The following is a 225242-nucleotide window of genomic DNA, read 5'->3' as shown; positions in this document are numbered from 1 at the left end:
CGCGGTCGCTCGAAGCGGCCGCGGGGTGCGCTACCAGCGGTAGTGCGCGAAGGCCTTGTTCGACTCGGCCATCTTGTGGGTGTCCTCGCGACGCTTCACAGCGGCGCCGAGTCCGTTCGACGCGTCGAGGATCTCGTTCATGAGACGCTCGGTCATCGTCTTCTCGCGACGGGCCTTCGCGTAGCTGGTGAGCCAGCGGAGCGCGAGGGTGTTGGCGCGGTGGGGCTTGACCTCGACCGGGACCTGGTAGGTCGAGCCGCCGACGCGGCGGCTGCGGACCTCGAGGGTCGGGCGGACGTTGTCGAGCGCCTTCTTGAGGGTGACGACCGCATCCTGGCCGTTCTTGGCCGACACGCCTTCGAGGGCACCGTAGACGATGCGCTCGGCGAGGCCCTTCTTGCCGTCCAGGAGGATCTTGTTGACGAGCTGGCTGACGACCGGGGCGCCGTAGACGGGGTCTGCGACGACGGGGCGCTTGGGAGCTGGGCCCTTACGAGGCATTACTTCTTCTCCATCTTCGCGCCGTACCGGCTGCGAGCCTGCTTGCGGTTCTTGACGGCCTGGGTGTCCAGGGCGCCGCGAACGATCTTGTAGCGGACACCGGGGAGGTCCTTCACGCGACCGCCGCGCACGAGCACCATCGAGTGCTCCTGCAGGTTGTGGCCCTCGCCGGGGATGTAGGCGGTGACCTCGGTGCCGTTGGAGAGCTTCACGCGGGCCACCTTGCGGAGGGCCGAGTTCGGCTTCTTGGGCGTGGTCGTGTAGACGCGCGTGCAGACGCCGCGCTGCTGGGGGTTGGCCTTCAGGGCGGGAGCCTTGGTCTTGGTGACCTTCGGCGTGCGTCCCTTTCGGACCAACTGCTGAATCGTTGGCACTGGTTTGCTCCTTGAATGCTGCACGGTGACAGCGGATCGATGGTCGACATTCGACCTGTCCGTCGCCGGACGCGGCCGAGTTCATCTGGACCCGACGCACCCCGCACGCCGACGAGCGGCGTGCTGGGGAGGAGGACGGATATGCCGTGGGGGCCGCCCGATCGGACGAACCCTCGGACCCTTGCGGACCCGGTAGAGCACAGTGCCGCGCCGGCGCCGACCCGGAGGCACGACACGAGCGCACGACAAAGCGCACACCCGAAGAATATTACGGGGAGTGACGGGGCCGGTCAACCGAGAGCGGTTCGCCCTCGGCGAGCACGGAGCCTCATTCGCGCTCGTCGCCCTCCCAGCCCCAGTGCGGTCGCTGCCCTCCGGCGTCCCGTCGCGCCAGCAGGAGGAGGAAGACGGCCTGGACGACAGCGGCCAGCACTCCCGTGGCGACGGCGAACGCGGTCGCCGCGTGATCGAGCGCGTAGCCGAGGATCGCGCCCGGCTCGCCGCGGCCGAGTCCGTACAGGGCTCCGCCTGCGACGAGGAAGAGGAGGTAGGCGATCACGCCCGTGGCCAGGGCGGGTGCGAGGACGCGGGTCACCCGTGGTCGCGCCGCCAGGGTGATCATGGCGAGCAGCACCGCCAGCACGCAGACCGCGACCGAGACGGGTCCGAGCAGCGGCCCCGCGTCGCGCTCCGGGACGACGTCCTGATCGAGCAGCAGGCTCAGGACCCCGAACGCGCAGACGACGAGCGCGAGGTAGAGGAACGAGGCGAACGCGGCGAGGGCGATGCCGTAGCCGAGCCCCGCTGCGCGCCCCTGCTCGCCCGACCCCGGGGTCGTCACGACTGCGCGGCGGCTTCGCGCTCGGCGTTGCGGCGCTTGACTCCGCGGGCGCGACCCGCGATCAGCGCACCGCCCCAGACGCTCACCTCCCGCGCGAGCACCGCTGCGGCGAGGACGGATGCCAGCACGGCGGGGTCGCGGAGGAAGTCGACGAGGAGGGCGCGGTCCTCGGGCACGGAGGCGCCTCCCACCGCGACCCAGCCGCCCACCAGAGCGGCGGCGCCGGTCAGCAGCGCGACGAAGAAGCCGCCGAGCACGTAGGCCCACCAGCCGGCGCGGTTCACGGCGAGCACGATGAGCGCGAGGCCCACGAAGAAGACCGCCACGGGGACGAGGAACCCGGGAGTCGGTCCCTGCTCGAGAGCCACCGCGAGCGGATCTCCGGTCACCCCCTCGACGAGGAGCAGGCGGATCGCGGTCAGCGCGACGAGCAGGAGAGCGGCGAAGACCGCGGTCGTGAGCAGTGCGATGGCGAGACCGGCCAGGCGGTTGCCCGAGCGGCGCACCGGCTCCTGCTCGGCCTCCACCGAGCCCAGGGGCGAGGACGCCGCCACGGGCGAGGAGGGGGTCTCCGAGGTCTGCGGACGGTCGCCGGGCTGCGGCTCCGGCCAGACGTACTCGCGGGTCGGCTGCGGTCCGGTACCGCCGGCGTTCTCGGTCGCGGAGGGCATCCGCGTGGTCTCGGCTTCGCTGTTCCAGGTCACTCGGTCAGCATAAGCACGGCCCACGGGCAGTCGGGGTCCGCCGCGCGGCTCCCGTGGAAGGGGGACAGCAACCGGCCGGCGAACTCACTCCAGGGGATGGAGGAGCCGGTGCAGGAACTGCCGCGTGCGCGCCTGGCTCGGCTCGCGGAGGAGCTGCGCCGGAGCTCCCCGCTCGACCACCACGCCGTCGGCCATGAAGACGACCTCCGACGCGACCTGCCGCGCGAACTCGAGCTCGTGTGTGACGACGAGCATCGTCCAGCCCTCCCCTGCGAGCTCCTTCATGAGCGACAGCACGTCGCCGACCAGCTCCGGATCCAGTGCCGAGGTGGGCTCGTCGAACAGCAGGAGATCAGGGCGCAGGGCGAGAGCCCTGACGATGCCGACACGCTGCTGCTGCCCGCCGGACAGCTCGAAGGGGTAGGCGCCCCCGCGGCCGCCGAGACCCACCCGCTCGAGCAGCGCCTCCGCCTCCGGGACCACCTCGGCAGCGCTGCGCCGCTGGACGCGCAGCGGACCCTCGGTGACGTTCTCGAGAACGGTGAGGTGAGGGAAGAGGTTGAAGTGCTGGAACACCATCGCCGAACGGTCGCGCAGCGTCGTCAGAGCGCGCTTGCCGACGCCGACTCCGAAGTCGAGCACCGAGCCGTCGGCCAGCTCCACCGTTCCGCCGTCGGGGATCTCGAGGCTGTTGAGGCACCGCAGCACCGTCGTCTTGCCCGACCCCGACGGACCGATGAGGGCGATCACCTCGCCCCTCCGGATCTCGAGATCGATGCCCCGCAGGACCTCGATGCCGGCGAAGGACTTGCGCAGCCCGCGGGCGGAGAGCACCGGGGGCTCGACGGAGGCGTCAGTGGGCGACATAGCGGTCCAATCGCTTCTCGAGGAGGCCCTGGCCGCTGGAGAGGACGAGGCAGATGAGCCAGTAGATGAGGGCGGCCTCGAGGTAGAGGAGCATGAACTCGCTGGAGGCGGTGGCGATCTGCTGCGCCTGGCGGAAGAGCTCGGTCACGAGGATCAACGAGGCGAGCGAGGTGTCCTTCACCAGCGAGATGAAGGTGTTGGAGAGGGGCGGGACCGAGACGCGCGCGGCCTGCGGCAGGATGATCCGCCGGAGCGCCAGGGAACGGCCCATCCCGATGGTGTGCGCGGCCTCCCACTGGCCCTTGGGCACGCTGAGGATCGCGGCGCGGATCACCTCGGCCGCGTAGCCGCCCACGTTCAGCGCGAAGGCGATGATCGCGCTCGGCCACGGATCGATCTTGATCCCGAGACTCGGCAGGCCGTAGAAGATCACGAAGAGCTGGACGAGCAGGGGCGTGCCACGGATCACGGAGACGTAGAAGCGCGCGATCCACGACAGCACGCGCACCCGCGACAGCCGCATGAGCGCGACCGCGAGTGCCAGGGCGAGGCCGAGCACGAAGCTCGAGAGCGCGAGCGGGATCGTCCCGACGATCCCTCCGGAGAGGATCGGCCAGAACGACCGGAGCAGGAGATCGGTGTCCATCTCGTTCTTTCCCGCCGGAGGCGGGAGAGAACCGCAGTCGGCTAGCGTAGGTGGTCACGTCGAGCGGAGCGTCTCGCGTCCGCTTCCCGAAATGCTGGCACGCATGTCGAGGAATCGCTCAGCCCTTGCGCGTGGGCACTCCGAGGGTCGTACTTCGCTGGGAGGGCTACTGCGAGACGTCGGCGCCGAAGTAGCGCTCGGAGATCGAGGCGAGGGTCCCGTCTGCGCGGAGCTCGTCGAGGGCGTCGTCGACGGCGGCCACGAGGTCGTCGGAGCCCTTCGGGAAGGTGAAGGCGCTCTCGGAGCTGTCGTCGGTGGTCACCGCGACCTTGAGGCCGGCGGCCTGGTCGGGGTAGTTGGTCGACCAGTCCAGCCAGGTCAGCCTGTCGTTGATGGTCGCGTCGACCCGGCCCTGCTCGACGAGGGCGACGGCCTGAGCCCAGCCCTCGACTCCCTCGACCTGCGCGCCGTTGTCCTGCGCGAGCGTGTACCAGTTGCTCGAGAGCGACTGCGCGGTCGTCTTGCCCGAGAGGGAGGCGAGCGAGGTGATCGAGGTGTCGTCGGCGGGGACGACCACGACGCCGGGGCTGACCGAGTACGGCTCGGAGAAGTCGTACTGGGCGCTGCGCTCGTCGGTGATCGAGACCTGGTTGGCGATGACGTCGAAGCGGTCGCCGTCGAGGCCCGCGAACATCGCGTCCCACTGGGTCTCCTCGAACTCCGGCTCGACTCCGAGCTTCTCGGCGACCGCGGTGATCACGTCGACGTCGTAGCCGGTGAGCTCGCCGGTGCCGCCGTCGGCGTGGTACGAGAACGGCTGGTAGGTGCCCTCGGTGCCGATCGTCAGCGTCCCGGCGTCCTGCACCTCGGCGAGGGTGAGCCCGGAGTTCGCGGTCGTCGTGCCCTCGTCGGTCGACCCCTGGACGACGCCCTCGGTGGAGGCGGGCGCGCAGCCGGCGAGGACGAGCGCGGCGGCGGCCGCGGTCGTGCCGAGCAGGACGCGCAGGGAGGTGCGGGTGGGGAGGAGCGTCACAGTGTCTTTCCTTCGGAGCATCGGGGAGGTCGTCACGACTGGTCGGCGCCGCTGAACGGGCACCGGAGGTCGGCGGGGCAGGTGCGCCCGCGACTCGGGCGGCGGCGTCTCAGCCGAAACCGCCCGGAGTGACCATAACCAGCTCGGGGGCCGCCGCTATTCCCGGGAGTCGCCGCGTGACGACGCAGAGGAGGTCACGGCCGACAGGAACTCCTCCGCCCCGCCGACCTCCTCGGCGGTCAGGCCGGCAGCGGCGTCGGGACGGATCAGGTGGAACGGGGTCGACTGCACGGAGGCCCACGCGAACGCGTCCTCGCGCAGGTTGTCGTCGATCCAGACGACCGCGTCGATGCTCGTGCGCTCACGGGCCGCCTCGAGCCAGGCCGCCACGGGCTGCAGCTTGCCGGTCTGGCCGGGGAACCGCGGATCGCGCGGAAGGCCACCGCCGAAGACGATCGCCTCCGTCCCGTCCGGCAGGCCGAGATCGCGCGCGAGGACGGAGGTGAGCTTCGGCGGCCACGTGGTCGCCCACACGATCGTGCCCACGGCGGCGAGCCGGAGGACCAGTGCCTCCCGTTCCGGCTCGAGCCCGAGCCGGTGGCCGCCCGCTGCGCGGTCGCTGGTCACGGTCGGATTCAGGACGCCGTCGACGTCGAGGAGGATGAGGGCGGCCATGCCTGCAACCGTAGCCGCGGCCGAAGGGGGACGCGAGGCGCGCGCTAGCGTGGCGGAGTGCCTCCCTCCTCCCGTCTGCCCGACGGCCGGCTCGTCTCGCTCGAGCCCGACCCGCTGAGGGAGGGATCGCTCGTCCTCGAGATCGACGGGTCGGAGCAGTCCTCGATCCAGCCGCGCTCCCCCGGGGTGCTCGATCTCGAGTACATGGCGAGGCTCGGCGCCGTCGTCGATGCGCTCGCACCCGCCGGCCGCGCCGTGAGCGTGCTGCACCTCGGGGCGGGTGCGCTCTCGCTCGCGCGGTACGTGGCGTGGTCGCGCCCCGGCTCGGAGCAGACCGTGGTGGAGGAGGCCGCGGGGCTGGTCGACTTCGTGCTCGAGCACGCGCCGCTTCCGGCCGGTGCGCGGCTCCGCATCGTCACCGGGGACGCCTCGCAGACCCTCCCCGACCTCCGGGCCGACCTCGTGGTCCTCGACGTGTACGACGGCGACGAGATCCCGGAGGCGTTCTACCGCGCCGACGTCCTCCTGGCGCTCGCCGAGCGGGTCGCCGACCGGGGGCTGCTCGCGGTGAACGTCGCCGACGACGCCGACCACCGGCGCCTGGACCGGCTCGTGGAGGGGGTGCGACCGGCGCTGCCGATCATCGCGATCGTCGGATCCGCCTCGCTCGCCGAGCACCGCAGCGCCGGCAACGCGATCCTCCTCGCCTCACGCGGCGGGATCGCCGTCGAGACGTCGGCCCACCTCCTGCGCGCCGGACCGCACCCGGTCGCCGCCGTTCCGGCGCGCGACGTCGTGGCCGTCGAGGTGACGGTAGAAGTCGACCCGTGACTCCAGAGGCACGCCCGCCTCGAGGTACTTCGTCTTGATGCGCTTGATGTAGGTGCGCACGGTGTGCTCGGCGATCCGCATCTCGACCGCGACGGTCTTGACCGCTGTCCCCGACCCGTAGGAGCGCATCACGCGGCTCTCCTGCGGGCTGAGGACGGGCCTGCGGTCGGCACCCGCAGCGAGGAACGCGCGGCGGGCGGTCTCCGAGATCCACGTCCTGCCCGAGGCGACGGAGACGACCGCTGCGACGAGCTCGCCCGGGTCGTCCCCCTTCCAGACGAACGCCGAGCGCTCGGAGCGGAGGACGGCCCGCACCGACTCCAGGGCGCTCGACGCCGACAGCGCGACGAGTCCGCGGTAGCGCGCGGCGGCCTCGGCAAGCGTCCGGGTCAGGTCGCCCGGGGCGACGCGGTCGAGATCCAGGAGCGCGATCGTGTCGGAGGCGGGGGTCGCGGCATCCCCGCTCGACTCGGCGGTCGCGAACTGCGGTAGAGCATCGGCCAGCAGGGCGAGGAGCGCGGCGCGCTCGATCGCCAGACCGTCGACGACAGTCAGGGTGAACCGCTCGATCTCAGGCACGTCGAACCCCTCGTGGAGGCGGTCGGGAGACGCCTCCAGTGCGACGGTACCGAAGCGACGGCCGCCGCGGTGGCGATCGGGACATTCCGTCTCGATCGAAGGGCCGCCGTCGGGCTCGGGATCCGCCGCGCCGCCGACCCGGACGGGGGGCTAGTCTCCTCTCACCATGGACGACACCGACGACCGGCCGACGCGCTCGAGGAGGCTCCCCGCGGACGAGGTGCGGATGCGCACGCTCGCGGCGGCCCGCGAGGTGATCGCCGTGAACGGACTGACCGTCGGCTTCGCCCACCTGCCGATGGAGGAGTACATCCGGCTCGCGGGAGTCCCGCGCAGCTCGGTCTACCGGATCTGGAGCACGCGCGAGGAGTTCGTCGCCGACCTCATCGGCGAGGTCTTCGTCCGGGACCGCTTCGCCGAGGGAGCGGATCCCGAGGCGGAGCAGGAGATGCGGGAGGTGCACCAGCGCTTCTCGGACCGGCTGACGAGCGCGACCGGCCGGCGCGCGGTCGCCTGGGAGATGATCAGGATCGGCGCGAACGCGAACGTCGAGAGCCTGCGCCGCTCCGTCGACTGGTCGTCGTACAACGCCCTGCTGGCGTGCACCTTCTCGATGGAGGAGGGCCCGGCACGCGAGGCCGTGCAGGCGACGGCGAAGCGGATCGAGACCATGCTCACGCAGCGCATGCGCGACTTCTACCAGGAGATGCTCGAGGAGTTCGGCGGGACGCTGAGGCCGGGGTTCACGACGCTGCAGCTGGCCCACCTGACGGCGATCGTGATCGACGGACTCGCGCACCGCGGCCGTCTGATCGGCGACGAGCTCGACTCGGTCGTGATGGCTCCCGGCGTCGACGGCGAGCCGGTGCCCTGGCATCTTGCGGCGTACACGATCCGGTCGATCGTCGACGGGATGCTCGAACCCGTCGCGGACTAGGCCCGAGCCTCCGGGCCGGCCTGCTCCTCTGCGCCGGCCTGCTCCTCTGCGCCGGCCTGCTCCTCTGCGCCCGCCTGCTCGACGGGCTCGGTGAAGCCGTCGATGAGCATCAGCACTCCGGCGACGACGAGCGACGGCGCACCGGGGCCGACCGGTCCGGTCACGAGCTCCGGAGCGGCGATCCGGGCGACGCAGAGTCCCTCGATGTAGGACGAGATCGCGGAGGCGAGGACGGCGTATCCGCCCAGACCCGGGCGGACCCGGAGCCCGAGCTCCGAGAAGGTGTGCTCGTAGTACTTCGCCATGTTCTCGATGAAGTGGACCTGCCGCTTCTGCAGAGCCTCGGTGATCGCTGTGCGGGCGGACTCGTCGTAGGAGTCGACCGATCCGGCGAGTGCGACGAAGTTGCGCCAGTGCTGCGAGGCGAAGGTGTTCTCGTAGTTCGTGCTGATCGCCACGCCGACCGAGTCGATCAGGATCTCGCGAGCCCGCTCGGGCGTCAGCGCGTCGTCGACGTGCCGGTGGAGGTAGGAGTCGCCCTCGCGCAGCGCAGGCTGGTCGAGCCGGGTCGAGAGGATCCGCTCCGGGATCACGGCGACGAGCTCGTCGTAGAAGTCCTGGCGGGTCGGCCAGATCCGGTAGACGGTGCTGCGCGGGACGCCGGCCGAGCGGATGACATCCTCGAGCGAGAGGTGCGAGACGCCGACTCGGAGGCCCTCGGACCTGACGATCCCGAGCGCCGCGTCGAGCACGCGGGAGCGCACCAGCTCACGGCTCAGGCGCGGAGGACGCACGGGGTCGTCGAGGGGCTCGGTGCTCTGGGTCATGCGGTCTCCGGCGGCAGGGTGCGCGGAGTGCGTCAGGCGACCCCGCTGCCTGCGAGCGTAGCGGCAGCATCGCTCTGCCCGGAGACGACCCGGGGGCGACGGGCGCGGCCCGCGAGCGGTGCGAGGACCGTGCGGGCCGCGCTGCCTGTCCCCCCTCGGCCGCCCCATCGGCCACGTCGACGCTAAGCCCGATCGTCGCCCAGGTCAAAGGATGGGACATCATGTCGCTCCGCCGCGCCGGAGAGGCGCGCGGTCAGCGCATCGGGCGTCGGCGGGCGTCGTCCGCGGCCGGGAGGTGGCGCAGCGACGGGGAGCCGTCCACTCCGGGTCCCGCGGTGCCGGCGAGAGTGATGGCCACGGCGCTCGCGGCCTCGGCGCCCGCGCGGGTGGCGAGGTCGACGTTGCGCATGAGGTTCGCGTGGTGGCACGGGCTCGAGTCGATCGCGACCACCATCGCCGAGAAGCGCAGCGCGTCGCCCAGTCGCGCGAGCGGGTTGAGCTCCGCGATCACGGCCGGCACGTCCGGCATCGACAGCAGGGTGTAGTGGCAGGTCGACACCACGTACTCGTCCACCCCCGCCTCGGCCGAAGGGGCTCCGACGATGATGTCACCGAGATCGACCGCACCCACTCGCAGTCCCAGAACCGCCGCGATCGTGACCTGGATGTCGCCGGCGAGGGCGACGACGCGGACGCTCGCCGGCCACGGCGGGAGCACGGACAGCTCGTCGGAACCGGTGCGCATCGCGATGCCCGCCTGCGAGGCGAGCGCGTCGATCATGGGCATCCCCGTGCAGCTCCCGGCGTTCGCGGCGTCCTCGGACGCGGCGTCTCCGCAGGAGGCGAGGAGGGCCGAGATGCCCACCCGGCTCTGCGGCTCGAGGCCCGCGACCACCGCAGGGCTGACGGTCCCGGTGGAGTCGACGATCTCGCCGAGTCGCGCGGCGAGGTCGGACCCGGTGTTCGGCGTGCCGAAGGTGATCACGTCGGACACCATCGTCTCGACGGGGACGCCGTCGACGCTCTGGCTGAGCGCCTGGCGTGCGGCGAGGCCGCCCATCGAATGGGCGACGACGACGGCCCTGTTCCCGGTCGCGCGGGTGAGGCAGGCCAGGGAGGAGGCGAGTGCGTCGGCGATCCCCGGATCCGTCACCCAGCGCGCAGCGAGATCGCGGTAGTCGAAGGTGTAGACCGCGGAGCCCTCGATCTGCTGGAGCGTCCCGATCACCGACCGCTCCGAGGTCGTGGCCGGCTCGTCGATGCCGTCGGTCGCGACGAGATCGACGAGGTGGGAGAAGGCGCCTGTCCGGCTGCCGTCGTGGGTCGCCGTCCCGAGCCAGCCGTGCAGCACGATGATCGGCACGACGGAGGCGCTCGCGACCGCGTCGACCCGATCGTCGGCGAGCACGGGCGCGAGCTGGGCGACACCGCAGGCCGCGGGTGGCGCGGCGATCTCGGCGGCCGCGGCCGCTCCTCCGGGCACGACGACGGCACCGACCACCGCGAGAAGGGCGGCCAGCACGACGACCACGAATCTCATCCGCGCGTTTCCTCACCGCTGCGACTCCGAGGGGAGGGGCTTGGGGGGAGCCGACCCGACGGATGTGAGAGAAGTCAACCATTCATCCGGGGGCTCTGTCACGGGAGTCCGAGAAAAGGTCACCCCCCGTGTGGGTCGCTCCGGCGTGCCGGTGACACGAGGAAGGCCCCGCCGGTCTCCCGGCGGGGCCTTCCTCGTGGATCAGCTCAGCTGTAGTTGCCGGGCTCGTAGCCGTCGCTCGAGAACGAGTCGAAGTCGACGAACGAGAGGTCGGCGTCGCTGAACGCGGCGTCGTCGGCGAAGATGCGGTTGGGGTACCGCTCGGCCTTCGCCTCCTCCGTCGCCTCGACGGACACGTTGCGGTACTTCGGGAGACCGGTACCGGCCGGGATCAGCTTTCCGATGATCACGTTCTCCTTCAGGCCCACCAGCGGGTCGCGCTTGCCCTCCATGGCCGCCTGCGTCAGGACGCGGGTGGTCTCCTGGAAGGACGCGGCCGACAGCCACGACTCGGTCGCCAGCGACGCCTTGGTGATTCCCATGACCTCCTGACGGGCCGAGGCGGTGCGCTTGCCCTCGGTCAGAGCGGCGCGGTTGACGTCGCTGTAGCGCGAGCGGTCGACGAGCTCGCCCGGGAGCAGGTCGGTGTCGCCGTGGTCGACGACGGTGACCTTGCGGAGCATCTGACGGACGATGACCTCGATGTGCTTGTCGTGGATCGGCACACCCTGCGAGCGGTACACGCCCTGGACTCCCCCGACGAGGTGCTTCTGCACTTCGCGGACGCCCAGCACGCGCAGGACCTCCTTGGGGTCGACCGTTCCCACGTGCAGCTGCTGCCCGAGCACGACGCTCTGGCCGTCCTCGACGAGGAGCTGCGAGCGCTTGAGCACCGGGTAGATGACCGCCTCGTCGCCGTTGTCGGGCTGGAGGATGACACGGCGGGCACGGTCGGTGTCCTCGATCGTGATGCGACCGGCGGCCTCCGCGATCGGCGACGCACCCTTGGGGGTGCGGGCCTCGAAGAGCTCCTGCACGCGGGGCAGACCCTGCGTGATGTCGTCGGCCGAGGCCGATCCACCGGTGTGGAAGGTGCGCATCGTGAGCTGCGTGCCGGGCTCGCCGATCGACTGGGCCGCGATGATGCCCACGGCCTCTCCGATGTCGACGAGCTTGCCGGTGGCGAGCGAACGGCCGTAGCAGGCCGCGCAGACGCCGACGGCGGACTCGCAGGTCAGGACCGAGCGCACCTTGATGTGGCGCACCTCGGCTCCGACGAGCTTCTCGATGAGCACGTCGCCCACGTCCTCGCCGGCCTCGGCGATGACCTCGCCGGCCTCGTTCGTCGCCGGGGTGGCGAGCGAACGGGCGTAGACGGAGTTCTCGACGTTCGAGTCCTGGATCCAGGCGCCGCTGGCGTCCTGGAGCATGATCGGCAGGTCGAGGCCCTTCGAGGTGCCGCAGTCGTCCTCACGGATGATGACGTCCTGCGAGACGTCGACGAGACGACGCGTCAGGTAGCCCGAGTCCGCGGTGCGGAGCGCGGTGTCGGCCAGACCCTTGCGGGCACCGTGCGTGGCGATGAAGTACTCGGCGACCGACAGTCCCTCGCGGTACGAGGAGATGATCGGACGGGCGATGATCTCGCCCTTCGGGTTGTTCACCAGACCGCGCATACCGGCGATGTTGCGCACCTGCAGCCAGTTACCGCGGGCACCGGAGGTGACCATGCGGTTGATCGTGTTGTCGACCGGGAAGTTGGCGCGCATCGCCTTGGCGACCTCGTCGGTCGCCTCGGTCCACACCTTGACGAGCTCCTGGCGGCGCTCGGGCTGGGTGATGAGGCCCTTCTCGAACTCGGACTCGACCTTCGCGGCCCGCTTCTCGTAGCCCGCGATGATCGCGGGCTTCGTCGGCGGCGTGAGGATGTCCGACAGCGCGACGGTGACTCCCGAGCGCGTGGCCCAGTAGAAGCCGGCGTCCTTGATGCGGTCGAGCGAGGCGGCGACCTCCACCTTCGGGTAGCGCTCCGCGAGGTCGTTGACGATCCCGGAGATGCTGGTCTTGTCGGCGACCTGCTCGAAGTACGGGTAGTCGACCGGCAGCGCCTCGTTGAAGAGGGCGCGGCCGAGGCTCGTCTCGAGTAGGACCGGCGCGGTGACCTTGCCGGTCTCGTCGATCTCGACACCCTCGGGAGCCTGACCCTGGGCGAAGAAGACGTCCGACATGCGGATCTTCACCTTCGCGTTCAGGTGCAGCGAGCCCTGGTCCTTCGCGAGGATCGCCTCCGAGACGGAGGAGAACGCGCGTCCCTCACCGGCGGCACCCTCGCGGATGGTCGTCAGGTGGTGGAGGCCGATGATCATGTCCTGCGTGGGCAGGGTGACCGGGCGGCCGTCGGAGGGCTTCAGGATGTTGTTCGACGCGAGCATCAGGATGCGCGCCTCGGCCTGGGCCTCGACGGACAGCGGCAGGTGGACGGCCATCTGGTCGCCGTCGAAGTCCGCGTTGAACGCGGCGCAGACGAGCGGGTGCAGCTGGATCGCCTTGCCCTCGACCAGCTGGGGCTCGAAGGCCTGGATGCCGAGTCGGTGCAGGGTGGGCGCGCGGTTCAGGAGCACGGGGCGCTCGCGGATGATCTCCTCGAGCACGTCCCACACCTGGGGGCGCGAGCGCTCCACCATGCGCTTGGCGGCCTTGATGTTCTGAGCGTGCGACAGATCGATCAGGCGCTTGATGACGAACGGCTTGAACAGCTCCAGCGCCATCTGCTTGGGCAGACCGCACTGGTGCAGCTTCAGCTGCGGGCCGACGATGATGACCGAACGACCGGAGTAGTCGACGCGCTTGCCGAGCAGGTTCTGACGGAAGCGACCCTGCTTTCCCTTGAGCATGTCGCTCAGGGACTTGAGGGCGCGGTTGCCGGTCCCGGTGACGGGGCGGCCGCGGCGACCGTTGTCGAACAGGGCGTCGACCGCCTCCTGCAGCATGCGCTTCTCGTTGTTCACGATGATCTCGGGGGCACCGAGGTCGAGCAGGCGGCGGAGTCGGTTGTTGCGGTTGATCACGCGACGGTAGAGGTCGTTCAGGTCGCTGGTGGCGAAGCGGCCACCGTCGAGCTGGACCATCGGGCGCAGCTCCGGCGGGATGACCGGGACGACGTCGAGGACCATCGCGGCCGGCGAGTTGCCGGTGGCGAGGAACGAGTTGACGACACGCAGGCGCTTGATGGCGCGGATCTTCTTCTGACCCTTGCCCTCGGCGATCTGCAGGTGCAGCGTCTCGGCCTCGGCCTGGAGGTCGAACTGCTCGAGGCGCTTCTTGATCGCCTCGGCGCCCATGTACGCCTCGAAGTACACGCCGTAGCGGTCGACGAGCTCGTTGAAGACCGCGTCCTCGGGCTTGAGGTCGCCGACCTTGAGGGTGCGGAACTGCTCCCACACGCTCTCGAGCCGCGCGATGTCCTCGTCGAAGGACTTGCGGATCTGGCCCATCTCCTTCTCGGCGCCGTCCTTGGTGCGGCGCTTCTGGTCGCTCTTCGCGCCCTCCGCCTCCAGGGCGGCGAGGTCGGTCTCGAGACGGGCCAGGCGGTCCGCGATGCGGGAGTCGCGCTGATCGGAGAGGGTCTTGATCTCGAGCCGGAGCTCGTTCTCGAGGCCGGGCATGTCGGCGTGACGGCCGTCGTCGTCGACATCGATGATCATGTACGCCGCGAAGTAGATGACCTTCTCGAGGTCCTTCGGCGCCATGTCGAGGAGGTATCCGAGGCGCGAGGGGACGCCCTTGAAGTACCAGATGTGGGTGACGGGGGCGGCGAGCTCGATGTGGCCCATCCGCTCGCGGCGGACCGAGGACTTGGTGACCTCGACGCCGCAGCGCTCGCAGACGATGCCCTTGAAGCGGACCCGCTTGTACTTGCCGCAGGAGCACTCCCAGTCGCGCGAGGGTCCGAAGATCTGCTCGCCGAACAGACCGTCCTTCTCGGGCTTGAGGGTGCGGTAGTTGATGGTCTCGGGCTTCTTCACTTCACCGTGCGACCAGCGACGGATGTCATCGGCCGTCGCGAGGCCGATGCGCAGCTCGTCAAAAGTTGTTACGTCGAGCAATGTTTTCTCCTTGTCGGAAAACAGGGTGTCTCGTCAGAGACGGGAGGTCGTCAGATGCTGGCGCGGATCAGATGTCGTCGACCGAGGACGACTCGAACCGGGAGGAGATGTTGATGCCGAGCTCTTCCGCTGCGCGGTAGACCTCGTCATCGGTGTCGCGCAGGCTGACCGCGGTGCCGTCGGCCGAGAGGACCTCGACGTTCAGGCACAGGGACTGCATCTCCTTGATGAGGACCTTGAAGGACTCGGGGATGCCCGGCTCCTGGATGTTCTCGCCCTTGACGATGGCCTCGTACACCTTCACGCGGCCGAGGATGTCGTCCGACTTGATGGTCAGCAGCTCCTGGAGCGCGTAGGCGGCGCCGTAGGCCTCGAGAGCCCACACCTCCATCTCGCCGAAGCGCTGTCCGCCGAACTGCGCCTTACCACCGAGCGGCTGCTGGGTGATCATCGAGTACGGGCCCGTCGAGCGCGCGTGGATCTTGTCGTCGACGAGGTGGTGCAGCTTCAGGATGTACATGTAGCCGACCGAGACCGGGTCCGGGAAGGGCTCTCCCGAGCGGCCGTCGAACAGCTGCGTCTTGCCGGAGGATCCGATCAGACGCTCGCCGTCACGGGTAGGGTTGGTGGAGTCGAGGAGCCCTGCGAGCTCCTCCTCCGCCGCGCCGTCGAAGACCGGGGTCGCGACCTTGGTGCCGGGCGCCGCCTCGCGGGCGTGCTCGGGCAGACGCGCCGCCCACTCGGGCTGACCCTCGACCTTCCAGCCCTGCTTCGCGATCCACCCGAGGTGGATCTCGAGGACCTGGCCGAAGTTCATGCGGCCGGGGACGCCGAGCGGGTTGAGGACGATGTCGACCGGGGTTCCGTCGGCGAGGAACGGCATGTCCTCGACCGGCAGGATCTTCGAGATGACGCCCTTGTTGCCGTGGCGGCCGGCGAGCTTGTCGCCCTCGGTGATCTTGCGCTTCTGGGCGATGTAGACGACCACGCGCTGGTTGACGCCCGAGCCGAGCTCGTCGTCGCCGTCCTGCGCGTCGAACACCTTGACGCCGATGATCGTGCCCTGCTCGCCGTGGGGCACCTTCAGCGACGTGTCGCGGACCTCGCGGCTCTTCTCGTTGAAGATCGCGCGGAGCAGGCGCTCCTCGGCCGAGAGCTCGGTCTCGCCCTTGGGCGTGACCTTGCCGACGAGGATGTCGCCGGGGCGGACCTCGGCTCCGATGCGGATGATGCCGCGCTCGTCGAGGTCGGCCAGGAGCTCCGGGCTGACGTTGGGAAGATCGCGGGTGATCTCCTCCTTGCCGAGCTTGGTGTCGCGGGCGTCGACCTCGTACTCCTCGATGTGGATCGAGGAGAGGACGTCGTCCTTCACCAGGTTCTGGCTGAGGATGATCGCGTCCTCGAAGTTGTGACCCTCCCACGGCATGAACGCGACGAGCAGGTTCTTGCCGAGCGCGAGCTCGCCGTTCTCGGTCGCGGGGCCGTCGGCGACGATCTCGCCGACCTCGATGCGCTCGCCGGCGGAGACGACGACGCGGTTGTTGTACGAGGTGCCCTGGTTGGAGCGGTCGAACTTGCGCAGGTAGTAGGTCTGCGTCCCGCCCTCGTCCAGCTGGACGGTGACCGTGTCGGCGGAGACCTCCTGGACCACGCCGGCCTTGTCGGCCGTGATGACGTCGCCGGCGTCGATGGCTGCGAAGCCCTCCATGCCGGTTCCGACGACGGGCGACTCGCTGCGCAGCAGCGGGACGGCCTGGCGCTGCATGTTCGCACCCATGAGCGCGCGGTTGGCGTCGTCGTGCTCGAGGAACGGGATGAGCGAGGTCGCGACCGACACCATCTGGCGCGGGGAGACGTCCATGTAGTCGACGCGGTCGGCGTCGACGAGCTCGACCTCTCCGCCCTTGGGGCGGACCAGCACCTTGCCCTCGGCGAAGTGGAAGTCCTTGGTCAGCGGGGCGTTGGCCTGCGCGACCAGGTACTCGTCCTCCTCGGAGGCGGTGAGGTAGTCGATCTGCGACGTGACGAGACCGTTGACGACCTTGCGGTACGGGGTCTCGATGAAGCCGAACGAGTTGATGCGCGCGAACGACGCGAGCGAGCCGATCAGGCCGATGTTCGGACCCTCGGGGGTCTCGATCGGGCACATGCGTCCGTAGTGCGACGGGTGGACGTCGCGGACCTCGACGCCGGCGCGCTCACGGGAGAGACCGCCGGGGCCGAGCGCCGACAGGCGGCGCTTGTGGGTCAGACCCGCGAGCGGGTTGTTCTGGTCCATGAACTGCGACAGCTGCGACGTTCCGAAGAACTCCTTGATCGCGGCCACGACGGGGCGGACGTTGATCAGGGTCTGCGGCGTGATCGCCTCGATGTCCTGCGTGGTCATGCGCTCGCGGACGACGCGCTCCATGCGGGACAGACCGGTGCGGACCTGGTTCTGGATCAGCTCGCCCACCGCGCGGATGCGACGGTTGCCGAAGTGGTCGATGTCGTCCACGTCGAGGCGGAGGTCGACGGCGGAGCCGTCGCGCACACCCGGGAGGGTGGTGCGGCCGTCGTGCAGCGCGACCAGGTACTTGATGGTCGCGATGATGTCCTCGACCGTCAGCACGGAGTCGGACAGCGCCTTGTCGATGCCGAGCTTGCGGTTGATCTTGTAGCGGCCGACCTTCGCGAGGTCGTAGCGCTTGGAGTTGAAGTAGAAGTTGTCCAGGAGCGCGCGGGCGGCCTCTGCGGCGACCTGCTCGCCCGGACGGAGCTTGCGGTAGATGTCGCGGAGCGCGTCCTCCTTGGTGAGGATGTTGTCCTTCTCGAGGGTCAGCTCGATCGACTCGTAGCCGGCGAACTGCTCGAGGATCTCCTCGCTGGTGAGGCCGAGGGCCTTGAGGAAGACGGTGACCGACTGCTTGCGCTTGCGGTCGATGCGCACGCCGACCTGGTCGCGCTTGTCGATCTCGAACTCGAGCCACGCACCGCGGCTCGGGATGACGCGGGCCGAGTAGATGTCCTTGTCGGACGTCTTCTCCTGCTGGCGCTCGAAGTAGACGCCGGGGCTGCGGACGAGCTGGGACACGACGACACGCTCGGTGCCGTTGATGATGAACGTGCCCTTCTCGGTCATCAGCGGGAAGTCGCCCATGAAGACCGTCTGGGTCTTGATCTCACCCGTGAGGTGGTTCATGAACTCGGCCTCGACGTAGAGGGGAGCCGCGTAGGTCTTGCCGCGCTCCTTGCACTCCTCGATCGTGTACTTCTCGGGCTCGAGGTAGGGGTTCGTGAAGCTCAGCTGCATCGTCTCGCTGAGGTCCTCGATCGGGGAGATCTCCTCGAAGATCTCGTCGAGGCCGGAGTTGGCGGGGAGATCCTCCCGGCCGGCGGCCTTCGCCTCGGCGACGCGGGTCTTCCACGCCTCCGAGCCGACGAGCCAGTCGAAGCTCTCGGTCTGCAGTGCGAGCAGATCCGGAACCGTCAGGGTGTCGCTGATCTTGGCGAACGAGAGACGCGAGGCTCCGCGTCCGTTCTTGGGTGAGGTGGTGGTTGCGTTGGGCGCAGCAGCCAAGGAAGGAACCTCCGTAGACCCTCGCGGGTCTCAATCTGTGGGATGTGTGGAGTGGGCTCCCGCCGGGCGGGCCGACACCGTGCCCAGCGCCGCAGGGACCGCTGTGACGCGGTCTTCGGAGGGGGCTACAGTGTGGCAACGGCATCCACCATCTGATGCCGGGTTCCGGTGACCTGCCGACCGCAATATGAGGGCATGGGTACTCGGGAGCGCAAAGTACGAATATAGACCGACTTCGCCACGCCGCGCAAGTGCTGATCCTTGCATCGCGTCGAGGCGTCCGGTATACGGGTGCCGGTCGGCACCGCGACGTCGAGCCCCGGCTCCGTCGCACGCCCGGCGTGCACCCGGTGCAGCGTGCACACTGATCGGATGCAGGAACGCACCGGGCGCCGACGCGGCGACGACTCCGAGCACCCTCGAGCCGTGCTGGACAGCGGGTTCGTGGCGCAGATCGAGCCCGACCGCCACTCCGCCGACGCGGCGACGCTCGTGGTCGACGGCACTCCGCAGTCGCACGTCGACCTCGCCGACCCCGAGCACCTGTCGTTCGAGTACGTGCGGCGCATCGGCCACGCGATCGACCTGCTCGCGCCGGAGGGCGAGGCGGTCACCGCGCTGCACCTGGGGGCGGGCGCCCTCACCCTCCCCCGGTACGTCGCGGCGACCCGACCCGGATCGCGTCAGCAGGTCGTCGAGATCGAGGGCGCGCTCGTCGACCTCGTGCGCGAGGCGCTGCCGCTCCCCCGCGGCGCTCAGATCCGCATCCGGCAGGGCGACGCCCGGGAGGTGCTGGGCCGGCTCCCGCCCGGTCTGCGCGGCACCGTCGACGTCGTGGTCGTCGACATCTTCTCGGGCGCGCGGACGCCGGCGCACGTGACCAGCGCCGAGTTCTACCGCGAGATCGCTCCGCTGCTCGCCCCCTCGGGAGTGGTGGCGGTGAACGTGGCCGACGGAGGAGCGCTCGCGTTCGCCCGCGCGCAGGCCGCGACCCTCTCCTCCGTCTTCGCGCACGTCGCGATCGTGACCGACACGCAGATGCTCAAGGCCAAGCGCTTCGGGAACGTCGTCATGCTGGCCTCGCCGTCGCCCCTCCCCCTCGACGGCCTGCCGCGCCGGCTCGCCTCCGACCCCGCGCCGTCGAAGCTCGTGCAGGGACGCGAGCTCGAGAACTTCGTGGCGGGCGCCTCCGTCGTCACCGACGACACGGCGACGCCCTCGCCGCTGCCCGCCCGCAGCATCTTCCAGGTGCGGCGGGGCTGAGGCGGGAATCCGCGAGTCGGGGGGCCGCGGTCGAGCGTGCCCGTAAACTGGCCGGGGCTCTCGCCCCTCCCGTCCTCTCGTCAGCGACGATCCGGATCCGCACCCTCGAGGAAGCATCGCCCTGAGCATCATCATCCGCCACGACCCCGCGACGCTCCGCGAGGAGGTCGACGTCGACGCCGCCCAGGCGCGCCTCGAGGAGATCGGCGCCCTGCGCAGTCTCGCCGCCCTCACCGAGAAGGCCGAGCTCCTGCGCCTGCTCGACCGGGTCGACGAGGCCTGGGACGTCGCCACGGAGGCGGTCCGCCGCACCCGCTTCTCCGGCGACCGCGCGGAGCTGCTGTCGGCCCGCGTCCGCCGCGCCCGCCTGATGCATCTGCGGGGCCGCACCGACGAGGCGCTCTCGGAGCTCGCTCTCTGCGTCGACGAGGCGCGGACGCACGAGTGGCACCTGGAGCACTCGCTCGCCCTCAAGCACCGCGGACTCACCTTCTTCGAGCTGGCGGACTACGCCCGTGCCGCCCGGGACTTCGACGCGGCGACCGCTCTCGGCGAGCGCGTGGGCGTTCCGGAGGAGGAGCTCGAGGTGGCGCGCCTGGGCTTCGCCGCGGCGACCGAGTTCCAGGACGAGTCGACCCGTGGCCCGAGGGCGGACGGCTCGGTGCGCGGCCGCCGTCGCGCCGATCACGACGAGTCCTGACGACTCCCCCGACGACGGAGCGGATGCGTGGCTGAACTCGACCGGGTCGCCGAGTGGGCCGACGAGCTGATCGGCGCGCACCTCGACGACTCCTGGAGCTTCGCCTTCGACCACGCGCGCACCCGCGGCGGAGCCTGCCACTGGGGCACCAGGAGGATCACCGTGTCGCGTCACCTCGCCTCGCGGTGGAGCGACGAGGAGGTGCGTCAGACGCTCCTCCACGAGATCGCGCACGCCCTCGCGGGGCCGAGCGCGGCGCACGGGCCCCAGTGGCGGCGGATCGCCGCACGGCTCGGCTACACGGGCACGCGGACGCACAGCAACCCGACCGCCGACGAGCTGGCGCCATGGGTCGGCTCCTGCCCGAGCGGGCACCTCTTCTACCGGCACCGGCGGCCGAGTCGTCCGCTCGCCTGCGGGCGCTGCGCTCGCCGGTTCGACTCGGCGAACGAGATCCAGTGGAGGCGGCGCGATGTGGCCGCACCCGACCGAGCCGCGGGAGGCGCTGCCGGGACCGGCCGGACGCCGCGATGACCGAGCCGCACGCCCGGGTGATCAGGGGCCGGACGCCCGGCACGGGCCAGTGGCTCGAGGAGGCGGACGGGCGGCGCTGGTGGTTCGACTCCGGCAACCCGGCGCTCGACTTCGCCCACTCCGGTCCGATGCTCGGAGCGCCGGGAGAGCGACTCGACTCGGACTCCGCTCTCGCGGCGTGGATCGCCGAGCGCTTCGATGCGGTCGGCGAGGGGGCCGCCGGTGCTCGCCTCGCCGACGCCCTGATGCTCAGGGCCGCGATCGCGCGGCTCGCCGCAGCCGCCGAGGCGGGCACGCCAGGCGATGCGGGCGACGTCGACGTGGTGAACCTGCTGGCGGCGATGCCGGACATCCCTCCGGTGCTCTCGGGCGGCGCTCGGCAGGCGGGTCGGACGAGTGCCGGCGCCCTGCAGGCGCTCTCGACGATCGCGCGGGAAGCGGTCGACCTGCTCGGAGGCGGCACCGCCGGGCGCCTGCGACGCTGCGCGGCGGAGGACTGCCGACTGCTCTACCTCGACGTCTCTCGGGCGGGGACCCGCCGATGGTGCTCGATGCAGCGCTGCGGGAACCGCGCGAAGGTCCGCGCGCACCGCCTCCGGACCGCGGAGCGCGAGGGGCGCTGACCGCTGGTGCGGGACGCGTCGTCGCTGCGGTGAGCGCCGGGCGGTCGAGCGGCGGGTGCGGGCGCAACGGGACCTCGGGGAGGGGGGTCTCGATACGCCCGCTCCGCGGGCTGCTCGATCAGCAGGACGTCGGAGGGCTCCGTCAGCGGGATGCGGGCTCCCGCGGTGCGGCCTCCGACCGGGAGATCAGAGGGGTGAAGGTCGTCAGTCGACGACCTTCACCTCTTTCCAGAAGGCGACGTAGCCCGAGAAGTCCTTGCCGACGCGGTCGAACGCCGTCGGGTAGGGCTGCGGGTACGACCAGGCGCGGTCCTTGAGGAGTCCGCCGTCGGACTTCACGGAGAAGTACTGGCACTCGCCCTTCCAGGGGCAGGTGTAGGGGGTGTCGCTCGGCTCGAGCAGATCGGTCGTGACGCTCGAGGGCGGGAAGTACCAGTTGCCCTCGATCGAGATCAGGTCGGAGTCGGGCGCGTCGGCGAGGACGACGTCGTTGAGGACGGCTTTCATGCGGATCTGCTTTCGGTCGGGTGGTCGGATCGGGCGGAGCTCCGCCCCTGGGGAACGCTACGCCGCCCGGGGTCGGCCGGGTGCGCGGGGGTGCGATTCGCAGGAGTTCGTGCGATCTGCAGGTGCTCATCGCCGGAACGGGCGATCCGCCGCATCCGCTCGTCGCCGGAAGCCGGCATCACCTGCAGACCGCACCGGCTCCTGCAGATCGCACCGACACCTGCAGATCGCGCTGACGCCTGCAGACCGCAGCCGCACCTGCAGATCGCACCGGCATCTGCAGATCGCACGGCACCTGCAGACCGCACGGAGGAGGGCGCCTCCGCGATCAGCGCAGCACGGTGACGCGGTCGACCGAGTCGACGCGCGCCGCCTCCCGCACGGCGTCGCCGCGACCCGCGGCCGTCAGCACCCGACCGGAGGGAGACGCCGACAGCAGATGCCCGCACGCTCGGCGCAGTCCCTCGTAGGACGCGGAGGCGACGGCCGCGTCGGGCGAGACGTGGTCGATCCCGAGACCGATCAGGGCGTCGATCAGTGCACCGGCGGCGAGCTGGTCCTCCATCGCGAAGCGGCCCTCGCCCGCGTCGTCGATCTCGCCGACCGCCACGACGTTCACGCTGGTGCGCCCGCCGTTCTCGTGCTGGCGCTCGAGGATCCAGCGGGCGACCGCCGACCGGTCGGCGAGCCCCGACCGCACCACGCGGCCGTCGATCCCGGCGAGATCGGGCTCCGCTGCGCCTCCGGGGAGGGCGTCGACGACGACGGTGATGTCGGCGGGCGCGAGGGCCCGGAGGGCGCGGGAACCCCAGTCGAAGCGGATCTGGTAGTTCGCCTGATCGAAGGCGGAGGGCGCGGCGGTCACCCGTCAACGGTAGCGAGCGCGCGAGGCCATACACGCCGGACCGCCGCCGCGCACCCGGTTCCCGCCCGGCGGCGGGCGGGGGAGGATGGAGGCGTGAAGGTGATGCTGAAGCACGTGCTCGACACCGACGCCGACTCCGCCTGGCGCGCCCTGCAGAGTCCGGCCGTGTTCCGCGAGGTGATGTCGCCGCTGCTGACCGCGGCGTCGCTCGACGAGGGCGGCTTCCAGCCCACGTGGGGCCTCGGCCCGCACGACGTGGCCATGGACGCTCTCGGCCTCATCCCGATGGGCGCGCAGGAGATCGACCTCTCGTACCGACGGGTGCCGTCGATGCCGGACGTGCGGATCCTCCGCGACAACGGCGCGCCGCTCTCGGGCGCGCTCCGGCTGATCACGGCCTGGGACCACCGGATGGCGGTCGCCGCACTGCCCGACGGGCGCACCCTGTTCCGCGACCGGCTCGAGTTCGACGCGGGGATCGCCTCCCTCGCCGTCTGGCCGTCGATGTGGGCGTTCTGGCAGTGGCGCGGGATCCGGATCCGCGCGCTCGCACCGAGCTGGCGGCACGACGTCGGCGCCGACACCCGCCCGCGCGGGGAGGCGGCGGCGTGAGCCCCGACGGCACCGCTGAGGAGGCGATCGAGCTCTCCCGCAGCGAGCTGCTGCGCTTCCGCTGGCCCTCGGGCGAGGAGGAGCCGGAGGACGACGTGGTGTCGCCCCGCCGCCGCCTCGCCTCCGCGGTCGAGGTCGCCGACTGGCGCCGCCACGTGCACGCCCTCTACGCCGAGGTGCGCCGACTCTCGAACGTCGATCTGCTCGCCGCTCATGCCACCTGGATCCGCGGGAGGAACGCGCTCTTCGCCCGCCACCCCTCCACTCCCCTGCTGCCGGAGGACCGGGCGCACTTCCGCTCGCTGCCGATCGCGCCGTACGACGCCTCCTGGCGGTTCGAGCTCGAGGTCGAGCCGGCCGAGGAGGCGCGCCGGATGGACGTCGAGACCGGGACCGACGGCGTGGTGCCGTTCGACCTCGTCGGCACCGTCGCGATTCCGGACGCCGGGACGCTCGACGTCTGGCGGCTCGGCTCCTACGGCGGCGGGCTGTTCCTGCCGGTCAAGGACGCTCTGGCCGGCACCCCGGGAGGCACCTACGGCGGCGGGCGCTACCTCCTGGACACGGTCAAGGGAGCGGACCTCGGGCCGGGATCCACGCCGTCGACCCTCGTGCTCGACTTCAACTTCGCCTACAACCCGTCGTGCGCCTACGACCCGGCGTGGGCGTGCCCGCTCGCGCAGCAGGGCAACACCCTCGCGGTCGAGGTGCCGGTCGGCGAGCGCTACAAGGGCTGACGGAGCGGGGCCTCGGTAGCCGGTGCCAGGGCGGACTGGGCGGCCTCGGAGCCTCGGCCGATAGCCTCCGGGCGGTGCGCGCTCCGCGCCGGAAAGCAGGAACCAGCATGCCCCGACCCGTCCTCCTCGTCACAGGGACCTCGACCGGGATCGGCCGGGCGACGGCGATCGAGGCCGGCCGCTCGGGCTGGAGTGTGGTCGCGACGGTCCGCGACACCTCGCGCGCCGACGGCCTCCGCTCCGCCGCCGACCAGGCACGCGTCGACCTCGACGTGGTGGCGCTCGACGTGACCGATCCCGCCTCCGTCGCCGCCTGCCTCGCGCACGTCGAGAGCGCCCACGGCGGACTCGACGCGCTCGTGAACAACGCGGGAGCCGGGCACATCGGCACGGTCGAGCTCGAGGATCCGGACGAGCTGCGCCGGGTGATGGAGGTCAACTTCTTCGGCACGGTCGCCGTCACGCGGGCGGCGATGCCGCTGCTGCGCTCCTCGCGCGGGCGGGTCGTCACGGTGTCGAGCGTCGGAGGCGTCGTCGGCCAGCCGTTCAACGAGGACTACTGCGCGGCCAAGTTCGCGGTCGAGGGGTTCTTCGAGGCGCTGGCGCCGGTCGCCCGCGCCGTCGGGGTGCAGGTCTCGCTGATCGAGCCGGGTGCTGTGCGCAGCAGTTTCGTCGAGAACGTCGGGATCGACGCCCGCGCGATGCTCGCTCAGGCCGGCCCCTACGCCTCCGCGCTGAGCTCCTACCTCGACCGCACCGCCTCCGCCTTCTCCTCCAGCAGCGCGCAGGATCCGGGCGACGTCGCCGCGGTCGTGCTCCAGGTGCTGCGGGCCGCTGAGGCTCCGTTCCGCGTGCAGACCTCCGACTGGGCGCGGCAGTTCGCCGGGCTGAAGCTGGCCGACGTCGACGGGTCCCGAGTGCAGTCCGCCATGCGGGGATGGATCGGAACCCACTAGGGTGGAGGGGTGCGAGCGCGAAGACTGCGCTCCCCCGCGTCGTAGAACGCCCCTTGTCCGCTGAGGATTCACACGAATCCGAGGACTCTGAAATCGAGGACTCACCCTCCCGATCATCTGGCGCACGTGCATGAGGCCCCCGGCCGCGCGCACCGCTTCGTACGGCGAACGGATGTGACCACCGTCACCTTCGCCCGAACGTCGATCATCCGCGCCCCCGGCCACGCCGCCGCGGACCACGATCGACATTGATGCCCGAAAGGCACCACCGCATGTCGACCATCCCCACTTTCAGCGCCCTCGGCGTTCCCGCCCCGCTCGTCGCCGCGCTCACCGCGAACGGCATCACCGAGCCCTTCCCCATCCAGGTGGACACCCTCCCGGACACCCTGAACGGCCGCGACGTCCTCGGCCGCGGCAAGACCGGCTCGGGCAAGACCCTGGCCTTCGCCATCCCGATGATCGCCCGGCTCGGCGGATCGCTCGCCGGCGGCCGCCGCCGTCCCGGTCGCCCGCTCGGACTGATCCTCGCCCCCACCCGCGAGCTCGCCACGCAGATCACGGTCGCGATGCAGCCCCTCGCCGACGCCTACGGCATCGTCACCACGACGATCTTCGGCGGAGTGTCGCAGCAGCGCCAGGTCTCGGCCCTCAAGCAGGGCGTCGACATCGTCGTGGCCTGCCCCGGACGCCTCGAGGACCTCATGAAGCAGGGCTTCGTGAACCTCGACGCCGTCGAGATCACCGTGCTCGACGAGGCCGACCACATGGCCGACCTCGGCTTCCTGCCCGTCGTCACGCGCATCCTCGACAAGACCCCCCGTGGAGGCCAGCGCCTGCTGTTCTCGGCCACGCTCGACAACGGCGTGGACAAGCTCGTCAAGAAGTACCTGCAGAACGAGGTGCTCCACTCGGTCGACGAGGCGAACTCGCCCGTCGCTCTGATGACGCACCACGTCTTCGAGGTCGACGGCCTCGACTCCAAGAACGCGCTCGTGAAGACGCTCGCCTCGGGCACCGGCCGCCGCATCCTCTTCATGCGCACCAAGCACCACGCGAAGAAGCTCGCCAAGCAGCTCACGAGCCAGGGGATCCCCTCGGTGGATCTGCACGGCAACCTCTCGCAGGTCGCCCGCGACCGCAACCTCGCCGCCTTCGGCGCCGGCACCGTCAAGGTGCTCGTCGCGACCGACGTCGCCGCCCGCGGCGTCCACGTGGACGACGTCGAGCTCGTGATCCACGTCGACCCGCCCATGGAGCACAAGGCGTACCTGCACCGCTCGGGCCGCACCGCCCGCGCCGGCAGCGAGGGCGACGTCGTCACGGTCGTGCTGCCCACGCAGCGCGGCGACGTGAAGACGCTGCTGCGCAAGGCCGCCATCCAGGTGACGCCCCAGCAGGTCACGGCCGACTCGGCCGCGGTCTCGAAGCTCGTCGGCGACGTCGCGGCCTACGTGACCCCGTCGGCCGTCGTCGAGCCCGCCCGCGGGCAGTCGCAGGGCGGCCGCTCGCAGGGCGCCAACGCGCAGCGCAAGCGCGTCGCACGCACCGAGGGCGCAGCGCCCCGCGGTGGACGCGGCGAGCGCTCGGCGGCACCCGCCTCGGAACGTCCCCGTCGTGAGCGCAGCTCCTCCGAGGGCGCCCCTCGCGGCGGAGCCCGAGGCACCGGCCGCGGCCGCAGCGCCGGCGCCGCTTCCACCGGTGGCGGCTCGCGCTCGTTCTACAGCACCGCCACCGGCGGCGCCTCCTCCTCCGCTCCGGCGGGTGGCGAGCGCCGCGGCGGGCGCCGCGCGCAGGGCTGAATCGTTTGGTGCGCCGCGGGGCGGCGCACCGCGGTCGGCTTCTCGAAGTGGTCGCGTTCCGCAGAGCGGGGGGCGAACGGCTACGCCGATTCGCTGGTACGCGAATCGGCGGTTCGGCCGGCCCATCTCGTGCGCCGCGGGGCGGCGCACCGCAGTCGGCTTCTCGAAGCGGCCGCGCCCGACGGAGCGGGTCGCGAACGGCTACGCCGATTCGCTGACACGCGAATCGGCGGTTCGCCTCGAAGGTTGTCGGCTGGTTCGGTGACCGGACCTCGAGCAGGAAGCCGGTGCCTGCGAGCGGGGTCGCGCGCACCTGCTGTTCGAGTAGCCGCCGCAGGCGGCGTATCGCGCCCCCCTGTCAGAATCCCCGAGGCCGGATGGACCGGACGACGCGAGTCGTCCTGCTCATCCGGCCTTCTCTGTGCGCCCTCGCGCCACTCGCCGCCCCAGACGTCACCCGCACGCGCGCGGCGAAGCCGAACGGGCGATTCGCGTGCCAGCGAATCGCCCTAGGCGGAACGCAACACGCTCCGTGGAACGCGACCATCTCGCGAAGCCGACCGCGGGGCGCCGCCCCGCGGCGCACACAAAGGCACAGCCGAACGGGCGATTCGCGTTCCAGCGAATCGCGCTAGGCGGAACGCAACACGCTCCGCGGAACGCGACCACCTCGCGAAGCCGACCGAGGTGCGCCGCCCCGCGGCGCACACAAAGGCACAGCCGAACGGGCGATTCGCGTGCCAGCGAATCGCCCTAGGCGGAACGCAACACGCTCCGTGGAACGCGACCATCTCGCGAAGCCGACCGCGGTGCGCCGCCCCGCGGCGCACACAAAGGCACAGCCGAACGGGCGATTCGCGTGCCAGCGAAACGCCCTAGGCGGAACGCGACACGCTCCGTGGAACGCAACCACCCCGAAAAGCCGACCGAGGTGCGCCGCCCCGCGGCGCACACAAAGGCACAGCCGAACGCGCGATTCGCGTGCCAGCGAATCGCGCTAGGCGGACGCAACACGCTCCGCGGAACGCGACCACCTCGCAAAGCCGACCGCGGTGCGCCGCTCTGCGGCGCACGAATGAACTCAGCGCAGCCTGCCCACGGAGGCGAGGGCGGCGCGGACGAGCGCGCCGCGGCCTCCCTCCATCTCGGCGGAGACGGCGTCGGAGGAGGCCTCGTCGGGGGTCATCCAGGTGAGCTCGAGTGCGTCCTGGCGGGGATCGCAGGTGCCGGTGACCGGGACGACGTAGGCGAGCGAGACGGCGTGCTGCCGCTCGTCGGTGAACGGGCCCATGCCCGGCATCGGGAAGTACTCGGCGACGTGGAACGGCAGCGGGCTCGCCGGCAGGAGCGGGAAGGCCATCGGTCCGAGGTCCTTCTCGAGGTGGCGGAAGAGCGCGTCGCGGAGGGTCTCGCCGTACATGACGCGTCCCGAGACGATCGTCCGCGTGATCTGGCCCGACGGGGTCGCCCGGAGGAGGACCCCGACCTCGGTCACCTGGCCGAGCCCGTCCACGCGGACCGGCACCGCCTCCACGTACAGCAGCGGGAGCCGTCGGCGGATGTCGGCGAGTTCGTCGTCGGACAGCCACCCGGAGTTGGGGTCAGGGGTACGCACGCTCATAGGGCCATTCTTACCCGACGTTCGTGTCCGTCCGGTTTCGGCGCGGCCCGGCAGCGGCCTCGACGATGATGGGGCGATGGGAATCGATCCGAAGGCAGTGCTGTGGTCCTCCTCCGAGAGGGACCGGGTCGGGCGCCCCCTCCTCGTGCTCCTGCACGGCTACGGCTCGCACGAGGGCGATCTGTTCTCGCTCGGCGCCTACCTGCCGCTGGAGCCGGTCCTCGCCTCCGTCCGCGCGCCCCTCGCCCTCGGCGGAGGGGCGAACGCGTGGTGGCCGTTGCGGGTCCCGCTCGATCCGGAGGAGCCGCGCGCGGATCCCGCGGCCGTCGAGGAGGCGACCCGGGGCGTGCTCGAGTGGCTCGACTCCGTCGGGCATCCGGGTCCGATCGGTCTTCTCGGCTTCTCGCAGGGCGCGGCCCTCGCCGTGCAGCTGCTGCGCCGAGCGCCGGAGCGGTTCGCGTTCGCCGTCGCGCTCTCGGGGTTCGTCGCGCCGCTCGAGCCCGGTGACGAGGCCGACGAGCACCTCGCCCGGGCGCGACCCGCGGTCTTCTGGGGTCGCGGGACCCTCGACACGGTCATCCCGCAGAGCCTCGTCGACGACGCCGCCGCCTGGTTCCCCGAGCACACGGCGCTCGACGCCCGCGTCTACGAGGACGTCGCGCACGGCGTCAGCCAGGCCGAGCTCGCCGATGTCGGCACGTTCATCCGGCTCCGCTTCGCCTGACGGAGCGCCGCCGCTCCCGCGTCAAGGGTTTGCCCTGGGCGGACGCCAGCGGCAATGTCGGTGGCGGCAGGGAGGATGAACGCATGCCGGATGTCCTCGATCGCTTCTCGCCCGCCACGCGGGCGTGGTTCGAGGGCGCGTTCCCGGCTCCCACCGCTGCGCAGGAGGGTGCCTGGTCGGCGATCTCGAGCGGCTCGCACGCCCTCGTCGTCGCCCCCACGGGCTCGGGCAAGACGCTGTCGGCGTTCCTCTGGGCGATCGACCGGCTCGTGCAGGGCACGCCCCCGGATGATCCTCAGCACCGCACCCGTGTGCTCTACGTCTCGCCCCTCAAGGCGCTCGGGGTCGACGTCGAGCGCAACCTCCGCTCGCCGCTCGTCGGCGTCACGCAGACGGCCCTCCGGCTCAGCGCCGAGGGCGTCGGAGCCGCCCCCTCGACCGTCACGGTCGGCGTGCGGTCCGGCGACACCCCCGCCGCCGAGCGGCGCGTGCTGCAGAAGACCCCGCCCGACATCCTGATCACGACTCCCGAATCGCTCTACCTCATGCTCACCTCGGCGGCGCGGGAGTCGCTGCGCGGTGTCGAGACGGTCATCGTCGACGAGGTGCACGCGGTCGCCTCGACCAAGCGGGGCGCCCACCTCGCGGTGTCGCTCGAGCGGCTCGACGCCATGCTCCCGAAGCCCGTCCAGCGCATCGGCCTCTCGGCGACGGTGCGTCCGCGCGAGGAGGTCGCGCGGTTCCTCGCCGGCCGGTCCCCCGTGACGATCGTCGCGCCCGTCTCCGAGAAGCGCTGGGACCTCAGCGTCATCGTGCCGGTCGAGGACATGTCCGAGCTGGGCGCCGCGGCGCCGCAGGAGGGCTCGACGATGGGCGCGACGGGGCCGCAGAGCGGCTCGATCTGGCCCCACGTCGAGGAGTCGATCGTCGACCGGGTGCTCGCGCACACCTCCTCCATCGTCTTCGCGAACTCGCGGCGCCTCGCCGAGCGGCTCACCGCGCGCCTCAACGAGATCTACGCCGAGAGAAGCGAACTCGCGGCCGAGCGGAGGCGCGAGGCGGGCGAGCCCGTGGCGGTCGGGGCGCTCCTCGGCGAGGCGGTCCGCTCCTCCCCGCCCGGCCGGACCCCCGCGGCGCTGATGGGAGCGTCGGGCGCGACGAGCGGCGCCGGGCAGGCGGCTCCCGACGACGAACCGCTGCTCGCCAGGGCGCACCACGGCTCGGTCAGCAAGGAGCAGCGGGCGATCATCGAGGACGACCTCAAGTCGGGTCGGCTGCGGTGCGTCGTGGCCACGTCGAGTCTCGAGCTGGGCATCGACATGGGAGCGGTCGACCTGGTCGTGCAGGTCGAGACCCCGCCCTCCGTCGCCAGCGCCCTGCAGCGGGTGGGCCGCGCGGGCCACCAGGTCGGCGAGGTCTCGCGGGGGTCGTTCTACCCAAAGCACCGCGCCGATCTGCTGCACTCGGCCGTGACCACCGAGCGGATGCGCTCCGGGCTCATCGAGGCGATCTCCGTGCCCGCGAATCCGCTCGACATCCTCGCCCAGCAGACCGTCGCCGCCACGGCGCTCGACTCGCTCGACGTCGACGAGTGGTTCGACACCGTCCGGCGCAGCGCCCCGTTCGTCTCGCTCCCCCGGTCGGCCTACGAGGCGACGCTCGACCTGCTGTCGGGGCGCTACCCCTCCGACCAGTTCGCCGAGCTGAGGCCCCGGGTGGTCTGGGACCGAGACGCGAACACGCTCACCGGCCGCCCGGGCGCCCAGCGGCTGGCGGTCACCAGCGGAGGCACGATCCCCGACCGCGGACTGTTCGGCGTCTTCATGGTCGGCGAGCCGGGCTCGACCGGCAACCGCGTCGGCGAGCTCGACGAGGAGATGGTCTACGAGTCGCGGGTCGGCGACGTCTTCGCGCTCGGCGCCACGAGCTGGCGCATCCAGGAGATCACCTACGACCGGGTGATCGTGACGCCGGCGTTCGGGGAGCCCGGGCGACTCCCCTTCTGGAAGGGCGACTCGCAGGGTCGTCCGGCCGAGCTCGGTGAGGCGATCGGCGCCTTCACCCGCGAGATCGGCGGGTCGGCGCCCGAGCCGGCGCGCGAGCGCTGCACGGCCGCGGGGCTCGACGAGTACGCGACCAACAACCTCCTCTCCTTCCTCGACGAGCAGCGCATCGCGACCGGCCAGATCCCCGACGACCGCACGCTCGTGCTCGAGCGCTTCCGCGACGAGCTCGGCGACTGGCGGCTGGTGCTGCACTCGCCCTACGGCATGCAGGTCCACTCCCCGTGGGCGCTGGCGATCGGAGCGCGCGTGCGCGAGCGGCACGGAGTCGACGGTGCCGCCATGGCGGGCGACGACGGCATCGTGGTGCGCATCCCCGACACCGAGTCGGAGCCTCCGGGCGCAGAGCTCTTCCTCTTCGAGCGCGAGGAGCTCGAGCAGCTCGTCACCAGCGAGGTGGGCGGCTCCGCCCTCTTCGCGGCCCGGTTCCGCGAGTGCGCGGCGCGGGCGCTCCTGCTGCCCCGTTACAACCCGGGCAAGCGGTCGCCCCTGTGGCAGCAGCGTCAGCGCGCCGCGCAGCTGCTCGACGTCGCCCGCACCTACCCGACCTTCCCGATCATCCTCGAGACCGTCCGCGAGTGCCTCCAGGACGTCTACGACCTGCCGGCCCTGCTGCGACTCGCGGCGCGCCTCGACGGGCGCGAGCTGCGCATCCTCGAGGTCGAGACCCCGACCGCGAGCCCGTTCGCCCGCTCGATGCTGTTCGGCTACGTCGCGGCCTTCATGTACGAGGGCGACAGCCCCCTCGCCGAACGGCGGGCAGCGGCGCTGTCGGTCGACGCCGCCCTCCTCGGCGAGCTGCTCGGGCGCGCCGAGCTCCGCGAGCTGCTCGACCCGGTCGTCCTCGCTCAGATCGAGCGCGAGCTGCAGCGCATCGAGCCGGAGCGGCGCCTGCGCGGTCTCGAGGGGGCCGCCGATCTCCTCCGGCTCCTCGGCCCGCTGACTCTCGACGAGCTCGGCGAGCGGCTCGTCGACGAGTCGGTCGCCTCCGCCGACACCGCGAAGGCCCCGCCGCTCGAGCGCGAGACGCTCGAGGCGCACGTGGCCGACCTCGTCCGCGCGAAGCGCGTGCTGCCCGTCGGCCTCGGCGGCGAGCAGCGCTACGCCGCGATGGAGGACGCGTCGCGGCTGCGCGACGCCCTCGGCGTTCCGCTGCCGATCGGGGTGCCCGTCGCGTTCATTGACCCCGTGCGCGATCCTCTCGGCGACCTGGTCGCCCGCTACGCGCGGACCCACGGCCCGTTCACCGCGGCGGCGGTCGCGACGCGCCTGGGCCTCGGTGTCGCGGTCGTCACCGACACCCTCCGCCGGCTGTCGGGCGAGCGGCGCGTCACCGAGGGCGAGTTCCGCCCGAACGGGACAGGCACCGAGTGGTGCGACGCCGAGGTGCTCCGCCGCCTCCGCAGCCGCTCCCTCGCAGCCCTCCGCAAGGAGGTCGAGCCGGTCGACGCCGCCGCCTACGGGCGCTTCCTGCCCGCCTGGCAGCACGTCGGAGGCTCCCTCCGAGGCATCGACGGGGTCGCCTCCGTGATCGACCAGCTCGCGGGAGCCCCCATCCCGGCGTCGGCGTGGGAGTCGTTGATCCTGCCCGCGCGGGTGCGCGACTACTCCCCCGCCATGCTCGACGAGCTCACCGCCACGGGCGAGGTGCTGTGGGCAGGAGCCGGCACCCTCCCCGGCAACGACGGCTGGGTGAGCCTGCACCTCGCCGACACCGCCGGGCTGACCCTTCCCGTGCCCGCCGTCGACACCGTCCCGCTCAGCGAGCTGCAGCAGGAGATCGTGGGCGTCCTCGGCTCCGGCGGCGGCTACTTCTTCCGTCAGCTCTCCGACGCCGTCGGCTCCACCGACGACTCCGGTCTCGTCGACGCCCTCTGGGAGCTGGTCTGGGCCGGTCTCGTCACCAACGACACCCTCGCCCCCCTGCGCACCCTCGTCGGGTCGACCGGAGGCGCGCACCGCCAGCCGCGAGCACCCGCCAGAGCCCGTGCGCCTCGCGGGCGGATGACCGCGCGCCCGACCATGGCGACCCGCGTCGGACCGCCGACCGCGGGCGGACGCTGGTCGATCGTGCCGCTGGCCGAGTCCGATGCCACGATCCGCGGGCACGCCCTCGGCGAGACGCTCCTCGAGCGCTACGGCATCGTGACCCGCGGATCCGTTCAGGCCGAGGGCGTGCTCGGCGGCTTCGCCCTCGCCTACAAGGTCCTCAGCGGCTTCGAGCAGCAGGGTCGCGCCCGACGCGGCTACTTCATCGAGAAGCTCGGCGCCGCGCAGTTCGGCACGGCCGGCAGTGTCGACCGTCTGCGGACCTTCGTGCCGCAGGACGAGGCACGAGAGCGACCACGACCCGTGCTGGCTCTCGCCGCGACCGACCCGGCGAACCCCTTCGGAGCCGCGCTCCCCTGGCCGCAGGGCGAGGGTCACCGCCCGGGACGCAAGGCCGGCGCCCTGGTCGCCGTCGTCGACGGCGCACTCGCCGTCTACCTCGAGCGGGGCGGCAAGACGGCGCTCACCTTCACCGACGACGAGGCGACCCTCGCCGACGCCGCCGGCGCCCTGAGCCAGCTGGTGCGCTCCCGCGGCGTCGAGAAGCTCACGGTCGAGAAGATCGACGGCGTGTTCGCCCTCGGCACGCCGTTCGGCGACGCGCTCGTCGCCTCGGGCTTCGTTGCGAACCCGCGGGGCCTGAGGATGCGGGCATGACCGCCCGCCGACGAGAGGCAGATCGCCGTGCCCGAGGGTGACACCGTCTACCGGTCGGCCCACAACCTCGCGGAGGCGCTCGACGGGCAGGTCCTGACGCGCTGCGACGTGCGCGTCCCGAAATTCGCGACGGTCGACCTCACCGGCGAGACGGTCGACTCCGTCGTGCCCCGCGGCAAGCACCTGCTGATGCGCATCGGCGACGCGGTCATCCACTCCCACCTCAAGATGGAGGGGAGCTGGCACCTCTACGCGCGCCGCGGTCCGAACGGCGAGAGGCCGAAGTGGCACCGCCCCTCGCACCAGGCGCGCATCGTCCTCGAGACCGAGGAGTGGCAGGCCGTCGGCTTCGAACTCGGGCTCCTCGAGATCGTCCCGCGCACCGCGGAGGAGGACGTCGTCGGCTACCTCGGCCCCGACCTCCTCGGACCCGACTGGGACGCGGAGGAGGCGCTGCGCCGACTCTCCGCCGATCCGGAGCGCCCGATCGGCCTCGCCCTGCTCGACCAGCGGATCATGGCGGGCCTCGGCAACGTCTACCGCGCCGAGCTCTGCTTCCTGCGCGGCGTCCTGCCCACCCGCCCGGTCGGCGAGAGCGGCGACCTGGCCCGCACGATCGCGCTCGCTCAGCGCCTCATCACCACGAACCGCGAGCGCATCGAGCGCACCACCACCGGGAACCTCCGCCCCGGCCAACAGCTCTGGGTCTACGGTCGCGACCGCAAGCCGTGCCGGCGCTGCCGCACCCCGATCCTCCGCGGCGAGCTCGGCGACGACGAACTGCAGCTGCGGGTCACCTACTGGTGCCCGCACTGCCAGACCTGAGTCGGGGCTACTCCTCGACGGCCGAGCGGTGCCCGGGGACGTGCTTGACGTGCAGGTCGAGATCGGTGAGGCGCTCGATGCGGTCGACGTGGCGACCGACCTCGGCGCCGTCGGCGACGATCCAGCTGCCGACGAGGAGGAACCCGTCGCGCCCGCCGGCCGTGAGCGGCCCGGTGACGGTGAAGGAGCCGATCGTCGGGGTCGAGAACGTCACGCGCACCGGGTCGCCGTGAGCGAGCCCCTCGGCGGAGCGGTCGCCGCCTGCTGCGTCCTCGGCGCTCTCCCCCGCGAGGGCGATGCTCTGGGTCTCGGTCGCCGTGCTGAGGAAGACGTCGGCGACGACCAGCTCGCCTCCGACCGCGCGGCGGACGACCCCTTCGATGCCGTAGAGGCCGTACCGGGGCGAGCGGACGAGGACGCGCGCCGTATCGCCGACCACGATCTCGGCCAGGGCCCCGCGGATCGACTGCATCTCGCGTCGGGCGGGCGGAGCGGACAGGGCGTCGAGGATCGGGCTGCGCATTTGATCAGGGTAGCCCGTCGGGGTGGCCGCTCGAGGTGTGCAGCAACGCGGAAAGCCCCGCGGATGCAGGGCCTTCGGGAGGTGCGGAGACGGTGGGATTTGAACCCACGGAACCCAATAAAGGGTTCTCCACCTTAGCAGGGTGGTGCACTCGACCGGACTATGCGACGTCTCCTGAGCGACCGCTCGGCGGACGCACGACGACCATCATAACCGCACCCGTGCGGCCGCCGTGACACCGCACTCGGCTGCCCAGGTCGACCCGTCGAGGGAACCCGTTCTCGCCGAGGGAGCCGGAGGAACGGGACGCCTCGGCGGGAACGGGTTCCCTCGGAGGAGGACCGGGAGTCGTCTACTGCTCGTCGAGCGTGCGGCCGACGGTGCAGGTCTGCTGGTCGGCGGTCTGGCCCGAGACGTCGCTCGGCAGCGCGACGGCCGTCTCGCCCGTCGCAGGGGTCGCCGGGTCGGTGGCGGCCGGGTCGGTCGTCGCCGGAGGCGTCGCGGCGGGATCGGTCGTGGCCGCAGGGGTCGAGCCGTCGGTCGCCTCCGACCCTCCGCCGGTCGTGCCGGTGAGGGCGATGGGCTGATCGGCGAGGAGCGCCGCGTTCAGCGCCCCGGCCGCCTCCTCGCTCGGGTAGACGCCGTTGCCCTCGATGAACGTCGGGTACTGCACGAAGACGACGCTCGCCAGGTCGACGTCCTTCACGGCGAGGCCGATCGAGACGAGGGTGTTGACGTTCTCGAGCGAGGTCGAGAGCTGCATGTTCGAGACCGCCGCCTTGGCGAGGCCGTAGAGAGCGACGGGGTTCGAGAGCGTCGACGCGCTCTTCACCTTGCGCACGAGCGACGAGAGGTAGACCTGCTGGCTCGAGATGCGGGTGAGGTCGCTGCCGTCGCCGACTCCGTGGCGGGTGCGGAGGAACGCGAGCGCCTCGGCTCCGACGAGCGTGTGCGTGCCCGCCGAGAGATTGAGGCCGGTGTACTCGTCCTCGATCGCCGACGCGACGCAGACGTCGACGCCGCCCACGGCGTTGGACATCTCGATGACGCCGTCGAACTGGATCAGCGCGGCGTAGGGGATCTCGAGCCCGGTGAGCTGCTCGACCGTCTGCACCGTGCAGGCCAGTCCGCCGTAGCCCAGCGACGTGTTGATCTTGGCCGAGCGGAGCGGCTCCGACACCGCGCCGGTGGTCGGGTCGGTGCACGACGGGATCGGCACGTACATGTCGCGGGGGAAGCTGACGACCTCGACGGTCGAGTGGTCCTCGGAGATGTGCATGAGCATCGTCACGTCGTTGAGGTTCTCGGAGCGGTCACCGTAGGCGCCCTCCTCCGATCCCTCCGCGCTGTCGCTGCCCGCGAGGAGGATGTTGACGCCGCCCTCGATGGCGCCGATCTCGGGGATCGCGCTGCCCGCGTCGGTCGAGCCGACATCGAGATCGACCGAGGGACGCGCACTGCCCGCGATCATCGAGACCGCGATCGCGACGATGCAGACCGTCGAGAGCACCCCGACTCCGAGGCACGCGGCGAGGATCCGCCCCGCGAACCGGAGCCCGCTCTGCGGTCGGAGCCGACCGTGCCGGGCGATCGTCCTCCGGGTCGGGGCGGGTTCGCTCATCAGGCCATGCTCTCTCTGGATCGCGCTCTCTCTCGATAGCGCCGCGTCTCGGTCGCCGCGAGACGCCGGCGGGTCGACGCTCGAGGAGGAGCGTACCCGGGGACTCAGCCGAAGAACCCGACCGAGCAGGTCTGCTGGTCGGCGCTCTGGCCGGTCACCGACTCTGGCAGCGCAACCTTGGATTCTCCCGCGGGAGTCTCGGTCGTCGTGCCCGGGGTCGCCTCCTCCGTCGCGAGAGGCGCGGCCGTGGCCGGCCCGGCGGGAGCCTCCGTGACGGCCGGTGCCGCCGCCTCGCCCTCGACCGTCGCGCCTGCGCCGGTGCCGCCGGTCAGGGCGATCGGCTGATCGGTCTGCAGCGCGGTGGCGAGGACGTCGCCCGCGAGGCGGTCGGGCGTGACTCCGCCCGACACCTCGCCGGTCGGGTACTGGGCGAAGACGACGTTCGCCAGGTCGACGTCGCTCAGGGCGAGCCCCATCTGCACCATCGTGTTGACGTTGTTCAGCTCGCTCGAGAGGGTCATGTTTCCCAGCGCCGCCTTCGCGAGTCCGTACAGCGAGACCGGGTTCAGCAGCGTGTCGGCGCTCTTGATCTCGCGGACGAGGGACGAGAGGAAGACCTGCTGGTTGCTGATGCGGGTCAGGTCGCTGCCGTCGCCGATGCCGTGGCGGCTCCGGAGGAACTGCAGCGCGGCCATCCCCTGGAGCGAGTGGTTGCCCGGCTCGAGGTAGGTGTTCGTGTAGGGGTCGGCGATCTCGGTCGCGACGCAGACGTCGACTCCGCCGACCGCGTTCGACATCTCGATGACGCCGTTGAACTGCACGACCGCTCCGTAGTCGACCCGGATGCCGAGGAGGTCCTCGACGACTCCGGCGACGCAGCCGAGGCTGACGTCCTTGCCCATCGCCTCGTTGATCTTCGTGTCGTAGCGCTCGGGGATCGTCTCGCCGGTCGCCGCGTTCACGCAGGAGGGGATGTCGACGTACATGTCGCGGGGGAAGCTCACGACCGTGGCGTTGCTGTGGTCGGCCGAGACGTGCATCAGCATGTTGACGTCGTTGAGGACGCTCGTCTCCTCGTCGGGGTCGCCGTAGGCGTCGCCCTGGCCCTGGCGGGAGTCGCTGCCGACGACGAGCACGTTGAAGCCGCCCTCGAGGGCGCCGATCTCGGGAACGCCCGCGGCGGCCTCGACGCTGGAGCCGGCCGCGACCGGGTGCAGCTCGACCGAGGGCTGCGCCGACTGGACCAGGAGGGTCGCCGCGATCGCGACGATCGACACGGAGGCGGCGACGCCGACTCCGGAGATCATGGCCGCCGCCTTGACCAGCGTGCGAGGGAGGCTGTGCCTCTTCTGACGCCCGTGCCTCACGAAGGGTCGCGGCGAGCGGGCGGACTCGACCGCGGCGGAGGGCTCCGTCGAAGGGTCCGTCCTGCGCATCCGTCTCCCGTTGGTCTCGAGTGCTGGCGGTGGCGGGCGGATCGTGGGCGCATCCGGCCGGAGGTGGAGCAGGGGCTCGCGGAGGGATCGCCGTGTCCGCGTCGGGCCATACTACCCAGAGTCGTCCCGGACCTCATCCGGAGCGATCGCGACAGCACTCCGCCACTCCCGAGGAGGACCGGAGGGAACCGATCCGAGCGAGCGGACATATCCCGTCATGACCACTTCCTCTCCGCCGCGGGACGCCGCCGAATCCTCGTGGGCGAGCGTCCTCACGGGCGACCCGGACGGCTTCGGCAGGCTCTACGACACCTACAGGCTCCGCGTCTTCTGGCACGCGCTCCGCCACACGCGGGCGCTGCACGACGCCGAGGACATCACCGCACTCGTCTTCCTGGAGGCGTGGCGCAAGCGCACCGCGATCCGCCTGGTCGACGGGTCTCCCCTGCCCTGGCTCCTGGCGACGACCAACAACGTGGCCCGCAACGTCGACCGCTCCCGTCGTCGCCACCAGCTCGCGCTCGGCCGGCTCCCCGAGCCGCGGCACCAGGAGGACTTCTCCGACGAGGCCGGCGACCGCATCGACACCGCGCCGCGCCGGGAGGCGATCCGCAGCGCCTTCGCGGGCCTCGCCGCCCGCGACCAGGACGTCCTCTCGCTGTGCATCATCGCCGAGATGCCGACCGCCGAGGCCGCGCGGGTGCTCGGCGTCCCCGTCGGCACCGTCAAGTCCCGTCTCTCGCGAGCGAAAGCGAAGCTCGCCACCCTGATCACCGACCTCACGGCCGATGCAGCCACCGATGGAGGTGCACGATGAACGACAAGCCCGTCCTCGACCCCGACCGCGATCGCGCCATCCGCGCCATGATCGTCGAGACCGCCCGCGCCGAGAACGCACGCCCCTCGCTGCGTGCTCGCGCTTCGCTGCTCATCGGCCTCGTGCTCGCCGCTCTGCTCCTCTCGGGCGGCGGAGTCGCGATGGCGCTGACCGGCATCATCCAGATCCCGGTCGCAGCTCCCGCCCCGGCCGAGACGTCGAGCGCGACGCCGACACCGACCCCGACTCCGACTCCGACCACGGCCCCTGAGCCACCGGCTCCGGAGCCGACACCGACGCCGACCGCGGTCGACGTGGGCACGTGGATCATCGGCTTCGAGGGCGTCGGACCGATCGCGTTCGGCGGGTCGATGGCCGAGGCCTCGGCGGCTCTGGACACGACCGACCTGGTCCCGTACGACTTCGGAACGGACGAGTGCCCTGCCGACTACCGCCAGCTCCCCGGCAACCCGCGCTCGTTCATAGGAGTCGACCCTCACGAAGCCGGCGCCTCGAACTATCTCGAGGTCGCCAACTACGTCAGCGACGACGGGACGCAGCTCGACGGTTCGCTGCCCCGCACCTCTGCCGGCATCTCGACGGGTTCGACGAGCGCCGAACTGCTCGCCGCCTACCCCGATCTGGTCGAGGAACCCCTCATCGCGGGGGACACCGTCTACTCGCTGGCGGGACCGGACGAGCGTCGGCTCTGGTTCAGACTCGCGAGTGCCACGGACACCGTGCAGGCGATCAGCCTGAGCGAGACCCCGTTCTACACCCTCGGCGGCTGCGGGCCCTGATCGTCAGGTGGCGTCGACCGACGGGAGCCTCAGGGCACCCGTCGGTCGACGATCCCCCGGCGAGCGGGTCGACGAGGTGGACGGCGGGCTTAGCAGCCGCGCGGGGAGGGAGGCGGGCGTTCGCCCTCGCAGGGCCTGCCACGATCGAGCAGGGGACGACATGCGGGGCAGCCCCGCGTGGCGGAGGGCTAGGGATTCGAACCCTAGAGACATCTCTGCCCACCAGTTTTCAAGACTTCGGAAGGTCTCTTACCGGGGCAAACCGAACTGCTCCGCATCAGGCCGCGAGAGGCCGGTTTTCCCGCATGAACGCTGGGATCCGGCCCACCTTGGACACCTTCTCGCGGCGCGCTCCGGTTCGGTTCGGATCAGCTCGGCGGAGCGCGGTTGGAGGGGTTTTCCGCGGGGATCCGTCAGCGGCGGGCGATGGCTCCGGAGGTGAACCACTGCACCAGCGGGACCGCCAACAGCACCGCAGCTTCCCCATCAGCCGCAGTGCTTGGGCTGTACCCAGGCTGTCCGGCGTGACGATCGTTCTGCCCGGTCCAAAGAACTTGCATCATGGCCAGAACGGTGGCAGCGCTCGTATTCAGGGAGTGCTCCCGCGACATGGCGAGTCCCCAGTCGCCGTCAGCGCGCATCTGACCGATGACATTCTGGAGTCCGGCGGAACGGTTCGTCGGCATCACCACAGGAATCGACGCGGCCTCCACCGCCTTGACCGACTTCGAGTAGGCGCGCTCGTAGTCGGGGCCCACCCCGAACGTGGAGCCCCACGCCTCGGCAAGCAACGGTCCCGCGTGTCCGGGCGCCGACATCGCCTCCTCGGCAGCCCGCTGCACGCCCTCGGGGACTCGGCGGACCAGGCCGCGTCGCCCGGACCGCTCGCCGAGCGCCCACAACGACCCGCCGTCCAGCAGCAGCTCGCGTAACCCGGCGATGTTGAGGCTCAGACCGTGGGCGAGCAGGAAGTCCACGAACCGGATCGTCTCGTCCTCGCTCAGCTCGTCTTGCAGGGAGCCCAGGCCGCGACGATAGAAGCCGGGGTAGAGAGGAACACGGCGGCGGGTTCGTCGGTCGTACTGCGCAACGAGGTCCTCCGTACGTCCATACGGAGACGGGCTGACGTTGACCTCGATCCAGGCCCAAAGCGAGTGGTGGAGCCAGGGCGGCACCCCGTCCGTGAGCGCTTCCAGCGGCTCCGGGTCCATGCCGAGCGGCGCCCACTTGTCCTCGTCCGTCATGCGCCCAGGGTAGTAGGGACGCTAGGCCGCTCCGCGGTCGTGCCGGAGCGGCCCAGCGTTGGGCGCTCAGCGACGAGCTAGGAGCCGTTGGGCGCTCGGAACATCGCCCGCCGTTGCTCCGCAGCGCTCAGCGGGCGCCGCGCCGTTGACATCGGATCGGAGCCGTCAGTCGTTCCGGCGTACTCCGTCGCCTCCTCGCGCTCGGCTGCAGTAACCCGCTGATAGGGCGCCTTGCCGGCTCGGCCTTCGAATATTTGTCCCATGGTTCTCTCCTCTTGTCGGCGTGCCCGAACCCTACTCGTTCGCCTGCTTGTCGCTATTACTTATTCCAACGGGATCACCTTGCACTCTGGGCTTGACTCAATCGACATTTGAAAAGCGATCGGATCAAACGCGAGGCATGGTAAGGCGGTTGAAGTAGCGCTATCCGATCAGAAAAGGAGGCGCCTAAATGCCGACAGGCCGTCCACCCAAAAACTACGTCACCGTCCGAGCGTCCATTCCGACCGAAATGGACAAGGCGCTCGACGCGTTCGTCGCGGCAACCGGCCTGGCGAAGGCCTCGCTGATCCGTATCGCGTTGGCCGAGAAGCTCGTGGCGCTCAACCTCCTCCCGGACCACCCACCCATCCCACTTTCCCTCACTTCCCGACCCAATAACGAATAGAAAGGCTCGACAATGAGTACGCAGTACGTGACCCCGCGGCAGCTCCCAGGTGGCCCCGTTTCCGACGCCATCCCATCGGAGGTCTCCAACGACCTCGCCGACCACATCCCCGGCCTCTCACAGCGACAGATTCATGCCGACCTGCCCGCGTACCCCGGGACCGAAGGGTCGGCGCTCGCTCGTGACCTCAAGCGCAAGCACGTCCCCGTCGCCCAGCGGGCGGCGCAGGAGCTGAAGGCCGCGCTCAGCGACGCAGAGGAGGCCCTCCTCGCCGTCATCGAGCAGCACGAGGCTCGCACCGAGCGGCACGACCGCCTGCAGGCGTACGCCAAGAAGAAGGGCAACCGCACCATCGGTGGCTCGTTCGCGGGCGGAGCGGGACGATGATCGCCTTCCCGCGTGGCAACTTCGACGAGGTGCGCTCATCGGTCCGCGACCAGCCGTACGCCAACGCCAAGGCCGAGCGCGACGCCATCAAGCACGTCGACCAGCTGGTCTTCGACGAGGTCCGCTCCCACGAACGCGAGCTGGTCCGAGAAGGGCAGCGGGCCGTCGCCGACCTGACGACGACGATCCAGACCGCTGAGCACCTCGCCGACAAACTCCAGAACGAGATCACCGGACCGTTCGTCAACGCGTCCTGGACCGAGAAGCCCGTCGACATCGGAGAGGCCGTCGCGCGGTACAACGTCTTTTTCCAGCAGGTGCAGGACGCCCTCGCGCAGCTCGCCAAGAAGGAGAGCGACCTGTCCTGGAGGGCAGAGAAGCTCCGTGACCCCTACAACGACCTGGCTCGGCTGCGCAACAAGTTCTTCACGGGCAACCAGCGGTTCGAGACCCGGCAGAGCTGGGTCGACGGGCAGGGGCTGAACCGCGCCGGTTCCGTCGACGTCACCACCGCCGCGGCCCCCGTCGCCTCGCGGACGCCCGGACCGTCACCGACGCTGTAAGTCACCGCACACGCAGAACAGCCCCAGAGCGGAAGGCAGACTCTGGGGCTGTTCTCGGACACGCACAAACAGGCAGGAAGGAACACCGTGAACACCCTTAGTCTACCCTTTTCACCCACACGCGTATTGTTCGCGCACTGGGAAAGAGCCCTTGAAGGTTCTACAGAGCCGGAGTGGAAGCCGGACCCCGTGAACACGCCTATGCGGCTGTTGTCGCCGGTGGAGTTCGCCTCGTTGCGCGTCCGGCTCCGGTGCGACGCCCGGGACCTCCAGCCCACCTCGCACGGACCCGTCACCGACGCCGCGTTGCGCATCGGGCTGTGGGAGGCAATGGGCAAGCGCTTCAGCGGCTACAAGCTGGCGCAGGAGCTACAGCACTTCTTCAGCAGCCGCGGCGTCGTTGCCCGGGAGCCCTGGCGAGGCTGGGACATGCTCCGGGCTATCGACGCCACCGCCGACCTCCACGGCGTCGAGCTGTGGCTGAACGCAGAACCCGTCGAGCCCGAGTGGACTCGATTCCGCGAGATGCGCCTGTCAGAGCGCCTCGCGGAGGTCACAAAGCGGGACCGACCCGAACCGAGGTAAACTCATCCTGAACCGAGGTAAGCTTCGGTGGCCCGACTTGTTCGGGCGTTACGGAACCAGTAGCGAACATACGAAACTGTCGAACAACTGAATACTCCACTACATCCATAAGCGCTTCCGAATGGCGCTCACACCTCCGGACAACGAGTAGCCGGAACTCAGGTTGAGCGAACACGCGGTCGAGGCCAAGGATGGAACGGCATTCACCCGGTCCCTTGTGACCTAGGGCGTACGAGACGAGTGGGAACAAGCAACATCCGCGTGGCATCAGCCATCGACGGTTTGCATTCCATCCCTTTTTCTAGGATGGGCGTTCCCCGCCTCTGCGCCTTTTCGCATTTAACGGCAACGCCCTCCATTCGCCTTGGAGGAACCCGCCATGAGCACCACTAAGACCGTCTGGAAGCTGTCGGAAGCCGCGACACACCCGCTCGCCGAGAAGTACGGCATCACCGAGCGCCAGTTCCGTCGCGCTGTCCAGAACAAGACCATCAGCTATGCGCGCCCCGGTGGGCTGATCGTCCTCCTGGCCGACGAGGACATCACCGAGTTCATCCTCGGCTCGCGCACCAACGTCGTGAAGCCGTGAGCGCGCCGGTATCGCCCGAGCTGCAGAAATACATCATCGCCCTCGGAGCGGAGCAGACGGGCGAGAACCAGTGGCAGGCGCGTTGCCCGAATCCGGCGCACACGGACGAGCACGCCTCTTTCGCTCTCACGGGAGGTCGCAAGAAGCCGGTGGCCGTGGAATGTCACGGCGGCTGCGACTGGGCCGACATCAAGGCTGCTCTCAGCCAGCTCGGTCTCGACGTTGGCCAGGTGATCAAACGCGCGGGGACCAGGACAAATCGCAAGGCGCCGGTGCGCCGAACCCCGCCCGCGCCCGTCGCTCCGCCGCCGCCTCTGGACGACCAGGAGAAGCCTTACGACTGGCACCAGCTGTTGATGGGCCGCCACACAAAGCCTCGTGAATTCCTCCAGAACCAACGCGGCTTGACCGAAGCCACCATCGAGCGATTCAAGCTGGGCTTCAACGGAGAGCGCATCACTATCCCGATTCGCGTCGAGGGCCATTGGGTCAACGCGAAGCTGTACAAAAGTGGTGCACAGGGTCCGAACAAGATGTTGCAGATTCCGGGCCACGGAACCGCGGTCTTGTACCCACTCGAAGTGCTCGCCGATTCCACCGCGCCCGTCATCCTCTGTGAGGGCGAACTCGACGCGCTGCTGACGTTGCAGAAAGGCGACGGGAGGTTCCTCGCGCTCACCGGCACGGGCGGTGCAGCCAACCCTCCGCGCGACCTGTCGGCGTTGGCTGGTCGTGAGGTGTTCGTGGCGTACGACGCCGACAAGGCGGGCGTCAGCGGCGCCAAGAAGGTTCAGGAGCGCTTGGTCGCCGTAGGTGCCACCGCACGCATCCTCGACCTGACCCGGCTCGGCCTGACCTACATTGAGAAGGAAGGCGAGGACCTCACCGACTACTGGATGAACCACGACGGCACCGTCGAGGCCCTGCTGGCGGAGATGGACCGGCTGCGGAGCAACGCCCCGGAGCGGTTCAAGACCGTCACCGCGGCCGACCTCGCGCAGCCCGTCCCGCCGATGGAGTGGATGGTGAAGGGTGTGTGGCCGGCAGGGTCCTACGGCGTCCTCGCGGGCGAGAAGAAGACCCTCAAGACCTACACCGCCATCTCGCTCATGCTCGCCGTCGCCAGCGGCCAGCCCTTCCTCGGAAGGTTCGAGGTCGTCACGCCGCGCCCGGTGCTGATGTACCTCGGCGAGGGCGGCAAGGGGCCAACACAGCGTCGCATCCAGCGCATCGCGGAGCACATGGGCGTCGACCTGGCGTCGTTGCCTCTCCGGATGGTGTTCGACGCGGGCGACGTGACCGGGGACGAGTTCGTCGCCGCTTTCCGCAGGGCGGTGGACGATGAGCAGCCCGGCCTCGTCATCATCGACCCGCTCTACGCCTACCACCCCGCGGGCGTCGAGGCCCAGAACCTCTACGACCGCGGCGCGATGCTGGCGCAGATCAGCCAGTCGATGCCGCCCGGGTGCGCCCTCGTGATCGCGGACCACTTCCGCAAGACGAGCGTCGGGCAGGCCCTCGACCTCGACTCCATCGCCCAGTCCGGCGTGGGTCAGTGGGCGGACTCGTGGGTGCTGATGCAGCACGACACCCCGCCGCGCGTGGACGAGGGCGACTTCTCCATCGGGGTCCAGTTCGGCTCGCGGCAGTGGGGCGGCCAGCAGTACGTCGTCGACTGGGCCTTCGGAAGGTTCGACGCGGACACCGGCGAGCACGACGGCGACCTGTCCGTCGAGGTGCGCAACGCCACCTGGGGTGCGAAGAAGTCCGGCGGCGGTGAAGGTCGCCAGAGCGCCCTCGGCGCGGCCATCCTCACCCTGGTCGAGGACTCCCCGCTGCAGTACACGAAAACTCAGGTCCGCGACGAGGTCCGGGGTTCGCAGAAGGTCGGCGTCGATTCCTTCGCCAAGGCCTGGAACGAGCTCATTTCGGCGGGTCGCTTGACTTCCGAGAAGGCGCCCGGCGAGGAGGGCGCGATGCGGGAACGGTGGCGACTTTCCGACGCCACGCCACCGCGACTCGTCTTGCCCGAGACCGATCCGGAGTCCGGTTAGGCGGAGCGGTCTCGGCGCGGAGACGACTCCGAGACGACTCCCCGGCGGAACCCATCAACCGCGCGAAAAACAACTCGTCTCCGATCAGTCTCCGCCCGAGACGACTCCCCTAGCCGGGATGTGTAGGGCGGTGCGGGGACGACGACGACGGCAAGTCGTCTCGTCCCGTCTCCGTCCCTTAGGGAGACGAGTCTGATGTGACCGAGGGTGAATAGACCCAATTCAAGAAGTCCAAAGAACTTATTCGAGAAGTTCAAAGAAGGAGTAAATACCATGAGTGATGAAGGCCAAAACGTTGGACTTTGGAATGACGGGAGAACGCCGAGTGTGCTGTGCGCTGCGCATAGGCGGAATGGCGACCCATGTAAGCGACCACCCGTCAAAGGCACGAATGTCTGCTCCACACACGGAGGGAGAGCCCCGCAGGTACGACGGAGGGCTGAACAGCGGTATGCAGAGTCCGCCGACAAGGCCGCTTACACGATGCTCCAGATCATGATGAATCCGAAGACCTCGGACCGAGACAAGATCGCCGCAGCCAAGGACCTTCTGGACAGGAACGGCTTCATCGGTAAGCAGGAGCTTTCCGTCGATATGAAGATCTCCAAGTTCGATGAGGTCGCCCGGGACATCATCATGGACATCGAGCCTCTGGAGTCGGCCTTCACCTACCACGACATCGTGGACGCCGACGAGGTGGACGACGAGCCCGAGCGGCCCGTCGCCATCGAGCCCGCTCCGCGCAACGTTCCAGCCCCGCGGACGGCGACGGACGAGGAGTGGGCCGAGGAGCAGGCCTACCACCGCCGCAACCGCACCCCCGCCCGGACCGACGCCTCAGACCCGGCGCCGCCTCGGCGGAAGGCTCCAGCCCGCCGCCCGAGCAACGTTCCGAAGATGCAGACCAGCACCGATGCGCCCCGGCAGCCCGGCCCGGTGCAGTCGAGGCGGGACACGGTCGTGCCGCCGGAGCACCCGCCCGTCGAGGCGGACCCGAGAGCCCGGGAGACGGACGGCCCGCGGAAGCGGCCGAGGGTCGCCGGGCGTCAGCCGAAGCGGTGACGGGTGGGCCAGCGGCGGGACCTATCTGGCGACCGCGACGCGGGCATGTGCGCCGCTGGCCCAGAACCCACCCATATGCCCACGAGAACCCCAGGGGCGCCCTCCGGGGTGAGCTGAGGGATTCTCTGGCCAGAGAATCGGATTCCTGACCGGGAGTTTTGATCCTGTGGGCGGCAGGCGAGAGTAACCCGAACGGTGACGTCCGTCAGCGTTCGGAAACCAAGGAGAAACCGTGATGAAGAAGCTGACCGTTGCTGAGCTGATCGACATGCTCAGCGACCTGCCCGGCGACGCCGAGGTGCGCCTCGCCTCCCAGCCGTCGTACCCGATGGAGTACGAGGCGGGCGAGCCCGTCGCCGTTACCACCGACGAGGGCTCGGTCGTGTACCTGCCCGAGGCGCGTCACGTCGGCTACCTTCCGGGCGCCGCGAGTGCAGAGCTGGGGTGGCGCTGATGCGGCTCATCGCCTATCTCCGCGTGAGCAAGGCCGACCGGCTCCGCGAGGAACGCCTCGGCCTGGAGGCCCAGCGCGCCGCCATCCTCTCCGCCGCCGAGCGCAACGGGTGGGAGATCGTCGGCTGGTACGAGGACGACGGGGTGTCCGGCAAGAGCACCGATCGCCCCGGCCTCCAGTCCGCCCTCGCCGCCCTCCGCTCGCGGAAGGGGCGGGTGGCGGACGGTCTCGTCGCTGCCAAGCTCGACCGACTGTCCCGGTCGGTGATGGACTTCGGGGACCTACTCGCCCTGTCAGCACGGCAACGCTGGGCCATCGCCGTCCTCGACTTCAACCTCGACACCAGCAGCGCCACTGGTCGGCTGATCGCGGGGATGCTCATCGGGATCGCCCAGTGGGAGCGCGAGATCATCGGCGAGCGCACTGCCGCTGCCCTGGCCGTCAAGCGCTCCGAGGGCGTCCAGCTCGGGAAGCCTTCAACCGTGCCCGCCGAGGTTGAGGCGCTCGTCCTCTCCCGTCGCGCCCAGGGCGTGTCCCTGTCTGGCATCGCCCGCCTGCTCAACGCAGAGGGCGTGCCCACCCCTGGCGGGTCGGCCCAGCGGACGCACGTTGCCGTCGGCCGCGTGGTGCAACGCGCAGCCCTCGCCGAGGAGGCTGCCTGATGGCGAACGTTCGACAGGTGGAGCGCAAGACCGGTAAGGCGTACGAGGTGCGCTGGAGAGAGCATGGGAAGGAGCGCCAGCGCACGTTCACCGTGAAGCGCGAGGCGGACCGATTCGCCTTGAGGGTGGAAGGCGAGCAAGCCGCGGGCGCGAGCACCGAGCCGTTGGCCGGGCGCGGCAAGACCTTCCAGCAGGTGCTTGACGCATCCCTGGCGGCGTCCCGCCCGCGGCTGAAGCCGACCACGTACGCGGGCTACGTGCTGCTGTACAACGCGCGCATCCTGCCCCGGTTCGGCAAGCAGCGCATCGCCGCGGTCACCTCCGAGCACGTGGAGCGGTGGGTTGCGGACCTGACGGCGGAAGGGCTCGCCACCTCGACGGTCCGCAACCACTACGTCGCGGTGTCCAAGGTTTTTCGGTACGCCGTCCGCCACCGACTCATCAGCCACAACCCCTGCGACGCGGTGCAGCTACCCCGTGCCGGCTCGGCTGAGGACTTCGCACCCGTGTTCCTGACCGCGGCCCAGGTGGAAGCCGTCGCCGTTGAGCTCGACGCCGTGCACCCCTACGGCACTGTGGTGCGCTTCGCCGCCCAGACGGGGCTCCGGTCCGCCGAGATCTCCGGCCTGCGCATCCGCGACGTGAACCTTGCGGCCGGGCACGTGGAGGTCCGCCAGACCGTGAAGCGCCTTAACGGTGCCTGGGCCGTGGGCACGCCCAAGTCCGTCCGCAGCACCCGTAACGTTCCCCTGCTCAGCCGGGCGCTCGTCGCCGAGCTGCGAGAGCTGCTGGTGGCCCACCCCGCCTCCGGCGACCCCAACGCGCTGTTCTTCCCGGGCAACGCTCACGCGTCGCGCCGCCTGGACTGGACGCAGCCGCTCGACACGGGCCGGGTGCGCCGGTACCACCTGCGCCCCACCGCGAAGCGGCTGGAGGTGGCGGACAAGATGCGCTTCCACGACCTCCGCCACACCTACGCATCGCTGATGCTCGCCGCGGGGTTCAAGCCCTACGAGGTGAGCCGGTGGATGGGGCACGGTTCCGTCGCCACCACGGACGGCATCTACGGCCACCTGTACCAGGCCGACTACAACGCGCAGATCGCCCAGTTCGAGGCCTTCGTCGCTGCCCGATGAAGCGGCCGACCTGTCATGATCGGCAACAAGACCGAGCAGCTGCACTTCAGGAAAAGGACGGACAAAATTGGCAATCCCATTCGTGGTTCCTTCTATGGCCTTCAAGAGCCGAACCGCAGCAAAAGACTACATCCGAGAGCACATTATCAAGGGGTACCCTCTCCGGCAACGGATCCCCGCCGGTACCAATCATCAGCTTCTTTCGGAAATGCTGAACCTTCACGAGAATGCAATCGATAAAATCGGACCAGGAATCGACCACTTTTACGTCGAGGAAACCTGGCGCCTTCCCGGCATGCAGGCAGTCGCTCGACACTTGCGGGCAATCGTAGTTGTTCGTACTGACGGAACATCGGTTGACTGGAGTTATTACCACGTCATCGACAACCCGACGAAAGCCGCTCAGGTGAAGACTGCGCTCGCCTTCCCCCTCGTGGATCCTCGGCTCCGTCGCCGTGACGCTGCATTTGCCACGGGCGAAGTCGTAGTCTGCGCCCTCACAGGAGACATAATCGTTCAAAAGCACCAAGCCAACACGCAACACCTCGACCCCACTTGGGAAGAGCTGACGTCAGGATTTGTTGCCCAGCACGGAGGGTGGGATGCAATTGAAACTCATAGTGGGCATGGCGCAGTCTTCATTGGTCGCGATCTCGAGGATGATGCTCTTCGCGAGGCATGGCTCGCCTACTACGAGGAACATGCCAACCCGGTATTCGTAAAGAACGAGCGACCAGAAGAACCCTTTATCTAGGATTTCTACGCGCAACGCACTCAGAACCCCGCGGCGATGGGCTGTCGCAGCGGGGTTCTGTCGTTGGCCGGGCTAGCGCTTGCGGCGTCGGCCCCGTCGCTTTCGCGCGGTTCGTAGACGCTCCTCGTGCTGGCGTTCCGCTCCCGACCGGCGAGCCCATGCAATCGCGACGAAGACAACGCCGAGCAGGGTCACCATCACAGCCATCCAGACGAAGCCCGTGAACCCCTCTGGAAGCGGCTCGTCCTCCATGATGAACCAGATCAGCACGCCCTCGACAGCGGTCACGATCACAGTCTGGGTCGCGAATAAGAACCGTTCGGGCGGCTCGATCCTCCAACCCAGCAAGATCGGACCCAGCACGCCTGCGACAAGCAGCGCAGGGAGGATCTGGGCGATTGCGACTGTTGCTTCGAAGCTCATCGCCCAGGCCGGGCTAGCGCGGCTCCCACACCGTCACCGATCGCACGTCCTCGACCTCGTCGTCATCGGCTGACTCGAAAGGGTCGCCCCGTCCGACGACGCTGTCCTTCGGGTCGATCTTTCGAGGCGCGTTCTCCGCCAGCGTGAGCTTCTCGACGCGCTCCTCGTATCGAGGGGCTTCGAGCGCCGCGGTGAGTATCCCGAAGCCGCCGCCACCTACACCGCCCACATTGACGGTGCGGGAGCGAAACGTTCTCGCGAGCGTCATGCGCGGTGCTACCTGCACCGCACGGACGACGATCTTCACGACGCGGAGACTCCCCAGGTCGCTGTCCTCGTCGTCCGGGTCAGTTACGCCAATCAGCGCGCCGTCAAGGATCGCAAAGTACATCCCCTCCTCGATGCCGTGGTCGCTACCGCGGTTGAGGATGACCTCGCGGTCACTTACTACTTCGGCGACCTTGCCGCGAATTCGTTCATCATGCACAACCAGGTCAGACATCGTTCTCCTTCTCGGCGAGGCGCTGGAACAATTCGCGGCTCTTGACCCTGTCTTCCTCGTAGCTCGCTACGGAGCCAGGTGCGACGCCCTCCCATTGGACCATCGACATGCGGATGTCCGTGACAATCTGAGCGAGATCCAGTTGCACGGACAGGAGCCCCGTCTGAGTCCGCGCCTCCTTCGAGGCGGTCAACACCTGAGCGACGATCTGATTCGCGTCGGCCGTCGACTGTGAGATGTTCCCCAGGCCACGAATGGCGGCGAGCGCACGAGGTGAGGGGTCCGTGGCAACGGGTTGGAACTGCAGCGCGACACCGACCAACGTTCCGATGACCGTCGACAGAGCGACGAGAGCACCAGCCCAGGGATTCGCGGTGTTCGTCGCGAAGCCGATCACGATGATCACCACGCAACCCACGAGGGCGACGTACTGCTTCCATCCGAGGACGATTTGGCCGTTGCCGATGCGGAACGTGCGCGGGGCTTTCGCGGGCGCCTCGGTCATGGCTCGACTGTAACCGAACGCGGCGTTCATTCAGCGCCGCGGGGTTTCGGAGGGGATTGCCTCCTGGACGACCCTGGCCGGCAAGCGAGCCGACCCTAGCGGATCCCAGTGTTTACGCGGCGGAGGGCGTGGGATTCGAACCCACGAGACATCTCTGCCCACCAGTTTTCAAGACTGGCTCCATCGGCCGCTCGGACAGCCCTCCCTGCCGCTCCCCGCGGGGAGAGACAGTCGATAGTAACCGACGGGCTCATCCGGGCGCCGGGCGCGTCAGCGCAGCGCCCCCAGCGCCGCCGCCACGCCGTCCTCGTGCACCGGAGGCACGACGGCCGAGGCGACCGCCTGCACCTCCTCCGGAGCCTGCCCCATCGCGAGGCCCGACCCCTCCGCGGCCGCCCACGTGAGCATCTCGATGTCGTTGCGGCCGTCGCCGACCGCGACGACGTCGGCGCGGTCGATGCCGAGCTCCTGACGCACCAGCTCGAGGGCCGTCGACTTGTTGACTCCGTGCGGGGCGATGTCGAGCCACGCGGTCCAGCCGATCGCGTAGCTGACCTGGTGCAGACCCATCTGCTCGACGAGGCCCGAGAACTCGTCGATGCCGGTCTCGGGCGAGATGACGACCACGCGGGTGCAGAGCCGGCCGAGCAGCTCCTCGAACGGCACGTGCGTCGTCTCGACGCCCATCACCGCTCCCCCGGGGAACGCCTCGGTGTAGAAGAAGGCGCCCTCGGCGTCCTCGACGGCGTAGTGCGCATCGGGGAGGAAGCGCCGGATGTTCTGCAGCACCTCGGAGGGGTCGAACGTCTCGACGACGTCGGGTCGGTAGCCGCCGACCGCGTCGTCGTCGCGGCGGAGCGTCACCGCGCCGTTGCAGCAGACGACGTACTCGGGAGCGATGCCGAGCCGGGCCACCACGGGGAGCGTCGACGCGGGCGAGCGCCCGGTCGCCAGCATCACCTCGTCGCCCTCGGCGACAGCGCGCGCGATCGCCTCGGTCACGGCCTCGGTGATCGTGCCGTCCTCGTGCATGACGGTGCCGTCGATGTCGAGGGCGATCAGTCGGCGCCCGGAGACGCGGGGCGCGCTCATGCGGTCGTGACCGGCTCGAGGACCTCGAGCCCGCCGAGGTGCGGGCGCAGCACCTCCGGCACCAGCACCGAGCCGTCGGCGCGCTGGTGCGTCTCGAGCAGGGCCACGATCCAGCGGGTCGTCGCGAGGGTGCCGTTCAGGGTGGCGACCGGAGCCGTCTTCCCCGACTCGGTGCGGTAGCGCGTGTCGAGGCGGCGGGCCTGGAACGTGGTGCAGTTCGAGGTCGACGTGAGCTCCCGGTACGAGTCCTGCGTCGGCACCCAGGCCTCGACGTCGAACTTGCGGGCGGCGCTCTGACCGAGATCGCCCGCGGCGACGTCGATGACGCGGTAGTGCAGCCCGAGGCTCTGCAGCATCGCCTCCTGGTGCGCGACCAGGCGCTCGTGCTCGGCCTCCGCCTCCTCCGGGAGTGCGTAGACGAACATCTCGAGCTTCGAGAACTGGTGCACGCGGATGATGCCGCGGGTGTCGCGCCCGCCCGATCCCGCCTCACGGCGGTAGCAGGTGCTCCAGCCCGCGTAGCGCTTGGGGCCGGCCGACAGGTCGAGGATCTCGTCGCTGTGGTACCCGGCGAGCGCCACCTCGCTGGTGCCGGTGAGGTAGAGGTCGTCGTCGCGGAGGCGGTAGACCTCGTCGTCGTGCTCGCCGAGGAACCCGGTGCCGTCCATGATCTCGGGGCGCACCAGCGTCGGCGTGATCATCGGCGTGAAGCCCGCCTCGAGCGCGCGCTCGAGGCCGAGGTTCATCAGGGCGATCTCGAGCCGGGCGACGAGCCCCTTCAGGAAGTAGAAGCGGGCGCCGCTGACCTTGGCGCCGCGCTGCATGTCGATGCCGTCGAGCAGCTCGCCGATCTCGAGGTGGTCGCGGGGCGCGAAGTCGAACACGGGTCGCTCGCCGACGGTGCGCAGCAGGTCGAACGACTCCTCGCCGCCGGCCGGCACGCCGTCGATGATCGGGTTCGCGATGCGCCTGACGAGCGAGGTGAAGCGCTCGTCGGCCTCCGCAGCCTCGGACTGCGCCGCCTTGGCGCCTGCGGCGAGGCGCTGGGCCTCGGCGACGAGGGCCGCCTTCTCGTCCTTCGGAGCCTTCGCGACGGTCTTGCCGAAGGCGTTCTGCTCGGCACGCAGCCGCTCCGCCTCCGTGATCGCCGACCGGCGCACGCGATCGGCCTCGAGCGCCTCGTCGACGAGCTCGACGGAGTCGCCGCGCGCCTCCTGCGAGCGCTTCAGGACGTCCGGGTTCTCGCGCAGAAGTACGGGATCAATCACCCCAGCAGTGTAGACGGGCGCATCGACCCGCCCGCGGCACCTGACCATCCGCCCCGAGGGCCGAACCGTCGGCGGCGGGGCTGCGAACACTCCTCGACACCCCGCCCCACCCGAGGAAAGCGCATCCGCCCCATGACCCACCCGAACCCCGCGGCCGACCGGCCCCTCCCCGTGCGCGTCGAGCGCGACGGCCCCGTCGCCCGGATCCTCCTCGACCGCCCCGACGCGCTGAATGCGATCGACCTCGGCACCGCCCGCCTGCTGCTGAGCGCGGTGCTCGAGCTCCGCGCGCCCGATTCGAGCTGCTCGGTGATCGTCGTCGAGTCGACGGGCCGGGCGTTCTGCACCGGAGGCGACGTCTCGGCGATCATGAGCGCCCCGCGTCCCGACCACTACCTGCGCGACCTCGCGACGACCGCGGCGGAGGCGTTCCACCTCCTCGAGACGAGTGGCGCCGTGGTCGTCTGCGCGATCGACGGGATGACGGCGGGTGCGGGCATCGCCTTCGCGCTCGCGGCCGACATCGTGATCGCGACTCCCGCGGCCGTCTTCCTCAGCGCCTACGGCGACGTCGGCCTCGTCCCCGACTGCGGGGTGACCGACTCCCTCCCCCGCGCGATCGGGCGTCGTCGTGCGCTCGACTTCGTGCTCACGGGCCGGCCCGTCCGCGCGAGCGAGGCGCTGGAGTGGCAGCTCGTCACCGAGGTCGTCCCGCGGTCGGAGCTCACGGAGCGGGTGCGCGAGCGGGTCCAGGCGCTCGCCGCTCGCCCCCCGCACGTGGCCGCGGCCGCCAAGCGGCTGCTCCGCACCGATGCGGCGCACCGCGTCGAGCGCTCGGCCGAGGAGACCGACGTGCTGGTCGAGCTGCTGGCCGTCCCCGCGACCCGTGCGCTGATGGACGCGGAGCACGAGCGGCAGCGCCGTCGCGCCGCGCGGCCCCGGCGGACCGCCGCGCGGGTGTAGCCCCAGGCGCCTCCCGCTAGCGTGACCGGCATGACCCCGACCGGACCACGACGAGCGGCCGTCGTCGCCAATCCCACGAAGGGCGACCAGGCCCGCCTCCGCCGCCTCGTGACCGCGGCGGAGGAGGCGCACGGCTGGGAGCCGACGGTCTGGTTCGAGACGACGCCGTCGGAGCCGGGCGGCACGCAGGCCAGGGCGGCCGCCGCCTCCGGGGTCGACGTCGTCCTCGCGGTCGGCGGTGACGGCACCGTGCGCGCGGTGGCGGAGGGCCTGCGCGGATCGGGCACGGCCCTGGCGGTCGTCCCGTTCGGCACCGGCAACCTGCTCGTGCGCAACCTCGGTCTGCCGCTGGGGTTCGAGGAGTCGGTGCGCATCGCGTTCGACGGGCACGAACGCCGCATCGACACCGGAGTGGCCACCCTCGAGCGCCCCGACGGCACGCCCCACGAGCACGCCTTCGTCGTGATGGCGGGGCTCGGCATCGACGCGAAGATGATCGCGAAGACGAGCACGAAGCTCAAGAAGGCGGTCGGCTGGCTGGCCTACGTCGACGGCGGGATGCGCGCGCTCGCCGAGCTCCAGCCGGTCCGGCTGCGCTACTCGCTCGACGGGTCGCCCTCGCGCTCGGTGTCGGCGCACTCCGTGATGGTCGGCAACTGCGGCGTGCTGCCCGGCGGGATCCTGCTCATCCCCGAGGCCGTGCCCGACGACGGCGTGCTCGACATCGTCGCCCTGCGGCCGCGCGGTCCGTTCGGCTGGCTGAAGGTCTGGAACACCCTCACCTGGGAGAACGGGGTCCTGCGCCGCTCCGCCGCGGGTCGGAAGCTGATCGACCTGCGCAAGGACGCGCGCGACGTCACCTATCTCCGCGGCGGGGACATCCGGATCCGCATGGAGGAGGCGCAGGAGATCCAGCTCGACGGCGACGGCTTCGGTCTCGCGTCCGCGGTCCGGATCCGGGTCGACCCGGGGTCACTGCTGGTGCGGACCGCGGACGCGGACTGACCGCGTCACGGCGCGACGGCCAGACCCTCCAGATCGCGCAGCGACGCGACTCCCGACTGCTTCAGCATCACCCGGAACTCGTCGCCGAGCAGCGCCAGCAGCGCGGCCACCTCGTCGGCTCCGCCCACGGCGAGCGCCCAGAGCAGCGGTCGTCCGACGAAGGCGGCGCGGGCTCCGAGGGCGAGGGCGGCGAGCACGTGGCGCCCCGACCGCACTCCGCTGTCGACGAAGACCTCGGCGTCGCGGCCGACGGCGTCGACCACCTCGGCGAGGGCGCCGACCGCGGTGACGGAGCCGTCCATCCGCCTCCCGCCGTGCGTCGAGACGATCACCCCGGAGGCGCCCGCGTCGACCGCGCGCCGCGCGTCCTCGCCGCGCAGCACGCCCTTGACCAGCACGGGCAGTCCTGAGACGGCGGCGAGCCCGCCGATGTCGTCGAGACCCGGATTGGGGATCGGCTGCCCCAGCACGCGCTCGCGCTCCGCCTCGGTCAGGTTGCCGAGACGCGCGCGGCCCGGGATGTCGGGCCAGCCGAGAGGTTCGATCCCGGGGCGGTCCCCGCGCAGCACCGGCATCTCGACCGTCAGCATCAGTGCGCGCGCACCGGCGGAGGCGGCGCGCTCGACCAGCGCCCGCGTCACCTCGGGATCGGAGAGCAGGTACACCTGGAACCACCACGGCGCCCCCTCCGCCGCGATGCGCTCGAAGGGCAGGGCCGTGTTGGTCGAGACGCCGAGGAGCGTGCCGGCGCGCGCCGCCGCCTCCGCCATCGCGATCTCGCCCCGCGGGTCGGCCGCCACCTGCTGCGCCATCGGCGCGATGAGCAGCGGAGTCGCGACGCTCGTGCCGAGGACGGTGGTCGTCGTCGACGCGTCCAGAGCGCCGCGCAGAGCGGCCGGGCGGAAGCGGACGGCGTCCCACGCGGCCAGATCGGCGTCGCGCTCGAGGTGTCCGCCCGCGACGGCGCCGTAGTAGTCGGCGACGTACCAGGGCAGCGCCTCGCGGGCGCGCTCCTCGAGCTCGCCGATGCGTCTGCGTGACTCCGCGCTGCCGGCGGTCATCGGCGGCCTCCCCTTCGACGTCGGGCGGTCGTCGGCCCGTCGCGCCTCGACCCTAGCCGCGGGCGGGCGCTCGGGGCCGAACTCGGCTACGGTGGGTGCCGCGAAGGGGAGTAGTTCCCACCGTCCGCAGTGCGGACGACGAGTGCACGTCGACATGCTGGTCCGGGACGATCCGGGCCCGGCGCGCCACCCGGATCCGGATCGGATGCGGGCGAACGAGACCTTCGGCCAGTCGACGCACGTCCTGGCCGGTCCTCTCGCGCGGGTCGGCGGGCCCGATCCCAGGAGATCCCATGGCGAGTACCGCTCCGGACCCCACCCCGACGCAGATCCGGCGCTGGCGGCGCTATCTCGCCGACGAGCTCGCCGAGGCGGCGACCTACCGCGACCTCGCGAAGCGCCGCACCGGCGAGGAGCGCGAGATCCTGCTCTCGCTCGCGGCGGCCGAGGGCAGGCACGAGGAGCACTGGCGGGAGCTCCTCGGCCCGGCGGCCGAGCCCTCGCCCCGCCCCGACGCCCGCACCCGCCTGCTCGGCTTCCTCACCCGGCGCTTCGGCTCGGTCTTCGTGCTCGCGCTGATCCAGCGGGCGGAGGCGCGCTCGCCCTACGCCGACGACGACGACGCGACCGAGGCCATGGCGGCCGACGAGCGCATCCACGGCGAGGTGGTGCGCGGACTCGCCGAGCGCGGTCGCAGCCGGCTCTCGGGCACCTTCCGCGCCGCGGTCTTCGGAGCGAACGACGGGCTGGTCTCGAACCTCGCCCTGGTCCTCGGTGTCGGGGCGAGCGGTGTCGCGACGAGCGTCGTACTCTTCACCGGCATCGCTGGCCTGCTCGCGGGCGCCCTCTCGATGGGGGCGGGAGAGTTCGTCTCGGTGCGGTCGCAGCGCGAGCTGCTCTCGGCCTCCCACCCCGACCTCGACACGAACCGGGTCGTCCCCGACCTCGACGTCGACGCCAACGAGCTCGCCCTGGTCTACCGCGCCCGCGGGATGACGCAGGAGCAGGCCGACGCGCGGGCCGCCTCCGTCTTCACGGGCCTGCGCGGAGGAGCGGCGCCCACCTCGCCGATCACGATCGGCGGACCGAAGGCCGACCCGTCGATCGACGAGCACGAGTCGATCGGCACGGGCATGGGCGCCGCCCTCTCGAGCTTCTGCTTCTTCGCCTCGGGAGCGATCATCCCGGTCCTCCCCTACCTGCTGGGACTGTCGGGACTCACCGCCGTGATCGTCGCCTCGGTGCTGGTCGGCCTGGCGCTCCTCGCGACCGGCGCGATCGTCGGGCTGCTCTCGGGGGCGCCACCCCTCGCACGCGCCCTGCGCCAGCTCGGGATCGGCTACGGAGCGGCTCTGGTCACCTACCTGCTCGGGCTGCTGTTCGGCGCGTCCGGAGTCTGATCGACGTCGGCCGGGTCGCTCGACGGAGCGGGTCGTCCCCGCCAGCGCAGGGCCGCGACCGCGATGGTCAGCAGCATCGAGCCGGGCAGGCAGCCCAGGAGCGGGATCGAGGCGTAGTAGAGGATCTGCCGCTGGATCCAGGCGGGCGACGGGGTGTCGGAGTCGCCGTAGTAGGAGGCGGGCGGCGACGAGTAGCCGGTGTAGAGGACGAACAGGCCCAGCGCGCTCCCCGCGAGACCGGCGAGCAGCAGGGCGAGCAGCCACGGGTTGCGCAGCAGCGGGGCGTTCTCCGCCGCCGGGGCCGGCGGGCGCGGCTCGTCCGCGGCGACGTCCGCGAGCGGCTCCCAGGGGGTGTCCGGTCCGGTCGGCAGCGCGGCGGGCTGCGATCCCCGGGCGGCGAGGGAGCGGGCGTCGTCTCCCAGGGCGGCGCGTCCTGCGCCGGAGAGCTCGGGGGGCGCGGCTCGGCGCGACCGCCGGGTCTCGGCGACGGCGGCGATCTGCGGGAGGCCCGCGACGCTCGGCCCCCTGCGGCTTGACTCGCGCATCGACTCGGGGCGCATCGACTCCGGGCGCACCGGCCCGGTCCCCGGCCGGGCGAAGGCGCGCTCGTCCCCGCGCACCCGGTCGACTCCGCCCGCGAAACCGCGCTGGAACGCGGCGTCGTAGCGCGGGTCGACCCGCTTCTGCTCGACCCTCTGGTCGGCACCGTCCCGATCAGTCATCATCGACCTCCGGCTCTCCGCTCAGGATCCCGCGCAGCCAGTCGCGGGCCTCGATGAACACCTCGTCGTCGTAGCGTCGCACGTACGAGACCGGACGGCGATCCGCACGGGGATACGAGCCGAGGAAGATCACCCGCGGGCTGTACCGGCGCAGCCCCATCAGGGCGTCGGCGACGCGCTCGTCGTGGGCGTGGCCGTCGAGGTCGATCACGAAGCGGTAGCGGCCCAGGGCGTCGCCGATCGGCCGCGACTGGATCATGCTCAGGTTCACGCCGCGGGTCGCGAACTGCTCGAGCATGTCGAGCAGCGCACCCGGCTCGTCGGCGGGCAGCTCGGCGATGACACTGGTCTTGTCGGCTCCGGTCGGCGCGGGCAGCAGCGTCGAGCGCGAGACGTGCACGAAGCGCGTGACCGCGTTCGGGTTGTCGCCGATCCTCTCGGCCAGCACCTCGACGTCGTGGTGGGCGACGATCCCCGGAGGCGCGATCGCGGCCTGGGCGGGCGCCCCCTCGAGCAGATCGATGGTGGCCTGCACGTTGCTCGACGCCGGGAGGTACTCGTGGCTCGGGAGCTCGCGGTCGAGCCACTGCCGGCACTGGCCGTAGGCGACCGGGTGCGCGGCGACGACCCGCACGTCCTCGAGTCGGGTGCCGGGGCGGCCGACGAGGATGAACGACACCGGCACGAGGTACTCGCCGACGATCCGCAGACCCGGGATCTTCGCGAGGGCGTCCTGGGCGGCGGTGACGCCTCCCTCGACCGAGTTCTCGATCGCGATGACGGCGCCGTGGCTGCGGCCCGAGACCAGATCGCCCAGCGCCTCCCCCACGTTGCCGACGCTGCGCCACTGGTGGCCGCGCGCCTCCGGGACCTGCGCGAGAGCCGCCTCCGTGAAGGTGCCGGAGGGCCCGAGATAGCTGTAGACGCGGGTCTCGGAGGCGGGGGTCTCGGAGGCGCTGTCGGACATGGCGGACAGCCTAGCCAGCCCCGCCGGGCCGGTACCGCCGCGGGGGTGCGGGCTGACACTATGGTCGTCATGACCGATCGCGCAGGGAAGCCGGCACAGGCCTCCGATCTCATCGACGTCGAAGCCCTCGTGAGGGCCTACTACGACAACAAGCCCGACGTGTCCGATCCGCTGCAGAAGGTGGTCTTCGGGACCTCCGGGCACCGCGGGTCCGCGTTCGACACGGCCTTCAACGAGGACCACATCCTGGCGGTGACGCAGGCGATCGTCGAGTACCGCACCGAGCAGGGGATCACCGGTCCGCTGTTCATCGGAGCCGACACCCACGGTCTCTCGCGCCCCGCGCTGACCACCGCGCTCGAGGTGCTCGTCGCCAACCGGGTGCGGGTGCTCGTCGACGAGTTCGACGACTTCGTGCCCACGCCCGCGCTCAGCCATGCGATCCTCCGCTACAACAACGACCCCTCGCACACCGACCGGGCCGACGGCATCGTGGTCACCCCGTCGCACAACCCGCCGCGCGACGGCGGCTTCAAGTACAACCCGCCGCACGGCGGCCCGGCCGACTCAGACGCCACGACCTGGATCGCGAACCGCGCCAACGAGTTGATCGCCGACGGCAACCGCGACGTCAAGTCGGCGGAGCCGAGCGCCGTCGAGACGTACGACTACCGCACCCACTACGTCGCGGACCTGAAGAACATCATCGACATCGACGCGATCAAGAAGGCGGGCGTCCGCATCGGAGCGGACCCGCTGGGCGGCGCCTCCGTGCACTACTGGCAGCTCATCGCCGAGATGTACGAGCTCGACCTGACCGTCGTCAACGGCGAGGTCGACCCGGCGTGGGGCTTCATGACCCTCGACTGGGACGGCAAGATCCGGATGGACCCGTCGTCTCCGAGCGCGATGGCCTCGGTCGTCGCCCGGGCGGGCGACTTCGACATCCTGACCGGCAACGACGCCGACGCCGACCGCCACGGCATCGTCACTCCCGACGGCGGGCTGATGAACCCCAACCACTACCTCGCGGTGGCGATCGACTACCTCTACCGCAACCGCTCCGGCTGGCGCGAGGACGCGGCGATCGGCAAGACGCTGGTGTCGTCGTCGATCATCGACCGGGTCGCCGAGTCGCTCGGGCGGCGCCTCTGGGAGGTGCCGGTCGGCTTCAAATGGTTCGTCCCGGGTCTCGTCGACGGCTCGGTCGGGTTCGGCGGCGAGGAGTCGGCCGGTGCGTCGTTCCTCCGCTTCGACGGTACGGTCTGGACCACCGACAAGGACGGCATCCTGCTCGCGCTGCTCGCCTCCGAGATCGTGGCCGTCACGGGCAAGAGCCCGTCGGCGCTGTACCGCGAGCTGACCGAGCGGTTCGGCGACCCGGTCTACGAGCGCGTCGACGCCGTCGCGACCAAGGCGCAGAAGGCGGCGCTCGGCAAGCTCGACGGCGACGCCATCTCGGCGACGACCCTGGCCGGCGAGGAGATCGTCGCGAAGCTCTCGAAGGCTCCGGGCAACGGGGCAGCGGTCGGAGGCGTCAAGGTCGTCAGCGAGAACGCGTGGTTCGCCGCGCGGCCCTCGGGCACCGAGGACGTCTACAAGATCTACGCCGAGAGCTTCCTCGGCCTCGAGCACCTGCACGAGGTGCAGGCCGAGGCCCGCACGATCGTCGACGGCGCCCTCGGCTCGTAGGCTCTCCGCTTCCTCAGTTGCCCGGAAGGGCTCGTTCTCTCGCCGGAGAACGAGGGCTTCCGGGCAACTCAGCGTCGGATGGCCGTCTGGACCTGCGCGACGACGGACGCGAGGTCGGCGAGGTCGTCGCCTGTGAGCTCGATGACGAACCAGCCGGCGGCGCGGAGGCGACCGATCCGGGCGCGGTCGCGGCGCCAGCGGTCGCGCTCCACCCTGTGGTAGTCGCCGTGGTACTCGACGATCACCCGGGCGCGGGCGATGCAGAGGTCCACTCGTCCGAGGAACACCGCGTTGTCGTAGATCTCGACGTTCGCCTCGATCCCCTGGACCCCGGCGAGGACGAGAGCGACGCGGACGAGGCTCTCGGGTCTCGACTCGGCTCGAGCATCGAGGAGGCCCAGCGCCTGTCGGAGCCTGCGGAGGCCTCGCCGGGAGCGGTAGCGCTCCACCGCGTCGTGGAGCGCCTCCGCGGTGCAGATCCCCCGGTGCAGGAGATGGTCGCCTACGGCGACGAGGTCCGGCAGCTCGAGGACGACGCCGAGGTCGCACCAGGTGCGTGCCGGCGTCGTCAGCCGCCCGAGCGGGTACGACAGCACGTCGATGGAGGGATCGAGGGCGAGGGACCGTCCGGCGATGCCGGTGGCGTGCGGGGCACGCAGCGGGGACGCGACGGCGACGTCGATCTCCTCGCGTCGCTCCCACCGGAGCTCGAGTGGAGCACCCCAGAGCAGCGCGGCCGTCGGGCCGCAGACGAAGGCCTCCCTCCCGAGCCGATACAGGAGAGCTGAGCACCGATCAGCGAGAGTGGTCGCCGGCCGTACCGTGCGGACTCCGCGCACCGGCGCCACGACCGCGCGCATCGCAGCTCTCGTCGCGCCGGCGGCGTACCCCTCCGACACCCGGAACACACCCTCGGGAAGGTCAGCTGTCACGCCCACATGCTGACGCCTGCCCCGTTCCGATGCTCAGAACTCTCCACAGCCCCCGCTGAGATGCCCGAAAGGGCTCGTTCTCGGGGAGGAGGACGAGCCCTTCCGGGCATCTCAGCGCTGGGGGGCGCTACCAGCGGGGGTGGACCGTCGGGCGGAAGTGGGTGTCGTAGAGGGCGTTGACGGACTCCATGAAGGCCGGGCCGAGCGGAGCCGCGTCGGAGGCGGTGGCGTTCGCGCGGGCCTGCTCGACCGAGCGGGCGCCGGGGATGACGGCGGTGACTCCGCTCTGCTGGATGATCCAGGCGAGCGCGGCGGTGGCCGGGGCGAGTCCGTGGTCGGCGGCGAGACGCGAGAACTCCTGGGCGGCCTCGACTCCGGTCGCGAAGTCGACGCCCGAGAACGTCTCGCCCACGTCGAACGCGGACCCGTCGCGGTTGTAGTTCCGGTGGTCGTCGGCGGCGAAGGTGGTCTCGGTCGTGTACCGGCCGCTGAGCAGCCCCGAGGCGAGCGGGACGCGCGCGAGGATCCCGACGCCCGCCTCGCGGGCGGCCGGCAGCACCTCGTCGAGCGGCTTGAGGCGGAACGCGTTGAGGATGATCTGCACGCTCGCGACGTTCGGGCGGGCGATTGCGGTGAGCGCCTCCTCCGTGCGCTCGACCGAGACGCCGTAGGCGGCGACGGCGCCCTCGGCGACGAGGGTGTCGAGAGCGTCGAAGACGGCGTCGTCGGAGTAGACCGAGGTGGGCGGGCAGTGCAGCTGCACGAGGTCGAGCGTGTCGACGCCGAGGTTCGCGCGGGAGCGGTCGGTCCAGGCGCGGAAGTTCTCGAGCACGTAGTTCGACGGGACCTGCTCGACCCGGCGGCCCATCTTGGTGGCGACGAAGACGTCGGCGTCGGGGTGCGCCGCGCGATAGGCGCCGATGGTGCGCTCGCTGCGCCCGTCCCCGTAGACGTCGGCGGTGTCGAACAGGGTGACTCCCGACTCCACTGCGGCGTCGAGGATCGCGAGGGCGTCGCTCTCGGCGACGTCCCCCCAGTCGGCACCGAGCTGCCAGGTTCCGAGGCCGACGACGGAGACGGGCGCACCGGTGCGGCCGAGAATTCGAGTGTCCATGCCTCCACCGTAGGTGCGCGCGGGATCACGCGGAGCCCCCTTGCGCGTGCCCTAACGTCGAGGGCATGCCCCTCGTCGTCCTCGGAAGCGCCAATCTCGACCACGTCCACCGCGTGACCCGCATCCCCGCACCGGGCGAGACGGTGCTCGCCCTCGACTACCGCACGTTCCCCGGCGGCAAGGGCCTGAACCAGGCCGTCGCCGCCGCCCGCACCACGGCGGGCACGGCGTTCGTCACCAGCCTCGGCCGCGACGCCGCGGGCGACGAGCTCGCGGCGGTCCTGGCCGAGGAGCCGCTCGAGCTGCACGCGCGGCGGGGCGACGCGCGGACGGGCACCGCGCAGATCACGGTCGACGACGCGGGCGAGAACGCGATCGTGGTCGACTCCGGTGCGAACGCCTCGCTCACCGGGCTGACCGACGAGGAGCGGGCGCTCATCGGCGGCGCGTCCGCGCTCCTCCTGCAGCTCGAGATCCCCCTGCCCGCCGTTCTCGACGCCGCACGGGCGGCCCGCGCCGCGGGGACGCGGACGATCCTGAACGCCGCTCCGATCGGCCGCCTGCCCGACGAGCTGCTCGCCGAGCTCGACGTGCTGATCGTGAACGAGCACGAGGCGCGCGAGCTCGGGTCGGAACGGGGCATCGGAGCGGGCGACGACACCGCGCTGGCCGTCGCGCTCACCGCGCTCGTCCCGCTCGTGCTCGTGACGCTCGGAGCCGACGGCGTCGTCGTCGCCGCCCGCGACCGCGAGCCGCTCGTCGCACCCGCGTTCCGCGTGCGAGCTGTCGACACGACCGGAGCCGGTGACACGTTCTGCGGAGCCTTCGCGGCCCGCCTCGCCGCGCTCGCTCCCGACCTCGGCGACCCGGAGGCGCTGCTGCCGCTCGTGCGCTGGGCGACGGCCGCCGCGGCGATCTCGGTCACCCGCGAGGGAGCGGCGGTCTCGGCACCGACGGCCGCCGAGACCGAGGCGTTCCTCGACGAGCACGAGACCTCGGCCGGCTGAGGGCCACCCCCGGTCAGTCGACCGCGGCGATCCGCACGGTGACCCTTGCGCGACGCTGCGGATGCTCGACGACGCACCACTCGCGCACCGCGGAGCCGACGGCGCGGGCGACGTCCGGGGCCGACGAGTCGGCGCGCACGCAGACGTCGACCGCGACCGACACCTCCTCGCCCGAGATCCGCACGAGGACCGGCTCGGCGAAGGTGCCGCCCGACGCAGTCCCGAGCCGACCCTCCGCGAGAGGCAGGCCGGTGGGGGTGAGCGCCGTCGCCGCGTGGGCGAGCACGTCGCGCACCTCGGCCCGGGCGGGCACGAGGAGGGCGACTCCCTCGAGGGTGGTGAGGAGCGCGCCGATCACCGCCGACGCGCTCGGCTCCCGCTCGGCGACCCGGCCGCCCGCGCCGATCACGACTCCTCCGATCCGGGGAGGTAGACGTCCTCGACCCGCACGTCGATGGTGGTGACGCGCAGCTCGGTCTGCGTCAGCAGGCGGGAGTGGATGCGCTCGCGGACCTGCCGGGCCGCCTCGGCGATGGGCACGCCCCAGAAGACCGAGATCGTCACCTCGACCACGACGTCGGAGCCGGCCTCGTCGATGTCGCCGAGGAGGCGGCAGCGGCCGACGAGGACGCCGGAGACGCTGTCGCCCGCTTCGCGCACGAGACCGCGGACCGCGCCCTCGGTGATCGTGAGCGAGACGTCGGGCTCGACGCTCGCCAGCGGGATGTCGCGACCGGCGCGCGCCTCCCTCCTGGCCTGCGACAGGATCGAGCCGAACCAGCTCTCCTCGGGCACGGGCAGCCGCTCGGCGTCGTCGTCGATGAGGGCGCCCGAGAGGGTGCGGACGCGCTCCAGTGCGCGCAGCGTGCGGCGGTACTCCGGCGACTCCTCGATCACGGGGTCGTAGGGGAGGCGCCCGCGATCAAGGTAGTCGCTCAGCTCGTCGATGCCGCGCTCGTCCTGCGGAGCGGCCTCCGGCGTGCCCGCGGCGGGTGTCACCGCGTCGAGCGCGTCACCGGGCCCGGCTCCGACCGGCCGCCCGCCGGCGTCCGGCGTCTCGTCGGCGTTCATCGCACCTGCTCCCTCATCGCCAGTCCTCCATCGCAACGACCAGCGACTCCCGTGCCCGTGCGAGCTTCCCGCGCACGGCGGTGACGGTGATCCCGAGGTGCTCGGCGATCTCTCCGTACGATTCTCCGCCGACCTCGCGGAGCAGCCAGCACTGCCGCTGCGATTCCGGCAGCTCGGACAGCGCGTGGGCCAGCGCTCTCATCGCGTCGCTCTGCTCGGCGGCCTCGAAGGGCCCCGGCTCCCGCGCCGGCGGGTGCTCGACGGCGTCGACGTCGTCGGTCGGCCGGCGCTGCCTCAGCAGATCGACGCTCGACCGGCTCACGATGCGCATCATCCAGCTCCGGACGCTCGCGGGCTCCTTCAGCTGCGGGAGCTGGGCCCACGCGGTGATCAGCGCGTTCTGCACCGCGTCGGAGGCGTCGGCCTGCGATCCCGTGAGGCGCCAGGCATAGGCGCGGAGGATCGACTGGTGCCTCTTGACCAGCACCTCGAACGCGCGCACGTCGCCCTCGGCGGAGCGCTCGGCGAGCAGCGCGTCGCTCGCCGTCTCCAGTCCGTGCACCGTGCTCCCCCTCACTCCGGTCGCCCCGAGGACCCGATCGGCCCTCCGACGTTGTCAGGCAACGGTCAGGAAAAACACCGATCCGCACCGTGACGAACACCCTCCGGCCTCCGTCTCACTCATGAAAGCACAGCCCATCGGAGAATCCGGCGGGCTCACCGACCCGGGCCGCTCGCAGCAGTCGGCCCCCACGACGTCACAGGAGTCATCATGAGCGACAGCACGCGCACCCCCGCCACCCCCCGCGTCGACAAGACCGGCGTCGAGACCGTCACGACCCTCGGCAGCAGCACCGCCTCGGGCGTCGCGCAGGGCAAGACGATCATCGACAACGCCGTCATCGCGAAGGTCGCCGGCATCGCGGCCCGCGAGGTCGCCGGAGTCTTCGCCCTCGGCAACAACGCCTCCCGCGCCTTCGGTGCGATCCGCCAGGCGGTCGGCGGCAACGACCACGCCCAGGGCGTCCGCGTCGAGGTCGGCGAGACCCAGGTCGCCGTCGACGTCACCCTCGTCGTCGAGTACCCCGTCCCGATGCAGTCCGTGGCCGACTCCGTGCGCGCCGCCGTCGCCGAGGCGATCACCGACCTGGTCGGCATGAGCGTCGCCGAGATCAACGTCGCCATCGTCGACGTGCACATCCCCGGTGACGACAAGGACGACACCGACACCGAGGCCGAGAGCCGCGTCCGATGAGCGACCCCCGCATCCCGACCCCCGCCCCGGCGAGCCGCAGCACCGTGCTCGGAGTCGTCATCGGCGCGATCCTCGCCTTCGCGGCCCTGCTCTTCGGCTTCTGGGGCTTCGTCCTCACGGCCGTGTTCATGGCCCTCGGCGTCCTGATCGTGCGGATGCTCGACGGATCGCTCGACGTGCAGAGCCTCGTGGACGTGTTCCGCGGGCGCACGACCTCCCGCTAGGAGAACCGATGACCACCGCTCTCGACGCGCGCCGAGACACCCGGACGGCGCCGACTCCCGTGGCGGGCACCGTCACCATCACCGTCCGCTCCATCGAGCGCACCGCCCTGGCGATCGCGCACGAGGAGCTGGACGTGGAGGTCTCCGCGATCCGCGTCCACCTCTCGGACGACCGCGGCGGCCTCGCCCTCGCGATCACCACCCCGGTGGTCCTCGAGCCGCCGCTCTCGGCCGCTCCCGGATCGCCGGGCGGAAGCGTCCTCGACCGGCTGCACCGTGATCGCGCCCGCATCGCCTCCCGCATGGAGGCTCTCACCGGTCGCACCGTCACCCGGGTCGACATCCGGGTGACCGGCACCCGCACCCGAACCACGAGGAGAGTCGCATGAGCCCCGCAGCCCCGCAGCGCGACGCCGCACCGGAGGCGCGCTACCGGCGCTTCCTCCGACGCGAGACCCACCGCTCGCGCTCGGCCGCGCAGATCGTCGTCCTGGTGCTGATCGCTCTGGTCGCCGCCTACGTCGGGACCGAGGCGGTGCTCGCCGTGTTCGGCGCCCCCGCCCTGCTGATCGCACCGTCGGCGCTCCTGGCCGCCCTGGTCGGGGTCGCCGGCTTCGCCACGGCCGCGCTCATCGCCCTCGCCGTGGGGATCGCCGTCCTCGCGCTGATCCTCCTGGTGCTCGCTCTCGCGCCGGGCCACCGAGCCCGCCACACCATCGAGGACGACCGCCTCGCGGTGGTCGTCGACGACGGCGTGATCGCCTCGGCGCTCGCCCGCTCCGCCCGGACGGTCGCCCGCTCCCGTCGCGAGGACACCAGTGCGTCGCTCGGCCGGCGCACCGCTGTCGTCGAGCTCACTCCCGCCTCCGGGATCGCCGTCGACCGCGACGCCGTCCAGACGGCGATCGACGAGGAGCTCACCCGCATCGCACCACAGCCCTCGACGCGGGCCTCCGTCCGCATCGCCGAGTCCGGGAGGATCTGATGACCACGAGCAACCGCTTCGTCAACCGCCTCGTCCTCTTCGTCGTCGGGCTCGTGCTGGCCGCGGTGGCGGCAGGACTCGTCCTCGTCGCCGTCTCGCAGCCGGTGCGCGACGCCGTGTCGGCGTTCGCCTCCGACCAGGGTGCGGCTCTCGTCTCGCGGATCTCACCGGAGGACGGCACCGCCTGGAGCGACACGGCCGTGCTCTGGCCGCTGTACGCGATCGTCGGACTCTGTCTGCTCGCGATCATCGTCTGCATCGCCCTCGCCGTGGCCCACGGCCGCGGGCGGACGGCGACGGTCCTCATCGACTCCGGTCGCGACGACGGACCGGCCGGGGACGTCGAGATCGGCACCGGCTTCGCGCAGGACGTGCTCGAGAACGCGCTGGCCGGCCGGACCGACCTGCTCGACGTGACCGTGGCGGCCTTCCGCCACGGCTCCGCCACCGCGCTGAAGGTCCGCGTCCTCCCCCGCGCCGGCGTCTCGCCGCGCGCCGTGGTCGACTCCGTGCACCAGGAGGTCCTCGAGCTCGACCGCCTGCTCGGAGCCCGCCTCCCCGTCGTGCTCGAGGTCGCCTCGAGCGCTCGCGCCGGGTTCTCCAAGGAGGACCGCGTCGCGTGACCACGGGTGCCGGTGGAGCGATCCACCCGCACCTGCATGATCCCCCTCCGGCGGACCTCGCCGGAGGACCATCCCACCGAACGGAAGGAGCCCCTCATGGGTGCAGACGACAAGATCCGCAACACCGCCGAGAACCTGGTCGGAAAGGCGAAGGAGGCGGTCGGCAAGCTGACCGACAACGAGCGCCTCGAGGCCGAGGGCCAGGCCGATCAGACCAAGGCGCAGGCCAAGAAGGTCGGCGAGGACGTCAAGGACGTCTTCAAGAACTGACCCTCTCCGAGCAGTCGGGGCCGTCATCGCACACGCGATGGCGGCCCTTTCTCGTGGAGCGGCCCCTTCTCCTCGAGTCAGACGCTCCAGAACATGATCCGCGCGGCCGAGGCCGAGTCGATGCTCTGGTCGAAGTTGTCGACCGTGTGCGAGGAGTAGAGGATCGTGTCGCCGTCGACGGCGGTGACGATGCCGGTGTGGTCCCAGTCGCCGGAGCCGTCCCAGTCGAACTGCACGACGTCGCCGACCTCTACCTGGTCGCGCTGCGCGTTCGAGAGCGGCGTCGCCCGCTCCGGGTGCGCCGCCAGATAGGAGTTGAACGCGGTGGACGACGCCCACGCGGAGCTGTAGCCGCCGGTGGAGGAGTAGTTCCACTCCCCGTCCATCGCCCAGCCGCGGGCGATGAGCGACTGCGACGCGAAGTTGACGCAGTCGTTGCCCGAGATCGCGCCGTACTGCGCGGAGTTGTAGTCGGACCAGTAGGTCTCGAGGTAGTCGAGCTGCGAGGCCAGCCGGCTCGCGGCGAGCGCCGCCTCGGCCTTGGCTGCCTCGATCGCCGGGTCGGGGGTGTAGGCGAAGGTGATGGCCGAGGCGACGACCTTGGTCGTGGCCAGCACGCCGGTCGCCGTCGGACTCGGCGAGGCGGTCGCGGCGGGCGCCTCGAGGTCGGAGGCGGGTTCGACGGTGGCCTGTGCGGTCGCCGGGGGCGCGGTGACGGGGTCGGCCTCCACCGGCGGTGCCGTCGCCTCCGGTGCAGCGGTGTCGACCGCCGGCTGGACGGCCTCGGCCGGAGTGCCGTCGACGGTGACCGCCGCGGCCTCGTCCGTGACCGCGTCGAAGGTGATGGGCCGACCGTCGGAGTCGAAGAAGGCGACGGGGACGACGCCCTCGGCCTCTCCGGAGGCGGGAGGCGCGGTGACGGTGATCTGATCGGGGTTCTCGACGGCGACGCTGCCCTCGGCGTCGCCGAAGCGGACGGTCGCGACGGCGTCGAGGTTCGCTCCCGAGAGGGTGACGCTCGTGCCCCCGGCCACCGTGCCCGAGGTGGTCGAGACGGCGCTGAGGACGACCCGCGCCGACGCCGTGGTCGCGGGGAGGACGGCGACCGTCGACGGAGACGGGGTGGTGGAGGGGGTGCCCGTCGAGGTCGCGGCGGCCGACTCCGCGGATCCCGACGATCCGACGGTCAGGCTGACTCCGGAGGCGACGGCGACCACGACGAGGCCGCCCGACATCGCGAGCACCAGGTGCCGGCGGGAGGGGCGGAAGAAGGAGGCGCCGCGGCGTGCGGGCTCCGCACGCTGACGGTGTCCCTCGGCCGTCCGTCGATCGCGCCGCGACGAGAAGACCGTCTCGGCGACGGAGTGCGGCGGGACCGGGGCGGAGACCGCGCGCTCGACCGGTACCGGGACGGAGACCGTCTCGGTCGCGCCGGGGTCAGCGCGTCGGCGTCCCTCGCGCTCGCGCGCCTCCCGGCGGGTCAGCGGTGGTGCAGTGCTCGCACCGTCAGCGAGCGGGGCGGCCTCAGGGGCGGCGGTCTCAGAGGCGGCGGTCTCAGGGGCGAGCGGCGGAGCAGGGGTGGAACGGGTGGAGCGATGGGGCACAGAGGTATCTCACGGTTCGGGTCGCGCGGCAGGGGACCACGCGCGGGATCGGGGGAGGCGACTGTGTCGACAGATGCGGGTCGACAGACGCGATCGGGAGGCCGTGGGGAGGCGCTCTCCGGAATGCTTCGGGTAACAGTACGGTAACGAGCCGCGCGTGTCACGTCCGAGATCACCCGGATCTGATCGCGCGACCCTCAGCTCACGGTTCCCGCCGCGTAATCGGGCGCATCCGGAAGCCCGAAGAGACGCTCCAGGGTCTCGATCCCCGAGTCGTGCAGGTACTGCGAGAGCTCGGTGCCCACGTACCTCAGGTGGTACGGCTCCGACTCGTACCCCGTGATCGGAGTGCTCTCGGGGCGGTAGCGGACCAGGAAGCCGAAGCGGTGCGCGTTGGCACCCACCCACTGCCCCTCGGGAGTGTCGCCCCAGCAGATCTCGAGGGCGCAGGCACCGGATGCGCCGACCACGTCGACCGCCCACCCCGTCTGATGCTCGCTGTGACCGGGTCGGGCGCTGGTCGCGTCGGCGCCCGCCTGGCCGCGCGTCGACACCCACCCCGCGTAGACGCTGACCTGGGTGTCGTACGAGCGGTAGGCGCTCTGAACAGCGAGCGAGAGGCCCGCCTCGGCCACGGCGGCCGAGAAGAGGGCGACGAGAGCGTCGGCGGTGGCCTGCCGCATCGGCTGGCGGTTCACGTAGGGCACGTCGGGCGAGACCAGGTCGGCCGGGACGTAGTCGATCGGCGAGAGGGTCCGGAGCTTGTTGACGACCACCCAGACGCTGGCGGGATCGTCGACGGAGTTCGCGGTGAGGTCGATCCCGGGCGTGGGGGTCGGTGTCGGAGTGGGGGCAGGGGTCGGCTCCGCGGACGGCGTGGTGGCGGTGGGCGTCGGAGTCGACGGCGGACTCACCGGAGTCGTCGGCGTCGGCGAAGGAGCGGAGGCACGGCCGTTGCCGATCGCCGCACCGACCCCGAACGCGGTGGCACCGGCCGCCGCGGCGACGCCCCCGATCACCAGCGCTCGCCGCCCGACAGGTCGCCCGTCCCGGGGCTCGTTCTCGCTCGAGGTCATCCCCCGAGCCTAACCGCGGCCCTCGGAGGCACTCCGGGCACCCCGGTGTGGAGCGGTCCCCCTTCGCGGCCGACTCCAATATCCTCGAAGGATTCACATATGCGCCTCCCCTAGCGTGTGCGACAGCCTCGGCGACTGCGCGGCTCCGGCCCCTCGGATCCGCGGCCCCCGGTCCCGAAGACGAAAGGACCCCATGCTCCGACCTCGACACGCGCCGGCACTCCCCCTCGCCGGCCTGACGAGCCTTCTCGGGATCTCCGGCGGCGACTCCTCCGACGCCGTCGAGCTCACCGGAGTGACGCTCATCGCCTCCGACGTCGAGCCGGGCGACCTCTTCGTCGCCCTCGCCGGCATCCACCGCCACGGAGCGGATTTCGTCAGAGAGGCGCGGGACCGCGGTGCCGCGGCCGTGCTGACCGACGCCACCGGCGAGAGCGCCGCTCGCGCGACCGGGCTGCCGACCCTCGTCGTCGACGATCCCCGCGCCAGCCTCGGGGCGGTCGCCGCCGCGGTCTACGCCACGGCCGAGCGCGCGCCGCAGCTCTTCGGCGTGACCGGCACGAACGGCAAGACCTCGACCGTCCACATGCTCGAGGGGATCCTGCGTCAGCTCGGGGTCGTCCCCGGCCTGAGCTCGACGGCCGAGCGGCACATCGGCGACACCTCCGTCACCAGCGGGCTGACCACTCCCGAGGCGAGCGAGCTGCACGCGCTGATCGCGCGCATGCACGAGGAGGGTGTCGGGGCCGCGGCCATCGAGGTCAGTGCGCAGGCCCTGACCCGTCACCGCGTCGACGGAGTCGTGTTCGACGTCGCCGGCTTCACCAACCTCAGCCACGACCACCTCGACGACTACGGCGACATGGAGACCTACTTCGCCCAGAAGGCGCAGCTGTTCCAGCCCGACCGCGCCCGCCGCGCCGTCGTCTCGCTCGACTCGCCCGCCGGCGAGCGCATCCGCGACACGGCGGGGATCCCGGTGACGACCATCACCTCTCTTCCCGGAGTCGACGCCGACTGGCGCGTCGGCATCCTCGAGCAGGAGTTCGGGCGCACGCACTTCCGACTCGAGAACCGGCAGTCGCGGGCGATCACGACCTCGGTGCCGATCATCGGCGCGCACATGGCCGCGAACGCCGCCCTCGCCATCGTGATGCTGATCGAGGCGGGTCGCCCGATCGCCGAGATCCGCGCCGCGCTGCACCGCGACGGCGGGGTCGACGTCTCCCTCCCCGGGCGCACCGAGCGCGTCTCCGGCGATCGCGGCCCGACCGTCTACGTCGACTTCGGGCACAGCGCCGACGCCTTCCAGCGCACTCTGGAGGCGGTCCGCGAGGTCACTCCCGGCCGCGTCATCATGGTCTTCGGCGCCGACGGCGACCGCGACGCGCTCAAGCGGCCCGCCATGGCGCAGGCCGCCGTGACCGGGAGCGACATCCTCGTCGTGACCGACCACCACCCTCGCTTCGAGGAGCCGGCATCGATCCGGCGCACGCTCGTCGAGGCGGCGCGGGCCGCTCGACCCGACGGCGAGATCCACGAGGTGGACGACCCCAAGCGGGCGATCCGCGTCGCGGTCGGTCTGGCCGAGGAGGGCGACTCGATCCTCTGGGCGGGTCCCGGGCACCAGAACTACCGCGACATCCAGGGTGTCCGCACGCCCTACTCGGCCCGGGCGGAGGCGCGGGCAGCGCTCCGCGAAGCCGGCTGGGCCGACGAGGCGGTCCCCTCCACCGTCTGACCCTCCCTGTCCGGTCCGCGTGGGTCGTGGCGCCTCCTGCAGGAGCCGTCGAGCACCTCCTGAGATCCCGTTCAGGCTCGCCGAGACCCCTCGAGGCGACCGCGCACGGGGTGTAACTTTGCGCAGCACGCAACGTTTGCGGCGGTCCGCCGTGCCCGACGGCGTCCGCCAGACAAGGGGACCACCATGGCGGACACCGCACCTCGCTCGACCTCGCCCGCGCCGACTCCGTCGGGTGCGGTGATGACGCACCGCCAGATCCTCTTCGTGATCTTCGGCCTGATGGCGGGGATGTTCCTGTCCTCGCTCGACCAGACGATCGTCGGCACGTCGATGCGCACGATCGCCGACGACCTCGACGGCCTCTCGCAGCAGGCGTGGGTCACCACCGCCTACCTGATCGTCTCGACGATCGCGACGCCCATCTACGGCAAGCTCTCCGACATCTTCGGGAGGCGCCCGCTCTACCTGATCGCGATCGTCCTGTTCCTGATCGGCTCGCTCCTCGCCGGATTCGCGACCTCGATGCTCGGACTCGCCGGCTTCCGCGCCGTGCAGGGCCTCGGCGCCGGCGGCCTGATGTCGCTCGCCCTCACCGTGATGGGCGACATCCTGCCCCCGCGCGAGCGCGCCAAGTACCAGGGCTACTTCCTCGCCGTGTTCGGAGTCTCGAGCGTCGTCGGTCCGCTGATCGGCGGCCTCCTGGCCGGCACCCCCGAGATCCTCTTCATCACCGGCTGGCGCTGGGTGTTCCTCATCAACCTGCCGATCGGCGCGGTCGCGCTGTTCATCGTCGTGCGGTTCCTGCACCTCCCCAAGCCCGCCGGCAAGCGCTCGGTGCGGATCGACTGGTGGGGCGCGTCGCTCGTCATCATCGCCGCGGGCCCGCTGCTCCTGATCGCCGAGCAGGGCCGCGAGTGGGGCTGGGGCTCCCCCATCGCCTGGGTCTGCTACATCGTCGGTGCGCTCGGCATCGTCGGCTTCATCGCGGCCGAGCGGATGATGGGCGACGACGCGCTGATCCCGCTCAAGCTCTTCCGCTCGCCGACCTTCTCGATGGCCACGATCCTGGGCGTCCTCGTCGGCTTCGGCATGTTCGGCGGGATGATGACGATCCCGCTGTACCTGCAGCTCGTCAACGGCGCGACGCCGACCGAGTCGGGCTTTTTGATGCTGCCGATGATCCTCGGCCTGATGATCGCCTCGATCGTCTCGGGCCAGATCATCTCGCGCACCGGCCGCTACCGCGCGTTCCCGATCATCGGCACGTTCTTCATGTCGGCCGCGTTCTTCTACTTCACCTTCGTGAGCATCGACAAGCCGGTGATCTTCATGATGGGAGGCATGCTGATGCTGGGCCTGGGCCTCGGCCAGATGATGCAGACCCTCACGCTGGCGTCGCAGAACTCGGTCGACGTGGCCAACATGGGTGTGGCGACGAGCGCCTCCACGTTCTTCCGCCAGATCGGCGGCACCCTGGGCACGGCCGTCATCTTCTCGGTACTGTTCAGCCGCATCCCCGAGACGATCGCCGCCGCCTTCAAGAACCCGACGATCGCCGCGAACCTGCAGGCCGCCGTCGCCGACCCGGCCATCGCGGCCGACCCGGCGAACGCGACCATCCTGAAGCTCCTGCAGTCGCAGGACTCCTCGGCGATCGGCTCGGCGCTCGACGGCGACACGTCGTTCCTCAACACCGCCGACAAGGCGCTGTCGGCGCCGTTCCTCACTGGATTCAACGACGCCACCGTCACAGTGTTCTCGGTCGCCCTCGGTGTGGTGCTCCTGGCGTTCGTGCTCTCGTGGTTCCTCAAGACCCCGCCGCTGCGGGCGAAGTCGGCCATGCAGGAGGCGCACGACCTCGCCGGAGAGGAAGCGGCCGCCGAGCTCCGACGCACCGATCCGCAGCTCGCCGCCCGCGCGGGTGCCGACCTCGCCGCGGGGAGCATCGAGCCCGACGTCCGGACCGACACCGTGCGCACGGTCGGCTCGCCCCGCTCGGACGAGACCGGGGACGACCGCCGGAGCTGACCGCTCGGCCGGTCGTGCCCGGATCCGGCGTCCGGCACGTTCCCGGCCGGGCACGAGAGAGCGCTCCACGGACGCCTTAGGATGGCGGTAACAGCCGAAGGAGTCCGCCATGAGCGTTGCCCCCACCCCCGCCACCGAGACGCCGAGCCTCGAGGAGCAGATCGCCAGGGCCGACCGCCTCGCCGTGCGCGACTGGCCCGTCGGCTTCCTCTGGGGCTCCGCGACCGCGGCTGCCCAGATCGAGGGCGCCGGTCACGAGGGCGGCAAGGAGGACAGCATCTGGGACGCGTTCTCTCGGGTCCCCGGAGCCGTCGCGAAGGGCGACACCCCCGAGGTAGCCGTCGACCACTACCACCGCATGCCCGCCGACGTGCAGCTGATGAAGGAGCTCGGCCTCGGCTCCTACCGCTTCTCGGTGAGCTGGTCGCGGGTGAAGCCCGGCGACCGCGGCCTGAACCCCGAGGGCCTCGACTTCTACTCCCGACTGGTCGACGAGCTGCTCGCGGCCGGCATCCTGCCCTGGCTGACGCTCTACCACTGGGATCTCCCGCAGGCCGTCGAAGACAGGGGCGGCTGGGCCAGCCGCGACACGGCCGAGCGCTTCCGCGACTACGCGGAGGCCGTCTACGCGAGCCTCGGCGATCGGGTGCAGCACTGGACGACCTTCAACGAGCCGTTCTGCTCCACGCTGCTGTCCTACGGAGCGGGCATCCACGCCCCCGGAGTGATCTCGCAGCAGGCGGCACTCGCCGCGGTGCACCACACCCACCTCGCGCACGGCCTCGCGGTGTCGACGCTCCGGGAGCTCGGCGCCCAGAACCTCGGGATCACGCTCAACCTCTCGAACGCCGTCCCCGACAACCCCGAGGACGAGGTCGACCTCGACGCCGCCCGCCGCTTCGACGCGCTGCAGAACCGGATCTTCCTCGACCCGCTCCTGCGCGGCGAGTACCCGGAGGACCTCCTCGAGGACGTCGCGGGGCTCGGACTCGACGAGCTGATCGCCGACGGCGACCTCGACCTCATCTCGCTCCCGCTCGACTTCCTCGGAGTGAACCACTACCACGACGACAACGTCTCGGGTCACCCGCTGCCCGAGGGCGCCGAGGACTTCGAGCAGGCCACCGACCGCGAGATCGGCTCGCCGTGGGTCGGCTCCGAGTTCCTCACCTTCCCCTCCCGCGGCCTGCCGCGCACCGCGATGGACTGGGAGGTCAATCCCGACGGCCTGCGCTACCTGCTGACCCGACTGGGCCTGGAGTACGAGAACCTGCCTCCGCTGTACGTCACCGAGAACGGCGCCGCCTACGACGACGTCGTCGAGGGCGGACGGATCCACGACGCCGACCGCACGCAGTACGTCCTCGACCACGTCGAGAAGGTCGCCGACGCGATCGACCAGGGCGCCGACGTCCGCGGCTACTTCGTCTGGTCCCTCCTGGACAACTACGAGTGGGCCTGGGGCTACGAGAAGCGGTTCGGGATCGTGCGGGTCGACTACGACTCCCAGGAGCGCACCGTGAAGGACTCGGGCCTGGTCTACTCCCGCCTCATCGGCGGCACCGCCGCCGAAGCGCTGGGCTAGGCCGTGAGCGAGCTCCCGTCGGCCAGGGGCGCGGGCCGGTCGCCGACACTCGAGATGGTGGCGGCGCGCGCCGGTGTGTCGCGGGCGACCGTGTCGCGGGTGGTCAACCGCGCTCCCCAGGTCGCCGCCGAGATCGTCGCCGCCGTCGAGAAGGCGATCGGCGAGCTCGACTACGTGCCCAATCGCGCAGCGCGGATGCTCGCCTCCCGCCGGACGCAGTCGATCGCTCTGATCGTGCCGGAGTCGACCGCGCGCGTCTTCGCCGACCCCTTCTTCGCCTCGATCGTGCAGGGCGCGGCCATGCGGCTGGCCGACACCGACTACACGCTCTCGATGCTGATCGCCTCCGAGACGGACGGCGAGAAGACGAGGCGCTACCTCCTCGGCGGCAACGTCGACGGTGCACTGGTGGTCTCGCACCACTCCGGCGACCACTCCTACGCGGCGCTCTCCGGCTCGCTCCCGCTCGTCTTCGGCGGCCGCCCGCTGTCGCCGGACGAGCGCGGCTCCTACTACGTCGACGTCGACAACGCCGAGGGGGCGGCCGTCGCGACCGCGCACCTCATCGAGCGCGGCCGCCGGAGGATCGCGACGATCGCAGGTCCGGCCGACATGCCCCCGGGTGTCGACCGGCTCATCGGCTGGCGGAGTGCGCTCACCGACGCGGGCCTCGACGACGGCCTGGTCGAGTGGGGCGACTTCTCGCCCGACAGCGGGGCGGAGGCGATGCGCCGCCTCCTCGAGCGCGACGCCGGCCTCGACGGGGTGTTCGCCGCCAACGACCAGATGGCCGTCGGCGCCTACGCGGCACTCCGGGAGGCGGGCCGCCGCATCCCGGAGGACGTCGCGGTCGTCGGCTTCGACGACGACATGTTCGCCCGCACCGCGGTCCCGGCCCTGAGCACGGTGCGCCAGATCCCCGTCGAGCTCGGCGCGCGCATGGCCGAGCTGCTGACGGCGCGCATCGAAGGCGAGCCCGTCGAGCACCGCACCCTGATGCCCACCGAGCTGATCGTGCGCGCCAGCTCCTGACGCGACCGGCGCGGGGGTAGGTCTCGGCTGGCTGAGCGAACGCGAGTGTCCAAGAGTTGTCGCACTCGGAGGCGACTGCGACAACTTCCGGACAGCGGCCGGCGGGCACCATCTGCGGGTCACGGCCGCCACCCGTGGGCCGAGAGCGCCTGCTTCACTTCGGAGACCGTCCGCGACCTCCCGCGTCCGAGCCCTTCAGCGCGGACGACGACGATGATCCATCCCGCGAGCTGAAGGCGGAGGGACCTCTCCCGATCGCGCGCGAACTGCGCGTCGTCCGTCCGATGCTGACCGCCGTCGTACTCGGCGAGCACCTTCCATCGGCGGAAGACGAGGTCGCCGACCGCGATGAGCACGCCGCCGTCCCAGATCTCCGCATTCACCTCCGGCGCGGGGAGGCCTGCTTCATGCAAGAGCGACCGGAGCCATGTCTCTCGGCGCGACGCCGCACGCGTCGATGCGAGATGCAGGGCTTCGAGGAGGCGCTTCCTCCCGCGGCCCCGGAAGCCTTCCAGACGTGCCTCCAGTTCGGACAGCGTGGTGTAGGGCCGGTCGTCCGTCCGGCTCTCGTACCGCGGCGCCAAGAGCAGGTGGTCGGCTGCTGCGAGGAGGTCGCGATCCGTCAGCAGCGTTGCCAGGGTCATCCAGGTGGTCGCCGCAGTCAGCACCGGCATGCCCCAGCGCTCGACGACCTCGACATGCTCTGCGCCGAGCGTGTGCCCGACGACGCCGCGGGTTCGTGGCGGCCGGTGCGGGACGAGTGCCCCGACATGGATCGGGTCGTCCTCAGCCGATCGCGACGGCAGGGGAACGCCCCAAATCTCCGCCGCCGTGAGGTGCGAGTAGAACTGGGTGGGGCGCAGGCGCGGGCGGTACGCGCGAGCGCGGTCCAGGTGCGTGATCGGGAGCACAGAGGTCCGGACTCCGTGGAAAGGGCTGGCAAGACGCGGGGACCTCAGCTGGGCATCGGTCACTCCCTTCTGGAGCGCCTCGCGTCGAGTGAAGGTGCCGAGGTCGATGCCTGTCATGCGGACGAGGATGCCCGCTCGATCAGACACCTCGACCGCCCCGCATCGCTTCGGGGGACGCCTTGCCGATCTTCGTGCTGGGGAGGAGCGTCAGGTCATTCGACTGTCCGGAAGTTGTCGCACTCGACGTCGAGTGCGACAACTCTTGGACTCTCAACGAGCCGGGTCGAGAGCAGGAGCGAGAGTCAGGGCACGAGCGGGGCGAGGAACGAGGCGTCAGAGGAAGAGCGGGGCCGGGTCGAGGGAGGCGAAGCGGCGGCGCATGACGGCGATCGCGTCGGCGTGCTCGTCGACGAGGACGAAGCGGCGGCCGAGGGCGTGCGCGACCGCGCCGGTCGTCCCGGAGCCGGCGAAGAAGTCGAGCACGGCGTCGCCCTCGCGACTCGAGGCCTGCACGATGCGCCGGAGGATCCCCTCCGGCTTCTGGGTCGGGTACCCGGTCTTCTCCCGTCCCGTCGGCGAGACGATCGTGTGCCACCAGACGTCGGTCGGGCGCTTGCCGAGCGCTGCCTTCTCGGGCGTCACGAGGCCGGGAGCCATGTAGGGCTCGCGATCGACGGCGACGGAGTCGAAGTGGTAGCCGCGCGGATCCTTCACGTAGACGAGGATCGTGTCGTGCTTGGTCGGCCAGCGCCGGGTCGCCTTCGCCCCGTAGTCGTAGGCCCAGATGATCTCGTTGAGGAAGCACTCGCGCCCGAACAGCGCGTCGAGGAGCACCTTCGCGTAGTGCGCCTCCCGGTAGTCGAGGTGCAGGTAGAGCGTGCCGTCGTCGGCGAGCAGCCGCCAGGCCTCCGCCAGCCGCGGCTCGAGGAACGACCAGTAGTCGTCGAAGCGGTCGTCGTAGCGCAGGAGGTCGCCGCGGATGCGGTCGTAGGTGCGGCCCTTGAACCCCGCGATCGAGCCCGTCGCCGAGCGGACGGAGGTGGTCGAGGTCCTGACCTGCGCCCGCCCGGTGTTGAACGGCGGGTCGAGGTACACGACGGTGAACGACCCGTCGGCGAGCTGCGGCAGGACCTCGAGGTTCTCGGCGTGGATCACCGCGCTCCGCCGTGTCAGGAGGTCGTCCGCGATGTCGATCGTCCTGGCCATCCCGCAAGTGTGCCAGTGCGCCGGCGCGCAGCCGACACGCCGACGGGCCCGGACGGACGCTGAGCCGACCCCCGGAGGCTCCGGCGTAGAGTGACGCGATGATCTCCGAAGTGCGCCACGACGAGGACCGCTCCCGCTACACGCTGTGGGTCGACGGCGAGAACGTCGGCCTTGCGGACTACGCCCTCCGCGGTCGCGACGTCGTCTTCCTCCACACCGAGATCGCGCCCGAGCACCGGCACGAGGGGCTCGGCGACCGCCTCGTCGAGGCGGCCCTCGACGACGCCCACGAGCGCTTCGGCGCCCACGTCGTCCCCGTCTGCCCGTTCGTCGCGGAGTTCATCGCCGACCACCCCGACTACCAGGAGCTCCTCGCGAGCTGAGCCCGCACCGCCCAGGTCTCAGGGCGACGCCGACTCAGGGGACCCGGCGCAGCCACTCCGGGGTCGAGTACTTCGAGCGCACGAGCTCCTCGGCCTCCGCGTACTCCTCTGCGGTCAGCTCCCCCGCCGTCCCCCCGTGCAGCTGCACGAACGTCGCCTTCATCCGCTCGATGATCTCGGCCCGGCTGAGCCCCGTCTGGCTGCGCAGCGGGTCGACCCGCTTCACGGCGGAGGCGATCCCCTTGTCGGAGAGCTTCTCGCGGCCGATCCGCAGCACCTGCACCATCTTCTCGGCGTCGATGTCGTAGCTCATCGTCACGTGGTGCAGGACCGCGCCGGACCCGAGGCGCTTCTGCGCGGCTCCGCCGATCTTGCCCGACGGCGAGGTGATGTCGTTGAGGGGCTGGTAGACGGCGTCGATGCCGAGCGACTGCAGGGCGATGACGGCCCACTCGTCGAGGAAGGCGTAGGAGTCGGCGAAGGTCAGCCCCTGCACCAGGTCGCCGGGGACGTAGAGCGAGTAGGTGACGACGCTGCCCGCCTCCATGAACATCGCACCGCCGCCCGAGATGCGGCGGACCACCTCGACCCCGTACTTCTCGGCGTTCTCGAGATCGACCTCGTTGCGCAGCGACTGGAAGCTGCCGATCACGACCGCGGGCTGGTCCCACTCCCAGATGCGCAGCGTCGGCTCGCGTCGGCCCTCGCCGACCGCGGCGGTCAGCACCTCGTCGAGCGCGAGATGCATCGCGGGCGGGACCGCCCTCTCGTGCACGATCCTCCAGTCGTAGTCGCGCCAGCTCGTCGCCTGCTGGAGCGAGCGGCGGATCGCGACGGCGACGGCCTCGGGAGTGAAGCCGAGCAGGACCGCGTCGGCGGGCAGCGCCTGACGGATCGCGGCGGCGATCGTCTTCGCGTCGGACTCGACCGGGAGACCCACGACCGCGCGGTCGATGTCGTCGAGCGCCGTGTCGGGCTCGAGGAAGAAGTCGCCCGCGAGCCGGAAGCCGGAGAACCTCCCGTCGACCACGTCGAGGTCGACGACCACGAGTTTTCCGCCGGGGACCTTGTACTCGCCATGCATGACGCCAGCCTAGGCCGGAGGGGTGACAACGGCCGGGAACCGCTCGTCGAGCCAGGCGATGACCTCGGCGGTCACCTCCGCACGGTTCAGCTCCTGGAACAGCTCGTGCCGCGCCTCCGGGTAGATGCGCACGCTCACGTCGGTGAACCCCGCCCGACGCCGGTAGGCCCGAGCGAGCGCGCGCGCCGACCGCTCGCCGCCGAGGGTGTCCTCGGAGCCGACGACGATCAGCAGCGGCAGCGCGGGCACGATCCGGCGGGCCGGCCGGCCCACGAGCCGGAGCGTCTCGCGGACGCCGATGCGCTGCGCGAGCGGGTCGGTGAAGGTGAGCGGGTCGTCGTGGAACCGCTGCCAGACCTCCGGATCGCGCGAGAGCCACTCGAGCCCGAGCCCGCCGGCCACGCGGTGGCGGCGCGCCAGATCGCCTCCGTTCATGTACCCCGGGAGGCGGTAGGCCGTGCCGCTGAGGATCACCGCCGCGTAGTCGGCCGATCGGCGGTTCATGATCCGCTGCGCCATCAGAGAACCCCAGGAGTGGCCGAGCAGCACGACGGGCACGCCGGGCACCTCGGCGGCGAGCCGGCGGGTGAGGAGGCTGATCGCGTCCTCCGTCGCGCGGAGACCGCCGGGCCCGAGGCGGCCGAGCTGCGTCGCGTCTCCCGCGTGCTGCTGGAGCCCCGTCCGCCCGTGGCCGCGGTGGTCGTCGGCGGCCACCGCGTAGCCGGCGGCGACCAGCGCCTCAGCGAGCTCGAGGTAGCGGCCGGAGTGCTCGCCCACTCCGTGCGCGATCTGGATCACGGCGCGCGGGTGCGGGAGCGCCCAGTGGCGGTAGTGGATCGTCACGCCGTGGGCGTCCTCGTAGGTCCTGTCGACCGCGATGTCGGGCATGGCTCAAGTGTGGCCGACATCGCGACCGGGCCGAGGATCCGGAGCGGCCACCGGCCGGCGAGCGTGACGAAGCGGCTGGGAACTGAGAAGATACTCACGATCGACCCCCGGACGCCGTGCGCGCCCACAGGGATCGTTAGCGTTCAAGCGACGTGCGGACCCGCCGCGACCGTCCCGACCCCTTTCTCGAGCGAGGCCACCCCCCATGACCGTGTCGCCCCTGATCTGGACACTGACGATCGCCTTCATCGTCCTGCTCCTGCTCTTCGACTTCTTCTTCCACGTCCGCAAGGCGCACGAGCCGACGCTCGCGGAGTCGGCGAAGTGGTCGGCGCTCTACGTGGGTATCGCGGTGCTCTTCGGAGTCGGCGTCCTCTGGTTCGGGGGCCCGACGCCCGGTTCCGAGTACTTCGCCGGGTACATCACCGAGAAAGCGCTCTCGGTCGACAACCTGTTCGTCTTCCTGATCATCATGGCCAGCTTCAAGGTGCCGCGCGCCGACCAGCAGAAGGTGCTGCTGTTCGGCATCGTGTTCGCGCTGATCGCCCGCACCGGCTTCATCTTCCTCGGCGCCGCGCTCATCAACTCGTTCGCGTGGATCTTCTACCTGTTCGGCCTGATCCTGCTCCTGACCGCCTTCAACCTGGTGAAGCCCGGCGACGAGCACGCCGGCGACAACGTGATGGTCCGCCTCGCGAAGCGCCTGTTCAAGACGAGCGACAAGTACGACGGCGACAAGTTCTACACGCACATCGACGGCAAGCGCGTCCTCACGCCGATGATCCTGGTCATGGCCGCGATCGGCGGCACCGACATCCTGTTCGCCCTCGACAGCGTCCCCGCGATCTTCGGTCTCACCAATGACGTCTACCTCGTCTTCACGGCGACCGCGTTCTCGCTGCTGGGCCTCCGCCAGCTCTACTTCCTCATCGACGGCCTGCTCGACCGCCTCGTGTACCTCAGCTACGGCCTCGCGGCGATCCTCGCGTTCATCGGCGTGAAGCTGATCCTGCACGCGCTCCACGAGAACAACCTGCCCTTCATCAACAACGGCGAGCACGTCGAGGTCTTCGAGATCGGGACCGGGCTCTCGCTCACGGTCATCATCGGCGTCCTGGTCATCACGGTGATCGCCTCCCTCGTCAGCCCGAAGGGCCGCCGCATGGCGGCCGAGGCCTCGGAGCGCCGCCGCCTCGCCGCCGAGACCGACGCCGACGTGGACGCCACGCACTGAGTCGTCTTGTGCGCCGCGCGGCGGCGCACCGCGGTCGACATGATGAGGTGGTCGCGCTCCAGGGAGCGGGGAGCGCCCGGCTACGCCGATTCGCTGACACGCGAATCGACGGTCCGCCTCGTGGGACACGCTGAATGCACGCGGACGTGATCCGGGGCCTTCGTGCCGACCGGGTCACTCCGCCCGGTACCGGTGCTCGGGCCGCCCCGTCGTCCCGTAGCTGAGGGTCATCTCGACGAGGCCGCGGCCGGCGAGGCCGGAGAGGTAGCGCTGCGCGGTCGCCCGCGAGATGCCGGCCCGCTCCGCGACCTCGAGCGCCGAGAGCTCGGCGCCCGCCTCGCTCAACCGCGCGAGCACCAGCTGCTCGGTCGCCGAGCGTGAGGGCTGGGCGGCCGCGGCATCGCCCGAGTGCAGGATGCGCAGCGCGCGCTCGACCGCCTCCTGATCGGCGACCCCGTCCTCCCGCAGCACGTTTCGGAACCGCACGTAGGCGTCGAGCCGCTCGCCGAGCAGGCGCGCGTCGAACGGCTTGATGAGGTAGCCGAGGGCGCCGGCGTGCAGCGCCCGGCGCACGGTGGCCCCGTCGGAGGCGGCGCTCACCACGAAGGCGTCCGTGTCGAGCTCGCGCAGCAGGGCGATCCCGCTCTGGTCGGGCAGGTGCACGTCGAGCAGCAGCAGGTCCGGGGCGTGCTCGAGCACCGCGGCGCGAGCGGCCCTGGCGGTGTGCACGGGGGGCAGAGCGCGCAGTCCCTGCCGTGCGTCGACGAGATCGGCGTGCAGCTGCGCCACTCGGAAGTCGTCGTCGACCACCAGCACGGTCCGGTCCTCGGTCGCCATCACTCCTCCTCCGTCGGCGGCCGCACGACGCCGGGCAGGCGCGCGCAGAGCACCGCTCCCCCGGAGGCTCCGCCCGCATCCGCCAGCCAGACCGATCCGCCCCGCCGAGCGGCGACCTCGCGGCAGAGCGGCAGGCCGAAACCGCGGCCGTGCACGCTGTCGTCGTCGACGTCGTCTCCTCTCGGTCCGCGCGAGAAGAGCGACTCCGGGTCCGCGACGCCGTCTCCGGAGTCGGCGACCGTGATGAAGAGCGTGCCGCCGTCGTCGAGCAGCTCGACCTCGACGAACCGCACGTCGCGCCGACCCTCCACCGCGGCGCGCACCGCGTTGTCGACCAGGTTGCCGACGACGGTCGCGACGTCCTCCGGCTCGACGACGACTCCGCGCACGAGCGTCTCCTCGCCGAGCGTCAGCAGCACCCCGCGCTCCGCGGCCTCGATGCCCTTCGCGCCGACGAGCGCCTGGAGGTAGGGCTCCTGCAGGCGGTCGGCGTGCTGCACCGGGTACTTCAGCGGTCCGCGCGTCAGGACCTCGCCGAGGTAGTCGCGCGCCGACTCCGTGCGACCCGCGTCCAGCAGACCCGCGACCACGTGCAGCCGGTTGGCGAACTCGTGCCGCTGGACGCGCAGCGCGTTCGTCATGGCGCCCACGGCGTCGAGGCGGCGGCTGAGGGCGGCCAGATCGGTGCGGTCGCGCAGCACGACCACGATGCCCAGATCGCGGTCGCCGCGGGTGACCCTCCTGATGTCGACGTAGACGATGCGGGAGTGGACGACGAAGCCCTCGGCGCCGGCCGCGCGGAACGCCTCGGGTGAGCGGAGTGCGCCCTGGATCGCGTCGGCCAGCGGGACGGGCAGGTCGAGCTCCGCGAGCGCGCGTCCGTGCAGGGCGTTCCCGGTCGGGTCGTCCGAGCCGAGGATCGCGGCGGCACGGGCGTTGCAGACGCCGACGCGCCCGTCGCGGTCGAAGGCGAGGACCCCCTCGTCGACGCCGTCGAGCACGGCCGCCTGGTCCTGCACGAGCGCGGTGAGCTCCTCGGGGGCGAGGCCGAGGGTGAGCCGCAGCAGCCGGCGGCGGATGAAGACGGAGGCGATCGCGGCGAGCGCGAGGCCGGCGAGCGCCGCGGCCAGCACGCCGAGCAGCGCGGTCGGCAGATCGGTGAAGACGCTCGAGCGGGCGAAGCCGATGGAGACCTCGCCGACGACGGGCGCCGACGACTCCGGCCCGTAGACCGGCACCTTCGCCCGCGCCGACTCGCCGAGCGTGCCGGTGCCCCACGAGACCGTCTCGCGGCCGGCGAGCGCCTCCTCGGGACTCGTCGACACCACCTCGCCGAGGCGCTCGGGATCGGGGTGGGCCAGCCTGATCCCCTGATCGTCGGTGATCACGACGAAGAGCGCGCCCGTGCGCTCCTCGACCGCCTCCGCCGCGCGCTCGAGCACCCCGTCCTGCAGCTCCTGGCGCGTGGGGGTGCCGGGGTCGGCCGAGGAGGCGGCGACGGCGGAGCGGATCTCGGAGTCCGTCGCGACGGTCCGCGCGATGGCGAGCGCCGTCTCCTCCGCCTCCCCGCGCAGCTGCTGCACGCTCAGCGCGGTCACGAGCCCTGCGCAGACCAGCACCGCGGCCGAGACGGTCGCGAGCTGGAGCACGAGGACGTGGGTCGCGAAGCGCATCCGGCCTCCTCGCCGCAGGGTCTGCGCAGAATGCGCAGAACCCACACTATGCGCAGATCGCGCGGTAATGAGCGATACCCGGAGGCGGCCCCGCCCGCTCCCTAGGGTGTCCACGACCCGGAGAGCCCCACCGGGAGGCGCACGCACCACGACGAAGGAGTCAGCTGTGTTGGTAGTACTCGGTTTCACGATGATCCTGGCCTTCATGGCCCTGATCATGACCAAGCGGCTGACGCCGATGGTCGCCCTGATCGTCGTGCCGACGATCTTCGGGCTCTTCGCCGGCGCAGGTCTGGGCATCGGCGACATGGTGCTGGAGGCGATCGGCAGCCTCGCCCCGACCGCCGCGCTGCTGATGTTCGCGATCATGTACTTCGGGATCATGATCGACGTCGGGCTCTTCGACCCGCTGATCCGCTTCATCGTCCGCGCGCTCGGCGACGACCCGGCCAAGGTCGTGCTCGGCACGGCGCTGCTCGCCGGGGCGGTCTCGCTCGACGGCGACGGCTCGACCACCTTCATCGTGACGACCGCGGCGATGCTGCCGATCTACCTCCGCCTCGGGATGAACCCGGTCGTGCTGACCTGCGTCGCCGGCCTCGCCAACGGCACCCTCAACATCGTCCCCTGGGGCGGACCGACCGTGCGCGCCGCCGCCGCCCTGCAGGTCTCGCCGAGCGACATCTTCGTGCCGATGCTCCCCTCCCTCGCGGTGGGCCTGGTGGTCACCCTGGTCTTCGCGTGGTTCCTCGGGCTCGGCGAGCGCCGCCGCCTGGGCTCGCTCGCCCTCGCCGAGCCGATGCTCGAGCGCGAGGTCGTCGGAGCCGGTCGGGGCTCGGCGCGCACCGGCGGTCTCGCCGCCTTCACCGGCGGCATCCGCACCGTCGCCCGCGAGCGCTTCTCGTTCCTCAGAGGGCCGGAGTCGCTGCGCGGCGCCCAGGTCGCCGTCGCCGCCCGCGTCCAGGCCGACGACGCCGACACCGCGATGGCCGACACGATGCTCGACCCCGAGCGCGAGACGCTGCGTCCGAAGCTCATCTGGGTCAACCTCGTGCTCACCCTCGCCGTGATGACGCTCCTCGTGGCCGACATCCTCCCGCTCGCCTACGTCTTCATGATCGGCTCGGCGGTCGCGCTGCTGATCAACTTCCCGAAGCTGAAGGATCAGGCCTCCGAGATCGTCAAGCACGCGCCGAGCATCGTCGGCGTGGTCTCTATGGTCCTGGCGGCGGGCGTGCTGATCGGCGTGCTCAACGGCACCGGCATGGTCGACGCGATGGCGGAGTGGGTCGTCGACGTCATCCCGCCGGCGCTCGGACCGTTCCTCGCCGTGATCACCGGCATCCTGAGCATCCCGATGACGTTCTTCATGTCGAACGACGCCTTCTACTACGGGATCCTCCCGGTGCTGTCCGAGAGCGCCGCCAACTACGGCATCGACCCGGTCGAGATGGCGCGCGCCTCGATCACCGGGCAGCCGGTGCACCTGCAGAGCCCGCTCGTGCCGGCCATCCTGCTGCTGGTGTCGCTGGCCGCGGTCAACCTCGGCGACCACCACCGCAAGGTGCTGTGGCGCGCGGTGGTCGTCTCGCTGGTGATGCTCGCGGTCGGCGTCCTGGTCGGCGCGATCCCGTTCGGCTGAGCCCGGCTACAGCAGCGGCGCGATGTTCTCGACCCAGACGTCGGTGCCGAGCTTCAGGATCAGCGCGCCGACGACCACGAGGAACGCGATCCGGATGAAGCGGCTGCCCTTCGCGACCGCCATCCGCGAGCCGAGGTAGGCGCCCGCCACGTTGGCCAGGCCCATGAACAGGCCGAGCACCCAGATCACGTGACCGCCCGGGATGAAGTAGAGCAGCGCCCCGAGGTTCGTCGCCACGTTCACGATCTTCGCCTTCGCGCTGGCGAGGAGGAAGTCGTACCCGAGGGCCGTGATCAGCGCGATGATCAGGAACGTCCCGGTCCCGGGGCCGATCAGCCCGTCGTAGAAGCCGATCACGAGGCCGAGCACCGCGGCGGTCACGAGATGCCGTCGGCCCGCGTGCTTCAGCGCCGTCGCGGCGCCCATCGCCGGCCGGGCGAGGGTGACCACGGCGACGACGACGAGCGCCACGACGATGATCGGCTTGAAGACGGAGGCGGGCAGCAGCCCCGCGAGCGTCGCGCCTCCGTAGCTGCCCCCGAGGGCGACGGCCGCCATCGGCAGGGCCGTCCGCAGGTCGGGCCTCGCCCGGCGGTAGAAGGTGATCGCGCTGGTCGTCGTGCCGAAGATCGAGGCGAGCTTGTTCGTCGCGAGGGCCTGCACCGGCGAGATCCCCGGCACGAGCAGCAGCGCCGGGAGCTGGAGCAGGCCGCCCCCGCCCACCACCGCGTCGATCCAGCCGGCGGCGAAGGCCGCGAGGATCATCAGCGCGATGATCGGCGGACCGAGATCGGAGGTGAGGCTCAGCATCGGGGACGAGCGTACGCGAGCGGTGTCGACCCGTAGACGCGCTGACGGCGCCACCCTAGGGTCGGCGGCATGCGATTCGGACTCTTCATCCCCCAGGGCTGGCGCCACGACCTCGTCGGCATCGACCCCGCCCAGCAGTGGCGCACCATGAACGATCTCGCCCAGCACGCCGACGCCGGCGCCTGGGAGTCGATCTGGGTGTACGACCACTTCCACACCGTCCCCCGGGTGACCCAGGAGGCGACGCACGAGGCGTGGTCGCTGATGAGCGCGTTCGGCGCCACCACCTCGCGCGTGCGCCTCGGCCAGATGTGCACCTGCATGAGCTACCGCAACCCGGCCTACCTCGCCAAGGTCGCGACGACCGTCGACATCGTCTCGGGCGGCCGGGTCGAGATGGGCATCGGCGGCGGCTGGTACGAGCACGAGTGGCGCGCCTACGGCTACGGGTTCCCGCCCATCGCCGAGCGGCTCGGCCGCCTCGACGAGGGCGTCCAGATCATGCGCCAGGCCTGGACCGAGGGCGTCTCGACGCTGGACGGGAAGTACTACCAGGTCGACGGTGCCGTGAACCGCCCCCTGCCGCTCCAGGAGGGCGGGATCCCGCTGTGGGTCGCGGGCGGAGGCGAGAAGGTCACGCTGCGCATCGCGGCGCAGTACGCGCAGTACACCAACTTCGCCGGTGCGCCGGAGGCGTTCGACCACAAGAGCGCGGTGCTGCGCGCCCACTGCGAGCGCCTCGGCACCGACTACTCGGCGATCACCCGCAGCGCCAACTACAACGTGGTGATCGGCGAGACCGACGCCGACGTCGAGAAGGGCCTCCAGCGCCTCGAGGAGCGGGTGACGCCCTACCTCGGAGCCGAGGGAGCCGCGTCGTTCGTCGCCGAGTACCGCACGCCCGACGCGCTGGCGGTCGGCACGCCCGCGCAGATCGTCGAGCGCCTCTCCGACATGGCGTCGCGCGGGATGGACTACGGCATCTTCTACTTCCCCGAGGCGGCCTACGACCGCTCGGGTATCGAGCTGTTCGAGCGCGAGGTGCTGCCCGCTCTCGCGTGAGAGAGGCGGCGTGAGACCGCGGCGGGAGGCGCCTACGCCCCTCGCCGCGGCTCCGCAAGTCCCTGCGCCCCGGTACCCGCCCGCCTACGGTCGAGGCATGGACGCACAGGACATCCGCTGGAACGACGAAGCACGCGCGAAGATCCTCGACGACTCCGACGCGGTTCTCCGCGAGGCGGTCCTCGACCTCGCGAAGAGCAAGAAGGGCGAGCCCTGGGAGGACGTCTTCGCCGAGCTCAACGCCCGCCTGAAGGACCGGTTCATCGACTTCGAGCCCGGACCGGACCTCCGCAAGTACGCGGAGGCCGTCTCGGCGGGCGAGGTCGAGGTCGGCTCGTGAGCGATCACGGCGCCGAGGATCCGGCGCTGACGGACGAGATCGAGTCGATCCGCAACCTGGGCGAGGGGCGGGTCGGCGAGTCGGCCGGACCGGAGGACGTCGAGCAGAAGCTGACGCCCGAGGAGGACGCCGAGATCGAGAAGAAGCTCAAGGGTCGGGCCTGACCTCGACCGATGCAGAGCCTCGACCGATGCAGAGCCTCGATCGATGCAGAAGGCCCGCTCCCCCACGAGGGAGCGGGCCTTCTGCATTCCGGGCTCTAGGCCGAGAGCTTCTCGTAGTCGACGTAGCCCTCGGGGCCGCTCGCGTAGACCGTGGCCTGGTCGAGCTCGTTCTCGGGGTGCCCGCCCTTCCAGCGCTCGACGAGGTCGGGGTTCGCCATCACCGGGCGGCCGACCGCGACGGCATCGGCGTGACCGTCGGCGATCAGTGCGCTCGCCTCCTCGCGGGTCGTCGGCGAGCCGAAGCCGCTGTTGGCGACCAGCACGCCCCCGAAGCGGGCGCGGAGGCTCTGCACGAACTCGCCGGTCGGCTCGGCGTGCAGGACGCTGAGGTAGGACAGGCCGAGCGGCGCCAGGCCGTCGACGAGCGCCCCGTAGGTGGCGCGCACATCGTCGGCGTCGGTCTCGAGCACGTCCTGGATGTTGTGGCTCGGCGAGATGCGGATGCCGACGCGGCCCGCTCCGACCTCGTCCGCGACCGCGCGGGTCACCTCGATGCCGAACGCGGCACGAGCCGTGGGGCTGCCGCCGTAGGCGTCGGTGCGCACGTTCGACGCCGGCGAGAGGAAATCGTGCAGCAGGTAGCCGTTGGCCGAGTGCACCTCGACGCCGTCGAAGCCCGCGTCGATCGCGCGACGGGCGGCGGCGACGAACTCGTCGCGCACCGTGGCCAGCTCGTCGGTGGTGAGCGCGTGCGGCACCGGGAACGGAGCCGTCGCGCCGTCGGCGAGGTGCACGGTGCCGTCGATCGCGATCGCGCTGGGAGCGACGATCCGCTCGGTCCCGGTGATCCCGGTGTGCGAGACGCGACCGGCGTTCATGAGCTGCATGACGATGCGTCCGCCGGCACGGCCTCGGCGACCGCGCGCCAGCCCTCCGCCTGCTCGTCGGTCTCGATGCCGGGCTGCCCGACGTAGCCCTTCGACTCGGCGCTCGGGAACACGCCCTCGCTGATGATGAGCCCGATGCTGGCGCGCTGCGCGTAGTGCTGGGCGATGAGAGGGCCGGGGACGCCCTTCTCGTCGGCGCGCAGGCGCGTCATCGGGGCCATCACGAGGCGGTTCGGCAGCTCGAGTGCGCCGGCGGTGAGGGGGGAGAACGGATCCACGGATCGCCTTTCATCGGAGGACAGAGGGGTCGCGAGCTGGACTCGCACCCCGGTCCGACAACGGGAGGCTGCGGCGGCGCATTCCGGTTCCCGGCGTTCTCCCATCCGCCGGGCTCGCGTCCGGTTCTGCGACGCGCGGGCTGTCTACACTCGGGAGGCGACGACGAAGGAGTGTGCGCGATGCCGGCGAGGCCGATCGACGAATCCCCCCTCCGAGAGCGGCCCGCGAGACGCCGCCGCAGACTCGGGGCAGTGCTGTCGGCGCTGACCGCGGCCATCGGCCTGGCTCTCGTCCCCGCGACAGCGGCATCCGCCGAGCCGCCCGTCTCGTTCTCCTCCTCCCCCGTGCTCGACTCGGTCGGCGCGCTCAGCCCCGACGAGGTCGCCGAGGTGGAGTCGGCCGCGGCGACCCTCTACGACGAGCACCAGGTGCAGCTCTTCGTCGCCTTCGTCGACGAGTTCAGCGACCCGGCCGATCGGGAGGCGTGGGCCGATGAGACCGCGACGGTGAACGGCCTCGGGACCGACGACGTCCTCCTCGCCGTCGCGGTCGACGCGCGTCAGTACCAGGTGTCGGTCGCCCAGGGCTTCGAGCTCGACGACGCGCAGGTCTCGGCGCTGCAGACCGACGACATCGAGCCGCGGCTCGTCGACGGCGACTGGGCGGGTGCGGCCGTCGCCGCGGCCGAGGGAATCGGCGAGCGCCTCGACGCCCCGTCCGCGGGCGAGACGCTCGGCTCGGGTCTTCTGCTCACCCTCGGGATCCTCGTCGCGCTCGCGGTCGTCGGAGTCGTCGTCTGGCTCCTCGTCCGCCGCTCCCGCCGCCGGAAGGCCGAGGAGGCGGTCGAGGCCTCGCTCGACGAGCTCGCGACCCGCGCCGGCTCCGCTCTGGTCCACGCCGACGACGCCGTGCGCACGAGCGAGCAGGAGGTGGGCTTCGCGGAGGCGCAGTTCGGCTCCGACGCGACCGGGCCGTTCCGCGAGGCGCTGGTCGAGGCGACGCGCCTCCTCGGCGAGGCGTTCTCGCTCCAGCAGCGTCTCGACGACGCCGAGCCCGAGACCGATCAGGAGCGCCGGGAGGGCTACGAGCGGATCCTCCGGCTCTGCTCCGACATCGACACGGTGCTCGACGAGAAGGCGGAGGCGTTCGAGGAGCTGCGCGCGCTCGAGAAGAACGCCCCCGAGGTCGCCGCTCGGCTGAGCACCCGCGTCGACGCCGTGACCGCGCGCGTCGCACCGACCCGCGCGATCCTCGCCGAGCTCGCCGCCCGCTACGCCCCCTCGGCGATCGACGACGTCGGCGACGACGCCGACCAGGCCGAGGACCGCCTCCGCTTCGCCCGCGACGGTGCCGGCTCGGCGCAGGAGGCGCTGGCGACCGGCGACACCGGCCGCGCGGCGGTCCTCCTCCGAGCGGCGCAGCAGGCGGCGGAGCAGGCCTCCGGGCTCCTCGACACGGTCGCGAAGCGCGCGACGGAGCTGCAGGAGGCGGAGGCGACCCTCGCGGGCAGGGTCGCCGAGGTCCGGGCCGACGTCGCCCAGGGACGGACCCTGGCGGCGGGCGAGGCCGATCCCTCGTCGGCGCCTCTCGCGCAGAACATCTCGACGGCCGTGGCCTCGACCGAGGCCGCGCTCGATGCGATCGAGCGCGACGCCTCGGGGCGGCCGAACGATCCGCTCGGCCTGCTCGAGCGGCTCGCCGCGGCCGACGCGACCATCGACTCCGCCGTCGGCGGCTACCGGGACGCTCAGGCGCAGCAGCAGCGCGAGCGCGCCGCAGTCGCCGCCGAGCTCACGTCGGCCCGCATGCGCGTCTCGGCGGCCGAGGACTTCATCGCCGCCCGTCGCGGCGCGGTCGGCTCCGAGGCGCGCACCCGCGTCGCGGAGGCCGCGCGCGCCGCGGAGTACGCAGCCCAGATCGCCGAGAGCGATCCGCGCGAGGCCCTCGGCTCGGCGCAGCGCGCCTCGTCCCTCGCCCAGCAGGCACTCGACCGGGCCCGCGCCGACGCGAGCTCCTACGCCGCCCCGAGCGGCGGTCAGGGACCCTTCGGCGGCGACACCACCGGCGCCTTCCTCGGCGGGATCCTCGTCGACTCCCTGCTCGGCGGCGGCGGACGCCGCTCCGGATACCGTTCCGGCGGATTCGGCGGAGGCGGCTTCAGCGGCGGCTTCGGAGGAGGCGGCGGCTCCTCGCGCCGCTCCGGAGGCGGCGGCTTCGGCGGCGGCTCCCGGGGCGGAGGCGGACGTCGCGGCGGCGGCGGCCGCTTCTGACCCTCCTCCCCCACGACTCGGACGAACGACCTCACCACCCAGCCCGCACGACCACCCACGCAAGGCCACCCCACGCAAGGAGAGACAGCATGGCTCAGAAACAGTCGATCTTCGGCCGCATCGCGCAGCTCACGAAGGCCAACATCAACGCGCTCCTCGACCAGGCCGAGGATCCGCAGAAGATGCTCGACCAGATGGTGCGCGACTACACCGACAGCATCCGCGACGCGGAGGCCGCCATCGCGCAGACCATCGGCAACCTGCGGCTGCTCGAGGACGACTACCGCGAGGACGTCCAGAACGCCGACGAGTGGGGCGGCAAGGCCCTCGCCGCGAGCCGGAAGGCCGATGAACTGCGCGCGTCGGGCACCTCGGCCGACGCAGACAAGTTCGACGCCCTCGCCAAGGTCGCCCTGCAGCGCCAGATCCAGTCGGAGCGGGAGGCGAAGGACGCCGAGCCGACGATCGCCTCGCAGACCGAGGTCGTCGACAAGCTGAAGACCGGGCTCAACCAGATGCGCGAGAAGCTGCAGCAGCTCTCGTCGAAGCGCGACGAGCTGATCGCCCGTTCGAAGACCGTCGAGGCGCAGAGCCAGGTCCAGGACGCGATCAAGAGCATCGACATCATGGACCCGACCAGCGAGGTGAGCCGTTTCGAGCAGAAGATCCGCCGCGAGGAGGCTCGCGTCCGCGGTGCGGAGGAGCTCGCGTCGTCGAGCCTCGACGCGCAGTTCGAGTCGCTCGAGGACCTCGGCGAGATGACCGAGGTCGAGGCGCGGCTGGCAGCCCTCAAGTCGGGCCGGGCGCAGGACTCGATCGGCTCCTGACCGCGAGCCCGCGCGCCTCCGGCGGGGCGTGAAGTCAACCCCCGTCGGAGGCGCGCGGTTGTGCCGAGCCGCGCTGGACGACCGTCGCGGCGCGGCGGACCACCCTCGATCGGGGCCGGCGCCGGAAACTGGCAATCGCCCGGGTGCGCCGCTCCCGCGCACCCCCTACTCTTCAGAGAGACCCCTGACACTGGTCGATTCATGCCGCGTCCGGCATAGACGGACACGGCGCACCAGGAGCGGACCGGGCTCAGCCGGGGATCGCTCACCGAGCGGTCGTCCCCCAAGACGGCCACCCAGAAGAGCGAGGCGCTTATGAGCACCCCCAGCATCCTGTCCGATGGAACATCCGTCCCCCGGCCGCGCGTCGTGCGGACACGCCCCCGCAGCGACGGACGCGTCAACCCGACGACCGAGTACTCCGGCCTTCTCAGCACGGTCCGCGACGCCGGCCTCCTGCGCCGCCGCACCGGCTTCTACTACGCCGTGTTCGCGGTGCTCTCCCTCGCACTCGGCGGCATCGTCACCGGCTTCGTCCTGCTGGGCGACTCCTGGTTCCAGCTGCTGCTCGCTGCAGCGCTCGGCATCGTGCTCACCCAGTTCGCGTTCCTCGCTCACGAGGCCTCGCACCGCCAGGTGTTCGAGTCGGGCAAGGCCAACGACGTCGCCGGCCGCACCCTCGCCAATCTCGTCGTCGGCATCAGCTACTCGTGGTGGATGACGAAGCACAGCCGTCATCACGCCAACCCGAACGTCCTCGGCAAAGACCCCGACATCGACCGCGACGTCGTCTCGTTCACGCCCGAGGACGCGGCGCGCTCGCGCGGCGCCTACGCCTGGCTGACCCGTCGCCAGGGCTACGCCTTCTTCCCGCTGCTGCTGCTCGAGGGCATCAACCTGCACCTGCACGGCTTCCGCACCGTGTTCGGCAGGGGCAAGGTCGACAAGCGCTGGGTCGAGATCTCGATGCTCGTCGCCCGCGTCGGCCTCTACCTCGCGGTCGTCTTCTGGGCGCTCCCGCTCGGCATGGCCTTCGCCTTCGTCGGCGTGCAGATGGGCGTGTTCGGCCTGTACATGGGCGCCTCGTTCGCTCCGAACCACAAGGGCATGCCCCTGCTGCCCAAGGAGGCGCGCGTCGACTTCCTCCGCCGCCAGGTCCTCACCTCGCGCAGCATCCGCGGCAACTGGTTCAACGACTACTTCATGGGCGGCCTGAACTACCAGGTCGAGCACCACCTGTTCCCGAACATGCCCCGCCCGGCCCTCCGCCAGGCCCAGGTCATCGCGAAGGAGTACTGCGCGACCCACCAGATCCCCTACACCGAGACCTCGCTGCTCGAGTCGTACGGCATCGTCGTCCGCTACCTGAACCGCGTGGGCCTGTCGGCCGGCGGCGACCCGTTCGACTGCCCGGCCGCCTCGGCCTACGGACGCTGAGCACCGCTCCTCCGGCACGGCGAAGGCCCTCCCTCCGATCTCTCGGGGGAGGGCCTTCGTCGTGCGCGGGCCGCCGTCACGACGGCGTGCCCGGTCTCTCAGCGGCTCAGTTGTCGCTGCAGAGGACGAGCGTCGAGCTGACGTTGCCCGAGGCCTTGGAGCCGGTGCCGATGTAGCCGGCCGGCAGGGTCGCCACCGCGTTCAGCGTGAACGCCGCCGAGATCGAGAGCGTCGTCCTGAAGGCGATGGTCGCTCCAGCCGGAAGTGCGGCGGTCAGGGTGATCTGACGGCTGGTGCCGCTCAACACAGCGACGCTCGCCGCACCGCCGGTCACGCTGAAGACGCCGATGTTTGCGACGCCGCTGCCGATGACCGTGACGGTGGTGTTGACGGGCAGGGCCGCCGATCCCGCGGTCAGCGTGAAGCCGGGGCCGAGGATGCCGAGGGTGCCGCAGTCGCCGACGAGCTGGAAGGCTCCGACGTCGATGATCGAGGCGGCGGCCGAGGGCGTCGCGACGGCCACCGCGACGACCGGAACGGTCCAGGCTGCGGCGGCGGCGACGGAGCGACGCGTGACGACGCGCTCGGCGTCGAGGGGGGCGGGAGTGGAGTCGTGGGACACGGTGGTGCCTTTCTGTCGAGGGGCCAAGGCCTCCGGCATGCACCGGACCCGCGCGGACGCGGACGGTTCGGAGGGAGGTGCTGACCAGATCGTCGCGGGGGACGACCCCCTCGACCAAGGGCCACGAGCTTGCCCCCCACAGGCGGGTCAGAGCGGAAATCAAGGGGGGTGCACGGGCCGAGCGGGCGACCTACCGTGGAACCCATGAGCAGCTCCGACAACGACATCGAACCGACCCTCATCGACCCCGAGCAGACCCCGGGCGCGGGCGACCCGTCGACGCCGACCGAGACCCCCGCGGGCCTCGACGAGGTGGGCGGCACGTCCCCCGACGGCGCCGCCGGCGTCGACGCCAACGGCGACGAGGTGAACCCGCCCCTCCCCGACTGGGGACCCACCGACGGGGAGCACGGCACCGACGCCGAGACCGACGCGTCGGGCACCGCGACCCGCTGATCGACACCTCGAGAGGGACCTCCCCGGCCGCTCGGCGCACGCGCCGAACCCGACTCGGCGAGGTCCCTCCGTGTTCGCCTGACCGACGCCGGATCGCCGCCACGGCGGCTCTACACTGGCGAAATGCAGCCGAATGAACGCGCGCTCCGCGTGATCTCGTACAACCTCCGCGAGCACCGGGCGCACGTCGAGATCGCTCCGCTCGCCGCCCGTCACGACGTCGACGTCCTCTGCCTCCAGGAGTGCGACACGACGAAGCTCCCCCAGGAGCTCGGCGATCTGAGGCTCGCGTCGGTGACCGCCCGCAACCGGCTCGGCCTCGCCGTCTACTACTCGCACGAGCGCTTCGAGCTCGAGGGGAGCGCCGCCTTCGAGCTCAGCAAGTCGATGCACGACCGCGTGATGTCCCCCGCTCACGAGCGGCTGCTCGCCGTCCGGCTGACCGACCGCGACGGCGGATCGATCGCCGTCTCGTCGTTCCACGCGGCCCCGCTCTCGGCCGGCAACGCCCTCCGCCGGAAGCAGATCGACGAGGCCCTCAACCGGCTCCGCGAGTACGCCCCGGACACTCCCGCGCTGATGGTGGGCGACTACAACTACCCGTGGTTCTTCCGCGGTCTCGACCGCAAGATGACGCGGAACGGCTATCTCGTGTCGCGGAGCGACTCCCCCACCTACGCCCGCTACAAGTACTTCAGCGGGCACTTCGACTTCGCCATCAGCGACGCCGTGCGCATCGAGCGCGTCTCGACCCTCCCGCAGGGACTCTCGGACCACCTCCCCGTTCTCGTCGACGCGCACTACGAGATCCCCGCGGCCTGAGCGGCGACGCCCGGCCGGCCGCAACCCCGTCGGGCCCCGGGCGGGCGGTCGGTAGGCTCGGGGGGTGACGACGCTGATCCTCGCCAGGCACGGAGAGACTGTCTGGCACTCCGAGAACCGCTACGCGGGCTCCTCCGACATCCCCCTGACCGCGCTGGGCCAGGATCAGGCGGCGACGCTCGCCTCCTGGGCCGTCGACGCCGAGCTCGAGGCGGTCTACTCCTCCACTCTCGTCCGTGCGGTCCGGACCGCGGTCCCCGCCGCCCGGGCGGCGCACCTCGAGGTGCAGCTCGACCCCGCGCTGGTCGAGGTCGACTTCGGCGAGGGCGAGGGGCTGACCAACGACGAGATGGAGAAGCGCTTCCCCGACGCCTACCGGGCGTGGGTAGCCGCTCCGGCGATCCAGCCGATGCCGGGCGGCGAGTCGGGCCTCGACGCGGTGGCGCGGGCCAACACCTCGCTCGCCCGGATCCACCGCGAGCACCCCGAGGGGCGCGTGCTCGTCGTCGCCCACGGCACGCTCATCAGACTTCTGCTCTGCGCGTACCTCGGCATCAACCCGGAGTCGTACCGCCACATCTTCCCGGCGGTCGACAACGTGTCCCTCACCACGCTGCGCTGGGACGAGACGGGCATCGGACTGCTCGGCTACAACGTGCCGCCCGTGCAGAAGCAGCGGCGCTCCAGCTGAGCGCCGTGACGGAGCCGCCGCGCTCTCCGAACGGCGCGGGCTCCGTCGGGCTCGTCCTGGGCTCCGTCGCCAGCGTCCAGCTCGGAGCCTCGTTCGCGGTGCTGCTGTTCCCGGCGGCCGGGCCGATCGGCACGGTGACGCTGCGCCTCGTCTTCTCGGCGGCGGTGCTGCTGCTCGTGTGCCGCCCGCGGATCCGCGGCTACTCGCGCGCCGACTGGGCCACCGTCGGGGTGTACGGCCTGGCACTCGGCGGGATGAACGCCTGCTACTACGAGGCGATCGCCCGCATCCCGCAGGGCGCGGCGGTGACGCTCGAGGTGCTCGGCCCGCTGGTCCTGTCGGTGATCGCCGGGCGGAGCGTGATGAGCCTCGTCTGGGCGGGCCTGGCGCTCGCCGGCGTCGTCACTCTCTCGCAGGGCGGGTTCTCGGCGCTCGACCCCGTGGGGGTCGCGTTCGCACTCGGTGCGGCGGTGCTCTGGGCGACCTACATCGTCTTCGCGGGACGCACGGGCGGGCGCTTCCCGCGCCTGGACGGCCTGGCGCTGGCTCTCGCGGCCGGCGCCGTCGTCTCGCTGCCGTTCGGGATCGCGACCGCGGGCGCCTCCCTCGTGCTCCCGCCGGTGCTCCTGCTCGGTCTCGCCGTGGCGGTGCTCTCCTCCGCCGTCCCCTACGCGCTCGAGCTGCTCGCCCTGCGCCGCCTCCGTTCCTCGACGTTCTCGATCCTGATGTCGCTCGCGCCCGGTGCCGCCGCACTGTCGGGCTTCGTGGTCCTCGGGCAGCGGCTGAGCGTCGTCGAGGCGATCGGCATCGGACTGGTCGTCGCCGCGAGCGTGGGAGCGGTGCGGACCGCTCGGCGATGAAGCGGAAGCGAACCTCCGTTCATCCCGGTTCTTTTGTTAGGCTAACTATGTGACCCCCGAGACCGACCCTTCCGACCCCGCGCTGACCGCGCTCGCCGGCGAGACCCGCGTGGCCGTCGGCCGGCTCAGCAGGCGGCTCCGGCAGGAGAAGGCCGAGCACGAGCTCAGCGATGCGCAGTTCGGCGTGCTCGCGCTGCTCCAGCGCGAGGGTCCGAAGACCCTCGGCGAGCTGGCCGACTCCGAGCGCGTCCGGCCGCCGTCGATGACCCGCACCGTCGCGTGCCTGGTCGACGACGGCCTGGCCGAGCGCCTCGCCGATCCCTCCGACGGCCGTGTCACGCGCATCCGGCCGACGGCGGAGGGCACAGCGCTCGTCCTCGACGTCCGCCGCAGCCGCGACGCGTGGCTGGTCGCCCGCCTCCGCGAGCTCTCCCCGGACCAGCGCGCCCTGCTGCGCGACGCCGCCGCCCTGCTGCGGGAGGTGGCCGACCGATGAGCGCCATGTTCCGCTCCCTGGCGATCCCCAACTACCGCATCTGGTTCGCCGGCGCGATGGTCTCGAACATCGGCACCTGGATGCAGCGCACCGCCCAGGACTGGATCGTCATCAACGATCTGACCGATCACGACGCGACGGCGCTGGGCGTCACGATGGCCCTGCAGTTCGGCCCGCAGCTGCTGATGGTCCCGTTCTCGGGGTTCATCGCCGACCGCTTCGACCGCCGCAAGCTCCTGATGGCGACGCAGGCCGCGATGGGCGTCCTCGGTCTCGCCCTCGGCCTGATCGTGGTCACCGGAGTCGTGCAGCTGTGGATGGTCTACGTCTTCGCGCTGCTCCTGGGCTTCGCGGCGGCCGTGGACGCCCCCGTGCGCCAGACCTTCGTCTCGGCGCTCGTCGACGAGAACCACCTCTCGAACGCCGTGTCGCTGAACTCGGCCTCGTTCAACTCCGCCCGGATGATCGGACCGGCCCTCGCCGGCGTCCTCATCGCCGCGATCGGCTCCGGCTGGGTCTTCCTCCTCAACGCCGCGAGCTTCCTCGCCGTGCTGCTCTCGCTGCGCTTCCTGCACCGCGACCAGCTGCGCTCGGCACCCCGGGCGACCCGCGGCCCCGGCGCCCTGCTCGAGGGCTTCCGCTACGTCTCGAGGCGGCCCGACATCCTCGTGGTCCTCGCGATCGTGTTCCTCATCGGCACGTTCGGGCTCAACTTCCCGATCTTCGCGTCGACGATGGCGACGGTCGAGTTCCACATGGGCGCGAGCGAGTTCGGGCTGCTCTCGTCGGCGATCGCGGTGGGCTCGGTCGCCGGTGCCCTGCTGTCGGCGCGACGCGACCGGCCCCGCCTCCGGCTGATCGTCGGAGCGGCCGCCGCCTTCGGGATGGCGCTCGCGCTGGCCGGCGTGATGCCGACCGTCTGGGCGTTCGCGATCCTCCTGCCCTTCGTCGGGATCGCTGCTCAGACGCTGATGACCTCGGCCAACGGCTACGTGCAGCTCTCGACGACGCCCGAGATGCGCGGCCGGGTGATGGCGCTCTACATGGCGATCTTCATGGGAGGCACCCCGATCGGCGCGCCGCTGATCGGCTGGGTCGCGAACGCCGCAGGGCCGCGGTGGGCGATGCTCGTCGGCGCCTCCTCCGGAGCCGTCGCGGCCGCCATCGGCCTCGGCTGGTACCTGAGGACCCGCCGCAGGAGGACGACGCCGTCGATCGAGCCGGCGCTCGTCGCGACCCCCGCGCTCACGCCTCGCGCGTGATCTCGACCTTCACGAACAGCTTCGACGAGTGCGGGCCGGCGTACACCCCGCGCAGCGGCGCGATGTCGTTGTAGTCGCGGCCCCGCCCGACGATCACGTGGCGGTCGCCGATGTCGATGAGGTTCGTCGGGTCGTAGCCGCGCCACGTGCCTCCGCAGAACCACTCGACCCAGGCGTGCGACTCCCCCGTGACCGTCTCGCCGATCGCGGCGTGGGGCTTGGGGTGCAGGTAGCCCGAGACGTAGCGCGCCGGGATCCCGACCGAGCGCAGGGCTCCGAGCACGATGTGCGTGATGTCCTGGCAGACGCCCTCGCGCGCGGTCCACGACTCGGTCGCCGTCGAGTGCACGCCGGTGACGCCCTGCCGGTAGGTCATCTCGCGGCCGATGCGCTCGGCGATCGTCAGCGCCGCCTCGCACGGGCCCTCGGCCTCGTCGGCGAGCGTGCGGGCGAGCGCGACCAGATCCTCGGGAGGCGCGGTGCGGGTCGTCTGCTTCGACTGCTCGACGTACTCGGTGAGGGTCTCGACCTGCTCGGCCAGCTGCTCCCAGCCGTAGGGGTGCTCGGGGTGCGCCCTGGGCCGCACCTCGACGAGCGAGGTCGCCGTGAGCGAGAGCTCCTGGTGCGCGTTGAGGACGTCGAACGACGACACCCGCGTGCCCCAGTAGTCGGTGTAGGTGTGCGCCGAGGTGACGGGGCGGATGTCGAGGTTCGAGAACAGCACGAGCTGCCCGTCGGAGGACGCGGGGAGCATCCGGGCCTCGTTGTAGGAGGCGACGACGTCGCCCTGGTAGGTGAACCCCGTGGTGTGCTTGATGCGCAGCCTGCTCACAGCGCCTCCCCGATCCAGCTCGGCATGACGTTCGTGGGGAAGTAGCGCTGCCGGATCGCCTCGGACGCCGCCGAGGTCGCCTCCTGCACGCTGTCCATGTGCCGCGGGAGATCGTCGAGGATCTCGGCGATCGGCCGGTACTCGAGCTCGCTGCGGATCTGACCCAGCACGCGCTGGGCGTCTCCGCTGTGACCGATGCGGCCGGTGCGCGGCTCGATGTCGCGCATGCACATCTCGGCCCGGGAGACCGAGAAGAGGATCGAGCGCGGGAACAGGCGGTCCAGGAGGAGGAACTCGGCCGCGTTGCGCGCGCTCGGCACGCCGCGGTAGGTGCGCAGGTAGGCCTCGTAGGCGCCGCACGAGCGGAGGATCGTCGTCCACGACGGGCCGCTCGCCTCGGTCAGCGACCGCGTCGCCAGCAGGCGGGCCGTCATGTCGGCGCGCTCGATCGAGCGCCCGAGCGTGAAGAACTGCCAGGCCTCGTCGCGCGAGGTGGCCGACTCGATGATGCCCACGGCGAGCGCCGAGCGCTCGCGCACCCAGCTGAAGAACTCCGACACCCGGTCGCCGGTGACCCGGCGGGGCATGCGCGTGCGGGTGGTGTTGAGGCACTCCCACAGCTCGGTCGAGACGATCTCGCGCGCGCGCCGGGCGTTCTCGCGGGCGGCGCCGAGCGAGTACGCGATCGAGGCGGGGTTGGTGCGGTCGATCGCGAGGATCGTCAGGACATCGGCGCGGGTGATCTCGCGCATGTCGTCCGGAGGGGTGGATCCCATCACCGACAGCAGCGAGCGGCACGCGGTGTCCTCGTCGATCCACGGGTCCTCGAGCAGGAGCTGGAGGTGGACGTCGAGGATGCGCGCCGTGCCGTCCGAGCGCTCGATGTAGCGGCCGATCCAGAACAGCGACTCGGCGATCCGGGAGAGCATCAGGCCTCCTCCTCCGCGTCGGCCGCGGTGCGCGACTGCTGCTGCTGCTGGTCCTGGTCGTTGTTCGGGGCGTCCTGCGGCGAGTGGTCGGGCGTGTGGTTGAGCGGGTAGACGATCGGGATCGAGCTCGTGACGGCCGCCTGGTCGGCGACGAGGCCCTGGATGTCGTGCGCGTCCGGCTCCGTGGCGGGCTGCCCCTCGAGGCCGACGACCCACGTGTCCTTCGACCCGCCGCCCTGCGACGAGTTCACGACGAGCTGCCCCTCGGGCAGAGCCACCCGGGTGAGGCCGCCGGGGAGCACCCAGATGTCGGTCCCGTCGTTGACCGCGAAGGGCCGCAGGTCGGCGTGCCGCGGCCGCATCCCGTCGTCGACGAGGGTCGGGATGGTCGAGAGCTGCACGACCGGCTGCGCGATCCACCCGCGCGGGTCGGCCTGGAGGCGCGAGCGCAGCTCTGCGAGCTCCTTCGCCGACGCGTCGGGCCCGACCACGAGGCCCTTGCCGCCGGAGCCGTCGACCGGCTTCACGACGAGTTCGTCGAGCCGGTCGAGAACCTCCTCGAGTGCGCCCGGATCCTCGAGGCGCCAGGTGTCGACGTTCTTGATCACCGGATCCTCGGAGAGGTAGTACCGGATGAGGTCGGGCATGTAGGTGTAGACGAGCTTGTCGTCGGCGACGCCGTTGCCGACCGCGTTCGCGATGGTCACGGTGCCGAGCCGGGCGGCGAGCATGAGCCCGGGCGAGCCGAGCATCGAGTCGGCGCGGAACTGCAGCGGGTCGAGGAACTCGTCGTCCACGCGGCGGTAGATGACGTCGACCCGGGTCGGGCCGGAGGTCGTCCGCATGAAGACCTTGCCGCCGGTGCAGAAGAGGTCGCGGCCCTCGACGAGCTCGACGCCCATCAGCCGCGCGAGCAGGGTGTGCTCGAAGTAGGCGGAGTTGTAGACCCCGGGGGTGAGCACGACCACCGTGGGGTCGTCGACTCCCTCGGGTGCGGATGCGCGCAGGGCCTGCAGGAGCCGGTTGGGGTAGTCGCCGACGGGCCGCACGCGCATCGAGACGAACAGCTCGGGCAGGGTCTGCGCCATCACGCGGCGGTTCGAGATCACGTAGGAGACGCCCGAGGGCACGCGGACGTTGTCCTCGAGGACCCGCCAGTCGCCGACCTCGTCGCGGATGAGGTCGATGCCGGACACCTGGATCCGCACGCCGTTGGCCGAGACGATGCCGGCCGCCTGGCGGTGGAAGTGGCTCGAGCTCGAGATGAGACCGGCGGGGATGACTCCGTCCTTGACCGCGTTCTGCGGGCCGTAGACATCGGCGAGGAACGCCTCGAGAGCGCGGACGCGCTGCTTGATGCCGCTCTGCACCTCGTTCCACTCGGCGCGCTCGATCACGCGCGGCACCGCGTCGAGGGGGAACGGGCGCTCCTCCCCTGCGAAGTCGAAGGTCACGCCCTGCGCGAGGTAGGAGGAGGCGAGCGCGTCGGTGCGCCCGCGCAGCTCCTCCTGGGTCATCCTGGCCAGCGAGCTGTAGATGTCGCGGTACGCGTCGCGGACGCCGTCGGGGCCACCGGCCGCCGCGACATCGGCGAACATCTCGTCCCAGGGTGGCTCGCCTGCGCGGCGCCGCTCGACCTTCTGGGACCCGTATCCGTCGAAGAGGTCACCCATGGCACGACTCTAGTGCGGGCCGTATTGCGGGGATGTTTCGGCGGTTCCGCCGCTCAGGCGAGGGCGATGGCCGCAGCGATCCTGTCCTCGTCGAACGCGCGCGCCATCCGCCTGCGCTGGCGTTCGGGAATCCCGAGACCCTCGGCGACCTCCGGCCACGTTCGGACATGATCGGCGACAGTGCGGATGATCCTCACGCCCTCTTCCCGCTTGAGAGAGAAGGCGTCCGCGACGTCGAGCAGGTTCGCGAGGTCTCGAGCGCGCGGATCGTCCCGGTCGCTGATGGGCCTCGACGCGGTCGCTCCGACGCTCGTGCTCGGATTGACGTCGAAGGCCGGAGCCAGCCGCCAACCCGCCGGAGTGCGGAGGAAGCCGTGATTGCGCCAGTGGTCGTCGACGTTGTTGATCAGGACCGTCAGCGCGATGCGGCGGAACATCTCTCGCAGATCCTCGCGTGGATCCGCACTGAGGTCGTTCACGACGTCCGAGAACTGCTCGTAGGTGTACTTCGACAGGTCGTTCGCCCCGATCCCGAGTGCGGACGCAGCCGAGAGGTACGCTCTCCTGCCTCCTCTCGGAGTGCGATCGAACCTGTCGAGGATCAGCACGCTCTTCTCGCCCGACGCGCGGTGCAGCGTCCACTCCGAAGTCGCGATACCGACACGCGCAGCGAGGGTGAGCGCGAGCGCCTCCCATCGCTCCACATCCAGGTCTCCGTCCTTCGAGTGCGGGAGCTTCGCCAGGGCCAGGCGCCCGTCGGCTCTCCGCACGTTCGCCTTCGGGCGAGCCCCGCCGGGAGAAGTCGCGATGTCGGAGAGGTAGGCGAGATCGTCCTCCGATGCGTCCTCGGCCTCGTACCGCGCGGCGACCCTGACGACGCGGTCGATCTCGTGGATGTTCGCCACTCCGCTGTCGCTCGAGAGCCACTCCTCCGCCTCCGTTGCGCGGAATCGGAGCGCGCCGAGCCGAGAGGCGTCCGAGACGCCGAGGAGCTGATCCCACGCTCCGCGGAGCGCGGGGACCGATGCGTCCCGCTTGCGGCGCGCGGCATGGTTCGCCTCGATGAGCCGCTGCCCCCACTCGTCAGGGGATGCGTCCTCGAAGGCGCCGGGGAGGGCGTGGGTCTCGGGCATCCAGAGGCGACCCGTCACGAGCGGGAGGTCGGGCGACACGGCGAACGCTCCCCTCGCCGCGAGGTAGCTCTCGTCGTACTGGAACGAGGACGAGGCGAGGGTCCGGCCGGCGAACGACGGATGCAGGACGCCCACCCGGACGAGCCCGAGCCGCTCGTCGTCGAGGTGCACCTCGACGGGCGGCGCCGTCACAGCGAGCCGCCGGCGCCGAGGATGGCGTCGATGCGGACCCGGGCCGTCTCGCTCCGGTAGGGATCGGACGACTGGACGACGGTATCGGCGATGCCGAGTGCGGCCAGGACGGCGAAGACCGAGTCGATCCGAGCGGAGCCGTCGCCCGCTTCGAGGCGTCGCAGCGTCTCGCGGGTGACTCCCGCCCGCTCCGCCAGAAGGGAGGCGCTCATGTCGTTGACGGCGCGCCAGCGCACGATGTTGGCTCCGAACTCCACGAGCTGGCGAGTCCGTTGCGGTGAGCGTCGGGCAACCACTTCGACCTCCTGATCGTTGCAGGTGCCATTCTGCTCTGATTTGAACGCCTTAGCTACAGGCTGCTCCCAGCGGCCGGTTCCCTCATCGCCTCCGCCGCACCCGATGGAATAGATCCGCCGCCGTCTGGTTGGATGGTGATGTACATGCAAACGCATGGACAGGGCGCCCGGGAGGCGCCAGGAGAGTAAGGAGCGCCTCATGCAGTTCGGCATCTTCACGGTCAGCGACATCACGACCGATCCCACCGACGGGCACACCCCGACCGAAGCCGAGAAGATCAAGGCGACCGTCGCCATCGCGCTGAAGGCCGAGGAGATCGGGCTCGACGTCTTCGCCCTCGGCGAGCACCACAACCCGCCCTTCTGGTCGTCCTCGCCGACGACCACCCTCGGGTACATCGCGGCGCGCACGGAGCGCCTCCTGCTCTCGACCGCGATGGCCCTGATCACCACGAACGACCCGGTGAAGCTCGCCGAGGACTACGCGATGCTCCAGCACCTCGCCGACGGCCGCGTCGACCTGATGCTCGGGCGCGGCAACACCGGCCCGGTCTACCCGTGGTTCGGCAAGGACATCCGTCGCGGCATCGAGCTGACGATCGAGAACTACGACCTGCTGCACCGCCTCTGGACCGAGGAGTACGTCGACTGGGAGGGCCAGTTCCGCACGCCCCTCCAGGGCTTCCAGTCGACCCCGCGCCCGCTCGACGGCGTCGCACCCTTCGTCTGGCACGGCTCGATCCGCTCGCCCCAGATCGCCGAGCAGGCCGCCTACTACGGCGACGGCTTCTTCGCGAACCACATCTTCTGGCCCGCCTCGCACACCCAGAAGATGGTGCAGCTCTACCGCCAGCGCTTCGAGCACTACGGTCACGGCACCGCCGACCAGGCGATCGTCGGGCTGGGCGGCCAGATCTTCATGGCGAAGAACTCGCAGGACGCCGTGACGCAGTTCCGCCCCTACTTCGACAACGCCCCGGTCTACGGCCACGGACCCTCGCTCGAGGACTTCACCGAGCAGACCCCGCTCACCGTCGGATCGCCGCAGCAGATCATCGACCGCACCCTGGGGTTCCGCGAGTACGTCGGCGACTACCAGCGCCAGCTGTTCCTGATCGATCACGCCGGGCTCCCGCTCAAGACGGTGCTCGAGCAGATGGACATGCTCGGCGAGATCCTGCCGGAGCTGCGCCGCGGCTTCGCGGAGGGACGCCCCGCCCACGTGCCCGACGCCCCCACCCACTCCTCCCTCGTGGCCGCGCGCGACGCGCAGCCCGTTCCCGTCGCCGTCTAGGAGGCACCCGCCATGGACAACACCCGCAGGATCACCGTCCTCTCCGCTGGCCTCAGCCAGCCGTCGTCGACCCGGCTCCTCGCCGACCGGCTCGGCGACGCGACCGAGGCCGCCCTCGCCGAGCAGGGCTACGCCGTCGAGCGGAGCGTCATCGAGCTGCGCGACCTCGCGCACGACGTGACGAACACCCTCCTCACCGGCTTCGCCAGCCCGGCGCTGCAGACCGCGCTCGACGCGGTCGCCGGCGCCGACGGCCTCGTCGCCGTCACGCCGATCTTCACCACGAGCTACAGCGGCCTCTTCAAGTCGTTCGTCGACGTGCTCGACACGGAGGCGCTCCGGGGCCTCCCCGTGCTGCTCGCGGCGACCGGCGGCTCGCCCCGGCACTCGCTGGCGATCGACTACGCGATGCGGCCGCTCTTCGCCTACCTCCACGCGGCTCCCCTCTCGACGACGGTCTTCGCGGCCACGGACGACTGGGGCGGCGCGACCGAGGACGGCAGGGCGCTCCCGTCGCGCATCGAGCGCGCCGGCCGCGAGCTCGCCGGCGAGGCCGCGCGCTCGACGCGGTCGGGCGCGGTGCGCGACCCCTGGGCGCTCGACGACTCGTTCGAGGGCATGCTCGGCAAGCGCGGCTGAGCCGCCGGAACCGGCACGGATAGCTCGCTTCTCTCACAGGAACGGCGATCCGTCCAGTACCGGACCGCACGTGCCCGCTCGGGCTAGCCTCCCTCCGGGAGCCACCGTCTGGCCCCCGAGAGGGAGGCCGTCATGGTTCGGAACAGCAGGGATCCGCTCAGCTCCGCGCTCGGCAGGAGCGCGTTCGACAGGACCGTCTTCGAGCGGGCCGTTCTCGATCGGCGACGGTTCCTCGGCGCTCTGGGAGTCGCCGCGGCGCCGCTCGTGCTCGCCGGCTGCGGGTTCGCTCCTGCCGCTCCGCAGGCGAGCGCCGACAGCGGCACGCTCACCTTCACCACCTGGGGCACCGACGCCGAGCTCGCCGGGTTCCAGCGGGCGATCGACCGGTTCCAGGAGGCGAACTCCGGGGCGACGGTGACCCTGAACGCAGTCCCCTACGAACAGATGTTCACGAACATCGACGCCCAGCTGCAGGCGGGCAACCCGCCCGACGTCTTCCGGGTGCCGTACTACACCTTCGGCAGCTACGCGGGGCGCGACCAGCTGCTCGACCTCTCCGACTACCTCGACGGCGACGTGGCCGACCGCTTCACCGACGCGGCGTGGGCCGCCGTGCAGAGCAACGGGAGCCCCTTCGGCGTCCCGCACCACACCGACACGTCGCTGATCCTCTACAACACCGAGGCGCTGGCGGCCGCGGGGGTCACGAGCTTCCCGTCCTCGCCCGACGAGGCGTGGACCTGGGACGAGTTCACCGAGGTCGGGAACAAGCTCCGCGCCTCGCTCCCCGCCGAGCGCTTCCCGTTCGCCTACAACTGGCAGGGCAACGGAGTCACCCGCTGGCTCAGCCTGCTCTTCCAGGCCGACGGCCGGTTCCTCACCGAGGACCTCTCGGCGCCCGCCATCGACTCCGACGCCGGTCGTGCGGCGATCGACTTCAGCCGCAGCTTCTTCACGAACGGGCTCGTCCCGCCGAGCAGCTCGATCCAGGCGACGACCTACGCCAGCGACCTCTGGTACTCGCAGACGACCGCCATGACCTTCGCCGGCGCGTTCCTGATCCCCGACGCCGACGCGACCCTCGACTTCGAGTGGGGCGCCACCTACTCGCCGCGGAACGTCCGCGGCGGCGGCGACTTCGGCGGTAACGCGCTCGTCGCGACGAAGGCGACCGCGCAGCCGGAGCTGGCGGCCGCGTTCCTGTCCTTCGTCACCGAGGAGGAGGCGATGAGCGACTTCTGCGCCGGCGCCTCGCTCCTGCCGACCCGTCGCGACCTGACCGAGTCGGGCATCGAGTTCGCCGTGCGCCCGGAGCTCTCCGAGGTCTTCCTCGGCCAGGCCGGCACGGTGCAGGCCTCCGACTCCGCTCAGGTGGCGTCGCCCGACATGGCCGCCATCATCGCGGTGCTCAAGGAACAGCTCGAGCAGGCCTTCGTCGGCGGGCAGAGCACGGAGGACACGATCGCCGGACTCACGGCCGGCATCGCGGCCGCGACGTCGTGAGCGTCGCCCCCCTCGCGCCGGAGGCGGTCACCGCCCGCCCCCGGCGCTCCTCCCGTGCGCCCGCCCGCGAGACCGCCGCTGCCTACGCCTTCCTGGCCCCGAACCTGTTGATGCTCGGGCTCTTCGTGTTCGTCCCGCTGGGCGGTGCGTTCCTGATCAGCTTCCAGAGCACCAACGGGTTCGGCGTCGGCGTCTTCATCGGCCTCGACAACTACGTGAGACTGCTCTCCGATCCGCTGTTCTGGCGCTCCACGCTGAACACCGCGCTGTTCACCCTGATCGTCACCCCCGCCTCCATGGCCCTCGGCCTGGGAGCAGCGGTGCTGCTCAACTCGGTGCTGCCGGCGCGAGCGGTGTTCCGGTCGATCCTGATCCTGCCGATGGCGGTCTCGGGCGTCGCGACGGCGCTCATGGGCGTGCTGATCTTCGACGAGAACAGCGGAGTGCTCGACGGGCTCCTGCAGACCATCGGCCTGCCGAGGATCGCGTGGCAGTCCGGAGGAGCCGCGGCGTTCGCCTCCGTCGTGCTGGTGACGCTCTGGTGGCGCACGGGCTTCAACATGCTGATCTACCTCGCCGGGCTGCAGGGCGTGAACCCCGCGCTGTACGAGGCGGCCCGACTCGACGGCGCGAACGGCTGGCAGCAGTTCCGGCACGTCACCCTGCCGCTCGTCGGCCCGTCGACGTTCTTCCTGCTGATCCTGAACGTCATCTACTCGTTCCAGGTCTTCGACATCGTCTTCGTGCTCACCGGGGGCGGGCCGCAGAATGCGACCTCGGTGCTGGTCACCTACGCCTACGACACCGGATTCGTCACGCGCGACCAGGGCTACGCGGCGGCCATCGGCATCGTCCTGCTCGTGTTCACGATGATCTTCACCGCCGTGCAGTGGCGCACGAACCGCAGCAGGGACCTCGTCGAATGATCCGCTCCTCCCGCACCTCGCTCGTCGTCCGGCTCGCCCTGGCCGTCGTGGTCTCGATCGTCATCCTGTTCCCGCTCTACTGGATGATCGTGGTCGCGTTCTCCTCGCGCGCCGAGCTGCTCGGCGGCACCCTGCGCCTCTGGCCGCGCGAGCTCACCCTCGTGAACTTCGAGCGCGTCTTCTCGTCGTTCCCGGTCGCGACCTGGTTCGGCAACTCCGTCGCCATCAGCCTGGTCACGGCCCTGATCACCGTGGCGATCAACCTGCTCGGCGGCTACGCGTTCGCGCAGCTGCGGTTCCGCGGCTCCTCCGCGCTCTTCCTCCTCGCGCTGTCGACGCTGACGCTGCCCGTGCAGGTCATCATGGTGTCGCTGTTCCGGCTGGTCACCGACCTCGGCCTCTACGGGAGCTACTGGGCCGTGATCCTGCCGACGGCCGCCTCGGCGTTCGGTCTGTTCCTCGCGCGGCAGTTCATCCTGGCGATCCCCCGCGATCTGATCGAGGCCGCGCGGATCGACGGAGCCGGGCACTTCCGCGTGTTCACCCGCATCGTCCTCCCGCTCTCGAAGCCCCTGATCGCCGTGCTGTTCTTCATGACCCTCCTGGGCTCGTGGAACGACTTCGCCTGGCCCCTGATCGCGCTGAAGGAGAACGTGCTCTTCACACTGCCGATCGGGCTGCTCTTCCTCCAGGGGCAGTTCGGCAGCGACTACGGAGCGACGATGGCCTTCGCACTCGTGAACGTGGTGCCGATGGTCGTGCTCTTCCTCGTGTTCCAGCGCTACTTCGTGCAGGGATTCGCGCGCAGCGGACTGCGCTGACCCAGTCCCGCCTGGCCACTCTTGTCAAGTCCTCCTCTGCCACTCCACAGGTCCTGGCGCGAGCGGTACCGTCTACCACAGGCGCCCCTCTCGGGGCGTCCCGGGTAGTGCAGGCACCCTGCCGGGGTGCTCCGGACGTGCCGTTCAGCGAGAGGCGAGGGTCGTCGTGAGTGTCATCGCCGCCGGCGCTGCGCAGCAGAAGGTGGCCGGCCGCTACTACCTCATCGAGCGCATCGGCTCGGGAGGCATGGGCTCGGTCTACCGAGCGCGGGACGAGACCGTGCAGCGCGACGTCGCCGTGAAGGTGTTCCGCGCCGAGGCCTCGAGCCCCGACGACGTCGCCCGTCAGGAGCGCGAGGTGCGGATGCTCAGCTCGTTCGCGCACCCGGGCATCGTCAACCTCTTCGACGCGGGACTGCACAACTTCGGCGGCGAAGTGCGCCGCTACGTCGTCATGGAGCTCGTGGCCGACCCGACGATGGAGAAGCGGCTCGACTCGGGCCGGATGGCCGCCGGAGAGGTGGCCGCGATCGGCGCCCAGCTCGCCGAGGCCCTCGCCTACCTGCACGAGCGCGGAGTCGTGCACCGCGACGTGAAGCCGGCGAACATCCTCGTCAGCGACGTCGGCTCGAGCGGCTACGACCACACCGCCAAGCTCACCGACTTCGGCGTCGCGCACTTCATGGACGGCTCGCGCCTCACCAGCGACGGCATCGTCATCGGCACGGCCAGCTTCGTCAGCCCCGAGCAGGTCGCCGGCGAGCCGATCAGTGGAGCCAGCGATGTGTTCTCGCTCGGGCTGGTGCTGCTGGAGGCGCTCACCGGGCACCGCGAGTACGCCGGCACCGTGCTGGAGGCGGCGATCGCTCGCCTGCACCGCAGCCCGGCCGTTCCGGAGTCGCTGCCCGAGGCCTGGCGCGGCCTCCTGGTCGCCATGACGCAGCGCGACCCCGCCCGGCGTCCGACCGCCGAGCAGGTCGCCCAGCGACTGCGGAGCGGGCTCGCGGCGGGCACGACCGCGCCGATGGCCGTGCAGGTCCCGGAGCCGGTCGCCGCCTCCGACACCCGCTCGGCGCGCGTGCGCCGCAGCATCATCATCGCGTCGAGCGTCGTGGGCGTCGGCGCCGTCTCCGCGCTGTCGTGGATGCTCGGAGTGCTCGCCGGCCGCTGAGCCCCGCGGCCTCTGCGGGCCGCGGATCGACGCCCGCTCAGACCTCGCCCGGCAGCGCCTTCCTGAGCACCAGGCGCGTCCACGCGCCGACGTAGATCCGGTCGCCCTCGCCGACCTCGCGGCGCTGGCCGGCGGGGAGGGGCGTCTGCGGCAGCCCCGCTCCGGCGGCGGCGAGGTAGGTGCCGTTCGCCGACTGCAGATCCTCGACCCACCAGCGCACGCCGTCGGTCGAGAGCTGGCACTGCCTCCGCGACACACCGGAGTCGGTGCCGCAGTCGATCTGCGGCGAGATGCCGCGGGAGACGGAGGGCCGCCCCACGAGCAGGGAGCGCTCGCGCAGCACGACGGTCGACGGCGGGCCGGGAGAGGGCATCGGATCCTCCGCGCGCTGCTCCGCGTACCAGTCGGGGTCGATCCAGAGCTCGGCGACCCACGGGTCGGGCGAGGACGCCTCGGCGGCCGGCGTCGCCTCGGGGGTCACCTCGGTCGGAGCGCTCGGCGCGGAGGGGGCGGGCGGCGCGGTGGCGACGGGCACGTCGAAGCCGGCCTCCGACTCCGGAACGAGCGCCGTCGGGGGCAGTGACTGCTCCCCCGGCGCCTCGGCGGCGTGCACCTCGCCCGGATGGGCGGAGGGGTCGCCGGCGGCGGACGCCGACCCGCCGACCTCGGCCGGGGCGCGGACCGCGCCGGACGCCGTGAACGGATCGGCCTCGGGCAGCGAGCCCGTCGTGAAGTCGTAGCCGCAGTTCTCGCAGAACAGCGCGCCCGCCTCGTTCGGGTACGAGCAGTTCGGGCAGACGGCCGGGCCCGTCGGGATGGCCGTCGTCGGGGCGGCGGGACTCGATGCGACGGGCGCCGGAGTCTGAGCGGCACCGATCGGGGCGCCGCAGACGTCGCAGTAGTCGCCGGAGGTCGACGTGTGCCCCTCGGGGCAGCGGAAGCTCACTTGCGCACCCGCGTGGTCTTGGTCGACGCGGTGTCCAGCGCCATCTCGTCGAGCTTGGCGACTCCGCGCTTCAGCCGCACGGTGCCCTCGTTCGGGTTGTCGATCTCGACGACCTTGCGCAGCTTCGCGGTCGCCTCGTCGTTGCCCGTGACGGCGGCCAGCTGCACCGCGCGGCCGAGCTTCACGGTCGCCGTGGCCTCGTCGCCCGCGGCCTTCGCCGCGAGCCCGTCCTGGATCGCCGAGGCCAGCTCGGTCTGACCGGTGTAGTGCGCCACGGCCGGGTCGATGCGGGCGGTGAGGGCGGAGTCGTCGGTCCAGCGCGCCTTGACGAGGGCGGAGGCGACCACCTCGTCGCGCACGCTCAGCTGCACCCGGGCGGCCAGCTGCTCGGCCCCGACGGGCTTGGAGGCGACCCGCACGGCCACGTGGTACTCCCGTGACTCGTCGCCCCAGGCGCCGGTCGGATAGGAGCCGGTGAGGGGGTTCACCGAGGTGCGGCGGGAGCTGAGGTCCTCGAGGTTCGGCGCGACCTGCCGCACGAAGAGCAGCTGTGCGCCCTGCGGGGTCCAGACGCGCAGCTCGCCGCTGGCGACTCCGCGGCCCATCGACGCCTGGATCAGCTGCTCGAAGTCGGCCGCCATGTCGGCGGGGTTCGCGATCAGTCCGACCGTGCCGAGCAGCGCGCTCGCGATCGTGCGGGCCTCCTCGACGACCCAGCGGGAGCCGACGCCGCGGACATCGCACTGGAAGACGCCGCCGGCGGCACGGATCGCCGCGTCGAGCTGCATCCGCGACTCGTGCTCGTTCTTGCCGTCGGTCAGCAGGATCGCGTGCCGCTGCGTGGCCTCGGGGACGCTCGCGAAGAGCTGGCGGGCGAGCGTGAGCCACGTGCCCATCGCGGTGCCACCATCGGCCTGGAGGTAGCCGATCGCCTCCTTGGCGGCGGCGCGCGCCCCCGGCTCCATGCGCACCATCGGCACGGAGGCGTTGGGGTAGGGGAAGGCGCGGTCGGCGCGCTCGGAGCCCGCGACGACGGCGAAGAAGGTGCCGTCGAGGATCTGGTCGACGGCGACCGCGGCGGCGCGCTTGGCGGCGACCATGTTCTCGCCGGTCATCGAGCCGGAGCAGTCGACGATGATGATCTCGGCGGCCGCACCGTCGCTGCCGGCCGCACCGGTGCCCGAGGCGGTCACCGTCACGATCGCGTGCACGTCGGTGGCGCCGTCCGAGAGGAACTCGTTCTGAAAGACACTCGCGCTGAACTCCGCCATTCCGTCAGCTTATTGGCCGTGCTCTCGTCGGTGGCCCTCCTCGCCGGATGCGCAGGAAGCCCGGCGACCGGCGTCGCCCCGCCTCCCGAGGGCGTCCGCTTCGACTACCAGCTCGGCGGCGGCTACCCGCCGGCCGACGGCGTCGGCCTCGTGGTGCGCGACCGCACCGACCGGCCGGAGCCGGGCCTGTACTCGGTCTGCTACGTCAACGCGTTCCAGACCCAGCCGGGCGAGGAGGCGGAGTGGACGGGCGCGCGGGCGGAGCTGCTGCTGCGCGACGACGACGGCGTCGCGGTGACCGATCCCGACTGGCCCGACGAGATCCTCCTCGACGTCTCGACACCGCAGAAGCGGGACGCCCTGCTGGACGTCGTCTCGGAGTGGATCGCGGGCTGCGCCGACACCGGCTTCGACGCGATCGAGACCGACAACCTCGACTCCGCCACCCGCTCCGAGGGCCTCTTGAGCGACGAGGACACGGGAGCGTTCGCCGAGGCGCTGGTCGAGTCGGCGCACGCCTCCGGTCTCGCGATCGGCCAGAAGAACGCGGCCGAGCGCGCCGGCGAGATGCGGGCGCTCGGCTTCGACTTCGCGATCACCGAGGAGTGCGAGGCGTTCCGCGAGTGCGACGCCTACACCGACGTGTACGGCGCGCGGGTCTACGAGGTCGAGTACACCGACGGGTCGGAGGCCGTCTTCGACCGCGCGTGCTCCCTCCGCGGCGACCGCATCGGGGTGGTGCTGCGCGACCGCGACCTGCTCGTGCCGGGGGACGACGGCTTCGTCTCCCGGCAGTGCTGAGAGTCCGGGCGTCGACGTCTTCTCGTCAGCCGCTGAAGGCCGTCAGCGCGTCGTCGAGGATCCCGAGGCCGCGGGCGACCTCGGCGGGGGTGACGACCGCGGGCGGGACGACGTGGATCCGGTTGTCGGCGGTGAACGGCAGCAGGCCGCGGGAGAGCAGGTCGGCCTTCAACCGGCCGACCGACGCGACGGGCAGCGGGGTCCGCGCCTCGCGGTCCGACACGAGCTCGAGCGCCCAGAAGACACCGGAGCCGCGCACCTCGCCGATCACGTCGTGCTTCGCCTCGAGGGCGGCGAGACCGGGAGCGAGGTGCTCGGAGCCGATGGTCTTCGCGTTGTCGACGATCCCCTCCTCCTCCATCGCCTCGAGGGTCGCGATGACGCTCGCCGCAGCGAGCGGGTGCCCGGAGTAGGTGAGGCCGCCGGGGAACACGCGGTCGTCGAAGTGGTGCGCGATCGGGTCCGAGATGATGACGCCTCCGATCGGCACGTAGCCCGAGTTGACGCCCTTGGCGAAGGTGATCAGATCGGGGCGGACGTCGAACGCGTCGAAGGCGAACCACTGGCCCGTGCGGCCGAAGCCGGCCATCACCTCGTCGAGGATGAGCTGGATCCCGTAGCGGTCGGCGATCGCGCGGACGCCGGGCAGGAAGCCGGGCGGCGGAGTCAGGATCCCGGCGGTGCCGGGGATCGTCTCGATCAGGAACGCGGCGATCGACTCCGGACCCTCGGCCTGCACGACGCGCTCGAGGTGGTGCAGCGCGCGCTCGCACTCCTGCTCGGGCGTCTCGGCCCAGAACTCGGTGCGGTAGAGGTAGGGGCCGAAGGCGTGCACGTGGCCGCGCGCGTACTCGTTCGGGATGCGGCGCCAGTCGCCGGTCGAGACGATCGCGGCGCCGGTGTTGCCGTGGTACGAGCGGTAGAACGACACGACCTTGTCGCGGCCGGTGTACAGGCGCGCCATGCGGATCGCGTTCTCGTTGGCGTCGGCGCCCCCGTTGGTGAAGAAGACCTTCTCGAAGCCCTCGGGAGCGCGCTCGGTGATGAGGCGCGCCGCTTCGGCGCGGGTCTCGTTCGCGGCGGCCGGACCGACCGTGGTGAGGATCGCCGCCTGCTCCTGGATCGCCGCGACGACCTTCGGGTGCTGGTACCCGATGTTGACGTTGACCAGCTGGCTCGAGAAGTCGAGGTAGCGGGTGCCGTCGACGTCCCAGACCTCCGAGCCGAGGCCTCCCGCGATCGGCAGCGGGTTCAGCGCGCCCTGCGCCGACCAGGAGTGGAAGACGCGCGAGCGGTCGGCGGCGGCGACGGAGGCGTTGTCGCGGGTCGTGCCTTCTTCGCGGCCGGTGCCGTCGTGGACGTCGTGCGGGGTCGTCGAGAGCGTCATGACTCCATCGTGCCGCGTCCGGCTCCGGAGGTGACTGCCGGATCCGTCGAACCTCCGCGCCTACGATGGACACACCGTCGAACCCGGGGAGCCGCTCATGCCCGCGACCGTCCGCGATCTGCTCGCCGAGCCGGCGTTCCGGCTGCGGATCCTCGCCGGGGTGCACGACGAGGCGGCGCTGGACGCCCCGCTCGTGTGGGCGCACTCGTCCGACCTCGTCGATCCGACTCCGTGGCTCGAATCGGGCCAGCTTCTGCTCACCGACGGCGTGCACTTCACGGGCGCCGACTCGGCCGAGTTCTCGGAGGGCTACGTCGCGCGCCTGCGCGGTCGCGGGATCCGGGCGCTCGGCTTCGCGACCGACATCGTGCACGACGAGGTGCCCCCTCGGCTGATCGCCGCCTGCGAGCGGCAGGGCCTGCCACTGCTCGAGGTCGCCGAGCGCACGCCGTTCATGGGGATCATCCGCTTCGTCGCCGACGTGATCTCGCGCGAGCAGCGCGAACGGCTCGAGTGGTCGCTGGAGGCGCAGCGCCGCGTCGCGCGCGCGGCACTGCGGCCCGACGGGCTCGCGGCGATCCTCTCGGAGCTCGAGCATCAGCTCGACTGCTGGGTCGCGCTCTACGACGCCGTCGGGCAGCGCGTGCACCTGCAGACGCGGCTCGACGTTCCGGAGGCGGCGGAGGCGTCGGTCACCGCCGCGGTGCGGCACGCGCTCTCCCGCGGCAGCCGCGCGGGGCTCAGACTCGACGACGGCGGCGGCGTGACCCTGCAGACGCTGGGGCAGCGCGATCACCTGCGCGGCGTGCTCGCCGTCGGCACCGGGACTCCGCTCGACCCGGCGGGCAACGACCTCGTCGCGAGCGTCATCGGCCTGGCGAGCATCGCCCTCGAGCAGCGGCGGGCGCTCGACACCTCCCGGCGCCAGCTGCGGTCGGGGCTGCTCGAGCTGCTCGCCGCGGGCGCCTTCGACGTCGCATCGCGCACGGCCCAGCAGCTCTGGGGCACCCTGCCGGCCGAGCCCGTGCGGGTGAGCGTGCTGAGCGAGCCCGTCCACGGCGAATCGCTGCTCGACGAGCTCGAGGTCTTCGCGGAGGAGAACGGCGCGCGGCTCTTCTTCGCCGAGCGCGACTCCGCCCTCGTCGTGATCACCGGAGCCGACGACCTGGAGCCGATCGCGGGGGTGCTCGGCCGGCACGGACTCACCGCGGGCGCCTCCGCGCCGATCGGGTGGGCCGAGCTCGGCCGAGGGCTGCAGGAGGCGACCCGCGCCGCCGAGCGCGCCGGCGTCGATCATCCGCTGCTGCGCTTCGAGGAGGTCGCCGAGCGGGGGATGCTGGGCCTGCTCACCGCCTCCGGAGCCGAGCCGCTCGCCCGGAGGATGCTCGAGCCGCTGCTCACCCCGGACGGTGCCGTGCTGCTCGAGACCGCGCGCGTCTGGCTCCGCCGCAACGGCGCGTGGGATCCCACCGCTCGCGAGCTCGGTGTGCACCGACACACCCTCCGCAACCGCATCACCGCCGTCGAGCGCGCGCTGGGCATCGACCTCGACGACTTCGGCGCCCGCGCCGAGCTGTGGACGGCGCTGCGGTTCGTCTGAGCGACGGCTGTCCCGGTATGCCCGGGAATCCACCGCCCGGGTCACGTGGGTCTCGATCCGCCCCTCCGGGCTGCTCTACCAGCAAGCAGGCGGGACGCGAGGGTCCCCTCAGGCCAAGCGCAACCGGCGATCCGCGTTCCACCGGATCGACGTGCGCGACCGCAGGACGCTCCGCGGAACGCACCCACCTCGCCGAGCCGACCGCGGCCGATCGACGAGCGCAGCGAGGAGAGAGGCCGACCACCACGGCCGAGCGCAACCGCCGAATCGCGTCCAGCGATTCGCCGTGCGCGGAGGCAGGACGCTCCGCGGAACGCACCCACCTCGCCGAGCCGACCGCGGCCGATCGACGAGCGCAGCGAGGAGAGAGGCCTAGGAGTTCTGCGGGAACCCCAGGTTGATCCCGCCGTGCGACGGGTCGAGCCAGCGGCTGGTGATCGCCTTCTGCTGAGTGAAGAAGCGGACGCCCTCGGCGCCGTGGGCCTTGGTGTCGCCGAAGAGCGACGACTTCCAACCGCCGAACGAGAACGTCGCCACCGGCACGGGGATCGGCACGTTGATGCCGATCATCCCGACCTCGACCTCGTTCTGGAAGCGCCGGGCGGCGCCTCCGTCGTTGGTGAAGATGGCGGTGCCGTTGCCGAACGCGCCGGTGTTGATCAGCGTCACGCCCTCCTCGTAGGAGGCGACCCGCACGATCGAGAGCACCGGCCCGAAGATCTCCTCGGTGTACACCTTCGAGGTGATCGGCACGTCGTCGATCAGCGTCGGGCCGAGCCAGAACCCGTTCTCGTCGCCGTCGACCTCGATGCCGCGGCCGTCGATGACGACCGTCGCGCCGTCCTCCTCCGCGATCGCGATGTAGGAGGCGACCTTGTCGCGGTGCTGCTTCGTGACCAGCGGCCCCATGTCGCAGCCGCGGCGGCCGTCGCCGATGCGCAGCTTCGCGGCGCGCTCCTGGATCTTGGTGATCAGCTCGTCGGCGACCGGCTCGACCGCGACGACGACCGAGATCGCCATGCAGCGCTCGCCCGCGGAGCCGAAGCCCGCGTTGATCGCGGAGTCGGCCACAAGGTCGAGGTCGGCGTCGGGCAGGACCAGCATGTGGTTCTTCGCGCCGCCGAGCGCCTGGACGCGCTTGCCGTGCTTCGTGCCCGTCTCGTAGACGTACTGCGCGATCGGGGTCGAGCCCACGAACGAGATCGACTTCACGTCGGGGTGCTCGAGGAGTCCGTCGACCGCGACCTTGTCGCCGTTGAGCACGGTGAAGACGCCGTCGGGGAGCCCGGCCTCCTTCCAGAGCGCGCCGAGCCAGATCGCCGGCGACGGGTCCTTCTCGGAGGGCTTCACGACGACCGTGTTGCCCGCGGCGATCGCGATCGGGAAGAACCACATCGGCACCATCGCCGGGAAGTTGAAGGGGCTGATGATGCCGACGACCCCGAGGGGCTGCTTCGTCGAGTAGACGTCGACACCGGTCGAGACCTGCTCGGAGTACTCGCCCTTGAGGTGGTGCGCGAGGCCGGTCGCGAACTCGACGACCTCCTGGCCGCGCGTGATCTCGCCGAGCGCGTCCGAGACGACCTTGCCGTGCTCGGAGGTGATGAGCTCGGCGAGCTCCTGCTTCTTCGCCTCGAGCATCTCGCGGAACCGGAAGACGATCTGCTGCCGCTTGGCGAGCGAGGTCTCGCGCCAGGCGGGGAACGCGGCCTTGGCGGACGCGACGGCCGCGTCGACCTCGGCGGCGTCGGCGAGCGCGACCTCCTTCGTCACGACTCCGAGTGCCGGGTCGTAGACCGGTGAGGTGCGGCCGGAGGAGGAGGCCGACGGCGCCCCGTCGATCCAGTGGCCGACGATGGACAGCTGCGTTCGGGGCTCGGCGATGCTCATGGGGTCGACTGTAGGCGGAGGGGGCGCCGCGGGGTGGGTGGATTCGTCTAGTGCGGCGGGGTGCTGGTGGACGGATCCGCCTTCTCCACCGGCTCGGGCTCGAAGCGCGCCAGTGCCGCTGTGATGTTGTCGTGGCCGCCGCGCTCGTTCGCCCAGGCGACGAGCGCCTCCGAGACGGTGACCGGGTCGCTGCCGACGCGCTCCAGCGTGGTCCGGAGCACTCCCGCGAGGTCCTCCGCCGACGAGGCGTAGTTCCACAGTCCGTCCGAGCACGCGAGCACCCAGCCCGGCTCCTCGAGCACGACGGAGGCGATGGTCGGCTCCTCGTCGTGGGCGTCGGCGCCGAGCCACTTCGTGATCGCGTGCGCGTCGGGAGCGGTCTCCGCCTCCGCCCGCCCCATCCCCGAGGCGATCTGCTCCTGGGCCCAGGAGTCGTCGACCGTCAGCTGCCGCGCCGGCCCCGCGTCGGGGATCCAGTAGCTGCGGCTGTCGCCGACGTTGCCGGTGACCAGCAGCGCGCCGTCGAGGATCGCGGCGGTGAAGGTGCACGAGGGCGGGTTCGCCCGCTTCTCGGGCACGGCCGCGTCGATCGCTCCGGAGGCGCGCGCGACCGCCATCTGCAGGAGCGCGCCCCACCGATCGGCCCCGCGAGCCTCCTCGCCGACCTCGGCCTGCAGGGCGCTCAGCGCGGCACGCGCGGCCGCCAGCGAGGCCCGGTCGGAGTCGGGGGTCGACGAGACGCCGTCGCAGACGACCAGCAGCGCGGTGCGGAGCACGCCGCCCCCGTCCGCGCGGGCGCCGAGCGCCATCGCGTCTTCGTTCGCCGCGTGGCGCAGCCCCCGGTCGCAGACGCCGCCGACCAGAGGATGGGGCGCCTCCGCCCAGTGCTCGCGCTCGGTCGGCGCCGGCCGGCCGCACTGCTCGCAGTAGCCGTCGTCGGCCACCGTGCCGCCGCAGTACACGCACGGCGCGGGCTCGGCGGTCGGGGGAGCCGCCTGGGCCGCCCGGACGATCAGGGTGCTCCCGCACGCCTCGCAGAAGGCGTCGCCGGCGGTCACCGGCTCGCCGCAGACGGGGCACGGCGTGGACAGCTCGCCGCTCACGTCAGCGTCCAGCGCCGGACCTCGTTGGCGCGGTCGACGAGGCGCAGCCGCTCGTCGCGCTCCCTGGTCGAGGCCGCGAGCGAGCGGTACGACGCCTCGAGACCGTCGCGGATCGAGGCCTCGTTGGCCTCGACTCCGCCGAGCATCGCGCCCTCGGCCGGGCCGTCCCGGCGGACGAGCTCGAGGGCCGACTCGAGGACACCCGTCGTGAGCTCGAGCCGGGTGCGCTGATCGATCGCGACGGCGTCGACGCTCGAGAGCGCTGCCGAGAGCGACGGCAGGCCGCGACCCGACGAGGCGAGCAGCTCGGCCCGCCGGCGGCGCGCGTCGACGTAGGAGGAGCGGGTCGGCGTGACGATGTCGAGCGCGTCGAGCGCCCCGTCGAGGTCGTCGCGCTGCTGGCGCACCCGCGCGAGGCCGAAGGCGGCCGGAGCCGTGTAGTTCGCGTCGGCGCGCGCGCAGATGACGTAGAGCGACTCCGCCACCTCGGGCTCGCCGCTCGCCTCGCAGGCGGCCGCGAGGGCCAGCTTCGGGGCGAGCTCGCCCGGCACCTGCCCGTAGACGGTGTTGAAGGAGGCGCGCGCACCGATGTCGTCGCCCCGCGCGAGCTGCGCGAGACCGCTCATCCAGACCGCGCGCCACTCCCACGGGTCCTCGGTGAGGATCTCGCCGGTCGCCCGCGCGAGGTCGTCCCAGCGCTCCGCCTCGATCGCCGCGCGGGCGCGGGCGAGCCGCACCTCGACGGTGACCGTCGGCGCCAGCCCCAGCGCGCGGAGGCGGACGATCGGGTCGGCGACGTTCACGCCCGCGAGCCAGGCCTTCGCCGCGTCGGACTCGTCGATCTTGAGCAGCGGCAGCGCGTCCCACGGCAGCGGTCGGTCGACCACGTCGGCGACGGGCGCCTCGAACAGCGCCGACTCCGTCGAGTGCAGCGCCGGGTGACCGGGCCCGCGGTCGGTCGCGACGACCTCCCGCAGCACGCCGAGCAGCTGGCCGCGCATCTCGTCGACGGTCGCGAAGCGGTCCTGCGGATCGGGCGCGCACGCCTTCGCGATCAGGCGGTAGAAGGAGTCGTAGCGCTGGAACAGCGGCGTCTCGGACACCGGCGGCAGCGAGGCGACGTAGGTGGTCTGGTTGCCGCGGAAGTCGAGCACCAGCGAGGCGATGGTGCGCCCGATCGTGTAGACGTCGGAGGCGACCGACGGCCCGACCTCGGGCACCTCGGGAGCCTGGTAGCCGATGGTGCCGTAGATGGCCGACTCGTCGTCGTCCATCCGGCGCACGCCTCCCAGGTCGATCAGCTTGACCTGATCGCCGACCTGGATCATGTTGTCGGGCTTGAAGTCGCAGTAGAGCATGCCCTGGTCGTGCAGGTAGGCGAAGGCCGGCATCACCTCGAGCACGAAGGCGAGGGCCTGGTCGACGGGCAGCGGGTCTGCCGCTCCCCCGTTCGCCTCGAGCCGCTCCTTGAGGATCTGCTTGAGGCTCGGGCCTCCGACGTACTCCATCACGATGTAGCCGGCCGAGTCGTGCATCACGAAGTTGTAGATCTCGACGATCAGCGGGTGCTCGACCTCGGCCAGGAACTGGCGCTCGGTGATCGCCGCGGCGTAGGCGTCGGGATCGCCCGAGTTCAGCAGGCCCTTCAGCACGACCCAGCGGCCGGAGACGTTGCGGTCGCGGGCGAGGTAGATCCAGCCGAGCCCGCCGTAGGCGAGGCAGCCGACCACCTCGTACTGGCCGCCGACCACGTCGCCCTGCTTCAGCTGCGGCTTGAACGAGAACGGCGTGCGGCAGTTGGGGCAGAAGCCCTCGGTGCGCCCCGGCTTGCCGTCGCGAGCGCGACCCACTGCGGTGCCGCAGTTCGAGCAGAAGCGCTTGCGCTCGGGGAGCACCGCCTCCTTCATCAGCGCGGCCATCGGGTCGGCGGCCGGGCGGGAGGGGACGGTCGTCAGTCCCGCGCCGAGCCGCGGCCCGCGCAGGCGCGTCGACGTCGTGCCGACGCGGCGCGTGACCTTCGAGCCGGTCTGCGCGGTGCGGGCCGAGCCGAGTGCGGCGGTCGCGAGGCGCGCGGAGGAGGTGCGCCCACTGCGCGCGGTCGGCGCCTCCTCGGTGCTCGATCCGACGGGCGCGGCGGTGTTCGGGGTTCCCTCGTCGAAGCCGGTCCCGAAGGCGGCCGACGCGGTCGCGGGAGCCGCCCCGGCGGTCGCGGGACGGCGGGCGGTCGGCGTCGAGCCGGCAGCGGGAGCCGGGGCGGCGGCCGGGGCCGCGGCGACCGCGCCCGACTCGGGCGGCAGCCCGCAGACGTTGCAGTAGCCGTCCTCGATGACTCCGGTGCAGCCCGGAGTCGAGGTGCAGGGTTCGCCGTTCATGGGGTGGCCTTCCGGTGGTGCGGGCTGGCGGGGGCTGCGCGCGGCAGGTCGCGCGTGACGACGTCGTACTGCTCGACGAGGTGTCGGGCGAGGGGCACCGAGCAGGGCACGGCGTCGAGGGCGGCCCTGACCTCCTCCTCGGCGGCCACTCCGACGGCGGAGGCGGCGCGGCCGTTCGCGGCCGCCCGCTCGCGGAGAGCGCGGAGTCGGAAGCCGAGCGCCGCGCGCTCGCGCAGCGGCGACGTGTAGGCGGCCTCGACGGCGTCGAAGGCGCGGCCCACGGCGGTGAGGCGGGCGAGGTGCGCGTCGAGCGCCTCCCGGTTCGAGGGTGGCTCGCCGAGGCGCGAGACGTCGGGCACCGCGAGCCGGGGCGGGTCGGCGATCTCGCGGCGGCAGCGGGCCACGAGCTCGCGCAGCGGCGCCTCCCTCCGCTCCGCCGCCTCCGCGAGCTCGCGTGCGCGCCGGCGGTCGCGCTCGAGTCCACGGCCCTCGGAGGCGGCGATGATCAGGTCGCGCTCGAGGCGGGCCGAGTCGCTCTCGAGCTGGCCGAGCGGGCCGGAGACGTCCGCTCCCCTGCTCGCCTTCTCGGCCAGGGCGTCGAGGCGGGAGCGCAGCACGGCGACCCGCTGCGCGGACTCCTGGTCGACGGTCCCGCGATTGTCGCGGGTGAGGTCGCGGCAGCGCTCGATCTCGGCGCGCACCCCGACGATCCGGCCGGCCACGTCGGTGCCGCTCGGGTCGAGCTCGAGCCGCGACTTCAGCTGCCCGACGACGGCGTCGCACAGCCTGACCGCCTCCACCAGCGAGACCGCGGCGCTCGCGCCCGACCCTGAGGAGTCGAGGCGGCCCCAGATCAGCTGCGACATCCGCTCGCGGGCGACGACGTCGACGCGGCCCGAGTCCCACACCAGCTCGAGCTCGGCGAGGCGTCGCGTCACCGACTCGCGCAGCGACTGGGCGAGCACGACGTCGGAGGTGTAGCTGTCGGCCTGAGGCGAGGCGAGGGCCGCGGCGTCCAGCCGCGACAGCTCGCGCGTGGTCCGCTCGAGCCAGCGGGTGAGTGCCGCGAGGTACTCGAAGAGCTCGCGCTGCGGTGCCGCCTCGCCCAGGCGGCCCGGCGCGACCGGGCTGCCCTCGGCGAGTCCCGTCCCGTTCGCCGCGACGCTCATCGTCCGTAGGCGGGCGCCGGCGGCGAGGCCGCCCCGAGTTCGCCCAGCCAGCGGTCGTAGATGCTCTGCCAGCGACCGTCGGCGCGGATGCTCTCGAGCGCGGCGTTCACGAAGCGGACGTAGTCCAGGTCGTCGGCGGGCATCCCGAGTCCGTAGGGCTCCGAGCTGAGCGCGTCGCCGATGACCTTCGCGTAGGGGTCCTGCGCGACGAAGCCGGCGAGGATCGTGTCGTCGCCCGCGATGGCGTCGACGGATCCCTCCTGGAAGAGCGCGAGGCACTGGGTGTGGGTGTCCGCGGCGACCGCCTCGACCTCGGGGTAGTCGTTCTCGAGCCTGCTGAGCGTCGTGGTGCTGCGGGGCGCGCAGACCGTCTCGCCCGACAGGTCGGCGATGCTGTCTGCCTCGCTGCTGTCCGACACCAGGACCTTGAGCCCTGCGCCGTAGTACTCCGACGAGAAGGCGATGCTGCCCCAGCGGTCGCAGGTCATGGTGAGCGTGCGCGCGACCATGTCGACCTGCGGCGCGCCGTCGCCTCCGGTCAGGGCGGGGAGGCGCTGGGCGGAGGTGATCACCACGAAGGTGATCGCGTCGGGGTCGCCGAGGATCGCGCGGGCGATCTCGCGCGCGATGTCGATGTCGAAGCCCTCGATCGACCCGGTGAGCGGGTTGCGCGCGCTCATCAGCAGGGTGTCGGCCGAGACGCCGACGCGCAGGGTGCCCGCCTGGCGGATGGCGGTGAGCCTCGCGCTGTCGGTGACTCCGGTCGGCGCGTAGGAGGTGACCGCCGACGGCGAGCACTCGGTCGCCGGTGCTCCTGCACTCGCGGTCGGCGCCGGCGTGGCGGTCGGGGTGGGCGTGGCGGCGCCGATCACGGTGCCGAGGTCGTCGGCCCCCGTGCTGCACCCCGAGACCGCGAGCGCCGCGGCCGTCACGAGGACGAGGGCGGCCGTGCGCAGGCGGGAGGGGCGCGGACGGGAAGGGCGCAGGCGGTTCATCGGTACTCCTCGAGTCGCTGCGAGACCCCGCGCCAGGCCAGCGCGGCGCCGATCAGCCCGCCGGCCAGCAGGATCCACGAGGCGATCGACGAGATCGCCCCCCAGGTCCCGAGGGTGTTCTCGGTGCTGCTCGCGTCGGTCGTCACGGCCGCCTCTGCGGCGTCGCTGAAGGTGGTGAAGGCGGCGTTCGCCGAGTCGGGGCCCGTGTCGACGGCGAGGCCGACCGCCTCGTCCCAGCGACCTGCGTCGTCGGCCTCGCGGATCGCGGTGTGCCTGTCGAGCCACGCGTCGAGGTCGTCCACCAGGCCACCGTCGAGGATCCCGGTGGCCGTCGCGTCCTCGAGCCGGTCGCGCGCCTGGGTCGCCGCCTCCTGGAACTGCGCCTCGAGCGCCGCACCCGAGCCGCGCTTGATCAGCGTGAAGCTCTCGAGCGACTTCGCCTCGCTCGCCTCGGTGAGCGCCTGCGAGACGGCGAGCGTCGCCCGGTAGGACTCGCTGCGCACGGTGCCCGCGTTCGAGGCGGCGGCACCGTAGGCCAGTGCGGCGCCGATGCCGAGCACGAGCAGCAGCGCGGTGGCGGTCGCGAGCGGACGGTTGAGATAGCGGTGGGTGCGCCGGGCCAGCCAGACCTGCGCGCCGACCATGAGCAGCAGCATCGCGAGGGAGCCGATGAGCAGCAGGCCGCTCCAGCGCACGGCGTCGTAGGCGCTCGCCACGCGGTCGGCACCGGTGCTGACGAGCTCGTTCAGGTCGGCGAGGATCCCGTCGTCGGCGGTCAGGACCGCCGACGCCTGGTCGAGGTAGGCCGAGCCGACCGGGAAGCCCTGGCGGTTGTTCGCGCGGGCCTGCTCGATGAGGCCGCTGTAGGTGGTGAGGTCGCGGGCGACGGCGGCGAGCGCCTCGGAGTCGCGGGGCTCGGAGGCCGAGAGGGTCGCGAGCTGCGTCGCGGCGGCCTGGACGTTGCCGGTGAACTCCGCCCGCTGGTCGGCCGGCTCGAGCCCGCCGACGAGGAACGTGTTCGCCGCGATCGCGTTCGCGTCGACCAGGAGGTTCCGCACCTCCTGCACGCCCACGATCTGCGCCGACTGCTCACGGGCCTCGGCCGCGGCGCGCGACTGCAGCGCGCCGGCCTGCTGCGCGGCGACCCCGAAGAGCACCGCCGCGATCACAGTGAGCACGAGCAGGAGCCGGAGGGTGCGCGGAGTGGTCGAGGTCGCCCGCGCGAGCAGCGTCGGCCGCTTGGTCGCGGGCGGGTTCGCGATCCGCACCGGGGACGCCTCCGGCGTCCGCACGGCGGGCGGCGAGGCGGGGGCGGTGCTCATGCGGTCTCCTCCGGAGCGTCGTCGGGGGCTCGGTGCTCAGCAGGCTCGTCCTGTGCAGCGTCCTCAGCGGCAGCGTCGTCCTCCGCGGGCAGCGCCTCCACCACGTCCTCCGGCACCAGGATCCGCAGCTCGTCGAGCGTCGGCTCCTCGGTGTCGCGCAGCCGCCAGGCGTGCCTGGCGATGGAGGCGTCGAGCACGTTGCGCACCCAGCGGCCGTTGCCGAACGCCTCGGTGCGCTCCTGGGCCGCGGCGAGCTCGGCGAAGGCGGTGAGCGCCTCCTCCGTCGGCTCGAAATCGGCCGAGGAGGCGAGGCGCCGGAAGATCGCGGACAGCTCGTCGTCGGTGTAGTCGGCGAAGTCGATCGTCGTCGAGAAGCGGCTCGCGAGGCCGGGGTTGGTGTCGAGGAAGCCCTGCATGGGCCCGGAGTAGCCCGCGACGATCACGACCAGGTCGCCGCGGTGGTCCTCCATGTCCTTGACGAGCGTGGTGACCGCCTCGGCGCCGTACTGGTCGAGCGCGAGCGCGTAGGCCTCGTCGATGAAGAGCACGCCGCCGCGGGCCCTCGCGATCACCTCGGCCGTCTTCATCGAGGTCTGCCCGAGGTAGCCGGCGACCAGCTCCGACCGGTCGACCTCGACGAGCACGCCCTTCGAGAGGATCCCGAGGGAGCGGTAGATCCGCGAGACGAGCCGGGCGACGGTGGTCTTGCCCGTGCCCGGGTTGCCCGTGAAGACGAGGTGCCGGGTGAGGGTCGGTGTGGTGAGGCCGGCGGCCTGGCGCAGCGTGTCGATGCGGAGCAGCTGCGTCTGGCGCTTGATCTCGCTCTTCACCCGGTCGAGCCCGATGAGGGCGTCGAGCTCGGCGAGCAGATCCTCGATCTTCTCGGGGGGCGGGAGCGGCTCCGGCTCCTCCTCGGCGGCGGGTGCGGCCGGAGGCGCCGCGGCCGTCGAGGGGTCGGGCTCGTCCTGCGGACCGTCGTGCTCGGTGCGGCGCAGGCGCGCGAGGATCTCGTCGACGCCGGGGACCCCGGCGGGGAGCTCGGTCGGGAGCGCCGACCTCGCGGGGTGCACGGGATTCACGGACCGCCCCGGGTGCACGGTTCCGGCCGGGGGCCCCTGCGTCGGCAGTGCGCCGAGCTGCGCCGCCGCGGTCGCGGAGGCGGAGGCGATGCCTCCGATGCCCGGCTCGCCGAGCGCACTCGCCGCCGAGACGACCTCGGTGAGCGCGCGCGCATAGGCGGCGGCGTGCTCGGATCGCGCCGCGACGAGCGCTGCGAGCAGGTCGGTCGGAGCACCGCGCCAGCGGCGACCCCGGGAGGCGGCGGTGAAGAAGGCCTCGAGGCCACCGGGTGCCTCGGTCGCCGCGAGCCAGTCGGGGCCGGCGCCCGTGATGGACTCGGCGACCGCGGCCCCGAGGCGGGCGCCCTCCTCGCGGACGGCGGCCGCGTCGAGTCCGGCTGCGGATCCGGTGACCACCAGCGCGTCCAGCGCCGAGCCGAACGCGGTCACGAGGCGCTCGGGGGCTGGAGGGAGCCGGGGGTACCGAGGGAGCCGGGGGTACCGAGGGAGCCGGGAGCACCGGCGGCACCCGGCGCGCTCGGGCCGTCGAGCGCGCTCGGCGAGAGGGACGACTCCGTGAACTTCTCGGCGAGGAACTGCCCGTGCGCGATGAGAGCGGACGCGTCCTGCCGCGAGACGGCGTCGGAGATGCGGTCGAGCGTCGCCCCGAGGAGGTCGAGCTGGTCGCAGAGGATCATCAGCGAGGTCTTCCCCTTGTGGACGGCGCGGCGGTCGGCGAAGTCGCGCGGGAGGCGGAGGTACCCCTCCACGGCCTCGGGCAGGTAGCTCGTCGCGGTGGCGACCACCGTGTGGCCCTGCTGGCTCATTCCGCCGAGGCGGTCCAGGCGCGGCACCATCTCGCGCACGGTCTCGTCGACCCGTCGGATGCGCGCCGAGACGAGGGGCGGCACCCGCCCCTCGGTCTCCGCGGCGACGCGGTCGAGCGCCGCGAGGATGTCGTCGCTGGTGGGGACGCGGGGCAGGGCGGCGGGGGCGGACTCCTCCGGTGCGGCGTCGCCACCACCGAGCAGGCGGGAGAGCCAGCCCATGGTCTAGCGGCCGAGATCGAGCGAGGAGGTCGCGTCGATGTCGGTCGTCGAGCGGCGGGCGCGCTCGACGTACTCGCCGGCCTTCGCGGTCTCGGTCTGCAGCACTCCGACCGTCTGGGCCATGCTGTCGAGCGCCTTGATCTTGAAGTCCGAGATCGAGTCCATCGTCTGGTAGATGTTGGCGAACGCGGCCTGCAGCTGCGGCAGACCGACGGTCGCCGACGCCGCCTGGGACTGGATGCTCGCGGACTGCTCGGCGAGCATCCGCGAGGTCGCCTCGATCATGTTCGACGTGGTCGTATTGAGGGCGGTGATCTGGTCGAGCACGAGACGCTGGTTCGCCAGCGCCTGCGCGACGATGACGGCGGTGCGCAGCGCCGACACGGTGGTCGTCGTCGCCCGGTCGACGCCCTTGATCAGCTCGACGTTGTTCTTGATCACGACGTCGATCGCGAGGTAGCCCTGGATCGAGACCGCCAGCTGGGTCAGCAGGTCCTGGTGCTTCTGTCGCGCATAGAAGAGGACGTCTTCGCGCAGTGCCCGGGCGCGGTCGGGATCGGTCGCGTCGAGCTCGGCGATCTTGGCCGAGAGCTTCACGTCGAGCCGCTCGGCGACGTAGATGTACTCGTTGAGACGCGTCATCGTGTCCCACAGGTTCTGCTTCTCGAGGTTGAGCGCGGCGTTGTCCTTGCGGAGCTCGTCCTGCCCGTCGTAGAGCGCCTGGATGATCGCGTTGAGGTGCGACTGCGCGCTCTCGTAGCGGCGGAAGTAGTCGGTGATCTTGTTGCCGAAGGGGATGAATCCGAGGATCTTCTTCTGGATGTTGTCCTCGGAGGGGTCGAGATCCTCGACCGTGCGGCGCAGCTCGAGCAGGGTCTTGCCGATGGTCGACCCCTCGGAGAGCCCGCCCTCCTGCAGCGCGCGCACCGGCGTCTTGAGCAGCCGGTTCGAGGAGTCGGCGGCCGAGCGGATGTCGGCGTCGCCCATCGTGCGGATGTCGTTGGCCTTCGCCGCGAACTCGGGGCTGCGCGCCTCCGTCTGCAGCAGCGAGTTCAGGTAGCCGTCGACCTTGGCCTCGAGACCGGGCAGCGCCTGCTCGGGCACCTTCGGCGCGATCGACGGCGCCGACGTGGTCGGCACGGCAGCGACGGGCTCCGGCGGCGTCAGAGAGAGGGCGTTCTGGACGGGCGGCTGCAGGGCCTCGGTCATCGGGTTCCTCACCGTTCCTGGCGCTCGGCGCCGACTGCGGATGAACGTGCGGACAGCATATCCCGGGGTGTCGTGAGGGAGCCCCGGCTACCGGCGCCGCAGGGTCGCGACGGCGACGCCTCCGAGTGCGATCGCGCCTCCGATGAGGGCTGCGAGCGGCGGAGTCTCGTCGAGGACGAGCCCCGACAGGGCGACCACGACGGCGGGCACCGCGTAGGTGGTCGCCGCGGTGCGGCCGGCGCTCGTCCGCGCGAGCACGTACCCCCACGTGGTGAACGCGACGGCCGTCGGGAACACGCCGAGGTAGACCACCGCCAGAACGGAGGAGGCGGGCGCAGTCGCCAGGTCGCCCACGAGCTCCGGCGCGAACGGCAGGCAGGCGAGCGTCGCGGCGAGGCAGCCGATCCAGGTCATGGTGGGGGCGTCGATGCGGCGCAGCAGCAGCTTCTGCAGCGTCGCGGCGCCTCCGTAGAGCACCGCCGCCGCGACGCCCAGCACGACGCCGATGACGTCGAACTGCCCGGTCGAGGTCGAGAGGGCGATCACCGCGACGCCCGTGAGCGCCACGAGCATGCCGCCGATGAGCCGGCGCGGGAACCCCTCGCCGAGCAGGAGCCCGGCCAGGACGGCGGTGATCATCGGGGCGATGTTCACCAGGAGGGCAGCCGTGCCCGCGTCGACGTGCTGCTCGGCGGCGTTGAGGGCGAGGTTGTAGAGACCGAACCAGGCGATGCCCCAGAGCACCACGAGCAGGAGCAGGCGCCCGCGCGGGACGGCTGTGCGGGAGTCGCTCGTCGCAGCCCTGCGCCGCCGCGCCGCGAGGGCGAGGTGCAGGACGGTCAGGGCGACCGAGCCGATCGCGATCCGGCCGAGCGTGAGGGAGCCCGGACCGAAGTCCGCGGCGGTGGCCCGGATGGCGACGAAGGCGGAGGCCCAGAGGGTGATCGTGATCGCGATGGCGACCCAGAGCAGGGTCGCGCTCCCGCCGGCGGGCGAGGAGACGCGGGGAGCGGTCGAGGTCATGCACCCATCGTGGCCGCTCGCACGACGGCGGCCGGACGGGACGCCTCGCGCCGCGGCAGATGCCGTCCTCCGCCGCCGAGGTGTCCTCGCAGCACCGAGGAGCACGATGGGCGCGTGAGCTCCGTCGACCCCGTCACCCGTTCCGCGCCCGCGCTCGGCGGGCCGCGCATCCTCCGCCAGCGCTGGACGGAGGCGTCCTTCCTGCACTGGCGGGTGGACCCGTCCCTGGTCGCTCCGCACCTCCCTCCCGGAGTGCGGCCCGACGAGCACGACGGCTCGTCGTGGGTGGGCCTCATCCCGTTCCGCCTGTCGCGGACGGCGTTCCTCGGCGGCCCCCGGGTGCCGTGGCTGGGCACGTTCCCCGAGGTCAACGTCCGGCTCTACTCCGTCGACGCGCAGGGGCGCCGCGGAGTGGTCTTCGTCTCGCTCGAGGCGTCGCACCTGCTGCCGGTGCTCACGGCGCAGGCCGTGTTCGGGCTGCCCTACCGGTGGGCTCGCATGAGCATCGAGCACCGCCACGGCGCCGTGGTCTACTCCACCGAGCGGATCGGCGATCCGGCGGCGCACTCGCGGGTGGTGGTGCGGCCGACCCCCGGGACCGACGCGTCGGAGGATCCGCTCGCGTCGTTCCTGACGTCGCGATGGGCGTACCACGAGAGTCACCTCGGATCGACCTGGTACGGCCGGAACCTGCACCGGCCGTGGCCGCTGCAGCGGGCCTCGCTGCTCGCGCTCGACGACGGGCTGCTGGCGGCGGCGGGGTTCCCGGGGCTCGCGGGGCGGGCGCCGGACTCGGTGCTGTACTCGCCGGGGGTCGAGACAGTGTTCACGGTGCCGCGGCGGGTGTGACGTCGGACGTTCTGAGGGTCTGAGGCGGCCCGGCGGAACTCGGGCCCCACTCCTCCCCAGAAGGCGGCCGGGGGGTTCGTCCACACATCGGCGTACCTGGCCGGTCGCATGTCGGTGGTCCGTGATGTCATCCTCGTATGGTTCTTCTGGATGTGGACGCGAGGCCGCCGGGTGGCGTGTCGGTGCGCGAGTGCTTCGACGACGCTCTGGCGTCGGCCGTGGGTGCGGCGCGTGCGGTCGAGGTGTTCCTGGCGCACGCGGCGGCGCAGCGGTTCGAGTTGATCGAGCTGGCGCGACGGGCGGCGGTGGCGCTCCCGGAGGCGCTGGTGGATCCGCGCGTGCAGGTGCACGTCGAGGTGATGGAGGCGGCGCAGCGGGCGCTGGTCGCGGAGATCGCGACGAGCCTGCGCATGTCGGAGTCGGATGCGGCAGCGCTGATCGAGGAGAGCCGACTGCTCGTGAACGAGCTCCCCGAGACGTTGACGGCGCTGCGACTGGGGCGCTGCACGCCCGAGCACGTGCGCACGATCCTCCGGTGCGCGTTCGAGGTCCCGGCCGAGGTGCGGGGCAGGTTCGACGTCGAGGCGGCGATCCTGGCCGCGGAGTGCACGCCCGCGCAGGTGCGGCGTCGCCTCCGCGTGCTGCGCGAGCGGCTGCACCCGGAGTCGGCGACGGTGCGGCACCGGCGGTGCGCCGAGCGGCGAGGGGTGTGGTTCGACGGCGAGGCCGACGGGATGGCGACGCTGCACCTGCATCTGCCGGCTCCGGAGGCGCACGGGGCGTTCGACCGCCTCGACCGCGCCGCGCGCTCCCTCGCCGACGCGCCCGACGAGACGCGGACCCTGGGCCAGCTGCGCGCCGACGTCGCGGCAGCGCTCCTGCTCGACGGCGAGACGACGACGGACGGGCACCGGACCACCGCGACGACGATGCCGGCGGGCCTCCGCCCGCGAGTGTCCGTGACCGTTCCCGCGCTGACGCTCCTCGGGCGCTCGGACGAGCCGGGCACCCTCGACGGGTACGGGCCGATCGATCCCGAGACCGCGCGGCGCCTCGCCGCCGACGCGCCGTCCTTCACGCGCATCCTCACGCATCCCGAGAGCGGCGCGGTCCTCTCCGTCGGGCGCGACTCCTACCGGGTGCCGGCCGATCTGCGCCGGCACCTGCAGCACCGCGACGGGACCTGCCGGTTCCCGGGCTGCACCCGCCCCGCGACCGGCAGCGACGTCGATCACGGAATCGAGTGGCAGCACGGAGGCGCCACCGACGCCGAGAACCTCGCCCACCTCTGCCGCCACCACCACCGCCTCCGCCACACCACCACCTGGACCCTCGAGCACCACCCCGGCGGGGCCCTCCACTGGACCAGCCCCACCGGACGACGACACACCACCACACCCGCACGACCCGAACCGCCACCAGAGCCGGACCGGGATCCCGACCGGCCTCGGGATCCGGACCGGGAACGGGGTCCGGATCGGGATCGGGGTCCGGATCGGCACTGGTACAGGGATCGGTATCGAGGTGCAGGACACGAACCGCCGCCGTTCTGACACCACATCGAGTCACGACGTCGAGTCACGAGATCGAGTCAAGGGGGTCTCGTGCGGCTCGGTCGCGCGCGTAGCGTTCCCACCTCAGCCCGGTGACGGCGGGCACGGACGACGACGGAGGACTCACCATGGCGGCAGACGCGAGCACGGCAGACCCGAGCACGGAAGGCTTGATGAACACCGCAGGCACGACCACGACGACCACCGCGGTGCTCTTCGACATCGACGGAACCCTCGCCGACACCAACTTCCTGCACATCGAGGCGTGGGCCCGTGCCTTCTGGCAGTGCGACCTCGAGGTGCCCTCCTGGCGGATCCAGCGGGCGATCGGCGCGGACGCGTCCGAGCTTCTCGGCATGCTCGTGGACGACGACGTCGACGAGGCGACGCAGACGCAGCTGAAGGCGCTGCACACGAAGAACTACGCCGAGCTCACCCCCCGCATCGAGCTGCTGCCCGGTGCGCGCGAGCTTGTCACGGCCCTCGTCGCGCGGGGTGTCCGCGTGGTCCTCGCGACGTCGGCGCCGCAGGAGGAGCTCGACGTGCTGCTGCGGGTGCTCGACCTCGACGACTCCGTGCACGCCGTCACGAGCGGCGAGGACGTCGAGACGGCGAAGCCGAGCCCCGACCTGATCGGCGTCGCCCTCGAGCGCGCCGGCGTCTCGCCCGACGGCGCGATCATGATCGGCGACGCCACCTGGGACGTCATCGCGGCCGAACGCGCAGGGCTGGCGACCGTCGCTGTGATGTCGGGCGGGACCGGCGAGCACGAGCTCCGCGAGGCGGGCGCCGTCGCGGTCTACGAGGACGCCTCCGCGATCCTCGCCGACCTCGACAGCGGGCCGCTGGCGAGCCTCCTGCACTGATCCGCGAGCCGCGCGCACGAGGCCCGGGTGCGCAGGAGGCCCGGGTGCGCACGAGGCCCGGGTGCGCAGGAGGCCCGCCGCGGTCAGCCCTGCGGTCGGCGCCGGAGCAGCAGCAGCGTGACTCCCACGGCCGCGACCACCGCGACGAGCGCACCGCCGATCCAGAGCACGTCACCCAGCAGGGCCGGGTCCGCTCCGGACGCGGGCGCGGCGTCGTCGGACGTCGACTCGGACTGCCCCGACACGTCGATCGTCCCGTTGCAGTCGGGGACCGAATCCGACCCCTCGGCGAGCACAGCGTCGGCTCCGGGCTGCCAGTCGAACGCGTACTGCCCCGAGACCGGGTGCCCGTCCGTCGACACGACCTGCCAGGTCACCTCGTAGGAGCCGGCGGCGCCGAGCTCGAGCGGCATGGTCGCCTCCGGACCGACGACGCTCACGCAGCCGTCGCCGTAGAAGAGGCCGTCGGGCCCGACCACCCGCAGGGCGGCGGCCGATCCGTCCGTCCCGAGGACGAGCAGATCGTCGTTGGTGACGAGCGTCAGCGCGCCCGGCTGCTCGGTGACGGTCGCATCGGCGGCCGGGGTGCTCGAGACCAGGTAGTTGTGAGCGCTGGCGGGCGCCGCCACCGCGACCGAGCCGACGAGCCCGATCGCGGCCGCGGCGAGGAGGACCCGCGGGAGCCTCGTCCGGAGGTCGCTCACGCAGAGGCCCTCGGGCCGCGACGGCGCGACGCCAGCGCGACCGCGACGCCGACGGCTCCGACGACGAGACCGCCGACTCCGAGGACCCGCGCGACGACGTCGGGGCTCTCGACGGCGGTGGTGGCGGAGGCGGTCGTCGCCGAGGCGTCGTCGTCCTCCCCGCCGTGGTGGTCGGCTCCCGCCTCGCCGGCGGTCACGACGATCGCCGGAGCCGGCAGCTCCGGCTCCTCCTCGCCCTCGACGGTCGGCTGGTCCCACGCGGTCGAGCCGACCTCGCAGGTCTGCAGCACCGGGAACTCGAGGGTCTGCCCGGCGGCGTCCTCGGGGATCTGCAGCTGGAGCGAGACGGTGTCGCGGTACCCGTCGGCCAGCGGGGTCTTGGCCGTGTAGACGACGTCGGACACGCGCTCGGTCGCGGTGTTGCCGTGCGAGTCGGTGACCGGGTCGGCGATCTCGACCTCGTTCTTCACGACGTCCCAGTTCGGGTTGACGGTCGGGCTGACGGAGTTGACGCTCTCGGGCATCGTGATCGTCAGGCCCGTCGTCGGCGAGCCGTCGCAGCCGTGCGCGAGCGAGAACGTGACGACGGTGTACGAGCCGGCGGCGGTGCTGCTCGCGGCGGCGGTGACGTGGGCGTTCGCGGCGGCGGGTGCCGAGAGTGCGAGCGCGACCGAACCGGCGGCGACGAGTGCTCCGGAACCGACGAGGCGCAGGCGCGAGCCGGGGCGGCGGTGGGAGGCGGGGCGGAACGACGTGGTGGTGGTGCTGGGCATGGTGGTCTGAGGTCCTTCTGGAGAGTCGGCTGGTCGCCGGAGGAGAAGAACGCAGCGCGGAGTCGCGATGCGCGCAGGGCACGCCGACCGAGGCGCTCCGCGCGGAGCGACGTCAGACGGCGAGCAGGACCCGCGCAGGCGGACCGCGGTGCCGGTCGACCGAGAGGACGGCGTCGAGCGCGCGGGGCGCGCGCGGCTCGGGAGTGCCGTGCAGGGCGACGGACGGGCGCGAGGGCGTGGCGAGCGCGGAGGCGCGGGCGACCAGACGCACGACGGCCCCGAGCAGCTCCGCCCCCAGCGTCCAGAACAGCCGCTCGCCGTGGCGGAGGGCGGCGACGGTGAGCGCCGCGGCGACGAGGTGGGCCCCGAGCATGCCGGGCGAGTGCGCGGCGTGGCCGCCTCCTCCGGCGATCAGCTCGACGGTGCCACCGCCGTGGAAGTGCGCGCTCGTGATGCCCGTGCCGGTCGTCCCGGCGACGCTCACGTCGCCTCCGCTCCCCGTCATCAGGAACAGAGCGTGATAGGCGAGCTGGCTCAGCAGCACGGAGGCGCTCAGCCGAGGAAGCGACAGGCGGCGACCGGAGAGGAGGACGCAGACGACGGCCGAGAAGGCGATCGCCAGAGCGAGGATCGGCGCGGAGGGCGCCTCCGCTCCGGCGAGGGTGTGCGAGGCGGCGGCAGTGGCGGTCGCGGTGACGGCGGCGACGGAGCCGCGTGCCACTCGTGCGCCTCGCGTCTGCACTCTCGATCCCCTCGACCCGCTGGCCGGAATGCGCACGGTGCGCGGGCCTCCTCCAGGGTAATCGACCCGCGGCGGCGGCCAGCACCCGCGGAACGACGGGCCGGAGCCCACGTTACGAACCCGTTACCTAGATGAACGAGACATTTCCAAACCCCCTCCCGGAGGGCTCCGAAGACATGTCAACGGCCGCGAAACGGTCCACACAGTTCCGATCCGGATCTCCTCAGGTCCGGGTCCGATCACCTCAGATCAGGTTCTCCGCACTCGTGGAGACCGTCTCACGAAGGAGTACTCCCATGCGAACCACCAAGCGCACCACCCTCGCCGCATTCGCCCTCTTCGGCACCGCCGCCCTCGGCCTCACCGCCTGCTCCAGCGGCAGCGGAACCGCCACCGAGTCCAGCGATGCGGCCTCCGAGATGTCGACCCCCATGGCCACCTCGTCTGAGATGGCGACCATGGACCCGGCCGCCAACCTCGTCGGCCCCGGCTGCGCCTCCTACGCCGAGACCGTCCCCGACGGCGCCGGCTCGGTCGCCGGCATGGCCCTCGACCCGGTGGCGACCGCCGCGTCGAACAACCCGCTGCTCACCACCCTCACCTCGGCGGTCTCGGGCCAGCTGAACCCCGACGTCGACCTCGTCGACACGCTGAATGGCAGCGAGTTCACCGTCTTCGCCCCCGTCGACGACGCGTTCGCCAAGCTCGACGCCGCGACCCTTGCGACGCTGCAGACCCCCGAGGGTGCCGAGACGCTGTCCTCGATCCTCACCTACCACGTCGTCCCCGGCCAGATCGCCCCTGACGACATCGACGGAACCCACACCACCGTCCAGGGCGGCGACGTCACCGTCACCGGTTCCGGCGACGACATCAAGGTGAACGACGCGTCGGTCATCTGCGGAGGCGTCCAGACCGCCAACGCGACCGTCTACCTCATCGACACGGTGCTGACCCCCCCGGCCAGCTAGTCATTGACGACCACCACGCCGAAGGGCGGGCGCCTCAGGGCGTCCGCCCTTCGGCGTTCCCGGCCGTACGGTTCTGAGCCCGGCTGCCCTCCTCCGAGGTCACGCCTGCTCACGATTGGCCAGCGCTGCGCATGCTCGCCGCCATCGTGCGCGCGGTGCGGAACCCAGCCGCTCGCGCGATCGACTCGCGCTCGTCGGCACTGGTGACCCGCCGCTCCTCCAGCAGCCGGGTGGCGCGGGCGACCCGAACGGCCCGGACGTGCGCCTGCGCCGTGGAGCCCTGCGCGGCGAAGACCTGCCCGACCCGCTGCGCCGACACCCGCAGTCGACGGGCGAGGACGGCCACGGTGAACGACGGGTCGCCCGCCTCCTCGTCGATGATGTCGACCGCGCGCGAGAAGAGGGCCGCCTCGGCCGACGAGACGTACCCGGTTCGCTCAGCGGCAGCGGTGCTCCGGAGGAACGCGAGCGCCGCGTCCTCGACCGCGTTCATCAGCTGCGGGTAGCCGTTGGCCGCCGGCGTCAGGGGCGACGCGAGGATGGAGCTCGCCAGCACGACGAGGATCCTCGAGAAGTCGGACGGGTCGAGGACCGTCGCCGCCGAGGGCAGGGCCGACGAACCGAGCGGATCGCGCAGAGGCAGGGAGAACTCGACCCGGCCGGTGGGCTCCGTGCTCGAGATCTCGACGGCGCTGTCGAGCGGCAGGAGGATCGAACTCCCCTTGGCGACGGACGACTCGCCGTCGGCCCCACCTACCGCGAGCGAGCCGTCGACGACGGTGACGAGCTCGATCCCCGGACGCTCGGGATCAGGACGGCCGCGCACGTTCCTGATCCGGAACGGCGTGTGCCAGACCCTCGCCACCCTGTAGCTCCCGAGGCGCACCTCGTCGGCGAAGAGCCGGAGCGGCCGTGCGTCGCCGGGCACCGGGTCCCAGCCCCGATCGGCCAGCCATGCTCGCGCGTCGCGGCCAGAGAGGGCGACTCCGCGCGTCGAGCCCGCTTCCGCTGCGCCGAGTCGAGATCTGCTCTGCATTCGCGTGCCCTTCGACACCGAGCATTTCCCGGCTTCCCCCACAAGACGTCCGGAGCGTCGGAGAATACCGCCCGGGACGGATGTTGAAAGTATCGCGGACGTGAATCCCTAATTCTTCTCCTCCGTTCTTCGTGATCCGCCTCTCCTTCACGACGATTGCTCGCGTATCAGGGGCGCTAATGCCTCCCTCCCGACAATGCGATGCAGAGGAAGACATGACCAGAGAAGAAGCAGTCCACGAGATCAAGATCGGCGACGACTGGAGCGTCCCCAACCTGAACGGAGTGGGCCGCCGCACCCTCGTCCAGGGCGCCGTCTGGACCGTGCCCGTGATCGCCGCGGCGTCCGCCGCGCCGCTCGCCGCCGCATCGACGACGACCGACCCCGAGCTCGTGTTCACCAACGGCCCCTACGACGTGACGGCGTGCGGCGAGCTCGACGAGATCGACCTGAAACTCACAGCCGGAGGCTCGGCCGATGCCAACAAGACCGTGACCGTCTCGCTGCCCTCCGGACTGACCTGGTCTGACGGGAGCACCGGGCCCCGCCCGTTCACGACCGATCAGAACGGCGAGTTCGAGGTGACGGGCGTCCGCGCGACGTCGACCACTGGCTCCTACACCCTCATCGCGACGAGCAGCACCGGGGCGTCGGCGACGAGCACCGTGACCGTCCACCCGGCGGGCACCGCGATCCAGTACAACACCGCCACGAAGAGGACGGCCGCGTACACGAGCGTGCCGCTGGGGTCGACCGCGCTCGGGACCGGCATCTACCTCGCTCCCAACGGCGAGCTCTGGCTGCGCAACAGGCTCCTCGCCACCGGCGTGACCTCAGCGGCCGAGGAGAACCGCGCCAACGGTGACAACATCGTCAGCTACAGCACGGCGACCGGCAGCTACAACTTCAACGTGTCGCAGAACCCGAACGCCAGCCAGGCGCCGAGCGTGCCGGCGGGCTCGACGACCGTCGGGCTCAACACGTTCCTCGCGCCCAACGGCGACCTCTACTACGGCAACGGGAAGATCGCCTCCAACGTGACCTCGGCCCACACCGAGACCGTCGGTAACAACCCGGCCAGCACTCGAGTCAGCTACATGGACGCGAGCGGAGCGCACACCTACAACACGACCAACGGGAACGTGACCAATTTCACGCAGGTTCCGGCGGACGCCGAGGCTGTGGGCATGGGGCTCTTCCTGACACCCTCCGGAGCCCTCTACTTCGGCGACACCGTCGTGAAGTCCTCCGGAGTCACCTCCGCGTCGATCCAGAGAGTCGGCGCCAACAGCACCGACACCCGGATCTCGTACGTCGACGGGACTGGCGCCTACGGATACAACCCGACGAACGGCAACACGTTCCCGTACGTGAACGTCCCTGCCGGCTCGACCGCCGTCGGCACCGCCACGTTCCTCGCCCCGAACGGCGACCTCTACAAGGGCGACAAGCTCATCGCGAAGAACGTCTCCTCGGCGGTCGAACAGTACGTGCCGTCCAGCGGCACCAGCGTCATCAGCTACGTCTCCGGCGGCAACTGCTGACCGCTCCGAGCCCGGCCTGAACAGCAGGAGCCCCGCCGTGACACTCGGCGGGGCTCCTGATGCGCGCGGACGATGACGATCCCGTCTCCCGCCACCTCGACCTCCGCGCCTCGCGGGTGCTACGGGGTCCAGGACTCCGCGCCGCACGACGATCCGGCACCGGTCGCCTGCCCTCGGCTCCGGTCGATCGGATCGGCGCGGATGAACTCCCCGCCCGGTCACGGCCGGCCTCGATCCTCCGACCGCTGTCCCGGGCTCGCCGCCGGGCGGCCGTCCCACTCGCGCAGGCGTGCTGCCATCGTGCGCGCCGTGCGGAAGCCCGCCGCGTGCGCGATGCGCTCGCGCTCCTCGGCGCTAGTGGCTCGGTGCTGCTCGAGGAGGCGGGTGGCGACGCCGATGCGAGCCGAGCGGATGTGCGCTTGCGCGGTGGAGTCGTACGCAGCGAAGACCTGGCCGACGCGGCGGGCCGAGACGCGCAGGCGTCGGGCGAGTACGGCTACCGAGAACGAGGGATCGCTCGCCTCCTCGTCGATGACATCGATCGCGAGCGCGAAGAGAGCCGCCTCGGCCGAGGAGACCCCTCCCGGTCGATCGCCGGCCGCGCTGCTGCGGAGGAAAGCCAGGGCCGCGTGCTCGACGGCGGTCGTCAGCTGCGGGTAGCCGCTCTCGGCCGGGGTCAGCGGGGAGGCGAGGATCGAGCTCGCGAGAGCGACGAGGATCCGGGAGAACTCCGAGGAGTCGAGGACGGTCGCCGCCGACAGCCGCGCCAGCGGGTCGCGCAGGGGCAGCGAGAACTCGACACGACCCGTCGGCACGCTCGTCTCGATCTCGAAGGCGTCGTCGAGCGGCAGGAGGATCGAATCGCCCTTCGACACCGTCGATCGGCCTTCCCCCCACCGCATCGAGAGGGCGCCGTCGACGACGGTCACGAGTTCGATCCGCCCGCGCTGTCCGTCGGGTGCTCGCGTCGGATGACTCGAGAGACGCGCGGGCGTGTGCCACACCCTCGCCATCCGGAAGCCGCGGACGCGCACCTCGTCGGCGTACAGGCGCAACGGCCGCTCGTCGGAGGCGACGCTCCAGCCTCGATCTGCGAGCCAGGCGACCGCGTCGCGGTCGGAGAGCGCAACCCCGCGGCTGGCATCCGCGTCGGGTGCGCCGAGACGAGATCTGCCCTGCATCCGCGAGCCCTTCGACACCGGGGACTTCCCGGCTCCCCTCACAAGACGGCCAGGAGGGCAGGAAATCCCGCTTCCGACGCAGATCGGAAGCGAAGCGGACCAGAAAGGGTAATTATCCCGACTCCTGCTTCGCTGCTCGCCGCTTTATCACGACGATTGCTCGCGTACCGGGGCGCCAGCGCCTCCCTCCCGACAAGCGATGCAGAGGAAGACATGACCAGAGAAAAGCCAGTCCGCGAGATCAAGATCGGGGACGACTGGACCGTCCCGAACCTGGATGGAGTCGGCCGGCGCACGCTGGTGCAGGGCGCCGTGTGGACCGTCCCCGTCATCGCCGCCACAGTGGCGACGCCTGCTTTCGCGGCGTCACTGGCACCGACCCTCGAGTTCGTCAACGGGCCCTACAGCGCGACAGCGTGCTCGGCACTGCCGACCATCATCCTCCAGGCCACGACCGACGGGTCCGTACCGGCCGTCGGGCAGTCGGTGACCGTGACCCTGCCGTCCGGCCTCACCTGGTCCGACGGCACGACCGCCCCGCGCAGCTTCGTCACCGATGCCGCCGGTCAGGTCTCGCTCACCGGCATCGAGGCTCCCGCGAAGGACGGCACTTTTGCGATCAGCGCTGCGAGTGGGTCGCTCACCGCGACGGAGTCGGTGGAGGTGACGGGCGAGACCGGCGTGGTGAAGACCTTCTCCAGCAGCGCGGCCATCAGGCTGCCCACCGGTGTCGCCGTAGCCGACCTCAAGACCATCAGGACGTCCACTGGAGACACGCAGGTCTTGGTCCTCGGGACGGACGGCAACGCCTACCGCACGACACTCAACAGTGGTGGAAACTCCTTCGGAGCCTGGAGCACGAGTACGGCGTATCCGCAGGCGACGTCCCTCATCGCCCTGAGCAACAACGGAAACGGCTACGGCTTCCTCTCCGACGGGTCGACTGTCAGCAACTTCGCCAACACGGACTCCGTCGCCCTCCCCGACGGAGGACAGATCGTCGGTCTACAGAGCGTCACGGACGGTTCTGGAAACCCTGTCGTGATCGCACTCAGCGCCAACGGCAACGCCTACCGGGCGACTGTCACCGGTGGGAACTTCGGCAGCTGGCAAGCCAGCCCGGCCTTCCCCAACAGCACGACTCTCGTCGCAGTAAACAACTCGACACCTGCGTATGTGTTCGTGACCGATGGCACCACGATCAGCAACTTCGCAGGCACCGCCGCGGCGACTCTTCCCGACGGTGGTCAGGTGGTCGAGGTCGACACCATCACGGACCCCAACGGAAACCCTGTGGTGGTCGCGCGCAGCAGCAACGGGAACGTCTATCGCTCGACAGTGGCCAGCGGAGCCTTCGGTCCTTGGCAGACGAGCCCGGCCTTCCCCGGCTCGGCGACTCTGGTCGCGTTGAACAACAGCGGGAACGCCTATGCCTTCCTGACGGACGGCACCACGATCAGCAACTTCGCCGGGACGGACACCACGACCCTCCCGGACGGAGGACAGGTGCTCTCGCTCGAGAGCGTCCGGACATCGTCGGGCGACAACGTCATCGTCGCACTGAGCAGCACTGGCAACGCTTATCGCAGCGTGGTGACGAACGGGAACTTCGGAAGCTGGCAGGTGAGCACAGCGTTCCCGAACGCTGCGACCGACGTGGCGCTGAACGAGAACACCAACGCTTACGCCGTTGTCGCCGGGACCGAATGCTGACGACACTGCTCGTCGACGGCCGACTCCTTCGGTGAAGGAGCAGGCGTGGCCCTCTGCTCGCTGCTTCGGCGTCCTGCAGAGAGCCACGCCCCGCCTCGAGCGCAGCGACGCGACTGCGGCCGGGCCATTACCAGGAGGACCGCAGTCCTGCTGAGCTCTCGACCAGCTCCACCACCGCACGCGCACCGTGCACCGGGCCGGCGACGAGCCGGCCGTTGAGGCCGATCAGCACCGCCGCGGGCGTCTTCTCGACGCCGAGCTTCTCGCGGGCGGAGGCGACCCCGAAGACGACGCGATCGCCGAGCCTCGGGTGCGCGACGTCGAGCACCTCCCGGGCGGCGCCCGTCGCGAAGACCAGGTGAGCCGCGTGACCGAGAGAGGCCTGCAGCTCGTCGGACGCCTCCATCAGCTGATCGCACGAGCCGCATCCCGGCCGGACGAACACCAGCAGGTGCGGAGTCGTCGCCACGAGGGCGTGCATGTCGACCACGGTGCCGTCGCGGCGCACCACCTCGAACGTGGGCGCCACCCTGTACCCCAGAAGGCGCTCGACCTCTGTCGACGCGACCTCGGCGGGCTCGGGCAGGCGAGCGCGGTCCCGTTCGAGAAGCCGGCTGATAACGGCGACCACGGCCGAGACCACCGTGACCGCCGCGAGCCAGGCCCACTCCTCCGCGCCGAACGCCGCGAGAGTCTGCGGCACGGAGCGCCGCGACCCGACCGCCGCGACGAGCGCGACCACGGCGGCCGCGAGCAGAGCCGAGTTGCGGACCACGAGCCCCCGCCCCACCCGAGTCTCGGCGAGCACCCCGAAGCACCCGCAGTCGAAGTCGTCGCCGCGCCGATGCGCCCGCGCGGTCAGCACCGTGAATCCTGCGAGCACCGCCACGGCCGCCGCGCACGCCCCGACACTGAGCGGCCACGGCGCGACCAGGACGGCCACCGCCAGCACGATCTCGCCCGCGATCAGCAGGCGAGCCGTGCCGAGGGTGGCCCATCGCGGTGGGACGCCGAACCGCATCCCCGCCTCGACGAGCCGCCCCGACGACCCGATCTTGCCCAGCCCGGAGGCGAGCAGCACGCCACCGACGAGCAGCGGGAACAGCACCATGGCGCCCATCGACATCCTCCAGACCCGCCTCGCGGCGACCGCCGCTCATCCTGACCCGGTATCGAGCGGCGGCCTCGGAGTTGGCGCCCGACGGAGGCGACCCGTCGCGTCTCCTCGCATCAGTGCACGGAAGGACCCCGCCGTTGCACAACAGCGGGGTCCTTCCGTGTATCGACGGATCACCGCACGACTACGCCTATCAGGGTCAGCACGCCGTTCCGACGATCCAGTCGACCGCGGAGTTGTCGTCGTTCAGCGCCATATCGGTGGCGGTGCCGTCGAACGCGGTGCTGGTGCTCCACGCGGTGGGCTGGGCGTTGCCGTTGATGGTCGAATAGTAGACATTGCCATCGCTGCCCCGCGCATAGATCCACGTCAGACCCCCCCGATCCCTTCGTCACCTGCACGTCCTTGACGGACGCGCCGTTGGGGAGCACCTGCGTCGAGTAGTACGCGCCTCCTCCGTTCGGCGTGACGGACTTCACCGACGTGCCGTCGGTCACCCAGCCGGCGGCGGAGTTGTTGTTGGTGACGGTGAGCGTCGCGACGTCGCCCTCGAAAGACGGGCTCTTCGTCCAGGCCGACGTCGACGACGCCGATCCGTTCCATGTCGAGTAGTACACGCTTCCATCGCTTCCCTTCCCGTAGATCCAGGTGATCCCACCGGGTCCGGTCGTCGACGTGAGGTCCGTGATGGTGACTCCCGCGGGGAACGTCGGCGTCGAGACGTAGGAACCCGACGAGTTCACCGTCACCGACGTCACGGAAGTCCCGTCTGTCGCCCACGCGAAGGCGCTTCCGTCCGTCCCGACCGACACGTCGGTCACCGTGCCGCTCAGCGAGGGGCTCGCCGTCCAGCTGGAGGTCGACGCCGCCGTCCCGTTCCACGTTGCGTGGTACACGGTTCCGTCGCTGCCCGTGGCGAAGATGTGGGTCGTGCCGCCGGAACCCTTCGTCGCTTCGAGGTCGGTGATCGTCACGCCTGCCGGCAGCGCCGGCGCCGTCACGTAGGAGCCCGCCGAGTTCTTGGTCGCCGACTGCACCGAGGTGCCGTCGGTGAGCCAGGTGAAGGCGCTGTTGTTCGTGCCCGCTGCCATCTCAGTGACGGAGCCCGCCAGGGTCGGGGCCTGGGACCACGCGCTGGGCTGAGCGTTGCCGCTGTACGACGAGATGTAGACGCTTCCATCGCTCGCCAGCGCGTAAAGGTAGGTGATACCGCCGGGTCCCGTCGTCGTCTGCAGGTCGGTGATGGTCAGCCCTGCGGGGAACTGCGTGGACCTGATCACTCCGGTCGAAGTCGGAGTCGCGGCCTTGAGGAAGAGCTTCTCGCCTGTGGTGGTCACCGTCGTGGTGTCGGACGTGCCGTTGCCGGTTGCGGTGATCACGGCCGTGCCGTTCGCGGGTCCCGCGACGACGCCCGTCACCGACGCGTCACCGTTCGCACCGGTCGGGAACACCTTGGGGGCGGTCGTACCGTCCGACCAGGAGTACCCGGCCGGCAGCGTGATCGTGATCGGAGTGCCGGACGCAACGGGAGTGGAGCCGTCGGTGGTCGCGTGTACCACGACCGTGGGCACTGCAGAGCAGGCCGTGACGGCGAACGGACCGTTGACGATCTCGAGGGTCGGCGACAGCGACGCGGCGAACGCCGGAGTCGCGACCGCGGAGGCCACGACGGGGATCGTCCAGGCAGTCGCCTGCACCAGGGTGCGGCGGCCGACGCCGTTCTCAGCGGGCACGGACCAGTCGTCGCCGGCCAGGATCGTGCGCTCGGTCTTCTCGGGCTTGTTCGTCAAAGGAGTTCTCCAGAGGTAGGAAGTTGTGGACTCCTCACATACTCAGGAGGGGCTCCGGAGGCGGGAAGCCGAGGGCCGGGATAGGCGACTTTTCTGCGCCAGACGGAAGAGATTCCCGCCAGTCCTGCCGAGCAGCAGCGCCACGACCGCCTCGGCTGTCTCAATGAACAGGTGCGCGGCTCCCCGCCGCGACGGTCGGACGACGAGAAGTGCGAGGGGGTGGCGATGCCGGCAGCCACGACGACGACCCGGAACGTCGCCCGCATCGTCCTGACCGGGACGGCAGCCTCCGACTGGCTGGCGGAGGAGGGGATGAGCCTGGTGGAGTCGCAGGACGACCTGCGCCTCTACGCCGACCGCCTGCAGGTCGGCGACCTGGCGATCAGCCGGATTTATCACAACGCACGCCGCGTGCTGCGGTCGCGCTCGACCGAGGGACTGCGGGTCTCCCTCGTTGCCGACGGCGACGTCACCGTGTCCGACACCTCGGGGCGCTACGACCTGAGCAAGGGCGCCGCCTACGCGCACGTCAGCACCGACGCGGTCACCGTCGAGGCCGCGGCCCCCTGCGGCACGGTCGAGATCGAGCTGGCGGCCGACTTCGCGTCACGCCTCGGAGTCGCCGCGCCGCGCACGCTGCACGTCGTGCCTCCCGAGCTGGGCGCGACCCACATCCTGCTGGCCGCCGTCGTTGCCACCCTCAACTCGGGACCGACGGCGAGCGAGACGAGCTGGCACCGCGTGCACGACGTCATCGAGAACGCGGCCGCGGCGGTGCTGAGCGAGGCGGGCCCGACCAGCCCGGTCCACCCCTCCGTCGCCGTCGACCGCCTGTTGCAGCGCGCGAAGGAGGTGATCGACGCCCGCCACCGCGACGCGGAGTTCGGAGTGACCGACCTCGCCTCCCGCCTCTCGATCTCGCCCGCGCACCTGCACAAGGCCTACGCGCGGGCGGGAACCACCCCGCTGACCGAGATCCACCGCACCCGGGTGCGCACCGCGCAGCAGATCCTGGAGCGCCGTGCCTCACCGTCGAAAGCCGACCGGGAGATTATCCGCGCGCCTCTCCGGTTTCCGGTCCCTGCGGGCCCTGCGCGCGGCGGAGCGCCTCCTCGAGCGGCGCTCGTGAGCGGCTCGCCGCCCCTACCTACTCGAGCGCCCACCGTGCCAGCGCGCGTCGGGCACTGGCCGGCGACACGAACCCGCACTCCTCTGCGTGCAGCTCCAGATCGCGCTCCGTCCACTCCCCCGCGCCCAGCCGCCCTCGCAGCTCCTGGGCGCGCTGCCGGTCGAGCTCCTGCGCCGCGGTGCTTCCCATGTACGAGAACGCCTCGCGCAGCGCCCGCTCCGTCACCTGCAGCTCGCGGGCGAGGCGAGCGGGGGTGAAGGCCGGATCGCACTTGTGCGCCGCGATGAGCTGGAGGGCGTCTCCGCAGAGCTCGTCCGGGCTCCGGGAGGGACGGGCCGAGAGCGCGGTGTTCTCGAAGATCGCGGTGAGCAGGTGCTCGCTGGCGCGGGCCGCGTGGATCGATCGGGCGAGCTCCGGATCGCCGTCGATGAGGCCGTTGGTGAGGGCGCGCACGGGAGTCCAGAGAGAGTCGCGCACCGGGATCGCCTCACCGAGGCGTTCGCGCACGCGGGAGTCGCGCAGAGCGCCCGAATCGAAGCGCCACAGGTAGCGCGCAGTGGGCCCGTGCAGCTCGATCGTCGAGACGGCCTCGCCGTCGAGGAAGATCAGCTGGTTCGGCTCCGACGCGATCTCGGTGCCGTCGTGGACGACTCTGCCGGTGCCTTCGATCGTGAAGAGCACGTACATGCTGCCGGGCACCGACCTCGACCGGTACGACCCTCCGGGTGACCAGGCGCGCCCGATCTGAGCGCCGGGGGCTCCGACGCCGTCGATGCGCAGCGAGTCGACACTCGAGGTCGCCTCCCAGCCGAAGGCGTCGAGCTGCTCGTGCAGGGCGGCAGTGCGGTGCTCAACGCTCACAGGGCGAAATCTAGCCGACGGGTTCCTCCGGACGCACGAAAGATCTGATCTCTGCTCCTCCCCGGTTCGGGTGCCGGAGGCGATGGTTCACTGGCACGATGACCGATCACGCCGACCACATCGCCGACTTCGCCGCGTTCCTGAGCGCCTCGCCCTCCTCCTTCCACGCCGCGGCCGAGACGGCTCGGCGGCTCGGGGCGGCCGGGTTCACCGGACTGGACGAGACCGCGTCGTGGCCCACCGCCCCCGGTCGCTACTACGTGGTCCGCGACGGTGCCGTCATCGCCTGGCACCTCCCGACGGGCGCCGATGCGGTGACGCCGTTCCGCATCCTGGGCGCGCACACCGACTCCCCCGGCTTCACGCTCAAGCCGAAGCCGACGATCGCCTCGAAGGGCTGGCTGCAGGCCGGCGTCGAGATCTACGGCGGCCCCCTCCTGAACTCGTGGCTCGATCGCGAGCTCGAGCTGGCCGGGCGCCTCGTGACCGGCGACGGCACCGAGGTGCTCGTGCGGACAGGTCCGTTCCTGCGCATCCCGCAGCTCGCCGTCCACCTCGACCGGGAAGTGAACGACGGACTGAAGCTCGACCGGCAGAAGCACACGGTCCCGGTGTTCGGCGTGGGCGATGCGGCCGACACCGACCTGCTCGAGCTGCTCGCTGCGAAGGCCGGGCTCGGTGCCGCGTCGGACATCGTCGGCTTCGACCTCGTCACCGCCGACACGCAGCCGCCCGCGCGCTTCGGTCTCGACGAGGCGCTCTTCGCGGCCGGCCGCATGGACGACCTCAGCTCGGTCCACGCCGGCCTCGTCGCGCTGCTCTCGGCCGGTGCCGACGACGCGCAGCACATCAGCATGCTCGCCGCCTTCGACCACGAGGAGCTGGGCTCGGCGACGCGATCGGGCGCCAGCGGCCCCTTTCTCGAGGACGTGCTGAACCGGATCGGCGCCGCACTCGGAGCAGGCGTCGACGAGCGCGCCCGGGCGATCGCTCAGTCGTGGTGCCTGTCGGCTGACGCCGGACACTCCGTGCACCCGAACTACCCCGAGAAGCACGACCCGGTGAACCAGCCGGTCGCGGGCAAGGGGCCGCTGCTGAAGATCAACGCGTCGCAGCGCTACGCGACCGACGCACGCGGCACGGCGCTCTGGGCGGACGTCTGCGCGCGAGCGGGCGTCGAGCACCAGGAGTTCGTCTCGAACAACACGGTCCCCTGCGGCTCCACAATCGGCCCGCTCACCGCGACCCGACTCGGGATCCGCACCGTCGACGTCGGAGTACCGCTGCTCTCGATGCACTCGGCCCGGGAGCTCGCGCACGTCGACGATCTCGTCGCGCTGGCGAAGGCGATCGAGGTGTTCTTCGGTCCGGTCGACTGAGCGCGGTCGGCCCTGGGCCACGGGGAACGGCGCGGGCCCCTGAGGACCCGCGCCGTTCGGCGTGCGTGGTGCTGCCGCCGGCTACTCGGCGGGTGCGCTGATCTCGGTCAGCACGCGGTCGCCCGGGAACGCGGCGACCATGTCGGCCTCGATCTCGGCACGCTCGAGCAGCTCCTCCATCCGGTGACGGCGGTTGCGCGTGATCAGCGTGACGACCGTGCCCTTCTTGCCCGCGCGACCGGTGCGGCCGGAGCGGTGCAGGTAGGTCTTGTACTCGTCGGGGGCGTCGGCCTGGATCACGAGGTCGATGTCGTCGACGTGGATGCCGCGAGCAGCGACGTCGGTCGCCACGAGGACGTCGACCCGTCCGCTCGTGAGCAGCGCGAGGTTGCGCGTGCGGCGCGACTGGTTGAGGTCGCCGTGCAGGCTCGTCGCGGGGATGTCGGCGTGCTCGAGCTGCTCGGCGAGCTGCTCGGCGAACGCGCGGGTGCGGGCGAAGATCAGCGTCTTGCCCGCACGGGCGGCGAGCTGCTCGATGATCTCGCCCTTGTCGCGGTGCTCGATCAGCAGCACGCGGTGGTCGATGGTCGAGGACGCCTGGTCCTCGCCCGCGACCTCGTGCACGCTCGGCTCGACGAGGAACTCGTCGACGAGAGTCGCCACGCCCTTGTCGAGGGTGGCCGAGAACAGCAGGCGCTGCCCGCCGTCGGCGGTGCGGCGGAGGATGCGCTGCACCGGCTCGAGGAAGCCCAGGTCGCACATGTGGTCGGCCTCGTCGAGGACGGTGATGGTGATGTTCGAGAGGTCGAGGCGACCCTGCTCGATCAGGTCCTCGAGGCGGCCGGGGGTCGCGATGATGATGTCGACCCCGCGCTGGAGCGCCCCGACCTGCTTGTACTGGGGAACGCCTCCGTAGATGGTGGTCGTGAAGAGGCCGACGGAGCGCGCGATCGGCTGGATCGTGCGGTCGATCTGCATCGCCAGCTCGCGGGTCGGCGCCAGGATGAGCGCACGAGGCGCACGGCCGGGCTTGCGGCCCTTCGCGCCGTTGTTCTCCATCAGTCGCTCGACGACGGGCGCGCCGAACGCGATCGTCTTGCCGGAGCCGGTCTTGCCGCGTCCGAGGACGTCCTTGCCTGCGAGCACCTCGGGGATGGTCGCGGCCTGGATCGGGAACGGTGCCGCCGCTCCGAGCTCGGTCAGCTGGCGGACGATGTTGGCACCGAGGCCGAGGTCGCCGAAGGTGACGCCCTCGACGTCGACCGCCAGCGTCGAGGTCGCCTCGAGGCGCTCGAGCACGACGTCGTCGACCTGCTGCGAGGGGCGCGAGGCGCGGCTCGGGTAGAAGTCCGATCCGGAGTCGCGGCGCGAGGGCCGGTCGGCGCGGTCGAAGCTGCGGGTCGGCCGGTCTCCGCGGTCGTGCGAGCGCGCCGGACGGGAGTCGCGGTCGTAGCTGCGGGCCGGGCGGTCGGCGCGGTCGAAGGAGCGGGCCGGGCGGTCGTCGCGGCCGTAGCTGCGGGCCGGACGCTCGTCGCGGTCGGTGCTGCGCGCGGGCCGGTCGTCGCGGCCGTAGGAGCGGGCGGGGCGCTCATCGCGATCGTTCGAGCGCGCGGGGCGGGCATCGCGGTCGTAGCCGCGGGCGGGGCGGTCGGCGCGGTCGAAGCTGCGAGCCGGGCGGTCGCTCCGGTCGGAGGAGCGGGCCGGGCGCTCGTCGCGGTCGTACGAGCGCGCGGGACGGTCGTCGCGGTCGTAGCTGCGCGCCGGGCGGGCGTCGCGGTCGTACGAACGGGCGGGACGCTCCTCCCGGTCGTTCGGGCGCGCGGGGCGCTCGCTGCGGTCGTAGCCGCGAGCCGGGCGCTCGTCGCGGTCGTACGAACGGGCGGGGCGCTCGCTCCGGTCGTAGCCGCTGCGCTCGGCCGGGCGGTCGCTGCGCTCGGCCGGGCGGTCGCTGCGCTCGGCGGCGCGGGTCGCGCGCTCGTCGGCGTTCCAGCGCGCCTTCTTCGGGGCGTTCTCGTCGACGGGGCGGTAGCCGCGGTGGCCCTCGCTGCGCGCGCCGGGCTTCGCCGCGGGGAAGCGCGAACGGCCTCCGAGCTGCGACTTGCCGCTGGAGGGGCCGAAGCGGTTCGGTTCGAAGTTCTTGGCGGGGCGACCGCCGGTGGGCTTCTTGTTCTTGGGCATGACTGCTGCTTCCTGGGTTCAGGTCTTGCGCGAGCAGGCTGCGACGAGCCGCGCCCTCGTGGGGCGTTCGGTGGCAGGCCTGCGAGAACCCGGACGAGTCGCAGCTCCTGGGGCGGAGCGGGACGCGCTGATCGGGGCCGATTCACACATGTGATTTATCCGACGACGACTGTCGTGGATCCGGCCCGCTTGACTGACAAACCCATCCGCGCGTCAGCGCACGGAGTCAAGAGCCGACCGCGCGAGTCTACAGGTGCGCATGGTCGCTGGCTAGGGCGGGGCAGTCCTACTCCGACGCCCGCCGCGCGCGGTAGGCCGCGACGTTCGCGCGATTGCCGCAGTTGCCGGTGTCGCAGTAGCGCTTCGAGCGGTTCCGGGAGAGATCCACCAGCACGGCCTCGCAGTCCTCGGCCGCGCAGATCCGGATGCGGTCGCGCTCGTCGCTCCGGACGACGTCGACGAACGCCATCGCCCCCTCGACGACGATGCGGGTGGCGAGGGGGCTCTCGTCGCGGGTGGCGTGCAGGTGCCAGCCGTACATGCCGTGCCGGACGAGCTGCGGCAGGGCCCGCGCGTCCTCGAGCATCCTGTTGACGATCGCGACGAGGTCCTCCTCGGCCCGGCTCAGCCAGAGCGATCGCAGCGGCGCTCGGATGCCGCGCACCGCCTCCAGCTCGTCGGGGGTGTGCTCGCGGCTGCCGGTGTAGCGGTTCGAGACGACGAACTCGTCGAGCTGGTCGAGCGTGGACAACTCGTCCTCCCCCGACTGCGAGAGCTCGGGGAGGGTGTTGACGAGGACGGTGGTCGCGGTCAGAGCCGCCTCGACGTCATGAGCGAAGACCATATTGACTCCTGACAAGTGCACCGGATACTGTCACGAGCATAACGCCGAACACTCCTGAACGGATCTGCCGATGACCCTCTCCACGCCGCCGCGGCGCCTCGGCTCCGGCCTGATCCTCGCGCTCGCCGCAGCCGCCGCCTTCGGGCTCGGCGGTCCCTTCGTGAAGCCGCTGCTCGAGGCCGGCTGGACCCCGGCGGCAGCCGTGCTCTGGCGCGCGGGAGGCGCCGCGCTGATCCTCGCGATCCCCGCCGCCCTCTCCCTCCGCGGCCGCTGGCACGTGCTGCGGCGGAACCTCGGCACCGTCGCCCTCTACGGCGTCTTCGCTGTGGTCGCCGCGCAGCTCTGCTTCTACAGCGCGATCGAGCACATGTCGGTCGGCATCGCGCTGCTGATCGAGTACCTCGCTCCGGTCTTCCTCGTCCTGTTCTCGTGGGCGCGGACGCGCAGGAACCCCGGACGCTTCGTGCTCGGGGGCTCGGCACTCGCACTGCTCGGGCTCGTCCTCGTGCTCGACCTCTCGGGCCAGGCGACGCCCGAACTGGTCGGGATCGCCTGGGCGCTCACCGCCTCCCTCGGTCTCTGCGTCTACTACGTCATCGCCGGGCGGATCGACCCCGAGCTGCCGCCGCTCGCGCTCACCGCCGGGGCCATGACGGTCGGCGCGGTCCTCCTGCTCGCGCTCGGCGCGATCGGCCTGATCCCGTTGCGGGCGAGCTTCGGCGACGTGCTGTTCCTCGGCGGCGAGGTGTCGTGGCTGATGCCGGCCGCAGTGATCCTGGGCATGTCCACCGTGACCGCCTACCTGCTCGGCATCGCCGGCGGCTCGCGGCTCGGGACCCGCATCGCCTCGTTCGTCGGGCTCACGGAGGTGCTGTTCTCGATCCTCGCGTCGTGGGCGCTCCTCGGCGAGCTGCCCGCCCCGATCCAGTTCGCGGGCGGCGCCCTCATCCTGGTCGGCGTGGTTCTCGTGCGACTGCAGGCGGAGGCGCCCCGCCCCGCGATCGCGGAACCCGAAGCGCCGCCCGTGCGCCAGACCACCCCCTGATCGCGCAGCACACCCCCTGATCGCGGGGTCGCTCTAGGCGGAGGCGTCGCCGTCACCTACGCTCGACTCACCCATGCGCGAGCCCACCCGACCCACGCGACTCCTCGCCCTGTATGCGGCGACCCTGGCGCTCAGCGCGGCGGCCCTCACCGGGTGCGCGAGCGCGACGCCCGTCTCGGAGCCGATCGCCCAGGCGGCGGGCGCGGAACCGGTCGCCGCCTACAGCGACATCCCCGTCACGGCCGATCTCGTCTACGACGAGGAGACCGGCCAGGCGGTCGACGTGTGCTCGCCGGTCGACGCCGCCGACGCCGCCTTGCCCGCGGTGCTCGTCGTGCACGGCGGCAGCTGGGCGCGCGGCGACAAGGCCGACGCGAACTGGCGCCCGCTCTGCCAGTGGCTGGCGTCGGAGGGCTTCGTCACGGTCTCGGTGAACTACCGACTCGCACCCGACGCGGTCTTCCCCGCGCAGATCGACGACGTCTCGGCCGCCCTCGACTGGGTCCTCGCCCCCGAGCAGACCGAGCGCTTCGGCATCGACCCCGAGCGCGTCGCCGCGTTCGGCGGCTCGGCAGGAGGCAACCTCGTATCGCTGCTCGGCACCGTCGACGCGAGCTCCTCCCGACTGGCCGCGGTCGTCGACCTCAGCGGCCCCTCCGATCTGACCGCCGAGGGCCTCGCCGACGACGATCCGGTCGCGGGCGTCGCCGGCGCCGTGCGCACCTACCTCGACTGCGCCGACCTCACCGCCTGCCCCGCGGCCGAGGAGGCGTCGCCGATCGCGCACGTCGACGGCAGCGAGCCCGCCTTCCTCATCGCGCACTCGGCCGAGGAGCGCGTCGCGCTCTCGCAGTCGAGCGCGTTCGCGGAGGCGCTCGAGACGGCCGGTACGAGCGTCGACTTCGTGGTCGTCCCCGGGGCGATGCACTCGATCGCCATGCTCGACGACGCGCTCCGCACGACGGTCGTCGACTTCCTGCACGCGCAGCTCGACGCGCCGGCCGTGCAGACCCTCTCCCTCGAGCCGGCGGGAGCGTCGGAGCCCTCGTCGTGACCGGCGGCGTCGTGGTCAGGCTCGAGCGGGGCGACTCCCCCGATCTCGCCGGTCTGCTCACGCCACCACCTCCGCGGCACGCGCGCGTCTTCGCCGCCCGCGAGGGCGCGGTGCCCGTCGGCGCGATCGCGCTCGCTCCCGGGCCCGACGACTTCGCCGAGCTCCTCGCGCTCGCGGTGCTCCCGGAGGCGCGGCGGCGCGGAGTCGCCCGGCGCCTGATCGGTGCCGCGGAGGCGTGGGCGCGGGTGCAGCGGATCCGCACGCTGCGCTTCCGGGTCGCGGCGGACGCCCAGGACGCCCTCGACACCGCGCAGGCGCTCGGCTTCGTCGAGATCGACGGCTTCGGCGCCTACGTCGGCGACCCGTCGGGTGTGTGCTTCGCCAAGGCGCTCTGAGGCGTCAGCGGACTTCACGCGTCAGGCCAACCCGATCGCCCTGACCAGCGCCGTCGTCGCCGCCGCGGTGAGCACCACGGCGACCAGCGGCGCGCCGGCCACCGCGGCGAGGGCGCCGGCGGCGACGCCGAGTGCGCGGGAGGCGGGCGCCGGCTCGGTGCCGTCGGCGAGCGCCGAGACGAGGGCGACCGCGACGAGCAGCACGACCGTGCCGCGGTCGAGGAGGCGCCCCGTCGTCTCGCCGAGATCGATCCGGTCACGCAGCACCGCGCCGCCCGCGCGCAACGCGAAGCTGCCGATCGCCAGGACCACGATGCCGAGCGTGACCGCGGTCGTGCTCGGCACGGCGCCGCTCATGCGCGCCTCCCGGCGACGAGGAGCCCGGCGAGACCCAGCACCGGCGCGAGTCCGAGCGGCGCGATCGGCAGGGCCGCGAGCGCGATCACGGCCCCGGCGGTCGCCGCCGCCGCTGTCCGAGCTCCCCGCAGGGCGGGCAGGGCGAGCGCGAGCAGGACGGCCGGGAACACGGCGTCCAGCCCCAGCACCGCGGGGTCGGCGACCACCGCTCCGAGGAGGGAGCCGGTGAGCGCGCCGAGCGGCCAGGCGAGCGCCACCGCCGCGCCGGAGACCCAGAAGAGGGCGCGACGGCGTTCCGGAGTCGCCCCGCCCAGCGCGAGCGCCACGGTCTCGTCGTTGGCGAGGTGCGCACCGAGCAGACGGAGGCGGCCCGGGGTCAGGAATCCGCCGACCGCCATCCCGTAGGGCAGGGCCCGAACGTTCACGAGCAGCGCGGCGAGCGCCGCCGCCAGCGGAGCGCCTCCTGCGGCGACGACTCCCACGAAGAGGATCTCGGCCGACGCGCCGAACACGGCGATCGCGAGCAGCAGGATCTGCCACAGCGGGAACCCCGCCCCCGTGGCACCGAGACCGTAGGAGACGCCGACCACCGCGACCGAGAGGCCGACGAGCGCGATCGCCCGCAGATCGGCGCGGTCGATCGTTCGGAGCAACGAACGGGCGGCGTTTAGGCTGAACATGCGGCCATCGTGCCGCTCTGCCCCGCGTTCGTCAAGTCGAACGCTCGATCACGGAAGCGAACGATGACCGACTCCCCCCGCGACCTCGTCGCCTCGGCCCTGCGCCGCGAGCGCTCCCGCCTCGGGCTCAGCATCTCCGAGGTCGCCCGTCGCGCCGGGATCGCGAAGTCGACCCTGTCGCAGCTCGAAGCGGGCGAGGGCAACCCGAGCCTCGAGACGCTGTGGGCCCTCGGCGGCGCGCTCGGCGTCCCGTTCTCGCACCTCGTCGAGCCGCCGCGCCGCACCGTGCAGCTGATCCGCGCCGGCGACGGGCCGCGCATCGCCTCCGCCACCGCCGACTACGTGGCCACGCTGCTGAGCGCCTGCCCCCCGGGAGCGCGCCGCGACGTCTACCTCGTCGCCGGCGAGCCCGGAACGGCCCGCGACTCCGCCCCGCACGCCCGCGGGACGCTCGAGCACGTCGTGCTCTCGACGGGCCGCGCCCTCGTCGGCCCGGCCGAGGCACCCGTCGAGCTCGGCCCCGGCGACTACCTCTCGTACCCGGGCGACGAGCAGCACGTCTTCGACGCGCTCGAGCCGGGGACGACCGCGGTGCTCGTGTCGGAGCACGTGTAGCGCCTCGGCCGGAGGGCGACTAGTCCAGCGCGCAGACCTCGGACTCCGACAGCGCCCGCGCGATGCGCTCGCGGTGGTCGGCCGACATCGGCGGCAGCGCGTCCGGAGCGAACCAGCCGACCTCGGTCGACTCCTCGTCGGCGACGTGCGCCTCGCCCGAGACGTAGCGGGCGCGGACCGTGTGGTCGAGGTACTGCGCACGGTCGCCGTTCGGGTACTGCATCGGTGCGAGGGTGTGCACCCAGACGAGTCGCTCGACCTCGATGACGACGCCCGCCTCCTCGAGCGCCTCGCGCGCGGCCGTCGCCGAGACCGTCTCGCCGGGATCGATCACGCCGGTCACGGGCGTCCAGGCGCCGGTGTCGGAGCGGCGCACCAGCAGGACCTGCCGCGCGGGCTCGTCCCGGAGGATCACCGCGGTCACGCCGGTGAGCCAGAGGAGCTCGGTGCCGATCCGCTCGCGCAGCCGCAGGATGAAGTCGGGGGTCGCCACGGATCAGCCGGCGAGGGCGCCGGAATCGAGGGGCTCGGGCCGGAAGTCGAAGGTGACGACGCCCGCGGTGTCGAGGAACGGGCCGACGGACGCCTTGAACGCGTCGTGCGCCGGATCCCAGAGGCCCGCCTCCTCGACGGCGGGTCGCCCGAGGTAGTAGTTGAGATCCCCCTCCGACGCGAACGTGAGCACGAAGGCGCGGTCGAAGCCCTCGCCCGCCCCCTCTGTGCTCTGCTGCTGGCCGGTCTCGAGCGAGACGATGTAGGGGCGACCGTCGCGGACGCACTCGTCGCCGAGCGCCACGAAGCGCGCGACGACCTCGTCCACCTCGCTGACGAGTGCCGTCGGGCGGAACCGGAAGAGGACGATGTGCCGCAGGGTGCCGGGGCGGAAGTCGCGGGCGACGAAGCGCTCGGGGCCGACCTCGCCGAGGACCGCCGCCGCACGCTCGGGGCCACTCCGCCAGCGGGAGCCGATCGTCTCGGTGCCGACCGTCTCGGTGGTGCCCCGACCTGCGATCCCGGTCATGCCGACGCCCTCTCGGCGCGAGCCGCACGCCGCCGCTCACGATACCCCTCGACCAGGTTGTAGACGACCGGCAGTACGACGAGGGTGAGCACGGTCGACGAGACGAGACCGCCGATCACGACGATCGCGAGCGGCTGCGAGATGAAGCCGCCGTGGCCGGTGATGCCGAGCGCCATCGGCAGGAGCGCGAAGATCGTCGCGAGGGCCGTCATCAGGATCGGCCGGAGCCGCCGCTCGGTGCCGTGCAGCAGCGCCTCCCGCACCGGCATGCCGCGCTCGCGGTACTGGTTCACCAGGTCGACGAGCACGATCGCGTTCGTCACCACGATGCCGATCAGCATCAGCACGCCGATCAGCGACGGCACGCCGAGCGGGACGCCGGTGATCACCTGGAGGAGGATCGCGCCGGTCGCCGCGAACGGCACCGAGACCAGCAGCAGAAGGGGCTGCAGGAGCGAGCGGAACGTCGCCACCATCACGACGTAGACGATCAGGATCGCGACGAGCAGCGCGATGCCGAGCTGCGAGAACGCATCGGTCTGGTCGGCGGTGACGCCGCCGAGCGACGCCGAGACACCGGCCGGCAGCTCGGTGTCGTCGATGGCGCTCTGCACGGCGACGTTCGCGGAGGCGAGGTCGTCACCCTCCGGAGTCACGGTGATCGTCGCGGTGCGCTGGCCGCGCTCGGTGGTGATGCTCGCGGGCCCGTTCGTCTGCTCCACGGCAGCGAGTGTCGACAGCGCGACCTCGCCGGTGAGCGTCGGGATCGGCAGCGACGAGAGCTCGTCGACCGTCGCCGGAGGCTGGGCGTCGGCGAGGTAGATCGAGAGGGTCCGGTCGTCGATGACGACGCTGCCGACCTGCGTCGGCTGCAGCGCCTGGCTCACGATCGTGCCCACGGCCACCTCGCTGAGGCCCGCGCGCGCCGCGGCGTCGCGATCGACGCGCACGGCGATGTAGGGCAGGGAGGAGGAGAGGTTGCTCTCGGCCTGGCTGATGCCGTCGGTGGCGCGCAGCGCCTCCAGGAGCGCGTCGTTCGCGCTCTGCAGGTCGCTCTGCGACGCGGTCGAGAGGTCGACCTCGATGTCGGAGGAGGCCCCGAACCCGGAGGAGGCCGCCACGCTGATGTCGTCGGGCGAGGCGATCGCTCCGAGCGCGTCGCGGACGTCGGACTGCACGACCTCCTGGTCGGCCGACTCGTCGGTGGTGACCGAGTAGCGGATCGACGAGCCGCCTCCTCCGCCGCCGAAGGCGCTCTGCAGACCGCCGCCGGCGGAGCCGACCGAGAGCTGGACGGTCTCGACCCCGCCGACGTCGAGGATCGCGGCACTCGCCTGCTGGGCGGTCGCGTCCTGCGCGTCGAGGCTCTGACCGACGGGCACCGTCTGGGTGACGGTGAAGGTGTTCTGCCCGCTCGCGCCGAGGAAGTTGGTCTTCATCAGCGGGTAGAGCGCCCCGGTCCCGACGAGGACGAGGAGCGCGAGCAGCACGGTGGCGACCGAGTGGCGCAGCGTCCACCCGATGATCGGGCCGTAGACGCGCTGCAGGGCGGAGCCGCGGCGCGGAGCCGCGTGGGCGCCGTGGTGGGGTGCCTCGGAGGTAGCGACCGGTGCGGTGACGACCGGCCCGGTGGCGACCGGCGCACCCTCGCCCGTGGCGGTGCGCTCCTCGGCGAGAGCCGCCTGCGCCGCCTCGCGCACTCCCGCGCGCTTCGAGGGCCGCAGGAGCCAGTAGGCGAGCACCGGCACGATGGTCAGCGCCACGACGAGCGAGGCGAGCAGCGCGATCGACACGGTCAGCGCGAACGGGCGGAACAGCTCGCCCGTGGTTCCGCCGACGAACGAGATCGGCAGGAACACGGCGACGGTCGTGATCGTCGAGGCGGTGATCGCCCCGGCGACCTCCCGCACGGCGACCGCGATCGTGGCGGCCCGCTCCTCTCCCGCGTCGAGGTGCCGCTTGATGTTCTCGATCACGACGATGGAGTCGTCGACCACGCGGCCGATCGCGATCGTCAGGGCGCCGAGCGTGAGGATGTTGAGCGTGTAGCCCGCGGTCTGCAGGCCGATGAAGGTGATCAGCACCGAGGTCGGGATCGAGATCGCCGTCACGAGCGTCGCGCGCACCGACAGCAGGAACACCAGGATCACCAGCACCGCGAAGACGAGGCCGAGCGCACCCTCCTGCGCGAGCGACTCGATCGAGTCCTGGATGTAGGGGGCCTGGTCGAAGACGGAGGTGAAGGTCGCCCCGTCGCCGAGCGACGCCTCGAGATCGGGCAGCAGAGCGGTGACGCCCGTCGACACCTCGACGGTGTTCGCGGCGGGGAGCTTCGTGATCGAGAGGGTCAGGGCGGGCTGCCCGTTGACCCGCGAGATCGAGGTGATCGGCGCATCCGTGACGGCGACGGTGGCGACGGAGCCGATCGTGGAGAGGACCGGTGCGGCGGTGAGCGGCGCGGAGGCGGCGGACGCCGGGAGCGAGGGCAGCAGGGGCAGCGCCGCGATGTCGTCCGTCGAGCCGAGCTTCACGCCCGACTGCACCGAGAAGGTCGAGCCGTCCTGGGTGATCTCGCCGCCGGCGACGAGCACTCCGTTCTGCTGCAGGGCGGTGCGGATGTCGGTGACCGAGAGCCCGGCGGCGGCGAGAGCGGCGTCGTCGGGAGTGATGGTGACCCGCTGCGCGCTCTCGCCGACGAGCGCCACCTCGCGGACGCCCTCGACCTTCTCGAGATCGGGGATGACGCTCGCGCGCAGCTCGCTCGCGAGGGCCTTCGCGTCTCCGTCGCTCGAGACGGCCAGCTGCAGCACCGGCAGGTCGTCGAACGAGCCGGTGACCACCTGCGGGTCCACGCCCTCGGGGAGGGTGCTCTTGATGCGGTTGATCGCCTGCAGGATCTTCTGCTCGGCGGTCGCGAGGTCGGTGCCGTAGACGAAGGAGGCGGAGATCAGCGACGAGTTCGTCGACGAGGTCGCGCTGGTCGTCTCGAGCCCGGGGACGCCCTGGATCGCGGTCTCGATCGGGGTCGAGACGTCGTCGTTCACCACCTCGGGCGCGGCTCCGGGATAGCTCGAGACCACGGCGAGCTGCGGGAACGAGATCGACGGAGCGAGCTCCTGTTTGAGCCCGGTGAGGGCGACGCTGCCGAAGACGGCGACGACGACGGTGACGAGCGCGATGAGCGCCCGGTTCTTCATGCTGAGGACCGCGAGGAGATGCACCCTAGGAGTCTTCCATCAGCCGGCTGAGGGTTCGTCTAGACCACGTCGGCGAGATAGCCGGTCTCGGCGGCGGGGTGCCGGGCGACCTGCGCCCAGGCGGTGGCGAGCGCCTCGACGGCGCGGTCGGTCGCCTCCGGCGAGTAGCCGATCGGGATGCGGAGGAAGCGCTCGAAGGCGCCGTCGATCCCGAATCTCGGCCCCGCGGTGATCAGCAGGCCGGAGGTGCGCGCGGCCAGCGCCAGCTGCGAGCTCGCCGGGCGGCCGAGACCGACCCAGGTCGAGAGGCCGCCCGAGACGCGCGGGACGCTCCACTCCGGGATCGCCAGGGCGAGCGCCTCCTCGAGGTGGTCGCGGCCGGCGCGCAGCTGCTCGCGGCGCAGCGCGAAGACCTCGTCCATCCGCCCGAGCATGTCGGCGACGAGGAGCTGCTCGAGGATCGGGCTGCCGAGGTCGCCGGCCGACCGGGCGGCGACGAGCTTGCGGATGACGCTCCGATCGGCGCGGATCCAGCCGATGCGGATGCCTCCCCACAGCGTCTTGCCGACGGAGCCGATCGAGATCACCGTGCCCTCCGGTCCGTACGAGGCGAACGGCAGCGGCGTCATCCGCCGGTCGATGTCGAGCTCGGCCGTGGTCTCGTCGGCGACGATCAGGGTGCCCTGCCGCGCGGCCGCCGCGATCGCGCGCTCGCGCAGCTCCGGGGCCATCGAGCGACCGGTCGGGTTGTGGAAGTCGGGCATGAGGTAGGCGAGCGTGGGGCTGGTGCCCCGGAGCGCCGCGAGGAGCCCCTCGGCGTCCCAGCCGTCGGCGCCGTCGACGTTCACGGGCACCAGGCGCGCCCCGGCGAGGCGGAGCGCCTCGTAGGCGTGCGGGTAGGTCGGCGCCTCGATCAGGGCGCGGTCGCCGCGGGCGAGCAGCGTCCGCGCCACGAGGGCGATCGCGTGCTGGGCGCCGATGGTCACCATGATCTGGCCGGGCTCGGTGCGCAGCCCCCGCCGCTCGTAGCGCTCGGCGATGGCCCGGCGGAGCACCGGCAGGCCGACGGTGTCGTAGGAGCCGGAGTCGAAGTACTCGGGAGCGAGGCGGGCGGCGCGGGCGTACGCCTCCGCGAGCTCGGGGACCGCGGGCAGGGCCGCCTTGGTGAAGTCGAGGAAGTCGGGGGCGAGCGCGGGCACGGCGTGGACCGCGGCACCGGGCAGGCGCGTCACGCTGCCGGAGCCGCGCACGCTGACGAGGTAGCCGCTCTCCCGCAGCTCCCGGTAGGCGGCGGCCACCGTCGTCCGGCTCACGCCGAGCCTGGTCGACAGCTCGCGCTCGGCGGGGAGTCGGCTGTCGGCCGGGATCCGGCCGTCGATGCTCAGGAGGCGGATGCGGTCGGCGAGGGCCAGGTACGCCGGGCGGGTGCCCCGCTGCTCACGCCAGTCGCCGAGGAGGGTCTGCAGGGCGCGAACGCCGAAGTGGACATCGGCCATGTGTCCAAGGTAGCCGGATTGGACCGCGCGAGAAAGGCCAATCCTCGAGTGGGATGGGGTCATGATCAGCACCGCCCCGACGCTCGCCGTCGCCCCTCCCCTGAGCCAGTGGCGCTGGAGACCCGTTCCGCGGCTGCTGGTCGGCCTCGTACTCTATGGATTCGCGGACGCGATGATGATCAGCGCAGGGATCGGCGTCGATCCGTGGACCGTGTTCGCGCAGGGCCTCTCGCGCCAGACCGGACTGGGGATCGGACTGCTCACGAATCTGATCGGCCTGCTCGTCCTGCTCCTGTGGATCCCTCTGCGTCAGCGCCCGGGGCTCGGCACGGTGCTCAACGTGCTCGTCGTCGGGACGATGATCGACGTCGGCATCGCCGTGCTGCCCGAGCCGGAGCTCTGGTGGGGGCGGGCGCTGATGTTCGCCGGCGGACTCCTGCTGCTCGCCGTCGCCAGCGGGATCTACATCGGTGCGCGTCTCGGGCCCGGCCCCCGCGACGGGCTGATGACCGGGCTGCACACCCGCACGGGCCTTCCGATCTGGGTCGGCCGCTCGGGAGTGGAGGTCACCGTGCTGCTGATCGGCTGGGCGCTCGGCGGCGATGTCGGCCTCGGCACCCTGCTCTTCGCAGCGCTCATCGGCCCGCTCTGCTCGGTGACGCTGCCGCTGTTCGGGGTGCGGAAGCACTGAGAACGCCCCGCCCGGGTTCCCGAGCGGGGCGTTCGCGGCGACTCGCCTAGCGCTTGGCGGCGAGCTGGGCGCGGGTGCGGTCGGCCTCGTCCGACTCCTGGATCGAGGCGATCCCCTCGGTGATCGAGGTGCCCGAGGCGGGAGCACGGTGCTCGTCGGATCCGTGCTCGTCCGCTCCGAGGGTGGCCTCGTCGAACGGCCGACGTCCGCCGAGGACCTCGCGGACCTGCCCCATGTCGATCTGCTTCGTCCAGGTGCCGACGAGCAGGGTGGCGACCGCGTTGCCGGTGAAGTTGGTGACGGCGCGCGCCTCCGACATGAACCGGTCGATGCCGACGATGACGCCGACTCCGTTGACGAGGTCGGGGCGGAAGGACTGCAGGCCGCCCGCGAGGGTGGCCAGGCCCGCTCCGGTGACGCCCGCAGCGCCCTTCGAGGCGACCATCATGAACAGGAGGAGGCCGATCTGCTCCGGGATCGACATCGGCGCGCCGGTGGCCGAGGCGATGAAGAGCGAGGCCATCGTCAGGTAGATCGCGGTGCCGTCGAGGTTGAACGAGTAGCCGGTCGGGACGGTGATGCCCACGACGGGCTTGGAGACTCCGAGGTGCTCCATCTTCGCGATCAGGCGGGGCAGAGCGGCCTCGGAGGAGGAGGTTCCGACGATCAGCAGGTACTCGCGGGCCAGGTACTTCATGAGCGAGAAGATGTTGACGCCGGTGACCAGGCGCAGCAGCAGCCCGAGGATGACGACCACGAAGATCGCGCAGGTGAGGTAGAACCCGATCATCAGGGTGGCGAGGGCGACGACAGCACCCCAGCCGGTCTCGCCGACGACGGCCGCGATCGCACCGAACGCTCCGATCGGGGCGACCCAGAGCACCATCGAGAGGATGCGGAAGACGAGGGTCTGCAGCTGCTTGATGGCTCCGAGGATCGGCTGGCCCTTGGCGCCCATCTTCTGCAGGGCGAAGCCGACGAGGAGGGCGACGAAGAGGGTCTGCAGGATGCTGCCGTCGACCAGCGACGAGAAGAGCGAGACCGGGATGATGCCGAGCAGGAACTCCGAGGTGGTCTCGGCCTTGAGGTCGCTCGTGTCGTAGGTGGCGCCCGAGATGTCGAGGCCCTCTCCCGGGTGCAGGAGGTTGCCGACGACGAGGCCGATGCCGAGCGCGAAGGTCGACATGATGATGAAGTAGCCGAGCGCGAGACCGCCGACCTTGCCGACCGTCGCGGCCTTCGCGATCGATCCGATGCCGATCACGATCGTGCAGAAGATGATCGGCGCGATCATCATCTTGATCAGGCCGACGAAGGCCTTGCCGATGGGTGCGAGACCGGCCGCGAACTCCGGCGCGACGAGACCGACGACGATGCCGGCGGCGACGGCGATGACGACCGCGATGTAGAGCCAGTGGTTGCGGTCGATCCGCCTGCGGGTAGTGCTTCCGGGCGTCTTTGCCATGAGCGTGTCCTGTCTCTTCGTCGAGGCGGCGGAGCGGGGGCTCCGGCACAGGACGATGCTGGCAACGCCTCCGTGGGGCCGTGGGGTTGCGTTCATACTGTTCACGGAACGAGGAGGTCGCGATGGTCAGGCCTGCCGCCGCGCGCGGCCCGCGCGGGAGCATCGCGGCGCGTCTGTTCGCGATCCAGCTGCTGTGCATCCTGCTGGTCGGGGCCTCGGCGGTCGTCGTTCTCGCGATCGACGCCCGCGGCCGGGCGGGCGAGGAGGCGGCCCAGCGCAGCCTGGTCGTCGCGCGCACCGTGGCCGACAACCCGTTCGTGCTCGAGGCGACCGCGCAGCCGGATCCGTCGGCGGCGCTGCAGCCGTACGCCGAGGAGATCATGGCCGACACCGGCGTCGACTTCCTCACGATCATGAACCCCGACCGCACCCGCTACACCCACCGCGACCGCGACCAGATCGGGCTGCCCTTCATCGGCACCATCGCGCCTGCGCTCGAGGGGCGCACGTTCACCGAGACCTACACCGGCACGCTCGGCCCGTCGGTGCGCGCCGTCGCTCCGATCGAGAGCGCCGACGGGACCGTCGTGGCGCTCGTCTCGGCGGGAGTCACGCTCTCGGCGGTCGACGCCTCCTTCGTCTCGCGCGTGCAGTTCGTGGCGTGGGGCGTGCTCGGCGCGGTCGCGCTCGGGGGGTTCGGCTCGTGGCTGCTCGCCCGCTACCTGCGCCGGGTCACCGGCGGCCGCGGGCCGGAGCAGATAAGCCAGGTCTTCGCCTACTACGAGTCGGTCCTGCACTCGGTCCGCGAGGGCCTGCTCCTCGTCGACGACCGGGGGCGGCTCGTGCTCGCCAACGACCACGCGCTCGAGCTGCTCGGACTCGAGGGCGTGCAGACCCCCGTCCCGGTCGCCGAGCTCGACATCCCGGAGTCGTTGCGCGAGCTGCTGCAGGCCGACGAGCCGATCGCCGACCGCCTCGTGGTCGCCCGCGAGCGGACCCTGGTGGTGAACGAGCGGCCGGCCGCCTCCCCCGGCGCGCGGCCGCTCGGCACCGTGACGACCCTCCGCGACCGCACCGAGCTGCAGCGCGTGAGCGGCGAGCTGGAGTCGATGCGCACCATGTCCGACGCGCTGCGCTCGCAGACCCACGAGTTCTCGAACCGGCTGCACACCATCGCGTCGCTGATCGAGCTCGGCCGCCCCGAGGAGGCGCTCGCCTTCGCGGCCGGCGAGCTGAACCTGAGCCAGCGGCTCGCCGACCGGGTCCTCGGCTCGGTGCAGGAGCCGGTGATCGCCGCGCTGCTGCTCGGCAAGGCGGCGCAGGCCCGCGAGCGCGGGGTCGAGCTGCATCTCGAGACCCACCTCGAACCGGGGACGCAGGGCTTCGAGCCGGGCGACCTGGTGACCGTGCTCGGGAACCTGATCGACAACGCGCTCGACGCGGCCGCCTCCTCCGCCGGTGATCGCGAGCCGTGGGTCGAGGTGTACCTGGGTCTGTCCGACGGCACGGATCTCGTGCTGCAGGTCTCGGACAGCGGGCCGGGGGTCGAGGCCGCCGCCGACGTGTTCGCACGCGGCTACTCGACCAAGGAGTCGGACGCGTTCGGTCGCGGGATCGGGCTGGCGCTGGTCCAGCAGGTGGTCGAGCGGCTCGGCGGGAGCATCGAGGTGTCGCGGCACGTCGGTGCGGTGTTCACGGTGCAGCTGCCGCTGCGCGAGGCGGCCCGGCGATGACGCCGATCCGCGTGCTCGTGGTCGAGGACGAACCGCTGACCGCGAGCGCCCACGCCGACTACGTGCGCAGGGTCGACGGGTTCGAGGTCGCCGCGGTCGCGGGCAGCGGCGCCGAGGCGATCCGCGCGCTGCGGGCCGACTCCGGCATCGCCCTGATCCTGCTCGACATGAACCTGCCCGACATGGGCGGGCTGGACCTCTGCCGGGCGGTCCGCACGGCGGGCCTCGACGTCGACGTGATCGCGATCACCGCCGTGCGGGACGCGGCGGTGGTGCGCGCCTCCGTCTCCGCCGGGATCGTGCAGTACCTGATCAAGCCGTTCGTCTTCAGCGCGTTCGCCGCGAAGCTCGCGAGCTACCGCTCCTACCGCGAACGGATGCGCGGCGCGGCCGTGGCGAGCCAGCACGAGGTCGACGGAGCGTTCGCGGCACTGCGGACCTCGAACGCCCCGGGACTCGCGAAGGGCCTCTCGGCCGACACGCTCGACGCGGTCACCGCGCTGCTGGGGCCGGTCGGACTCTCGGCCGGCGAGCTCGCCACGCGCCTCGACATCTCGCGGGTGACGGCCCGGCGCTACCTCGAGCACCTGGCCGACAGCGGAGTCGCCGAGCGCGCCCCGCGCTACGGCTCGCCGGGGCGCCCGGAGCTCGAGTACCGGCGGCGCTAGGTCACGCCGAGGCAGTCCGGCTCGTGCCCAGTGCCGCAACGATCTCCTCCTCGATCAGGTCGTAGTTGATCGCCGCGCCGACGCGGAGGCCGTCGGCGGCGGACGCCATCACCTGCGCCATCGGCTCGACCAGGGAGCCGGCGGCGAAGACGCGCGGCACTCCGGTGCGCCCCATCGGGTCGGCGGCGAGGTGGCGGGTTGCCCCGGAGGGGTGGTCGACGAGCTCGAGGCCGAGTCCCTCGGGCAGGACCGCCTCGACCCGCGGGCCGACGACGACCGCATCGAGCGGGTGCAGGCGCCCGTCGATCCGGACGCCGACGACGTGGTCGCCCTCGACGACGACCTCCTCGACGAGGCCGGGGATCAGCTCGATGCCGCGTGCGGCGAGGGCCTCGGCCTCCTCGGCCGAGGGCACGAACACGCCGTTCGAGAGGATCGAGGTGCGATCGCTCAGCTGCCGGAACATCTGCGCCTGGTGACCCGAGAAGGAGCTGCCGAGCACGCCGATCCGCGTGCCGCGCACCTCGTAGCCGTGGCAGTACGGGCAGTGCAGCACGTCGCGTCCCCATCGCTCGGCGAGCCCGGGGATCGCGGGCAGGTGGTCGCGGACACCGGTGGCGAGCAGCAGGCGGCGGGCGCGCAGCACGGTGCCGTCGGCGAGCGTCGCCGACACTCCGTCCGGACCGGCCGAGGCGCTCAGGACCTCCCCCTCGACGACTCGGGCGCCGTAGCCCTCGGCCTCGACGCGGCCGAGGCGCGCGAGCTCGGTCGGCGACGTTCCGTCGCGGGTCAGGACGTTGTGCGCGCCGGGCGAGGGGGCGTTGCGCGGCGGGCCGCCGTCGACGACGAGCACGTCGCGGAGGCTCCGGCCGAGGGCGGTCGCGGCGGCGAGGCCGGCGAAGGAGGCGCCGATGATGAGGACGTCGGCGGGGGCAGTGGTGGTGGAGGTCATGATCCGATGGTGCGCCGGACGGCATCCGAGTGCGAGGAACCGTGCCGGAACGGCATGACCGGACCGCCTCCGTGGGAGGCTCGACGCATGGACACCGCGCACTCTCTCTCCGATGACGAGATCGTGGCGGCCGTCGGCGCGCGACTGCGACGCCTCCGGACCCGCCGCGACCGCACGCTGGCCTCGCTCGCGGCCGAGACGGGCATCTCGGCGAGCACCCTGTCGCGGCTCGAGAGCGGCGGCCGGCGCGCGACGCTCGAGCTGCTCCTCCCGATCGCGCGGGCCCTCGGGGCGCCGCTCGACGAGCTGGTCGGAGCGGCCCCCGAGGACCCGCGGGTGCACGGGCGCCCGATCTCACGCCACGGGATGGTGATCCAGCCGCTCAGCCGCGACGCGGGCGCGCTGCAGGCGTTCAAGACCACGATCCCGGCAGGTCCCGTCCCCGAACCCGAGCAGCAGCGGACCCACGAGGGCTTCGAGTGGCTCTACGTGATCAGCGGGCGGCTCCGGCTGAAGCTCGGCGAGCACGATCTGGTGCTGCCCGCCGGCGAGGCAGCCGAGTTCGACACCCGGGTGCCGCACTGGTTCGGCCGCGCCGACGAGAGGGCGGTCGAGTTCCTCAGCCTGTTCGGGCGGCAGGGCGAGCGGATGCACGTCCGCGCCTCGACGAGGCGCTGACGGCTCCGTCCGCCCCGGGGTCAGACCTCGCCGAGCACCTCGCGGACGAAGCCGGTCGTCTTCGCCCGCAGCGTCGCGATCCGCTCGGCCTTCGCCGCCTCGACGTCGAAGCCGACGTAGGCGACCGACGGGCGGGTGCGCACGTTCGCCGAGCACTGGAACTCCGCGCAGATCAGCGTGCCGAGGGTGTCTCCCGCCCGACCGGCCGGCCCGGCCTTCTTCGCCCCGAAGAAGACCACGTCGTTGGGGAGGCGGACGTCGCGGCACCACGTGCACTGCGCCCGCGAGCGCGGGTTCGCGTCGGCCTGGCGGAGCACCACGCCGACGAGCCGCTCCTCGAGCGGGACGACGACGTAGGCGCGGCGGCCGATCTTGCGGTCGCGCCAGCCGAGATGGTCGACCGCGTCCCAGTCGAAGGAGTCGAAGCCGGTCGGCAGCGAGAGGTCGGCGACCTCCTTGCGCGAGGCGTTCACGAAGGAGTCGCGGATGGTCTGTTCGGTCAGAGGCAGCATGAGAGCACCGTTCGGTGGGGCCCGGCGATCCGGGCGGAATCAAGGGGGAGGAAGGCGCGACGAAGAGAGCCGGCCTGTCGACCGGTCTTCGAAGGCGCCGCTGCCCGGTCGTCCGCGGACGGACCGGGAGCGGCCGCTACCTGACGCCGGCGGTGCGACCGCCGACGACCTCCTTGCTGCTCATCCCCCCAGCCTAAGCGCTCAACCCAGGTGCGCCACGGCCTCCTGCGGAGCCTGCGAGAGGAACTCCTCCTTCTTGATGCGGATCATCGCGAAGGCGATCACGGAGGCGAGCACCAGGCCGACCGCGGCCGCGACGAACACCGCGGAGTAACCGTCGACGAACGTGACGGGCGAGCCCTGCTCCCCCGCGACTCCGGCGTAGATCGTCGTGAAGATCGAGAGGCCGATCGAGCCGCCGATCTGCATCGCGGCGTTCGCGGTCGCTCCGGCGGCACCGGCGTCGTGCCCGGCGACTCCGGTCAGCGCCACGTTCTGCACGGGCACGAAGATCATCGCCATTCCGATGCCGAGCAGGATCAGCGCGGGCAGCACCTGCACGAGGTAGGAGCCGTCGGGCGTGATGCGGCTGAGGTAGACGAGACCGGCGGCCGCGATCAGCGGGCCGACGATCATCAGGACGCGCGGTCCGACGCTCGGGAGCAGCTTGGTGGCGACGCCCGCGACGATCATGATCGTGACGGTCATCGGGAGGTTGGCGAGGCCCGCCTCGAGCGGCGCGAGGCCCAGCACCAGCTGCAGGTGCAGCGTCAGGTAGAGGGTCGAGCCGATCATGACGCTGCCGACGATCGCCTGGATGAGGAACGCGCCTCCGCGGACCCGATCGGCGACGATGCGCAGCGGCAGCAGGGGGTGGTCGGAGCGCGCCTGGATGCGGACGAACAGCGCGAGCAGCAGGACTCCGGCGAGGAGGAAGCCGAGGGTGTCGACGCGCAGCCAGCCCTGCTCGGCGAGGGTGAAGCCGTAGACGACGCTGGCGAGGCCGAGCGCGACGGTGATCGTGCCGGCGATGTCGAAGCGGTTCTTCCCCTCGGCGCGGCTCTCGGTGACGAGCAGCGCGCCGGCGACGACGCCGACGATCACGACGGGGACGTTGACCAGGAGGCACCAGCGCCAGTCGGCGAACTCGGTGAGCAGACCGCCGAGGACGAGACCGACGGCGGCGCCCGCTCCGGCGACCGAGCCGAAGACGGCGAAGGCGGTGTTGCGCTCGCGCCCGCCGGGGAACGACACGGTGAGCAGGGCGAGCGCGGCGGGGGCGAGCAGTGCGGCGAAGGCGCCCTGCAGGCCGCGGGCCGCGATGAGCTCGGTTCCGGAGGAGGCGACTCCGCCCCACGCGGAGGCGGCGCCGAAGCCGATCATGCCGATCAGGTAGGTGCGCTTGCGGCCGGTGTAGTCGGCAATGCGGCCGCCCAGGAGCAGGAGCGCGCCGAACGCGAGGGCGTAGGCGGTGACGACCCACTGGCGCTCGACGTCGGTCAGACCGAGGTCGGCCTGCGCGGCGGGCAGCGCGATCGTGACGATGGTTCCGTCGAGGACGACGACGAGCTGGGTCATCGCGAGGATCACGAGGACCCACCAGCGGCGGGAGGAGGAGGGCGCGGTCATTGCAGGCCTTTCGAAGCGGAGGGAGCGGGACCGGCGGGTCCGGATCCGAGCCGCATCACTGGGGCTGAACCACCCCAACTGGTTGGTTGGGCACGGACGAGTGTAACGTTCGACCGCCTGGAGGTGTCAGCGTGGATCAGACGAACATCGAGAAGACGTCGGCGCGCGAGCGCATCCTGCAGGCCGCGACCGCCGAGTTCGCGGCCCACGGCTTCGCGGGGGCCCGGGTCGACCGGGTCGCCGCCGCCGCCGGACTCAACAAGGAGCGGCTCTACGCCTACTACGGCGGCAAGCGCGGGCTCTTCGTCTCGACCGTCGTCGAGGCGCTGCGGGCGCTCGACGAGACGCTCCTCGCCGAGGTCGCCGACCTGCCCGACCTCGCCGGCCGGATGTTCGACCACGTCTGGGAGCACCCGGAGTTCCTGCGCCTGCTCACCTGGGCTCGCCTCGAGGGCGAGGGCGTCTGGGAGGAGGCCGGCGAGCGGCTCGGCGGCATCCCGGCTCCGGAGGCCCGCGTGCTCGAGTGGCAGCGCGCCGGCGTCGTCGACGCGAGCTGGGCGGCCGACGACCTCTTCATCGCGCTGCTCGGGCTCTGCGAGATCTGGCACCTGACGCCGTTCGCGCAGCGCGGGGGTGAGGGCGAGGCCACCCGGGAGCGGCGTCGGGCCTTCGTGGTGCACGTCGCGGCGCTGGTGGGCGCGCCGGCCTGAGATGCTCGCGTGCGATCTGCAGGAGGCGGTGCGGTCTGCAGGAGGCGGTGCGATCTGCAGGAGCTGAGCACCCGATCGGATCACAACCTCAGCTCGCCGACGTCAGCCGCTCGAGGTAGCCCGCGAACGCGCGGAGATCCTCCTCGGGCCAGGAGCTCAGCGCCTCCTGCATCCGCCGGCGCTGGAGGCCGCCGAGGTCGGCCATCCGAGCACGCCCCTCGGCGGTGAGCGCGAGGAAGCGCGCACGTCCATCGGCCGGATCGGCCGTCATCTCGACCAGACCCAGCCGGCCGAGCTGGCGGGCCTGGCGGCTGATCGCACTGCGGTCGACTCCGAGCTGGAGCGCGGCGGCGCTGGAGTGGACCGGTCCGCAGCGCTCGAGCATCCGGAGGAGCCGGAGCCCGAAGGGCGGCAGCCCCGGGTCGATGGCCGCGGCCGCATCGCGGACCGCGGCCCGCACCTGGACGGCGAGCGCGGTGATCTGCTCCTCGACCTCGAGCAGGGCGCTCGCCGCCGGCGCGGTCGTCATCAGCGCTGCTCGACCACGTCGATCGAGCCGGTCGGGCGGGCGTCCGCTGCGTGCCGCGCGTGGGCGGCGGGAGCCGCGTGACGGGCGAGGTGCTCGGTCTGCTCGGCGGGCTGCGCCTGACCGACGGGCCGCAGGGCGGCCTGGCCGTCGGAGGCGCCGATGAGGGCGTCCTCGGCGGCTTTGATCGTGCGCGCCGGCTCCGCCTTCAGCTGCACCGCGTTCTTGGTGCCGAGGTCGACGTTCGGGAGCAGGACGACGGCGATGAGCGTGACGAGCGCCAGCGGGATGCTGAACAGGAACACGTCGCCGATGCCGATCCCGTAGGCGCTCTCGACCACGACGCGGACGGCGTCGGGGAGGGTCGAGACCTGCGGGATGGTACCGCCGCCGAGCGCCTGCGCCGCGACCGCCTGGTCGGCGGGAGCGAGAGCGGCGATGCCGCTCGCCGTGCGGTCCGCGATGACGGTGCCGAGGATCGACCCGAGGACCGAGACGCCGATGGTGCCGCCGAGGCTGCGGAAGAAGGTGACCGCGCTGGTGGCGACTCCGAGGTTCTTGACCTCGATCGAGTTCTGCACGACGAGCACCAGGTTCTGCATCAGCATGCCCAGACCCGCGCCGAGGACCGCCATCGAGAGGCCGACGTACACGAAGCTGGTGTCGTAGCGCAGCTGGCTCAGGAGCGACGTGCCGACGACCGAGAAGACGGCGCCGGTGATCATGATCGCCTTCCACTTTCCGGTGCGCGAGATGATGCCTCCGAAGATCGTCGAGGCGATCAGCAGCCCCGCCATCAGCGGGATCGTCAGGAGGCCCGACTGGGTGGGCGTGGCGCCGCGCGAGAGCTGCATGTACTGCGCGAGGAACACCGCGGTGCCGAACAGCGAGACTCCGACCGAGATGCTGGCGACGACCGCGAGGCTGAAGGTGCGGTTCTTGAACATGCTCATCGGGATGATCGGCTCGGCGACCGTCAGCTCCGTGATGACCGCGGCGATGAGCAGGACGACGGCTCCGCCGACCATGACGGCGGTCTCCCACGAGGCCCAGTCGAAGTTCTTGCCGACCAGCGACACCCAGATCAGCAGGAGCGAGACGCCGCCCGCGATCAGCACGGCACCGAGGTAGTCGATCTTCACCGTGCGCTTGGGGTGGGCGGGGAGGCGGAGGGTGACCTGGAGCAGGATGATCGCGACGATCGCGACCGGCAGCGCGATGAAGAAGTTCCAGCGCCAGCCGAACGCGTCGGTGACGACGCCGCCGAGCAGCGGGCCGCCGACGGTGCCGATGGCCATCACTCCGCCGAAGAGACCGGCGTACTTGCCGCGCTCACGCGGGCTGATGATGTCGGCCATGATGATCTGGCTCAGCGCTGCGAGTCCGCCGGCGCCGAGGCCCTGGAACACGCGGAACACGATCAGCATGTCGGTGTCCTGCGAGAACCCGGCGGCCGCCGATCCGATCACGAAGATCGCGAGCGCGAGCTGGATCAGCAGCTTGCGGTTGAAGAGGTCGGCGAACTTGCCCCAGAGCGGAGTCGAGACGGTGGTCGCGAGCAGCGTCGCGGTGACGACCCACGTGTAGGCGTTCTGGTCGCCCTTGAGGTCGGAGATGATCAGCGGCAGCGAGGTCGACACGACCGTGCCCGCGAGGATCGAGACGAACATCCCGAGCAGCAGGCCGCTGAGGGACTCGAGCACCTGGCGGTGCGACATCGACCCGTCGGGGCCGGCGGGGGTGGCGCGCTCCGCAGTGGCGAGCGCGCGATCTGGGCGGGACATTCTGCTCCTCTTGACGATGCGGTCTGCGGTCGACGACCGGCACTGGTTGACCTACGTCAACTATTGACCGAGAGCAACTATATAGCCTGGCTCGCCTTTCGGGGAGACCTCTCGCCGATCCCGTCGTCGGAGTTCGGGGCGGAGTCCTGCCGCCTCTGACGAGGCTGCCGGAGTGGACGAGGCTGCAGGAGTGGACGAGGCTGCCGGAGTGGACGAGGCTGGTGCGACGGACGCGCGCGACAGAGCGGACGAGTACGAAGCGGAGCGTCCTCGAGTCGTGCGACCGGGGAGGAGGAACGCACGTGGAACGACGGACCCTGCCCGTGCTCGACAGCACGATGGCGTTCCTCGAGGCCGGCTCCGGACCGACCGTCGTGCTGCTGCACGGCAACCCCACCTCGTCGCATCTCTGGCGCAACGTCATCCCCGGCGTGGCGGAGGCGGGCTACCGGGTGATCGCGGCGGATCTGATCGGCATGGGGCGGTCGGGGTCATCGGGCCGGGGCTACCGACTGGTCGATCATCTCGCCTATCTCGAAGCCTTCCTGGACGCACTCGGCGTTCCCGATCCTGTTCTCGTCGGCCACGACTGGGGCGGTGTCCTGGCGCTGGCCCTCGCACGCTCGCGCCCGGCGTCCGTTCGCGGTGCGGCAGTCCTCGAAGCCCACCTCCATCCGATCGACGACTGGTCGGATCTGAGCGAGGCGGACTCCGAGATGTTCTCCCGACTGCGCGCTCAGGGGTCCGGCGAGCAGGCCGTCATCGAGGACAACTTCTTCGTCGAGGTCGTGCTGCCCGCTGGAGTCGTCCGCGATCTCGCCGCTTCCGACCACGACGGGTACCGCGCTCCGTTCACCGATGCGGCAGCGCGTGCACCGATCCTGCAGTGGGTGCGAGAGATCCCATCGCCGGCGAACCCGCCGATGTCGTGGACCTGGTCACGCGCAATCAGGACGCGCTGCGGGATCCGAGACTCCCCACGCTGGTCCTCTACGGTGACCCCGGCGCGGTGATCGGCGAGGCCGAGGTGGGATGGTGCGCCTCGCACGGCCGTGCGATGACGCTCGCGGCGATCGGACAGGGGACCCACTTCCTCCCCGAGGACCGACCGGACGAGATCGCCGATGCCCTCGCCGCGTGGCTGCGGACCCTCGGGTCGTCCTGAGGGCGCACTCCCGCTCCTCGTCGTGGCGACGGCGGTCACGGGTGCCCCGAGTCGCGCCCCTGCGTGCCGAAACCACGAGGGAGGGATCGGCGAGATCGTCGGAGGAGCACGATCGAGACGGTGAGCGCGGCGGCGAGCGCGACGAGCATCGCGATCCCGATCGGCGATCCGGCCGCGGCCCCGACGACGGCCCAGAGCACGGCGAAGCCGACCGTCGCATAGACGAGGGCCCAGGCCGCGCAGCCCGGCAGCATGGCGAGGAGGTAGACGACCCAGCGCATGCGCGCGGCCCCCGCCGCCGCGTTGAGCACCGTCTGGAACCCCACCGTCAGGAAGCTGAGGGTGACGGCCGGAGCGCCGTAGCGGGCGAGCAGCGCCGAGGCGCGGCGCATCGGCGGCGACTCGAGCCACCGGCCGAAGCGGCGGGAGGCGGCACCCGTCACGATTGCGCGCGCCAGCCAGTAGGTCGCCTGCGCCCGGAGGAACACGATGACGAACAGCGCGACGAGGAGCTCCACGAAGCCCAGCTCGTCGAGGAACGCGGGCACGCGGGGCTCCCTCCTGCTCGATCGTGGTGTGAGGCAAGGCTACCCTTGCCTCGCACCACGTCCCGGGGGTGGACGGCGGCCCGGCCCGCTTATCCTCGACGCATGGACAACATCGATCGGAAGATCCTCGATCTGCTGCGCCAGAACGCCCGGGCGGGCTACGGCGACATCGGCGGAGTCGTCGGGCTCTCGGCCTCCGCCGTGAAGCGCCGCGTCGACCGGCTCGTCGCCGACGGCGTGATCCGCGGGTTCACCATCAAGGTCGACCCGGCGGTCGACGGCATGGGCACGGAGGCGTACGTCGAGCTCTTCTGCCGCGGCACGGTCGCGCCCGACGAGCTGCGCCGCATCCTCTCGGCCGTGCCCGAGGTCGTCGACGCGGGGACGGTGACGGGCTCCGCCGACGCGATCGTGCACATCCGCTCGCGCGACATCCCCAGCCTCGAGCTGGCTCTCGAGAAGGTGCGCATCGCCCCGAACGTCGACCACACGCGCTCGGCGATCGTGCTGTCGCGGCTCATCCAGCGCGGCGAGGCGTAGGCGCGCTCACCCGCTCACCCGCTCACCCGCTCAGTGCGAGCGCCCCGCGACCGCGTCGGCGAGGCTCGCGAGCGGTGACGTCGTGGCGCGGCCCCGCGCCTCCGCGGCGTCGGCGAGCCCGTAGGCGCCGTAGAGCGTCGTGACGGCGAGCCAGCGCAGCGGCTCCGGCTCCCACCGGCGCACCCGGTGATCGACCCACGGCAGTCCGGTGAGCGGGGTCCTCCCCTCCCGACCGAGCTCCCCCAGCACCAGGTCGCGGAGGGTCCGCCCGGCGAGATTCGTCGCCGTCACGCCGGTGCCGACGAAGCCGCCCGCCCAGCCGAGCCCGGTGGCGCGGTCGAGCCCGACCGTCGCGTGCCAGTCGCGGGGCACTCCGAGGACGCCCGACCAGACGTGCTCGATGCCGACGCCCTGCAGCACCGGGAAGAAGCGCTCGAGGATCTCGCGGAGCCTGCCGACGGTGCGCGGGTCGGTCGCCCCGTCGTCGTCGATCCCGGAGCCGAAGCGGTAGGGCACCCCGCGACCGCCGATCGCGATCCGGTCGTCGGCGGTGCGCTGCGCGTACATGTAGGCGTGGGCGAAGTCGCCGAGGGTCTCGCGGCCCGCCCAGCCGATCTCGTCCCACACCTCCTGACCGAGGGGCTCGGTGGCGACCAGCGACGAGTTCATCGGCAGCCACTCCCGGCGGTGCCCGGCGAGCTGCGCGGTGAAGCCCTCGGTCGCGCGCAGCACGAACCGCGCGCGGACGCTCCCGCGCGCCGTCACGGCCGACCCCTGGCGGATCTCGTCGACCCGCGTGTCCTCGTAGATCTCGACGCCGAGCGCCTCGACCGCGCGGGCGAGACCCGCCGCGAGCTTCGCCGGGTGGATCCGCGCGCAGTGAGGGTGCCACATGCCGGCGGAGGTGCCGCTCACCGCGATCCGCGCAGCCGCCTCCCGAGCATCGAGCAGCTCGACGTCGGTGTGCGCCCGCGCCCGAGCGGCTGCGACGGTCTCCCGGAGGCGCGCCTCCTGCGCCGCGCCGCGCGCCACCTGGTACTCGCCGCCCTTCACGATGTCGGCGTCGATCCCCTCGGCGAGCGCCACCGCGATCACCTCGTCGACCGTCTCGTTCACCGCGAGCTGGAAGCGGTCGACCACCTCGGGCCCGTGGCTGTGCGCATAGGAGGAGACGCCTCCGGTGATCTCGTTGGTCAGCCAGCCGCCGTTGCGACCGGAGGCGCCGAAGCCGGCGAAGCGCTGCTCGAGGATCACGACGCGCAGGTCGGGCGCGGCGCGCTTGAGGTAGTAGGCGGTCCAGAGCCCCGTGTAGCCCGCGCCGACGATGCAGACGTCGGCGTCGAGCGGCCCCGGGAGCGCCGGTCGCGGCTCCGGGCGCCCGAGCGAGGACCACCAGAACGAGACGTCGCCGTTGATCACGGGAGCACCGGCCCGTCGCCCTCGGCGAAGACGCGCACGCCGTCGACGAACGTCTCGAGCACCCGCGTCTCGCCGATCTCGAGCGGATCGACGGCGAACGGGTCGCGGTCGAGCACCACCAGATCGGCGAGCCGGCCCACCGCGATCGACCCGGTGACCGCTTCGAGTCCGTTCACCCACGCCGAGCCGGCTGTGTAGGCGGTGAGCGCCGACGCCAGGTCGATCCGCTGCTCGGGCAGGAACACGTCGTAGGGCCCGGCGGCCCCGCGCTGCGACGGAGCGGAGAGCCGGTTCACTGCGACGTGGATCGCCGCGAGCGGGTCGGGAGTCGACACCGACCAGTCGCTGCCCGCCGCGAGCACCGCTCCCGAGCGCTGCAGGTCGCCGAACGGGTACTGCCAGGCGGCCCGCTCCTCGCCGAGGAACGGCAGGGTCAGATCGACCAACTGCGGCTCGAGCGCCGCCCACAGCATCTGCATGTTCGCGGCGACGCCGAGCCGCCTGAACCGCGGCACGTCCTCCGGATGCACGACCTGCAGGTGGGCGATGTGGTGCCGGTTGCCGCGGAGGCCGTTCGCCGCGATCGCGTGCTCGACAGCGTCCAGGCACTCCCGCACCGCCCGGTCCCCGATCGCGTGGAAGTGCACCTGGAAGCCCGCCGCGTCCAGCAGCGGGAGCGCCTCGTTCAGCACCTCCGGGTCGACCATCGAGAGCCCGTCGTTGTGGGTGTGCCCTCCGTGACCGTCGAGATAGGGCTCGAGCATGGCCGCGGTGAAGTTCTCGGCGACCCCGTCCTGCATGATCTTGATGCTGGTCGCCCGGAATCGTCCTGCGTCGAACCGCTCCCGCTTCTCGATCAGCTCCGGGATCTGCTCGACGCCTCGGGCGCGGTCCCACCAGATCGCGCCGCGGACCCGCGCCGTCAGCTCCCCCGCCTCGGCCGCGCGCACGTAGGCCGGCCCGGGATCGCCGACGTCGCCGTAGGAGCCGACGATCGCGTCCTGCCAGCCGGTCACCCCGAACGAGTGCAGGTAGCGCTGCCCGAGCAGCAGCGCCTGCCGCATCTGCTCGTCGCTCGAGGCGGGGAGGAGGCGCCGCACCGCATCCATCGCCCCCTCGTGCAGGGTGCCGGACGGGCTGCCGTCGGGCAGCCGCTCGATCCGCCCGTCGGCCGGATCCGGGGTGTCCCGATCGACGCCCGCCAGGCGCAGGGCGGCGGAGTTGACCCAGGCGCCGTGGCCGTCGGCGTTGGTCAGGAAGGCCGGCCGGTCGGCGACGACGGCGTCGAGCGCCGCCGCGGTCGGGGTGCCGCCCGGGAACGCCGACATGCTCCAGCCGCCGCCGAGGATCCACGGCTCGTCGGGGTGCGCGGCGGAGTAGGCCGCGATCGTCGCGAGGTAGTCGCGGGGAGTCTCCCCGTCGCCCACCCAGCAGCGCATCATGTCGAAGCCGCCCCAGACCGGATGCACGTGCGCGTCCTGGAAGCCGGGGACGAGCAGCCGGCCGGCCAGGTCGACCACCTCGGTGCGCGGGCCGATCCAGTCGGAGGCGTCGTGGCCGACCGCCGCGATCCTCCCGTCGACGACGGCGACCGCGCTCGCGCGGCTCCGGACGGCGTCGGCGGTGAACACGGGGCCGCCGGTGAGGACGAGATCGGCGTGGGGCATGGCGGGGTTCCTTGTCGAGAGAGAGGGCTCAGCCGCCCGCGAGGGTCTTCGCGATCTGCGAGGCGGAGTCGCCGGCACGGCGCAGCACGAGCGCGACGACACCGAGGGCGATCAGGGTCAGCAGCAGCATCACGGTCGACACGGCCGCGATCTCGGGCCGCAGCCCGCTGCGCACCGCGCTGAGCACGTAGACCGGCCACGGAGTCGACCCCGACACCTGCACGAACGCGGCGATCACCGTGTTGTCGAGGCTGAACGTGAAGGCGAGCAGGCCTCCCGCGAGCACTGCGGGCATCGCGAGCGGGAAGGTGACCCGCCAGAAGGTGCGCATCGGCGTCGCGTAGAGGTCGGCCGACGCCTCCTCGAGCTTCTCGTCGAGGCCGATGAGGCGGGCGCGCACGAGGTACGAGACGACGGCGACGGCGAAGAGCGAGTGGCCGACCACCAGGCGCGCGGTGCCGTCGTCGAAGATCGACAGCCCGAGATCCTGCCCGAGGAACACCAGCCAGGGCAGCAGAGCGACCGCGTCGACGATCTCGGGGGTCACCGACACGAGCAGCAGCAGGGTGATGAACCAGACCGCCCAGCGACCCGGCCGTCTGGCGATGGCGATGCCCGCCAGGGTGCCCAGAAGCGTGGCGAGCAGGGCGGCGATCAGGCCGGTCCGGAGTGAGACGATCACCGCGCTCTGCACGGCGGGCTTCGTCAGGATCGTCGCGAAGGCGTCGAACCCGAACCCCTCCCAGGCCACCAGGAGCCGCCCGGTGTTGAAGGACGAGATCACGATCACGAGGATCGGGAGGAACAGGAAGACGAAGACCGCGGCGCTCCAGACGGCGAGCCCCACGTCGAGCGCCGAGCGGCGCCCGGCCTTCGCGCCGCTCACGAGCCGTCTCCGAGCCGGAGGCGCGCACTCCGCCGCAGCGGCAGCGTCGCCGCCCACACGAGCACGCCCGCGATCGCGGCCGACACCAGGATCACCACGATCAGCAGGACCGCCATCGCCGAGCCCAGCGCCCAGTTCTGGCCGACCTGGAACTGGCTCGCCACCATCTGGCCGACCATGTTGCCCTTCGCGCCGCCGAGAACGGTGGCGGTGATGTAGTCGCCCATCAGCGGGATGTAGACCAGGAGCGCGCCGACGATGATGCCCGGCCGCGCGAGAGGGAGCGTGACGTCGCGGAAGGTGCGCCAGTGCGGCGCACCCAGGTCGCCGCTGGCCTCGCGGAGCGCGGGCGTCACGCGGTCGAACGCGACGTAGAGCGGCAGGATCATCAGCGGCAGGTAGTTGTAGACCACCCCGAGCAGCACCGCGGGGCGCGTGTAGAGCAGATCGATCGGGCCGGGGAGGATCCCGATCGCCTGGAGCGCCTCCGAGAGCACGCCCTCGGGAGCGAGGATCACCTGCCAGCCGATCGTGCGCACGAGGAAGTTGGTCCAGTAGGGCACCATGACCAGCGCGATCAGGAGCCCCCGGCGGTTCGGCGCCGCCTTGACGGCCATCCAGTAGGCGACGGGCAGCCCGATCACGAGGCACAGCACGGTCCCGAGCACGCCGACCCAGAGGGTGTTGGCGAAGGTCTGGAAGAACGTCGGCGAGAAGGCCTCGACGTAGCGGTCGAACGAGAGCACGTCGTTCGCGTGCGTGCCGAAGACGCCGGGCTTGTAGCCGAAGCTGAACCAGACGACCTGCAGCACCGGCAGAACGAAGAACACGACGAGCCAGAGCCACGCCGGCACCGCGAGGGCGAAGGGGAGGCGGGGCCCGCGCCGCCGGGAGGGTGCGGCGACGCGGGAGGGGGTGCTGACGGTGCTCACGCCCCCGCGGCCGCCTTGACCTTGTTGTAGACGTCGAGCGTCATCTGGTTGGTGACGGTGCCGGTCTGCATCGTCGAGACGGTCTCCTCCGGATAGAAGATGTAGCCGTCGAGGAACTCGAGCTGCGCGTCGCGGGCGAGCGCCTCGATGTCGAGCGTGCCGGTGTTGTAGCCGATGTAGTCGAGCTCCTGGATCGCGTTGGCCGGGTCGAGCACGTAGTCGATGAAGGCGTGCGCGGCCTCGGGGTGCGGCGCCCCCGCGGCGATCGCCCAGTTGTCCATCCACAGCTCGGTCGTCGGCGAGCCGAGCACCCACTTCCAGCGCTCCGGGTCCTCGCTGTTGAGCTTGCCCAGGCGCGCGTCGCCGTTCCACGACTGCACGAGGACCTGCGTGTTCTGCGGGATGATCGAGCCGCCGGGGTACGACTCGAAGGCCGCGATGTGGGGGGCGATGGAGTCGACCATGAACGCCTCCGCCGCCGCGTAGTCGTCCTCGGACTCGGTCGTGTAGTCGATCCCGTTGGCCCAGAAGTACGGAGCGACGATCTCGATCGGGTCGTCCAGGAACGACGTCCGTCCGCTGCCCTCGTTCTGCACCGCGTCGAGGAAGTCGGCCCAGGTGACGAGCTCGCGGGTGATGACGCTGGTGTCGTACGCGAATCCCGTGGTGCCCCAGTTCTTGCACACCGTGTACTCGTTGTCGGGGTCCCAGGCCTGCCCGAGGAACTGCGGGTCGACCTTCGAGAGGTTGGGGATCAGGTCCTTCGAGAGCTTGGTCAGCAGACCGTTCTCGATCATCCCGGGCACGAAGATGCCGGTCGGCACCACGATGTCGTAGCCGCTGGTGCCCTTCGAGGCGGTGAGCTTCGAGAGCAGCTCCTCGTTCGAGCTGTAGGAGTCGAGCGTGATCTGCGGGCCCTCGCCGCTGGTGAACGCCGAGATGACGTCGGGGGCGTCGTAGTCGCCCCAGGTGTAGATCGAGAGGTCGCTCTCGAGCGCGCCTCCGGTCGCCGTCGGCGCCGAGCCCGCCCCGGTCGAGGAGCAGGCGGCCAGGAACGCCGTCGCGCCCACTCCGCCCGCGACGCCGAAGAGGCGCCGCCGCGAGAGCTCCCGGGCGATGATCGGCACGGCCTTCGACGGAGCGAGGATGGTCACGGGGTGCTTCGCGGTCATGATGTCTCCGAGGGCTCGAGGGTCATTCGGTGGGCGGCTCGACGTGGCCGGCCGCTGCGGCCGCCGCGTCGAGGGGGAAGAACAGGGTGTTCGCGCTCGTCCAGCTGAGGTTCACGGCGGAGTCGACGGCGAGCGCGGGCGCATCGGGCGCGGGCCGGCGCACGAGCACCGAGTGCTCCGCGTCGAGCCGCACGAGGTACTGCACCGTCTCGCCGAGGTTCGCGATCGACAGGACGCGGCCGGAGGCGGTGTCGACGGCTCCCGACGGCCGCTCCGGCGCCGCGTGGATCCGGATCGACTCCGGGCGGATCGCCGCCTGCCGGGTCTCGCCCGGGCGGCCTGCCGCCTCGGTGCCGGTGATCGTCGCGACCGGAGTCACCAGTGCGCCGTTCTCGCCGACCACCCCGCCGACGAAGTTCTGCTGCCCGACGAAGGCGGCGACGTAAGCCGACGCCGGCCGGTGGTAGACGGTGGAGGCGTCGGCGAGCTGCTCGATGCGGCCGTCGCGCATGACGGCGATGCGGTCGCTCATCGACATGGCCTCGCCCTGGTCGTGCGTGACGAAGACGAAGGTGATCCCCAGCCGCGTCTGGAGCAGCTTCAGCTCCATCTGCATCTCCTCGCGCAGCTGGCGGTCGAGCGCGCCGAGCGGCTCGTCGAGCAGGAGCACGGAGGGACGGTTCACGAGGGCGCGGGCCAGCGCGATCCGCTGCTGCTGACCACCCGAGAGCTGGGTGGGCTTGCGGTCGGCGAACGCGCGCATCCGCACCATGTCGAGGGCGTCCGACACGCGGCCGCGGATCTCGCTCTTCTTCGTGCGGCGCTGACGGAGCCCGTAGGCGACGTTCTCGGCGATCGTCATGTGCGGGAAGAGCGCGTAGGCCTGGAAGACGGTGTTCACGTCGCGCTGGTGCGGAGCACGGCGCAGGACCGACTCCCCCGAGATGCGGATGTCGCCCGCGTCGGGGTGCTCGAAACCGGCGATCATCCGCAGCGTCGTGGTCTTGCCGCAGCCGGAGGGGCCGAGGAGCGAGAGGAACTCCCCCGGCTCGACGCGCAGGTCGATGCCGTCGACCGCGACCGAGCTGCCGTACAGCTTGCGGACCCCCTCGAGGACGACCGACCCCTCGGCGGACGCGGTCGAGGCCGGTGTCGTGGGCGGCACGGGGGCGAGCGAGGTCTCTGGCACCGGAGGGGGCTCCCGTCGGTCGGACGCGCGCGATCGCACGTCGAACAGTGTGCTTCGCATTCAAGCGCATTTCGGGCCCGGAGCGATGGAAACCGTTGTAAACAACGCATTACAGCTCTCAAAGGGTCCGTCCGCGCGTGCGCCTCCTGCTGTCGGGAGTCGGGATCGCCGCCGGAACGACCGAGGGGCCCGGGAGCGGCGATGCCGGCTCCACGGGCCCCTCGGGGTCGTGCGTGACGTGCGGTCTACAGCCCCGAGGACGGGAACGCCTGCATCATCTCCGAGAAGAGGGCCGCGGTCCAGCCGATCACGATGATGAAGCTCACGACGACGACGCCGATGAAGATCCAGAGCGGCAGGAGGCCGCCCCCGGTCACGCGCTTGACCACGACGCTGCGCCCGATCACGTAGACGTAGGGCGCCGCGAGGAACGCCCAGGCCCAGTGGAACGGCTTCTGCACGCCGGCCTTCTTGAGCTGGCGGTAGTCGAGGAACGCGAACACGACCTCGCCCGCGTAGATGAGGAACCCGACGACCTGCACCGCACCGAGTCCGATGAGGTAGGCCGTGGACATGCCCATCGACGCCTGCGGTCCGTAGGTCGACGCCATCGAGGAGTCGGCGACCGAGCTCGGCGAGAGCAGGAACAGCGAGAGCGCCGAGAGCAGCGGCAGGAGCACGACCACCCAGATCCACGGGGTGGAGCTGACGATGCTCGGGTCGCGCTGCTGCGGGGCCGCAGGGCCCTGCGCGTAGGCGGGCTGCTGGCCGTACGGCTGCTGGTAGGCGGGCTGCTGCTGGTAGGCGGGCTGCTGCTGGCCGTACGGCTGCTGGTAGGCGGGCTGCTGCTGGTAGGCGGGCTGCTGCTGGCCGTAGGGCTGCTGGTTCTGCGGCTGCTGGTTCTGCGGCTGCTGCTGGTACGGCGACGCCTGCTGCTCGGGTGCCGACTGACCCGACGCCGACGTGCCGTAGCTCGTCGCCTGGCCGCTCGAGGTCTCGCCGTAGGCGGGTCGCGCGGGCTCGACGGGAGGCGTCGGTCCGGTCACCGGCGACACGACCGGCGCAGTCGCGGCGGGCGTAGTCGCAGCGGGCGGAGTCGGCGGAGTCGGCGGGGTCGGCGGGGTCGGCGGGGTCGGCGCCGCGGCGGAGGGGGCGTCGCGGAGCGAGTCGGTCCACCCGGAACCGTCCCACCACCGCTGGCGCGGAGAGCCGGCCGGGTCGGGGTACCACCCCGCCCGCGGGCCGGAGGAGGAGGCTCCCGTTCCGCCGCTGGTCGCGCCGCTCCCGTTCGGATCGGCCTGGTTCTCGTCCGTCATCGCGTCCTCGCTCCCCTCAGGGCGTCTGCCCGTGATCAGGGTGAAGCGTAGCGCCGGGACCTCTCCTCCCGGCTGAGGATCGGCGATCAGGACGCCGCATCCGCGCGACGACGGAGCCCTCATCATCAGGGCTGAAAGTGCGGATCGCGACGGTCGCGGCGGCGACCTCCTCGCCTACGGTGAGCGCATGTCCACTCCGAGGCGCCTCCTCCCCCCGCTGCTCGCGCCCGCCCTCGGCGCCGCCTTCATCGCCTTCTGGGTCACGGCCGAGGCCGGACGCCTGGGTACGAGCCGCGACGCGATCGACCTCTTCGGGGCCCTGATCCCCTACGGCCTCGCAATCGCGCTCTCGCGGGCGAGACCCGCCGCCGGCCTCGCCCTGGTGCTGGCCGTTCCCGTCGTTCAGCTGATCGTCGTCCTCCTCCGACCGGGATCGACCACGTGGCCGATCCTCGAGGGAGCACTCGTGCTCGCCTTCGCCTCGGCGCGGTTCGGGTCCGACCGGGTGCGCTGGGCCGGGCTCGTCGCCGGCCTCGTCTGGGCGAGCGCCGTCGGGTTCTCGCTGGTCTTCTCCGGCGGGTGGCTGAGCTGGATCGGCATCGGCGAGAACAACGACTTCCCGCAGCTCGCCCTGCAGTGGGCCCTCACGCTCGGCGGCGTGCACGCCCTGCTCTGGGCCTGCTGCTGGACGGCGGGACTCGCGCTGCACCTCGCCGCACGTCGCGGCGCGGCGGTCGAGCAGCTGGACCGGACCGAGCGCGAACTGCTCATCGCCGGCTACGAGCTGCAGGGGATGCGCGAGCGCTCGCACATCGCGCAGGAGGTGCACGACGTCCTGGCGCACTCGCTCGCGGTCGTGATCGCGCTCGCCGACGGGTCGCGGTTCCTCCGGGCGACGCGGCCGGAGTCGACGGAGGCGGCCCTCCAGCGCATCGCCGAGACCGGCCGGGCCGCCCTCTCCGATCTGCGCGGGCTGATCGAGGGCCTGACCGACGACACCGACCGGCCGCAGCCGGGGCTCGTCGATCTGCCCGAGCTGATCGACCGCATCGAGGGGACGGGAGCAGCGGTCGTCCTCCGCGAGCTCGGCGCCCCCGCGGGGCTCTCCCCCGCGCAGGAGCTCTGCGTCTACCGCATCGTGCAGGAGAGCCTGACGAACGTGCTCAAGCACGGCGGAGCGGATCCGAGGGCCGCCGTCTCGCTCACGTGGGACGGGCCGGGGCTCCTCCTCACCGTCGTGAGCCGAGCCGGGGAGGGGGCCGCCGCCGTGCCCGAGCGACGCGGCTTCGGTCTCGCCGGTATGGAGCACCGTGCCCGGCTGGCCGGCGGGTGGCTGACGGCGGGGCTCGACCCGGACGGCTCCTTCGTGGTGACCGCGTTCCTCCCGACCGCTGCCGCCGCCGCGGCGACCGAGCCGCGGCAGAGCGCGGAGGAGGCGGCGTGAGCGCGACGGCGCCCATCAGGGTCGTCGTGATCGACGACCAGGAGCTCTTCGTCCACGGCATCCGGATGCTGCTCGAATCGCAGCCCGACCTCCTCGTGGTCGGCACCGCCTCCGACGGTGCCGCCGGAGTCGACCTCGTCGCCGCCCGCAGCCCCGACGTCGTCCTGATGGACATCCGCATGCCGGTGCTCGACGGACTCGCTGCGACCCGCCGGATCACCGGCGGCGAGGGCTCGGACCGCGTCGGTGCGCCGCAGGTGGTCGTCCTGACCACGTTCCGTCAGGAGGAGGCCGTGTTCCGGTCGATGCAGGAGGGCGCGAGCGCCTTCCTCACGAAGGACGCGACTCCCGAGCAGCTGCTGGCCACGGTCCGCTCGGTGCACGCCGGCGACGCCCCGCCGGTCTCCGTCGATCCGATCGTGCGCCGCTTCGCCCGGCCCGAGGGGGCGCGCCGCCCGGACGAGGTGCTCGCGGTGCTGTCACCGCGCGAGCGAGAGATCTACGCGCTCGTCGCGAAGGGCCTCGGGAACGCGGAGATCTCGCAGGGGGCGTTCATCAGCGAGGCGACGGTGAAGACGCACGTGCGCAGCATCCTCGCCAAGCTGGAGTTGCGGAGCCGGATCCAGATCGTGGTGCACGCCTACGAGAACCGCCTCGTCTGAGCGGCGAGTGTCGGCAGGGTCTCGGCGAGGACTACGAGCCCAGACGCACGGCTGCTGCTGCGCGGTCGTAGAGTGCCGCCAGGTCGCCCCTGCCGCCGCCGGCGATCCAGAGCTCTCCTGCCACATCCAGGCAGGCGATCGCACTGGCGACGATCGCGACGGGCGCCGGGTCCGACACGTCGTCCGCGGGGATCCCGAGGCGGCGTCGGATGTCGGGCACCAGCAGTGACTGCCAGTGCAGGTGCTTCTCGATGCTGCGCGATCGGAGCGACGGCGTCTCGTACATCATCGTCGCGATCTTGAGCGTGACCTCCGGCTCGACCTCGAGCGCGTCGACCGCGTGTAACGCCTCCCGGAGCGCCTCCCACGGCCCGACGGTCGAGGGCACGTTCTCGAGCGCTTCCCGCACGAGCTCCCCCTGACTCGCCAGGTCGCCCAGGACGATGTCCTCCTTGGTGCCGAAGTACCGGAAGAACGAGCGGCGCGAGATGCCCGCCTTCGAGGCGATCTGGTCCACCGTCGTCTGCTCGAAGCCCTGGTCCAGGAACAGCTCCATCGCCACCCCGGTGATCTCGGCGTACGCCGACCGACGCGATCGTTGCCACAGCGTTGCCTCGGTGCTCATCCGGCGACTCTACAGGGGATGCCCGATTGACCCCGAGTGCCACCAAGGCATACCGTGCCGATGAGTTGCAGTCCGCGCTCGCCACCCCGTCGATCGGAGCAACCCGTGCCCGCTTTGAAGAACCCGAGACCTACCGTCCTCATCACCGGAGCCTCCTCGGGGATCGGTGCGTCCTTCGCGCGCGCACTCGCCGCTCGCGGGGACGATCTGGTGCTGGTCGCCCGACGACGTGATCGCCTCGACGCACTCGCCGCCGAGCTCAGGGAGGCGCACGCCGTGACCGTCACCGTGATCGCCCAGGATCTCGGATCGGCGTCCGTCGGGGCCGAGCTCTCCGCCGCGGTCGCTGCGGAGGGGCTCCGGATCACGGGGGTCGTCAACAACGCGGGCTTCGGCACCTTCGGCGACTTCGTCGAGGAGGATCCCGAGCGTCTCCGTCAGGAGATCGCCGTCGACATCGGCGCACCCGTCCAGATCAGCTCCGCCTTCCTGCCCGCTCTGGTCGCGGCGGGCGAGGGATTCGTGATCAACGTCGCCAGCCTGGCCGCCTACGCGCCCACCCCGCGCATGGCCGTCTACGGAGCGGCGAAGGCGTTCGTGCTCAGCTTCACCGAGTCTCTCTGGGCCGAGACCCGCGCATCGGGAGTCACCGTCTTCGCTCTCTCGCCCGGCGCGACGAGCACGGAGTTCAACGCCGTCGTCGGAACCGACGACGCCACTGCGGGCGCCCGGATGCGGACGCCCGACGAGGTCGTCGCCACGGCACTCGCCCACCTCGACCGGCGCGACCCCGGCCCGAGCGTGATCGACGGCCGCTCCAACCGGATCGGCGCGAACCTCGGCCGCGTGCTGACCCGGCGCAGGACCGCCGCGCTGATGCACCGCATCACCGACCCGGCCCGCCGCCGCTGACGGCGAGGCCCCTCACGACGACCGTTCTCGTGAGAGGCACGACATCGTGCGCTCGACTACTCGAGCAGCTTGCCCGCGGTGGCGACCTCACGGATGAGGGCCTGGATCTCCTCCGGGACCGCCGGGATCTCCTCGCGGGTGATCCCGGTGGCGGGCGACCAGACCAGGTTCACCTGGAGGGCCGGGTCGATGTCCGGGTAGTCGCTGCGGTTGTGGCAGCCGCGGCTCTCCCGGCGCTCGAGCGCCGCCTCGAGGGTGGCGCGGGCGGCCATGGCGGCGGATCTGAGGTCGAAGGCGTGGGCGAGGTCCTGGAAGCCGGCGATGTCGGGGTGGATCCCGATGTCGGCGATGCGGGCCTCGATGGCGTCGAGCTCGGCGAGTCCGGTGAGCAGGCCGGCCTCGTCCCGGACGACTCCTGCGTGCTCGGTCATGGTGTTGCGGATCGCGCGCTGCAGGGCGCGGACGTTCTCCTCGCCGTCGGCGGCGAGCAGGTCGGCGATCTCATCGCGGGCGATCTGCACCGACGCGGCCGAGCGGGTCTGCGCGGTGAGCGAGGAGGAGTACTCCGCGGCGGCCTGGCCGACGATCCGGCCGAAGACGAGCAGCTCGATCAGCGAGTTGCCGCCGAGGCGGTTCGCGCCGTGCAGACCGCTGGAGGCCTCGCCGATGGCGTAGAGCCCCGGGACGTCGGTGCTGTGGTCGTCCGAGCGCACCCAGACCCCGCCCATCGAGTAGTGCGCCGTCGGCGCGATCTCGATCGGGTCCTTCGTGATGTCGAGCATCTGCAGCTCGAGCATCGTCTGGTAGACGCGGGGGAGGCGGGTCATGATCGTCTCGCGCGGGAGGTGCGAGACGTCGAGCCAGACTCCGCCGTTGGGCGTGCCGCGGCCCTCCTTGATCTCGGTGTAGCAGGCGAGCGCGACCCGGTCTCGGGTCGAGAGCTCGAGTCGCTCGGGGTCGTACTTGCCCATGAAGCGCTCGCCGAGCCCGTTGCGGAGGATGCCGCCCTCTCCACGCGCCGCCTCGGAGATGAGCGTTCCGGCCGCGTTCTCGGGCTCGATGATGCCCGACGGGTGGAACTGCACCAGCTCGGGGTCGCGCAGGCGCCCGCCGGCCTCGACGGCCAGGCGGAACGAGTCGCCCGTGTTCTCGTCGCGGCGCGAGGAGGTGCGGCGCCAGATGCGATTGTGGCCGCCGGCGGCGAGGATCACCGCGTCGGCGTGGATGAGGTAGCGGGTGCCGTCGACGAGGTCGAAGCCGTAGGCGCCGAAGACGGCGCCGTCCTCGTTCACGAGGATGCGCGTGACGTAGACGGTGTCGAGGATCGGGATCTCGAGCTGGGCGGCCCGGTTGACGAGCGTGCGCTGGATCTCGAGGCCGGTGTAGTCGCCTGCGAAGGCGGTGCGGCGGTAGGTGTGCGCGCCGAAGAAGCGCTGCGAGATGCGGCCGTCGTCCTCGCGGGCGAACGGCATGCCGTAGCGCTCGAGATCCTGGATGCCGCGTGCGGCGTTCGAGGTGACGATCTCGACGGTGTGCGGGTTCGCGAGCAGGTAGGACTCGGTGATCGTGTCGGCGGCGTGCTGCTGCCAGCTGTCGTCGGGGTCCATCGTCGCGAGGGCGGCGTTGATGCCACCGGCGGCGAGCGAGGTGTGCGCGTCCGACTTCGCGCGCTTGCCCAGAGCGAGCACGTCGACGCCGGCCTCGGCCAGCTCGATCGCGGCGCGCAGGCCCGAGCCGCCGGTGCCGATGACGAGGACGGAGGTGGAGATCCGACGCTCCGTGGTGGTGGTCGTTGAGGTGCTCATTCCTCCACGGTAGGCACCGACGGTGGATTACTCCAATGCATATACCGGCTGCTCACCATGCACCTAGGCTATGAGAATGAACTTCGAGCAGCTGACCGGCTTCGTCGAGATCGCGCGCCTGGGCAGCTTCACCCGCGCCGCCGAGGAGCTCCATCTGGCGCAGCCGTCGCTGAGCCGCCAGATCGCTGCGCTGGAGCAGGATCTCGGTTCGGAGCTGTTCCACCGGGCGCGCGCCGGCAACACCCTCACCTCGGCCGGCGAGCTCCTCCTTCCGCTCGCGCGGCGCATGCTCGCCGACGCCGAGTCGGTGCGCCGCGAGCTGGCCGAGCTCGCCGGGCTCGAGCGCGGCCGGGTCCGCTTCGGCGCGACTCCGACTCTCTGCATCAGCCTCGTCGCGGAGGTGCTGCACGCGTTCCACGCGGCGCATCCCGCCATCGAGCTGCACCTCGCCGAGGACGGCTCGCGGAGCCTGTTCGACCGGCTCGCGCGGGGCGAGCTCGACCTCGCCCTCGTGACGACCTCGACGACGGCGGCCGTCGGCGCCTTCACCGTGACACCGCTGCTCGTCGAGGAGCTCGTCGTGGTCTCCTCGGCCGCCGAGCCGCCCCTGGCCGACGCCGACGCGATCGATCTGGCGGCTGTGGCCCGCCTCCCGCAGATCGTCTTCAACTCGAGCTACGACCTGCGCCGGACGACCGACGCCGCGTTCTCGGCGGCCGGCCTGGCACCCGACGTCGTGCTCGAGGGAGCCGAGATGGACGCGGTGCTGCGCTTCGCCGAGCGCGGCCTGGGCATCGCGGTCGTCCCGGCGATGGTGCTGCAGGGCCGCCCTGGCCTGCGTTCGATCCGCATCGAGGAGCCGACCCTCGACCGGCCACGCCTGACCCGCACCATCAGCCTCGCCCGCCCGGCGGACCTCGCTCCGACCGCCGCGGTGCGGGTCATGCAGCGCACGATCGCCGCAACCGCAAGGGCGTTCGCCGCCCAGGCGGGCGGCACGATGCGCCTCGCCGACGCTCCGTGACGATCGTCCTCAGCCGCAGAGCCGCAGGAGGACCCCGACCAGGGATCGGGAGCGACCGGGCGGGTGCTGCCTCCGATCAGCCGGGCGCGCGCACCTTCGCCTGCCGCCGTCGGCTCACGCTCTGGTCCCGGTGAGGGCGAGGGTTCCGCCGAGTCCGATCATCATGACTCCGCCTCCCGCACTCATGCGCGAGAGGCGGCGGGGGTTGCGGGCGAACCAGGTCCGGGCGGTTCCGGCCGTGAGCGCCCAGGCACTGTCGCTGGCGAGTGCGATGGTGAAGAACACGAGGCCGAGAGCGACCATCTGGAGGGGGATGCCGCCGCGGTCGTAGGCGACGAACTGAGGAAGCACGGCGACGAAGAAGACGATCGTCTTCGGGTTCGTGACCCCGACGATGAAGCCCTCGCGGAGCAGCCGCACGAGCGAGGGGCTCGCCTTCGGGGCGGCCGAGGCGGAGCCGTCGTCGTGCCGGTGACGGATCGCCTGGACCCCGAGGTAGACGAGGTAGGCGGCGCCGACGAGCTTGATGGCGGTGAAGACCGCGACCGACTCGGCGACGACCGAGCCCACGCCGAGCGCGACGAGCGCGATCGCCGGCAGCATCCCCAGGGCGTTGCCGAGAACGCTCACGAACCCGCCCTTCCGCCCGAGGGCGAGCGACCGGCCGACGACGAAGAGCACGCTCGGGCCGGGGATGACGATCAGCGCGAACGACGCGAGGGCGAAGGCCCAGAGGCCGGCGGCGGGAGGCATGAGAACTCCGATCTACGGGCGAGACGGCCCTGCGTCGACCGTAGCGGTAGGCGACATGCCGCCACCGTCCCGACTGGCTCGAGGCTTCGGACAGGCGCCGGATTTCTCACAGGCACCAGGATGGACGCATGCCGCACACACTCCGAGCCCGGGCCGTCCTCTTCGACATGGACGGCACGCTCGTCGACTCGACGGCCGTCGTCGAGACGATCTGGCGCGACTTCGCCGACCGCTTCGCGCTCGACCGCGCGATGATCCTCGGCTCCGTGCACGGGGTGCGCGCCGAGGACAGCGTCCGCCGCTTCGCGCCCGAGGGCACCGATGTCGGCGCGATCGTCGCCGAGCTGAACGCCTACGAGCTCGAGCACATGGAGGGGACGCTCGAGATTCCCGGGGCGGTCGCGTTCCTCGCGGCGCTGCCCCGCACCTCCGTCGCGCTGGTCACCTCGGCGAGCCCGTCGCTCGCCGCGGGCCGCCTGGCCGCGGCGGGAGTCCCCTCCCCCGATGTCGTGGTCACGGCCGACGACGTCGCGCGGGGCAAGCCGGCGCCCGACGGCTACCTCGCCGCCGCCGCGCTGCTCGCCGTCGACCCGGCCGACGCGGTCGTCTTCGAGGACGCCGAGGCGGGCATCCTCGCCGGTCTCGCTGCCGGCATGCGGGTCGTGGTCGTCGGCTCGCACGAGAGCGAGTCGACCGTCGGACTGCCGCGGGTCGAGCACTACTCCGACGCCCGCGTCGAGCTCGACGGCGACGAGCTCGTGCTCGTCCTGGGCTGAGGCCCCACGCGCGGCTCAGCCGACGACGCACTCCGACTCCGCCGTCAGGCTCAGGCCGTCGATCGTGCCCCGGATGCTCGCCGAGATGACACCGCCTCCCCACGGCGTCACGGCACCCCAGAAGTCGCGGCCCGACGCGCGGTCGATCCTGTCGAACCCGTCGGCCGTCCAGCCGTCGACGACGGCGTCGAACGACTCCTGGGCACTGTCGTAGACCGTGAAGACCGGGATGACCACCCCGCCCGCAGCCCGCGACCCGCGGCCGTCCGAGCACTCCTCGACCCGAGTCGCGACCTCGGCCGGGACCCCCGTCTCGGCCACCGACCGGTCGAGGAAGTCCTTCACTCTCGACTCCGCGGCGGCGAGAGCCGCCGGGTCGGGCTCGGCCGTCGCGGGCGCGGCGGGATCGGGAAGGGGCGGCTCCGGCGAGCCGAGGGGCAGGCCGAGCCACCCCGCGACGACCGTCGAGTAGTCGGGCGACTGCACGCTGAACGACGTCCGCGCGGCGGTGCCCGCGTCGGCCTCCTCGTCCGGCGTCGCTGCGAGCGTGCCGGCGACGGCCGCCGTGTCCTCCCTGGTGATCGACACCGACGACACCGAGCTCTGCGAGGCACTCGCGGACGAAGCACTCAGGGACAGGGAGGAGGTGCGCGGGTCGGCATCGAGCGGGTCGACCAGGGCGAGCAGCGCCGCGCCGGGGAACGCCTCGTCGACGGCGACGGTCGTCGTCCCGCGGAACAGGTCGATCGACCGCGCGACCTCGCGGACGACGGGCACGGCCTCCGAGAAGGACGCCTCCGCGGTCAGCTCGACGCCCTCGCGGTAGCCCGACAGCAGCACCGCGGCCGCGAACGGGAGGAGCCGGAGGCGTGCGGCGCGCGCGACGTCGTTCCCCCGCCGCGGATCGACGTCGACGGCGACTCCACCGTCCCCGGCCGGGACCCGCAGCGTCAGCGAGAGTCGCGCCCCGTCGACACCGGAGCCGATCGCGTCGCGCACGACGGAGGCGACGGCAGCGAGATCGGCGTCCGATGCGGTGACGTCGACGGTGGCGACCCAGTCGTCCGGTCGGTCCTTCGGGTCGGACTGCCGGAGCGACGTCTCGACCGACTCGACGCCGGCGCTCGCCCGCACCCGTTCGGCGAGAGCGTCCACCGACTCGGCCGCGCCCGCCGGTGGCACGGTGCAGCCCGCGAGCGCGACCAGGAGGCAGAGCGCCGCCGCGATCGCCAGGGACACGGCCCGCAGCCTTCGCACCTCAGTACCGGATGGCGTCGATGACCTTGACCCGCACGGCCACGATCGCCGGCACGAGGCCCGCGAGCGCGCCCACGAGCGTCGCCGCTCCGAGGCCGAGCAGAGCCGCCTCCGCGGGGAACGGCGGGATGTCGTCGATGCCGTTCTGGCGGATCCAGTCCACCGTCCACGGGTTGGTCACGAGGATGACCGCGAGGGTTACCCCGACGACTCCGGCGACGACGGTGGCCACGACGCTCTCCATCATGATCGAGAAGAAGATCCGACCCGAGGAGGCGCCGAAGCTGCGGCGGATGCCGATCTCGCGGATCCGCTGCCGGACAGTGACGAGCGCGATGTTGAGCAGGCCGAGGGCGCCGAGGGCGAGCACCAGGCCGGCCACGCCGCCGATGACCCAGGTCAGCACGCCGAACGGGTCGGAGTCGTAGACCAGGTAGTCCTGCCGGTCGACCGACACCTGCGCCTCGGGCCCGAGCGCGGCGGCGATGTCGCGCTGCACCGCGGTAGCGAGGGGCTCGGCGATGTCGAGCGGCACCCACATCTCGTAGCTCGGCGGCTGCGCGAACGCCGGATCGGCCACCGGAGCGACCGCCGTGTAGGCGTCGGTGAGCATCATCATCGTCGGCTCGGTCTCCCACTCCGACACCGGAGTCACGCCGACGACGACGGCCGTCGTCTCGCGATCGGAGCCGAGGAGCGTCACGACCGGATGCGTCCGCAGATCGGGGCTGCCCAGGCGCTGCCAGAAGACCGCGTTCACCACCACTGCCGGGGCGAGGCGTCGGTCGTCGCCGTCGGCGAACCAGCTGCCGCCCTCGAGCTCGAGGCGGTGCATGGCGGCGTAGGGCTGGTCGACCGCGGTGACCGGGACGTCGACCGCGCCGTCGGTGAACTGCGCCCGCGCGGTGCCGTAGGTGACCCTGCTCGCGTAGTCGATGCCGTAGCGCTCGAGGACGCTGCCCCAGGCCGCCTGCATCGCCTCCGCATCGATGAGGCCGTCGGGGCCGGAGGAGTAGGCGTTGACGTACAGACTCGCGGGGCGCCCGCTCGAGCGCTCGGCCGACTCGATGCTGGCCTGACGGGCGATGCCGCCCGCCGCGACCACTCCGGTCAGTGCGGCGACGGCCACCGCCACGCCGATGAGCGAGAGCAGCACGCGGCCCCTGTGGATCCGCAGCTCGGTCCAGGCCTCGACGATCGCGCCGACGATCCCGACCAGCCCGCGCATCAGAGCACGTCCTCGGGGGCAGTGCGCGCCGCGTGCGCCGGGATCCGACCCGACTCCGAGGTCGACGCCGTCGCCTCGCCGAGCCGGCCGTGATCGAGCCGGTAGTGCCGCTCGGCCCGCGCGGCGATGGCCGGGTCGTGCGTGATCGTGACGAGCGCCGACCCCGACTCGCGGGCGATCTCGTCGAGCAGCCCCATCACGCTCTCGCCGGTGTCGGTGTCGAGGGCGCCGGTCGGCTCGTCCGCGAGGATGAGACGCGGGCGGCGGACGAGGGCGCGCGCGATCGCGATGCGCTGCTGCTCGCCTCCGGACATGCGCCCCGGCATCGAGTCGACGCGGTGCCCCAGCCCGACGCGCTCGAGCATCTCGGCCGCCAGCGCCGCGCGACGCCAGAACTCCGAGCCCGTCGCATAGAGGAGGGGGGTCATCACGTTCTCGCGGGCCGTCCGCCCCTCGAGAAGATTGAACTGCTGGAAGATGAAGCCGATGCTCCCGCCGCGGATCCGGGCCCTGGCCCGAGAGGAGAGAGTCTCGGTCGGACTGCCCTCGAGCAGCATCCGTCCCTCTGTGGGCTCGTCGATGAGGCCGAGGATGTTCAGCAGCGTCGACTTGCCCGAGCCGCTGCGGCCGACCACCGAGACGTGGTCGCCCTCGCCGACCTCGAGGTCGACGCCGTCGAGGATGGTCAGCGGAGGAGCGTCGGGCAGCGGCACGACCTTCCGGATCCCCTCGAGCCGGAGGATGCTCACGAGCAGAAGACCGAGCCGTCGGCGTTCTGCACGCAGTTCCCGTCGAGCTGCTCGCCGTCGCCGGCCGCCGCTCCGGGGACGAACTGCAGCAGCACCGCTCCCTCGTCGACCCCTCCGGTGATCTCGACGCTCGTCCCGTCGGTGAGTCCGAGGGTGACGGGCACCTCCTCGGTGGCGCCGTCGTCGCCCTGACGGAAGACCACACCCGACTCCGCCGTGCCCTCGACCGCGGTCGTCGGCACGACGAGCACGTTCTCGGCACGGCCCCCGGCGAGGGTGACGGAGGCGGCGAGACCCGGGAACACGGTCACGTCCGCGGGCACCTGGCAGCGGAAGCTTGTCCCGGAGCCGCCCGTTCCGCCGGTCGCGTCGCCCGCTGCCGCGCCGCCCTCGCCCTCGCCGGCGAGCGGCGTGGTGATGGCGAGACCGGTGCAGGTGAATCCGGCCGGCCCTCCGGTGATCGCGACCTGCGCCTCCGTCGGACGGTCCTGGATCCGGTAGAGCTGCTCGGCGTCGATGGAGCCGGTGACGGCGAAGGTGGGAGGCGCGACCTGGCCGGTCACCTCGCCGACGGTCACCGACTGGTCGTGGATGACGCCGAGCGCACTCAGCGTGCCCGCCGCGGGAGCGTAGACGCGCTCGAAGCGCACGGCGGGCTCGGGCTGCGTGACCGAGACCGTGCCGTCGGGGTTCGTGGTCTCGACCGGGTCGCGCGGAGTCTCGACCCGGATGTCGTAGACGAGGTCGCCCGCGGCGACGGCGGCTCCCTGCTCGAGGTACACGTCGTCGACGGTGCCGGCAGCCGTGGCCTTCATCGGCACGGCCGGATCGGCGGCCACGGTGCCCTGGAGCGTGAGGTCGTTCGTGATGGTCCCGCGGCCGACGACGACGGTCGGCTCGGTCAGCTCACCGGTCGGGACGGTGGGATCCGCCTCGGCGGACGCATCCGGGAAGAAGGCGATCTTGACCAGCGCGATGCTGGCCGCCCCCAGGATGACCATCCACACGATCGGGAACACCCATCGTCGAACCGTGCCCATGCTGTCCCCCGACTCCGCGCGATCGCGCTCCGGGCGCTCCCCCGCGGTGCGCCGAACGGCAGCCTATCGAGGGCCTGCGACGCCCGTGGCGCGTCAGGCGCCGAGCTTCGTCGCGATGGAGGCGATCCGCCTCGCGCGGGTCTCCTCGGTCTTCGCCCCCTCGACCGCCGTGACGTGCGCCTTCCTGGCGCTCGGTGCGAGCGCCGCGAAGGCAGCGGTCAGGCCGGCCGTCTCGAGGGCGGCGGCGAGGTCCTCCGGGACCGCGATGTCGCGCGGCGCGGCGTCGAGTTCGAGCTCGACCTCGATGGTCTCGCCCCCGACGAGGCCGGTGGCGGCGCGCTTGTCGGCCGAGAACGGGATGAGCGCACGCCCGCCCATCGACCCGACCGTGCTCCGGTACTCGAAGCCGTTCACCACCACTCGGACGGCCGGCCGCTTGCCGCCGCCGAGCGAGTCGAGAACCTCGGGCGGGACCTCGACTCCCGTGTTCTTCCCCATCAGGTGCAACGTCGTCGTGAAGCGCATGGCACGAGGATGCCACGGACCCTCGCGTGCGAGCGAGGGGATCAGAGCGTGCTGGCGCCCGACCATGCGCCGAGCTTGCCCTGGGTGTAGGTGCCGTCGCCGGCGGAGGAGCTGATCGTCATCTCCCACCCCGTCGCGGCGCCGACGCCCGCGGTCCCGGTCGGGACCCTGAAGGTGATCGGGAAGACGGCCGAGCCGCCGTCGCGCGCGATCGGCTGCGGGTTCACGAACGAGACGGAGGAGGTGCCGATGCCGACAGCGCCGATCGGTCCCGTCAGCGAGGAGACGACGAGCGAGTCGGCGGGGAAGGTCGGACCCGAGGTCTGGCGGACCCGGATCGTGATGGTCGCCCCGGCCGCGGGGACGTCCTCGGCCGAGCTGTAGTTGAAGAGGCGGACCTGCTTCGGTCCCTGGCCGAGCACGTTGACGGTGGTCCTCGCCCAGACGAGGTCGGAGGAGCCGAGGGCGAACTGCGGGAACAGGTTGTTCTCCCAGCGCTCCGCCTCGGGGACGGGCTCACCGGAGGCGGCGGCGAGCGGGGCGGCGACCGCGACGGCGATGGCGGGAGCGGTCCACGCTCCGGCCGAGACGAGGGAGCGGCGCGAGAGGGCGGAGTCGGACGAGGTCATGGGTGCTCTTCCTGCAGGGCGGAGCCTCGCGGCGACTGCCGGAGGCGGTGCCCTCGGAGTGCACCGTAGTCGGGTGCCGGCGCACTCCGAGCGGCTCTTCGCACGCTACGGACGGGGCCGCATCGCCCGCGTCCGGGCATCAACAAGCGTCTACGCCGTCGGGGTCCCCCGTTCTCGGGTCAGCTCGGAGACATCGAGCCTCCCGGCGTTCACCAGGTTGGCCAGCTCCACGCGCGAGGTGGCGCCGGTCTTCTCGAGCAGCCGCGAGACGTAGGTGCGCGTGGTGCTGTCGGTGAGTCCGAGCGCCCGCGCGATGGCCGCGTTCGTCAGCCCCTCGGCCAGCGCCCGGGCGACCTCGCGCTCCCGTGCCGACAGGGCGACGCCGCGCGGGGCCGCCTCGAGACCGGCGACCCGCCGGATCTCGCTCGAGAACCGCTCCGGTGGCGCCACCTTGGGCAGGAAGGCGTCGGCGCCGGCGGTGACCACCGCCGACTCCGACTCCGGACCGATGAACGACGACATCACGATGATGCCCACGCGGGGGGCCGCGCGGCGCAGCGGCGCGATCACCTCCGGGCCCGAGACGCCGCGCATCCTCGCGTCCAGCAGCACGATGTCGGGATGGAAGCGCCGGACGGCGGCGAGCACCCGCGCGCCGTCGTCGACGGTCGCGACGACCTCGAGCGACGGGTCGGTGCGCAGGAGGCCGCGGAGGGCGACGAGGACGAGCGGGTCGTCGTCGACGAGGAGGACGCGCACGGGCGGGGCTGCGGGAGCTCCGCGAGCCGCGGACGAGGGCACCGTCACCGGTCCATTATCGTTGCCACGCGCTGACCCCCGCAGCGTCAGCACCCCCGGAGACGCCCGTGCCCCTGACCCCTCCCGCGACACTGACCACTCCCGCGCCGGACACCGCCGCGTGGCTCGACCGCCGCTCGGCCGGTCCGATCCTCCTGGCGGCGAACCTCGCCGTCGGCCTCGCGATCTTCGCGCTCGTCGCGCCGAGGCTCCCGCTGTGGAACCTCCTGCTCACCCTGGCGATCGGCCTGGGCGCGATCCTCCCCCTCGGTGCGCAGCGGAGCCGGCCGAGGACCGCGGGAGTCGCCGCGTGCATCGGTGCGGCGCTCACCCCGATCGCGACCCCTGCCCTCTGGACCGCGCTCGTGATCATCGGGCTGCGCCTCCCGCCCCGCACCGCGGCCCGGTTCGTCGCGGCCGGAGCCGTCGCCGACGCCGTCCTGCTCACCCTCTTCATCCTCCGCTGGGCTCGACCCGAGACGCTCGGCGCGTCGATCCTGGTCGGCCTCTTCTCGGTCGTCGTGACGGTGACGATCGGCGTCCTCGGCATCCTCGCCGGGGCGAAGCGCAGGAGCGAGCGCGACGCCCGCGAGCGCGAGAGCACGGCCGTCGCCCGCTCGCTCGACGCCGAGCGCGAGCGCATCGCGGAGGAGATCCACGACTCCCTCGGTCACTCGCTGACCCTGCTCAGCCTGCACTCCGCCGCCCTGCGCGACCTCGACGGTCTGACCCCGGAGGAGATCCGCGCCCTGACCGAGTCGATCAACCGGCAGACCCGCGCCGCGGTCGACTCCCTGACGGCGACGCTGCGGGCCGCCCCCGCCGCCGGATCGACCGAGGCGGCGGCGGGGCTCGACCGGCTATTCTCGGATGTCACCGAGACCGGTCGCGAGCTCGAGGTGCGGATCGAGGGCGATCCTGCGGCGCTCGACGAAGCGGCGACGGCGATGCTCGTGCGGTTCTGCCGGGAGGGACTCACCAACGCGCTCAAGCACGCGGCCCCCGGCCCGCTGGGCGTCGCCGTGCGGATCGACGGCGACGGCTCGGTGGCGGCAGTGGTGACCTCGCCCGGAGGCGCGGCGGATCCCTCGCCCGCCTCGAGTTCGCGCGGGGTCCGCGCTCTCGGGGACTCCGCCGCCGAGCTCGGCGGCGAGGCGGTGCTGAGCGTCGCCGACGATCAGAGCGTGCTCAGTCTCCGGCTGCCTGCTCCGTCGTCGCGCTGACGGCCGACTCGCCCGCCGGCTCGCCGAGCGCCGAGCGGACCGAGTCGACCGTCATCCGGCCCTCGGGATCGAGCCTCGTGAGCATCCGCGCCATGATGTCGGCGAGCTGCGGGATCTGCTCCGGCTCGAGCGGGTCGATGACGTCGGCGAGCACGGTGGCGACGTGCCCCGGCGCGGTCTCGACGATCTTGGCGAATCCCTCCTCCGTCAGCACGGCGTTCGTGGCTCGACCGTCGGAGGGGCAGGGCCTGCGCTCGAGGTAGCCGCGCGCGGCGAGGCGGGTCACCACGTGCGACAGGCGCGGCAGCGTGGCGTTCGTGCGGGTCGCGAGGGTCGTCATCCGCAGCGCCCGCTCGGGCGCCTCCGAGAGCATCGCGAGCGTCATGTACTCGAAGTGGGTGAGGCCCGCGTCGCGCTGCAGCTGGGTGTCGAGCGCGCCGGGGAGCAGCTCGACCACGGCGATGAACCGCATCCAGGCGCCGAGCTCCTCGGGCGTCAGCCAGCGGGGAGGGAGATCGGCGGTCATCCGGCAAGCCTATCGGTTGGTTGACGCGACAAGTAAGGGCGCAGGAAGATCACAGTCGGCCGAACGTCTCGGCGAGGTAGCGGTGCGCGAAGGTGACGGCCATCGCCCCCTCGCCGACCGCGGCGGCCACCCGCTTCACGGAGCCGCGCCGCACGTCTCCCGCCGCGAACGAGCCCGGCACGCTCGTCTCGAGGTAGAACGGCGGACGCTCGAGCGGCCAGACGGCCGCGAGCGACTCCGGATCGAGGTCGGGCCCCGTGAGGAGGTAGCCCTGCCGGTCGCGCTGGATCGCGGTCCGCGCGGACCAGTCGGTGTCGGGCGCCCCTCCGATGCACACGAACAGGTTCTCGGTGGCACGGTCCTGCCGGGCGCCGGTCCGCGTGTCCTCGAGAGTGATGCCGGTGAGGTAGCCGCCGCCGCGGACCTCGGCGACGCGGGTGCCGGTGAGGATCTCGACGTTCGGCTGCGCGCGGACCCGCGTCTCGAGATAGGCCGACAGCGTGTCCGAGAGCTCGGGCCCGCGGACGAGCATCGTGACGCGCCGGGCGTGCGCCGAGAGGTTCATCACCGCCTGACCCGCGGAGTTGCCGCCTCCGACGACGTAGACGTCGGCGCCGCCGCAGCGCAGGGCCTCGCTCGTGCCCGCGCCGTAGTAGAGACCGCAGCCCAGCAGCTCGTCCTCGCCCGCGAGCCCGAGCCGGCGCCAGTCGACTCCGGTCGCGCAGATGTTGGCGCGCGCGACGACCACTGTGCCGTCGTCGAGCTGCGCGTGGATCCGGCCGTCACGGAAGTCGCCCAGCACTCCGCGGCGCATCATCACGAGCTCGGCGCCGAAGGCGACGGCCTGCTGGCGCGCCCGCTCGGCCAGGGCGGCGCCCGAGACGCCGTGCGGGAATCCGAGGTAGTTCTCGATGAGGCTGCTCGAGCCCGCCTGGCCGCCGACCGCCTCCCGCTCGAGCACGACCACGCGCAGACCCTCCGACGCGGCGTACACCGCGGCCGAGAGTCCGGCGGGGCCGGCTCCGTAGATCGAGAGGTCGTACTCCGACGAGGCGGGCGTGGTCGCCCAGCCCAGCCGCGAGGCGATCTCCGCCAGCGTCGGCTCCTCGAGCCGGGAGCCGTCGGGGAGCACCACGATCAGCGGTTCGGAGGCGTCGCGGTCGCTGTGCCAGCGGAAGTCGACCACGCTGCGTGCGAGGAAGTCGCGCACCTCCCACGCCCGCCGACTGTGCTTCGAACCGTGCAGCTCGACGCGGTCGACGGGCGCGGAGGCGTCGGTCATCCGCGGTCCTCCCGGGCCCGGTCCTTCAGCGCCTGCTCCTCCCGGTCGCGCTGGAGCTGCGCCTGCCAGTCGGCGGGCAGCCGCTCCGCCGGCCCGGGGACGCTCTGCCGAGCCGGGTGGCTCTCGGGCGCCACGAGCGGCGGGCCGTCGGCGTAGGCGTCCGTGCGGTAGTCCCAGAACCAGTCCTCGCCCGGTTCGAAGCTCCGGATGATCGGATGCCCGGTCTCTCTCGCGTGCGCGCCCGCGTGCTTCGCCAGGGAGTCGTCGCAGCAGCCGATGTGCCCGCAGGTCGCGCAGCGGCGCAGGTGCACCCACCACGAGCCCTCCTGCTCGCACTCCAGGCAGCCGGTGCCGCTCGGCGGCACCTCGGGGTGGATGGCGGTGTCTGTCACTGCTCTCCTCCGTGCTCGTTCGGCCGGCGGCTCAGACGGCCCCGACGGCGGGCAGGGGCCGGGCGTGGCTGAGGAGGGCGGGGCGCCCATCGGTGTCGGTGAGGTACGGCATGTGCGGCGGCGTCCATTTCTCTGATCGAGGGAGTACGGATCTCGGGCCCGCTCGCCCGAGGAGCGCTCGCGCGCGCCCCGGATCTCGTCGTCGAGCCCGACACGTCCCGAATCTAGCCCCGTCGGCCGCCGAGGTGGAGAGCGATTCCCTCCGCCCGCCCGCCGCCCACGGGCCGCCGGTCGAGGATGCCCACGTCCCCCGGAACCGCGGATCTCGTACGCCCACCCCGCGGGCTACTCGATCGAGGGGCAGGATGCCCACCGCAAGGCAGGCCGGGACCTCCCAGGCGAACCGCCGATTCGCGTCCCAGCGAATCGCCGTAGCCGCCCGCGACCCGCCCCACCCGCGCACAACCCCGACAAGCCGACCGCGCCGAGCCGCACAGGGGGCGGCTCGAACAGGAGACAGGATGCCCACGGCAAGGCCGACCGGGACTTCCGAGGGGAACCGCCGATTCGCGTCCCAGCGAATCGCCGTAGCCGCCCGCGACCCGCTCCACCCGCGCACAACCTCGACAAGCCGACCGCGCCGAGCCGCACAGGGGGCGGCTCGAACAGGAGGCACGGTGCCCACCGCGAGGCCGGCCGGGACCTCCGAGGCGAACCGCCGATTCGCGTCCCAGCGAATCGCCGTAGCCGCCCGCGACCCGCCCCACCCGCGCACCACCTCGACAAGCCGACCGCGCCGAGCCGCACAGGGGGCGGCTCGAACAGGAGGCACGGTGCCCGCCGCGAGGCCGGCCGGGACCTCCGAGGCGAACCGCCGATTCGCGTCCCAGCGAATCGCCGTAGCCGCCCGCGACCCGCCCCACCCGCGCACCACCTCGACAAGCCGACCGCGCCGAGCCGCACAGGGGGCGGCTCGGAAACGATCACAGCACGTCGTCGCTCAGTGCGATCGGATTGCCGAAGCGGTGGTTGGTGATCGAGATCGCCTGCTCGCGGAGGAACGGCAGCAGCTCGACGCGGCCGGCGGGAGTGACCGGGTCGGCGTAGATCGCCGTGTCGGGCGAGCCGCCGAGCGCTTCGGCGAGCGCGGTCGAGAGCGGGATGCGCGAGCCGTCGGCGCGGGTCAGGGGCACGGGCTTGCCGGTGCTGCCCCGGGTCATGCCGCTGAGCACGTCGGTGAACGAGCGGGTCGAGTTCCGGTCGGGATCGGCCGGAACCGCGTCGCGCTCGGAGGACGGCGCCGTCGCGCCCTGCGGGCCGCCGAACGCGTCGACGCGGTCCGAGACGATGTCGCCGACGATCCGGATCCTGGTCGCCGTGATCAGGCCCGCTGCCGCGCGCTCCAGCCACTGCGCGTCGGATTCGACGACGACCTTCGGGGCCAGGCCCGCCATCTCGAGGAGCTCGTCGCCCGCGAGCATCTCCTGCACGCGCGGCGGGAGCGGGATCGAGGTCGAGATGTCCATCCGCGAGCGGGTGAGCAGGCCGGCGGCGATGACCCGGAGCAGTTCGCCCAGGTCGCCGCAGTCGGCGAGGCGCAGCGCGATCGGCACCCGGAGGTAGCGGAACAGGTTGCGCTCGACCCCCACCTTCGAGATGTCGGTCACCACCCCGAACTCGGTCGCCCAGGCCAGCTGGTCGGACAGGGCGGAGCGGCGGAGCAGGTCGAACTGCTCGAACTGGAGCGAGGACTGCGCCGCCTCGATGAACTGCCGCGCGCGATCGTCCAGCCCGCGGAGGTGCAGCGTGGTCGAGGGGCGGGCGGGCGAGGGCTTCCACGAGCCGAGTCCGATCAGGTGGTTCGGGCCGCCAGCCTTCGCGCCGCCGCCGACCGACGAGCGCTTCCAGCCTCCGAACGGCTGCCGCCGCACGATGGCGCCGGTGATGCCGCGGTTGACGTAGAGGTTGCCGGCCTCGACCGAGTCGAGCCACACCGCGAGCTCGTCGGAGTGCAGCGAGTGCAGTCCGGCGGTGAGCCCGTAGTCGGTCGCGTTCTGCATCCGGATCGCGTCCTCGAGGGTCGCGGCGTGCATGATCCCGAGGACGGGCCCGAAGAACTCGGTGAGGTGGAAGTAGCTGTCCTCGGCGACCCCCTCCCTGACGCCCGGGGACCAGAGGCGCCCGGAGGCGTCGAGGCGCCGGGGCTCGACCAGCCACGACTCGCCGGCGCCGAGGGTGGTCAGAGCGTGCGCGAGCTTGCCCGTGGGCTCCTCGATGACCGGGCCCATCACGGCGGCCGGATCGGTCGGGTACCCGACGCGGAGCGAGGTGACCGCGTCGACGAGCTGGGCGCGGAAGCGCTTGGAGCGCGCGACCGAGCCGACCAGGATCACCAGCGACGCCGCCGAGCACTTCTGGCCCGCGTGGCCGAAGGCGCTCTTCACGATGTCGGCCACGGCGAGGTCGTAATCGGCGTGGGGCGTGACGATGATCGCGTTCTTGCCGCTGGTCTCGGCCAGCAGCGGCAGGTCGGGCCGCCACGAGCGGAACAGCTTCGCGGTCTCGTAGGAGCCGGTGAGCACCACGCGGTCGACGAGCGGGTCGCTGATCAGCGAGCGCCCGAGCCCCTCCTCGTCGAGATCGACCAGGGCGAGGAGGTCCTGCGGGATCCCCGCGTCCCAGAGCGCCTCGACGAGCACGGCCGCCGAACGGCGCGCCTGCGGAGCCGGCTTGAGGACGACTCCCGAGCCTGCGGCGAGCGCCGCGAGGACGGAGCCGGCGGGGATCGCGACGGGGAAGTTCCACGGCGGGGCGACCACGGTGACGCGTGCGGGCACGAAGGTGGCGCCTCCGACCGCGTCGAGCTCTCGCGCCCGGGTCGCGTAGTAGTGGGCGAAGTCGATCGCCTCGGACACCTCGGGGTCGGCCTCGGCGATGGTCTTGCCGGTCTCGGACGCCATCACCTCGATGAGTCGGTCGCGGTTCGCGGCGAGGGCGAGGCCCGCGCGGTCGAGGATCGCCGCCCGGTCGTAGCCCAGCCGGTCGCCCCACCGCTCGGCACGGCGCGCGACGGCGAGCAGCAGCTCCTGGAGCGCCTCCGGCGAGTCGACCCGAGCGGCCTCGATCGTCGCCGTGCCGATCGTCGAGGAGGCGATGCGCTCGGTGATCAGGCGCGCCCAGCGGCGGTTGCCGGGGAGCGCGGGGTCGGTGTCGGGCTCGTTGCGGAACCCGGCGGTCGCGGCGGCGGCGCCCGAGCCGCGCCCGAGGCCGAGGACGGCCTCGGTGAGCCCGGCGGCGGCGGGATCGAGCGCGTGCTCCCCCGCGCCGGCGTGCTCCTGCACGAGGCGCCGCCCCGATCCGGAGGCCCACTCGCGGCGGCGGTCCTGCGTGCGGTTGGCCGTCGGCACCCGGTCGTCGAGCGCCTCGAGCGAGACCCGGAAGCGCTCGAGCTCGCGCTGGAGGACGGTCTCGTCCTCGAGCTCGAACACGGCCGAGAGGAAGTTCTCGGGGCTCGAGTTCTCTTCGAGTCGGCGGATCAGGTAGGAGATCGCGACGTCGAACTCGCGCGGGTGCACCACGGGCGTGTAGAGCAGGAGGCGCCCCACGTCCTCGCGGACGGCACGCGCCTGGCCGGTGGCCATGCCGAGGAGCATCTCGAACTCGACGGCGTCGTGCACCCCGCGCTCGTTCGCGAGGATCCACGCGAAGGCGATGTCGAAGAGGTTGTGACCGGCGACTCCGATCCGCACCGCGTCCGCCCGCTCGGGACGGAACGCCCAGTCGATCAGGCGCTTGTAGTTCGTGTCGGCCTCGGCCTTCGAGCCGACCGTCGCGACCGGCCAGTCGTGGATCGCCGCGTCGACGCGCTCCATCGCGAGGTTCGCGCCCTTGACCACGCGCACCTTGATCGGAGCACCTCCCCTGCGGCGTCGCTCGGTCGCCCACGTCGTGAGCTCCTGCAGCGCCCCGAGGGCGTCGGGGAGGTAGGCCTGCAGCACGATCCCCGCCTCGAGCTCGAGCATCCCCGGCTGCTCGAGCAGGCGGCGGAACACCGCCACGGTCAGATCGAGGTCGCGGTACTCCTCCATGTCGAGGTTGATGAACTTGGGCGTCGGGCTCGCGGCCGCGAGCTGGTAGAGCGGAGTGAGCCGCTCGACGACGCGGTCGACGGCCTCGTCGAAGGCCCACATCGAGAGCTGGCTGACGATGCTCGAGACCTTGATGCTCACGTAGTCGACGTCGTCGCGCTCGAGCAGACGGTGCGTGCCCGCGAGGCGGCGTCGCGCCTCGCGCTCGCCGAGCACGGCCTCGCCGAGGAGGTTGAGGTTCAACCGGTCGCCGCCCTGACGGAGCGTGCGGATCGCGGAGCCCAGCCGGGCGTCGGACGCGTCGACCACGAGGTGGCCGACCATCTGCCGGAGCACGCGCCGCGCGGCCGGGACGACGACCCACGGCAGCACCGGCCCGACGGCGCCGCCGGTGGCGACCGCTGCGCGCAGGTAGGAGGGGAGGAACGCGGGGGTCTTCGAGGTCAGCGCCGAGAGGTTCTCGGCCGCGACCGAGAGGTCCTCCGGCCGAGCGACGCCGTCGACGAAGCCGACGGTGAAGTCGAGCCCGTTCGGGTCCTGCAGCACTCCGGCGAGGCGCTGGGCGGCCGCGTCGGCCGGGAACGCCCGGCTGCGCACGAGCCAGCGGCGGACGAGGCTCTCGACGCGGGCGAGGATCGGCGCATCCGTGTCGAACTCGGGCTTCAGGCGCGGCAGGCGCAGCGCCGCTCCCGTCTGATACTGACCGGTGTCGCTCAGGGCGCCGCGATCGGCGCGCGGGGACGCCTCGGGCTCCTCGCGCTCCGGGTCGTTCCCGGGCACGGCGTGAGTCGTCGACTGGTCCATGCAACGAGGCTATGCCCGAGTCCGCATGCGGGCCGGGCGTGTCGCGACCCTCTGGGGAGACTCCGCGCGCAGTCGGGGGTGTGGACGGCCGTCGAGCGGGGGTGCACGATGAACGCGTCCGATACCCGCCCCTCCCGCGATCGGAGATCCCGATGGAGCAGCTGCCCATCCCGCACGCCGCCATGATCGCCGCGCAGGCGCTCATCGACAGCTCCGCGTCCTTCGACGGCGAGGCGACGGCACCCGTGAACCTCGCGGTCCTCGAGCGCGCCCTGCGCCCGATCGAGGAGGGCGTGCTCGACGCCGACGGGATCGTCGTGCCCACCGCCTCCGACGTCGCCGGCGCGGCGGTGATCTGCCTCACCTGGCTCACCGGCCGGCTCGTGGAGTCCAGCGGCCGCTCGAGCGAGGAGATCCTGTTCTCGCTGCGCGAGTTCGTCACGGAGGCGCTGCGCAGCGACGACGACTGATCCGCCTCCGCTCGCGCCCCGCGCCGCCGCCGACCACACTGGAGCGCATGGCCAGAAGCACCGCCCGACGCGACCGGCACCGCCCGAAGGACATCACCGAGCGCAGCGGCACCGCGCCAGGTCCTCGCCGACCGAGCGCCCCTGCCGACCCCGCGGTCGACGTCGTCGTCGTCGGAGCCGGGCACAACGGACTCGTCGCCGCCGCCTACCTCGCTCAGGCGGGGCTCGACGTGCTCGTCCTCGAGAAGCGCCCGCACGCCGGCGGAGCAGCGGTGTCGGAGTTCCCGTTCCGCGGTGTCGAGGCGCGCCTCAGCAGGTACTCGTACCTGATCAGCCTGCTGCCGCCGTCGATCCTCGCGGATCTGCGCGTCGACGTCCCGCTGGTCCGCCGGCGCTACTCCTCCTACACGCCCGATCCCGCCGACCCGAGCCGCGGGCTCCTCGTCGACACCGGCGACGCGGAGGCGACCGCCGCCTCGTTCGCCCGCGTGGGAGCTCCCGACGACGCGGAGCCGTTCGCCGACTTCTCGCGGCACACCTCGCGCCTGGCGCGTGCGCTGTGGCCGACGCTGACGCAGCCGCTGCTGCGGCGGTCGGAGGCGCGCCGGCTGGTCGACGACGCCCGCGTCTGGCGGGCGATGATCGAGGAGCCCATCGGCGGGGTGATCGAGCGCAACATCGGGAGCGACCTCGCCCGCGGCGTCCTCTTCACCGACGCCCTCATCGGCACCTTCGCCGGTGCGCACGACCCCGACCTCGCCCAGAACCGCTGCCTGCTCTACCACGTGATCGGAGGCGGGACGGGCGACTGGGACGTCCCCGTCGGCGGGATGGGCGCCGTCTCGGGCGCCCTCGAGCGCTCAGCCCTCGACGCGGGGGCGCGCATCCTCACGGGTACCGAGGCGACCTCCGTCAGCCCCGACGGCGAGGTGACCTACCGTCGCGGGCCCCGGACGAGGCGGGTGCGCGCGCGGTTCGTCCTCTCGAACGTCGCCCCGTTCGTCCTCGACCGGCTGATGGGGGGCGAGTCCGGGGTGGGCGCGGTCCGCCCGGAGGGCGCCCAGGTGAAGGTCAACCTGGTGCTGTCCCGGCTGCCGCGACTGCGCGATGCGAGCGTGACTCCCGAGGCGGCCTTCGGCGGGACCTTCCACGTCAACGAGGGGTACGCGCAGCTCGAGACCGCCTACCGCGCCGCCGCTCGCGGCCGCACCCCGGGGCCGATCCCCTGCGAGATCTACTGCCACTCGCTGACCGACCCGACCATCCTCTCGCCCGAGCTCGCCGCCTCCGGGGCGCACACGCTCACCGTCTTCGCGCTGCACACTCCCGATCGCTGGCTGACGGCCGAGAACAACGAGCAGACGCGGCGGCGTCTCGAGTCCGAGATCCTCGACTCGATCGACACGGTGCTCGCCGAGCCGATCCGCGACCTCGTCCTGCTCGACGCCGACGGCGCGCCGTGCATCGAGACCCGGACCACCCGCGACCTCGAGGAGAGCCTCGGCCTCCCGGGCGGCAACATCTTCCACGGGCCTCTGGCCTGGCCGTTCGCCGAGGACGACGAGCCGCTCGACACTCCCGCGCAGCGCTGGGGAGTCGCGACGGCGCACCCGCAGGTGCTGCTCTGCGGCGCGGGTGCGCGGCGCGGCGGGGGCGTCTCGGGCCTCGGCGGGCACAATGCGGCGATGGCCGTGCTGGAGGAGCTCGGCGCCTGAAGGCGCTGCGTGCGGCCCCGGCCCGCGCGGTCGTCAGTGCCGGCGGTGGTCCTGGATCGTCATCCGCGGGCCCCGGCGCGGCCTGTGCGCGCCGCTGACCCCGATCAGGCGGAGGACCCGCTGCCGGTGCCCGCGCCACGGCTCGAGCAGCTCGAGCATGCCGTCGTCGTCGACGCCGTGACGGCCGGTGAGGGCGAAGCCGACGGAGGCGGCGAGGTGGTAGTCGCCGACGCTCACCGCATCGGGATCGCCGTGCGCCCGCATCATGACCTCGGAGGCGGTCCACGCGCCGATGCCCGGCACGGACTGCAGGCGCGCGGCCACCTCGGGCCCGCCGCGGCCGAGCGCGAGAGTGCGCTCGAGCCCCGGTGCGACCAGGGCGGCGGTGAGCAGCGTCCGCGAGCGTCGCGGATCGACGCCCGCGCGGTGCCAGTCCCACGAGGGGACGCGCCGCCACTGCTCGGCCGTCGGCGCGACGTGCAGGGCCACCGGCCCCGGGGCGGGCTCGCCGTGGAGGCGGACGAGCGCGCGGTAGGCGCGCCACGCCTCCGTGCTCGTCACCTTCTGCTCGAGGATCGACGGGGCGAGCATCTCGAACACGAGGTTCGCGCGGGCCAGCCGGAGGCCCGCGACCCGGCGGAGCACCTCGGCCAGCGGCCGGTGGGACGAGAGGTCGAGTCCGCTCCAGTCGTCGCCGTGGCCGAGGAGCTCCGGCACCCGGTCGATCAGCCACTCGGCGCCCTCGCCCCAGGCCCGCGCGTGCACCGAGCCGTCGGCCGCCTGGCGCAGCTGCAGTGTGCCGGGGCCGAGCGGCGTGCGGAACGCCCGCCAGTAGCCGGTGGAGTCGATCAGCATCGTCGGGTCGCCGGAGCCGCGCAGCAGGGTGCGCACGGTGAGCGCGAGGCTCACGGGCACCGCAGGTGCGTACACCGTGGCCCGCGCGGGCACGGGAGCGGGGAGGGCGATCGACACGCTGCGATGCTAACCGCGCCCTCCGACACCGCCGTCGAGATCCACGGCGCCGACGGTGATCTGCACGGTCTCTTCGGAGCCGCCACTCCTCCCGGATTGGTCCAACCGCGATGACCACATGCGCAGATCCGATCACGCGATTCGGCTGGTCAGTGCCCCTTTAGGGGGCGTAGTTTCGCGCTGTCGCGGCGGCGTTACCAGCCGTCCGGCATCCGCCTATCACTGGAGATGCGCACATGTTCGACACGACCTTCATCCGCAAGGCGATCGTCCGGAGCAGCGAGACCGCTCTCGACCGTCGCCGTTTCTTCGAGGCCACCGGCGTCGCCGGCCTCGGAATCGGAGCAGCGGCCCTCGCCGCCCCCTCCGCGTCCGCCGAGGAGGTCGCAGCCAGCGGCCCCAGCGACGCCTCGATCCTCAACTTCGCCCTCAACCTCGAGTACCTCGAGGCCGAGTTCTACCTCCGCGCCGTCACGGGCTCGGGACTCGCCGACTCCGACACCACCGGCACCGGCGCACGCGGCGGCGTCACGGGCGGCAAGGCCGTTCCGTTCAAGACCCCGTGGCTGAAGTCCTTCGCCCGCGAGGTCGCGAACGACGAGAAGCTGCACGTGCAGTTCCTCCGCGGCCAGCTCGGCGGCTCCGCCGTCTCGCGTCCCGCGATCAACCTCAGGGAGAGCTTCAACGCCGCCGCCACCGCGGCCGGCCTGATCCCCGCCGGTGGGACCTTCGACCCGTTCCTCAACGAGCAGAACTTCCTGCTCGGCGCCTTCGTCTTCGAAGACGTGGGAGTCACGGCGTACAAGGGTGCGGCCCCGCTCATCCAGTCGAAGCTCTACCTCGAGGCTGCTGCCGGCATCCTCGCGGTCGAGGCGTACCACGCCGGCGCGATCCGTTCGGCGCTCTACGGTGCGGGACTTGACGTCCAGGCCGGCAAGCTGTCCGACGCTCGCGACAGCCTCGACGGCCCCGCGGACAAGGATCAGGGCATCAAGGTCGGCGGCCAGGCCAACATCCAGCCCACCGACAAGAACGCGATCGCCTTCAGCCGCAGCCCCTTCGAGGTCCTCAACATCGCGTACCTGAACCCGAAGGCTGTGAAGTCGGGCGGATTCTTCCCCGCGGGTGTCAACGGCGAGCTGAACACCAGCCAGGCCAACTAGTCCTGCACACACGAGCGGACCCTTCCCCGAGGCGGCGGAGAGGGTCCGTTCGTGCGTTGACCGGGCGGAGTGCGAAGCGGTGACCTCGGTCATCTACTCTGAGCGGGTGAAGATCGGGATCCTGACCTCCGGGGGCGACTGCCCCGGGCTGAACGCCGTCATCCGCGGCGCCGTCTACAAGGGCATGAAGGTGTACGACCAAGAGTTCGTCGGCTTCCGCAACGGCTGGCGCGGCGTGGTCGACGGCGACCTCCTGCCGCTCGGGCGCGGCGACATCCAGGGCATCGCCAAGCAGGGCGGCACCATCCTCGGCACCAGCCGCACGAACCCCTTCGAGGGCGAGAACGGCGGGCCCGAGAAGATCGCCGGGATGATGGAGCGCAACGGCATCGACTCCATCATCGCGATCGGCGGCGAGGGCACCCTCGCGGCGGCCAAGCGCCTCACCGACGCCGGCCTCAAGATCGTCGGCGTCCCGAAGACGATCGACAACGACCTCGGGGCCACCGACTACACCTTCGGCTTCGACACCGCGGTCGGCATCGCGACCGACGCGATGGACCGCCTCCGCACCACCGGCGACTCGCACGGGCGCTGCATGGTGGCCGAGGTCATGGGCCGGCACGTGGGCTGGATCGCCCTGCACTCGGGCATGGCCGCCGGCGCGCACGTGATCCTGATCCCCGAGAAGCGGACCTCGATCGAGCAGATCGTCGAATGGGTGCAGAGCGCCCAGGACCGCGGCCGCGCGCCCCTCGTCGTGGTCGCCGAGGGCTTCTCGCTCGACAGCATGGACGACGCCCACTCGGAGCGCGGCCTCGACGCGTTCGGCCGCCCGCGCCTGGGCGGCATCGGCGAGATGCTCGCTCCGATGATCGAGGAGCGCACCGGCATCGAGACGCGCGCCACCACCCTGGGTCACATCCAGCGCGGAGGCACCCCCACCGCGTTCGACCGCGTCCTCGCGACCCGCCTGGGCATGGCCGCCATCGACTCCGTCGTCGCCGAGCACTGGGGCCGCATGGTCGCCCTGCGCGGCACCGACATCTACCACGTCGACTTCGCGGAGGCGCTCGGCACCCTGAAGACGGTGCCCGACTACCGCTACGAGGAGGCGCGCATCCTCTTCGGATGACGCGCCTCCGGCGGGCCTAGGAGGCGCCGCCCGGCGTCGCCGTCGGCACGATCACCGCGCGGGCGAGCGTGTGGAAGTGGACGTTGAAGCCGAGGATCGCGGGCGTCGACTCCGGGTCGAGGTCGAGGGACTCGACGTCGAGGGCGTGCACGGCGATGAAGTAGCGGTGCTCGCGGTCCGGCGGCGCCGCTCCGATGAACTGGCGCAGCCGCATCTCGTTCGGGAGGGTCTGCGCCCCCGCGGGCAGCAGCTCGAACCCGGCGGATCCCGCACCGGTCGGCAGCTCGGTCGTGTCGGCCGGGAGGTTGTACACCGCCCAGTGCCAGAACCCCGAGCCGGTCGGCGCATCGGGGTCGAACACGGTGACCGCGAAGCTCTTGGTCTCCTCCGGCGCCCCCGACCACGCGAGGTGCGGCGAGACGTCCTCGCCTCCCGCGCCCTCTCCGTAGTGGCGGGCCGCCAGCGGCTCGCCGTCGGCGATGTCGTCGCTCGTCAGCGAGAACGTCGGGACCTCCCCGAGTCGGGCGTAGGGGTCGTAGTTCCAGTCGGACATCCGGTTCTCCGTTCGGGCAGTGGTCCCGCGATCGCGGGCTCGTCCAGCCTACGAAGCGGCCTCGACCGATCCAGGGCTTGCGGAGGAGACCCCGATCACGAACCCAGGTAGCGCCCGGGGCGATGGTTGAAGGCGAGCACCAGGTTGAGCACGACGACGCCGGCGGCCGAGATCAGCACGTTGACCGGCGGCACGACGAGCAGCGCCGCTGTGACCACGCAGGCGTCGAGCGCCATCATCACGTAGCCGGCCCGCCAGCCGAGCCGCTCCTGCGCGATGAGCGCCACGATGCTGAACCCGCCGAGGCTGGAGCCGTGCCGGAAGAGGATGAGCAGCCCGATCCCGGCGAGGACGTCACCCGTGAGCACCCCGTAGACGGGGTCGATGCGCAGCGAGCCGAACGCGAGCGGATGGAGCCCGGCGAGCAGCGAGACCAGCACGATCGAGAACATCGTCCTGAGGGTGAAGCGCCAGCCCTTCTTCCACAGCGAGAGCGCGAGGAACGGGATGTTGACCACGACGAGGATCACGCCGAACGGGATCGGGAGCGGGTAGCCGAGCAGCAGGGCCAGACCCGCCGTCCCGCCGGTCACGGCCCGGCTCGCCGTCAGCAGGTAGAGGCCGAACGAGACGACGAACGCGCCGGTGACGAGTCCGAAGACGTCCTCGACGCGCGAGTGCGGAACGGTGGCGGAGGCGTCGGTCACCCGGCGATGGTGCCACAGCGATGTTGCGACGCCGTTTCGCCCGGGCGAGCGCGGTCGACCCGCACCCTCGTAGGCTGTGCCGGTGCTGCCGAAGATCCTGCTGTTCTACCGCTTCGTGCCGCTGGCCGACCCCGAGACGATGCGACTGTGGCAGCGCGAGCTCTGCGAGTCGCTGGGGATCCGCGGCCGCATCCTGCTCTCGCGCGACGGCATCAACGGCACCGTCGGCGGCGACATGGAGGCGCTCAAGCGCTACGTCCGCCGCACGCGGGAGCACTCCGCCCTGCAGGGGCTCGAGGTGACGTGGAGCGAGGGCTCGGGGCTCGACGCCGAGGGGCGCAGCCTCGACTTCCCCGGCCTGTCGGTGAGGGTGCGCGACGAGATCGTGTCGTTCGGTGCTCCGGGAGAGCTGCGGGTCGACGCGAGCGGCGTGGTCGGCACCGGAGCGAGGCTGCAGCCCGATGAGCTCGACGCCCTCGTCGCCGAGCGCGACGACGTCGTCTTCTTCGACGGCCGCAACGCCTTCGAGACCGAGATCGGGCGCTTCGACGGCGCCGTGGTGCCCGGAGTCTCGAGCACCCGCGAGTTCGTGGAGCAGCTCGACTCCGGCGCCTACGACCACCTCAAGGGCCGGCCCGTGGTCACCTACTGCACCGGCGGGATCCGCTGCGAGGTGCTGTCGAGCCTGATGACGGCCCGGGGCTTCGGCGAGGTGTACCAGCTCGACGGCGGCATCGTCCGCTACGGCGAGGCCCGCCGCGACGCCGGCCTCTGGCGGGGCGCGCTCTACGTGTTCGACGGGCGCGGGTCGGTGACCTTCTCGCCCGACGCCCAGGTGATCGGGCGCTGCACGGGGTGCGGCGAGCCGACGAGCAGGATGCGCAACTGCGTCGATCCGTCGTGCCGGGCGCAGCTGGTCGTCTGCGAGGGCTGCGTCGCCGTCGCCTGCGCTTTGCACGGGGTGGGCGGCGTGCGCTCGGGCGCCTAGGGTCGCCTCATGAGCATCGAAGCGCGCGGACGCACCCTCGTCGACCTCCACACCGCCCCCGAGCTGCTGAGCGTGGTGAACGTCTGGGACGCGGTCTCGGCGACCACCGTCGCGGCCCTTCCCGAGACCCGGGCCCTCGCCACCGCCAGCCACTCGATCGCGGCGAGCTTCGGCTACGAGGACGGCGAGAGGATCCCGCTGGAGCTGCACCTGGGCATGATCGCGCGCATCGTCGCCGCGGTGGAGGTGCCGGTGTCGGCCGATCTGGAGGCGGGTTACGGCGACGCGGGCGAGACCGTCCGCCGCGCGATCGAGGTGGGCGTCGTCGGTGCGAACCTCGAGGACCAGATGAAGCCGCTCCCGGAGGCGCTGCGCGCAGTCGAGAAGGCCGTCGCCGCCGCCGAGGAGGAGGCGGTCCCCTTCGCGCTGAACGCCCGCACCGATGCCTTCGTCCGAGCGGGCGATCGCGACCGGGCCGACGTGCTGGCCGACGCGATCGAGCGGGGACGGGCCTACCTCGACGTCGGAGCGACCTGCTTCTTCGTCCCGGGACTCCTGCAGGACGCCGAGATCGAGGCGCTGGTCGCCGCACTCGGCCGCGGGCGGATCAGCGTCATCGGCGTGCCCGGCTCGCAGTCGCCCGCCCGCTTCGAGGAGCTGGGCGTCGCGCGGATCTCGTACGGACCGTGGACGCAGCGCGTGGCTCTGACGGCGCTGCAGCAGGTGGCCGAGACGCTCTACGCCGGGGGCGCCCTGCCCGAGGGCACCCGGTCGCTCAACTGAGATCCGCCGCCGCGCGCGGGGCCGTCGGGCGTAGCGTGGACCCATGTTCCGAGCCATCGTCGTCGAGCGGCACGACTCCTCCGACACCCCGAACCGCGCACGGATCCTCGAGCGCGACGACCCCGACCGGGCGCACGGCGATGTGACCATCGCCGTCGAGTACTCGAGCGTCAACTTCAAGGACGCCCTCGCCCTCGCGGGCCGGCCGGGAGTCGTCCGCCGGACACCGCTCGTGGCGGGGATCGACGTGGTCGGCACCGTCGAGTACGCCGACGGCGCGGCGGCCGAGCGCTTCGACTCCGGAGACCGCGTCGTGCTGAACGGCGCGGGCCTCGGCGAGCGGCACGACGGCGGTCTCGCCGAGCGCGCCCGGGTGGAGTCGACCTCGCTGCTGCGGATCCCCGGCGCGATCTCCTCCGCCAGGGCCGGCGCGATCGGCACCGCGGGCTTCACCGCGATGCTGGCCGTCCTCGCCCTCGAGCGGCACGGAGTGCAGCCCGGCTCGGGCCCTGTGCTGGTGACCGGCGCGGCGGGCGGCGTCGGATCGATCGCGGTCGCCCTGCTCGCCCGGCTCGGCCACGAGGTCGTCGCCTCCTCCGGACGGGCAGGAGAGCACGGCGACTTCCTGCGGCGTCTCGGCGCGGCCGATGTCGTCGATCGAGCCGCCCTGCAGGAGGCCGGCAAGCCGCTGCAGTCCGAACGCTGGGCAGGAGCCGTCGACTCCGCCGGCTCGCACACGCTCGCGAACGCGCTCGCGCAGACGCGCTGGGGCGGCACCGTCGCCGCGTGCGGCCTCGCTCAGGGCGGCGATCTGCCCGCGACGGTGATGCCGTTCATCCTGCGCGGCGTGACGCTCGCCGGCATCAACTCGGTGGAGGCGCCGCGCAAGCTCCGCGAGGAGGCGTGGCGCCGGCTCGCCCACGATCTCGACCTCGACCTGCTCGACGAGCTCACCTCGACCGTGTCGCTCGGAGGCGCGCTGCAGATCGCGCCGGAGGTGCTCGGCGGGCGGGTCCGCGGCCGGACGCTGGTCGACGTCCGCGCCTGAGCCGGCGGGAGAGCCCGAAACGGCCCCGAAACAGGGGCTGCGTAGGGTCGGCGGCATGAGCACCGTCGACAAGAGCGCAGCCGGGATCGGCGAACGTCAGTACCACATCGCTGTTGCACCGGGCGAGGTCTCGACCGTCGCCCTCCTCCCGGGGGATCCGTTCCGCGTCCCGATGATCGCCGAGTTCCTCGACGACGCGCGAGAGGTCGCGCACAACCGCGAGCACCTGACGATGACCGGCACCTACAAGGGCCACCCGATCACGGCGACGAGCACCGGCATGGGCTGCCCCTCGACCGCGATCGCCGTCGAGGAGCTCGCGCGAGTGGGAGTCACCTCCTTCATCAGGGTCGGCAGCTCCGCGGCGACGCAGCCCGGGATCGAGCCCGGTGCGCTCCTGGTCAGCGAGGGCACCCTCCGCAACGACGGCACGAGCGCCGCCTACGCCCACCCGGGCTTTCCCGCCGTGCCCGATCTCGAGCTCACCTCCGCGCTCCTCGCCGCGACCCGCGAGATCGCGGAGCGCGAGGGCGTGCCGGTGCACTCCGGGATCAACGCGAGCGACGACGCGTTCTACGCCGAGACTCCGGAGTGGATCGCCACCCTGGAGCGGCACGGGATCCTCAACGTCGAGATGGAGTCGAGCGCGCTCTACGTCGTCGCCCGGCTGCGCGGGCTGCGCGCCGGCATGGTCTGCGCGTGCTCGAGCAATCTGGTCGACGGCGCGAGCCTCTACTCCGGCACGAAGGAGCGGCTGGCGCAGGGCTGGCGGCTGAGCATCGAGGCGGCGCTCGAGACGGCGGTGCAGCTTCGGCTCTGAGGGGTCGTCGTCTACTCGGCGGCCTCTGTGGCGCCGCTCGGCTCGGCGGAGGCGTGCCCGACGGAGGAGTCGGCGCGCGGGGCGCGCGTGCGCGGCTTCGAGGGCCGCTTCGCCGGCTGGGCGGGGGCGACGGGCGCGGTCGTCTCGGGCTGGGCGGGCTCTGCGGGCGCAGGGCTCGGCTCGGCGGGGCTCGCCGCCTCTGTGATCGGCTCCTCGGGGCCCGCCGACTCCGTGCTCGGCTCCTCCGTGCTCTCCTCGGCGGCGCTCGCCTCCTCCGGACTCGCCGTCGCGGCGGCCATCCTCGCCGCCGCCTGCTCGGCGACCTCGGGAACGATCACCAGGTCGTCGGTCTCGATCACGGGGATCGCCGCGGTCGCGGTGCCGAGCTGCAGCGCCGCGAGGAGCTCAGGGGCGTGCTTCGTGCTGATGATCAGGCGCGCGTAGTCCTCGTCGGCCAGGTCGATCACGACCGCCACCGCGGTCCGCTTGATCAGCAGGAAGTCCTTGCCGCCGTGGAACTTCCAGGTCCCCGCGGCGATCGTGAGCGGGATCGCTGTCCCGGGCGCCCTGATCCCGCGGACCCAGATCCACGGATCCTCGGTGACCGTCGCCGACCGGATGTTCGCCCGGTCGATCACGACGTCGCCGCGGTGGAGGGCCAGGAGGCGCTCGGCCGCGGTGAGACGGAGTTCGAGGCGGTCGGGGAGCACGGTCACGACGGGCATGCCTCTAGTGTGCCCCGGCCCCCTCCCCTGGGTCAGCGCCGAAACCCACAATGCCGCCCCCGTCCGGGAGTCGATCGGAGCACTCCCACCGGTGGCGGTGGGACCATGGAGCGGTGCCGATGGATCACGACGAGACGCGCCTCCTCGACGAGCTCCTCGCCGAGAGGCAGGCGCAGACGCGCCTCGAGGCGGCCCGTCTCGACGAGGCGCTGAGCGAGCTGCTGCTCGCGCGCGGTGACGGCACCGCCGACGACGAGCACGATCCGGAGGGGACGCCGCTGTCGGCGGAGTGGTCGCGGATGGCCGGGGTCCGCGACGCTCTGGCCCTGACCGAGCGCGACCTCGCTGCGGCCCGGCAGCGCCTCGAGACCGGCGACTACGGCGCCTGCGCGCACTGCGGCCGCCCGATCGGCGCGGCACGCCTCGAGGCGCGTCCCACCGCGGAGCTCTGCATCGACTGCGCCCGCCTCGCGGAGTCGCGCCGGCGCTGACCGATGCCACGAGACGCGCGACGTCAGCGCGGAGCGCCGCCGCGGGGCGCGTCGTCCGCGATCCGCTCCAGCCAGACCTCCATGAGCTGCTTCTCGGCGGGCAGGAGGCGCTCGGTCGCGGGTAGCAGCGCCCGCAGCGCCACCGCCGTCGAGGCGAGCCTCACCGCACCCCCGGCCGGCGGGTCCGTGGTGATCGCCGCGATCGTCGACTCACGGGCGACCTCGGCCATCCGCAGGTCGCGCCGCTCCGGAGGAGTGTCGAGCAGCGTGAGCGTCACTCCGCGACCCACGGCCTGCAGCAGGGAGCAGGCGCGCTCGGGCGTCTCGCGGAGGCGTCCCGCGCGCGCGACGAGGAGCACCTTCTCTCGGAGCAGCGAGGAGCCGAGCGCGATCGCGGGACCGGGATCGGTCCGCGCCTGGACGATGCGGTACGCCGCCGGGTGGTCGAGTCCGAAGCGGACGGCGTCGTCCCACCCGGTGCGGATGGCGTCGACGGGGTCCTCCGGCAGGACCTTCGTGGTCTTGGCGGCGACCCAGTCGGCGTAGACGCGTTCGACGGCGGCCTCGAGGAGCCCGTCCTTGTCGCCGAAGAGGCGGTAGATCGCGGGCGCCTGCACCTGGGCTCTGGCGGTGACCGCTCTCGTCGACACCGCGTCGGCGCCTCCCTCGTCGAGGAGCTCCAGGGCGGCGAGGAGGATCCGCTCGCGGGCGGGGAGGGATTCGGGCGGCATGGTGACGATGCTACCAAAAGCAGTGGTAGCGTCTGTATCACAGCGCTACCGAACCGGTCGGTAGCGCAGCTACCAGGAGGACCATCATGATCGTCATCACAGGAGCCGGAGGCCGTCTCGGCGGTGCCGTCGTCACCGAGCTGCTCGAGCGCGCACACCCCGGAGACATCGGGATCAGCACCACGCGTCCCGAGGAGCTCTCGGAGCTCGCCGACCGAGGCGTGCGCGTCCGCCGCGGCGACTACGACGATCCCGAGTCGCTCGCCTCCGCGTTCGAGGGAGCCGACCGGGTGCTCCTCGTCTCGGCACCGCGACACGGAGCGGCCGCCATCGAGGCGCACCGGATCGCGATTGAGGCGGCGCGCGCCGCCGGCGTCGGCCGAGTCCTCTACACCAGCCACGTCGGCGCCGACCCTCTGTCGCCCTTCCCGCCCGCCGTCACGCACGCGACGACGGAGACGATGCTGCGCGAGAGCCCGGTCGCGTCCACCGCGCTGCGCAACGGCTTCTACGCCGACACTCCCCTCCGACTCCTCCGCACCGCCGCCGAGACCGGAGTGCTGACCATCCCGGTCGACGCGCCCGTGTCGTGGACGTTCCATCGCGACCTCGCCCCCGGCATCGCCTCCCTCCTCCTCGACGAGACGCTCGTCGAGCCGGTGGTGACGCTCACCTCGGACCGGGCGGCGGACATGACCGAGCTCGCCGCGACGGCCGCGGCGGCCCTCGGGCGTCCGATCCGCGTGCAGCAGGTGACCGACGACGACTACCGCGCGGGTCTGATCTCCGCAGGGGTCCCGGAGTTCGGGGCGGACATGATGCTCGGGATCTTCCGCGCCTCGAGGCAGCGGCGCCTCGGGATCGTCGACCCGACGCTCAGCGGCCTCCTCGGCCGGCCGACGACGACCCTCGAGTCGGCACTCGCCGAGGCGGACGCCCCTCGGGCCTGAGCGGGAGCACAGGTGGTGACGGAGCGAAACGCGGCTAGTCCTGCGAGAGTTCACCTGCGGCTGCCGCCCCTCGAATCGGGGGCGCTGAGCGCCGCGACTCCCCCTCCGCTCGAAAGGCTCCTTCCGCATGACCGAGACGTCGACAGGGCACGCCACCGGCGCCCCTCCCGCCCCTGATCGCCGGGCGTGGCGGTCGCTCATCGTGCTCCTCGCCGGGATGTTCATCGCCCTGCTCGACACCACGATCGTCAACGTCGCGCTGCCGACGATCCGCACGACGCTGGACGCCTCCGAGTCGACCCTGTCGTGGATCATCTCGGGCTACGCGCTGGCCTTCGGGCTCGCGCTCATCCCGAGCGGCCGCCTCGGCGACCGCTTCGGCCACAAGTGGGTCTTCGTCAGCGGAGTCGCTCTGTTCACCGTCGCGAGCTTCGCCTGCGGTCTCGCGGCCGACGACTTCCAGCTCGTCGTCGCGCGCGTCGTGCAGGGCCTCGCGGGCGGCATGTTCGTGCCCGCGGTCAACGCCTACATCCAGCTCCTGTTCCGGGGCCCCTCGCGTGGCAAGGCGTTCGCGATCATGGGCGCGGTCCTCGGAGTGTCGTCGGCGCTCGGTCCGATCATCGGCGGCCTCATCATCCAGGCCTTCGGCGACGAGAACGGCTGGCGCCTCGTGTTCTGGGTGAACCTCCCGATCGGCGTGGCCACGCTCATCGCCGCCGCGATGCTGCTCCCCGCCCGCCGCGAGCTCGCCACGGGCGACCGCGCGACGAGCGGCGGGGTGGACTGGCTCGGACTCGTCCTCCTGTCGGCAGGGTTCGTCGCGCTGCTGGTCCCGCTCATCCAGGGCGAGGACGAGGGCTGGCCGCTGTGGACGATCGTGTCGATCGTCGGCGGCGTGGTGCTGCTCGCCGCGTTCGGTGCCTGGGAGCTCGTCTACACCCGACGGGGCCGCACGCCGCTCGTCCCGCCGTCGCTGTTCCGCCACCCCGCCTTCACCGGAGGAGTGATCCTCGCTCTGGTCTACTTCGCGGCGTTCACCAGCATCTTCTTCACCATCTCGCTGCTCTGGCAGTCCGGACTCGGGCACACCGCTCTCGAGTCCGGTCTCGTCTCGATCCCGTTCGCGATCGGCAGCATCGTCAGCTCCTCGCAGAGCAACCGCCTCACCGCGCGCCTGGGACGCAACGTCCTGGTGATCGGCAGCGCTCTGGTCGCGATCGGCCTGCTGTGGGTGTGGCTGGTGCTGCTCAACGCGACGCCCGACTCGATCACGAGCTGGCAGCTGCTGGTGCCGCTGCTGATCGCGGGTCTCGGCAACGGGTTCTTCATCGCGCCGAACGTGCAGTTCATCGTGGCCACCGTCGACCCGCAGGACGCGGGAGCGGCGAGCGGTGTGATCTCGGCCATCCAGCGCATCGGATCGGCCGTGGGCATCGCCGTCATCGGCAGCGTGCTCTTCGGCGGCCTCGTCATCTCCGGTCCCGACACCGTCGCCTCGGGCTTCCTCGACGCTTCGGCGCCCGCGATGCTCGTCAGCGCACTGATGGCCGTCGCGGCGTTCGCGCTCGTGTTCGTGCTGCCGAAGTCGGTGGCGCGCCGGGGCTGAGCCCCGCCGCCGCGCCTCACGCGGTCGCGGCCGCCGCGGCCTTCGCGGCGGCCGGCAGCGCGTCCACGATGCGCCCGATCGCCGCGTCGTCGTGCGCCGCCGACACGAACCACGCCTCGAACACCGACGGCGGCAGCGAGACGCCCGCGGCGAGCATCGCGTGGAAGAACGCGGGATAGCGGAACGCCTCCTGCGCCTGCACCTCGGCGTAGTCGCGGATCGGGCGGCCGAGATCCGAGAACACGAAGCTGAACAGGTTGCCCGCCCGCTGCACGGTGTGCGCGACGCCCTCGGCGGACAGCGCCGCGGACACCTCCTGCTGCAGCGTGAGGGCGGTGCGGTCGAGGGAGGCGTAGACCGCGTCGTCCGCCAGCTGCAGCGTGCGGATGCCCGCGGCGACGGCCACCGGGTTCCCCGACAGCGTGCCCGCCTGGTAGACCGGCCCGAGCGGAGCCAGGTGGTCCATGACGTCGGCGCGGCCGCCGAGCGCGGCGACCGGCATGCCGCCTCCGATGACCTTGCCGAACGTGTACAGATCGGCGCGGTACGGCTCCTCGGCGCCCGCGTTCTCGAGCCCCCACCAGCCGCCGGCGCTCACGCGGAACCCCGTCAGCACCTCGTCCATGATCAGCAGCGACCCGTTGGCGTGCACGAGCTCCGCGAGAGCGGAGTTGAACCCCGGCTCGGGAGCGACCACGCCCATGTTGGCAGCGGCCGCCTCGGTGATGACGGCGGCGATGTCGGAGCCGCGCTCGGCCAGCACTGCGCGCACCGCATCGAGGTCGTTGTAGGGCAGCACGATCGTCTGGGCCGCGGTGGCCGCGGTCACTCCGGCCGAGGCGGGCAGTGCCAGCGTCGCGAGTCCGGAGCCGGCATCGGCCAGCAGCCCGTCGGAGTGGCCGTGGTAGTGGCCCGAGAACTTGACCAGCAGGTCGCGACCGGTCACTCCGCGGGCGAGGCGGATGGCGGTCATGGTCGCCTCGGTACCGGTCGAGACGAGCCGCAGCTTCTCGATGGGCGAGACGCCTCCCGCCGTGATGCGCGCCTCGACGAGCTCGGCGAGCTCGGTCTCGGCGGGGGTCGACGCGCCGAACGAGAGACCGCGGGCGGCCGCCTCCTGCACCGCCGCCACGACCTCGGGGTGCGCGTGGCCGAGCACGGCGGGACCCCACGAGCAGACGAGGTCGACGTACTCGCGCCCGTCGGCGTCGGTGATGTACGGACCGGTCGCCGAGACCATGAAGCGGGGCGTGCCGCCGACCGAGCGGAACGCTCTGACCGGCGAGTTGACGCCTCCGGGGATCGCGTGCCGGGCACGCTCGTACAGGGTGTCGTTCGCGGAGGTGGTCACGCTCCCACGATACGGGGCGCTCCTCAGCGGACGCCGAGCGCGCGATACCGCGCCTACAGCAGATCGCGGGCGATACCGCGCCCTACAGCAGATCGCGCGCGATCTCGACCGCCCAGTAGGTGAGCACCGCGTCGGCACCCGCCCGGAGGATGCCGGTGACCGACTCGAGGATCGCCGGCTCCCGCGCGATCCAGCCGTTCGCCGCGGCGGCCTCGATCATCGCGTACTCGCCCGACACCTGGTACGCCCAGACGGGGACGTCCGACACGGCGGCCACGTCCGACAGGACGTCGAGGTAGGACATCGCCGGCTTCACCATCACGACGTCGGCGCCCTCCGCCAGGTCGAGCGTCGCCTCGCGGAGGCCCTCCCGGCGGTTGGCCGGATCCTGCTGGTAGGTGCGCCGATCACCCTCGAGCGTCGACTGGACCGCCTCGCGGAACGGGCCGTAGAAGCTGGACGCGTACTTCGCGGAGTACGCGAGGATCGCGGTGTCGATCCGCCCCGCTCCGTCGAGCGCCGCGCGGATCGCGCCGACCTGGCCGTCCATCATCCCCGAGAGCCCGAGCAGGTGGGAGCCCGCGTCGGCCTGCGCCAGCGCCATCTCCTGGTAGCGGAGGAGGGTCGCGTCGTTGTCGACGCGCCCGCGGTCGTCGAGCACGCCGCAGTGGCCGTGGTCGGTGAACTCGTCGAGGCACAGGTCGGTCTGCACGACGAGGTCGTCGCCGACCTCCGCGACCACGGCCCGCGTGGCGGCGTTGAGCACGCCGTCGGGGTCGGTCGCCCCGGAGCCGACCGCGTCGCGCGTCGTCGGAACGCCGAAGAGCATGACACCGCCGAGCCCCGCCTCCGCGGCCTCGGTCACCGCACCGCGGACACTGTCGAGGGAGTGGTGCACGACCCCGGGCATCGAGCCGATCGCGCGGGGTTCGGTGATCCCCTCCGCGACGAAGAGGGGGAGGACGAGCTGGGCCGGGTGGATGCGCGTCTCCTGCACGAGCCGGCGGAGGGCCGGGGTGGTGCGGAGGCGCCGCGGACGGATGGCGGTCATGGATTCCAGCCTACGGCTCGGCGGCTGGGCGGCCTCGTGGGATCAGCGGCCGGGGAGGCATGCCGAGCGCAGCGTCCCGCTCGTCACGGCGTACCCGCAGCGCGGCGTCGCGGCCGTCAGCAGCACCGGGTCGGCGACCGCGGCGACGTCGCTCAGCGGTCCGGAGGCGGCGCTCTCGATCCGCAAGCCCGCCGCGGCCAGTCGCCCGCCCGCCGCCGCGACCGCGATGCCGCCCCACGTGCCCGGGCCGTCGGTGGTGAACACGACCGGCCGGTTCGGCGTGCCGAGCACCGCGAGGGTTCCGGCGACGGTCAGGGCGTTCACCGTCGCCGCGCCGGTCGGCTCGAAGCGCAGAACGGC

General features: G+C 71.8%; 212 protein-coding genes, 2 tRNA genes and 2 pseudogenes (1 of these 216 only partly in view). 100 read left to right on the top strand and 116 right to left on the bottom strand.

Annotation, left to right across the window (positions count from 1 at the left end):
• Positions 1–30: 30 nt before the first annotated feature.
• The 9 genes from rpsG to B9Y99_RS02445 form a co-directional block, all read right to left on the bottom strand.
• Positions 31–501, bottom strand: a complete 471-nt coding sequence (gene rpsG, locus B9Y99_RS02485) for a 30S ribosomal protein S7 (protein WP_055787043.1) — start codon at positions 499–501, stop codon at positions 31–33.
• Positions 501–875 (bottom strand): 30S ribosomal protein S12, encoded by a 375-nt coding sequence (gene rpsL, locus B9Y99_RS02480; protein ID WP_011186743.1) that lies wholly within the window; start codon positions 873–875, stop codon positions 501–503. The genes rpsG and rpsL overlap by 1 nt, the downstream gene beginning before the upstream one ends.
• Positions 876–1203: 328 nt before the next feature.
• Positions 1204–1716, bottom strand: a complete 513-nt coding sequence (locus B9Y99_RS02475; protein ID WP_085475013.1) for a DUF6121 family protein — start codon at positions 1714–1716, stop codon at positions 1204–1206.
• On the bottom strand, positions 1713–2420 hold the full coding sequence (locus tag B9Y99_RS02470; protein ID WP_129587867.1) for a hypothetical protein: 708 nt from the start codon (positions 2418–2420) through the stop codon (positions 1713–1715). Before B9Y99_RS02470 ends, B9Y99_RS02475 begins: the two co-directional genes overlap by 4 nt.
• Before the next feature lie 84 nt (positions 2421–2504).
• A complete protein-coding gene (locus tag B9Y99_RS02465; protein WP_085475011.1) occupies positions 2505–3287 on the bottom strand; it encodes an amino acid ABC transporter ATP-binding protein in 783 nt (260 codons plus the stop codon).
• Entirely contained in the window at positions 3274–3933 is a 660-nt protein-coding gene (locus B9Y99_RS02460; RefSeq protein WP_085475010.1) for an amino acid ABC transporter permease, read from the bottom strand. Before B9Y99_RS02460 ends, B9Y99_RS02465 begins: the two co-directional genes overlap by 14 nt.
• A 166-nt stretch (positions 3934–4099) precedes the next feature.
• Positions 4100–4966 carry an amino acid ABC transporter substrate-binding protein gene (locus B9Y99_RS02455; RefSeq protein WP_244274748.1) on the bottom strand — a complete coding sequence of 289 codons (867 nt, stop codon included), beginning with the start codon at positions 4964–4966 and terminating at the stop codon, positions 4100–4102.
• A gap of 156 nt (positions 4967–5122) precedes the next feature.
• Positions 5123–5641, bottom strand: coding sequence for an HAD domain-containing protein (locus B9Y99_RS02450; protein WP_085475008.1), 519 nt, complete (start codon positions 5639–5641; stop codon positions 5123–5125).
• 708 nt (positions 5642–6349) lie between these two features.
• The gene (locus tag B9Y99_RS02445) at positions 6350–7051 is read right to left on the bottom strand and encodes a LuxR C-terminal-related transcriptional regulator (RefSeq protein WP_085475007.1); all 702 of its coding nucleotides are present in this window, start codon (positions 7049–7051) and stop codon (positions 6350–6352) included.
• 166 nt (positions 7052–7217) lie between these two features.
• Between B9Y99_RS02445 and B9Y99_RS02440 the strand changes: the two genes are divergently transcribed.
• Positions 7218–7988, top strand: coding sequence for a hypothetical protein (locus B9Y99_RS02440; RefSeq protein WP_085475006.1), 771 nt, complete (start codon positions 7218–7220; stop codon positions 7986–7988).
• Here B9Y99_RS02440 and B9Y99_RS02435 read toward each other — a convergent pair.
• The 4 genes from B9Y99_RS02435 to rpoB all read right to left on the bottom strand — a co-directional run bounded on the left by B9Y99_RS02435 (position 7985) and on the right by rpoB (position 18020).
• Positions 7985–8815: a TetR/AcrR family transcriptional regulator gene (locus B9Y99_RS02435; RefSeq protein ID WP_085475005.1), complete on the bottom strand. Its 831-nt coding sequence runs from the start codon at positions 8813–8815 to the stop codon at positions 7985–7987. The genes B9Y99_RS02440 and B9Y99_RS02435 overlap by 4 nt on opposite strands.
• A gap of 253 nt (positions 8816–9068) precedes the next feature.
• Positions 9069–10355, bottom strand: a complete 1287-nt coding sequence (locus B9Y99_RS02430; protein WP_085475004.1) for an esterase/lipase family protein — start codon at positions 10353–10355, stop codon at positions 9069–9071.
• A gap of 206 nt (positions 10356–10561) precedes the next feature.
• Positions 10562–14461, bottom strand: a complete 3900-nt coding sequence (locus tag B9Y99_RS02425; protein ID WP_085475003.1) for a DNA-directed RNA polymerase subunit beta' — start codon at positions 14459–14461, stop codon at positions 10562–10564.
• Between the two features lie 67 nt (positions 14462–14528).
• Complete coding sequence (gene rpoB / locus B9Y99_RS02420; protein WP_085475002.1) at positions 14529–18020, bottom strand: DNA-directed RNA polymerase subunit beta; 3492 nt, start codon at positions 18018–18020, stop codon at positions 14529–14531.
• Positions 18021–18392: 372 nt separating this feature from the next.
• Here rpoB and B9Y99_RS02415 point away from each other — a divergent pair, with 372 nt between their 5' ends.
• The 4 genes from B9Y99_RS02415 to B9Y99_RS02400 all read left to right on the top strand — a co-directional run bounded on the left by B9Y99_RS02415 (position 18393) and on the right by B9Y99_RS02400 (position 21140).
• On the top strand, positions 18393–19283 hold the full coding sequence (locus B9Y99_RS02415) for a spermidine synthase (protein ID WP_085476202.1): 891 nt from the start codon (positions 18393–18395) through the stop codon (positions 19281–19283).
• 370 nt (positions 19284–19653) lie between these two features.
• Positions 19654–19983 carry a hypothetical protein gene (locus B9Y99_RS18980; protein ID WP_208856879.1) on the top strand — a complete coding sequence of 110 codons (330 nt, stop codon included), beginning with the start codon at positions 19654–19656 and terminating at the stop codon, positions 19981–19983.
• Positions 19984–20010: 27 nt separating this feature from the next.
• Complete coding sequence (locus tag B9Y99_RS02405) at positions 20011–20517, top strand: SprT-like domain-containing protein (protein ID WP_085475001.1); 507 nt, start codon at positions 20011–20013, stop codon at positions 20515–20517.
• The gene (locus tag B9Y99_RS02400) at positions 20514–21140 is read left to right on the top strand and encodes a CGNR zinc finger domain-containing protein (protein ID WP_085475000.1); all 627 of its coding nucleotides are present in this window, start codon (positions 20514–20516) and stop codon (positions 21138–21140) included. Before B9Y99_RS02405 ends, B9Y99_RS02400 begins: the two co-directional genes overlap by 4 nt.
• Before the next feature lie 204 nt (positions 21141–21344).
• On the opposite strand, the gene B9Y99_RS02395 is transcribed toward B9Y99_RS02400, so the two are convergent.
• Entirely contained in the window at positions 21345–21647 is a 303-nt protein-coding gene (locus B9Y99_RS02395; protein WP_085474999.1) for a DUF427 domain-containing protein, read from the bottom strand.
• Between the two features lie 328 nt (positions 21648–21975).
• A complete protein-coding gene (locus B9Y99_RS02390) occupies positions 21976–22512 on the bottom strand; it encodes a 2-phosphosulfolactate phosphatase (protein ID WP_085474998.1) in 537 nt (178 codons plus the stop codon).
• A 93-nt stretch (positions 22513–22605) separates the two neighbouring features.
• Between B9Y99_RS02390 and B9Y99_RS02385 the strand changes: the two genes are divergently transcribed.
• From B9Y99_RS02385 to B9Y99_RS02370, 4 genes are all read left to right on the top strand, one after another.
• A complete protein-coding gene (locus B9Y99_RS02385) occupies positions 22606–23124 on the top strand; it encodes a hypothetical protein (protein ID WP_085474997.1) in 519 nt (172 codons plus the stop codon).
• A 95-nt stretch (positions 23125–23219) separates the two neighbouring features.
• Positions 23220–23861, top strand: coding sequence for a DUF1684 domain-containing protein (locus B9Y99_RS02380; RefSeq protein WP_085476201.1), 642 nt, complete (start codon positions 23220–23222; stop codon positions 23859–23861).
• Between the two features lie 107 nt (positions 23862–23968).
• On the top strand, positions 23969–24817 hold the full coding sequence (locus tag B9Y99_RS02375) for an SDR family NAD(P)-dependent oxidoreductase (RefSeq protein ID WP_085474996.1): 849 nt from the start codon (positions 23969–23971) through the stop codon (positions 24815–24817).
• Between the two features lie 272 nt (positions 24818–25089).
• On the top strand, positions 25090–26619 hold the full coding sequence (locus B9Y99_RS02370) for a DEAD/DEAH box helicase (RefSeq protein ID WP_085474995.1): 1530 nt from the start codon (positions 25090–25092) through the stop codon (positions 26617–26619).
• Positions 26620–27700: 1081 nt separating this feature from the next.
• Here B9Y99_RS02370 and B9Y99_RS02365 read toward each other — a convergent pair.
• On the bottom strand, positions 27701–28240 hold the full coding sequence (locus B9Y99_RS02365) for an NUDIX hydrolase family protein (RefSeq protein WP_085474994.1): 540 nt from the start codon (positions 28238–28240) through the stop codon (positions 27701–27703).
• Between the two features lie 76 nt (positions 28241–28316).
• Between B9Y99_RS02365 and B9Y99_RS02360 the strand changes: the two genes are divergently transcribed.
• The 3 genes from B9Y99_RS02360 (at position 28317) to B9Y99_RS02350 (ending at position 34558) form a co-directional block, all read left to right on the top strand.
• Complete coding sequence (locus tag B9Y99_RS02360) at positions 28317–28964, top strand: alpha/beta hydrolase (RefSeq protein WP_085474993.1); 648 nt, start codon at positions 28317–28319, stop codon at positions 28962–28964.
• An 83-nt stretch (positions 28965–29047) separates the two neighbouring features.
• A complete protein-coding gene (locus B9Y99_RS02355) occupies positions 29048–33733 on the top strand; it encodes an ATP-dependent helicase (RefSeq protein WP_085474992.1) in 4686 nt (1561 codons plus the stop codon).
• 27 nt (positions 33734–33760) lie between these two features.
• Positions 33761–34558, top strand: a complete 798-nt coding sequence (locus B9Y99_RS02350; RefSeq protein ID WP_085474991.1) for a DNA-formamidopyrimidine glycosylase family protein — start codon at positions 33761–33763, stop codon at positions 34556–34558.
• Between the two features lie 7 nt (positions 34559–34565).
• Here the strand turns inward: B9Y99_RS02350 and B9Y99_RS02345 are convergent, their stop codons facing one another.
• From B9Y99_RS02345 to B9Y99_RS02330, 4 genes are all read right to left on the bottom strand, one after another.
• Positions 34566–35081: a hypothetical protein gene (locus tag B9Y99_RS02345; RefSeq protein ID WP_085474990.1), complete on the bottom strand. Its 516-nt coding sequence runs from the start codon at positions 35079–35081 to the stop codon at positions 34566–34568.
• 84 nt (positions 35082–35165) lie between these two features.
• A tRNA-Ser gene (locus B9Y99_RS02340) sits at positions 35166–35256 on the bottom strand.
• A gap of 177 nt (positions 35257–35433) precedes the next feature.
• Complete coding sequence (locus B9Y99_RS02335) at positions 35434–36702, bottom strand: LCP family protein (protein WP_085474989.1); 1269 nt, start codon at positions 36700–36702, stop codon at positions 35434–35436.
• A 104-nt stretch (positions 36703–36806) separates the two neighbouring features.
• Positions 36807–38009 carry an LCP family protein gene (locus tag B9Y99_RS02330; protein ID WP_244274747.1) on the bottom strand — a complete coding sequence of 401 codons (1203 nt, stop codon included), beginning with the start codon at positions 38007–38009 and terminating at the stop codon, positions 36807–36809.
• A gap of 346 nt (positions 38010–38355) precedes the next feature.
• Between B9Y99_RS02330 and B9Y99_RS02325 the strand changes: the two genes are divergently transcribed.
• Both B9Y99_RS02325 and B9Y99_RS18685 read left to right on the top strand, forming a co-directional pair.
• The gene (locus tag B9Y99_RS02325; RefSeq protein ID WP_085474987.1) at positions 38356–38955 is read left to right on the top strand and encodes an RNA polymerase sigma factor; all 600 of its coding nucleotides are present in this window, start codon (positions 38356–38358) and stop codon (positions 38953–38955) included.
• On the top strand, positions 38952–39755 hold the full coding sequence (locus B9Y99_RS18685) for a hypothetical protein (RefSeq protein WP_165759492.1): 804 nt from the start codon (positions 38952–38954) through the stop codon (positions 39753–39755). The genes B9Y99_RS02325 and B9Y99_RS18685 overlap by 4 nt, the downstream gene beginning before the upstream one ends.
• A 413-nt stretch (positions 39756–40168) precedes the next feature.
• Here the strand turns inward: B9Y99_RS18685 and B9Y99_RS02310 are convergent, their stop codons facing one another.
• The gene (locus B9Y99_RS02310; RefSeq protein ID WP_085474985.1) at positions 40169–40999 is read right to left on the bottom strand and encodes a hypothetical protein; all 831 of its coding nucleotides are present in this window, start codon (positions 40997–40999) and stop codon (positions 40169–40171) included.
• Between the two features lie 451 nt (positions 41000–41450).
• On the opposite strand from B9Y99_RS02310, the gene B9Y99_RS18395 reads away from it, so the two are divergent.
• From B9Y99_RS18395 to B9Y99_RS02260, 12 genes and pseudogenes are all read left to right on the top strand, one after another.
• Positions 41451–41666 carry a hypothetical protein gene (locus tag B9Y99_RS18395; protein WP_129587864.1) on the top strand — a complete coding sequence of 72 codons (216 nt, stop codon included), beginning with the start codon at positions 41451–41453 and terminating at the stop codon, positions 41664–41666.
• Positions 41667–41678: 12 nt separating this feature from the next.
• Positions 41679–42053: a hypothetical protein gene (locus tag B9Y99_RS02305; RefSeq protein WP_085474984.1), complete on the top strand. Its 375-nt coding sequence runs from the start codon at positions 41679–41681 to the stop codon at positions 42051–42053.
• Positions 42050–42616 carry a hypothetical protein gene (locus tag B9Y99_RS02300; protein WP_085474983.1) on the top strand — a complete coding sequence of 189 codons (567 nt, stop codon included), beginning with the start codon at positions 42050–42052 and terminating at the stop codon, positions 42614–42616. The genes B9Y99_RS02305 and B9Y99_RS02300 overlap by 4 nt, the downstream gene beginning before the upstream one ends.
• Before the next feature lie 189 nt (positions 42617–42805).
• Positions 42806–43201 (top strand): hypothetical protein, encoded by a 396-nt coding sequence (locus B9Y99_RS02295; protein WP_129587863.1) that lies wholly within the window; start codon positions 42806–42808, stop codon positions 43199–43201.
• 379 nt (positions 43202–43580) lie between these two features.
• Complete coding sequence (locus tag B9Y99_RS02290; RefSeq protein WP_085474981.1) at positions 43581–43790, top strand: hypothetical protein; 210 nt, start codon at positions 43581–43583, stop codon at positions 43788–43790.
• A complete protein-coding gene (locus B9Y99_RS02285; RefSeq protein ID WP_085474980.1) occupies positions 43787–45844 on the top strand; it encodes an AAA family ATPase in 2058 nt (685 codons plus the stop codon). Before B9Y99_RS02290 ends, B9Y99_RS02285 begins: the two co-directional genes overlap by 4 nt.
• A gap of 273 nt (positions 45845–46117) precedes the next feature.
• Positions 46118–46252: pseudogene (locus tag B9Y99_RS19420) on the top strand (hypothetical protein); the annotation flags it as partial.
• An 87-nt stretch (positions 46253–46339) separates the two neighbouring features.
• Complete coding sequence (locus B9Y99_RS02280) at positions 46340–46906, top strand: hypothetical protein (protein WP_208856878.1); 567 nt, start codon at positions 46340–46342, stop codon at positions 46904–46906.
• Between the two features lie 232 nt (positions 46907–47138).
• Complete coding sequence (locus B9Y99_RS02275) at positions 47139–47360, top strand: hypothetical protein (RefSeq protein ID WP_129587861.1); 222 nt, start codon at positions 47139–47141, stop codon at positions 47358–47360.
• Positions 47360–48022 (top strand): recombinase family protein, encoded by a 663-nt coding sequence (locus B9Y99_RS02270; RefSeq protein ID WP_129587860.1) that lies wholly within the window; start codon positions 47360–47362, stop codon positions 48020–48022. Before B9Y99_RS02275 ends, B9Y99_RS02270 begins: the two co-directional genes overlap by 1 nt.
• Positions 48022–49158 carry a tyrosine-type recombinase/integrase gene (locus B9Y99_RS02265; protein WP_085474976.1) on the top strand — a complete coding sequence of 379 codons (1137 nt, stop codon included), beginning with the start codon at positions 48022–48024 and terminating at the stop codon, positions 49156–49158. Before B9Y99_RS02270 ends, B9Y99_RS02265 begins: the two co-directional genes overlap by 1 nt.
• Before the next feature lie 94 nt (positions 49159–49252).
• Entirely contained in the window at positions 49253–49912 is a 660-nt protein-coding gene (locus B9Y99_RS02260; RefSeq protein WP_085474975.1) for a DUF3223 domain-containing protein, read from the top strand.
• Between the two features lie 72 nt (positions 49913–49984).
• Here B9Y99_RS02260 and B9Y99_RS02255 read toward each other — a convergent pair whose 3' ends face one another.
• The 6 genes from B9Y99_RS02255 to serS all read right to left on the bottom strand — a co-directional run bounded on the left by B9Y99_RS02255 (position 49985) and on the right by serS (position 53702).
• Positions 49985–50335, bottom strand: a complete 351-nt coding sequence (locus tag B9Y99_RS02255) for a hypothetical protein (protein WP_085474974.1) — start codon at positions 50333–50335, stop codon at positions 49985–49987.
• Between the two features lie 13 nt (positions 50336–50348).
• Entirely contained in the window at positions 50349–50837 is a 489-nt protein-coding gene (locus tag B9Y99_RS02250) for a hypothetical protein (protein WP_085474973.1), read from the bottom strand.
• Complete coding sequence (locus tag B9Y99_RS02245; RefSeq protein WP_085474972.1) at positions 50830–51342, bottom strand: MDR/zinc-dependent alcohol dehydrogenase-like family protein; 513 nt, start codon at positions 51340–51342, stop codon at positions 50830–50832. Before B9Y99_RS02245 ends, B9Y99_RS02250 begins: the two co-directional genes overlap by 8 nt.
• A gap of 120 nt (positions 51343–51462) precedes the next feature.
• Positions 51463–51547: transfer RNA gene (locus tag B9Y99_RS02240), tRNA-Ser, on the bottom strand.
• 65 nt (positions 51548–51612) lie between these two features.
• The gene (locus tag B9Y99_RS02235; protein WP_085474971.1) at positions 51613–52434 is read right to left on the bottom strand and encodes an HAD family hydrolase; all 822 of its coding nucleotides are present in this window, start codon (positions 52432–52434) and stop codon (positions 51613–51615) included.
• Positions 52431–53702, bottom strand: a complete 1272-nt coding sequence (gene serS / locus B9Y99_RS02230; RefSeq protein WP_085474970.1) for a serine--tRNA ligase — start codon at positions 53700–53702, stop codon at positions 52431–52433. The genes B9Y99_RS02235 and serS overlap by 4 nt, the downstream gene beginning before the upstream one ends.
• A 132-nt stretch (positions 53703–53834) precedes the next feature.
• On the opposite strand from serS, the gene B9Y99_RS02225 reads away from it, so the two are divergent.
• Complete coding sequence (locus B9Y99_RS02225; RefSeq protein ID WP_085474969.1) at positions 53835–54665, top strand: enoyl-CoA hydratase/isomerase family protein; 831 nt, start codon at positions 53835–53837, stop codon at positions 54663–54665.
• A gap of 30 nt (positions 54666–54695) precedes the next feature.
• Positions 54696–55670, top strand: coding sequence for a diacylglycerol/lipid kinase family protein (locus B9Y99_RS02220; RefSeq protein ID WP_085474968.1), 975 nt, complete (start codon positions 54696–54698; stop codon positions 55668–55670).
• 5 nt (positions 55671–55675) lie between these two features.
• On the opposite strand, the gene B9Y99_RS02215 is transcribed toward B9Y99_RS02220, so the two are convergent.
• Positions 55676–56731 carry an alpha-hydroxy-acid oxidizing protein gene (locus B9Y99_RS02215; protein WP_165759513.1) on the bottom strand — a complete coding sequence of 352 codons (1056 nt, stop codon included), beginning with the start codon at positions 56729–56731 and terminating at the stop codon, positions 55676–55678.
• 293 nt (positions 56732–57024) lie between these two features.
• On the opposite strand from B9Y99_RS02215, the gene B9Y99_RS02210 reads away from it, so the two are divergent.
• Positions 57025–58131 (top strand): VIT1/CCC1 transporter family protein, encoded by a 1107-nt coding sequence (locus tag B9Y99_RS02210; RefSeq protein WP_085474966.1) that lies wholly within the window; start codon positions 57025–57027, stop codon positions 58129–58131.
• Here the strand turns inward: B9Y99_RS02210 and B9Y99_RS02205 are convergent.
• Both B9Y99_RS02205 and pheA read right to left on the bottom strand, forming a co-directional pair.
• Complete coding sequence (locus tag B9Y99_RS02205) at positions 58092–58853, bottom strand: hypothetical protein (protein ID WP_085474965.1); 762 nt, start codon at positions 58851–58853, stop codon at positions 58092–58094. The two genes, B9Y99_RS02210 and B9Y99_RS02205, sit on opposite strands and share 40 nt — an antisense overlap.
• Positions 58846–59820: a prephenate dehydratase gene (gene pheA / locus B9Y99_RS02200; protein WP_208856876.1), complete on the bottom strand. Its 975-nt coding sequence runs from the start codon at positions 59818–59820 to the stop codon at positions 58846–58848. The genes B9Y99_RS02205 and pheA overlap by 8 nt, the downstream gene beginning before the upstream one ends.
• Positions 59821–59889: 69 nt before the next feature.
• Here pheA and pgm point away from each other — a divergent pair, with 69 nt between their 5' ends.
• Positions 59890–61512, top strand: a complete 1623-nt coding sequence (gene pgm / locus B9Y99_RS02195) for a phosphoglucomutase (alpha-D-glucose-1,6-bisphosphate-dependent) (RefSeq protein ID WP_085474964.1) — start codon at positions 59890–59892, stop codon at positions 61510–61512.
• A gap of 68 nt (positions 61513–61580) precedes the next feature.
• On the opposite strand, the gene B9Y99_RS02190 is transcribed toward pgm, so the two are convergent.
• On the bottom strand, positions 61581–62444 hold the full coding sequence (locus B9Y99_RS02190) for a DUF559 domain-containing protein (RefSeq protein ID WP_129587859.1): 864 nt from the start codon (positions 62442–62444) through the stop codon (positions 61581–61583).
• Positions 62445–62571: 127 nt separating this feature from the next.
• Complete coding sequence (locus B9Y99_RS02185; protein WP_085474962.1) at positions 62572–63558, bottom strand: aldo/keto reductase; 987 nt, start codon at positions 63556–63558, stop codon at positions 62572–62574.
• Positions 63559–63623: 65 nt separating this feature from the next.
• Here B9Y99_RS02185 and B9Y99_RS02180 point away from each other — a divergent pair, with 65 nt between their 5' ends.
• Positions 63624–64565, top strand: a complete 942-nt coding sequence (locus tag B9Y99_RS02180; protein ID WP_085474961.1) for a ribokinase — start codon at positions 63624–63626, stop codon at positions 64563–64565.
• 13 nt (positions 64566–64578) lie between these two features.
• On the opposite strand, the gene B9Y99_RS02175 is transcribed toward B9Y99_RS02180, so the two are convergent.
• Genes B9Y99_RS02175 through B9Y99_RS02165 form a run of 3 tightly spaced genes read right to left on the bottom strand, consistent with a single transcriptional unit; the run spans position 64579 to position 66198 of the window.
• A complete protein-coding gene (locus B9Y99_RS02175) occupies positions 64579–64974 on the bottom strand; it encodes a hypothetical protein (RefSeq protein ID WP_085474960.1) in 396 nt (131 codons plus the stop codon).
• Positions 64971–65636: an Asp23/Gls24 family envelope stress response protein gene (locus B9Y99_RS02170; RefSeq protein ID WP_085474959.1), complete on the bottom strand. Its 666-nt coding sequence runs from the start codon at positions 65634–65636 to the stop codon at positions 64971–64973. Before B9Y99_RS02170 ends, B9Y99_RS02175 begins: the two co-directional genes overlap by 4 nt.
• A 13-nt stretch (positions 65637–65649) precedes the next feature.
• The gene (locus tag B9Y99_RS02165) at positions 65650–66198 is read right to left on the bottom strand and encodes an RNA polymerase sigma factor (RefSeq protein WP_244274746.1); all 549 of its coding nucleotides are present in this window, start codon (positions 66196–66198) and stop codon (positions 65650–65652) included.
• Positions 66199–66408: 210 nt separating this feature from the next.
• Here B9Y99_RS02165 and B9Y99_RS02160 point away from each other — a divergent pair, with 210 nt between their 5' ends.
• The 6 genes from B9Y99_RS02160 (at position 66409) to B9Y99_RS02135 (ending at position 68993) form a co-directional block, all read left to right on the top strand.
• A complete protein-coding gene (locus B9Y99_RS02160) occupies positions 66409–66891 on the top strand; it encodes an Asp23/Gls24 family envelope stress response protein (protein ID WP_085474957.1) in 483 nt (160 codons plus the stop codon).
• The gene (locus tag B9Y99_RS02155; protein ID WP_085474956.1) at positions 66888–67115 is read left to right on the top strand and encodes a DUF2273 domain-containing protein; all 228 of its coding nucleotides are present in this window, start codon (positions 66888–66890) and stop codon (positions 67113–67115) included. The genes B9Y99_RS02160 and B9Y99_RS02155 overlap by 4 nt, the downstream gene beginning before the upstream one ends.
• Before the next feature lie 8 nt (positions 67116–67123).
• On the top strand, positions 67124–67504 hold the full coding sequence (locus B9Y99_RS02150) for a hypothetical protein (RefSeq protein ID WP_085474955.1): 381 nt from the start codon (positions 67124–67126) through the stop codon (positions 67502–67504).
• Entirely contained in the window at positions 67501–68100 is a 600-nt protein-coding gene (locus B9Y99_RS02145; protein WP_085474954.1) for a DUF6286 domain-containing protein, read from the top strand. The genes B9Y99_RS02150 and B9Y99_RS02145 overlap by 4 nt, the downstream gene beginning before the upstream one ends.
• Positions 68100–68723: a hypothetical protein gene (locus tag B9Y99_RS02140; protein WP_085474953.1), complete on the top strand. Its 624-nt coding sequence runs from the start codon at positions 68100–68102 to the stop codon at positions 68721–68723. Before B9Y99_RS02145 ends, B9Y99_RS02140 begins: the two co-directional genes overlap by 1 nt.
• Positions 68724–68819: 96 nt before the next feature.
• On the top strand, positions 68820–68993 hold the full coding sequence (locus tag B9Y99_RS02135) for a CsbD family protein (protein WP_085476199.1): 174 nt from the start codon (positions 68820–68822) through the stop codon (positions 68991–68993).
• 77 nt (positions 68994–69070) lie between these two features.
• On the opposite strand, the gene B9Y99_RS02130 is transcribed toward B9Y99_RS02135, so the two are convergent.
• Together B9Y99_RS02130 and B9Y99_RS02125 are read right to left on the bottom strand one after the other, a co-directional pair.
• The gene (locus B9Y99_RS02130; RefSeq protein ID WP_085474952.1) at positions 69071–70597 is read right to left on the bottom strand and encodes an amidase domain-containing protein; all 1527 of its coding nucleotides are present in this window, start codon (positions 70595–70597) and stop codon (positions 69071–69073) included.
• Positions 70598–70794: 197 nt separating this feature from the next.
• Positions 70795–71673: a M15 family metallopeptidase gene (locus B9Y99_RS02125; RefSeq protein ID WP_085474951.1), complete on the bottom strand. Its 879-nt coding sequence runs from the start codon at positions 71671–71673 to the stop codon at positions 70795–70797.
• 193 nt (positions 71674–71866) lie between these two features.
• Here B9Y99_RS02125 and B9Y99_RS02120 point away from each other — a divergent pair, with 193 nt between their 5' ends.
• The 4 genes from B9Y99_RS02120 (at position 71867) to B9Y99_RS02105 (ending at position 78062) form a co-directional block, all read left to right on the top strand.
• On the top strand, positions 71867–73414 hold the full coding sequence (locus tag B9Y99_RS02120; protein ID WP_085474950.1) for a Mur ligase family protein: 1548 nt from the start codon (positions 71867–71869) through the stop codon (positions 73412–73414).
• Positions 73415–73600: 186 nt separating this feature from the next.
• Positions 73601–75445 carry an MDR family MFS transporter gene (locus tag B9Y99_RS02115; protein WP_244274745.1) on the top strand — a complete coding sequence of 615 codons (1845 nt, stop codon included), beginning with the start codon at positions 73601–73603 and terminating at the stop codon, positions 75443–75445.
• Between the two features lie 109 nt (positions 75446–75554).
• The gene (locus B9Y99_RS02110) at positions 75555–77030 is read left to right on the top strand and encodes a GH1 family beta-glucosidase (protein WP_085474949.1); all 1476 of its coding nucleotides are present in this window, start codon (positions 75555–75557) and stop codon (positions 77028–77030) included.
• Between the two features lie 54 nt (positions 77031–77084).
• Positions 77085–78062 (top strand): LacI family DNA-binding transcriptional regulator, encoded by a 978-nt coding sequence (locus B9Y99_RS02105; RefSeq protein ID WP_085474948.1) that lies wholly within the window; start codon positions 77085–77087, stop codon positions 78060–78062.
• 119 nt (positions 78063–78181) lie between these two features.
• Here B9Y99_RS02105 and B9Y99_RS02100 read toward each other — a convergent pair whose 3' ends face one another.
• Positions 78182–79036: a hypothetical protein gene (locus B9Y99_RS02100; RefSeq protein ID WP_208856875.1), complete on the bottom strand. Its 855-nt coding sequence runs from the start codon at positions 79034–79036 to the stop codon at positions 78182–78184.
• Between the two features lie 270 nt (positions 79037–79306).
• Positions 79307–80179, bottom strand: a complete 873-nt coding sequence (locus B9Y99_RS02095) for a DNA-methyltransferase (protein ID WP_085474946.1) — start codon at positions 80177–80179, stop codon at positions 79307–79309.
• Positions 80180–80277: 98 nt separating this feature from the next.
• Between B9Y99_RS02095 and B9Y99_RS02090 the strand changes: the two genes are divergently transcribed.
• On the top strand, positions 80278–80562 hold the full coding sequence (locus tag B9Y99_RS02090) for a GNAT family N-acetyltransferase (protein WP_085474945.1): 285 nt from the start codon (positions 80278–80280) through the stop codon (positions 80560–80562).
• A 34-nt stretch (positions 80563–80596) separates the two neighbouring features.
• Here B9Y99_RS02090 and lplAB read toward each other — a convergent pair whose 3' ends face one another.
• Positions 80597–81646 (bottom strand): lipoate-protein ligase LplAB, encoded by a 1050-nt coding sequence (gene lplAB, locus B9Y99_RS02085; RefSeq protein WP_085474944.1) that lies wholly within the window; start codon positions 81644–81646, stop codon positions 80597–80599.
• A 9-nt stretch (positions 81647–81655) separates the two neighbouring features.
• Positions 81656–82534, bottom strand: coding sequence for an alpha/beta fold hydrolase (locus B9Y99_RS02080; protein WP_085474943.1), 879 nt, complete (start codon positions 82532–82534; stop codon positions 81656–81658).
• A gap of 205 nt (positions 82535–82739) precedes the next feature.
• Between B9Y99_RS02080 and B9Y99_RS02075 the strand changes: the two genes are divergently transcribed.
• A complete protein-coding gene (locus B9Y99_RS02075) occupies positions 82740–83768 on the top strand; it encodes a TerC family protein (protein WP_085474942.1) in 1029 nt (342 codons plus the stop codon).
• A 174-nt stretch (positions 83769–83942) separates the two neighbouring features.
• Here the strand turns inward: B9Y99_RS02075 and B9Y99_RS02070 are convergent, their stop codons facing one another.
• Entirely contained in the window at positions 83943–84605 is a 663-nt protein-coding gene (locus B9Y99_RS02070) for a response regulator (RefSeq protein WP_085474941.1), read from the bottom strand.
• Complete coding sequence (locus tag B9Y99_RS02065; RefSeq protein ID WP_085474940.1) at positions 84605–86278, bottom strand: sensor histidine kinase; 1674 nt, start codon at positions 86276–86278, stop codon at positions 84605–84607. The genes B9Y99_RS02070 and B9Y99_RS02065 overlap by 1 nt, the downstream gene beginning before the upstream one ends.
• A gap of 190 nt (positions 86279–86468) precedes the next feature.
• Here B9Y99_RS02065 and B9Y99_RS02060 point away from each other — a divergent pair, with 190 nt between their 5' ends.
• The gene (locus tag B9Y99_RS02060; protein ID WP_244274819.1) at positions 86469–87920 is read left to right on the top strand and encodes a CitMHS family transporter; all 1452 of its coding nucleotides are present in this window, start codon (positions 86469–86471) and stop codon (positions 87918–87920) included.
• 6 nt (positions 87921–87926) lie between these two features.
• Here B9Y99_RS02060 and B9Y99_RS02055 read toward each other — a convergent pair whose 3' ends face one another.
• Complete coding sequence (locus tag B9Y99_RS02055; protein WP_085474938.1) at positions 87927–88730, bottom strand: TSUP family transporter; 804 nt, start codon at positions 88728–88730, stop codon at positions 87927–87929.
• Positions 88731–88799: 69 nt separating this feature from the next.
• Here B9Y99_RS02055 and B9Y99_RS02050 point away from each other — a divergent pair, with 69 nt between their 5' ends.
• The 3 genes from B9Y99_RS02050 to B9Y99_RS18680 all read left to right on the top strand — a co-directional run bounded on the left by B9Y99_RS02050 (position 88800) and on the right by B9Y99_RS18680 (position 90296).
• Positions 88800–89792 carry an LLM class F420-dependent oxidoreductase gene (locus B9Y99_RS02050; protein ID WP_085474937.1) on the top strand — a complete coding sequence of 331 codons (993 nt, stop codon included), beginning with the start codon at positions 88800–88802 and terminating at the stop codon, positions 89790–89792.
• A gap of 97 nt (positions 89793–89889) precedes the next feature.
• Positions 89890–90132: a hypothetical protein gene (locus B9Y99_RS02045; protein ID WP_085474936.1), complete on the top strand. Its 243-nt coding sequence runs from the start codon at positions 89890–89892 to the stop codon at positions 90130–90132.
• On the top strand, positions 90129–90296 hold the full coding sequence (locus B9Y99_RS18680; RefSeq protein WP_165759512.1) for a hypothetical protein: 168 nt from the start codon (positions 90129–90131) through the stop codon (positions 90294–90296). The genes B9Y99_RS02045 and B9Y99_RS18680 overlap by 4 nt, the downstream gene beginning before the upstream one ends.
• Positions 90297–90391: 95 nt before the next feature.
• Here the strand turns inward: B9Y99_RS18680 and B9Y99_RS02040 are convergent.
• A pseudogene (locus B9Y99_RS02040) lies at positions 90392–91404 on the bottom strand (alkene reductase).
• Positions 91405–91713: 309 nt separating this feature from the next.
• Between B9Y99_RS02040 and B9Y99_RS19340 the strand changes: the two are divergent.
• From B9Y99_RS19340 to B9Y99_RS02025, 3 genes are all read left to right on the top strand, one after another.
• Positions 91714–93732 (top strand): TPM domain-containing protein, encoded by a 2019-nt coding sequence (locus tag B9Y99_RS19340; protein ID WP_165759511.1) that lies wholly within the window; start codon positions 91714–91716, stop codon positions 93730–93732.
• 89 nt (positions 93733–93821) lie between these two features.
• Positions 93822–94559, top strand: a complete 738-nt coding sequence (locus B9Y99_RS02030) for a PspA/IM30 family protein (RefSeq protein ID WP_085474934.1) — start codon at positions 93822–93824, stop codon at positions 94557–94559.
• Positions 94560–94874: 315 nt separating this feature from the next.
• Positions 94875–95996, top strand: a complete 1122-nt coding sequence (locus tag B9Y99_RS02025) for a fatty acid desaturase family protein (RefSeq protein WP_085474933.1) — start codon at positions 94875–94877, stop codon at positions 95994–95996.
• Between the two features lie 106 nt (positions 95997–96102).
• Here the strand turns inward: B9Y99_RS02025 and B9Y99_RS02020 are convergent, their stop codons facing one another.
• Complete coding sequence (locus B9Y99_RS02020; protein ID WP_165759510.1) at positions 96103–96618, bottom strand: hypothetical protein; 516 nt, start codon at positions 96616–96618, stop codon at positions 96103–96105.
• A gap of 204 nt (positions 96619–96822) precedes the next feature.
• On the opposite strand from B9Y99_RS02020, the gene B9Y99_RS02015 reads away from it, so the two are divergent.
• From B9Y99_RS02015 to B9Y99_RS01990, 6 genes are all read left to right on the top strand, one after another.
• Complete coding sequence (locus B9Y99_RS02015; protein WP_085474932.1) at positions 96823–97074, top strand: hypothetical protein; 252 nt, start codon at positions 96823–96825, stop codon at positions 97072–97074.
• A gap of 123 nt (positions 97075–97197) precedes the next feature.
• A complete protein-coding gene (locus tag B9Y99_RS02010) occupies positions 97198–97896 on the top strand; it encodes an endonuclease/exonuclease/phosphatase family protein (protein WP_085474931.1) in 699 nt (232 codons plus the stop codon).
• A 64-nt stretch (positions 97897–97960) separates the two neighbouring features.
• Positions 97961–98587, top strand: coding sequence for a histidine phosphatase family protein (locus tag B9Y99_RS02005; protein ID WP_085474930.1), 627 nt, complete (start codon positions 97961–97963; stop codon positions 98585–98587).
• Positions 98588–98592: 5 nt separating this feature from the next.
• Positions 98593–99447, top strand: coding sequence for an EamA family transporter (locus tag B9Y99_RS02000; protein ID WP_208856874.1), 855 nt, complete (start codon positions 98593–98595; stop codon positions 99445–99447).
• A gap of 49 nt (positions 99448–99496) precedes the next feature.
• Positions 99497–99943: a MarR family winged helix-turn-helix transcriptional regulator gene (locus tag B9Y99_RS01995; RefSeq protein WP_244274744.1), complete on the top strand. Its 447-nt coding sequence runs from the start codon at positions 99497–99499 to the stop codon at positions 99941–99943.
• A complete protein-coding gene (locus tag B9Y99_RS01990; protein ID WP_085474929.1) occupies positions 99940–101205 on the top strand; it encodes an MFS transporter in 1266 nt (421 codons plus the stop codon). The genes B9Y99_RS01995 and B9Y99_RS01990 overlap by 4 nt, the downstream gene beginning before the upstream one ends.
• On the opposite strand, the gene B9Y99_RS01985 is transcribed toward B9Y99_RS01990, so the two are convergent.
• Genes B9Y99_RS01985 through B9Y99_RS01965 form a run of 5 tightly spaced genes read right to left on the bottom strand, consistent with a single transcriptional unit; the run spans position 101189 to position 106221 of the window.
• Complete coding sequence (locus tag B9Y99_RS01985; RefSeq protein ID WP_085474928.1) at positions 101189–102037, bottom strand: transglutaminase family protein; 849 nt, start codon at positions 102035–102037, stop codon at positions 101189–101191. The genes B9Y99_RS01990 and B9Y99_RS01985 overlap by 17 nt on opposite strands.
• On the bottom strand, positions 102034–102966 hold the full coding sequence (locus tag B9Y99_RS01980; RefSeq protein WP_085474927.1) for an alpha-E domain-containing protein: 933 nt from the start codon (positions 102964–102966) through the stop codon (positions 102034–102036). Before B9Y99_RS01980 ends, B9Y99_RS01985 begins: the two co-directional genes overlap by 4 nt.
• Positions 102966–104639 (bottom strand): circularly permuted type 2 ATP-grasp protein, encoded by a 1674-nt coding sequence (locus B9Y99_RS01975; protein WP_085474926.1) that lies wholly within the window; start codon positions 104637–104639, stop codon positions 102966–102968. Before B9Y99_RS01975 ends, B9Y99_RS01980 begins: the two co-directional genes overlap by 1 nt.
• 53 nt (positions 104640–104692) lie before the next feature.
• Positions 104693–105964: a type II toxin-antitoxin system HipA family toxin gene (locus B9Y99_RS01970; RefSeq protein ID WP_085474925.1), complete on the bottom strand. Its 1272-nt coding sequence runs from the start codon at positions 105962–105964 to the stop codon at positions 104693–104695.
• On the bottom strand, positions 105961–106221 hold the full coding sequence (locus B9Y99_RS01965) for a helix-turn-helix domain-containing protein (protein ID WP_244274743.1): 261 nt from the start codon (positions 106219–106221) through the stop codon (positions 105961–105963). Before B9Y99_RS01965 ends, B9Y99_RS01970 begins: the two co-directional genes overlap by 4 nt.
• A 238-nt stretch (positions 106222–106459) precedes the next feature.
• Here B9Y99_RS01965 and B9Y99_RS01960 point away from each other — a divergent pair, with 238 nt between their 5' ends.
• The 6 genes from B9Y99_RS01960 (at position 106460) to B9Y99_RS01935 (ending at position 112614) form a co-directional block, all read left to right on the top strand.
• The gene (locus B9Y99_RS01960) at positions 106460–107554 is read left to right on the top strand and encodes an LLM class flavin-dependent oxidoreductase (RefSeq protein ID WP_085474924.1); all 1095 of its coding nucleotides are present in this window, start codon (positions 106460–106462) and stop codon (positions 107552–107554) included.
• A gap of 12 nt (positions 107555–107566) precedes the next feature.
• Positions 107567–108193 (top strand): FMN reductase, encoded by a 627-nt coding sequence (locus B9Y99_RS01955; protein WP_085474923.1) that lies wholly within the window; start codon positions 107567–107569, stop codon positions 108191–108193.
• A gap of 132 nt (positions 108194–108325) precedes the next feature.
• Entirely contained in the window at positions 108326–109696 is a 1371-nt protein-coding gene (locus B9Y99_RS01950; protein ID WP_085474922.1) for an ABC transporter substrate-binding protein, read from the top strand.
• Positions 109693–110622: a carbohydrate ABC transporter permease gene (locus B9Y99_RS01945; RefSeq protein ID WP_244274742.1), complete on the top strand. Its 930-nt coding sequence runs from the start codon at positions 109693–109695 to the stop codon at positions 110620–110622. The genes B9Y99_RS01950 and B9Y99_RS01945 overlap by 4 nt, the downstream gene beginning before the upstream one ends.
• Positions 110619–111443 carry a carbohydrate ABC transporter permease gene (locus B9Y99_RS01940; protein WP_085474921.1) on the top strand — a complete coding sequence of 275 codons (825 nt, stop codon included), beginning with the start codon at positions 110619–110621 and terminating at the stop codon, positions 111441–111443. The genes B9Y99_RS01945 and B9Y99_RS01940 overlap by 4 nt, the downstream gene beginning before the upstream one ends.
• A 166-nt stretch (positions 111444–111609) precedes the next feature.
• A complete protein-coding gene (locus B9Y99_RS01935; RefSeq protein WP_085474920.1) occupies positions 111610–112614 on the top strand; it encodes a serine/threonine-protein kinase in 1005 nt (334 codons plus the stop codon).
• Positions 112615–112651: 37 nt separating this feature from the next.
• On the opposite strand, the gene B9Y99_RS01930 is transcribed toward B9Y99_RS01935, so the two are convergent.
• Positions 112652–113560, bottom strand: a complete 909-nt coding sequence (locus B9Y99_RS01930) for an FHA domain-containing protein (RefSeq protein WP_085474919.1) — start codon at positions 113558–113560, stop codon at positions 112652–112654.
• On the bottom strand, positions 113557–114831 hold the full coding sequence (locus tag B9Y99_RS01925; protein WP_085474918.1) for a VWA domain-containing protein: 1275 nt from the start codon (positions 114829–114831) through the stop codon (positions 113557–113559). The genes B9Y99_RS01930 and B9Y99_RS01925 overlap by 4 nt, the downstream gene beginning before the upstream one ends.
• 18 nt (positions 114832–114849) lie before the next feature.
• Here B9Y99_RS01925 and B9Y99_RS01920 point away from each other — a divergent pair, with 18 nt between their 5' ends.
• Positions 114850–115632 carry an endo alpha-1,4 polygalactosaminidase gene (locus tag B9Y99_RS01920; RefSeq protein WP_208856907.1) on the top strand — a complete coding sequence of 261 codons (783 nt, stop codon included), beginning with the start codon at positions 114850–114852 and terminating at the stop codon, positions 115630–115632.
• A 25-nt stretch (positions 115633–115657) separates the two neighbouring features.
• Here B9Y99_RS01920 and B9Y99_RS01915 read toward each other — a convergent pair whose 3' ends face one another.
• Positions 115658–117019, bottom strand: coding sequence for an aspartate aminotransferase family protein (locus tag B9Y99_RS01915; RefSeq protein WP_085474917.1), 1362 nt, complete (start codon positions 117017–117019; stop codon positions 115658–115660).
• A gap of 97 nt (positions 117020–117116) precedes the next feature.
• On the opposite strand from B9Y99_RS01915, the gene B9Y99_RS01910 reads away from it, so the two are divergent.
• The gene (locus B9Y99_RS01910) at positions 117117–118619 is read left to right on the top strand and encodes a PucR family transcriptional regulator (RefSeq protein WP_085474916.1); all 1503 of its coding nucleotides are present in this window, start codon (positions 117117–117119) and stop codon (positions 118617–118619) included.
• 372 nt (positions 118620–118991) lie between these two features.
• Here the strand turns inward: B9Y99_RS01910 and B9Y99_RS01905 are convergent, their stop codons facing one another.
• The 10 genes from B9Y99_RS01905 to B9Y99_RS01860 form a co-directional block, all read right to left on the bottom strand.
• Positions 118992–120509: a CoA-acylating methylmalonate-semialdehyde dehydrogenase gene (locus B9Y99_RS01905; RefSeq protein WP_085474915.1), complete on the bottom strand. Its 1518-nt coding sequence runs from the start codon at positions 120507–120509 to the stop codon at positions 118992–118994.
• 47 nt (positions 120510–120556) lie between these two features.
• Positions 120557–121612: a PP2C family protein-serine/threonine phosphatase gene (locus tag B9Y99_RS01900; protein WP_208856873.1), complete on the bottom strand. Its 1056-nt coding sequence runs from the start codon at positions 121610–121612 to the stop codon at positions 120557–120559.
• Positions 121609–123984 carry a serine/threonine-protein kinase gene (locus tag B9Y99_RS01895; protein WP_085474914.1) on the bottom strand — a complete coding sequence of 792 codons (2376 nt, stop codon included), beginning with the start codon at positions 123982–123984 and terminating at the stop codon, positions 121609–121611. Before B9Y99_RS01895 ends, B9Y99_RS01900 begins: the two co-directional genes overlap by 4 nt.
• Positions 123981–125153: a coiled-coil domain-containing protein gene (locus tag B9Y99_RS01890; RefSeq protein ID WP_085474913.1), complete on the bottom strand. Its 1173-nt coding sequence runs from the start codon at positions 125151–125153 to the stop codon at positions 123981–123983. Before B9Y99_RS01890 ends, B9Y99_RS01895 begins: the two co-directional genes overlap by 4 nt.
• A complete protein-coding gene (locus B9Y99_RS01885) occupies positions 125150–126148 on the bottom strand; it encodes a glutamate ABC transporter substrate-binding protein (RefSeq protein ID WP_085474912.1) in 999 nt (332 codons plus the stop codon). The genes B9Y99_RS01890 and B9Y99_RS01885 overlap by 4 nt, the downstream gene beginning before the upstream one ends.
• On the bottom strand, positions 126145–127470 hold the full coding sequence (locus tag B9Y99_RS01880; RefSeq protein ID WP_085474911.1) for a hypothetical protein: 1326 nt from the start codon (positions 127468–127470) through the stop codon (positions 126145–126147). Before B9Y99_RS01880 ends, B9Y99_RS01885 begins: the two co-directional genes overlap by 4 nt.
• Positions 127467–128978, bottom strand: coding sequence for an AAA family ATPase (locus B9Y99_RS01875; protein WP_085474910.1), 1512 nt, complete (start codon positions 128976–128978; stop codon positions 127467–127469). The genes B9Y99_RS01880 and B9Y99_RS01875 overlap by 4 nt, the downstream gene beginning before the upstream one ends.
• Positions 128975–129577, bottom strand: a complete 603-nt coding sequence (locus B9Y99_RS01870; RefSeq protein ID WP_085474909.1) for a hypothetical protein — start codon at positions 129575–129577, stop codon at positions 128975–128977. Before B9Y99_RS01870 ends, B9Y99_RS01875 begins: the two co-directional genes overlap by 4 nt.
• A 3-nt stretch (positions 129578–129580) precedes the next feature.
• Positions 129581–130786, bottom strand: a complete 1206-nt coding sequence (locus B9Y99_RS01865; RefSeq protein ID WP_085474908.1) for a toxic anion resistance protein — start codon at positions 130784–130786, stop codon at positions 129581–129583.
• An 87-nt stretch (positions 130787–130873) separates the two neighbouring features.
• The gene (locus B9Y99_RS01860; RefSeq protein WP_085474907.1) at positions 130874–131809 is read right to left on the bottom strand and encodes a DMT family transporter; all 936 of its coding nucleotides are present in this window, start codon (positions 131807–131809) and stop codon (positions 130874–130876) included.
• A 114-nt stretch (positions 131810–131923) separates the two neighbouring features.
• Between B9Y99_RS01860 and B9Y99_RS01855 the strand changes: the two genes are divergently transcribed.
• From B9Y99_RS01855 to B9Y99_RS01845, 3 genes are all read left to right on the top strand, one after another.
• A complete protein-coding gene (locus B9Y99_RS01855; protein ID WP_085474906.1) occupies positions 131924–132658 on the top strand; it encodes a YqjF family protein in 735 nt (244 codons plus the stop codon).
• A 137-nt stretch (positions 132659–132795) separates the two neighbouring features.
• Positions 132796–134211, top strand: a complete 1416-nt coding sequence (locus B9Y99_RS01850) for an HNH endonuclease signature motif containing protein (RefSeq protein ID WP_085474905.1) — start codon at positions 132796–132798, stop codon at positions 134209–134211.
• Between the two features lie 173 nt (positions 134212–134384).
• A complete protein-coding gene (locus tag B9Y99_RS01845; RefSeq protein WP_085474904.1) occupies positions 134385–135077 on the top strand; it encodes an HAD family hydrolase in 693 nt (230 codons plus the stop codon).
• Between the two features lie 83 nt (positions 135078–135160).
• Here the strand turns inward: B9Y99_RS01845 and B9Y99_RS01840 are convergent, their stop codons facing one another.
• From B9Y99_RS01840 to B9Y99_RS01830, 3 genes are all read right to left on the bottom strand, one after another.
• Positions 135161–135781 carry a copper resistance CopC family protein gene (locus B9Y99_RS01840; protein WP_085474903.1) on the bottom strand — a complete coding sequence of 207 codons (621 nt, stop codon included), beginning with the start codon at positions 135779–135781 and terminating at the stop codon, positions 135161–135163.
• The gene (locus B9Y99_RS01835) at positions 135778–136554 is read right to left on the bottom strand and encodes a YcnI family copper-binding membrane protein (protein WP_085474902.1); all 777 of its coding nucleotides are present in this window, start codon (positions 136552–136554) and stop codon (positions 135778–135780) included. The genes B9Y99_RS01840 and B9Y99_RS01835 overlap by 4 nt, the downstream gene beginning before the upstream one ends.
• Positions 136555–136666: 112 nt before the next feature.
• Complete coding sequence (locus B9Y99_RS01830) at positions 136667–137275, bottom strand: hypothetical protein (RefSeq protein ID WP_085474901.1); 609 nt, start codon at positions 137273–137275, stop codon at positions 136667–136669.
• 317 nt (positions 137276–137592) lie between these two features.
• Between B9Y99_RS01830 and B9Y99_RS01825 the strand changes: the two genes are divergently transcribed.
• Positions 137593–138267 (top strand): fasciclin domain-containing protein, encoded by a 675-nt coding sequence (locus tag B9Y99_RS01825; RefSeq protein WP_085474900.1) that lies wholly within the window; start codon positions 137593–137595, stop codon positions 138265–138267.
• Positions 138268–138376: 109 nt separating this feature from the next.
• Here the strand turns inward: B9Y99_RS01825 and B9Y99_RS01820 are convergent, their stop codons facing one another.
• Positions 138377–139303, bottom strand: coding sequence for a helix-turn-helix domain-containing protein (locus B9Y99_RS01820; protein WP_129587857.1), 927 nt, complete (start codon positions 139301–139303; stop codon positions 138377–138379).
• Between the two features lie 215 nt (positions 139304–139518).
• Between B9Y99_RS01820 and B9Y99_RS01815 the strand changes: the two genes are divergently transcribed.
• Positions 139519–140847, top strand: coding sequence for a hypothetical protein (locus tag B9Y99_RS01815; RefSeq protein ID WP_085474898.1), 1329 nt, complete (start codon positions 139519–139521; stop codon positions 140845–140847).
• A 218-nt stretch (positions 140848–141065) separates the two neighbouring features.
• On the opposite strand, the gene B9Y99_RS01810 is transcribed toward B9Y99_RS01815, so the two are convergent.
• Positions 141066–142028, bottom strand: coding sequence for a helix-turn-helix domain-containing protein (locus tag B9Y99_RS01810; protein ID WP_129587856.1), 963 nt, complete (start codon positions 142026–142028; stop codon positions 141066–141068).
• 213 nt (positions 142029–142241) lie between these two features.
• Here B9Y99_RS01810 and B9Y99_RS01805 point away from each other — a divergent pair, with 213 nt between their 5' ends.
• On the top strand, positions 142242–143741 hold the full coding sequence (locus B9Y99_RS01805) for a hypothetical protein (RefSeq protein WP_085474896.1): 1500 nt from the start codon (positions 142242–142244) through the stop codon (positions 143739–143741).
• Positions 143742–143868: 127 nt separating this feature from the next.
• Here B9Y99_RS01805 and B9Y99_RS01800 read toward each other — a convergent pair whose 3' ends face one another.
• The 3 genes from B9Y99_RS01800 to B9Y99_RS01785 all read right to left on the bottom strand — a co-directional run bounded on the left by B9Y99_RS01800 (position 143869) and on the right by B9Y99_RS01785 (position 148638).
• Complete coding sequence (locus B9Y99_RS01800) at positions 143869–144861, bottom strand: MauE/DoxX family redox-associated membrane protein (protein ID WP_165759509.1); 993 nt, start codon at positions 144859–144861, stop codon at positions 143869–143871.
• 170 nt (positions 144862–145031) lie between these two features.
• Positions 145032–146648 (bottom strand): hypothetical protein, encoded by a 1617-nt coding sequence (locus B9Y99_RS01795; protein WP_085474894.1) that lies wholly within the window; start codon positions 146646–146648, stop codon positions 145032–145034.
• A gap of 1147 nt (positions 146649–147795) precedes the next feature.
• Entirely contained in the window at positions 147796–148638 is an 843-nt protein-coding gene (locus B9Y99_RS01785) for a cupin domain-containing protein (protein WP_085474892.1), read from the bottom strand.
• A 98-nt stretch (positions 148639–148736) separates the two neighbouring features.
• Here B9Y99_RS01785 and B9Y99_RS01780 point away from each other — a divergent pair, with 98 nt between their 5' ends.
• Complete coding sequence (locus B9Y99_RS01780; RefSeq protein ID WP_085474891.1) at positions 148737–150017, top strand: M18 family aminopeptidase; 1281 nt, start codon at positions 148737–148739, stop codon at positions 150015–150017.
• An 81-nt stretch (positions 150018–150098) separates the two neighbouring features.
• Here B9Y99_RS01780 and B9Y99_RS01775 read toward each other — a convergent pair whose 3' ends face one another.
• Both B9Y99_RS01775 and B9Y99_RS01770 read right to left on the bottom strand, forming a co-directional pair.
• The gene (locus tag B9Y99_RS01775; RefSeq protein WP_085474890.1) at positions 150099–152195 is read right to left on the bottom strand and encodes a DEAD/DEAH box helicase; all 2097 of its coding nucleotides are present in this window, start codon (positions 152193–152195) and stop codon (positions 150099–150101) included.
• Between the two features lie 286 nt (positions 152196–152481).
• Positions 152482–153039, bottom strand: a complete 558-nt coding sequence (locus B9Y99_RS01770; RefSeq protein ID WP_085474889.1) for a CGNR zinc finger domain-containing protein — start codon at positions 153037–153039, stop codon at positions 152482–152484.
• A 70-nt stretch (positions 153040–153109) separates the two neighbouring features.
• Here B9Y99_RS01770 and B9Y99_RS01765 point away from each other — a divergent pair, with 70 nt between their 5' ends.
• The 3 genes from B9Y99_RS01765 (at position 153110) to B9Y99_RS01755 (ending at position 155533) form a co-directional block, all read left to right on the top strand.
• Entirely contained in the window at positions 153110–154084 is a 975-nt protein-coding gene (locus B9Y99_RS01765) for an EamA family transporter (protein WP_085474888.1), read from the top strand.
• Positions 154085–154157: 73 nt separating this feature from the next.
• Complete coding sequence (locus B9Y99_RS01760) at positions 154158–155138, top strand: alpha/beta hydrolase (RefSeq protein ID WP_085474887.1); 981 nt, start codon at positions 154158–154160, stop codon at positions 155136–155138.
• Positions 155135–155533, top strand: a complete 399-nt coding sequence (locus tag B9Y99_RS01755) for a GNAT family N-acetyltransferase (protein ID WP_085474886.1) — start codon at positions 155135–155137, stop codon at positions 155531–155533. Before B9Y99_RS01760 ends, B9Y99_RS01755 begins: the two co-directional genes overlap by 4 nt.
• Positions 155534–155554: 21 nt before the next feature.
• Here B9Y99_RS01755 and B9Y99_RS01750 read toward each other — a convergent pair whose 3' ends face one another.
• Together B9Y99_RS01750 and B9Y99_RS01745 are read right to left on the bottom strand one after the other, a co-directional pair.
• Entirely contained in the window at positions 155555–155890 is a 336-nt protein-coding gene (locus tag B9Y99_RS01750; RefSeq protein WP_085474885.1) for an AzlD domain-containing protein, read from the bottom strand.
• Positions 155887–156570, bottom strand: a complete 684-nt coding sequence (locus B9Y99_RS01745) for an AzlC family ABC transporter permease (protein ID WP_085474884.1) — start codon at positions 156568–156570, stop codon at positions 155887–155889. Before B9Y99_RS01745 ends, B9Y99_RS01750 begins: the two co-directional genes overlap by 4 nt.
• 63 nt (positions 156571–156633) lie before the next feature.
• Here B9Y99_RS01745 and B9Y99_RS01740 point away from each other — a divergent pair, with 63 nt between their 5' ends.
• Positions 156634–157185, top strand: coding sequence for a helix-turn-helix domain-containing protein (locus B9Y99_RS01740; RefSeq protein ID WP_085474883.1), 552 nt, complete (start codon positions 156634–156636; stop codon positions 157183–157185).
• A gap of 19 nt (positions 157186–157204) precedes the next feature.
• Here the strand turns inward: B9Y99_RS01740 and B9Y99_RS01735 are convergent, their stop codons facing one another.
• Genes B9Y99_RS01735 through yczR form a run of 4 tightly spaced genes read right to left on the bottom strand, consistent with a single transcriptional unit; the run spans position 157205 to position 162899 of the window.
• Entirely contained in the window at positions 157205–157678 is a 474-nt protein-coding gene (locus B9Y99_RS01735; protein WP_085474882.1) for an NUDIX hydrolase, read from the bottom strand.
• A gap of 3 nt (positions 157679–157681) precedes the next feature.
• A complete protein-coding gene (locus B9Y99_RS01730; protein ID WP_085474881.1) occupies positions 157682–158206 on the bottom strand; it encodes a Dabb family protein in 525 nt (174 codons plus the stop codon).
• Positions 158203–161427, bottom strand: a complete 3225-nt coding sequence (locus B9Y99_RS01725) for an efflux RND transporter permease subunit (protein WP_129587854.1) — start codon at positions 161425–161427, stop codon at positions 158203–158205. Before B9Y99_RS01725 ends, B9Y99_RS01730 begins: the two co-directional genes overlap by 4 nt.
• Before the next feature lie 35 nt (positions 161428–161462).
• Positions 161463–162899 (bottom strand): MocR-like transcription factor YczR, encoded by a 1437-nt coding sequence (gene yczR / locus B9Y99_RS01720; RefSeq protein ID WP_085474880.1) that lies wholly within the window; start codon positions 162897–162899, stop codon positions 161463–161465.
• Positions 162900–163071: 172 nt separating this feature from the next.
• Between yczR and yczE the strand changes: the two genes are divergently transcribed.
• The gene (gene yczE, locus B9Y99_RS01715; RefSeq protein WP_085476190.1) at positions 163072–163590 is read left to right on the top strand and encodes a membrane protein YczE; all 519 of its coding nucleotides are present in this window, start codon (positions 163072–163074) and stop codon (positions 163588–163590) included.
• Positions 163591–163636: 46 nt separating this feature from the next.
• On the opposite strand, the gene B9Y99_RS01710 is transcribed toward yczE, so the two are convergent.
• Positions 163637–165055 carry a cation:dicarboxylate symporter family transporter gene (locus B9Y99_RS01710; protein WP_085474879.1) on the bottom strand — a complete coding sequence of 473 codons (1419 nt, stop codon included), beginning with the start codon at positions 165053–165055 and terminating at the stop codon, positions 163637–163639.
• 122 nt (positions 165056–165177) lie between these two features.
• Between B9Y99_RS01710 and B9Y99_RS01705 the strand changes: the two genes are divergently transcribed.
• Together B9Y99_RS01705 and B9Y99_RS01700 are read left to right on the top strand one after the other, a co-directional pair.
• Positions 165178–166788: a sensor histidine kinase gene (locus tag B9Y99_RS01705; protein WP_085474878.1), complete on the top strand. Its 1611-nt coding sequence runs from the start codon at positions 165178–165180 to the stop codon at positions 166786–166788.
• Entirely contained in the window at positions 166785–167456 is a 672-nt protein-coding gene (locus tag B9Y99_RS01700; RefSeq protein WP_085474877.1) for a response regulator, read from the top strand. Before B9Y99_RS01705 ends, B9Y99_RS01700 begins: the two co-directional genes overlap by 4 nt.
• A gap of 1 nt (position 167457) precedes the next feature.
• Here B9Y99_RS01700 and B9Y99_RS01695 read toward each other — a convergent pair whose 3' ends face one another.
• Positions 167458–168408 carry an NAD(P)/FAD-dependent oxidoreductase gene (locus B9Y99_RS01695; RefSeq protein WP_085474876.1) on the bottom strand — a complete coding sequence of 317 codons (951 nt, stop codon included), beginning with the start codon at positions 168406–168408 and terminating at the stop codon, positions 167458–167460.
• A gap of 87 nt (positions 168409–168495) precedes the next feature.
• Here B9Y99_RS01695 and B9Y99_RS01690 point away from each other — a divergent pair, with 87 nt between their 5' ends.
• Complete coding sequence (locus tag B9Y99_RS01690) at positions 168496–169086, top strand: helix-turn-helix domain-containing protein (RefSeq protein WP_085474875.1); 591 nt, start codon at positions 168496–168498, stop codon at positions 169084–169086.
• Between the two features lie 20 nt (positions 169087–169106).
• Here the strand turns inward: B9Y99_RS01690 and B9Y99_RS01685 are convergent, their stop codons facing one another.
• Positions 169107–169598, bottom strand: coding sequence for an FBP domain-containing protein (locus tag B9Y99_RS01685; protein ID WP_085474874.1), 492 nt, complete (start codon positions 169596–169598; stop codon positions 169107–169109).
• Between the two features lie 201 nt (positions 169599–169799).
• Positions 169800–171227 carry an MFS transporter gene (locus B9Y99_RS01680; RefSeq protein WP_085474873.1) on the bottom strand — a complete coding sequence of 476 codons (1428 nt, stop codon included), beginning with the start codon at positions 171225–171227 and terminating at the stop codon, positions 169800–169802.
• 131 nt (positions 171228–171358) lie between these two features.
• Here B9Y99_RS01680 and B9Y99_RS01675 point away from each other — a divergent pair, with 131 nt between their 5' ends.
• Complete coding sequence (locus B9Y99_RS01675) at positions 171359–171937, top strand: TetR family transcriptional regulator (RefSeq protein ID WP_165759508.1); 579 nt, start codon at positions 171359–171361, stop codon at positions 171935–171937.
• An 88-nt stretch (positions 171938–172025) separates the two neighbouring features.
• Here B9Y99_RS01675 and B9Y99_RS01670 read toward each other — a convergent pair whose 3' ends face one another.
• Both B9Y99_RS01670 and B9Y99_RS01665 read right to left on the bottom strand, forming a co-directional pair.
• Positions 172026–172466, bottom strand: a complete 441-nt coding sequence (locus B9Y99_RS01670) for a MarR family winged helix-turn-helix transcriptional regulator (RefSeq protein ID WP_085474871.1) — start codon at positions 172464–172466, stop codon at positions 172026–172028.
• Positions 172466–174181 (bottom strand): MDR family MFS transporter, encoded by a 1716-nt coding sequence (locus tag B9Y99_RS01665; protein WP_085476189.1) that lies wholly within the window; start codon positions 174179–174181, stop codon positions 172466–172468. Before B9Y99_RS01665 ends, B9Y99_RS01670 begins: the two co-directional genes overlap by 1 nt.
• Positions 174182–174549: 368 nt before the next feature.
• Here B9Y99_RS01665 and B9Y99_RS01660 point away from each other — a divergent pair, with 368 nt between their 5' ends.
• Together B9Y99_RS01660 and B9Y99_RS18975 are read left to right on the top strand one after the other, a co-directional pair.
• A complete protein-coding gene (locus B9Y99_RS01660; protein WP_129587853.1) occupies positions 174550–175260 on the top strand; it encodes a haloalkane dehalogenase in 711 nt (236 codons plus the stop codon).
• Complete coding sequence (locus B9Y99_RS18975) at positions 175257–175412, top strand: hypothetical protein (RefSeq protein WP_208856872.1); 156 nt, start codon at positions 175257–175259, stop codon at positions 175410–175412. The genes B9Y99_RS01660 and B9Y99_RS18975 overlap by 4 nt, the downstream gene beginning before the upstream one ends.
• Positions 175413–175447: 35 nt before the next feature.
• Here the strand turns inward: B9Y99_RS18975 and B9Y99_RS01655 are convergent, their stop codons facing one another.
• Positions 175448–175960, bottom strand: coding sequence for a DedA family protein (locus B9Y99_RS01655; RefSeq protein WP_085474869.1), 513 nt, complete (start codon positions 175958–175960; stop codon positions 175448–175450).
• A 102-nt stretch (positions 175961–176062) separates the two neighbouring features.
• Here B9Y99_RS01655 and B9Y99_RS01650 point away from each other — a divergent pair, with 102 nt between their 5' ends.
• Positions 176063–176500, top strand: a complete 438-nt coding sequence (locus B9Y99_RS01650) for an Lrp/AsnC family transcriptional regulator (protein ID WP_085474868.1) — start codon at positions 176063–176065, stop codon at positions 176498–176500.
• Between the two features lie 30 nt (positions 176501–176530).
• On the opposite strand, the gene B9Y99_RS01645 is transcribed toward B9Y99_RS01650, so the two are convergent.
• The 7 genes from B9Y99_RS01645 to B9Y99_RS01615 all read right to left on the bottom strand — a co-directional run bounded on the left by B9Y99_RS01645 (position 176531) and on the right by B9Y99_RS01615 (position 185081).
• Complete coding sequence (locus B9Y99_RS01645; RefSeq protein ID WP_085474867.1) at positions 176531–177919, bottom strand: NAD(P)/FAD-dependent oxidoreductase; 1389 nt, start codon at positions 177917–177919, stop codon at positions 176531–176533.
• Positions 177916–179586, bottom strand: a complete 1671-nt coding sequence (locus B9Y99_RS01640) for an amidohydrolase (RefSeq protein ID WP_085474866.1) — start codon at positions 179584–179586, stop codon at positions 177916–177918. The genes B9Y99_RS01645 and B9Y99_RS01640 overlap by 4 nt, the downstream gene beginning before the upstream one ends.
• A 28-nt stretch (positions 179587–179614) precedes the next feature.
• Positions 179615–180472 carry an ABC transporter permease gene (locus B9Y99_RS01635; protein WP_085474865.1) on the bottom strand — a complete coding sequence of 286 codons (858 nt, stop codon included), beginning with the start codon at positions 180470–180472 and terminating at the stop codon, positions 179615–179617.
• On the bottom strand, positions 180469–181404 hold the full coding sequence (locus B9Y99_RS01630) for an ABC transporter permease (protein WP_085474864.1): 936 nt from the start codon (positions 181402–181404) through the stop codon (positions 180469–180471). The genes B9Y99_RS01635 and B9Y99_RS01630 overlap by 4 nt, the downstream gene beginning before the upstream one ends.
• Positions 181401–182576, bottom strand: a complete 1176-nt coding sequence (locus tag B9Y99_RS01625; protein WP_085474863.1) for a polyamine ABC transporter substrate-binding protein — start codon at positions 182574–182576, stop codon at positions 181401–181403. Before B9Y99_RS01625 ends, B9Y99_RS01630 begins: the two co-directional genes overlap by 4 nt.
• A gap of 22 nt (positions 182577–182598) precedes the next feature.
• Complete coding sequence (locus tag B9Y99_RS01620) at positions 182599–183765, bottom strand: ABC transporter ATP-binding protein (protein ID WP_244274741.1); 1167 nt, start codon at positions 183763–183765, stop codon at positions 182599–182601.
• A 245-nt stretch (positions 183766–184010) separates the two neighbouring features.
• On the bottom strand, positions 184011–185081 hold the full coding sequence (locus B9Y99_RS01615; RefSeq protein ID WP_165759507.1) for a DUF2510 domain-containing protein: 1071 nt from the start codon (positions 185079–185081) through the stop codon (positions 184011–184013).
• Positions 185082–185268: 187 nt separating this feature from the next.
• Here B9Y99_RS01615 and B9Y99_RS01610 point away from each other — a divergent pair, with 187 nt between their 5' ends.
• Both B9Y99_RS01610 and B9Y99_RS01605 read left to right on the top strand, forming a co-directional pair.
• A complete protein-coding gene (locus tag B9Y99_RS01610) occupies positions 185269–186525 on the top strand; it encodes a sensor histidine kinase (RefSeq protein ID WP_085474860.1) in 1257 nt (418 codons plus the stop codon).
• Entirely contained in the window at positions 186522–187187 is a 666-nt protein-coding gene (locus B9Y99_RS01605) for a response regulator (protein ID WP_244274740.1), read from the top strand. The genes B9Y99_RS01610 and B9Y99_RS01605 overlap by 4 nt, the downstream gene beginning before the upstream one ends.
• 31 nt (positions 187188–187218) lie before the next feature.
• On the opposite strand, the gene B9Y99_RS01600 is transcribed toward B9Y99_RS01605, so the two are convergent.
• A complete protein-coding gene (locus tag B9Y99_RS01600) occupies positions 187219–187812 on the bottom strand; it encodes a TetR/AcrR family transcriptional regulator (RefSeq protein WP_085474859.1) in 594 nt (197 codons plus the stop codon).
• Between the two features lie 105 nt (positions 187813–187917).
• Between B9Y99_RS01600 and B9Y99_RS01595 the strand changes: the two genes are divergently transcribed.
• The gene (locus B9Y99_RS01595; protein ID WP_244274739.1) at positions 187918–188724 is read left to right on the top strand and encodes an SDR family NAD(P)-dependent oxidoreductase; all 807 of its coding nucleotides are present in this window, start codon (positions 187918–187920) and stop codon (positions 188722–188724) included.
• A 56-nt stretch (positions 188725–188780) separates the two neighbouring features.
• On the opposite strand, the gene B9Y99_RS01590 is transcribed toward B9Y99_RS01595, so the two are convergent.
• Complete coding sequence (locus B9Y99_RS01590) at positions 188781–190529, bottom strand: L-aspartate oxidase (protein ID WP_085474857.1); 1749 nt, start codon at positions 190527–190529, stop codon at positions 188781–188783.
• A 70-nt stretch (positions 190530–190599) separates the two neighbouring features.
• Between B9Y99_RS01590 and B9Y99_RS01585 the strand changes: the two genes are divergently transcribed.
• Complete coding sequence (locus tag B9Y99_RS01585) at positions 190600–191553, top strand: LysR family transcriptional regulator (RefSeq protein ID WP_085474856.1); 954 nt, start codon at positions 190600–190602, stop codon at positions 191551–191553.
• Between the two features lie 114 nt (positions 191554–191667).
• Here B9Y99_RS01585 and B9Y99_RS01580 read toward each other — a convergent pair whose 3' ends face one another.
• Positions 191668–192306 (bottom strand): LysE family translocator, encoded by a 639-nt coding sequence (locus tag B9Y99_RS01580; RefSeq protein ID WP_085474855.1) that lies wholly within the window; start codon positions 192304–192306, stop codon positions 191668–191670.
• Between the two features lie 128 nt (positions 192307–192434).
• On the opposite strand from B9Y99_RS01580, the gene B9Y99_RS01575 reads away from it, so the two are divergent.
• Positions 192435–193082, top strand: coding sequence for an HAD-IA family hydrolase (locus B9Y99_RS01575; RefSeq protein ID WP_085474854.1), 648 nt, complete (start codon positions 192435–192437; stop codon positions 193080–193082).
• A gap of 15 nt (positions 193083–193097) precedes the next feature.
• Here the strand turns inward: B9Y99_RS01575 and B9Y99_RS01570 are convergent, their stop codons facing one another.
• The 7 genes from B9Y99_RS01570 to B9Y99_RS18390 all read right to left on the bottom strand — a co-directional run bounded on the left by B9Y99_RS01570 (position 193098) and on the right by B9Y99_RS18390 (position 199317).
• A complete protein-coding gene (locus B9Y99_RS01570) occupies positions 193098–194321 on the bottom strand; it encodes a hypothetical protein (RefSeq protein ID WP_085474853.1) in 1224 nt (407 codons plus the stop codon).
• A gap of 19 nt (positions 194322–194340) precedes the next feature.
• On the bottom strand, positions 194341–195567 hold the full coding sequence (locus tag B9Y99_RS01565; RefSeq protein ID WP_244274738.1) for an ABC transporter permease: 1227 nt from the start codon (positions 195565–195567) through the stop codon (positions 194341–194343).
• Positions 195567–196316: an ABC transporter ATP-binding protein gene (locus B9Y99_RS01560; RefSeq protein WP_085474852.1), complete on the bottom strand. Its 750-nt coding sequence runs from the start codon at positions 196314–196316 to the stop codon at positions 195567–195569. The genes B9Y99_RS01565 and B9Y99_RS01560 overlap by 1 nt, the downstream gene beginning before the upstream one ends.
• On the bottom strand, positions 196313–197335 hold the full coding sequence (locus B9Y99_RS01555; RefSeq protein ID WP_085474851.1) for an efflux RND transporter periplasmic adaptor subunit: 1023 nt from the start codon (positions 197333–197335) through the stop codon (positions 196313–196315). Before B9Y99_RS01555 ends, B9Y99_RS01560 begins: the two co-directional genes overlap by 4 nt.
• A gap of 114 nt (positions 197336–197449) precedes the next feature.
• Positions 197450–197881 carry a YdeI/OmpD-associated family protein gene (locus B9Y99_RS01550; protein ID WP_085476186.1) on the bottom strand — a complete coding sequence of 144 codons (432 nt, stop codon included), beginning with the start codon at positions 197879–197881 and terminating at the stop codon, positions 197450–197452.
• 41 nt (positions 197882–197922) lie between these two features.
• The gene (locus B9Y99_RS01545; protein WP_085474850.1) at positions 197923–198510 is read right to left on the bottom strand and encodes a hypothetical protein; all 588 of its coding nucleotides are present in this window, start codon (positions 198508–198510) and stop codon (positions 197923–197925) included.
• 150 nt (positions 198511–198660) lie between these two features.
• Positions 198661–199317, bottom strand: coding sequence for a response regulator transcription factor (locus B9Y99_RS18390; protein WP_165759504.1), 657 nt, complete (start codon positions 199315–199317; stop codon positions 198661–198663).
• Between the two features lie 59 nt (positions 199318–199376).
• On the opposite strand from B9Y99_RS18390, the gene B9Y99_RS01530 reads away from it, so the two are divergent.
• The gene (locus tag B9Y99_RS01530) at positions 199377–200531 is read left to right on the top strand and encodes a sensor histidine kinase (protein ID WP_129587850.1); all 1155 of its coding nucleotides are present in this window, start codon (positions 199377–199379) and stop codon (positions 200529–200531) included.
• On the opposite strand, the gene B9Y99_RS01525 is transcribed toward B9Y99_RS01530, so the two are convergent.
• The 4 genes from B9Y99_RS01525 to B9Y99_RS01510 form a co-directional block, all read right to left on the bottom strand.
• Complete coding sequence (locus tag B9Y99_RS01525; protein ID WP_085474847.1) at positions 200497–201057, bottom strand: MarR family winged helix-turn-helix transcriptional regulator; 561 nt, start codon at positions 201055–201057, stop codon at positions 200497–200499. The genes B9Y99_RS01530 and B9Y99_RS01525 overlap by 35 nt on opposite strands.
• Positions 201058–201106: 49 nt before the next feature.
• The gene (locus B9Y99_RS01520; RefSeq protein WP_085474846.1) at positions 201107–202339 is read right to left on the bottom strand and encodes an NAD(P)/FAD-dependent oxidoreductase; all 1233 of its coding nucleotides are present in this window, start codon (positions 202337–202339) and stop codon (positions 201107–201109) included.
• Positions 202336–202731, bottom strand: a complete 396-nt coding sequence (locus B9Y99_RS01515; RefSeq protein ID WP_085474845.1) for a UBP-type zinc finger domain-containing protein — start codon at positions 202729–202731, stop codon at positions 202336–202338. Before B9Y99_RS01515 ends, B9Y99_RS01520 begins: the two co-directional genes overlap by 4 nt.
• Before the next feature lie 983 nt (positions 202732–203714).
• Complete coding sequence (locus B9Y99_RS01510) at positions 203715–207623, bottom strand: proline dehydrogenase family protein (RefSeq protein ID WP_085474844.1); 3909 nt, start codon at positions 207621–207623, stop codon at positions 203715–203717.
• A 152-nt stretch (positions 207624–207775) separates the two neighbouring features.
• Here B9Y99_RS01510 and B9Y99_RS01505 point away from each other — a divergent pair, with 152 nt between their 5' ends.
• Together B9Y99_RS01505 and B9Y99_RS01500 are read left to right on the top strand one after the other, a co-directional pair.
• Positions 207776–208093 (top strand): hypothetical protein, encoded by a 318-nt coding sequence (locus B9Y99_RS01505; protein ID WP_085474843.1) that lies wholly within the window; start codon positions 207776–207778, stop codon positions 208091–208093.
• A 47-nt stretch (positions 208094–208140) separates the two neighbouring features.
• Complete coding sequence (locus B9Y99_RS01500; protein ID WP_085474842.1) at positions 208141–209808, top strand: phytoene desaturase family protein; 1668 nt, start codon at positions 208141–208143, stop codon at positions 209806–209808.
• Positions 209809–209841: 33 nt separating this feature from the next.
• On the opposite strand, the gene B9Y99_RS01495 is transcribed toward B9Y99_RS01500, so the two are convergent.
• Positions 209842–210780 carry a DNA-3-methyladenine glycosylase family protein gene (locus B9Y99_RS01495; RefSeq protein ID WP_085474841.1) on the bottom strand — a complete coding sequence of 313 codons (939 nt, stop codon included), beginning with the start codon at positions 210778–210780 and terminating at the stop codon, positions 209842–209844.
• Positions 210781–211016: 236 nt separating this feature from the next.
• On the opposite strand from B9Y99_RS01495, the gene B9Y99_RS01490 reads away from it, so the two are divergent.
• Both B9Y99_RS01490 and B9Y99_RS01485 read left to right on the top strand, forming a co-directional pair.
• A complete protein-coding gene (locus B9Y99_RS01490; protein WP_085474840.1) occupies positions 211017–211943 on the top strand; it encodes a ferritin-like domain-containing protein in 927 nt (308 codons plus the stop codon).
• Positions 211944–212049: 106 nt separating this feature from the next.
• Complete coding sequence (locus tag B9Y99_RS01485; protein ID WP_085476184.1) at positions 212050–213078, top strand: 6-phosphofructokinase; 1029 nt, start codon at positions 212050–212052, stop codon at positions 213076–213078.
• A 16-nt stretch (positions 213079–213094) separates the two neighbouring features.
• Here the strand turns inward: B9Y99_RS01485 and B9Y99_RS01480 are convergent, their stop codons facing one another.
• Both B9Y99_RS01480 and B9Y99_RS01475 read right to left on the bottom strand, forming a co-directional pair.
• Entirely contained in the window at positions 213095–213631 is a 537-nt protein-coding gene (locus B9Y99_RS01480; protein WP_085474839.1) for a YbhB/YbcL family Raf kinase inhibitor-like protein, read from the bottom strand.
• Positions 213632–213726: 95 nt separating this feature from the next.
• Positions 213727–214338, bottom strand: a complete 612-nt coding sequence (locus B9Y99_RS01475) for a YitT family protein (protein WP_244274737.1) — start codon at positions 214336–214338, stop codon at positions 213727–213729.
• Positions 214339–214420: 82 nt separating this feature from the next.
• Between B9Y99_RS01475 and trhO the strand changes: the two genes are divergently transcribed.
• The 4 genes from trhO to B9Y99_RS01455 are packed head-to-tail and all read left to right on the top strand — an operon-like array spanning position 214421 to position 217977.
• A complete protein-coding gene (gene trhO, locus B9Y99_RS01470) occupies positions 214421–215326 on the top strand; it encodes an oxygen-dependent tRNA uridine(34) hydroxylase TrhO (protein ID WP_085476183.1) in 906 nt (301 codons plus the stop codon).
• A 9-nt stretch (positions 215327–215335) separates the two neighbouring features.
• On the top strand, positions 215336–216109 hold the full coding sequence (locus tag B9Y99_RS01465) for an isocitrate lyase/PEP mutase family protein (RefSeq protein ID WP_085474837.1): 774 nt from the start codon (positions 215336–215338) through the stop codon (positions 216107–216109).
• A 43-nt stretch (positions 216110–216152) separates the two neighbouring features.
• Positions 216153–217157, top strand: a complete 1005-nt coding sequence (locus B9Y99_RS01460) for an MDR family oxidoreductase (RefSeq protein WP_085474836.1) — start codon at positions 216153–216155, stop codon at positions 217155–217157.
• Positions 217158–217212: 55 nt separating this feature from the next.
• Positions 217213–217977: a nucleoside phosphorylase gene (locus tag B9Y99_RS01455; protein WP_085474835.1), complete on the top strand. Its 765-nt coding sequence runs from the start codon at positions 217213–217215 to the stop codon at positions 217975–217977.
• Positions 217978–217988: 11 nt separating this feature from the next.
• Here the strand turns inward: B9Y99_RS01455 and B9Y99_RS18970 are convergent, their stop codons facing one another.
• Entirely contained in the window at positions 217989–218702 is a 714-nt protein-coding gene (locus tag B9Y99_RS18970) for a hypothetical protein (protein WP_208856870.1), read from the bottom strand.
• Between the two features lie 119 nt (positions 218703–218821).
• On the opposite strand from B9Y99_RS18970, the gene B9Y99_RS01445 reads away from it, so the two are divergent.
• Entirely contained in the window at positions 218822–219193 is a 372-nt protein-coding gene (locus B9Y99_RS01445; RefSeq protein WP_085474834.1) for a TraR/DksA family transcriptional regulator, read from the top strand.
• 23 nt (positions 219194–219216) lie between these two features.
• Here the strand turns inward: B9Y99_RS01445 and B9Y99_RS01440 are convergent, their stop codons facing one another.
• A complete protein-coding gene (locus tag B9Y99_RS01440) occupies positions 219217–219924 on the bottom strand; it encodes a TetR/AcrR family transcriptional regulator (protein WP_085474833.1) in 708 nt (235 codons plus the stop codon).
• An 86-nt stretch (positions 219925–220010) separates the two neighbouring features.
• On the opposite strand from B9Y99_RS01440, the gene B9Y99_RS01435 reads away from it, so the two are divergent.
• Both B9Y99_RS01435 and B9Y99_RS01430 read left to right on the top strand, forming a co-directional pair.
• Positions 220011–220874 carry an NmrA family NAD(P)-binding protein gene (locus B9Y99_RS01435; RefSeq protein ID WP_085474832.1) on the top strand — a complete coding sequence of 288 codons (864 nt, stop codon included), beginning with the start codon at positions 220011–220013 and terminating at the stop codon, positions 220872–220874.
• A gap of 127 nt (positions 220875–221001) precedes the next feature.
• Positions 221002–222480 (top strand): MFS transporter, encoded by a 1479-nt coding sequence (locus B9Y99_RS01430; RefSeq protein WP_085474831.1) that lies wholly within the window; start codon positions 221002–221004, stop codon positions 222478–222480.
• Between the two features lie 16 nt (positions 222481–222496).
• Here B9Y99_RS01430 and hemL read toward each other — a convergent pair whose 3' ends face one another.
• The 3 genes from hemL to B9Y99_RS01415 form a co-directional block, all read right to left on the bottom strand.
• Positions 222497–223831, bottom strand: coding sequence for a glutamate-1-semialdehyde 2,1-aminomutase (hemL, locus tag B9Y99_RS01425; protein ID WP_085474830.1), 1335 nt, complete (start codon positions 223829–223831; stop codon positions 222497–222499).
• Positions 223832–223913: 82 nt separating this feature from the next.
• Positions 223914–224882, bottom strand: a complete 969-nt coding sequence (gene hemB, locus B9Y99_RS01420) for a porphobilinogen synthase (RefSeq protein ID WP_085474829.1) — start codon at positions 224880–224882, stop codon at positions 223914–223916.
• A 42-nt stretch (positions 224883–224924) separates the two neighbouring features.
• Positions 224925–225242 carry the 3' portion of a hypothetical protein gene (locus B9Y99_RS01415; protein ID WP_085474828.1) on the bottom strand. 978 nt of this gene lie beyond the right edge of the window, so 318 of the gene's 1296 nt are visible here — the last part of the coding sequence; its start codon lies off the right edge, out of view; its stop codon occupies positions 224925–224927.

This window comes from Rathayibacter oskolensis (genome assembly GCF_900177245.1).
GTDB lineage: Bacteria > Actinomycetota > Actinomycetes > Actinomycetales > Microbacteriaceae > Rathayibacter > Rathayibacter oskolensis.
The sequence above is the reverse complement of the archived record's forward strand: the minus strand, read 5'-3'. Positions and strand labels throughout refer to the sequence as shown.

Excerpts from the sequence above, each read along its gene's own strand:
- B9Y99_RS01745 (WP_085474884.1), bottom strand. The coding sequence starts at position 156,570 with ATGTTCAGCCTAAACGCCGCCCGTTCGTTGCTCCGAACGATCGACCGC.
- B9Y99_RS01780 (WP_085474891.1), top strand. The coding sequence starts at position 148,737 with ATGACCGATCACGCCGACCACATCGCCGACTTCGCCGCGTTCCTGAGC.
- B9Y99_RS02150 (WP_085474955.1), top strand. The coding sequence starts at position 67,124 with ATGACCACCGCTCTCGACGCGCGCCGAGACACCCGGACGGCGCCGACT.
- B9Y99_RS02310 (WP_085474985.1), bottom strand. The coding sequence starts at position 40,999 with ATGACGGACGAGGACAAGTGGGCGCCGCTCGGCATGGACCCGGAGCCG.
- B9Y99_RS02170 (WP_085474959.1), bottom strand. The coding sequence starts at position 65,636 with ATGAACGCCGACGAGACGCCGGACGCCGGCGGGCGGCCGGTCGGAGCC.
- B9Y99_RS02025 (WP_085474933.1), top strand. The coding sequence starts at position 94,875 with ATGAGCACCCCCAGCATCCTGTCCGATGGAACATCCGTCCCCCGGCCG.
- B9Y99_RS02135 (WP_085476199.1), top strand. The coding sequence starts at position 68,820 with ATGGGTGCAGACGACAAGATCCGCAACACCGCCGAGAACCTGGTCGGA.
- B9Y99_RS02120 (WP_085474950.1), top strand. The coding sequence starts at position 71,867 with ATGCTCCGACCTCGACACGCGCCGGCACTCCCCCTCGCCGGCCTGACG.
- B9Y99_RS01510 (WP_085474844.1), bottom strand. The coding sequence starts at position 207,623 with ATGGACCAGTCGACGACTCACGCCGTGCCCGGGAACGACCCGGAGCGC.
- B9Y99_RS02290 (WP_085474981.1), top strand. The coding sequence starts at position 43,581 with ATGAGCACCACTAAGACCGTCTGGAAGCTGTCGGAAGCCGCGACACAC.
- B9Y99_RS01815 (WP_085474898.1), top strand. The coding sequence starts at position 139,519 with ATGACCAGAGAAGAAGCAGTCCACGAGATCAAGATCGGCGACGACTGG.
- pgm (WP_085474964.1), top strand. The coding sequence starts at position 59,890 with ATGACCGATCGCGCAGGGAAGCCGGCACAGGCCTCCGATCTCATCGAC.
- B9Y99_RS18395 (WP_129587864.1), top strand. The coding sequence starts at position 41,451 with ATGCCGACAGGCCGTCCACCCAAAAACTACGTCACCGTCCGAGCGTCC.
- B9Y99_RS02215 (WP_165759513.1), bottom strand. The coding sequence starts at position 56,731 with ATGACCGCCGGCAGCGCGGAGTCACGCAGACGCATCGGCGAGCTCGAG.
- B9Y99_RS02205 (WP_085474965.1), bottom strand. The coding sequence starts at position 58,853 with ATGACTGATCGGGACGGTGCCGACCAGAGGGTCGAGCAGAAGCGGGTC.
- B9Y99_RS01695 (WP_085474876.1), bottom strand. The coding sequence starts at position 168,408 with ATGACCTCCACCACCACTGCCCCCGCCGACGTCCTCATCATCGGCGCC.
- B9Y99_RS01740 (WP_085474883.1), top strand. The coding sequence starts at position 156,634 with ATGACCGACTCCCCCCGCGACCTCGTCGCCTCGGCCCTGCGCCGCGAG.
- B9Y99_RS02225 (WP_085474969.1), top strand. The coding sequence starts at position 53,835 with ATGACCCACCCGAACCCCGCGGCCGACCGGCCCCTCCCCGTGCGCGTC.
- B9Y99_RS01865 (WP_085474908.1), bottom strand. The coding sequence starts at position 130,786 with ATGACCGAGGCCCTGCAGCCGCCCGTCCAGAACGCCCTCTCTCTGACG.
- B9Y99_RS01730 (WP_085474881.1), bottom strand. The coding sequence starts at position 158,206 with ATGACCGGGATCGCAGGTCGGGGCACCACCGAGACGGTCGGCACCGAG.
- B9Y99_RS01520 (WP_085474846.1), bottom strand. The coding sequence starts at position 202,339 with ATGACCGACGCCTCCGCGCCCGTCGACCGCGTCGAGCTGCACGGTTCG.
- B9Y99_RS01590 (WP_085474857.1), bottom strand. The coding sequence starts at position 190,529 with ATGAGCACCTCAACGACCACCACCACGGAGCGTCGGATCTCCACCTCC.
- B9Y99_RS01860 (WP_085474907.1), bottom strand. The coding sequence starts at position 131,809 with ATGACCTCGACCGCTCCCCGCGTCTCCTCGCCCGCCGGCGGGAGCGCG.
- B9Y99_RS02105 (WP_085474948.1), top strand. The coding sequence starts at position 77,085 with ATGGTGGCGGCGCGCGCCGGTGTGTCGCGGGCGACCGTGTCGCGGGTG.
- B9Y99_RS02375 (WP_085474996.1), top strand. The coding sequence starts at position 23,969 with ATGCCCCGACCCGTCCTCCTCGTCACAGGGACCTCGACCGGGATCGGC.
- B9Y99_RS01890 (WP_085474913.1), bottom strand. The coding sequence starts at position 125,153 with ATGAGCGTCGCGGCGAACGGGACGGGACTCGCCGAGGGCAGCCCGGTC.
- B9Y99_RS02430 (WP_085475004.1), bottom strand. The coding sequence starts at position 10,355 with ATGAGATTCGTGGTCGTCGTGCTGGCCGCCCTTCTCGCGGTGGTCGGT.
- B9Y99_RS02095 (WP_085474946.1), bottom strand. The coding sequence starts at position 80,179 with ATGGCCAGGACGATCGACATCGCGGACGACCTCCTGACACGGCGGAGC.
- B9Y99_RS01810 (WP_129587856.1), bottom strand. The coding sequence starts at position 142,028 with ATGCAGGGCAGATCTCGTCTCGGCGCACCCGACGCGGATGCCAGCCGC.
- B9Y99_RS02330 (WP_244274747.1), bottom strand. The coding sequence starts at position 38,009 with ATGATCTCCGGAGTCGGCGTCGCCGCCTCCGTGTCGATCGTCGCGATC.
- B9Y99_RS02415 (WP_085476202.1), top strand. The coding sequence starts at position 18,393 with ATGCAGGAACGCACCGGGCGCCGACGCGGCGACGACTCCGAGCACCCT.
- B9Y99_RS02435 (WP_085475005.1), bottom strand. The coding sequence starts at position 8,815 with ATGACCCAGAGCACCGAGCCCCTCGACGACCCCGTGCGTCCTCCGCGC.
- B9Y99_RS01910 (WP_085474916.1), top strand. The coding sequence starts at position 117,117 with ATGCCCGCGACCGTCCGCGATCTGCTCGCCGAGCCGGCGTTCCGGCTG.
- B9Y99_RS02155 (WP_085474956.1), top strand. The coding sequence starts at position 66,888 with ATGAGCGACCCCCGCATCCCGACCCCCGCCCCGGCGAGCCGCAGCACC.
- B9Y99_RS02075 (WP_085474942.1), top strand. The coding sequence starts at position 82,740 with ATGACCGTGTCGCCCCTGATCTGGACACTGACGATCGCCTTCATCGTC.
- B9Y99_RS01915 (WP_085474917.1), bottom strand. The coding sequence starts at position 117,019 with ATGACGCTCTCGACGACCCCGCACGACGTCCACGACGGCACCGGCCGC.
- B9Y99_RS02115 (WP_244274745.1), top strand. The coding sequence starts at position 73,601 with ATGGCGGACACCGCACCTCGCTCGACCTCGCCCGCGCCGACTCCGTCG.
- rpsG (WP_055787043.1), bottom strand. The coding sequence starts at position 501 with ATGCCTCGTAAGGGCCCAGCTCCCAAGCGCCCCGTCGTCGCAGACCCC.
- B9Y99_RS02050 (WP_085474937.1), top strand. The coding sequence starts at position 88,800 with ATGCGATTCGGACTCTTCATCCCCCAGGGCTGGCGCCACGACCTCGTC.
- B9Y99_RS01765 (WP_085474888.1), top strand. The coding sequence starts at position 153,110 with ATGACCCTCTCCACGCCGCCGCGGCGCCTCGGCTCCGGCCTGATCCTC.
- B9Y99_RS02280 (WP_208856878.1), top strand. The coding sequence starts at position 46,340 with ATGATGAATCCGAAGACCTCGGACCGAGACAAGATCGCCGCAGCCAAG.
- B9Y99_RS01980 (WP_085474927.1), bottom strand. The coding sequence starts at position 102,966 with ATGCTCTCCCGGATCGCCGAGTCGCTGTTCTGGATCGGCCGCTACATC.
- B9Y99_RS02355 (WP_085474992.1), top strand. The coding sequence starts at position 29,048 with ATGCCGGATGTCCTCGATCGCTTCTCGCCCGCCACGCGGGCGTGGTTC.
- B9Y99_RS02180 (WP_085474961.1), top strand. The coding sequence starts at position 63,624 with ATGCCCCTCGTCGTCCTCGGAAGCGCCAATCTCGACCACGTCCACCGC.
- B9Y99_RS02395 (WP_085474999.1), bottom strand. The coding sequence starts at position 21,647 with ATGAAAGCCGTCCTCAACGACGTCGTCCTCGCCGACGCGCCCGACTCC.
- B9Y99_RS02245 (WP_085474972.1), bottom strand. The coding sequence starts at position 51,342 with ATGACCGAGGCGCCCGCGAAAGCCCCGCGCACGTTCCGCATCGGCAAC.
- B9Y99_RS01455 (WP_085474835.1), top strand. The coding sequence starts at position 217,213 with ATGAGCACCGTCGACAAGAGCGCAGCCGGGATCGGCGAACGTCAGTAC.
- B9Y99_RS02030 (WP_085474934.1), top strand. The coding sequence starts at position 93,822 with ATGGCTCAGAAACAGTCGATCTTCGGCCGCATCGCGCAGCTCACGAAG.
- B9Y99_RS01680 (WP_085474873.1), bottom strand. The coding sequence starts at position 171,227 with ATGACCGCGCCCTCCTCCTCCCGCCGCTGGTGGGTCCTCGTGATCCTC.
- B9Y99_RS01440 (WP_085474833.1), bottom strand. The coding sequence starts at position 219,924 with ATGCCGCCCGAATCCCTCCCCGCCCGCGAGCGGATCCTCCTCGCCGCC.
- B9Y99_RS01625 (WP_085474863.1), bottom strand. The coding sequence starts at position 182,576 with ATGACCGCGAAGCACCCCGTGACCATCCTCGCTCCGTCGAAGGCCGTG.
- B9Y99_RS01905 (WP_085474915.1), bottom strand. The coding sequence starts at position 120,509 with ATGAGCATCGCCGAGCCCCGAACGCAGCTGTCCATCGTCGGCCACTGG.
- B9Y99_RS01775 (WP_085474890.1), bottom strand. The coding sequence starts at position 152,195 with ATGCCCAAGAACAAGAAGCCCACCGGCGGTCGCCCCGCCAAGAACTTC.
- B9Y99_RS01435 (WP_085474832.1), top strand. The coding sequence starts at position 220,011 with ATGATCGTCATCACAGGAGCCGGAGGCCGTCTCGGCGGTGCCGTCGTC.
- B9Y99_RS02460 (WP_085475010.1), bottom strand. The coding sequence starts at position 3,933 with ATGGACACCGATCTCCTGCTCCGGTCGTTCTGGCCGATCCTCTCCGGA.
- B9Y99_RS01750 (WP_085474885.1), bottom strand. The coding sequence starts at position 155,890 with ATGAGCGGCGCCGTGCCGAGCACGACCGCGGTCACGCTCGGCATCGTG.
- B9Y99_RS01835 (WP_085474902.1), bottom strand. The coding sequence starts at position 136,554 with ATGCCCAGCACCACCACCACGTCGTTCCGCCCCGCCTCCCACCGCCGC.
- B9Y99_RS01505 (WP_085474843.1), top strand. The coding sequence starts at position 207,776 with ATGGAGCAGCTGCCCATCCCGCACGCCGCCATGATCGCCGCGCAGGCG.
- B9Y99_RS02270 (WP_129587860.1), top strand. The coding sequence starts at position 47,360 with ATGCGGCTCATCGCCTATCTCCGCGTGAGCAAGGCCGACCGGCTCCGC.
- B9Y99_RS01525 (WP_085474847.1), bottom strand. The coding sequence starts at position 201,057 with ATGACCGCCGATCTCCCTCCCCGCTGGCTGACGCCCGAGGAGCTCGGC.
- B9Y99_RS02400 (WP_085475000.1), top strand. The coding sequence starts at position 20,514 with ATGACCGAGCCGCACGCCCGGGTGATCAGGGGCCGGACGCCCGGCACG.
- B9Y99_RS02145 (WP_085474954.1), top strand. The coding sequence starts at position 67,501 with ATGAGCCCCGCAGCCCCGCAGCGCGACGCCGCACCGGAGGCGCGCTAC.
- B9Y99_RS01580 (WP_085474855.1), bottom strand. The coding sequence starts at position 192,306 with ATGCCTCCCGCCGCCGGCCTCTGGGCCTTCGCCCTCGCGTCGTTCGCG.
- B9Y99_RS01575 (WP_085474854.1), top strand. The coding sequence starts at position 192,435 with ATGCCGCACACACTCCGAGCCCGGGCCGTCCTCTTCGACATGGACGGC.
- B9Y99_RS02010 (WP_085474931.1), top strand. The coding sequence starts at position 97,198 with ATGCAGCCGAATGAACGCGCGCTCCGCGTGATCTCGTACAACCTCCGC.
- B9Y99_RS02345 (WP_085474990.1), bottom strand. The coding sequence starts at position 35,081 with ATGCGCAGCCCGATCCTCGACGCCCTGTCCGCTCCGCCCGCCCGACGC.
- B9Y99_RS01955 (WP_085474923.1), top strand. The coding sequence starts at position 107,567 with ATGGACAACACCCGCAGGATCACCGTCCTCTCCGCTGGCCTCAGCCAG.
- B9Y99_RS02045 (WP_085474936.1), top strand. The coding sequence starts at position 89,890 with ATGGACGCACAGGACATCCGCTGGAACGACGAAGCACGCGCGAAGATC.
- B9Y99_RS02450 (WP_085475008.1), bottom strand. The coding sequence starts at position 5,641 with ATGGCCGCCCTCATCCTCCTCGACGTCGACGGCGTCCTGAATCCGACC.
- B9Y99_RS01705 (WP_085474878.1), top strand. The coding sequence starts at position 165,178 with ATGGTCAGGCCTGCCGCCGCGCGCGGCCCGCGCGGGAGCATCGCGGCG.
- B9Y99_RS02305 (WP_085474984.1), top strand. The coding sequence starts at position 41,679 with ATGAGTACGCAGTACGTGACCCCGCGGCAGCTCCCAGGTGGCCCCGTT.
- B9Y99_RS01665 (WP_085476189.1), bottom strand. The coding sequence starts at position 174,181 with ATGTCGCACCGCCAGGTGCTCGAGTCCCTCAGCGGCCTGCTGCTCGGG.
- B9Y99_RS01640 (WP_085474866.1), bottom strand. The coding sequence starts at position 179,586 with ATGCCCCACGCCGATCTCGTCCTCACCGGCGGCCCCGTGTTCACCGCC.
- B9Y99_RS01950 (WP_085474922.1), top strand. The coding sequence starts at position 108,326 with ATGGTTCGGAACAGCAGGGATCCGCTCAGCTCCGCGCTCGGCAGGAGC.
- B9Y99_RS01805 (WP_085474896.1), top strand. The coding sequence starts at position 142,242 with ATGACCAGAGAAAAGCCAGTCCGCGAGATCAAGATCGGGGACGACTGG.
- B9Y99_RS02080 (WP_085474943.1), bottom strand. The coding sequence starts at position 82,534 with ATGCCCGACATCGCGGTCGACAGGACCTACGAGGACGCCCACGGCGTG.
- B9Y99_RS02370 (WP_085474995.1), top strand. The coding sequence starts at position 25,090 with ATGTCGACCATCCCCACTTTCAGCGCCCTCGGCGTTCCCGCCCCGCTC.
- B9Y99_RS02265 (WP_085474976.1), top strand. The coding sequence starts at position 48,022 with ATGGCGAACGTTCGACAGGTGGAGCGCAAGACCGGTAAGGCGTACGAG.
- B9Y99_RS01545 (WP_085474850.1), bottom strand. The coding sequence starts at position 198,510 with ATGACCTCGTCCGACTCCGCCCTCTCGCGCCGCTCCCTCGTCTCGGCC.
- B9Y99_RS01960 (WP_085474924.1), top strand. The coding sequence starts at position 106,460 with ATGCAGTTCGGCATCTTCACGGTCAGCGACATCACGACCGATCCCACC.
- B9Y99_RS02060 (WP_244274819.1), top strand. The coding sequence starts at position 86,469 with ATGATCCTGGCCTTCATGGCCCTGATCATGACCAAGCGGCTGACGCCG.
- B9Y99_RS01650 (WP_085474868.1), top strand. The coding sequence starts at position 176,063 with ATGGACAACATCGATCGGAAGATCCTCGATCTGCTGCGCCAGAACGCC.
- B9Y99_RS02015 (WP_085474932.1), top strand. The coding sequence starts at position 96,823 with ATGAGCAGCTCCGACAACGACATCGAACCGACCCTCATCGACCCCGAG.
- B9Y99_RS02220 (WP_085474968.1), top strand. The coding sequence starts at position 54,696 with ATGACCCCGACCGGACCACGACGAGCGGCCGTCGTCGCCAATCCCACG.
- B9Y99_RS01585 (WP_085474856.1), top strand. The coding sequence starts at position 190,600 with ATGAGAATGAACTTCGAGCAGCTGACCGGCTTCGTCGAGATCGCGCGC.
- B9Y99_RS01700 (WP_085474877.1), top strand. The coding sequence starts at position 166,785 with ATGACGCCGATCCGCGTGCTCGTGGTCGAGGACGAACCGCTGACCGCG.
- yczR (WP_085474880.1), bottom strand. The coding sequence starts at position 162,899 with ATGGCCGATGTCCACTTCGGCGTTCGCGCCCTGCAGACCCTCCTCGGC.
- B9Y99_RS01550 (WP_085476186.1), bottom strand. The coding sequence starts at position 197,881 with ATGCGCTTCACGACGACGTTGCACCTGATGGGGAAGAACACGGGAGTC.
- B9Y99_RS01940 (WP_085474921.1), top strand. The coding sequence starts at position 110,619 with ATGATCCGCTCCTCCCGCACCTCGCTCGTCGTCCGGCTCGCCCTGGCC.
- B9Y99_RS01610 (WP_085474860.1), top strand. The coding sequence starts at position 185,269 with ATGTCCACTCCGAGGCGCCTCCTCCCCCCGCTGCTCGCGCCCGCCCTC.
- B9Y99_RS01460 (WP_085474836.1), top strand. The coding sequence starts at position 216,153 with ATGTTCCGAGCCATCGTCGTCGAGCGGCACGACTCCTCCGACACCCCG.
- B9Y99_RS01800 (WP_165759509.1), bottom strand. The coding sequence starts at position 144,861 with ATGGGCGCCATGGTGCTGTTCCCGCTGCTCGTCGGTGGCGTGCTGCTC.
- lplAB (WP_085474944.1), bottom strand. The coding sequence starts at position 81,646 with ATGCATGGCGAGTACAAGGTCCCCGGCGGAAAACTCGTGGTCGTCGAC.
- hemB (WP_085474829.1), bottom strand. The coding sequence starts at position 224,882 with ATGACCGCCATCCGTCCGCGGCGCCTCCGCACCACCCCGGCCCTCCGC.
- B9Y99_RS02325 (WP_085474987.1), top strand. The coding sequence starts at position 38,356 with ATGACCACTTCCTCTCCGCCGCGGGACGCCGCCGAATCCTCGTGGGCG.
- B9Y99_RS01990 (WP_085474929.1), top strand. The coding sequence starts at position 99,940 with ATGAGCGCCATGTTCCGCTCCCTGGCGATCCCCAACTACCGCATCTGG.
- B9Y99_RS18970 (WP_208856870.1), bottom strand. The coding sequence starts at position 218,702 with ATGCCCGTCGTGACCGTGCTCCCCGACCGCCTCGAACTCCGTCTCACC.
- B9Y99_RS02250 (WP_085474973.1), bottom strand. The coding sequence starts at position 50,837 with ATGTCTGACCTGGTTGTGCATGATGAACGAATTCGCGGCAAGGTCGCC.
- B9Y99_RS02365 (WP_085474994.1), bottom strand. The coding sequence starts at position 28,240 with ATGAGCGTGCGTACCCCTGACCCCAACTCCGGGTGGCTGTCCGACGAC.
- B9Y99_RS01870 (WP_085474909.1), bottom strand. The coding sequence starts at position 129,577 with ATGGGCTGGCTCTCCCGCCTGCTCGGTGGTGGCGACGCCGCACCGGAG.
- B9Y99_RS02465 (WP_085475011.1), bottom strand. The coding sequence starts at position 3,287 with ATGTCGCCCACTGACGCCTCCGTCGAGCCCCCGGTGCTCTCCGCCCGC.
- B9Y99_RS01825 (WP_085474900.1), top strand. The coding sequence starts at position 137,593 with ATGCGAACCACCAAGCGCACCACCCTCGCCGCATTCGCCCTCTTCGGC.
- B9Y99_RS01600 (WP_085474859.1), bottom strand. The coding sequence starts at position 187,812 with ATGAGCACCGAGGCAACGCTGTGGCAACGATCGCGTCGGTCGGCGTAC.
- B9Y99_RS01850 (WP_085474905.1), top strand. The coding sequence starts at position 132,796 with ATGGTTCTTCTGGATGTGGACGCGAGGCCGCCGGGTGGCGTGTCGGTG.
- pheA (WP_208856876.1), bottom strand. The coding sequence starts at position 59,820 with ATGTCCGACAGCGCCTCCGAGACCCCCGCCTCCGAGACCCGCGTCTAC.
- B9Y99_RS02070 (WP_085474941.1), bottom strand. The coding sequence starts at position 84,605 with ATGGCGACCGAGGACCGGACCGTGCTGGTGGTCGACGACGACTTCCGA.
- B9Y99_RS01670 (WP_085474871.1), bottom strand. The coding sequence starts at position 172,466 with ATGACGACCGCGCCGGCGGCGAGCGCCCTGCTCGAGGTCGAGGAGCAG.
- B9Y99_RS02065 (WP_085474940.1), bottom strand. The coding sequence starts at position 86,278 with ATGCGCTTCGCGACCCACGTCCTCGTGCTCCAGCTCGCGACCGTCTCG.
- B9Y99_RS01710 (WP_085474879.1), bottom strand. The coding sequence starts at position 165,055 with ATGGCAAAGACGCCCGGAAGCACTACCCGCAGGCGGATCGACCGCAAC.
- B9Y99_RS01880 (WP_085474911.1), bottom strand. The coding sequence starts at position 127,470 with ATGAGCACCGCCCCCGCCTCGCCGCCCGCCGTGCGGACGCCGGAGGCG.
- B9Y99_RS01895 (WP_085474914.1), bottom strand. The coding sequence starts at position 123,984 with ATGAACGGCGAACCCTGCACCTCGACTCCGGGCTGCACCGGAGTCATC.
- B9Y99_RS01445 (WP_085474834.1), top strand. The coding sequence starts at position 218,822 with ATGGATCACGACGAGACGCGCCTCCTCGACGAGCTCCTCGCCGAGAGG.
- B9Y99_RS02110 (WP_085474949.1), top strand. The coding sequence starts at position 75,555 with ATGAGCGTTGCCCCCACCCCCGCCACCGAGACGCCGAGCCTCGAGGAG.
- B9Y99_RS01465 (WP_085474837.1), top strand. The coding sequence starts at position 215,336 with ATGAGCATCGAAGCGCGCGGACGCACCCTCGTCGACCTCCACACCGCC.
- B9Y99_RS02185 (WP_085474962.1), bottom strand. The coding sequence starts at position 63,558 with ATGGACACTCGAATTCTCGGCCGCACCGGTGCGCCCGTCTCCGTCGTC.
- B9Y99_RS01685 (WP_085474874.1), bottom strand. The coding sequence starts at position 169,598 with ATGCTGCCTCTGACCGAACAGACCATCCGCGACTCCTTCGTGAACGCC.
- B9Y99_RS02300 (WP_085474983.1), top strand. The coding sequence starts at position 42,050 with ATGATCGCCTTCCCGCGTGGCAACTTCGACGAGGTGCGCTCATCGGTC.
- B9Y99_RS01820 (WP_129587857.1), bottom strand. The coding sequence starts at position 139,303 with ATGCAGAGCAGATCTCGACTCGGCGCAGCGGAAGCGGGCTCGACGCGC.
- B9Y99_RS02360 (WP_085474993.1), top strand. The coding sequence starts at position 28,317 with ATGGGAATCGATCCGAAGGCAGTGCTGTGGTCCTCCTCCGAGAGGGAC.
- B9Y99_RS02055 (WP_085474938.1), bottom strand. The coding sequence starts at position 88,730 with ATGCTGAGCCTCACCTCCGATCTCGGTCCGCCGATCATCGCGCTGATG.
- B9Y99_RS01480 (WP_085474839.1), bottom strand. The coding sequence starts at position 213,631 with ATGTCCGACTGGAACTACGACCCCTACGCCCGACTCGGGGAGGTCCCG.
- B9Y99_RS01925 (WP_085474918.1), bottom strand. The coding sequence starts at position 114,831 with ATGGCGGAGTTCAGCGCGAGTGTCTTTCAGAACGAGTTCCTCTCGGAC.
- B9Y99_RS01845 (WP_085474904.1), top strand. The coding sequence starts at position 134,385 with ATGAACACCGCAGGCACGACCACGACGACCACCGCGGTGCTCTTCGAC.
- B9Y99_RS02260 (WP_085474975.1), top strand. The coding sequence starts at position 49,253 with ATGGCCTTCAAGAGCCGAACCGCAGCAAAAGACTACATCCGAGAGCAC.
- B9Y99_RS01760 (WP_085474887.1), top strand. The coding sequence starts at position 154,158 with ATGCGCGAGCCCACCCGACCCACGCGACTCCTCGCCCTGTATGCGGCG.
- B9Y99_RS01690 (WP_085474875.1), top strand. The coding sequence starts at position 168,496 with ATGGACACCGCGCACTCTCTCTCCGATGACGAGATCGTGGCGGCCGTC.
- B9Y99_RS02255 (WP_085474974.1), bottom strand. The coding sequence starts at position 50,335 with ATGAGCTTCGAAGCAACAGTCGCAATCGCCCAGATCCTCCCTGCGCTG.
- B9Y99_RS02160 (WP_085474957.1), top strand. The coding sequence starts at position 66,409 with ATGAGCGACAGCACGCGCACCCCCGCCACCCCCCGCGTCGACAAGACC.
- B9Y99_RS01975 (WP_085474926.1), bottom strand. The coding sequence starts at position 104,639 with ATGGGTGACCTCTTCGACGGATACGGGTCCCAGAAGGTCGAGCGGCGC.
- B9Y99_RS02125 (WP_085474951.1), bottom strand. The coding sequence starts at position 71,673 with ATGACCTCGAGCGAGAACGAGCCCCGGGACGGGCGACCTGTCGGGCGG.
- B9Y99_RS01490 (WP_085474840.1), top strand. The coding sequence starts at position 211,017 with ATGTTCGACACGACCTTCATCCGCAAGGCGATCGTCCGGAGCAGCGAG.
- yczE (WP_085476190.1), top strand. The coding sequence starts at position 163,072 with ATGATGATCAGCGCAGGGATCGGCGTCGATCCGTGGACCGTGTTCGCG.
- B9Y99_RS01885 (WP_085474912.1), bottom strand. The coding sequence starts at position 126,148 with ATGAACCGCCTGCGCCCTTCCCGTCCGCGCCCCTCCCGCCTGCGCACG.
- B9Y99_RS02440 (WP_085475006.1), top strand. The coding sequence starts at position 7,218 with ATGGACGACACCGACGACCGGCCGACGCGCTCGAGGAGGCTCCCCGCG.
- B9Y99_RS01615 (WP_165759507.1), bottom strand. The coding sequence starts at position 185,081 with ATGACGGACGAGAACCAGGCCGATCCGAACGGGAGCGGCGCGACCAGC.
- B9Y99_RS18980 (WP_208856879.1), top strand. The coding sequence starts at position 19,654 with ATGCATCTGCGGGGCCGCACCGACGAGGCGCTCTCGGAGCTCGCTCTC.
- B9Y99_RS01565 (WP_244274738.1), bottom strand. The coding sequence starts at position 195,567 with ATGCGCGGGCTGGTCGGGATCGTCGGCGCGATCGTCGAGGCCTGGACC.
- B9Y99_RS01430 (WP_085474831.1), top strand. The coding sequence starts at position 221,002 with ATGACCGAGACGTCGACAGGGCACGCCACCGGCGCCCCTCCCGCCCCT.
- B9Y99_RS02090 (WP_085474945.1), top strand. The coding sequence starts at position 80,278 with ATGATCTCCGAAGTGCGCCACGACGAGGACCGCTCCCGCTACACGCTG.
- B9Y99_RS02335 (WP_085474989.1), bottom strand. The coding sequence starts at position 36,702 with ATGAGCGAACCCGCCCCGACCCGGAGGACGATCGCCCGGCACGGTCGG.
- B9Y99_RS02235 (WP_085474971.1), bottom strand. The coding sequence starts at position 52,434 with ATGAGCGCGCCCCGCGTCTCCGGGCGCCGACTGATCGCCCTCGACATC.
- B9Y99_RS18685 (WP_165759492.1), top strand. The coding sequence starts at position 38,952 with ATGAACGACAAGCCCGTCCTCGACCCCGACCGCGATCGCGCCATCCGC.
- B9Y99_RS01770 (WP_085474889.1), bottom strand. The coding sequence starts at position 153,039 with ATGGTCTTCGCTCATGACGTCGAGGCGGCTCTGACCGCGACCACCGTC.
- B9Y99_RS02140 (WP_085474953.1), top strand. The coding sequence starts at position 68,100 with ATGACCACGAGCAACCGCTTCGTCAACCGCCTCGTCCTCTTCGTCGTC.
- B9Y99_RS01500 (WP_085474842.1), top strand. The coding sequence starts at position 208,141 with ATGGCCAGAAGCACCGCCCGACGCGACCGGCACCGCCCGAAGGACATC.
- B9Y99_RS02210 (WP_085474966.1), top strand. The coding sequence starts at position 57,025 with ATGGCGAGTACCGCTCCGGACCCCACCCCGACGCAGATCCGGCGCTGG.